Genomic DNA, 230,686 nt, shown 5'->3' on the forward strand with positions numbered 1-230,686 from the left:
GCGAACAACCCACAGGAGATCTCCCGAATGAACACCCTCCATCGCACCACTCCCGCCCCCCAGCGTTCCAAGGCTGCGCCCCACCGGCTGGCCGCCCTGGGCGTGACGCTGGCCGCCACGCTTTCGCTGTCTCAACCGGCCGCAGCTCAAGCATCGGCCTACGACATCACGTTCAAGAATCTCACCAGCGATGCTGCCACCACCGGCGCACCGACCGGACAGACGGGCCAGCGGCTGTCGCCCCCCGTCTTCATCACCCATAGCGCCGACTACACGGCCTATACCGTCGGCCAGGCCGCACCTGAGACGATCTGGCGCATTGCCGAAGGTGGCGACCGCAGTGCGCTGCTAAACGAAGTGAACGCGCTGGTTGGCACCAGCGTGCTCAGCGTCGCGGCGCCGCTGTCGGCGCCGCTGCCGCAGCAGGACGCCGTGACGGTGCGCGTGCAAGCCGATGCGGCCCACCACTACCTGTCGTTTGCCAGCATGCTCGGGTGGACCAACGACGGCTTCGTCGGCGTCAGCGGCCTGGACTTGTCCGCTATCCAGGGCAGCGTGACCATCAACCTTTACGGCTACGACGCCGGCTCGGAGAAGAACAACGAGGCCAACGGCTTTCTCGGTGCGCTCGGTCTGGGCAACGCCCGCGACCCCGAGGACGGCGTGATCACCACGCACCTGGGCATCCGCGGCGACGCGAACGCGCCCGCCGCCTGGAACTGGTTGCCTGGCCCTGCCGCCAGCCTGACCATCAGCGCCGTGCCCGAGCCGACCTCCTGGGCCCTGCTGCTGGGCGGGCTGCCGCTGCTGCACCTGCTGCGCCGGCGTGCGCACGCCGCCAACCAGACCTGAGAGCGACTGCTCCGGTGGCCGGCTCTCACCGGCTCTCACCCGGCTGTCGCCTCGAGCCGCAGCCGCAACGGCGCTTGCGGGCGGGTGGTCCCGCCCGCGACGGTGCCATGGCGGGGCGGGCCAAGGACGCTGGAGCGCGCACCTGGCACCGTCGTTGCGCACGCGTGCCGAAGGCTGTTACGCGCCTGGTGCAAAGCGCACAACCGTAAGGCTTTTGTGCAGCACGTTAACGAGGCGGCTTTTGGTCACATCTCGCTACGTCTGACGGAGAGGACTGCCTAGAGTCGGCGCTGTTTCTTCCCCCCAGGAGCCCCCCCATGTCGAGAATCGCCCCCCTGATCGTTGCCAGCAGCGCCGTGTTACTCAGCGCCTGTGCTACCAAGGAGTACGTCAAGGAGACCGTCGCGCCGGTGCAGACCAGCGTGGACGGGCTGGGCAGCCGTGTGCAGGCTCATGACGAGGGCATCAAGTCCCTCAATGGCCGACTGCAGGGCAGCGAAGGGCGCATCCAGGCGTTGGAGCAGGAGGCCGCGGTGCGAGCCCAGGCCGCCAAGAACATGCCGCCGCCGCCCGGGCTGTTGATGAGCACCGTGCTGACCGACGACAAGATCAAGTTCAGCGCAGGCCGCGCCACCCTCACCGAGCAGGGCGGCCAGGAGCTCGATCAGCTCGTCGCCAAGCTCAAGGCCGACAACCAGCCGGTGTTCATCGAGATCCAGGGTCACACGGACTCGACCGGCAGCGACTCGCTGAACCAGCAGCTGGGCCTCAAGCGCGCCGAAGCCGTGCGCATGCACCTGGCCCGCGCCGGCGTGCCGCTGGCGCGCATGGCCACCATCAGCTATGGCGAGACGGCGCCGCTGGCCGACAACAACACCCGAGAAGGCCGCAGCATCAACCGGCGGGTTCAGCTGGTCGTGATGCGCTGACCTGGCGCGGCGCTGCGCGTGCAGAGCCGTGCGCGCGCACGCCGGCCGATTGCGCCTGACGCAGGCGTCGACTAACGTGGCCCTCCTGACCACCGGAGAGGCCATGAACAGCAGCCAGCTTCAGCGAGAGAACCGGGCATTTCTCCTGGGGCACGGCCTCATGTTGTTGATCGTGCTGTTCGGCTTTGCGCGCAGCTTCTACGCACGCCCGTTGTTCACCGCCTCGCCGCTTACCGAGCCGCTCATGCTGCACGGAGCGGTGCTGACGCTGTGGTTCCTGCTGACCACGGTGCAGGCCTGGTTGGCGGTCTCTCAGCGTCGCGCTCCTCACCGTCAACTGGCTTGGCTGGCCATGCCGATCGTCGCAGGCGTCATCGCCAGCGGGGCCTGGGTGAACACGGCACTCGCGCTGCAGCTCACGTCAGCGGAGGACCCCGAAAACATGTTCATCTGGGCCAATTACATGAGCCTGCTGTCGTTCCTCGCGCTGGTGGTGCTTGCGGTCGCCTACCGCCGCCGCCTGGCCACGCACCGGCGCCTGATGCTGTTCGCATCCGTCGCCATCGTCGGGCCGGCCTTTGCGCGCTTCGCCTTCTGGCCCGTCTTCGGAAAGCTGGGCCTGGCCATCGCACCGGCCTTCGCCGTCGTAGGCATGCTGCTGTTGATGGGCGCTGCGATGAGCTACGACCTGTTCACGCTGCGGCGACCGCAAGCCGCAACGTGGGGCGGCCTCGCCGGCGTACTGTTGCCGCTGCTCGTGGGCATCGGTGTGGCCCTGTCGGGCATGGGCTACAACCTGCTGCACCACGCTTAAAAGGAACACCCGCTGCGCGCGAAGCGTCGGGGCCGGCCTGGCGGGCTGACAAGGCGACGCTGGACTTCGGATTGAGTCCCCGACCTCGCCCGGCCCCCGAGCGACACACGGAGAACGAGTCTCCGGCTGCCGAATGGTCGCCACGTCATGGCGGCAACCCGCGTTCAGAAGGCTCCTCACCCCTAGAAACGTATGCCGTGAAGGCGGGACAGCCAAGGCAGCGTGCAATGGATAGCCTGCGCTCGTGGATGTTCTAACTGACGTATCCGGCGCAAGGTGTGCGAATGGAGCAGTCAGGGCTGGCATTCGCCAAGGTCTGACTCAAGTCAATATCAAGGAGCGCATGATGCGAATTTGCAAAGCAGCCAGGACGCTGACCTTCATAGCAAGCGTATTGACTGCACAGGCTCTCGTGCCTGTGACAGCAGTCGCGAACCCGGCGCCTGTTGGGGCGCTCCAACCGCTGCCGCTGCAGGGCGGTGGCACGCTGGGCGGATCCATGACGCTTAACGCCACGGGCACTGGCCTGGCCGGTTGGAGCTTCGAGGTCACGGCCGGTACGAACGGCGGCTTCAATTTCGCCGACTTCGTCTACGACACGACCAATTCCGTGGCGACGCTCAACCCACTGCTCGTGTATGGCGGCAAGCGATTGACGACCCTGGACATCCGCACCACCGACTATCCCGGCACGAGTGGCAGCCACGACATGGCGCTGATCTTTGAAGAAATTCCGTCGGCGATTCCCGGCGCTGGGCTGCTACTCAGCGTGTGCGGCGCCACGCTGAACTGCCTCGATACCGGCAGCGGCATCGCGCTGGAGTCAGGTGAAGCCGTTTCGAACCCCACGCCCGGCAGCCCCTTCGGCGTTGCATTCCGGAACATTACGGGCGGATTTCTGACCGTGTCGGACCCGCCCGGTTCCATCTCGCTCAATTTCACGGCAGAGCCCGTCCTGATCCCGGTCTCGGGAGGCGATGGCACGGTGCCCGAGCCCGCAACGCTGGGATTGGCAGGCCTGGGCTTGGCGCTGGCGCTGTACGTCCCGCGTCGCCACCGGCGCCCGATGTCGTCGTGAATCACGCCCACCGGCGCCCGGCGCTGAGAGCTGGCGGGCAAGGGCTGGCCTAGTGCTGCACCCCTGCTTGCGACCAGTCGCCGGCTGCTGCTGCCGCCTGCGCAACCGTCCCAGCAAGCACCGCCAAAGGCCGCACTCAGAACGCGAATCCTCTACGCCATCGGCAACTCCTTCGCCGGCTTGCAGGTCAGCAGCACGCCGTCCGCCCTCACCTCGTACGTCTGCGCGTCGATCTCCATCGTCGGCAGGTAGTTGTTGTGCACCATGTCGGCCTTCTTGACCGAGCGGCAGCCGTGCACCGCCACCAGGGTCTTGGTCAGGCCAAGCTTCTTGGCGTGCGCCTTGCCGGGCTGGCTGACAAAGGTCAGCCAGCCCTGTGACAGCGCGCCGCCGAAGGCCCCGAACATCGGCCGGTAGTGCACCGGCTGCGGCGTAGGGATGGACGCATTCGCGTCGCCCATCGCAGCGGTAGCGATGAAGCCGCCCTTGAGGATGAGCGACGGCTTCACGCCGAAGAAGGCGAGCTTCCACAAAACGAGGTCGGCCCACTTCTTGAATTTGAGTCCCCGATCTCGCTCGGAATCCGAGCGGTACACGGAGAACAAGTATCCGGATGCCGAATGGCCACCACGGCCTGAAGCAAGGGGTTATCTGGACACCACCTCAAATGCGCCGGAGCGTGACGGCTTGGCACAGCGCGCCGCGCTAGAGGCCTAACTGCAATACCGCATGCACCAGACACTACTGGCTCGCAGGCCATAAGTTGGGGTTAGCACGCTCATCTCAACCTACGGGCTCCATGCGAGTGATCCGAGGGGTAGAGACGGCATCGCTTCAGCCGAAGACGCCCGTCACCTGTGTCGGTGACTCCTGCATGCGGATCACGGCTGAAAGCGTGACGGATTGGCGCCAGACGCCAGATTACCAACCTAACCCCGAGCCTGCGTGCCCCTGACACTACCGGCTCTCAGGCTGGCGAGCTGGCAATAGCCGAAGCCTGAATTCGCAAACATCCCGATACCCGATGCCCCCCAGCTTGAAAATTCCCCTTCTCCCGCTCGCGGCTCTCTTCCTGTTCACCCCTGGCCTCGCGCTCGCGAAGAAGGCCGCCAGTTCAGCACCTGCAGCATCGGCGCCCGTAGCCGCTTCAGCAGCACAGTCGGCGCAACAGGAGTCCAATGTGTTGATGTTGCTGGCCGCGCTGGGGGTCGGCGCACTGGTCTTGTGGTTCGGAAGCAAGATCGTCTGGTTCTTCATCCGGCGCCTTGTTGCCGTGGCCTTGGCGCCATTTAGCGCTCTTATCCCCGCGCCGACCGTCCTGTATTCCAACGCTCCGGCCGAGGCGCCAACCAATTTCGCGAAGCAACTCGCCAACCTGCGCTTCGGTCCTGGCCGGCACCAGTTGTACCTCCACTTCGGCAACGCATCACATCGCACGCGCTTCGACACCAGGCTTGACGAGATGGGGGCGCGGAGCGGCAACAGCTACTTCCTTTCGCCAAAGAAGCTGGCGAAAGTGTTCGCCAAGGCGGTGACCAGTTCGAGCCCCGGCATCATCGGCACGCACATGGCCGTGATTCGTTTTCGCAGAGGCTACCTCGGCCTATTCGGAAAGCTTCGGAGCGAGTACCAACACTGGGCGGGCCTGGATCACGAGATCTACCTCTTCGCAGGCGGCACCGCGGTTGAGCTGGACGAAATTGCCGCGGATGTGAACCGGACGCTGATGCGAATGGCTCAGCAGGGCATCTTCCCCATAAACAATCCGCCGCAGGTGTCGTGGGGCGAGACGGCGACCATCAACAGCCGTGCCGACCTTGTGACGGCAGCTCATAGCGGCTTAGTTCAGGTCATGGACTGGACGAAGGTGACGCGTTCTGCCAAGGCGATCGGCGATTCGGAGATCAGCTCTGCGGTAGCGGCCGGCGTGCTGCCGACGGCAATGACGCTGGACTCTTTGGTGCGGCATGCCCAGATCGAAGTGCCTGGCTTCGATCCGGCGTCCACTGTCTTCGACGAGTACCCGCTTGGCCATGTCAACCCGACCACGGGCCTTCCAATGCTTCCGAACGCCCCTGTCGATGTGCACGGCACCATGTTCATGGTCGAGAACGCGGTGGACCATCACGCTGGCTGACGGGCGATACGGTGCCCAGGAACGCCGGTATTGGAGGTAGCGGGCTTGGCGCTGGCGCTGAACACCCCGCCTCGCCAGCAGCTGACGTAGTCCAGCAACGCGTCTATCGAGGCACGGAGTTATCGCTAACCAGAATGAGCTGGTCCACTGCCCCACTCCGGCTCGCGACCAGCCAGCGTTGACGCTTCCTACGAAGGCGCCTCATCAAGTGCAGCCAGGTGGCGCCGCTAGAACAAGAAATACCTCTGCGCCATCGGCAACTCCTTCGCCGGCTCGCAGGTCAGCAGCACGCCGTCCGCCCTCACCTCGTACGTCTGCGCGTCGATCTCCATCGTCGGCAGGTAGTTGTTGTGCACCATGTCGGCCTTCTTGACCGAGCGGCAGCCGTGCACCGGCACCAGCGTCTTGGTCAGGCCAAGCTTCTCGGCGTGCGCCTTGCCGGACTGGCTGACAAAGGTCAGCGAGCCCTGTGACAGCGCGCCGCCGAAGGCCCCGAACATCGGCCGGTAGTGCACCGGCTGCGGCGTGGGGATGGACGCATTCGCGTCGCCCATCGCAGCGGCAGCGATGAAGCCGCCCTTGAGGATGAGCGACGGCTTCACGCCGAAGAAGGCGGGCTTCCACAAAACGAGGTCGGCCCACTTGCCGACCTCGATGCTGCCGACCTCGTGGCTGATGCCGTGGGCCAGCGCGGGGTTGATGGCGAGCTTGGCGAGGTAGCGCTTCACGCGGGCGTTGTCGTTGCCGGCGCCGTCGCCGGGCAGCGCACCGCGCTGCACCTTCATCTTGTGTGCGGTCTGCCAGCAACGCAGGCTCACTTCACCCACGCGGCCCATGGCCTGCGAGTCGGACGAGAACATGCTGATGGCACCCAGGTCGTGCAGGATGTCTTCAGCAGCGATGGTCTCGCGGCGGATGCGGCTTTCGGCGAAGGCCAGGTCCTCGGCGATGCCGGCGTCCAGGTGGTGGCACACCATCAGCATGTCGAGGTGCTCGTCCAGCGTGTTGACGGTGAACGGCCGCGTAGGGTTGGTAGAACTGGGCAGCACGTTCGCTTCGCCCACCACCTTCATGATGTCCGGCGCATGGCCGCCGCCAGCGCCTTCGGTGTGGAAGCTGTGGATGGTGCGGCCCTTGAAGGCGGCGATCGTGTCCTCCACGAAGCCGCTCTCGTTGAGCGTGTCGGTATGGATGGCGACCTGCGTGTCGGTCAGCTCAGCCACGCTGAGGCAGTTGTCGATGGCCGCCGGCGTCGTGCCCCAGTCCTCATGCAGCTTCAGGCCGATGGCGCCGGCGTCGATCTGCTGCATCAGAGCCGACGGCAAGCTGGCGTTGCCCTTGCCCATGAAGCCGAGGTTCATCGGAAAGGCGTCGGCCGCCTTCAGCATCGTCGCAATGTGGCTCGGGCCGGGCGTGCAGGTGGTGGCCAGCGTGCCGGTAGCGGGGCCGGTTCCGCCGCCGATCATCGTCGTCACGCCGCTCATCAGCGCCTCTTCGATCTGCTGCGGGCAGATGAAGTGGATGTGCGTATCGATGGCGCCGGGCGTCACGATGAAGCCCTCGCCCGCGATGATTTCGGTGCCGGGGCCGATGACGATGTTCACGCCCGGTTGCACGTCGGGGTTGCCGGCCTTGCCGATGGCGGCGATGCGGCAGCCGCGCAGGCCGATGTCGGCCTTGACGATGCCCCAGTGGTCGACGATGACGGCGTTGGTGATGACGGTGTCTACCGCGTCAGCGGCGCCCGGGCCATTCGGGCGCTGGGACTGGCCCATGCCATCGCGTACGGTCTTGCCGCCACCGAATTTCACCTCCTCGCCGTAGCCGCCCGCGGCCAGCGTGAAGTCTTTTTCGATCTCGATGACGAGGGCTGTATCTGCCAGGCGCAGCTTGTCGCCGACGGTGGGGCCGAGCATCTCGGCATAGGCGCGACGGGAAATTTTCATAGCTTGCCTTGCACGAGGCCGCGGAAGCCGTAGACCTGGCGGTCACCGGCCAAATCGACCAGCTCGACGGTGCGCGTCTGCCCGGGCTCGAAGCGCACGGCCGTACCGCTGCAGATGTTCAGGCGCATGCCGCGGGCAGCGTCACGGTCGAAGCTCAGCGCCGCGTTCGTCTCGGCGAAGTGGTAGTGCGAGCCCACCTGGATGGGCCGCGTGCCGGCGTTGGCGACCTTGAGGGTCAGCGTTCGACGGCCGGGGTTGAGCTCGTGCTCGCCCTCAGCCGTGATGAGTTCACCCGGGATCATCACTTGCGGCCCTTGCTGAACCACCAGACGGCCACACCGGCAATGGCCGCCAGCGCCGACAGACCGGCACCGTCCCAGCCGTGCAGGTGCGCCGCCGGGGCGCCGTGGCCGTCGTGGGCGAACGCCGGAGCGGCGACTAGGGCAAGGAGGAGAACGCTTCGCATACGGGGACCTCGTGGCGTGGTGGGGTTCGACTGAGCGGCTGCCATGCAACCGGCTTCGCCGGGCCGTCGACAGCGCCCCCCTTGAGGGGGCCGGCGCAGTCGGGACGGGCTGATCTAGACAATCGGTTGGTGGACGGTGACGAGCTTGGTGCCATCGGGGAAGGTGGCTTCAACCTGGATCTCCGGGATCATCTCGGCGATGCCGTCCATGACGTCGTCGCGCGTAAGCACCATGCGGCCGTCGCTCATCAGCTCGGCGACGGTCTTGCCGTCGCGCGCGCCTTCGAGGATGGCGGCGCTGATGAGGGCGACGGCCTCGGGGTAGTTGAGCTTCAGGCCCCGCGCCTTGCGGCGTTCGGCCAACAAGGCTGCCGTGAAGAGCAGCAGCTTGTCCTTCTCACGTGGTGTCAGTTCCATGTCGCTGTGCTCGATTATTTTCAGTGGGCCCGGGCGGCTTCAAGGCGCGGCCAAGCGGCGTGCAATAGGGTCAAGGCTTGCAAGGCGAATGCCAATCTTCCATCACCTCGGCCACCGCCGGCTTGCGGGCTGGCCCTGAGGGGCGCTTGGCCGGCGTGCCCAGCGCTATCCAGCCCAGCAGCGTTTCGCCAGGCCCGCAGAACGCCGCGGCGATCACCGGGTTGCGCACCTTGGCGCCGCTCAGCATCTTGCCGCCGAAGCCCAGCGCATGCGCGGCCGTCATGAACTGCGCGATGGCCCCACCGACGGCCGCCCACTGTTCATGGGCCGGCACCTGTGGGTGGCCCAGGTCGATGCGAGCGACGACGGCCACCGTCACGGGTGGCTTCAGTGCACGCTCGGCGTCCAGCGCGGCGCCCTCCTCGCCCTTGCCGGCCGCGCGCGCGGCACTGGCGAACAGCTCTGCCATTTGCGCCTTGGCATCGCCACGCACCACCTTGAAGCGATAAGGCACCAATTCGGCGTGGTCCGGCGCACGCAGCGCGGCCTGCGCCATCAGCGCGAGTTGCGCATCGTCGGGCCCGGGCTCGGCGAGGTATTTGGGGCCGACGGAGTAGCGCGTCAGCAAGGCATCGATCGTCATCGTCATTGCGTGAGGTGGCGCCGCAAGCGCCAAGACAGTGCATCCACCAGCGCCACCAGCGCCACCATGGCGATCAGCACCGTGCAGGCCTCGTGCATCTGGAACAGGCCCAGGTGGTAGCTCAGCATCTGGCCCAGTCCACCGGCGCCGACGACGCCCATGATGCTCGCCGCGCGAATGTTGTTCTCCCAGCGGTAGAGCGTATAGCTGGCCAGCTGCGGCAGCGTCTGCGGCAGGGTGGCGAAGAGCCACACACGGGCCGCGCGGAGGCCGCGCTGGCGCAGCGCCAGGGCCGCGTCGGACGGTGCGTTTTCGAAGGCCTCAGCGAACAGCCGGCCCAGCACGCCGCTGGTGTGCAGCGCCAGCGCCAGCGTGCCGGGCAGCGGTCCCAGGCCGGCGAGGATCAGCAGCTGCACGGCCCACACGAGCTCCGGCACGCTGCGCAGCACGTTGAGCACGAAGCGCGCGGCTTCACGGGCCACGCCGGTGCCCGCCGCTGGCAAGGCCAGCAGCAGGCCGCCCAGGACGGCCAGCGCCGTGCCCAGCGCCGACATCGCCAGCGTCTCCAACAGCGCCCAGCCGGTCTTGGCCAGGAAGGGCGGCGCCATCTCGGGCGGGAAGAAGCTGGCGACGAAGCGGCCCATGCCGCCTAGAGCATCGGGGCCGAGGAAGGCAGCCCATTGCAAGTCCAGCGAGACGAAGCTGCACGCCACCAATGCGAGCAGGCCGAGCCCGACCGCGACGCTGCTGAAGCGCGGCCATGAGGCCGGTGAGGCCGCGCCGGCCTGCGCGGGCGCGACGTCCAGCTGGTTACGCAGCCAGCGGCTGAACGCGTCGCTGGCCATCACGAGCGCGATGAACACCAGCAGGATGGAACTCACCTCGGAGCCCGAGAACATCTTGGACGCACTGTCCAGCAGCTGCCCCAGCCCGCCGGCGCCGACGAAGCCCAGCACGACAGACGAGCGCACCGCGCACTCCCAGCGGTAGACCGTGTAGCTCAACAGCTCGGGCAGGCAGCTGGGCAGCGCGCCGAACAGCAGGGCCTGCAGCCGACTGCTGCCGCCGCGCAGCAGGGCTTGCGTGGGCGCGGGGTCGGCGCTTTCGAGAATCTCGGCGTAGACCTTGCCGAGCATGCCGCCGTAGGCTATGGCGATGGCCAGCACGCCGGACGTCGGCCCGAGGCCCACGACGCGCACGAACACCAGCGCCCAGACCAGCTCGGGGATGGACCGCAGACCCACCAGCACGGCGCGTACCGCGCGGCGCAGCCAGCGCGCCGGGCCCGGCCGGCCTTCCAGCGTGCTGGCCGACAGACGCGACGTGGCCACCAGCGCCGCCGGCACCGCGATGACCAGCGCCAGTGCCATACCGGCCGTGGCAATGGCCACCGTGCGCCAGGTCTCGTGCGCAAGCTCGGCCAGGAAGCCGGCGTCCATGCGCGGCGGGAAGAATTGCGCAAGGTAGCGACCCGTCACCTGCAGCGCACGCTCGTCGAACAGCGTCCACGGCTTGAACTCGGCCAGCACGAGCATCGGCCAAGCCAGCACGAGGGCGACCAGCAAGGCTAGTGTGCGCCGTGCACGCGCCGGATCTTGCATTGCGTTCATGCCTGGCACCGCACGAACAGTGGAGCGCGAGGCGCAGCGCGGACCATCGAGCGGCTGCCGGGGATCCGGCTTTGCCTGCCCACCAGCAGCGCCCCTTCGAGGGGGCCGGCGAAGCCGGTCGGGGGTGGACTCATCACCTGCACATGGCCTGGGGCAGAGGGACGGGCTGCGGCAGCGGCGCCACCTCGGGTGGCGCATCGTGCTGGCTGCGGTAGAGCTCGTCCAGCAGGTCGCCGTCGATGCCGGTCGGCGCGCCGTCGTAGACGACGCGCCCCGCCCGCAGCGCGATGACGCGGGGGAAATGCTTCAGCGCCAGGTCCACCTGATGCAGGCTGCAGACCAAGGCCGCACCCCGTTCCTGCGCGTTGCGCTGCAGTGCCGCAAGCGCCCGTTCGGCGCGCGTCGGGTCCAGCGCGGCCAGCGGCTCGTCGGCCAACCACAGCCGCGCCTCGGACACCAGCAGCCGCGCCAGGCCCACGCGCTGGCGTTCTCCGCCAGACAGGCGGTCCACGCGCAGCCACAGCTTGTCGGGCAGGTCCAGCTGCTCCAACGCGGCCTGGGCCAGCGGCGCATCGGGCGGGCTCCACAGAGTGCGCAGGCTGCGGGCCAGCGACATGCCCGGCAGCCGCGCCGCCAGCACCGCGACGGCCACGCGCTGGCGCGGCGGCAGCGGCGGTTGCTGCGGCGCCAGTGCCAGCGTGGCGCGCAGCCGCTGGCGCTCGCGGCGCTGCAGCGCCCACGGATCGCGTCCGTCGAGCTGGAGGCGGCCGGCCAGCGGCGCCTGCATCAATGCCAGCGCACTGAGCAACGTTGTCTTGCCGGCGCCCGACGCACCAATCAAGGCGACTTGCTCACCCGCGGCGAGCGCAAGGCCCACGCCGCGCAGCACGGGCATCGTTCCACCCAGCGCCGCGGCATCGATGCCGTCGAGTGCGATCACTTCAGCAGGCCAGCGTTCTCGGCAGCGGCCTTGATGCCGGTGTAGTTCTCGGGCTTGGTCGGGATGAATTTCGTCGCGCGCTGCAGGCCCAGGATCTCCTTGCCTTGCGGCGTGTTCGGGTCCAGCGCCAGGAAGGCGGCCTTGATCTTGTCCTGCAGCGCCTGCGGCATGTCGGCATGGACGGACCAGTTGTAGTCGAAGTAGGCAGGCGTCGTATAGAAGACCTTGACCTGGTTCGTATCCACCTTCTTGTCGGCGACGAACTTCTCCCAGACCGAGATGTTCAGCGCGCCGGCGTCGACCTTGCCGCTGGCCACGGCGGCGATGGTCGCGTCATGCGCGCCGCTGAAGGCCACGCGCTTGAGGTCCACGTCGGGGTTGATCTTGGCAGCCAGCAGGTAGCTACGCGGCATCAGGTGGCCCGAGGTGCTGCTCTGCGAGCCGAAGGACAGCGTCTTGCCCTTGAGGTCTTCGAGCTTGTGGATGCCGCTCTTGGCGTCGGTGATGAAGACGGAGCGGAACTTCTCATCCTCCTCGCGCTGCACCAGCGGCACGATCTTGCCGTTGCTGCGCACGCTGGCCTGCACGAACGTGAAGCCGCCGAACCAGGCCAGGTCGATCTTCTTGTTGACGACGGTCTCCACCGCAGCGGCGTAGTCCGTCACCGGCGTCCACTCGACCTTCATGCCGAGCTTGCTTTCCAGGTACTGGCCCAGCGGCGCGAACTTGCGCGCCAGCTCGGTCGGCGACTCGTCGGGTATCGCGGTCACGCGCAGCACCTGCTGCTGCGCGTGCGCTGCGGCACCGGCGAACGCCAGCATGGCCAACAGGCCGCGCGCCACACGGGCGACGAAACGGGGGAAGGGAGTCATCGTGGGTCTCCAGTTGAAGGGCGAGGTGGTGTTGCAGCGCGTGCCAGGCGCTGCATGTGCCTGACGGGTTGGGCATTCAGTCGACGCCAAGAACGGCCGGCCACAAGCGTGGGATCGCCGTCGCGAGCGGGCTCAGGTCGGTTCGAGCACCGCAGCCGTACTCTGATACGGCGAGGAGCACTGGGCCGAGATGAGCCCGTGCAGCAGGCGAGCCCATGCCAGTGGCGGAGGGGCGTGGGAGTCGAACCCACCCGGCAATGCGTGGCATCACCCACCGGGTTTGAAGCCCGGCCGACACACCGGTGTCGTTGCCCCTCCAGGGTGTTCATGCGGCCGGCCCCGCGAAGAGCGCACTGTCGGTGCGCAGCCGGTGTTCGTCGCCGACGCGGCGCAACAGGCCGACGCGGTCGAAGTGTTCCAGATGTTGGATAGCGCGCTTGCGGCCCAGACCCGTGGCGTCGCGGAACGCAGCCGCCGTCACATTGCCGTGCTCGACGTGGATGGCGCGCGCGAGGCCAGCCAGCCGCGTCATCGTCGCAGTGTCGCAGTACAGGTCCTTCACGACCTGGTGCAGCTCGCCCTGGCGCGCGAGACGGGCCAGCGTGGCGCGCATCAGCGGCTCGGGCTCGCCGCAGTCCTTGGCGAGGTCGCGTGCCCAGGCGCCCTCGGCGCCGGCCTCGGCCAGGCGCGGCGCCACCTTCTGCGCAATGCGTTGCTCCACGGCGGACAGCTGCACGCCGTGCTCCGGCAGGTGCACGAAGGCGCCGCGCACGGCGACGCGGCCGGTGGCGCGCAGATCGCCCAGCACGTCGCGCCACAGCGGCTCGGCCATGCGGGGCGCGACAAGGCGGCGCAGCCGGGCTGCATCGGGCCCGAGTTCGTCCGGCGACCTGGCGTGGAACTCGGCCAGCGCGGCCAGCAGCCGTTCGGCCAGCGCAGCGCTGGCGGCCTCGCCCAGCGCCCAGCCCTGCAGCGGCTCGGTCAGCCCCTCGGCCTGCGCGAAGCGAGCCAGATCCAGCCCCAGCCGGCACAGGCCCAGCAGGCGCTCGCGGCGGCGCGCGGCAGTAGGCAGCTCGCAGGCGGCCAGCTCGTCCAGGCGTTCCGGCGTGCGGCGGTAGCGCGCCGGCGCGAACGGGTCCAGCACAAGGCCGCCGGCCAGCGTGCGCGTGGCGCCGGCATCGCGCAGCACGAGACGGTCACCGCGCCAGGCGCCCACGGGAGCGTGGCAGACCAGCTGGACGCGGCCCGAATCGCCGGGCTCGATCTGCTCGCCATCCAGCACCGCCACGCTGGCCGTGGTGCTCTGGGCGCCGAGGTGCAGGTGCACCCGCGTGCCCGAGCGCAGCGGCTTGGCCTCGCCCGCCCACAGGCGCAGGCGGGCGTCGAATCGGTCCGTGGCCAGCGCCACATGAGGCGCCGTCAGCCAGGCGCCGCGGGCTACCTCGTCCTTGGCAATACCCGCCAGCGCGACGGCACTGCGTTGACCGGCATGAGCACGCTCAACGACGCGGTTCTGCGCGTGCAGACTGCGCACACGGGCGGGGCGCCCTGACAACACCAGCTCGTCGCCCACAGCGATCTCGCCGGCATGAAGAGTGCCGGTGACGACGGTACCGACACCGTCGAGCGTGAAGGCGCGGTCCACCGCAAGCCGCGGCGCGAGGCCGTGGACATGGCGCGAAGGCAAATGACGCGCGGCGTCGAACAGCAGCTCACGCAGCTCATCGACCCCATGCCCGGCATGCGCCGAAACGACGAGGATGGGCGAGGCGTCCAGCCCCGTGCCGGCGAGCAACGCGCGCACCTCAGCCGTCAGCGCCTCGATGCGGCCGGGCTCGGCGCGGTCGGCCTTAGTGATGGCAACGGCGCCGTGCGTGACACCCAGCAGGCTCAGCACGGCCAGGTGCTCGCGGGTCTGCGGCATGACGCCATCGTCGGCTGCGACGAGCAGCAGCGCGAAGTCGATGCCGCTGGCGCCGGCCAGCATCGTGTGGACGAGCTTCTCGTGGCCGGGCACGTCGATGAATCCCAGGCGCTCGCCATGACCCGGCACGTCCAGGTAGGCATAGCCCAGCTCGATGCTGATTCCACGCGCCTTTTCCTCGGGCAGGCGGTCGGTGTCGATGCCGGTCAGCGCACGCACGAGCGTGGTCTTGCCGTGATCGATGTGACCGGCGGTGCCGACGATCATGCGAGTGCGTCCTTCAAGGCCGGCAGTTGCGCGGTCAGCAGCGCCGGCTCTTCCAGGCATCGCAGATCCAGCAGAAGGCGTTGCTCGTTCAGCCGTCCGATGACGGGCCGCGGCAGCCCGCGCAGCGCGATGGCCAGCGCCTCCAGCGTGCGGCCTTTGCCATCCACGGGGTTGATGGCCAGGCCTGCGGACGGCAGGCGCTCGACCGGCAGCGAGCCGGAGCCGATCTGGCTCTGCAACACGACCGTCTCGACCGTGAAGCGCGGCGCCAAGGCGGCGGCCATGTCGGGCAGCAGTCGCTGGGCCAGCGCGGCGATTTGCGCCTGCGACCGCGTCAGCAGCCGCAGCGTGGGCAGGTCCTGAACGAGCCGCTCGGGCCGCAGATACAGCCGCAGCGTGGCCTCCAGCGCGGCGAACGGCAGCTTGGACAGCCGCAGCGCGCGCTTCATCGGGAACTTGCGGATGCGGCCCACGGCCTCGCGGCTGCCGACGATGAGACCAGCCTGCGGGCCGCCCAGCAGCTTGTCGCCGCTGAACGTGACGACGTCGCAGCCGGCGGCCAGCATCTGCTGCGGCATCGGCTCGGCCGGCAGGCCCAGCGCGGCCATGTCCACCAGCGCACCGCTGCCGAGGTCGGTCATCAGCGGCACGCCGGCACGGCGTGCGATGGGTGCCAGCGTCGCCTCGTCCACCGACGACGTGAAGCCCTGCACCTGGTAGTTGCTGGTGTGGACCTTGACGATGAGGCCGGTGCGCGGCGTGAGGGCCTGCTCATAGTCACGCGGGTGCGTGCGGTTGGTCGTGCCCACCTCCACGAGCGTGGCGCCGGCCGCGCTCATCACGTCCGGCATGCGGAAGGCGCCGCCGATCTCCACCAGCTCGCCGCGCGACACGATGGCTTCCCGCCCACGCGCCAGCGCCGCGATGCCCAGCAGCACGGCGGCGGCGTTGTTGTTAACGACGGTCGCCGCCTCGGCGCCGGTCAGCTCGCACAGCAGGTCTTCGATGAGGTCGTCACGGTCGCCGCGGCCTCCGGTGTCGAGGTCGAACTCGAGGTTGTTGGGTGAGCCGGTCAGCGCCAGCACCTGCTGCAACGCCGCGTCGGCCAGCAGCGAGCGGCCGAGGTTGGTGTGGATGACGGTGCCCGTCAGGTTGAGCACCGCGCGCATGGCCGGCTGCATGCGCGCCTGCACGCGGGTCGCCAGCGTTCGCGCCAGACCACTCAGCTCGGCACGAAGCAGCTCGCCGGCCACGGCGCGGCTGCGCAGCGCGTCCAGCAGCGCCCTCGCCTCGCGCGCGACCAGCGTATGACCGTGCTCGATCACCAGCGGCGCGCAATCGCGCAGCAGCTTGTCGAGCGCTGGCAGTTCCTTGGGGGCCGCTTTGTCGGGGGCCTTGGAACCGTGGACCACGGATTCGTCGGGCGCCGTCATCAGTGGGCCTGTCCGGGCGGTGGCGACTCGTCAGGGTCGCCGAACAGCAGCAGCAGGTTGACGCCGTGGCGTTGCAGGCCACCGCCTTCCTCAGGGTCACTGACGAGCAGGTCAAGCGTCACGGTGGCGAGGTCGTCGGCGACCGGCTCTGCGCCGTTGTCGCGCGCAGGGTGCAGCAGCTTGAGGTAGTGGCCGCATTCGCTGCAGCACTCGGCCTGCACAACGGCGTCGGTCGTCGTGCCCGCGCCGTCGTTGGCCGCGACCAGGCTTTGCAGCGAGATGCCCTTAGTGCCTTGGCAGTGCGTGCACTTCACGCGCACGTAGTGCCACTGCGTAGCGCACAGGCCGCAGGCGAGGTAGCGCGCGCCGTCGGCGCCCAGCCGCTCGATGGACGCCACCGGCCGCGAGCCGCAGCAGGGGCACAACGTCGCGTCGTCGATGCGGCCGAACGGCGCGACGGGGCCGTCGGCATGAGCGGCAGCCGTCTGCCGCACGAGCCGCACGAAATGCAGCTGCAGGCCGGCTGCGATGAGTGGCGCGGTGGCGAGGTCCAGCCCGAACATGGCACCGGACAGCAGGCGGCCGGCCTGGGTGTCCAGGTGGTCGTCGCTGGCGGCGGCGAGTTGCAGCGCCGCCGACCTGGCCGGGCCGTCGGCGAGGTGACGGGCCAGATCAGCCAGCAGCGTGCGCAGCGACTCGCGCCACACCGCACCGCGCGGCCAGCGGTCGGCCGGCAGCAACGGCAGCCCATCGCGGGCGGCGGCTTCGATCTGTTCCGCAGTGGGCAGCGGCACGGGGACGCCGGCGACCAGCGCGCTGTGCTGGGCGTCGGCCAGCTCGGCGATGAAGCGCAGGAAGTCGCCCATTGCATGGCCCTCGGCCAGCGTGCGCAGGCGCAGCGCGCGCTCGGCGAACACGCCCGGTTCAGACAGGTGCAGGAAGCTGACCTGCTCGCCCGCGCGAACAGCGATCTCTTCGGGACTGAGGATCTTCTGGGGGCTGGCGGTCATTGCTTACCGGTCATCTCGCGGTGCCACAGTGCGTGATTCTGACGCGCCCAGCCTTCGGTGACCGTGCCGCGCGTCATCGCGCGGATGGTGCCCTTGACCCAGATCGCGGCGTAAATGTGGATGATGACGCTGAAAATCAACGCCGTGGCCGAGGCCGCGTGCAGCAGCACGGCGATGCGCCGCAGCAGGATGGGGAAGGCATTGGCGAACCAGGGCTGCCAGAACATGAAGCCCGTCACCACCAGCACCAGCAGGCTCAGCGCCATGACCCAGAAGATGCCCTTCTGGCCAGCGTTGTAGCGGCCCACCGGCGGCATGCTCGCCTTGTCGCCGCGCAGCATGTCGGCGCTGTGCGCGACCCACTCGCGGTCGGCCTCGTTGAGCACGTTGTGACGCCACAGCCGCACGAACATGCCGATGAAGCTGGCCGCCATCAGCACGCCCATGAAGGGGTGCAGGATGCGGGCCCAGGTGCCGCCGCCGAACAACCCGCTCAGGAAGAACAAGCTGGGGTGGAAGAAGGCCAGGCCCGAAAGCCCGGCCCCCAGGAAGAAGAGCACGATCAACCAGTGGTTGGTGCGCTCGCTCGCGCTGTAGCGCAGCAGAAAGCGGGTGGCCATGGTGGGCTCCCTTCAGGCGGTGGGATGGTCAGCGTCGTCGCGGGCGAGGTTGCGATCCGACTTGGGATCGTCCGGGTCCTCGACAGGGCCGACGCGGGTGTAGTGGAAGAAACCGGCAATGGCCGCGCCGATCATGGCCGCCACAGCCAGCGGCTTGGCCGCGCCCTTCCAAAGCGAGACCAGTGGGCTGATCTTGGGCTCGGCGGGCAGGCCGTGATAGAGCTCGGGCTTGTCGGCATGCTGCAGCACGTAGACGACGTGCGTGCCGCCCACGCCGGGCGGGTCGTACACGCCCGCGTTGGCATAGCCGCGGTCCTTCAGATCGGTCACGCGCTCGGCGCCGTAGTCGAGCATGTCCTCCTTGGTGCCGAAGCGGATCGCGCCCGTCGGGCAGGCTTTGGCGCAGGCCGGCTCCAGGCCCACGCCGACGCGGTCGGAGCACAGGCTGCACTTGTAGGCCTTGTTGTCAACCTTGCTCAGCCGTGGCACGTCGAAGGGGCAGCCCGTCACGCAGTTGCCGCAGCCGACGCAGTGCTCGGAGATGAAGTCCACGATGCCGTTCGTGTATTTGACGATGGCGCCGGGGGCCGGGCAGCTCTTCAGGCAGCCCGGGTCCTCGCAGTGCATGCAGCCGTCCTTGCGGATCAGCCATTCCAGCTTGCCCTGCTCCACCTCCACCTCAGAGTAGCGCATGACCGTCCAGCTCTGTGGCGTCAGGTCGCGCGGGTTGTCGTAGGTGCCGTGGTTCTCGCCGACTTCGTCACGCAAGTCGTTCCACTGCATGCAGGCCACCTGACAGGCCTTGCAGCCGATGCAGGAGGACACGTCGATGAGCTTGGCGACCTCGGCGACGTGCCGACGCGCCTCGGGCGGCTGGGTGGTGGTGGCCGAGCGCTTGGCGATGTCGAGGGATTGGAGTGAGGACATGGTCAAGCCTTCTCAAGGTTCACGGTGAAGCTCTTGAACTCGGGGGTCTGCGTGTTGGCGTCGCCCACGAAGGGGGTCAGTGTGTTCACGAGATAGCCCGGCTTGGCCACGCCGACAAAGCCCCAGTGGTTGGGCAGGCCGACCGTGTGCACGCGCTTGCCGTCCACGTCCAGCGACGCGATGCGCTTGGTCACGACGGCCACGGCCTTGATGAAGCCGCGGTTGCTGCTCACCTTGACCCAGTCGCCGTTCGCAATGCCCTTCTCCTTGGCCAGTTCCTCGCCGATCTCGACGAACTGCTGCGGCTGAACCACCGCCGACGTGAGCACGTTCTTTGTCCAGTAGTGGAAGTGCTCGGTCAGCCGGTAGCTGGTAGCGACGTACGGGAAGTCCTTGGGCTTGCCGAAGGCCTCCAGGTCACCCTTGAACACGCGCGCGGCCGGATTGCTCTTCGCCTTGGCATTGTTCGGGTGCATGGGGTTGACGGCCAGCGGTGACTCGAAGGGCTCGTAGTGCTCGGGCAGCGGGCCGTCCACCATGCCGCTGGGCGCGAACAGCCGGGCCACGCCCTCAGACGTCATGATGAAGGGCCGTACCGCGTCCGCGTCCGTCGGGTTGGCGTCGGGGCGGATGTCGGGTACGTCAGAGCCGCCCCATTTCTCGCCGTTCCAGGCCACCAGCTTGCGCTTGCCGTTCCAGGGCTTGCCGTTGGTGTCGCAGGACGCCGCGTTGTAGAGCACGCGGCGGTTGGCCGGCCAGGCCCAGGCCCAGTTCAGCGTCTGGCCGATGCCGTACGGGTCGCTGTTGTCGCGGCGGGCCATCTGGTTGCCGGCCTGTGTCCAGGCGCCGGCGTAGATCCAGCAGCCGGAGGACGTGCTGCCGTCGTCGCGCAGCAAGCCGAAGCCGCTGAGCTGCTCGCCCGCCTTGGCCAGGACCTTGGTCGGGTCCTTGGGGTCGGTCACGTCGGCCAGCGCCTTGCCGTTGTACTCCTTGGCCAGCTCTTCGGCCGAGGGGTTGGTTGGCTGCAGGTAGGGCCAGCTGAGATTGACGATGGGGTCGGGGAAGGCGCCGCCCTCCTTCGCGTACAGCGCCCGCATGCGCGTGAACAGCTCGGCGACGATCTCCGGGTCGCCCTTGGCCTCGCCCGGGGGCTCGGCGCCCTTCCAGTGCCACTGCAGCCAGCGGCCGGAGTTCGTCAGCGAGCCGTCTTCCTCCGCGAAGCAGGTGCTGGGGAAGCGGAAGACCGTCGTCTTGATGTCCTCGCTCTTCACGTCGTGGTGCTCGCCGTGGTTCTTCCAGAACTCGGCGGTCTCGGTGTTGAGCGGGTCGATGATGACCAGGAACTTCAGCTTGCTGAGGCCGTCGACGATCTTCTTCTTGTTCGGGAAGCTGCCCACCGGGTTGAAGCCCTGGCAGATGTAGCCGTTGAGCTTGCCCTGGTTCATCAGCTCGAACGTCTGCAGCACGTCGTAAGCCTTGTCCCATTTCGGCAGGTAGTGGAAGGCCCAGTCGTTCTCGGCTGTCGCGGCCTTGCCCCACCAGGCCTTCTGCTGGCTCACGAAGAACTTCGGATAGTTCTGCCAGAAGCTCATCTGGCCTGGGCGCAGCGGTTTGAGCGCCCGGGTCTTGTAGTAGGTCTCCAGGTCCTGCTCGCTGTCGCGGGCCAGGCTCATATAGCCGGTCAACGACGTGGACAGCAGCCCCAGGTCGGTCAGGCCCTGGATGTTGCTGTGGCCGCGCAGCGCGTTCATGCCGCCACCGGGCAGGCCGATGTTGCCCAGCAGCAGCTGCATGATCGCGCCGGTCCGGATGATCTGCGAGCCCTGGCTGTGCTGCGTCCAGCCGAGCGCGTACATGATCGTCATGACCTTGTTTGGCCGCGACGTCTCCGCAATCATTTCGCAGACCTTCAGGAACTTGTCCTGCGGCGTACCAGTGATCTTGCTGACCTGCTCGGGCGTGTAGCGCGAATAGTGCGCCTTCATGATGTTGAGCACGCAGCGCGGATGCTCGAGCGTCGGGTCGACCTTGGCAAAGCCCTTGTCGTCCAGCTCGTAGCCCCAGCTCTTGTTGTCGTAGCGGCGCTTGGCCTCGTCGTAGCCGCTGAACAAGCCGTCCTGGAACTGGTAGGCCTCGCCGACGATGAAGCTGGCGTTGGTGTAGTTCTTGACGTACTCCGTCTGGATCTTGTTGTGCGTCAGCAGGTAGTTGATGACACCGCCCAGGAAGGCGATATCAGACCCCGCACGGATGGGCGCGTAGTAGTCGCTCATCGCGGCCGAGCGCGTGAAGCGCGGGTCCACGACGATGAGACGGGCCTTGTTGTGGTGCTTGGCTTCGATGACCCACTTGAAACCGCAAGGGTGGGCCTCGGCGGCGTTGCCGCCCATGATGAGCACGAGGTCTGCGTTCTTGATGTCCACCCAGTGGTTGGTCATCGCGCCGCGGCCGAACGTCGGGGCCAGACTGGCCACCGTCGGGCCGTGTCAAACACGTGCCTGGTTGTCGAATGCAAGCATCCCCATCGAGCGCATCGCCTTGTGGGTGATGTAGCCCGATTCGTTGGAAGAAGCGCTGGCGCACAGCATGCCGGTCGTGAGCCAGCGGTTGACGGGCTTGCCGTCGGCGTTGGTCGTCTGGAAGTTGGCGTCGCGATCGGCCTTCATCAGCTTGACGAGGCGGTCCATCGCCTCGTCCCAGCTGACCCGCTTCCACTCCGTGGCACCGGGCTCGCGGATCTCCGGGTACTTCAGCCGGTTGGGGCTGTGCACGAAGTCCAGCAGGCCGGCACCCTTGGGGCAAAGCGTGCCGCGATTGACCGGATGGTCCGGGTCACCCTCGATGTGGATGATGCTGGACGTGACGTTCTTCGCCTTGTCGCCCAGGCTGTACATGATGATGCCGCAGCCCACCGAGCAGTAGGGGCAGGTGTTGCGGGTCTCGGTCGCCCGGGAGAGCTTGAAGTTGCGCGTCTCGGCCAGGGCCGCCGTCGGCGAGAAGCCCAAGGCCACAAGGCTGGACGCTGCCAGCCCCGCACCGCTCACCCGGAAGAATTGCCTCCGGTTCATATCCATAGGAGTTGTCTCCTGAGGCTTCCGCCTCTCGTCGCTAGGGTAGGAATGCGCCGGCCCGCGGCAGCAGCTTTTGGATTTCTCCACAATCTAGAGGACATGTCCAATAGGTTTTGGCCCACTGGCCAATAGCGTAGCAATTCGCTGGTCGTCAGCGAAACGTCAGTGTCTGCCGCGCCGGTCCTCGGGTCTCGATTCAGGTGGACTTCGAGATCGAGATCGTCGGGAATTTCGAGGAATAGTCCCGGGATTGGGCCGCAATCTTGGCAGCCACCTTGCGCGCCAGTGCCTTGTAGATGCCGGCCACGTCGCTGTCGGGTTCGGCCGCGACCGTGGGCGTGCCGGAGTCAGCCTGGGCGCGGATGCTCATCGCCAGCGGCAGCGACGCCAGCAGCTCCGTGCCGTACTGCGCGGCCATCTTCTGGCCGCCCTCGGCGCCGAAGATGTGTTCAGCATGGCCGCAGTTCGAGCAGACGTGCACGGCCATGTTCTCGACGATGCCGAGGATGGGAATGCCCACCTTCTCGAACATCTTCAGGCCCTTCTTGGCGTCGATGAGCGCGATGTCCTGCGGCGTCGTGACGATGACGGCGCCCGTCACCGGCACGCGCTGCGAAAGCGTGAGCTGGATATCACCGGTGCCGGGTGGCAGGTCGATGACGAGGTAGTCCAGCTCCTGCCAGCGCGTCTGGCGCAGCAGCTGCTCCAGCGCCTGCGTGGCCATGGGGCCGCGCCAGATCATGGCTTGGTCGTCCTCGACGAGGAAACCGATGGAATTGACCTGCAGACCGTGGGCGATGTGCGGCTCCATCGTCTGCCCGTCCAGGCTGTCGGGGCGGCCGCTGGTGCCCAGCATCAGCGGCTGGCTGGGACCGTAGATGTCGGCATCGAGCACGCCCACGCGTGCGCCCTCAGCCTGCAGCGCCAGCGCCAGGTTGGCCGCCGTCGTGCTCTTGCCAACGCCGCCCTTGCCCGAGGCGACCGCGATGATGTTCTTGACGCCCGGCAGCAACTGCACACCCCGCTGCACCGCGTGGGCGATGACGCGGGTGGCGATGGCGACGCTGACGTTGCCCATGCCCGGCAGCGCGCGGGCTGCGGTGATGACGGCGGCGCGCAGCGCCGCATGCTGGCTGGCCGCGGGGTAGCCCAGCTCAATGTCGATGGCGACGTCGGCGCCATCGAACCTGACTGCCTTGATCGCCTTGGCCTCGCCAAGCGTGCGGCCACTGCCAGGGTCCACGACGGCTTGCAGCAGTGGTTGGAGCTGGGCTTCGGAAATGGCGGTCATGGAAGGAATCGCGTCTCAAAATTCACGGCCGGCAGTCTAGCCGTCGAGGCATGAGCATCCGGCCATCAGGGTTGTGCGTAGAGTGCGACGCTCCCTTCGCGCGCCTACGCCAATGCCACGTGCCGCCCTGCTGCTCACCGCCGCCCTGCTCGCTTTGCCGGCCTGGGCGGGCTCGGGCAAGCTGCTGTTGACCGGCGGCGTCTCCAGCATCGACGGTGCGGCCGGCGGCGGGCTGACGCCGTGGGCGCTGACCGGCAGCTACGCCACGAGCGGCGAGGCAGGCGCCACCGCCTTCGCGACGCGTGTGCAGACGCGCGATTACGGCCTGCGCATCCTCGGCGCCGCGGTGTCGATGGACGACCGCGTGGAGTTCAGCATCGCGCGACAGGACCTGGACACCGGCGACAACCTCGAGCCGCTCGGCCTGCCCGGCCTGCACCTGAAGCTGGACATCCTCGCCGTGAAGGCGAGGCTATGGGGCGACGCCGTGCTGGACAGCGACTCGCTGCTGCCGCAACTTGCGATCGGGCTCGAGCGCAAGAGGACCCACGCCGGCGCGCTGGGCCTCACGCTGCGGGGCCCGCTGGGCGCGAGGGACACCGGCACGGACCTCTACGTCAGCGCGACCAAGCTGTTTCTGGCGCCGGGCGTGCTCGCCAACCTCACGGTGCGCGTCACCCGCGCCAACCAGAACGGTCTGCTCGGCTTCGGCGGCGCCGAGGGCCGTGGCAGGCGAGCGCTGCCGGAGGTGTCGCTCGTCAAGCTGCTGGCCAAGGGGCTGGCCGTGGGCGTGGAGTTCCGCGCCAAGCCGGACAACCTCGACGGGTCCGTACTCGGAACCGGGGCGCTGAAGGAAGACAACTGGCGCGACCTGTTCGTCGCCTGGGCGCCCACCAAGCATGTGTCGCTGACGGCCGCATGGGTGGACCTGGGCCGCATCGCGCCGGCGGTCCAGCCGCGTCGGCAGAGCGGCGGCTATCTGTCGATCCAGTTCGCGTTGTAGGAGCCCGCCATGCGCCCGACCGCCATCGCCGCCCCGCTGCTGGCCTACTGCACCGCCTGCGCGCAGACGCCGCCGACCGACGACAGTCTTTATCGGGCCTGGGGCGGCGAGGCCGGCATCCGCGCCGTCATGGAGGACTTCGTGCCGCGGCTGTTCACCGACCCTCGCACGGCGCGGTTCTTCGAGCGCGTGGACCGCAACAACCTCGTCGCACGGCTGACCGAACAGCTATGCAAGGAGGCCGGCGGACCCTGCGCCTACACCGGCGCGGCTATGAAGCCGGTGCACGCGGACCTGGGCATCGGCAAGCGCGACTTCAATGCATTGGTCGAGATCCTCCAGCAGGCCATGGACGCTCGCGGCATTCCGTTCCCGGCGCAGAACCGCATGCTGGCGCGGCTGGCGCCGATGCACCGCCAAATCATCACGCCGGTGAGCGATTCACAGCAGCACCCGTAAAGAAGTTTTGCGTTAACCGGCGGGCCACAAGACCACGTCGGCAGCATGGCAAGCTGCCGGCATGTGCTTCCCCCGACTGCTTCCCATGACCGCTGCGCTGGCGGTCGGCGGCCTGGCCGGCGCCTGCCTGGCCCAGAACGCGCCCACGCCGCCCGACGCCGCCGCATCCGCTCCGGCCCGGCCGAACCGGCCCGCGAGGGACGCCGCGCCGGTGCCGGCTGACCCCAAGGCCGCCGCTCAGCTCAAGCGTGTGGAGATCAACGGCACTGCGAGCGACGAATCCATCCGCCGGGCGTCCACGGCCAGCAAGATCGTCATCAGCCGCGAGGAGATCGATAAGTTCGGCGACTCCACCGTCGGCGAGGTGCTCAAGCGGCTGCCGGGCGTGACGACCGGCGGCCGGCCGGGGCGCGGCGGGGACATCCGCATGCGCGGCATGGGCAGCGGCTACACGCAGATCCTCGTCAATGGCGAGCGCATGCCGCCCGGCTTCGCGCTGGACCAGTTGCCGCCAGAGCAGGTCGAGCGGATCGAGGTGCTGCGCGCGCCCACCGCCGAATACGGCGCACGTGCGATGGCCGGCACGATCAACATCGTGCTGCGCGAGGCGCTGAAGAAGAAGGCCAACGAGTTCCGCGCGGGCGTCAACGTCGAGCGCGGCAAGGCGAACCCGGACGTCAGCTGGAGCCGGAACGACGTCTTCGGCGACGGCAACGCCTACCACCTCGGCATCAACGCGATGCGCGGCGAGCGCATCGACAACGTCATCAACGACGTCGACACACACACGGTCGCGACGAACGGCGACGTGCTGCAGTCCACCCGCGGCATCAGCCGCGACACGCGCGAGGCGCTCAACCTCAACGGCCGCGTGCAGCTCAAGCTGGGCGGCGGTGACAGCCTATCGCTGATGCCCTTCGTCGTGGCCAACAAGAGCAGCAGCCAGTCGTCGGTCGCGCGCACGACGACGCCTGGCCCGGCTCTGGACTTTGACCAGGTCGACACGACCGGCGACAACCGCTTCACGATGGCCCGGCTGATGGGTCAGTACCAGAGCCGCCTGGGCAGCAACACGCGGCTGGAGCTGCGCACCGGCGTCGGTGGTGCCAGCGGCGACAGCCACAGTCGGCGGCAGGAGCGCCTGGCCGGCAAGGACAGTCGACTGCAGGAAGACACGACCGACAGCCGCGACCGCAACTGGAGCGCTGCCGCCAAGCTGTCCCACAGCCTGGAGAGCGAACACAGCCTCGTGTTCGGCCTGGAGGGCGAAGGCACCCGCCGCGACCAGAACCGCGTCACACTCGTCAACGGCCTGCCACAAGCCGGGCTGGGCGATTTCGGCGACGACCTGGACGCATCCTCCACCCGCTTTGCCGCCTATGCGCAGGACGAGTGGGCCACGGGCAAGCAATGGGATTTCTACGCCGGCCTGCGCTGGGAAGGCATCCGCACGAAGAGCAGCGCCGCCAACTACGCCGCCAGCAACAGCTCGGCCGTGCTGACGCCGCTGGCCCATGCACGCTACAAGCTCGACCCCAGCGGCAAGGAGGCCATCCGTGCCAGCCTCACGCGCAGCTACCGCAGCCCGCAACTGCAGGACCTCATCGCGCGCCCGAGCATCAACAGTGCCGTTCCGCACCAGGCCAACACCCCCGACCGCGCTGGCAACCCGGACCTGAAGCCGGAGTTGGCCACCGGCTTCGAGATCGGCTACGAGAAGTACCTCAGTAAGGGCGGCCTGCTCAGCGCCAACTTCTTCGCCCGCCGCATCAGCGACCTGATGCGCAACGTGACGAGCCTCGAGACCGTCTCCTGGAGCGCGACGCCGCGCTGGGTCTCGCGGCCGCGCAACATCGGCAAGGCCAGCACCGCCGGCCTTGAGCTGGAGGCCAAGTTCCGCCTCGACGAATACTTCGCCGATGCGCTGCCGATCAGCATCCGCAGCAACGTCAGCTTCTTCACGTCCAAGGTCGAGGGCATTCCGGGCCCTAACAACCGGCTGGACGCCCAGCCCAAGAGCACGGCCAACCTCGGCTTCGACTACCGGCTGCGCTCGATGCCGCTGTCGATCGGCGCGTCGCTGAACTGGACGCCGTCCACTGTCATCCAGCAGACGCTGACGACCGAAGCCCAGACCAGCCGCAAGGCCGTCACCGACGCCTTCGCGATGTGGAACTTCACGCCGGAGCAGTCGTTGCGGCTGTCGGCCAGCAACCTTACGGCACTGGACTATTTCAGCGGGAGCGTCATCAGCACCGGCGACCAGCTCATCACCAGCACCAGCGGCGGCCCAAGCTACACGATGTGGCAGCTGCGCTGGGAGATGAAGATCTGACGCCCGCCGGGCCGGGCGTCATGCGCCCGGCGCGAGCGTGACCCATGGCCCGGTCAGGCCGTCCAGATCGCAGTCCCACAGCGCCTGCGCGTCCAAGCCGTCGATGACACCCTCGCCATAGACCTGCAGCGACAGGCTGCGCAGCATGATGACCATGCCGCGCACGAACGCGGCCCGGCCAGCCTCGCCGGCGACACCCAGCAGCACGGAGGCGTCGAGCTTCACGTAGTCCAGGCCCGCCTGGTAGAGCCGCTCCACATGCGCCAGGCCGGCGCCGGCATGCTCCAGGCCCACCTTCACGCCCAGCGGACGCAGCTGGCGCCCCAGCTCCAGCAGGCGGTCGAAATGCTCGGTGGCAGCGGCCTCCGCCAGGTCCAGCAGCAGGTGGCGCGAAGCCTGCGGCGCGCCGGCCAGCAGGTCGCGCAGCTGCGGCAGGAAGCCGGCATCGCCCAGCGAGGCTGGAGCGACGTTGATGCAGCGCGGCTGACCGTCCGCCGACGAGGCCCGAAGCGCCAGCCCCACCGCGAAGAGGTCGAGCTGAGCCGTCAGCCGCGCTCGCAGGGCCAGCGGCAGCCACACCGAGGCGGTCGCCGGCTCGCCGTCCAGTTCCAGTTGCAGCGGGCACTCCAGGTGCAGCAGCCGGCCCGCGCGGTCACGCACCGGGTACTCGGCGAGCCGGCCGCGCCGATCGGCAACGGCCTCCTGCAACTCGGTGCGCCAGCGGCCCTCACCCTGCGCGCGGCCCACGCCCGGCGCCGCGACGATCTCCAGAACGAAGCCGCCGCGCGATTCTCCCAGGTGCTCGGCCCGCGCCAGCGCGGCATCGGCCTCGCCCAGCCAGACGCTGCTGGGCTGGTCGCGCGGCAGCTCGATGGCCCCGAGCGCCACCTGCACGCCCGGGCCGAAGGCCGGCAGACTGGCACGCAACGCATCGGCCAGCGCATGGGCCGTCTCGGCGGCCACGCCCTGCGCGGGCAGCCACAGCGCGAAGTCGGCACCGTTGAGGCGGCCGACACGGCAGCCGGCGACGGACTCCGGATAGGCGCGCAGCGCGGTGACCACCGTCTGCAGCACATCGTCCACCGCACCGCGCCCCAGCCGCTGGTTGAGGCCGGCCAGGTCGCGCAGCCGAACGAGCACGAGGCCGGCCACCGCCGGACCGTCGTCGCGCAGCAAGGCGGCTTCAAGCTCGGCCAGGAAGTGGGCCCGCGTCGACACACCGGTCAGCGGGTCGTGGTGCACCTGCTCGCGCAGCACGAGGAGCTGGCTGGCCTGGGCCTCGAACAACTCTCGCACGCGCTGCACCATGGCGTTCATCGCACGGGTGAGGCGCTGCAGCTCGGGCACACGCGGCTCGCTCACGAGGCCGTAGCTGCCCGCCAGCACGCCCTCGGCCTGGGCCACGGCGGCATCGAGCGGGCGGCGGATGCGCCGCAACCCGACCCAGGCCACGGCCAGCGCGACGGCGCCCACGACCAGCAGCCAGGCCAGCAGCTGGCGCGTGGCCAGCCACAGCGCATCGTGCGCGTAGCTGGACTGGCTCTTCAACTCGACCGAGCCGATGGCGTTCCAGCCGCTGGACACCTGGGCCACGCCGGCCGGCACATCGATGGCCACGAACTGGACGAACCAGGCTGGCGCCTGCCCGGGCCGGGCGCCGCCGGCACGCTCGAACATGGTGCGCCCCTGCGCATCACGCCAGCGGACGAACTCGTAGGCGCCGGTGTCGAACTGTGCCGAGACGAGCAGGCGGATCAGCTCGCCGTCCCCATGCTGCTGGGATAGCGCCAGGGCAAGCGCCTGGGCGTTGTCGGCGTTCTTCAGCTCCAGCTGCGTCTGCATCAGCTGCCGGGCCGACAGCGTCGACACGCCGACCGCGCCCACCAGCGCGGCCAGCACCACGCCCAGCACGAGCCAGGCGATCTGACGCATCAACGACATGTCGCTCCCCTCATCTTCAGTCTCACAAGAAGCCCTCTGCGCGAGCTTTGGCCACCAGGTCCCGCCACAGCGACAAGCGTGCCAGCGGATCGCCCGCCTGCACCGCCCCCACGCCCTGCCATAAACCCTCGGTATTGAAGCTGAACACGGGCGTGAGGTCCGGCCGCTGGGATGCGGGCAGGACCTCGGGCCGCAGGTTGTCGAGGATCAGCGGCTCGGCGCCCGGCTGGGCATAGTAGGCCAGCACCATGTGTGCCAGCGACTGTCCGTCCAGCCGAGCCCTGACGTACACCATGCGCAGCCGCGCTGTCGGCACGCCGCTGGCGGCCAGGCTGAAGTACTTGGCCGCCGCGTAGTCCTCGCAGTCGCCGGCGCGTTTGTCCAGCCCCTCCAGCGGCGAGGCCCAGTAGTCCGGCACGCCCCAGGTGACCGTATCGTCCCTGAAGGCCAGGCGCCGGTTGAAGAACTCGTTGACGTCTCGCAGCCGCAGGGACTCCTCTTCCGTGCCACTGCGCTCGATCAGCTGCACGAGCGCCTGGGCCTGCTCCGCAACGCGGGGGCCGCGACGCGCGGCGGCCTCCAGCACGCGGCTGGCGTCATAGGCCGCGGCGGCCAGCCAGGGCAGCACCATGAGCGCCACCAGCCACCAGCGGCGCCGGCTCGGAGCGGCAAGACAGGTCGTGGAAATGGGCAAGATTGACGGCGCTCAGCGTTCAATTCACTGTACCCGCGCGCCCTGCGGTGCCAGGGCCTCTAAGATTTTCGAATCATGCAGAACCCGGCACCTTCCCACGCCAGCCCGAGCCGTACGCAACGGATCCGGGACGACATCGACCAGTCCCGGCGCCGCGGCCCGTTGCAGCACATCCAGATCCCACCCTGCCCGGAACTGCTGGTGCAGTTGCAGAAGGCACTGGCCGAGCCAGAGCCCGACCTCACCGCGGTCAGCCGCATCGCCTCCAGCGATGTGGCCATGGCCGCGACGCTGCTGCGCGTGGCCAACGGCCCGCTGTTCAAGCCCGTGGGCCATCCTTGCGTCACCGTAGGTCAGGCCATGACGCGCATCGGCCTGAACGAGAGCGTGGCCGTGATGACCGGCTTCCTCGCCCGCCATGCGATCACCGCGAACGCGCCGCAGCTGTCGCGTTTCTGGGAGCGCAGCACCAAGCGGGCCATCGCGATGGCGACGATCGCGCGCGAGCTGCCGGGCCTGTCGCCCGACCTGGCGCACAGCTTCGGCCTGTTCCTACATGTGGGCATGCCGGTGCTGCTGCAGAGCGTGCGCGGCTATGCGTCGACGATGGTGGAGGCCGGCGCACGCATTGACCGGCCCTTCATCGCGACGGAAAACGCCAATCACAAGACCGACCATGCCGTCGTCGGCGCCCTCGTCGTGCGCGTGTGGAACCTGGCCCCCACGCTGATGACGGCCATCCGGCTGCACCACGACTACACCGCGCTGGGTCACGCCGACATCGACCCCGAGATCCACACGCTGATCGCCGTGGGCCTGATTGCCGAGCACCTGATGCGCCGCAATGAGGGCCTGCCCGAGGATGCCGACTGGGCGAGCCATCACCAGGCGGCGATGGACTGGCTGCACATCGGCCAGGAGGAACTGGCCCACTGGGAAGAAGCCGTCATCACGCAGTTCGACGCTGCGTGATCCCGCCGATGCGGCTGCCGCGGCTGCGCGCGCTGGTGCTGGCCGTCATGGTGCTGGGCACCGCCGCCGCGCTGGCGTGGTGGATCTTCGGTCCGTCGGGTGTCGCCGTAGAGCTCACCCGCCGCACGTGGCGCATGGAGATCCTCGTCGAGCGGCTGCGTGCCGAGACCGGCTCGGACTGGTGCGACGAGCTGCCGGAAGGCGCTTTCGACATCACCCGCCGCGTCATGGCCGACCCGAAAGGCCGGCGCGCCGAGCCCGGCGAGCATTGCCGCTACACCGTGCTGGCCTGGAGACGCAGCTGGATCGTCAAGAGCGAAGGCGGCCCCGCCGACCGCCCCGACTGGCCGCGCCCGCCGCTGCGCATGGCGCCGCCGGGCCAGCCGGGCAGCGAACGGCTGGGCCGGCGCGAGGCGTTCTACGAGGTCGAGCTGCGTGACCGGGCGGACCACGCGTGGGTCTGCCGCGTGACGCCGGAGCGCTGGGCCGAATTGCGCGAGGGCATGCGATTTCGCATCCCGGTAGACCGCTTCGGCACCGCAGACTGCCCACGCATGTACCCGTCACGCATCTGAACTCTCAAGGCTGGGGCTTGAGCGAGTCGAGCATGGCCCGCCACAGCGGTGCGTAAGACGGGTTGACGATGCCGTCGCCATGCGGCTGGCGCGCGACGACGGGCAGGTCCAGCGCATGCACCTGCATGGGCGGTATAGCGAGCGCGGCATACACGTCGGCCAGCAGGTCAGCCTGCGCCTCGCGGACGTTGTAGGTGGCCTGCCAACGGGCTGGCGGCGTGGCGCTGGGCAGCCGATACCAGCGGGCCGGCGCGCCGTTCGGCTCGCGGTCCCAACCGCCGGAAAACATCATGACACCCGCCACGGCCCGCGTCTTCGCCAGGTAGGCCGCCATGCCGCCGCCCTGGGACTGGCCGGCCAGCACGATGCGGCTCCAGCGAGGCTCGTCGCCGTCGAGGTAGCTCGCCCACTGGCCTTCGGGATCCTGCGCGGCGAGGTACCTCAACAGCCTCGTGAGGCGCGGCACGATCGCATCCTCCGGGCGGTCTGCGATCGGCGCCGACGGGGCATCACCCCAGACGCGCTGCTGGCGGAAGGCGGCCGCGCAGGCCGGGTGGGCACGCAGCCGGGGGCCGACGCAAACCTGCGACACCGCCTCGCCGTCCAGATAGGACAGGCCGACGAGCCGGAAGCCCGCGTCCCGCACCGCCTGGAACAACGCCTTGTGCGCGGCATCCGCGCGACCGTGCGTGCCGGGCAGCCAGACCCACAGCGGCTCTGCGAGCGTGGGGTCGTAGACGACGGTGTGCGGCGGCTCGTCGCCGCCGAGGCGCGCATCCGTCGCCTGCGGCGGCACCGCCACGGCGCGCTGCTCGGCCTGCGCCTGCAGTGCCAGCAGCACCGCCGCGAGCACGAGCAGGCGCCTCATGGCCCGCCCTACTTGCGCTTGGCCGGCGGCACGTCCGTGCAGGAGCCGTGCGCCACTTCCGCGGCCATGCCGAGGCTCTCGCCCAGCGTCGGGTGCGGGTGGATGGTCTTGCCGATGTCCACGGCATCAGCGCCCATCTCGATGGCCAGCGCGATCTCGCCGATCATGTCGCCGGCATGTGTGCCGACGATGCCGCCGCCGATGATGCGGTGGCTTTCCTCGTCGAAGATCAGCTTGGTGAAGCCCTCGTCGCGGCCGTTGGCGATCGCACGACCCGAGGCCGTCCACGGGAACAGGCCCTTGGTGAACTTGATGCCCTTGGCCTTGGCCTCGTCCTCAGTCATGCCCACCCAGGCTACCTCGGGGTCCGTGTAGGCCACGCTCGGGATCACGCGGGCGTCGAACTGGCTCTTGGCGAGCTTGTCGTCGCCCAGCAGTTCACCGGCGATGACCTCCGCCGCCACATGGCCCTCATGCACCGCCTTGTGGGCCAGCATCGGCTGGCCGACGATGTCGCCAATGGCGAACACGCTGGGCACATTGGTACGCATCTGCACGTCGACGGGGATAAAGCCGCGGTCGCCGACGATGACGCCGGCGTTCTCGGCGCCGATCTTCTTGCCGTTGGGCGTGCGGCCTACGGCCTGCAGCACGAGGTCGTAGCGCTGAGGCTCCTTCGGGGCGCCCTCGCCTTCGAAGGTCACGTAGATGCCGTCCGGCTTGGCTTCGGCGGCGACCGTCTTCGTGTTCAACATGATGTTGTCGAAGCGGTTCTGGTTGAACTTCTGCCAGACCTTGACGAGGTCGCGGTCCGCGCCGGTCATCAGCGTGGGCAGCATCTCGACGACGTCCAGACGCGCGCCGAGCGTGGAGTACACCGTGCCCATTTCGAGGCCGATGATGCCGCCGCCGACGATGAGCATCTTCTGCGGCTTGACCTGCATCTCCAGCGCGCCGGTCGAGTCGACGATGCGCGGGTCGTTGGGCAGGAAGGGCAGGCGCACGGCCTGCGAGCCGGCCGCGATGATGAGGCGCTTGAACGCCACGGTCTGCGCCGCGCCGGTCTTGGCCTGGCCGACAGCGCCTTCGGTCGCCTCGACCCTCAGGTGCTGCGCGTCCACAACCGTGCCGACGCCGCGCAGCACGGTCACCTTGCGCATCTTGGCCATGGCAGCAAGGCCGCCGGTCAGCTTGCCGGTGACCTTGTTCTTGTGCGCGCGCAGCTTGTCGATATCCACGGTGGGCTCACCGAAGGCCACGCCGAGGTCGGCCATGTGGCTGACCTCGTCCATCACGGCAGCCACGTGCAGCAGCGCCTTGGACGGGATGCAGCCGACGTTCAGGCACACGCCGCCCAGCGTCGCATAGCGCTCGACCACAGCGACCTTCAGACCGAGGTCGGCGGCGCGGAAGGCAGCCGAGTAGCCGCCGGGGCCGCCGCCGAGGACGACGACATCGAATGCCTGGTCGGCGCTGCCGCTGTAGGTGGCAGCCGCAGGAGCCGCAACCGGTGCCGCTGCAGTCGGGGCAGAGGCAGAGGCAGGGGCCGGTGCAGGCGCTGCCGGAGCGGGCGCCGGCGCGGCTGCACCCGCCGCTTCCAGCGACAGGATGACCGAGCCCTTGCTGACCTTGTCGCCCAGCTTGACCTTGAGCTCCTTGACGACGCCTGCAGACGACGACGGGATCTCCATCGACGCCTTGTCGCTCTCGACGGTGATCAGGCTCTGCTCGACCTTGACGGTGTCGCCAGGCTTGACCAGTACCTCGATGACGCCGACTTCGTCGAAGTCGCCGATGTCGGGAACTTGAACTTCAATGAGTGCCATGAGTTCAGCTCCTTCTTACAGCGCGATCCGACGGAAATCGGCGAGCAGGCTGGCGAAGTAGACGTTGAAGCGCGCGGCCGCGGCGCCGTCGATGACGCGGTGGTCCCAGCTCAAGCTGAGCGGCAGCATCAGGCGCGGCACGAACTGCTTGCCGTCCCACACTGGCTCCATCGAGCTCTTGCACACGCCCATGATCGCCACTTCCGGCGCGTTGATGATGGGTGTGAAGTACTTGCCGCCAATGCCGCCCAGCGACGAAATCGAGAAGCAGCCGCCGGTCATGTCGGCCGGGCCCAACTTGCCGTCGCGCGCCTTCTTGGCCAGCTCGGACATCTCCTGGCTGATCTGGAAGATGCCCTTCTTGTCGGCGTCCTTGATGACGGGCACGACTAGGCCGTTGGGCGTGTCTGCCGCGAAGCCGATGTGGAAGTAGTTCTTGAGGACGAGCGTGTCGCCATCCAGCGAGCTGTTGAACTCGGGGAACTTCTTCAGCGCCGCAACGGCCGCCTTGATCATGAACGCGAGCATCGTGACCTTGATGCCTGCCTTCTCGTTTTCCTTGTTCAGCTGAACGCGGAAGGCTTCGAGCTCAGTGATGTCCGCATCGTCGTGATTCGTCACGTGCGGGATGACGACCCAGTTGCGGTGCAGGTTGGCGCCCGAGATCTTCTTGATGCGGGACAGCTCCTTGCGCTCGACAGGTCCGAACTTCTCGAAGTCAACCTTGGGCCAGGCGAGCACATTCAGGCCGGCACCACCAGCGCCCGCGGCCGCTGCAGGTGCGGCGGCCTTCTGCGCGACGGTCTGGACCTTTCCGCCCATGACGGCCTTGACGAAGCCCTGTACGTCACCCTCGACGATGCGGCCCTTCGCACCGGAGCCCTTGACCTCTTCCAGCGGCACGCCCAGCTCGCGCGCCAGCTTGCGGATGCTGGGCGATGCGTGCGGCAGCTTGCCGGTGGGCGCGGTGGGCTGGTGCGGCGGCAGCGCGGCGGTCGGCACCGTCTTGGACTCGGCAGGCGCAGCCACCGGCGCGGCGGCGGGCGCCGCCTGCGCAGGTGCTGCGGCCGGGACGGCCACGCCGCCGGCGCTCTTCACGCGGGCCAGCGGCGTGCCCTTGCTGACCTTGTCGCCGATCTTGACCAGCAGCTCCTCGACGACACCGGCCGTCGAAGACGGAATTTCCATCGACGCCTTGTCGCTCTCGACGGTGATCAGGCTCTGCTCGACCTTGACGGTGTCGCCGGCCTTCACGAGCAGCTCGATGACGGCCACTTCGTCGAAGTCGCCGATGTCGGGCACTTCGACGGTAACCGACCCGCCCGTCGCAGGCGCGGGTGCGGCAGCAGCAGGCGCCGGCGCGGGAGCCGGTGCAGCAGCGGCCGGCGCAGGTGACGCAGCAGTAGGTGCAGGCGCTGCCGCGGCAGCACCTTCGGCTTCTACCAGCACCACGACGCTGCCTTCGCTGACCTTGTCGCCGACGGCAACCTTGATCTCCTTGACGACGCCGGCCGTCGACGACGGAATCTCCATCGATGCCTTGTCGCTCTCGACGGTGATCAGGCTCTGCTCCACCTTGATGGTGTCGCCGACCTTGACCAGCACCTCGATGACGCCGACCTCGTCGAAATCGCCGATGTCCGGAACCTTGACTTCAACCAATGCCATGTTCTTGTCTCCCCGAGGCTCAGGCGTAGAGCGGGTTGATCTTGTTCGCGTCGATGCCGTACTTCTCGATGGCTTCGGCCACCTTGGACGCGGGAATGGCGCCGTCGTCGGCCAGCGCCTTCAGCGCGGCAATGACGATGTAGTGGCGGTTCACCTCGAAGTGCGCACGCAGCTTGGAGCGGAAGTCCGAACGGCCGAAGCCGTCGGTGCCCAGCACCTTGTACGAGCGACCCTTGGGGATGAAGGCGCGGATCTGCTCCGCGTAGTTCTTCATGTAGTCGGTCGACGCGATGACCGGGCCCTTGGTCTGGCCCAGTTGCTGGGTCACGTACGGCACGCAGGCCAGCTCGGTCGGGTGCAGCAGGTTCCAGCGCTCGGCGTTCTGGCCGTCGCGGGCCAGCTCGTTGAAGCTCGGGCAGCTCCACACGTTGGCACCGATGCCCCAGTCTTCCTCCAGCAGCATCTTGGCGACCTGGCTCTCGCGCAGGATGGTGCCGGAGCCCAGCAGGTTGACGCTGACGGTCTTGGACGCATCGGCCTCTTCCAGCAGGTACATGCCCTTGAGGATCTGTTCCTCGGTGCCGGCCTTCAGGCCCGGCATCGGGTAGTTCTCGTTCAACAGGGTGATGTAGTAGAAGACGTTTTCCTGGTCCTCGACCATGCGCTTCAGGCCGCGCTGCATGATGACGGCGACTTCATGCGCGAAGGTCGGGTCGTAGGAGACACAGTTCGGGATCGTGCCGGCCAGGATGTGGCTGTGGCCGTCCTCATGCTGCAGGCCTTCGCCGTTCAGCGTCGTGCGGCCGGACGTGCCGCCCAGCAGGAAGCCGCGGGCCTGCATGTCGCCGGCGGCCCAGGCCAGGTCGCCGATGCGCTGGAAGCCGAACATCGAGTAGTACACGTAGAACGGCACCATGACGCGGTTGTTGGTCGCGTAGCTCGTCGCTGCGGCAATCCAGCTGGCCATGCCGCCAGCTTCATTGATGCCCTCCTGCAGGATTTGGCCGGCCTTGTCCTCGCGGTAGTACATGACCTGGTCCTTGTCGACCGGCGTGTACTGTTGGCCCGCGGGGTTGTAGATGCCGATCTGGCGGAACAAGCCTTCCATGCCGAAGGTGCGCGCCTCATCGACCAGGATGGGCACCGTGCGCGGCCCGATTTCCTTGTCGCGCAGGAGTGTCGTCAGGAAGCGGACATAAGCCTGGGTCGTCGAGATCTCGCGGCCCTCGGCAGTCGGGTCCAGAACGGCCTGGAACGTCGCGAGTTCCGGCACCTTCAGGCTCTCGTCGCTCTTCGGGCGGCGCTTGGGCAGGTAGCCGCCCAGGGCCTGGCGGCGCTCGTGCAGGTACTTCAGTTCCTGCGAGCCTTCCGGCGGCTGGTAGAACGGCAGCTTGGGCAGATCTTCGTCCGACACCGGGATGTTGAACCGGTCGCGCATCGCGCGGATATCGTCGTCCTGCAGCTTCTTGGTCTGGTGGGCGGTGTTCTTGCCTTCGCCGATCTTGCCCATACCGAAGCCCTTGACGGTCTTCACGAGCAGCACGCTGGGCTGGCCGACGGTGTTGACGGCCTTGTGATAGGCCGCATAGACCTTCTGCGGGTCATGACCGCCACGCTGCAGCCGCCAGATGTCCTCGTCGCTCATCTTGGCCACCATCTCCAGCAGCTTGGGATGCTTGCCGAAGAAGTTCTTGCGGACGAAGGCACCATCGTTGGCCTTCATGGCCTGGTAGTCGCCGTCGACGGTCTCCATCATGACCTTGCGCAGGATCTCTTCCTTGTCCCGGGCCAGCAGCGGATCCCAGTAGGAACCCCAGATGAGCTTGATGACGTTCCAGCCGGCACCGCGGAACTCGCCTTCGAGTTCCTGAATGATCTTGCCGTTGCCGCGCACGGGGCCGTCCAGGCGCTGCAGGTTGCAGTTGACGACGAAGATCAGGTTGTCGAGCTTCTCGCGCGCAGCCAAGCCGATGGCACCCAGCGATTCCGGCTCGTCCATCTCGCCGTCGCCCAGGAACACCCACACCTTGCGCTTGCTCGTGTCCGCGATGCCGCGGGCGTGCAGGTACTTCAGGAAGCGGGCCTGATAGATGGCCATCAAGGGCCCGAGGCCCATGGACACTGTGGGGAACTGCCAGAACTCCGGCATCAGCTTCGGGTGCGGGTAGCTCGACAGGCCCTTGCCGTCGACTTCCTGGCGGAAGTTGAGCAGTTGCTCTTCCGTCAGGCGGCCTTCCATGAAGGCGCGGGCGTAGATGCCGGGGGCGCTGTGGCCCTGGATGTAGAGCAGGTCACCGCCGTGCACGCCGTCGTCGGCATGCCAGAAGTGGTTGAAGCCGCAGCCCAGCATCGTGGCCAGCGAGGCGAACGACGAGATGTGGCCACCCAGATCGCCACCGTCCTCGGGGTTGTGGCGGTTGGCGCGCACGACCATCGCCATCGCGTTCCAGCGCATGTAGGCGCGCAGGCGCTCCTCGATCTCGATGTTGCCGGGGAAGCGCTCTTCCTGCTCCGGCGGAATGGTGTTGACGTAGGCCGTGGTGGCCGAGAACGGCACGTCGATGCCGGCCTGGCGGGCGTGGTCGATCAGCGTCTCGAGCAGGAAGTGAGCACGGTCACCGCCCTCCTCGCCGATGACGGCCGAGAGGGCGTCCAGCCACTCCCTGGTTTCCTGAGGGTCTTGGTCGTTCGCGGCGGCGCCGAGAAACTCTTGCGGCTGGGCTGACATGGCCGGTCTCCTGGTGATTCCGCCTCTACGGGCGGCAGTGGCTATCCAAAGGGCAAAAGTATGGGCAAGACGCGGGCCAGACCCGCGAGCGGGGCGCAGTGTCGCATGAGTTTTCGTGTTTTCCCAAATGGTGCGACTGAGTTTCTTATTGTGAAATTCACCCACTGAACACGCCCCGGATAATCCGCCGATGCCCGCCGATTTCCCTGCCCCCGAGGCCCGCAGCCGCGGCCAGCGACTGCTGATGCCAATGCGCCGGCTCATCACCGGATGGTGGTTCCGCCAGTCTCCATCCCGCCAGGACCGCCTCGCCACGCTGGGCCCGCTGGTCTCGGTGCTGCTGTTCCTGGCGGCCATCATTTCGGCGTTCTGGTACCTGCGCAACGAGGAGATCGAGCGCGAGACCGAATCCGTCAAGCGCGACACCGAAATCGCCCAGCAGCAGATCCGGCTGCGCCTCATCGAGAACCAGGAACAGCTCGTGCGCATCGCGCGCGAGGTCGTCACGCGGCAGATCGATGCGCACGAGTTCTCCGCTCAGGCCCAGGCCTTTGCCCGAGAGCGGCCCGAGCTGACGCACGTCACCTGGCTCAGCGCCCGCCGCGAGCGGCGCAGCAGCGTGGGAGCCGCCGGCTTCCAGGCCGACGGGCTGATGTCGGCCGACAGCGATGACCCGTCGATGCCGCGCCCCAACCAGTCCAATGCGCCGGAAATCGCCTTCGAGGCCGCCAAGGAGCGCCGCCAGCCGGTCTACTCGCCGCCGTTCGCCGACGCCAATGGCAACACCGTCTTCCAGGTCCACATCCCGCTGATCGACCGCGGCGGATTCGCCGGCGTGCTGATCGCCGAGTACACGGTTGAGGCGCTGCTGCGCTATTACGTGCCCAGCGAGGTGGCCACGCGGCACAGCATCGCCGTGCTGGACTCGCGCGACCAGATCGTCAGCAGCACCGTCACGCCCATGCCGGGCCAGGGCCTGCGGCGGGCGTCGCTGCTGCACGACGTGCCGCTGGCGCCGGCTCTCAACGGCCTCGTGCTGCGTGGCCAGGGCTGGCGCACATCCATCGGTCTCATCAACAACGCGCTGTTCTGGCTGGTGCTGGCGCTGGCCGGCATGACGGTTTGGATGCTGCTGGGCACCTGGCGCCACATGCGCCGCCGCACGCAGATCCAGAACGCGCTGACGCTGGAGACCAACTTCCGCCGGGCGATGGAGAACTCCATGCTGACCGGCATGCGCGCTATGGACATGGACACGCGCATCAGCTACGTGAACCCGGCGTTCTGCGCGATGACCGGCTTCTCGGAAGCGGACCTCGTCGGCCGCACGCCGCCCTACCCCTTCTGGCCCACCGACCGGGGCGAAGAGAACGCACGGCTGTTGCAGCAGGAATTGCACGGCCGCAGCCCGTCGGGTGGCGTGGAGTGCAAGATTCAGCGCAAGGATGGCAGCCAGTTCGACGCGCGCGTCTACGTGTCGCCGCTGGTGGACACCAAGGGCAAGCAGACCGGCTGGATGACCTCGATGACCAACATCACCGAGGCCAAGCGTGTGCGTGACCAGCTGTCGGCCTCGCACGAGCGCTTCACGACCGTGCTGGAGGGGCTGGACGCTGCCGTGTCGGTGCTGTCCGTGCAACCGCCGGAGCTGCTGTTTGCCAACCGCAGCTACCGGCTGTGGTTCGGTGCAGACCCGGCCGGCCATGCGCTGCTGGCCGGCGGCCAGCTCAGCGGCACCACCAGCCGGCACGGCGGCCTGGACGATGGCGCCGATGAGGAAGTGGACGACTACTCCGGCCTGCCCGCGGAAGCGCTGACCGACATCGGCGCCGATCCCCGCGAGGTGTATGTCGAGTCGCTGGCCATGTGGTTCGACGTGCGCGCCCGCTACCTGCAGTGGACCGACGGCCGCCTGGCGCAGATGCTGATCGCCACCGACATCACGATGCGCCGCCACGCCGAGGCCCAGGCCGCGCAGCAGGCCGAGAAGGCGCAGGTGACGAGCCGGCTGATGACGATGGGCGAGATGGCCTCCAGCGTCGCCCACGAGCTGAACCAGCCGCTGACGGCCATCACCAACTACTGCAACGGCATGGTCAGCCGCGTCCGCAACGACAGCATTGACAAGGACGCGCTGCTGGCAGCGCTGCAGAAGACGGCCAAGCAGGCCGAGCGGGCGGGCCAGATCATTCACCGCATCCGAAACTTCGTGAAGCGCAGCGAGCCACAGCGCCAGCCAGCGCACGCGGCCGACATCGTGGAGGACGCGGTCGAGCTGGCCGGCATCGAGCTGCGCCGCCGCAACGTGGCCATCCACACCTATGTGGCCCAGCGGTTGCCGCAACTTATGGTGGACCCGATCCTCATCGAGCAGGTGCTGATGAACCTGCTGAAGAACGCCGCCGAAGCCATCGACAACGCTTCGCTGCCCACGTCGCGCCGCCACATCGAGTTGCGCGTCGTGCCCAAGCACAGTGCCGACCAGGGCGGCCTCATCGAGTTCTCGGTGACCGACATGGGGCCGGGCCTGCCGGACGAGGTGCTGGCCCGCATGTACGAGGCCTTCTTCTCGACGAAGGCCGATGGCCTGGGCATCGGATTAGGGTTATGCCGGTCCATCGTCGAGTCGCATCAGGGCCGGATAAAAGCGGAGAACCTTTACAATGGAGCTCTCGTCGTGGGGTGCCGCTTCGCGTTCACGATCCCGGTCACCATCACGTCCGAACACCTGCGCGCAGAACCCGCGGGCAGCGCTCAGCGAACCGAATCCACCACACCATGAGCTTGATCCCGAAGAAGGGCAACGTCTACGTCGTTGACGACGATGAAGCGGTCCGAGACTCCCTGCAATGGCTGCTCGAAGGCAAGGACTACCGGGTCAAATGCTTTGATTCCGCCGAATCGTTCCTGACCCGCTACGACCCGCGCGAGGTCGCCTGCCTTATCGCCGACATCCGCATGGAAGGCATGACGGGTCTGGAACTGCAGGATCGCCTGATCGAGCGCAAGAGCCCGCTGCCCATCGTCTTCATCACCGGCCACGGCGACGTGCCGATGGCCGTGCAGACGATGAAGAAGGGCGCGATGGACTTCATCGAGAAGCCCTTTAAGGAAGAAGAGCTGCTGGCCCTCGTCGAGCGCATGCTGGACCAGGCCCGCGACGCGTTCTCCAGCCACCAGGAAGCCGCCAGCCGCGACGCGCTGCTGGCCCGCCTGACGACGCGCGAGGCCCAGGTGCTGGAGCGCATCGTCGCCGGCCGCCTGAACAAGCAGATCGCCGATGACCTCGGCATCAGCATCAAGACGGTGGAGGCGCACCGCGCCAACATCATGGAGAAGCTCAACGCCAACACGGTGGCCGACCTGCTCAAGATCGCCCTCGGCGCGACGGCAAAGGCCTGATCCACCCAACCGCTCACAGAGGCCGCTGCATGCGGCCTCTTTGCTTTTAGGAGTTTCCAATGACCGCACAACTGATCGACGGCCTCGCCCTCGCCAAGGCCACCCGCGCCGATGTCGCCGCCCGCGCCGCCGCGCTGACCGCACAAGGCCGCCAGCCCGGCCTCGCCGTCATCCTCGTCGGCGACAACCCCGCCAGCCAGGTCTATGTGCGCAACAAGGTCAAGGCCTGCGAAGAAGCTGGCATCCGCTCGGTGCTCGAGAAGTACGAAGCGACGATGACCGAGGCCGAGCTGCTCGCGCGCGTCGATGCACTGAACAACGACCCGATGATCCACGGCATCCTGGTGCAGCTGCCGCTGCCCAAGCACATCGACGACCACAAGGTGATCGAGGCCATCTCGCCCGCCAAGGACGTCGATGGCTTCCACATCGCCAGCGCCGGCGCACTGGTCGTCGGCGAGCCAGGCTTCAAGGCCTGCACGCCCTACGGCTGCATGAAGATGCTGGAGAGCATCGGCATGGGCAATCTGAAGGGCAAACATGCCGTCGTCATCGGCCGCAGCAACATCGTCGGCAAGCCGATGGCGCTGATGCTGCTGGCCGCCAACGCCACCGTCACCGTCTGCCATAGTGGCACGGCCGATCTCGGCGCGATGACGCGCCAGGCCGACGTCATCGTCGCCGCCGTGGGCAAGCGCGACGTGCTGACGGCCGACATGGTCAAGCCCGGCGCCGTCGTCATCGATGTGGGCATGAACCGCAACGACGAGGGCAAGCTGTGCGGCGACGTGGATTTCGACGGCGTCCGACAGGTTGCGGGCTGGATCACCCCGGTGCCGGGTGGGGTTGGCCCGATGACCATTGCCATGCTGCTCGTCAATACGCTTGAATCCGCTGAACGCAGCCTCAAGTCGAATTGATATGACCAACCCCCTGCTCTCCACCGCCGCGCTGCCTGACTTCGCGGCCATTCGCCCCGAGCATGTACAGCCGGCCATCACCGAACTGCTGGCCGCCGCGCAGTCCGCGCTGGACGAAGCCGTCAAGCCCGAGACGCCTGCCGACTACGACACGCTCTCGCGCATCCTCGACACCACCACCGAACGCATGGGAACGGCCTGGCACGCCGTGGGCCACCTGAACGCCGTGGCCGACACGCCGGCGCTGCGCGAGGCCTACAACGCGATGCTGCCGGCCGTCACCGAGTTCAGCACGGCCATGGGCGCCAATGAGGCGCTATTCGCCAAGTACAAGGCCGTCATGGCGGCCCAGGGCTCGTCGCTGAACCCCGCCCGCCAGCAGTTGCTCAAGCACGCCATCCGCGACTTCGTGCTGTCCGGCGCCGAGCTGCAGGGCGAGGCCCGCGAGCGCTATGCGGCCATCCAGGAGCGCAGCGCCGAGCTGCAGCAGCAGTTCAGCGAGCACGTTCTGGACGCGACTGACGGCTGGAGCTACGTCGCCAGCGCCGACGAGCTGGCCGGCGTACCGCAGGATGTGCTCGACGCGACGAAGCTCGACGACGGTGGCCACAAGCTCACGCTGCACTTCCCGGTCTACCTGCCCGTCATGCAGTACGCCGAGAACCGCGCGCTGCGCGAGAAGCTCTACCGCGCCTACGTGACGCGCGCCAGCGAGCAGGGCAAGCCCGAGTGGGACAACACCGCGGCGATGCGCGAGATCGTCGCGCTCCGTCAGGAAGAGGCCAAGCTGCTGGGCTACGCCAGCTTTGCCGAGGTGTCGCTCGCGCCCAAGATGGCCTCCTCGCCGGCCGAGGTGACGACCTTCCTCAGCGACCTGGCCAAGCGCGCCCGCCCCTTTGCCGAGAAGGACCTGGCCGAGCTGCGCGAGTTCGCAAAGGGTCAACCACTGGAAAGCTGGGACGTCTCCTACTGGAGTGAGAAGCTCAAGGAAGCCCGCTACGCCTTCAGCGACCAGACCGTGAAGCAGTACTTCACGGCCACCAAGGTCGTGCCCGGTCTGTTCTCCATCATCGAGCGGCTGTTCGACGTATCCATCACCGAGGCACGGGCTTCGGTCTGGCACGAGACCGTCAAGTTCTACGAGCTCAAGCGCAACGGCCGGCTCGTCGCGCAGTTCTACCTTGACCTCTACGCCCGCCCGGCCAAGCGCCCCGGCGCGTGGATGGACGAAGTGCGCAGCCGCTGGCTCAAGCCCGGCGGCGAGCAGCAGACGCCCGTCGCGCTGCTGACCTGCAACTTCGCGTCGCCCGTTGGCGACAAGCCCGCGCTGCTGACGCACGACGACGTCATCACCCTCTTCCACGAGTTCGGCCACGGCCTGCACCACATGCTGACGCAGGTCAACGACCTGGGCGTGTCCGGCATCTCCGGCGTCGAATGGGACGCCGTCGAGCTGCCCAGCCAGTTCATGGAGAACTTCTGCTGGGAATGGGACGTGCTGCAGCAGCTCAGCGGCCACGTCGACAGCGGCGAGCCCCTGCCACGAGAGCTGTTCGACAAGATGATCGCGGCCAAGAACTTCCAGAGCGGGCTGATGACGCTGCGCCAGATCGAGTTCGCGCTGTTCGACATGCGGCTGCATGCCGAGCCGGGCGCGGAAGCCGATGTGCAGAAGGTACTGGACGACGTGCGCGCCGAGGTCGCCGTGCTGATCCCGCCGAGCTTCAACCGCTTCCAGCACAGCTTCTCGCACATCTTCGCGGGCGGCTACGCGGCCGGTTACTACAGCTACAAGTGGGCCGAGCTGCTGAGCGCCGACGCCTGGAGCGCCTTCGAGGAAGAAGGCGTGTTCAACGCGGCGACCGGCAAGCGCTTCCTGACCGAGGTGCTGGAGCAAGGTGGCGCCCGCGACGCCATCGACAACTTCAAGGCCTTCCGCGGCCGAGAGCCGACCATCGACGCGCTGCTGCGGCACCAGGGCATGGCCTGAGCGAACGCAGCCGCACGTCCAGGGGAGAACCTTGGACAGTCCCCAAGGGGACTTCGATGCTTGCCGGGCCGACCTGCAGGCATCGCCCAATGCGGGCCAGCTTGGGGCGGCCCGTGCTCGCCCCACAAACCCGTCAACGCGATCGGTCGACCGCCAGCTCGGCCACGGCGTCCGCCACGCTCCAGAACTGCCGCTCCTCGCGGCCAAGCCCGTACGGCGCGTTGACCCGCAGCAGTCCCCGCACCGGCTCCTTGACGCGGGCCAGCAGCAGCCGCTGGCCGCGCGAAGAGAGCCGCAGGTCCAGCTCCAGCAGGCACTCGAAAGCGGTGCTGTCCAGGTCGCTGCTCTCCTCCAAGCTCAGCACGAGCGTCGCCGCGCCGCTGGCGGTCAGCCGCCGGGCCGCCTCGGCCATCACACGCTCGGCGCTAGCAAAGAACAGCGGCTCCTGCGGCCGCAGGATCAGCGCGCCGGGCACGGGCTGGGCCTCCGGGTGCTCCGGCCGGTTGACGAAATTGCGCGTGCCCGGCAGCGCGGCCAGTTCATGCAGCACCGGCTGGCTGAAGCGCCGCAGCGCCTCAACGATGGACAGCGCGATGGACGCCAGCATGCCGTGTAGCACGCCCAACGCCAGCACCGCCACGACGGCGCCGACCACCAGCACGCGGTCGCGCCCGAGGTGCCAGGTGGCGAGCAGCGGCTGCGGCGACAACGCATGCCACAGCGCCGCGACGACGGCGACCGCCAGCACCGGCCGCGGCAGCCATTGCAGCGCTGGCAACGCAAAAGCCATGGCCCCCGCAACGACGATGCAGGCCACGACGCCCGCCCGCCGGCTCTGCGCGCCGGCGCCGTGGTTGGCCGCGCTGGCCGAGAAGCCGGCGCCGACGGGCATGCCCTGCAGCAGGCCACTGGCCAGGTTCGCGACGCCCAGCGCCAGCAGTTCCCGGTCCGCATCGAGCACATCACCGCGCCGCAGCGCCAGCGAGCGCATGCCGCCCCAGGACTCGGCGAACAGCAGCACCACCAGGCCCACCGCCAGTTCAGCCACGCGCAGCCAGTCGTCACTGTCCAGTTTCGGCACCTGAAACGACAGGCGTGGCGCCTCCACTGCACCGACGACTGCGACACCTTGGGCGCCGAGATCGAAGCCCCAGGTCACGGCGACGGATGCCACCAGCGCGATCAGCGATGCCGGCAGCACCGGCCAGCGCCTGAGCAGCGCGATGAAGCCGGCACTGGCCACCGCCACCGCGAGACTCAGGCCGTGCCACTGTCGCCCCTGCCCGGCCACCCAGGCGAGCAGATGCAGCACGCCCAGGCCGGGCGGCGGGCGTAAGCCCAGCACGTCAGGCAGTTGCTTGATGACGATGGTCAGCGCCAGTGCGAAGGCAAAGCCGCGCAGCACCGGCCGCGAGACGAACGCTGACAGCTGCCCCTGGCGCGCGACGGCCAGCACCAGCAGCACGACTCCGGCCGCCAGCGTCAACGCCATCAGTGCCTCGACATGCGCCATGCCGGTGAGCCCCGCCGCCGCGGCTGCCGCCACGCTGGCGCTGGACGACGTCGGCGACACGATGGCGTCGCGGCTGCGGCCCAGCAGCGCATATATCGCCAGGCCGACGAGGCAGGCGATGAGGCCATGCGCCACCGGCAGGCGCGCGAGGCCCGCATAGGCCACGGCCTCCGGCAATAGCAGACCGGCCACGCACAGCCCGGCGACGAGATCGGCACGCAGCCGCGGCTCAGCCATGAGGCGCACCGTCATACGGCGCGAGGCGGCGCCCATGCGCCCTCGCGCATCAGCGGCCATCCTCCACCGAATGCACGCGCATGCCCTGGCGGTCGCGCCAGGGTTCGCGCCAGGGCGCCCGGGCCAGCACGTGGCGGCCGTCCTTCAACCCGGCAGCCCAGCGCGCGCGCAGGCGTGTGTCGCTGAAGTCGATGTCGCGCCACGAGTCCTCGCCGGGCAGCGCCTGCATGATCAGGTGGACCACGTCGATGCGCGACTCGCAGCCCAGTGCCAGCAACGCCTTGACGGCCGGATCGGCCGCCGTGCCGGCATCGAGCTTCTTGCCAAGCAGGCGCAACGCGCGACGCAGGTTCTGCATGTGCTCGTGATCGCCCAGGTGCTCCAGGATGCGGCTGGCGTACTGGATGTCCTTGTAGCGGGTCAGCGTCTGGGACATCGTGTGTGGCGCGGCCTCGCTGGCGTCCCACAGGTCAACCATGAAGCACAGCGTGTCGCGGCGCTCGGCATCGTCGAGCATCACGTCCAGCGGCGTGTTGGAGTAAATACCGCCGTCCCAGAAGTGCTCGACCTGGCCACGGTGTTTCACCACCACCGGCGCGAAACCCGGCGGCAACGCACCACTGGCCATCACGTGCTCCGGGCCGATGAGGGTCTCTCCGTCGCGGTTGTCGAACAGCGCCAGCGCGCCCGAACGCACGTTGACGGCGCACAGCGTCAGCCGTGTCTCGCCGGCGGCGATGCGGTCGAAATCCACCAGCTCGCGCAGCGTGGCGGCCAGCGGCGAAGTGTCGTAGAAGCCCAGCTCCGTCAGCGGCGCGCGGCGGTTCATGTCCCAGGCCAGCGGGCCGCGCGGCCGGAAGAAGCCCGGGATGCCAGTCGTCAGCGTCTGCCAGGTCTGCCACGCCGCCGTGAACGGACTGGCCGGCAGGTGGAAGGACAGGCCCGGTTGCGTCACGCGGTCCCAGAAGCTGCGCAGCGCCTTGACGCGGTCGCCGGGCGCATTGCCGGCGATCAGCGCGGCGTTGATGGCGCCGATGGAGGTGCCGACCAGCCAGTCGGGCGGCAGCTCGGCGGATTCCAGCGCCTCGACGAACCCGGCCTGGTAGGCGCCCAGCGCACCACCGCCCTGGAACACGTAGACGGTCTGCGGCGCAGGTCGGCGCGACATCAGGCGAGCTGTGCCGTGTCGTCGCAGGGAATGGCGCGGAACACCGGCAGGGCCTCCACCGCAGACGCATGCGCGACGAGCCGCGCGAAGTCCGCCGCTGGCACCACCTCGGGCAGCATGAACTGCGTGAACGTCCACGCCACGCCCACCGTGATGCCCGACTGGCGCAACCCCGCCTCGGTCGTGTCGAGCGGCTGCGCGGCCAGCTCGGCATCCAGCTCGCCATAGGCCGCCGTGAGCTGACCCGTGACGCGATCCACCCAAGGCGCATGGCGCTTCTCGGCCGGGCGCAGACCGCGCTCGTAGACGATCTGCGCCGTTTTCTCGCAGGCTGCGAGCGCCAGACCGATCAGCCGCAGTTCACGCGTGAGCGCCGCGGGCGCAGGCGGCATCAGGCTGCGGCCGGCGAGCGCCTCGGCGTAGATGAGCATCAGCGTCGAGTCCATCAGCACCCGGCCGTCGTCGCAGACCAGCGTGGGCGCCTTGACGACCGGGTTGATCTGCTGGAACGCGTCGAAGCCGCGGAACACGGAGATCGCCGCATGCTCGAACGGCAACCCGAGCAGCCGCATCGAGATCGCGACGCGGCGCACGAACGGTGAATCCAGCATGCCGATGAGCTTCATGGGGCGTCCTTCTTTTCCTGAGCGGCGAGCTCCACGCCCTGCTCGCGCAGCAGCCGGTCGGCCACCTCGCGGCCATGGCGGCGTTCGAGTTCTGCATGCATCACGCGGTTGTAGCCGTCGGCGTAGGCCTGCAGCAGCGGCGTGGGCGTCTGGCCCTTGTGCACGATCACGAGCCCGTAGCGCTGCTTCAGCCGCGCGGCGCGTGCCGCATCGGCCTTCGCCGGCACCGGGCCGTAGACGAGCAGTTGCGCGAGGCCGGCCTCGATGTCCAGCCGCGCCTTCGCCTCGCCGCGCTCGGCCACCGCCACCGGGTTGCCCAGCCGCAGGTCGATCGTGCCGATCAGCTGCGGCTCAGGCTTGGGCGTGCCGCCCTTGATGACGCCGAACTTGTTGAACATCACGAAGACGACGCCAGCGGCCACTAGGCCGCTGCCGATGGCCAGGGCGCGAATGCCCCGGCGCGGGCGGCGCCAGCCACCGCCTTGCAGCTCGTCGGCCAGGGCCACCATCTGGGGGGATTTCGCGGATTCCATGGAATGCATCAGTGAGCGGAGCCACGATTCTCGGCCAGCGGCGCCAGCGCCGCCTGCACACGGGCCTGCCACGCCGCCAGCTCGGCCGCCGTCCAGTCGGGCCAGGCCTCGGCGTGCGACGCGAGCGCCTCGGCCAGCCGGGCCAGCTCGTCGCGGCCGGTCAGCGTCGCGGCAAGGCTCAGCCGCGCCAGCCATTCCTGCACGGTCCGCATGCGCGGGTAGGCCGCGAACAGCCAGCGCGCCACGTCGGGCCGCGCGCGCCAATCGGCACTGCCGAAGCGGGCCACGGCCAGCGCCGTGAGCCGCTGCCCGGCGCCTAGACAGTCGAACGCGACGCAGCCGGGAAAGCCGCGTTCGATCAGCACGCCATGGATGCCGCAGCGGAAGTCGGCGCACAGGTGGCCGCAGGGCGTCTCAGCCGGCTTGTCGAAGCCGAAGCCCTGCACCGCGTCGAACGGCGGTACGACGCAGCACAGCGCCGCGCAGGCGGAGCAGTCGGCCTTCAGGTGGGCGGGCAGGCTCGGGGTGCCGGTCACTTCGCGTCCGCGGACACGCCGACCATCCAGCCTACGCCGAAGCGGTCGTTCACCATGCCGAACAGCGGCGCCCAGAAGGTGCGGGCCAGCGGCATCGTCACGCGACCGCCATCGGCCAGCGCAGCGAAGGCCTCGCGGGCGGCGTCCTCGTCCGGGCAGTCCAGCGACAGCGAGAAGCCGTTGAACGCCGGCGCACCGCTGCACATACCGTCAGAGACCATGACCAGCGCGCCGCCGATGTGCAGCGACGCATGCATGACCTTGTCTTCCGCGCCCGGCGGCAGCGTGCCGGGCGGCAGCGGTTCGGGGCTTTCGGCGTAGCGCATGAGGAACTCCACCCGGGCGCCCAGCGCCTGCTGGTAGAACTCAATGGCCTCATCGCAACGGCCGTCGAAGAACAGGTAGGGCTCGATTTTCATGGGGTCTCCTTGGGGCGCGGGATAACGACTCTATGCCACGGTGCCGGGGCAGGGCCAGATGTTCAAGGCTTGAAGTCGCCAGCGGTCGAGATGACGAAATGCGCCGCCTGGATGTGGCGGCGCCAGGCCTCGTTGGCCTGCTCCACGGTCACGGCGGCGAGCTGGTCGTCATGGCGCTGCGCGGAGGCCCAGGTCCTGCCCCGCTCGGCGAGGGTGAGCAGGCCGCCGGCCAGGGCGCCCAGATCTGCACGCGACTGCTTGCGGCCTTCGAGGATGTCCTCCTTCGCGCGCGCCAGCTCGGCGGCCGTCACGCCGTCCCGGGCCATCCGGGCCACCTCCTCCTGCACGACGGCGACGACGCGATTGCGCTTGTCCGGCGCATAGCTGGCCTGGATCGCGAAGCTGCCGTCGTTGCCCCAGAAACCTGCCGACAGGCTGGCGCCGATGCCGTAGGTCAGCCCCTCCTTCTGGCGCACACGCTCGGACAGGCGGCTCTCCAGCCCGCCACCGCCGAAGATGTGCACGGCCAGCTCCAGCGCTGGGTAGTCGGCGTCCTCGCTGTTCAGCGGCAGCGTCTGGTGCATGCGGACGATGGCGTTGGCCTTGTCGCGGGCAATCGCGTCGAAGCGCGCCGGCGGAATGTCCACGTGCTGCGGCACGTAGCGCACGAAACGCGGGGCTGCGGGCTTCTTCCAGTCGCCGAAGAGCTGATCCACCTCGGCACCCAGCCCATCGGGCAGCGCCCCCACCGCGCTGACCTGCGCATCGTCGGCGCTCCAGTAGTCGGCGTAGAAGTGCTTGACGTCGTCCAGCGTCGTGGCCTTGAGCTCGGCGATGCGCTCGTCCACACCCATCACGTAGTCCGGATCGCCCAGCTGGACGCCACGCGCCCGGTTGTAGTGGGCACGCGTGGCCTCCTGGCGCAGCACGCCGGGTTCCTGGCGCGAGGCCTCGATGCCCGCGATGCCGGCCTTGATTTCGCGGTCAAAGGCGTCCTGCGGCAGCGTCGGCCGGCGCAGCACATCTGCCAGCACACGCATCGCAGGCAGCAGCGTGTCGCGCTCGGCAGTGAGGAAGATCGTCGCTCCCTGGTCGTAGCTGGAGACGCTGAAGCCCGCCCGCAGCTTGATGAGCGCGTCCTGCAGCTGCTGCTTCGTGTAGCCGGCGCTGCCTTCGCTCATCAGCGAACCGATGAAGCTGGTGCCGTTGCGCACGAAGGTGGCCCGGCGCTCGCCCCAGCGCAGCTGCATCTGCAGCACCACCGTGTTGCCGCGCGTCTGCTTCTGCAGTGTGTGCAGCGCGATGCCGCTCGGCAGCGTCGTGCGCACGGTGCGCGACTCCAGCACGGCCGGCACGGGCGCCAGTTGCTCGCCGGCCTCCAGCTTGGGCGGGCCCTGCAACGTGGCGAGCCGCTCCGCCAGTGGCGGCGCCGCGGGGATCTCGACGCGCTCCACGCTGCTGGCCGGCAGGTAGCGGCCCAGTGTGCGGTTGGCCGGGCGGAAGTAGGCGGTGCGCACGCGCTCCACGTCGGCAAGCGTGACCTTGGGGATGTCCTCCATCAGCTGGAACAGCAGCCGCCAGTCGCCGGCCGCGATGAGGCTGGAGATCTGCTGGATCAGCGCCTCGGGGTTCTTCATCTGCTGACGGTAGCTGTTGACAGCGATGTCGCGCACGCGCGCCAATTCGCCTTCTTCGAACGGCTTCGTCGTGCGCCCCTCGGCCAAGTCCAGCAACAGCGTCTCGACACGGGACACATCGGCATCCGGCGCCAGCACGGCATAAGCATTGGCGATGCCCGGCTCCACGCCGCCCGAGCCGCCCAGGCCCGCCGCGATGGCCAGCTTGGGCTCGATGAGCTGCTTGTAGATCTGGCCGCTGGGCTGCAGCGTCATCAGCAGGCCGTAGACGATGAGGGCCGCCGTGTCCGGGTGGGTCACGGCCGGCACGTGGTAGGCCGCCAGCAAGATGGGCTGGCCACCTACGCGACGCACGACGACCGAGCGCTCGCCATCCTGTGCAGGCTCCACCGTGTAGGGCTGGGGCAGCGGCGTGGCCGGGTTGGCCAGCGGACCGAACTGGCGCGCGATGAGCGCCAGCGTGGCGGCCTTGTCGAAGGCGCCGGCAATCAGCAGCGTCGCGTTGTCGGGCCGGTAGTAGCGCTTGTAGAAGGCCTGCAGCTTCTCGATCGGCACGTTCTCGATGTCGCTCTTGGGCCCGATCGTCGCGTGGCCGTAAGGGTGCCAGGCGAAGGCCGCCGCGTTGACGCGCTGAGCGAGCACGGCGAACGGCTGGTTCTCGCCGCGCTCGAACTCGTTGCGCACGACCGTCATCTCGGTGTCGAGGTCGGCCTTGGCCACGCGGCTGTGCAGCATGCGGTCGGCCTCCAGGTCGAGCAGGAAGGCCAGCGTGTCGGCATTCGCGTTGAAGCTCGCGAAGTAGTTCGTGCGGTCGGCGGTCGTCGTGCCGTTGAAGCGCACGCCGCGCTGCGCCATCTGGCCGGGGATGTCCTTCTGCCGCTCCGTGCCCTTGAACAGCAGGTGCTCCAGCAAGTGGGCCATGCCGTACTCGCCGGGCGACTCATGGCGGCTGCCGACGCGGTAGGTGATGTTGACGGTCGTGGTGGTCTGCGTGTCGTCGGGAAACAGCAACAACTGCAGGCCGTTAGGCAGCCGGTACTCCTCGATGCCACCCAATTCACGGACCAGCGCCGGCGCCACGGCGGGCGCTGCCACCGGCCTGGCCACGGCCTTGGCCGCAGGCCGGAGAGGTGTGGCTTGCGCGGTTTGCGCCTGAAGCGGCCCCACGGCCAGCACGCAGACGAGGGCCAGGCCGATTCGCGAAAAGCTCATTCAAGTCTCCGGGGATGCCGGCTGAGCCGGTCGCTTGGGGTGAAGAGGGGCGGATTTTGACCGCTGTGCGCAGCGGCGCTGCCATCGGCCGCGATGGGTATGTCGGCGATGGACGCTACAGCCCCGCCAGCAGCGCCTCGACCGCATCGCTGCCCGCTGGCTTGGTGAGGTGTACATCGAACCCCGCCGCGCGCGAGCGGCGGCGGTCTTCCTGTGAACCCCAACCCGTCACGGCCACCAGCAGCGTGCCCGCGAAGCGGGGGTCTTGCCGCAGCCGGGTGGCGAATTCATGTCCGTCCATACCCGGCATGCCGATGTCGCAGAACACCGCCTCGGGCAGCAGGTCGTCGGCCGCGGACAGGCCGGCCGCGCCGGTGTGCTCGATGCGCACCTCGTGCCCGCCCAGCGCCAGCAGCATGCCCAGCGCATCCGCGGCGTCCTCGTTGTCGTCCACCACCAGGATGCGCAGCGCGCGGGGCGCCACGACCGGAGCGCCCCCGGCCTCGGCCTCCGTCGGGCCACGGCCTTCGCGCTGCAGCAACGGCAGGCGGATGGTGAAGACACTGCCTTTCCCCGCACCTGCGCTCGCCGCCGTCACGTCGCCGCCGTGCAGCGACACCAGGCTCTTGACCAGCGCCAGCCCGATGCCCAGCCCGCCCTGCGCGCGCTCCAACGACCGGTTGACCTGGGCGAACATGTCGAACACCCGCGTGATCATGTCCGCCGGCAGCCCCACGCCGCTGTCGGCGACCGACAGCACCGCCTCATGCCCGCAGCGACCGAGCGTGATGGCGATGTGCCCCCCATCCGGCGTGTACTTGGCGGCGTTGTTGATCAGGTTGCTGAGCGACTGCGACAACCGCGTGGGGTCACCGTCCACCTCCAGCGGCTCGTCGGGCATGTCCACATCCACCTGGTGACCGCCGCGCGCGATCAGTGGCGCGCAGGCCTCCAGCGCCGAGTCCACCACCTGGCGCAGGTCCAGCGGTCCGCGCTGGAGCACCAACTTGCCGGTGGAGATGCGCGACACCTCCAGCAGGTCGTCGATGAGGTGCAGCAGCTGATTAAGTTGCCGCTCCATCATGTCGGTGACGTGTTTCATGCGCGCCGCCTCGGGCGGCATCCGCACCAACAGTTGCAGTCCGGTGCGGATGGGCGCGAGCGGGTTGCGCAGCTCGTGGGCCAGCGTGGCGAGGAACTCGTCCTTGCGCTGGTCGGCCTGGCGCAGCGGGCGTTCGGCCTGCAGCAGCGACTCGATCTGGTCGCGGATCTGGTACTGCCAGCGCCTGCCGCGCAGCGCCGTCATCACGGCACTCACCATCGCGCGGGCCGAGGTGGGCCGGTCCAGCACCGTCAGGTTGAACAGGTCGCCTCCATGCGCCGGCGACTGCAGGCCCTGGCGGCACATCGCGAGCACTGGCAGGTTCGACCACGCCGGCTGTGTGTCCAGCGCGTGCTTGAGCGCTCCGAATCCTGGGTCGGCCAGCGTTACGTCGGTCACCATCAGCGCTCCGGCGCCTTCGCGGATCAAGGCCTCGGCCTGCCGGAATCCAGACGCTACGACGTCCTCGATGCCCGCGGCGCCTAGCAGCCGGTGCGTCACCTCGGCGTCGCGCGAGGTGGGTGCGAGAACGATGACCCGCTCGCTGTACGACGGCTCAGACGACTGCATTGGCAGGTGGCGCGGGGGCCGCCACGGGGTCCTCAAGTTCGACCGGAACGCCGGCCAGCACGCCGCGCAAATGCACGAGCGGCGGGCCTAGGTGCACGCCGCTGCCATCGAACCAGAGCTGGCGGATGGTGTTCTCGTGACGACCGCCGCGCATCTTGGCCACCGACATCGCCCTGCGCACGGCGCCCCGGTGCTCGTACATGCGGAAGAGCATCACCGTGTCGGCCAGGTAGCTGGCGTCCACCACGCTGCGGGCGCCCACGCCGGTCATACCCTGCTGCGCGGCCACCACGAAAGTCGCCACGCCATGGTTGCCCAGGTAGCCGAGCAGCTCGTGCAGCTGGACCGTCAGCGCGCGATCGTCGGGCATGGCGTTGAAGTAGCCGTTCAGGCTGTCGATGACGACCACCTGCGCGCCCTGCACCTCCACCGCGTGGCGGACCAGGTTCGTGAACTGGCTGGGCAGCACTTCGGCCGGGTCGATCTGGCGCACCTCCAGCCGGTCCATCAACGCGTCGTCCAAAGCCAGGCCAATCGCCCGCAGCCGGTCCAGCAGCAGCTTGCGCGACTCCTCGAAGGTATAAATGACTGCACGGTCGCCCCGCGCCGCCGCCGAGCAGGCGTACTGCGCGGCGATGGTGGATTTGCCCGTGCCGGCGGGGCCGATCAGCAGCGTGGCCGTGCCGCGCCGGGTGCCGCCGCCGAGCATCGCGTCCAGCTCGGCCACGCCGCTGGGCACGATGTCGCGAGCGAACGGCGAGCCATGGTCCACCGGTCGCAGCCGCGGGAACACTTCCAGCCCGCCGCGGCGCAGGACGAGGTCCTGCTGCCCGCTGGTAAAGTCGCTGCCGCGGAGCTTGACCACACGCAACTGCCGCAGCGCCGGCCCATACTGCGGCACCCGGCGGTCCAGCGCGATGACACCGTGCGCGATGCTGTGCACCTGCGTGTCCACGCCCTCGCCGGAGCGGTCGTCCAGCAGCAGCACCGTGCAGTCACGGCCCACGAAGAACTGCTTCAGCGCGAGGATCTGCCGCCGGTAGCGCAGCGAGGTCTGGGCCAGCAGGCGCAGTTCGGACAGCGAGTCGAGCACCATGCGGCGCGGCTTGATGCGCTCCACGGCCTCGATGATGCGGCGGGTCGTTTCGGCGAGTTCCACCTCGAAGGGGTGGTACATCGTCAGCTCGGTGTCGCCGTCCAGACCGGTCTCGTCGACGATGAGCTCGGCGATCTCCATGCCGTCCAGCGACCAGCCGTGCGACGCGGCGCCGGCGCGCAGCTCACCGGCGGTCTCGCCCAATGTCACGTACAGACAAGCCTCGCCATCACGCTGCCCTTGCAGCAGGAACTGCAGGGCCAGCGTGGTCTTGCCAGCGCCGGGTTCGCCGTCGATGAGATACAGCCGCCCGGCGATGAGCCCACCATGCAGTACCTCATCCAGACCGGCCACGCCGGTGGCCGAACGCTTGACGCCTTGGGTCATCTCACCATCCCGTCAGGAACGCCCCGGCGCGCCTTGGTGGCACCGTGGAGGCAGCAACGAGTGTATGCCCGAGGGGCACCGAGCCGCCGCCCAGGCGCGACGTTATGAATTGCTATCTTGGGGAGGCCCGCCCCGCCCGATAGGCCTCGATCAGCGGCAGCAGGCGCTCACGGCGCGCGAGACTTTCGGGCGACCAGAACTCGCCGCGGTCGTAGTAGGTCGCCACCGCCGGCGCACCCGCCGGCAGCACCACCCAGGGCTGCTTGGACTCGGTGAAGATGTGGATGTCCGGCGGCAGCAGGTCCGGGTTGTCGAGCGTTCCGACGCGGACGAAAGCCACCACAGGCCCGGCCCCGGCGTAGTGGCTCCACAAGGCGACGCGGCAGGTCGGGCAGCGCGCGATGCGTTGGCCGCTGCCGCTGTCCGATGGCGTGTCCACCATCTCCGGCGCCACGCCCAGCGACGTGACTTGGTCCGCTTCGATCATCGCGTTGAGCGCAAAGGACGCGCCCGACTCGCGCTGGCACCAACGGCAGTGGCAGCAGTGGACGAACAGCGGCGGCGTCTCCATGCGATAGCGCACTGCGCGGCAGTCGCAGCCGCCTTCGGCGGGGAAGTCGTTCGGTGTGGTCATCGGCAGGCTCCGTGCAGTCGCCCGCCGATCGTACGGGCGCTCGGCGGCAACCGCCTACAGCCGCCGCGCCACCCACTGCGCGGCCAGCAACACCGAGGCCATCAGCCACATCGGCGCGGCCAGTGCCGTGGCGGCAGCCAGCATGCCGAAGCAGGCCGGCATGGCGACCGTCGCGCTGTTGACCGTCAACATGCGCAGGCCCAACGCCTGGCCATGGCGCTCGGGCGGTGTCGCACGGTGCAGCATGGCCAGGATCATCGGCTGGACCGAGCCCAGCGCCACGCCCAGCAGCGCCGAGCCGCAGATCAGCCCAGCCGTGCCCGGCAGCCACGCATAGGCGGCAAAGGTCAGCATCGCGACGCTCATCGCAGCACGCAGCGCACGCGCTTCGTCGAGGTCGTCTGCGAAGCGCACGATGGCCAGCCGCACGACCGTGGCCGCGACGGCGAAGCTGCCCAGCACGAGGCCGATACTGGAGGCCGACAGCCCGCGCGCATGGCCCACGACAGGCACGACGAAGCTGTGTGCATCCCAGCCAGCCGACAACGCAAGGTTGACGATGAGCAGCCGCCGGTAGGCCGGTAGCCGGAACAGGTCCCAGGCCGCGGGCTGGCGGAAGCTCCGCGTGTAGACCGGCGGCGGGTTGCGCGGCACGCGGGTTGCAAGCGCCCAGGCCAGCAGCGGCAACACCGCCGCGAAGCCGAAGGCCGCCGTCATGCCGGCATGGTCGATCAGCAGGCCCGCGACGATGGGCGACAGCGCGTTGGACATCGCCGGGCCCAGCGCCATCCAGCTGAAGATCTTCTTCAGCTCGCCCGGCTCCTCGGCCATCAGGCCGGCCTCGCGCTGCATCGCCACGCCCGCCATCGCGACGGCGCCGCCGCACAGCAGGCAGCCGACGGCGATGGCCCACAGCTGCTGCACCGCCAGCGCCAGCAACGCGCCGGTGAACGCAAGCGTCACGCCGACGCCCACCGGCCGGTGCAGGCCGTGACGGTCGGCAAGCCGGCCTGCCCACAGCGACAGCACGATGGGTGCGACGGCGAACAGGCTCAGCAGCAGGCCCACCGACGCCTCGCCGTAGCCCTGGTTCAGCACCCACAGACTGGCCGTCACACGCGTGGTGGCCATGCAGGCGTGCACACAGATCATCGTGGCGATCAGCCACGCGAAGGCATGGCGCAGGTGCTTTTTCGGGGCGCCGGCGCTGGCGGAGCTCACTCGGCTGTGTCCTCGCCCAGGCCCAGCTGCAGCAGCTGCTGAGCCGCGTCATCGGGCAGCGCCTCGACCGTCTTGAGCTTGCGAGTCATCGCACGCGTGCGCACCTCGGCGGCATCCAGCGTGTTACCGGCTTCCTCCAGCTTCTTCTTGGCCTTGGCCAGCACGTCGCCGAACTTGCCGAACTCGGTCTTCACGGCGCCTAGCACCTCCCAGACCTCGGCCGAGCGCTTCTCCAGCGCCAGCGTGCGGAAGCCCATCTGCAAGCTGGTCAGCGTGGCCAGCAGCGTCGTCGGGCCGCACAGCATGACCTTGTGCTCGCGCTGCAGCGCCTCCAGCAGCCCGGGGCGGCGCAGCGCCTCGGCGTACAGGCCCTCGGTCGGCACGAACAGGATGGCGAAGTCGGTCGTGTGCGGCGGGCCGATGTACTTCTCGCGGATGGTCCTGGCCTCCAGCCGCAGTCGGCTCTCGATGGCCTTGCCGGCGGCCTCCGCGGCCGGGGCGTCGGCGCGCTCCTGGGCATCGAGCAGGCGCTCGTAGTCCTCGCGCGGGAACTTGGCGTCGATCGGCAGCCACAGCGGCTTGCCATCGTCACGCTGGCCTGGCAGCGAGATTGCGAACTCCACGCGTTCGGACGAGCCCGGCAGCGTCGCGACGTTGGCCGCGTACTGCTCGGGCGTGAAGACCTGGTCCAGCAGCCCGGCCAATTGCACCTCGCCAAACACGCCCCGCGTCTTCACGTTGGTCAGCACGCGGTTCAGCGAGCCCACGTCGCGCGCCAGGTTCTGCATCTCGCCCAGGCCCTTGTGGACCTGCTCCAGCCGATCGGCCACCTGCTTGAAGCTCTCGCCAAGGCGCTGCTCCAGCGTCGCGTGCAGCTTCTCATCGACGGTGGCGCGCATTTGCTCCAGCTTCCTCTCGTTGTCCTGCTGGATGCTCGTGAGCCGCTGCTCGACGGTGTGGCGCAGCTCGGCCAAGCGCTGTTCGTTCAGCTGCGACATGGCCTGCAACTGCTCGCGCATCGCATCGGCCAGCCGCTGCATGGACTCGGCCTGGCTCTGCGCGTTGCGCAGCGCGGCGGCGTCCTGCGCCTCGCGCGCGGCCAGCGCCTGTGCGGCCAGCGACTGGTTGCTGCCCTGCAGCCCTTGCGTCAGCGCCTGCTGCAGCTGGCCCACGCCCTGCGACAGCTCTAGCCGCAGGCTGCCGGCGCTGCGGCCAAGCTCGTCGCGCAGCTCACGTTCCAGGCGCTCGCTGGTGTGCTGGAACAGCTCCGGCGACAGCATCGCCGGCATCTCCTGCGACGGCTGCCGCCTCCAGATCAACAGCAACAGGACGAATATCAGGGCCAGCAGGCCCACCAGCAGCAACTCGAACAAGGTCATACCGGCATTGTGGCGCCCGGCCGCGCGCGAGACTCAAGGCGTGACGAGCGGCGCGACGGTGCGCGGCAGTTCGGCCTCGATGAGGGCTTCGAGCGCTTTGATGCGTTCCTCGGCCGGCGTGGCCGCCCAGGGATTGGCCGCCGCCCCGCGGCTGACCGGCAGGCGGCTGGCCACGGCCATCGACTGCTCGCGCTGCAGGCGCAGGTCGCCCAGGTCGACCAGCGCGACGCGCAGCGACACATAGGGCGCGAAGATGGGCAGGCTTGCCTGGCCATCGAAGCCGATCTGCGCGCTGGGGCGCTGGTCCAGCACGAATCCTGGCCCTTCCAGCGCCGTGGTGATGTGCGCCGGCAGCGCCGCGGCCAGCGCCGGCTCCTGGCGACTGCGCGTGATGAGCAGCAGCTTGGCCGCGCCGCTCTGGCGCACCGCCTCGCCCAGCTTGCCGGGCAGCGCCAGCTTGCCGTCGACGAACAGGTTGGCCGGGTCGCCGAACAGGCTGCGGGTGGAGGACGTGTACAGCTTGACCTCTCGCTTGTCGCCGCTGGCTTTGACGGCGTCGTTGATGACGCGCAGCACGATGTCGTCCAGGCCGCCGGCGGGCGTGGCCGTCCACTCCCCCGTCTGCGCCGTGTCGCCCCGGGCGGGCGTGAGGCTGATGAGCTGCACGCTGTCGCCCAGCACGGACAGCGCGGCGAACTTGTTCGGGTCGCGCGGCGTCTTGTCGACAGCCGCCGGCTTGGCCACCTCGTTCTCGGGCTGGGGGGCTTTTTGCCGCTGCGCCAGGGCGAGCGCGGGCAGGATCAGGATCAGGGGAAGCAGGCGGCGTTTCATGCAGGAAGGACTTGGGGGTTCAGCGGCGTGGGCGGCGGGGCGCCGGTCAGCGCGGCGACGAGATTGTCGGCGGCCAGGTGAGCCATCGCGAGGCGGGTGGGCATCGTGGCACTGCCGATGTGGGGCGTCAGCACGGTGTTGGGCAAGGTGAGCAGCGCCGGGTTGATGCGCGGCTCGCCCTCGAAGACGTCCAGGCCCGCGGCGGCGATGCGGCCGTCGCGCAGCGCCGCGGCCAGCGCGTCCTCGTCGACGATGCCGCCACGGGCGATGTTGACGAGCGTGGCCGTGGGCTTCATCAGCGCCAGCTCGGCCGCGCCGATGCAGTGATGCGACTCAGGCGTGTAGGGCAGCACGAGCACGAGGTGATCGGCCTGGCTGAGTAATTCGTCTTTGCCGAGGTAGTGGGCCCCGAGTTCGGCCTCCACATCGGCCGGCAGCCGCGACCGGTTGTGGTACGCGATGCGCATGCCGAAGCCGAAGCGCCCCCGCCGCGCCAGCGCCTGGCCGATGCGGCCCATGCCGAGGATGCCCAGCGTCGTGCCGTGCACGTCCGCACCGGCGAGGAAGTCCCATGCCCAGCTCTTCCAGCGGCCCTCGCGCAGCAGCCGCTCGCCCTCGCCCATGCGCCGGGCCGTCGCCATCAGCAGCGCGAATCCGAGGTCGGCCGTCGTCTCGGTCAGCACATCGGGCGTGTTGGTGACGAGCACGCCGCGGGCGGTGCAAGCGTCCAGGTCGATGTGGTTGTAGCCGACCGACATCGTGCAGACAGCGCGCAGGTCCGCGCAGGCGGCCAGCAGCTCGGCAGTAATGCGCTCGGTGCCGGTAATGTAGGCCCCGGCCTTGCCCTGCAGCCGTTCACGCAGCGACTCGGGCGGCAACGGCGCCTCACCGTCGTGGTAGTCCACGTCGAAGCGGGCCTTGAGCTTGTCAAGCACGGCCGCGGGCGCGCGGCGCGCCACAAGCACTTTCAATGCATCCATATCCATGCCATCACTAAGAGAAGCGGCAACATCACCGCACCGGACCACAGCAGGTAGCCGCCGAAGCTCGGCATCTTCACGCCACGCTCCTCGGCAATCGCCTTGACCATGAAGTTGGGCGCATTGCCGATGTAGGTCATGGCGCCCATGAAGACGGCGCCGCCCGAGATGGCCGCCAGTACAGCGGCACCCTCGCCCATCAGCCGCTGGGCGTCGCCTCCGGCGAGGTTGAAGAAGGCCAGGTAGGTGGGCGCGTTGTCCAGCACCGACGACAGACCGCCGGTGAGCCAGAAGTAGGCCAGTGGCGAGTCCAGCGCCGCCGCAACGGGCGCGAATACGCCGGCGGGGCCGGCCTTGAGCATCGCGATGACCGGCACCATCGTTAAGAAGATCGCGATGAACAGCTTGGCCACCTCCTGCATCGGTGCCCAGGTGAACTGGTTCTTCTCGCGCACGCCGGCCGGCGTGAGCCACAGCGACATCAGTGTCACGCCGACGAGCCCGGCGTCGCGCACCAGCGCCTGCAGCGGCAGCGGCGTGCCCCACAGGTCGAGGACGATGCCGGGCTTCCAGGTGCCGCTCATAAGCACGAGCCCCACGGCCGCGGCCAGCGGCATCAGGTTGACGACGCCCTCGATGCCCAACGCCGGGGCGTCAGGCGTGGGGTCGGGCGGCGTGATGCCCTCCTTGCGGTAGAGCCAGCTGTCCAGCACCCAGAACACGGCCAGCAGACCAGCGAGCAGGAACAGCGTCGCGGCCCACAGGTGCTGGGCCGTCCAGAAGAAGCTCACGCCCTGCAGGAAACCAAGGAACAGCGGCGGGTCGCCCAGGGGCGTCAGCGAGCCGCCGACATTGCTGACGATGAAGATGAAGAAAACGACGACATGGGCGTTGTGGCGCCGGTTGTCGTTGGCGCGGATCAGCGGGCGGATCAGCAGCATGGAGGCACCGGTCGTGCCCATGACGCTGGCCAGCGCCGCGCCCAGCGCCATCAGGCCGGTATTCAACGCGGGGCTGCCGTGCAGGTTGCCGCGGATGAAGATGCCGCCAGCCGTCGTATACAGCGCGCACAGCAGGATCGTGAAGGGCAGGTACTCCTCCACCAGCGTATGCACGAGCACATGGCCGGTGTCGGCCGCTCCGAAGGCCAGCGTGAATGGCAGCAGCAGCGCAGCGGTCCAGGCCGCGGCGATCTTGCCGAAGTGGTGATGCCAGAAGGCCGGCGCCACCAGCGGCATGACCGCGATGGACAGCAGCAGGCCGGCGAACGGCAGGACCCAACTCAGGCCGAGTTCAGCGCCGGCCATCAGGTGTCGAGAAATCTTGTGAACTCGGACACCGGCGCGCGCTCGGTGACGAGGCCGTTCTCCACGGCTGCCGGGTCCGCATGGCCCAGCGACATGCCACAGACCAGCATCTGTTCGTCGCCGAGCTGCAGTTCCTCGGCAATGAGCCGGTGGAACTGCGTGAACGCAGCCTGCGGGCAGGTGTGCAGGCCGCGCGCGCGAGCCGCGATCATGACGTTCTGCAGGAACATGCCGTAGTCCAGCCACGAGCCCTGCTGCATGACGCGGTCGATCGTGAAGAGCAGGCCGACCGGCGCGTCGAAGAAGATGAAGTTGCGGCCATGCTGGTGCTGCATGCGCGCCTTGTCGGTCTTGGCGATGCCCAGCAGGCCGTACAAGTCCCAGCCGACTTTGCGGCGGCGGTCGATGTAGGGGCTGCGCCATTCCCTGGGGTAGTACGCGTACTCCTCCTGGTGAGCCGCGTTTTCTGCAGGGTCGAGGTAGGCGGCCTGGATGCGGCGCGAGACGCGCTGCAGCGCCGCACCTGCCAGCACATGCACCTGCCAGGGCTGGGTGTTGGTACCCGAGGGTGCCCAGCGGGCGACATCGAGGATGTCCTCGACCGTCTGGCGCGGTACGGGCGTGGGCAGGAAGGCGCGCAGCGAATGTCGCGTCTTGATGGCAGCATCCACCGCAGCGGTCTGCTCGGGCGTGGGAACGTCGAATCGGCTCATGGGGTCTCGGCCTTCGCGGCTGGGAGTCGGCAACGGCAGTGCGGGCCATTCTTCCATGCGACCGTCCGTAAGCCGGACGCGGCGGGCGACCGAGACATTTGCACTTGCAAGACGCTGTTTGACGGCGCGACACTGCCCGAAGCGTTGGGATCGATTGCGGCTGCAGCAGCGGCACTGCCGATACGACTGCCTCACCACGGCTTGAAGGAGCACGCGCATGAACCGATTCCCTGCATCCGCCCTCGCCGGCCTGACCTTCGCGGCAGCGACGCTATTCGGCGCCACGACCGCGCTGGCCGACAACGCGACCAAGGATGACGCCGTGGCCATGGTCAAGAAGGGCGTGGCCTACATCAAGGCCAACGGCCGCCAGAAGGCCTACGGCGAGATCACGGCCAAGAGCCCGCAGTTCGTCAAGCAAGACCTCTATCTCGTCGTCTACGGGTTGGACGGCAAGTGCCTGGCGCATGGCGCCAACGAGAAGCAGGTCGGCCGCGACCTCCTCGAGCTCAAGGACATCGACGGCAAGGCCTTCATCAAGGAGCGCGTCGAGCTTGGCAAGTCCAAGCCCAACGGCTTCTGGCAAGACTACAAATTCACGAACCCGACCAGCAAGAAGATCGAGCCCAAGCAGATGTACTGCGAGCGACTGGACGACACCATCGTCTGCGGGGGCGTCTACAAGTAAACCAGCAGTCGGCCGGGCTGGCGTGTATCGCCGCGACGGAACCGCCTGCGCCATACGGGGGGCCGCCGATGAAGCTGGCTGCAAAGATGCTCCTGCCACCCATGGCCGCGCTCGCGGTCGTGCTGGCAATCGGGCTGGGCAACAACTCACTGTCGTTGAGGGAGGTCGTGGACGCCGACGAGGCGGCACGCCAGCGCAACGAGGTGTTCATGACCATCGTGTCCGTGCAGACACAGGTCGGCGAGATGCAGGGCGGCGTGTTCCGCACCATCGCGCTTATGGCCTCGCTGGACGATGCGCAGGTGAAGGCGCTGCGTGGCCAGCTGAAGTCGCAGGTCGACGGCCTGACGCGCACGCTGACGACGCTGGCCGACATGGACGCCACGCCGCCCGCCACCGACGAGTACATCCGTGCAGCCTTGCCCCAACTGCAGGCCTATCTCGGCAAGGCCGACACGGCCATCGACCTGGCCTCCGTGGACCCCAACACCGGCATCGCGGCCATGCAGGACGCCGAGGCCCGCTACAAGGAAGTCGCGGGGCTCATCGGCAAGATCGTGCAGAGCATGGACGCCGAGCAACAGTCGGCAGCCGAGGCGCACCAGGCGGGCGCGCGCCGGCGGGCCTGGCTGTTTGCGCTGATCTCGCTGCTGGCCGCGGGCGCGGGGCTGGGCGTGCTGCTCGTCAACCAGCGCAAGATCGCCACCGACGTGAATGCCTCGCTGGCGCTGGCCGAGGCTGTGGCCGCCGGCGACCTGACGCAACGCGCCCGTCCGCACGGTCAGGACGAGCTGGCCGGCCTGATGCGCGCCCTAAACCAGATGTGCGAACAGCTCGGCCAGACGGTCGGCGAGGTGATGCTGGTGGCCGACTCCATCCGCACGGCGTCGGCCGAAATCGCTTCCGGGAACCAGGACCTGAACATGCGCACCGAGCAGACGGCCTCCAGCCTGGAGGTGACGAGCTCGTCCATGGCGCAGCTGACCGGCACCGTGCGCCAGAGCGCCGACAACGCGCAAACGGCCAACCAGCTCGCCAGCTCGGCGGCCGACGTGGCCCACCGCGGCGGCAGCGTCGTGCAGCAGGTCGTCAGCACGATGACCGACATCGCCGCGGCCAGCAAGCGCATCGCCGACATCATCGGGCTCATCGACGACATCGCCTTCCAGACCAACATCCTCGCGCTGAACGCCGCCGTCGAGGCGGCCCGCGCCGGCGAGCAGGGCCGCGGCTTTGCCGTCGTGGCGGGCGAGGTGCGCAGCCTCGCGGGCCGCAGCGCGGAAGCGGCCAAGGAAATCAAGCGGCTGATCGGCGCCAGCGTGGACAGCGTGGAGTCCGGCGCGCGGCTCGTGCAGGACGCCGGATCGACGATGGACGAGATCGTCGGTGCCGTGCAGCGCGTGACCGACATCATGGGCGAGATCAGCGCCAGCGCCGCTGCGCAGAGCCGCGGCATCGACGACGTCAACGGCGCCGTCAACCGCGTGGACGACATGACGCAGCAGAATGCCGCGCTGGTGGAGGAAAGCGCCGCCGCGGCCGAGTCGCTGCGCGAGCAGGCGCAGCGGTTGGCGCAGATCGTCAGCCAGTTCCGCGTTCGCTGACGGCAGTAGCCGCCGCGGCCTGCCAAGCCGCCCAGCTGGCGGCCGCCAGAGTGAGCGTGTTGACCTGTACGGCCACCGTCGTGGCCAGGTCGTGCCCATAGCCTCCGGCCATGCTCAGCGCGACCGGAATGCGCCGCTCTCGCAGGGCATCGAGCACGCGGCGGTCCCGCTCGACCATGCCGCCGTTGCTCAGCTTCAGACGGCCCAGCCGGTCGCCTTCGTGCGGATCGGCACCGGCCAGGTAGAACGCCAGGCCAGGCCGGCAACGCCGCCAGACCTCGTCCAGCGCGACCTCCAGCGCGCCAAGGTAGGCCGCATCGGCGCAGCCGTCGGGCAGTTCGACGTCCAGGTCGCTGGGCTCCTTGCGGAATGGGAAGTTGCGTGCACCGTGCATCGAGAACGTGAACACGGTGCCGTCGTCGCGGAAGATGGCCGCGGTACCGTTGCCCTGGTGCACGTCCAGGTCGATGACCAGCACCTGCAGCAGCTCGCGCCGGCTGCGTGACCACTCCGCCTGCATCAGCCGCGCGGCCACCGCCACATCGTTGAACACGCAGTAGCCCGAGCCCTTGTCGGCATAGGCGTGGTGCGTGCCACCCGCCATGTTGGCCGCGACGCCCTCCGCCAGTGCCGCGCGCGCCGCCGCGATGCTGGCACCGACCGAACGCCGCGAGCGCTCCGCCATCGACGGGCTCCACGGGAACCCGATCTCCCGCTGCGCCGCGGCGCTCAGGTGTCCGTGCAGCACGGCGTCGATGTAGTCCGGCGTGTGCACAAGCGCCAGCTCGCCTTCGGTGGCGGCCGGGGCCGGCTGCATGCGCAGCAGGCCCGGCTCGCGCTCGAAGTGCTCGCGCAGCAGGCGGTACTTCGACTGCGGGAAACGGTGCCCAGGCGGCAAGGCCAGGCTGTGGGCATCTGAATGGAAGGCGAGCATGGCGGGCCGGACGATAGCGTCAGCCGTTTGTCATAGTGGCAAACCCCAATTTGCTGCACCGCACAAAAAGTCCTTGCAATCTGGCGCGGGGCCCCTATCATTGGATTCATGTTGCAGTGCAGCAATCAAGCACGGCAATCGGTTCATCCCCTTCCATTTCGGAGTCCAAACCATGCTGACCGCTGAACAAATCCTCGCCGCACACAAGGCCAACGTCGAAACCCTCTTCGGCCTGACGAACAAGGCCTTCGAAGGCGTCGAGAAGCTCGTCGAGCTGAACCTGCAAGTGGCCAAGACGGCGCTGAGCGAAGCCGCCGATACGACGACCGCTGCCCTGTCCGTCAAGGACGCGCAAGAGCTGCTGTCCCTGCAAGCCGCGCTGCTGCAGCCCACCGCCGAGAAGGCCGCGTCCTACAGCCGCCACATCTACGACATCGCCTCCAGCACCGGCGCCGAAGTCGCCAAGGTCGCCGAGAGTCAGTTCGCCGACGCTCAGATGAAGTTCTCGGCGCTGGTGGACAACGCCGCCAAGAACGCCCCGGCCGGCACCGAAAACGCCGTCGCGCTGGTGAAGTCTGCCGTCGCCGCCGCGAACAACGCGTTCGAGTCGGTGCAGAAGGCCACCAAGCAGGCCGTCGAAGTGGCCGAAGCCAACTTCCAGGCCGCCACGTCGCAAGCCGTCAAGGCCACGCAGACCGCAACTCGCACCACCGCCAAGCGCGCCGCTTAAGGGTCTACCCCCTACCGGCTTCGCCACCCCTCCCTCAAAGGGGGGCGACACCGAGGACCAGGCAAAGCTTGTTCCGCTTGAAGATACGTCGCGCCCCGCGGCGGTCGCTGAAACACAAAAGCCCGATGCTTATGCATCGGGCTTTTTCCTTCTTTGGTACGCAGCTCAGTCCTCGCCCATCACGCGGCTGGCCAGCGCGGCCGCCGCTGCGCGGGTCTCGACGCCGAGCTTCTCGAAGACATGCTCCAGGTGCTTGTTCACCGTGCGCGGGCTCATGCCGAGGATGTCGGCGATGTCGCGGTTGGTCTTGCCCTTGGCCAGCCAAGACAGCACCTCCGTCTCGCGCCGCGTCAGCGCGGCATCGGCAAGGCGGGACTGTGCGGCCGGGTCGGACCGCGAAGTGCCGCGGCTGCGTGCGGAAGCTTCCAGCAGCAGCATCGTCTCGTTCAGGCCGGCCGAGCCCAGCACGCGCAGCGTCAGCTCCTGCTCGTCATCGATGGCGATGCGGCCCAGCCCCGCTTCGCAGGCCGCCTGCAGCCGGGCGCCAGGGTCCGTCTCGCCCCAGCCTGCCAATGCACGCTGCGCGACGGGTGACTGCCAGGCAATGCGACCCTGGCCGTCCAGGAGCACGACGCCCTTGCCGGCGATGTCCGTGGCCTCGCGGGCCAGCCGCGAGACGCGGGCATTGCGCACATGCGTGGCCAACCGCGCCAGCACCTCGGCGATGCGGACCGGCTTGACGACGTAGTCCACGCCACCCGCGGCAAAGCCTTCGACGATGTGCGGCGTGTCGGATAGGCCGGTCATGAAGATAACCGGTACATGGGCCCGCGTGGGGTCCTGCTTGATCCAGCGGCAGACGTCGAAGCCGCTCGGCCCGGGCATCACCGCGTCCAGCAGTACGGCGTCGGGCATGGCCAGCTCCATGCGCGCGCGGGCCTCGATGCCATCGCGCGCCACGAGCACGGTGTAGCCCTCGTGAGCCAGCGCGTCGCAAAGGAACTGCAGGGTCTCGGGCGCGTCGTCGACGATGAGCACAACATTGTTTGTAGGCTTGGCGCCGGTCATTCGGCGTCCTCCATGACAGGCAGGCGGCTGATGATGGCCTCGAAGTTGAAGGTGGACAGGTGCTGCTGCAGGGCCGCGCACTCGGCGGCCCAGACCGGGTCGGCGGCCAGCACGACGAGCCGCTCGCGCAGGCCCTGGGCGTGGCCCAGCCGCGCAAGCTGGCGCAGCTCGCTGGCAACGTCGACGGGAAGCGCGCCCATGGCGCCGGGCGCCGGTGGTGGCGCCGGCTGCGCGGGGGGCAGCATCTGTGCGGCCGGGTCCTCGCGGCGCCACGTGAGCCCCAGGCTGGTCGCCAGCACCGCTAGCAGCTGGGACTCCAGCACCGGCTTGCCGACGAAGCCGGCCGCGCCCGCCCGTGCTAACGCCTCGGGCCGGTTCTCGTACAGGTTGGCCGAAACGAAGATCAGCGCAACCTCGGCCCAACCCTGAGCGCGGACCTGCTCGGCCGTCTGCCAGCCGTCGAGGTCGTCCATCGTCAGGTCCAGCAGCAATGCATCCGGCCTGAGGCGGCCCATCTGCGCCAGCGCCTCGCGGCCGCTGGCGGCCTCGTGCACGTCAAAGCCCAGCGGTACCAGCATCGCAGCGAGCAGCTGACGCTGGATGGGCTGGTCGTCCACGACGAGCAGCCGCCGGCGCCGTCCTTCGTAGCCCACCACCGGGCGCAGCAGCCGTGCCTGCTGGGCCAGGGTCGGTGCTGTGCCCGGCGCGCCGGCCAGCGGCGGTTCGACCTCGCGCAGGTACAGCCTCACCGTGAAGCGGCTGCCGACGCCTGGCGTGCTGTCCACCGTCAGCACGCCGCCCATCAGCTCGGTCAGCAGGTGGGTGATCGTCAGGCCTAGGCCGGTGCCGGGCTTCTCGACACGGCGGCCGGCGCTGCCGCGCTCGAAGGGCTGGAAGATGCGTTCCTGGTCCTGCGGCTCGATGCCGATGCCGGTATCGACGACCTCGAAGCGCAGCACGTGCTTGGTGGCGTCCACGCGCAGCCTCAATGAGCCGACCTCGGTGAACCGCACCGCGTTGCCAAGCAGGTTCAACAGGATCTGCCGCAGCCGCTTGCTGTCGGCCACGACCCAGGCCGGCTGGCGGCCGATGCGCTCCAGCTCGAAGGCGAGGCCCTTGGCATCGGCCTGCGGCTGCACCATGCTGACCAACTCATGCAGGAAGGCGTCCAGCGGCATCGGCGCCAGGTCCAGCCGCAGCCGGCCGGCCTCGATACGGGCCAGGTCCAGCAGGCCGTCGATGAGCGCATGCATGTGCTCGCCGCTGCGCTCGATGGTGGACACCGCCGTGCGCACCGGCTCGCTCATCGCATGGTGGCGCTGCAGCACCTGCGTGTAACCGAGGATGGAGTTCAGCGGCGTACGCAGCTCGTGGGTCATGCCGGCCACGTAGCGCGTCTTGGCGCGACTGGCAGCCTCGGCCACCTCCTTGGCCGCCTGCAGCTGCTTGTCGGTGCGGCGGTGGGCGTCAATCTCGCGCAGCAGCCGCTGCGTCTGCCGGAACGACTCCTCATGCGCCATGCTGCGACTCTCGCTGGCCAGCACGATCCACCAGGCGCAGACGGCCGACACCAGCGTCAGCAGCGCGAAGAGCTTGATCAGCGGGCCGGCCAGCGCAGTCTGCGGGTTGAGCAGCGACTCCTGCACATAGACGAGCGTCAGGATGCTGCCGAGCGTCGTGCTGAGCGCGATGAACACGAGCAGCGACTGCGCCACGCGCGAGTTGACGCGATGCGCGACGCGCCGGGGCAGCAGACGCGCGAGCAGGTCGTGCAGTTGGTCCACGGCACGGGAGCGCACCTTGCAGCGGTCCTGGCAGCGCGATTCCAGCGTGCAGCACAGCGAGCAGATCGGCGCGGCGTAGACCGGGCAGGCGGCCATGTCGTCGATCTCGAACGTGTTCTCGCAGACGGAGCACTGGGCGGCGGCCGGCTGGCCCTTGCGAGCCGGGCGGTAGCCCGCATGCGCGCAGGGGCGGCCGTCGCCGCCGACGTTGACGCGGCAGCTGCTGCAGTCGCCATCGGTGCGCGCCGCGAGGTAGTAGCGGCCCTTCGTGCCCCAGGCGATCAGCGGCGCCGTGACGAGCGCCGTGGCCAGCGCCACAACGGGCGAGAACGCCGCCAGCCACGGCCCTAGCAGCCCCACATGCGCCACGATGGACACGAGCGCCGCAATTCCCATGGACCCGAGCCCAACGGGGTTCAGGTCGTACAGGTAGGCGCGGCGGAACTCCAGGCCCGGCGGGCTGAGGCCCAGCGGCTTGTTGATGACGAGGTCGGCCACGATGGCGCCCACCCACGCGATGGCGATGTTGCTGTAGAAGCCCAGCACATGCTCCAGTGCGCTGAAGACGCCAAGCGTCATCAGCATCAGCGCGATGAACACGTTGAACACGACCCACACGACGCGCCCGGGATGGCTGTGCGTCAAACGCGCGAAGAAGTTGCTCCACGCGAGAGACCCGGCGTAGGCGTTCGTGACGTTGATCTTGACCTGCGACAGGATGACGAAGACCACCGTCACGGCCAGCGCCAGGCCCGGGTCGCCGAGCGCGGCGCGAAAGCCTGCCAAGTACATCTGCGTGGGCTCGACGGCGCGGTGCCAGTCGATCTCGCTCTGCAGCGCGACGAAGGCGAGGAAGGCGCCGCCGAGCATCTTCAACATGCCGGGCAGCACCCAGCCCGGACCGGCCATCAGCACCGCGCCCCACCAACGCCCGCGGTTGGCCCGCGAGCAGCGCGGCAGGAAGCGCAGGAAGTCCACCTGCTCGCCGACCTGCACCACCAGCGCGAACGCCACGGTGGCAGCGGCGCCGGCCAGGCGCAGGTCGAAATCGCTGCTGCCCGACGCCTGGCCGGACAGCCCTGCGAAGTCGCGGTAGAGCTGCGGCTGGTGGAAGGCGAACCACGCGAACGGCCACAGCAGCAGCACGAGCCAGATCGGCTGCGTCCATGCCTGCAGGCGGCTGATGAAGGTGATGCCGTGCGTCACCAGCGGCACGATGACGAGCGCCGACACGAGATAGCAACCCAGCAGCGGCCAGTCGAACGCCAGCTGCAGCGCCAGCGCCATGATGGCCGCCTCCAGCGCGAAGAAGATGAAGGTGAAGCTCGCGTAGATCAGCGACGTCATCGTCGAGCCCAGGTAGCCAAAGCCGGCACCGCGCGTCAGCAGGTCCATGTCCACGCCGTGGCGGGCCGCGTAGACGCTGATCGGCAGCGCGGTGAGGAAGGTGATGAGCCCCACGAACAGGATCGCCCACAGCGCGTTGGCGAAGCCGTAGTTCATCGCGATGGTGCCGCCGATGGCTTCCAGCGCCAGAAACGACACCGCACCATAGGCCGTATTCGCCACCCGCCACTCGCTCCATTTGCGGAAGCCGGTGGGAGCGTAGCGCAGCGCGTAGTCCTCCAGCGTCTCGTCGGCGACCCAGGAGTTGTAGTCGCGCCGCACGCGAAAGATGGTCTGCGTGCCGCGCAACGAGGCGGCCAGCGGCGCGCCGTCATCGGCGCTGGAGTCGGCAGGGGCAACGGGCATGACGAGCCCCGATGCAAGAAGCAGGCCGCCTCGCGTGCGTACCTCGGGTACGTCGATTGACGTATTCGGGTTTCAGCGGCGCATCCGCACAGTCGGCCCCAAGTCGTTTGACGACCTTCCGACCGGCAACAGCCGGCCTTCATCAAGCCCAGGAGTTCGCGATGCCCTCCCGATCCGACGATCAACTTCCCAGCGACGATCTCTCTCAAGTGCCCGGTATGGACGCCAGGCGGCGCAGCCTGCTGCAGGCGCTCGGCCTGCTGCCGCTGACCGGCATCGCCGGCCTCGCCCAGGCCCAGCAGTTCCCGACCGCCAAGGTCAACACCACCAAGCTCGCCGTGACCGACACCGAGGTCATCGTCGGCCAGCTGCATTCCAGCTCCGGCACGATGGCTATCTCGGAGACAGGCTCCATCCAGGCCGAGCAGCTGGCCATCGACCAGATCAACGCGATGGGCGGCATCCTCGGGCGCAAGATCAAGGTCATCAAGGAAGATGGCGCGTCCGACTGGCCCACCTTCGCCGAGAAGAGCAAGAAGCTGCTCGTCAACGACAAGGTCGCCGCCGTCTTCGGCTGCTGGACGAGCGCCTCGCGCAAGGCCGTGCTGCCGGTCTTCGAGAAGGAGAACGGCCTGCTGTACTACCCGACCTTCTACGAAGGCCTGGAGCAGTCCAAGAACGTCATCTACACCGGCCAGGAAGCCACGCAGCAGATCATCTGGGGCCTGGACTGGGGTGCCAAAGAAAAGAAAGCCAAGACCTTCTTCCTCGTCGGCAGCGACTACATCTGGCCGCGCACGTCGATGAAGATCGCCCGCAAGCACATTGAGACAGTGGGCAAGCTGGGCAAGGTGGTGGGCGAGGAGTATTACGCGCTCGGCTCCACCAACTTCAACTCGCTGATCAACAAGATCAAGATCGCCAAGCCCGACTGCATCTTCGCGGCCGTCGTGGGCGGCTCGAACGTGGCCTTCTACAAGCAGCTCAAGGCCGCCGGCATCACGGGCGACAAGCAGTTCCTGCTGACGCTGTCCGTCACCGAGGACGAGATGACCGGTGTGGGTGGCGAAAACTTCGCCGGCTTCTACTCGTCCATGAAGTATTTCCAGACGCTGGACAACGACAACAACAAGAAGTTCGTCGCAGCGTTCAAGGCCAAGTACGGCAAGGACGCCGTCATCGGCGACGTGACGCAGGCCGGCTACCTTGGGCCATGGCTGTGGAAGGCCGCCGTGGAACGCGCTGGCAGCTTCGATGTGGACAAGGTCGTGGCGGCCTCGCCCGGCATCGAGCTGAAGACCGCGCCGGAAGGCTACGTCAAGCTCGACGCCAACCACCACCTGTGGAGCAAGTCGCGCATCGCCCAGGGCCAGCCTGACGCCACGTTCAAGGTGGTGGCCGAGTCGCCCGAGCTGATCAAGCCGGACCCGTTCCCCAAGGGCTACCAGTGATGGTGACCTGAGTTTGCAGGTTAGGCCGCTCGTCTGCGAAGGCGGCGCGGCGGGACCGGCCGAGGGGTTTTGTCGGATGTCGGTTAGTCGGCCGGTCCTTTTTGCCCTCTTCGAAGGAGGGCACGCACTAGGAGATGCACCATGGGTGTGAGCGAGATCACCAACATTGCACTGATGCAGGGCTTCGCCGGGCTGAGCCTGTTCTCGGTGCTGCTGCTGATGGGCCTCGGCCTGGCCATCATCTTTGGCCAGATGGGCGTCATCAACATGGCGCACGGCGAGTTCATGACCATCGGCGCCTACACCATCTTCATGGCCGCCACTCTCACCGAGAAGTGGGCGCCGAAGATGATGCCCTACTACTTTCCGTTCGCGATCCTGCTCGCCTTCGTGCTGGCCTTCATCGCAGGCTGGATTGCCGAGTGGGCGCTGATCCGCCACCTCTACAAGCGGCCGCTCGACACGCTGCTGGCCACCTGGGGCCTGAGCCTGGGCCTGCAGCAGGTATTCCGCTCGGGCATCGGCCCCAAGGAAGTAAGCCCCACGCTGCCCGAGTGGCTGATGGGCTCCTGGTCGCCCTCGCCCGGCCTGGACATTCCGATCAACGGCCTGTTCGTGCTGGGTCTCACGCTGCTCGTGACCGGCGGCGTGATGCTGGCCCTCTACAAGAGCCGATGGGGTCTGCGCGTGCGGGCGACGGTGTCCAACCGCGTGATGGCCAACGCCATCGGCATCAACACGAAGAAGACCGACCGGCTCACCTTCGCCATCGGCTGCGGCATCGCCGGCGTGGCCGGTGCCGCCTTCACCACCATCGGCTCCACCGGCCCCACCAGCGGCTCGCTCTACATCGTCGATGCCTTCCTCGTCGTCACGTTCGGCGGCGCGGCCAGCCTGCTCGGCACGGTGGCCTCGGCCTTCGGCATCGCGCAGACCCAGTCCATCAGCGAGTTCTTCATGACCGGCTCAATGGCCAAGGTGCTGACGCTGTCCGTCATCGTGCTGATTCTGATGATGCGGCCGCAAGGGCTGTTCGCCTCCAAGGTGCGCCGCTGATCCCCGACTGAACCGGAGTCCCCGCATGAAAGCCCTTCCCCTTCCCGGCGCCTTCATGGCCTGGCTGCAGCGCACCGGCCTCGGCAGCGTGGTGCTGCTCAGCGTGCTGCTCATCGTCGTGCTGCCGCTTTCGCTGGACCTCTTCCGCCTCAACCTCGTCGGCAAGTACCTCACCTACGCCTTCGTCGCCATCGGTCTCGTCATGCTGTGGGGCTGGGGTGGCGTGCTGAGCCTCGGCCAGGGCGTGTTCTTCGGTCTCGGCGGCTACGCGATGGCGATGTTCCTGAAGCTGGAGGCCAGCGACCCAGAGGCCACCAAGATCCAGTCCACGCCGGGCATCCCGGACTTCATGGACTGGAACCAGCTCACCGAGCTGCCCACCTGGTGGCTACCGTTCAAGAGCCTGCCGTTCACGCTGTTCGCCGTCATCGCGGTGCCGACGCTGCTGGCCTTCATCGTCAGCTATGCCATGTTCAAGCGGCGCGTGGGCGGTGTGTACTTCGCCATCATCACGCAGGCCGTGGCGCTGATCCTGTCGGTGCTCATCGTCGGCCAGCAGGGCTACACGGGCGGTGTCAACGGCATGACCGACTTGAAGACTCTGCTGGGCTGGGACATCCGCACCGACTCGGCCAAGTACATCCTCTACTTCACCTGCTGCGCGCTGCTGATCGCCAGCATCTGCCTGTGCCTCTGGGTGCAGAAGAGCAAGCTCGGTACGTTGCTGCTAGCGATGCGCGACAAGGAAGACCGTGTGCGCTTCTCGGGCTACGACGTAGCCATGTTCCGCGTCTTTGCGTTCTGCCTTGCGGCGGCGCTCTCGGCCATCGGCGGCGCGATGTTCACGCTGCAGGTGGGCTTCATGTCGCCGTCATTCGTCGGCATCGTGCCGTCCATCGAGATGGTCATCTACGCCGCGGTCGGCGGCCGCATGAGCCTGGTGGGCGCCGTGATGGGCGCGCTGCTGGTGAACGCCGGCAAGACCGTGTTCTCCGAAAACCTGCCCGACCTGTGGCTCTTCATGATGGCCGCGCTGTTCATCGGCGTGACGATGGCCTTCCCCGACGGTCTGGCCGGGTTGTGGACGCAGAAGGTCGTTCCTTGGTGGCAGCGCAAGCAGGCTGCGCGCATCGCCGTGCGCGAGGGCGTAGCCGCAGCGCAGGCCTCCTGGCCGCTTCCGCCCGCGCCGCGGGCGCCCAAGTCGCCCAGCCTGTCGGCCGGCCCGCAAACCGCCTGACCGCAGGAGCCCCTCATGAGCAACACCGACTACGCCCTCGCGGTCGAAGACCTGACCGTATCGTTCGACGGCTTCAAGGCCATCGACAACCTCACGCTCTATGTCGACAAGAACGAGCTGCGCGTCATCATCGGCCCCAACGGCGCCGGCAAGACGACGCTGCTGGACCTTATCTGCGGCCGCACGCGCGCCAGCGCCGGCAGCATCAAGTTCCGCAACGAGGAGATGACCAAGCTGCCCGAGTACACCCGGGTGCGCCGCGGCATCGGCCGCAAGTTCCAGACGCCGTCCATATACGAGAACCTGTCGGTCTTCCAGAACCTCGAGGTGTCCTTCCCCAAGGGCCGCTCCGTGTTCGGCGCCCTCGCCTTCCGCTGCACCGACGACGTCGTCAGCCGCGTGAAGCTGGTGGCCGAGGACATCGGCCTGCTCGACAAGCTCGACACCGAGGCCGGCCTGCTGAGCCACGGCCAGAAGCAATGGCTGGAGATCGGCATGCTGCTGATGCAGGAGCCGGAGCTGCTGATGCTCGACGAACCCATCGCTGGCATGAGCGCCCGCGAGCGCGAGCTGACGGCCGAGCTTCTGCAGCGCATCTGCAAGAACCGATCGGTGATCGTCATCGAGCACGACATGGACTTCGTCAAGCAGATCGCTCACAAGGTCACCGTCATGCACCAGGGAAAGATCCTCGCCGAGGGAACGATGGACAAGGTCCAGAACGACCCGAAAGTGATTGACGTCTACCTCGGCCATTGAACGGGAGAACCACATGCTCGACGTCAAAGACCTCGTCGTCGCCTACGGCCAGAGCCAGGCCCTGCACGGCATCTCGTTCAGCGCCGCCACCAAGGAGACGGTCGCCATCATGGGCCGCAACGGCATGGGAAAGACCACGCTATTCAAGAGCCTGATGGGCGTGCTGCCGATCAAGTCCGGCGAGGTGCGCGTGGCGGGGCAGGACATCTCGCGCAGCGAGAGCTACAAGCGCGTGGCCCAGGGTATCGCCTACGTGCCGCAGGGCCGCATGATCTTCCCGACGCTGACCGTGGAAGAGAACATCCAGACCGGCCTGGAGAACAGCGTCACCCGCCGCATCCCGGAAGAGATCTACGCCCTCTTCCCCGTGCTGTGGGAGATGCGCAGCCGCAAGGGCGGCAACCTCTCCGGCGGCCAGCAGCAACAGCTCGCCATCGCCCGAGCGCTCGTCACCAACCCCAAGGTGCTGCTGCTCGACGAGCCCACCGAGGGCATCCAGCCTTCCATCATCAAGGACATCGCCAAGGCGCTCAACGAGATCCGCAAGCTGCGCGACATCACCATCGTCGTCAGCGAGCAGGTGCTGAGCTTTGCGATGGACGTGGCCGACCGGCTCTTCGTCATCGAAGGCGGCCGGCTGGTGCACGAAACCGCGCGAGCCGACACCGACGTCGCCCGCATCAAGTCTTACCTGTCTGTTTGAACTTGAACTCAACGAGGAGCACACCCCCATGGCCGAGACCCTGATCGCCGTCGACCTGAACCAGTCGCCGCTCGAGAACCCGCTGATCCACAACCGCTGGCACCCGGACATCCCGATGGCCGCCTGGGTGAACCCTGGCGACGAATTCGTGCTGGAAACCTACGACTGGACGGGCGGGTTCATCAAGAACAACGACAGCGCCGACGACGTCCGCGACATCGACCTGTCCACCGTGCACTATCTCTCCGGCCCCGTGGGAGTGAAGGGCGCCGAGCCGGGCGACCTGCTCGTCGTAGACCTGCTGGACATCGGCGCCAAGCAGGACAGCCTCTGGGGCTTCAACGGCTTTTTCAGCAAGAAGAACGGCGGCGGCTTCCTGACCGAGCACTTTCCACAGGCGCAAAAGTCCATTTGGGACATCCACGGCATGTTCACGAAGAGCCGGCACGTACCGGGCGTGAGCTACGCCGGCCTGATCCATCCCGGGCTGATCGGCTGCCTCCCCGACCGCAAGATGCTGGAGGCCTGGAACACCCGCGAGGTGGACTTCATCGCCACCAACCCGACGCGCGTGCCGCCGCTGGCCAATGCGCCGTTCGAGCCAACGGCCCACATGGGTCAGCTCACCGGTGAAGCGCGCGACAAGGCCGCCGCTGAAGGCGCCCGCACCGTGCCGCCGCGCGAACATGGGGGCAACTGCGACATCAAGGATCTGTCGCGCGGCTCCAAGATCTTCTTCCCCGTCTACGTCGACGGCGCGGGCCTGTCGGTCGGCGACCTGCACTTCAGCCAGGGCGACGGCGAGATCACCTTCTGCGGCGCCATCGAGATGGCCGGCTGGGTGCACATGAAAGTCACGCTCATCAAGGGCGGCATGGCCAAGTACGGTATCAAGAACCCGATCTTCAAACCGAGCCCGATCACGCCCCACTACAACGACTACCTGATCTTCGAAGGCATCTCCGTCGACGAGCAGGGCCAGCAGCATTACCTCGACGTCCACGTGGCCTACCGCCAAGCCTGCCTGAACGCCATCGAATACCTGAAAAAGTTCGGCTACTCCGGCGCCCAGGCCTACTCCATCCTCGGCACGGCGCCCGTGCAGGGCCACATCAGCGGCGTGGTGGACATCCCCAACGCCTGCGCCACGCTGTGGCTGCCGACGCAGATCTTCGACTTCGACATCAACCCCAGCGCGGCCGGGCCGACGAAGTTCCTGGATGGCAGCATCAGCATGCCGTTGTCCCCTGACCTCTGAGGACGCCGCCGATGCCGACCTACGACTACGACTGCGCCGACTGCGGCGGCTTCGAGGCCATCCGGTCCATCGGCCAGCGCGACGAGCCCGCCATCTGCCCCGACTGCGACGGCCTCGCGCCGCGGGTGATGGTGGCCGCGCCGCGGCTGCGCGTCATGGAGGCGTCGACGCTACGCGCGATGGACATCAACGAGACCGCGCGGCACGAGCCGCGACGCTCCGGTGACTACCAGCGGCTGCGCCACCCCAGCGGCTGCGGCTGCTGCAGCACGTCATCGCGCAAGAAGGCCACGGTGACGGCGGCCAACGGCGCCAAGTCCTTCCCGTCGAAGCGACCCTGGATGATCAGCCACTGAGGCTGACCGGCACCGCAGCCGCCCGCCGTGGTGCCGCCCTGCGAACCCATGCAAGGAGTGCACGACCATGATCCACGGTGACATTTCGAGCAGCAACGACACCGTCGGTGTCGCGGTGGTGAACTACAAGATGCCTCGCCTGCACAGCAAGGCCGAGGTGCTGGAGAACGCGCGGCAGATCGCCCGCATGATCGAAGGCATGAAGGTCGGCCTGCCGGGGCTGGACCTGGTCGTGTTCCCCGAGTACAGCACCCACGGGATCATGTACGACCCGCAGGAGATGTACGCCACGGCCGCCAGCATCCCGGGTGACGAGACCGCCATCTTTGCCGAGGCCTGCCGCAAGGCCAAGGTCTGGGGCGTGTTCTCGCTGACCGGCGAGCGCCACGAACAGCACCCGCACAAGGCGCCGTACAACACGCTCATTCTGATGAACGATCAGGGCGAGATCGTCCAGAAGTACCGCAAGATCATGCCGTGGGTGCCCATCGAGGGCTGGTATCCGGGAGACCGCACCTACGTCAGCGACGGCCCCAAGGGCCTGAAGATCAGCCTCATCATCTGCGACGACGGCAACTATCCCGAGACCTGGCGCGACTGCGCGATGAAGGGCGCCGAGCTCATCGTGCGCTGCCAGGGCTACATGTACCCGGCCAAGGAGCAGCAGATCCTCATCAGCAAGGCCATGGCCTTTGCGAACAACTGCTATGTGGCCGTGGCCAATGCAGCCGGCTTCGACGGCGTCTACAGCTACTTCGGCCACAGCGCGCTGATCGGCTTCGACGGACGGACGCTCGGCGAATGCGGTGAGGAGGAGATGGGCGTGCAGTACGCCGCCCTGTCCAAGAGCCTGATCCGCGATTTCCGCAAGAACGGCCAGAGCGAGAACCACCTGTTCAAGCTGCTGCACCGCGGATACACCGGCCTGATCAACTCCGGCGACGGCAACCAGGGCGTGGCGGCCTGCCCCTATGGCTTCTATGCCGACTGGGTACGCGACCCCGACGCCGCGCGACGGCGCGTCGAAAGCTTCACGCGCAGCATGGTCGGCACCGAGGAGGCGCCGATCGAGGGCATCCCGAATGCCGGCACCGCCAACCTGCGATAGCCCTGCGCCGCGGCAGCGATTCGTCGGCCCGCGACGGCGATTCGTCGAAGGCGGCTTCAACCGTGCCCTGCGGCGCGGTCTACTACCGGCTCCACCACGACCGGACCGCCATCTTGTCCCGCTACCGCCATCGCCACCGTGGCCATCCCGGCCACCGCATCCTGTTCGGCCTCGCCGTCATTGGCATCGGCACGCTCGCGCTGCTGGACAACCTCAGGCTGTTCGATGCCGCGCTGCTGCACACGTACTGGCCGCTGGCGCTGGTCGTCTGGGGTCTGGGGCGACTCGTCTGGCCCCCGCATCCGGGCGGCAGCCTGTTCGGCCTGCTGCTGATCATCGGGGGCCTGGCATTGACCGCCAACCACGTGGGCGTGCTGAACGTCCATCCGCGCGACTGGTGGCCGGTGCTCGTCATCGTCGTGGGGCTGAGCATCGTGTCGCGCAGCTTCTGGCCGCGCCGCTGCCGCGGCCTGCCGAGCGGCTTCGACAGCGTGGCCGCCGAACATGGCGAACTGCTCGACATCGATGCCAATTTCAGCGCCATCAAGCAGCGCAACGACTCCGCGAGCTTCAAGGGCGGGCGCATCAGCAGCACCTTCGGCGGCATCGACATCGACCTGACGCATGCGACGCTGGCCGGCGGCGAGGCCCGGCTGCAAGTCGACGCGCGCTTCAGCGGCATCGTGCTGCACGTGCCACGCGACTGGCTCGTGGTGGCCGAGATCGATCCCGTCTTCGGTGGCATCGAGAACAAGACCGTGCCGCCCTTGGCGCCGATGCAGCGGCTGCTGCTGCGCGGGCGCGTCGTGTTCGGCGGCGTCGAGATCAAGAACTGACCCGCCGCCGTGCACCCGCTGTTCAGCCACTGGCGCGCGCTGGCGGCCTACCTGCTGGCCTGGGGGCTGGCCGGACCAGCGCTGGCCGCCGGGCTGCAGGCGCTGGGGCTGACGCCGCTGGGCTGGGCACTGCCATGGACGGTGCCACTGTGCGGCGTCTTCAGCTTCGTCGCGCTGGCCACCTACTATCCATGCCGCAGCCGCCCCATCGACGACCTGCACAGTGCGGCGGCGCTGAGCTACCGCGCCGCGCTCGTCGTGACGCTGGCCACCGCCCTGGCCGCCGCGGCCATCGGCTGGGACGCCGCGGGCCGGCTCTTCGGCCACGAGGCCGGCTGGGTTGGCCTGACGCCCGGCGGCCGCGTGCTGCTGCTGGCGGCGCTGCTCGGTCTGCTGACGCTGGCAGTGCTGGCGCATGACCTGCTCATCGCGTTCCAGCGCGCGCAGGCGGCCGGCGAGCGCGAGGCTCAGGCCCGGGTGCTGGCGCGCGACATGGAGCTGCAGCTGCTGCGGCTGCAGATCGACCCGCATTTCCTTTTCAACAGCCTGAACTCCATCAGCGCCCTCACCCACCTGGACCCGGCGGCGGCGCGGGCGATGGCCATCGACCTGGCGCAGTTCTTCCGCCAGACGCTGGACCTGGCCGGCCGCGAGCGCATCCGGCTGGCCGACGAGCTGGCGCTGCTGGGCCACTACCTGGCCATCGAGAAGCAGCGCCTGGGCGACAAGCTCTCCACGGCCATCGACGCCGCGCCGGACAGCCTGCCGGCGCTGCTGCCGCCGCTGACGCTGCAGCCGCTGGTGGAGAACGCACTGAAGCATGGCCTGCGCCTGCGCGACGATGGCGGCCTGCTGCGCGTGCAGGCGCTGGTGCGCGACGGCTGGCTGCATCTGGCCGTGCGCAATCCGGTGCCCGACGCGCCCTGCACTCCGGCCGACGACTGCGGGCTGGGCCTCGGCCTGCGCAACTTGCGCGAAAGGCTGGCCGCGCAGTACGCCGGCCGCGCCCGTGTGCACTGGGGTGCGGACGCCGAAGGCTTTGCCGTGGAGATCACCCTGCCCCTGGAAAGGAGCGCCTCATGACGCTGCGTGCCTTGATCGCCGACGACGAACCGCTGGCCCGCCGGCTCCTGGCCGAATACCTGCGGCCGCATGCGGACATCGAACTCGTCGCCGAGGCCGAGAACGGGCTGGACGCCGCCCGCGCCATCACGGAACTCAAGCCGGACCTGGTGTTCCTCGACATCCAGATGCCCAAGCTCACCGGCCTGGAGGTGCTGGAGCTGACCGGCCGGCGCGATGGCGTCATCTTCACTACCGCCTACGACCAGCATGCGCTGCGCGCCTTCGAGCTGCATGCGGTGGACTACCTGCTCAAGCCGTTCGCCCAGGACCGCTTTGACGCTGCGCTCGACCGGGCACGCCGCCTGGTGGGCCAGCCGCAACCGGCGCTCGACCGGCTCGTGGCACCGCCCCCGCGGCTGACGCGCGTGCTGGTGCGCGATGGCGAGGGCCTGCAGGTGCTGCTGGTGGACGACATCGCCTACATCGAGGCACAGGCCGACAACGTCGCCTTCCACGCGCACGGGCGCGAACACCTGAAGGCGCAGCGCATCTCCGAGCTGGAAGCCCAGCTCGACCCCGCCCGCTTCGTGCGCGTGCACCGCTCCTTCATCATCAACCTCGCGGCGCTGCAGGGCCTGGAGAAGACCGACAGCGACGCCTTTGCCGCCCGCATGAAGAACGGCAAGCGCATCCCCATCAGCCGCAGCGGCTACGAGCGGCTGCGCAGCGCGATATGAGGTCCGCGGTGGTACGACGCTTCGCCTTCCCGATGGCTGGTTGACCCGCGATGCAGTTCACGAAGAAGCTCCGCGAGGGCGTCCAATGCGGCGACATCACCACCAGCATCCGCATCTGGCAGTCGCCTCGCGTGAAGCCTGGCGGCCGCTACCCGATGGCGGGCGGCCACGTCGTCGTCACGTCCATCCGCGAGATCTCGCTGGCAGACGTCTCGGACGCCCTGGCCCGCGAGTCGGGCTTCCGCAGCCTGGCCGACCTGATGCAGACGGCCCGGCACGGCGGCGGACACAAGGTCTACTTCGTGCGCTTCCGCTACGAGGGCGGCAGCGACGACGCGGTGTGAGCCCTGGTCGCACGGCAAGCCATCGTCCTACAGGCCGTGGGCGCCGGGGTGTCCAGACTTGCCGCATGCACTGGCTGGACCTGAGAGAAAGATTGCGGCCGCTGGCCCGCGTGCTGCAAATGACGCTGGACGGCTTCCTGGACGACCGCGGGCCGCGCATGGGCGCCGCGCTGGCTTACTACACGCTGTTCTCGCTGGCGCCGCTGCTGCTGATCGTCGTGTCGGTCGCCGGCCTCGTCTGGGGTGGCGAGGCGGTGCGCGGCGAACTCGTCGAGCAGTTGGGCGCTCTGCTGGGGCCGGGCACAGCCTCCACCGTCGAGCAGATGCTGCGCAGCGTCGCATGGCCGGCCGGCGGCTGGCTGCACACCGCGCTGGGCCTGGGCCTGATGGTGGTGGGCGCGACCACCGTGTTCGCCGAGCTGCAGGACGCGCTCGACACGATCTGGCGCGTGCCCGCGCGGCCCATCCAGGGCTGGTGGGCCTGGCTGCGGGCGCGGCTGCTGAGCTTCGGCCTCATCCTCGGCCTGAGCTTTCTGCTGCTGGTGTCTCTGCTGCTGGGTGCCGCGCTGTCGGCGGCCGAGACATGGTGGCGCCCCTGGTTCGGCGGTTGGATGTACGTGGCCGCGCTCGCCAACCTCGTCGTCAGCCAGGGCCTGGTGGTGGCCGTATTCGCGCTGATCTTCAAGTGGATGCCGCGGGCGCGCATCGCCTGGCGCGACGTGCTGCTGGGCGCGCTCGTCACCGCCGGGCTGTTCGAGCTCGGCCGGCGGGTCATCGGCGCCTACCTCCAGGGCTCGGGCGTCGCGTCTGCGTTCGGCGCGGCGGCGTCCGTCGTCGCGCTGCTGGTGTGGGTCTACTTCTCGGCGCAGATCCTGCTGCTGGGCGCCGAATTCACCTGGGCATACGCGCGCGTGCTTGGCTCGCGGCAGCCCGCCGGGGAAAACACGGAGCGCAACCCTCAAGCTTCGAGCTAGGATAGCGCTATCCATCTACGGCGCTAACGCTCAGTGCTGCGCCGACCTGCCGTCTCCTCCTGCCTGCTGCCCATGACCTCCTTCGTGCCCGCTTCAATCGTGTTCATGGGCGTGGCCGGCTGTGGCAAGTCCAGCCTGGGCGTGGCCGTTGCACGGAAGCTGGGCCGCGTCTGGGTGGAGGGCGACGATTTCCACAGCTCCCACAACCGCCGCAAGATGGCGGCCGGCCACCCGCTCGACGACGGCGACCGCGCTTCGTGGCTGGCCGCGCTGGGCGAGCAGCTGCGGCTGCACCCCGGCGCGCTGGTGGCCTGCTCCGCGTTGAAGCACAGCTACCGAGAGCAGCTGCGCAGCGCCTCGCCAGGCCTGCGCTTCGCCTTCCTCGACGTCAGCCCCGAGGAGGCGACCCGCCGTGTGTCGGCGCGGGGTTCGCACTTCTTCCACGCCAGCCTCATCGACAGCCAGTTTGCGACGCTGCAGTCGCCGGTCGGCGAACCCGGCGTGCTGCGACTGGACGCCACGCTGCCGCTGGAGCAACTGGTCAACCAGGTCTGCGACTGGCTGCCGGCCAACGCGGCCGCCACGCTTCGCTGAAGCAGGCCGCGTCATGTCCACCAAGCCGCTCAAGCGCCTCGAGATCGTCGGCTACGGCCTGGGCGACATGGGGTTCAACTTCTACTGGACCAACGTCTCGACCTTCCTGCTGATCTTCTACACCGACGTGTTCGGCATCACCGCCGGCGCCGCGGCGACGATGCTGTTCGTTGTGAAGATCTTCAATGCGTTCACCGATCCGATGATCGGCGCCTTCGCCGACCGCACGCGGACGCGCTGGGGCAAGTTCCGCCCCTTCCTGCTGTTCATGCCGGTGCCGCTGGCCATCGTCGGCGTGCTGACGTACTCGACCCCCGACTTGGGCCCGACCGGCAAGCTCGCGTGGGCGTATGCGACGTACCTGTTGCTGATGACGCTGTACACCGCCGCCAACCTGCCGTACAGCGCGTTGTCCGGCGTGATTTCGGGCGACTCGCGCGAGCGCACCGCCGTCAACGCATCGCGCTTCGTGGCCGGCTTCGCGGGCGGCATGGTCGTCACGGCGGTCTCGCCGCAGCTGGTGGCGTGGCTGGGCGGCGACGACCATGCCCGCGGCTGGACGCTGACGATGGTCGTCTGGGGCGTGCTGGCGACGCTCATCCTGCTGTTCACGTTCCGCACGACGACCGAACGCGTGCAGCCGGCGCAGGCCGAACCGTCGAGCGTCTGGCAAGACCTGGCCGACCTGCGCAACAACCGACCGTGGATCCTGCTGTTCTTCCTCGCGCTCATCATCATGGGCGGCATCACGCTGCGGCTGACGAGCGCGGCCTATTACTTCAAGTACGTCGTCAACCGGCCCGAGCTGCTGGCCACCTTCGTACCGGCCTACCTGCTGGCTGCCGCCGCCGGCACGGCGCTGACGCCGCTGCTGACGCGCTTCGTCGACAAGCGCCGTCTGATGATCTGGCTGATGCTGGCCTCGACCGTGCTGTCGGCTGCCTTCCTGTTCGTGCCCAGCGACGAGATCGTGCTGATGTATGCGCTGCAGATCGCACTGGGCCTGGCGCTCGGGCCGAAGTCACCGCTGTCCTTCGCGATGCTGGCCGACACGGCAGACTTCAACGAATGGCGCAACGGCCGCCGCGCCACCGGGCTGACGTTCGCGGCCAGCTCGTTCGCGCAGAAGCTCGGCACGGCCGTTGCCGTCGGCGTCATCGGCACGCTGTTCACGTCACTTGGCTACGTGCCCAATGCCGCGCAGTCGGCCGACTCGCAGGCCGGCATCGTCTGGCTGATGTCGGTCATCCCGGCCGCCTTCACGCTGATCGCCGCCGGCCTGATGGTCTTCTACACCCTCGACAACCCGACGATGGCGCGCATCCAGGCCGACCTGGCCGCCCGCAAGCTGTCGCCCACGCCCTGACACCCCATGCTTGGCCCCATCGACCACGGCGAGCGCTACGAGCTCGCCAGCCCCACCGCCCTGCCCCTGGCCGGCGCCTTCCTGTGGAACCGCCGGATGATGATCCAGGCCACCTGCCGCGGTTATGCGACGGCGCAGTTCATGCAGCCCGAACCGGCCAAGTACGCGCATGCGCCCAACCTTGAGGCCAAGACCTTCATGCAGCCGGAGCAGGCCTACTACGCCCATCACCCCGGCCGTTTCGTCTACGTGAAGGACGAGGACACCGGCGAGCTCTTCTCGGCGCCCTACGAACCCGTGCGCGCCCCGGTCGACAGCTTCCGCTTCATCGCCGGCCGGCACGACCTGGGCTGGGTGGTAGAGCACCTGGGCGTGCGTATCGAGCTGACGCTGGGCCTGCCCACCGATGACGTCGCCGAGCTGTGGACGCTGCGCGTGACAAACCTGTCAGGCCGCCCGCGCCGGCTGAGCGTCGTGCCGTACTTCCCCATCGGCTACATGTCTTGGATGAACCAGTCGGCCGAATGGCGCGCCGACCTGAACGGCATCGTCGCCAGCTGCATCACGCCCTATCAGAAGGTGGCGGACTACTTCAAGAACCTGCACCTGAAGGACAAGACCGTCTTCCTGTGCGAGCGCACGCCCGATGCCTGGGAGGCGGCGCAGGCCGCATTCGAAGGTGAAGGCGGCCTGCACAACCCGAGCGCGCTGCAGGCCGAGCGGCTCGCCGGCGGCGATGCCCGCTACGAGACACCGGCGGCCTGCGTGCAATACCGCCTCGCATTGGACGCCGGGGAGAGCGAGACCTACCGCTTCCTGTTCGGCCCCGCGTTCGACGACGCCGAGGCCATCCGGCTGCGCGACGCCTACCTCGGCGAAGCCGGCTTCGCCGCGGCCCGCGAGGCCTATGCCGCCTACGTCGACCGCGGCCGCGGCTGTCTACGGATCAGCACACCCGACGCCGACTTCGACAACTTCGTCAACCACTGGCTGCCGCGGCAGGTGTTCTATCACGGCGACGTCAACCGCCTGAGCACCGACCCGCAGACGCGCAACTACCTGCAGGACAACCTCGGCATGGCGTACATCGCGCCGGCGGTCACGCGCGGCGCACTGCTGCACGCGCTGGGCCAGCAGCAGGCCAGTGGCGCCATGCCCGACGGCATCCTGCTCGTCGAAGGCGCCGAGCTGAAATACATCAACCAGGTGCCGCACACCGACCACTGCGTCTGGTTGCCGGTGTGCCTGCAAAGCTACCTGGACGAAACGGCCGACTTCGCGCTGCTGCAGGAGGTCGTCAACGGCATGACCGTGGCGGAGCGGCTGGACGCCGCGATGGCCTGGCTGCACCAGGACCGCGACGCGCGCGGCCTGAACTTCATCGCCCAGGGCGACTGGTGCGACCCGATGAACATGGTGGGCTACAAGGGCCAGGGCGTGTCCGGCTGGCTGACGGTCGCTGCGGCTTTCGCAATGAAGCTGTGGGCCGGCATCTGCGACGACGCGGGCCGCACCGCGCAGGCCGGCCGTTGGCGCGCCGTGGCGGCCGAGCTCAACGGCGCCGCCAACCGCCACCTGTGGGACGGCGACTGGTTCGCCCGCGGCATCACCGACGACGGCGTCGTCTTCGGCGTCAGCGCGGACGCCGAGGGCCGCATCTACCTGAACCCGCAGTCCTGGGCTCTGCTCAGCGGCGCGGCGAGCGCGGAGCAGCGCCAGAAGATGATCGCCGCCATCGAGGCGCAGCTGGAAACGCCGCACGGTGTGGCGATGTTCAACCCGCCGTACTCGCGCATGCGCGACGACGTGGGCCGCGTGACGCAGAAGCACCCGGGCTCGGCCGAGAACGGCGCCGTCTACAACCACGCCGCGAGTTTCTACATCCATGCGCTGTACGACGCCGGCGACGGCGAGCGCGCGTTCAAGCTGCTGCGGCAGATGATCCCCGGCCCCGACATGGCGGACATCCTGCAGCGTGGCCAGCTGCCGGTCTACATCCCGAACTACTACCGCGGCGCCCACCGGCAGTACCCGCGCACCGCCGGCCGCTCCAGCCAGCTGTTCAACACGGGCACCGCGGCCTGGGCCTACCGCTGTGTCATCGAGGGCCTGTGCGGCCTGCGCGGCTGCGCCGAGGGGCTGCGGGTGCAGCCGCAGCTGCCGGCGGGGTGGAACGAGATGAGCGCCGTGCGCGAGTTCCGCGGCGCGAGCTTCCACCTGAACGTCCGGCGTGGCGGCAACGGTGAAGTGCGTGTGGACGGCCAGCCGCTGCCGGACGGCGTCGTGCGGGGCATCGCGGCCGGCCGCAGCTACCGCATTGAGGTGACCCTAGGCTGAGGCCCTCTTCACGACCTGGAAGCCCAGGTCCAGTTGCGGCTGCTCCACCGGGTTGCCGCGCATCAAGGCCATCAGCATCTGCGCCGCGCGTTCGCCCATCTCCCGGCGCGGCGTCGCGACGGTGGTCAGCGGCGGCACCATCAGCGCGCTGCCCGGCAGATCGTTGAAGCCGGCGATGGCCACGCGCTCCGGCACCGGAATGCCCAGCCGCAACGCGGCCAGCAGCGCCCCCTGGGCCAGGTCGTCGTTGCAGAAGAAGATCGCGTCGGTCTCGGGCGCGTCACGCAGCACCTGCTCCAGCAGCTGGCCGCCCAGCGCGAGCGACGACGGCTCGGGGCTCAGCAGCTTGTGCATGTGGCCGGCCAGGCCGACCTCCTGCATCGCCGCCTCGTAGCCGTCGCAGCGCTGCAGCGTGCGGGGGTCCAGTTGGGCAGCGGCATAGGCCACGCGGCGCCGCCCGCTGTCCAGCAAATGGTGGGTCATGGCCTTGCCGGCCTCCCGCTGCGAGAAGCCCACGCTGTAGAGGGCCGCATCGTCCGCCAGTTCCATGACATGGACGCAGGGCACGCCACTGCCGGCGATGAGGGCCGCCGCGCCGGGACTGCGCTCGAACCCGGTCAGGATGACGCCGGCGGGCCGGTGCGCAAGGAAGCTGCGCAGCACCGCTTCCTCCTCGTCGGCGTCGTAGTGCGTCACGCCGATCAGCATCTGGTAGCCAGCCGCGACGAAATTGCGTTGCAGCGCGTCCAGCAACTCCACGAACACGGTGTTGCTGAGCTTGGGGATGATCACCGCGACGTGGGAGCTGCGGCTGGACGCCAGCGCGCGCGCGGCCGGGTCGGGCACATAACCCAGCGCCTTGGCGGCGGCCTGCACGCGCTCCACCAGCTCCGCCCCCACTGCCCGCTCGCCGCGCAGCGCGCGTGACACGGTGATGGGGCTGACACCGGCGGCGGCAGCCACGTCGGCAAGCGTCACGCGGCCGGTGGCGCGAGTGCGTCGGGTCGAAGCGGCGGACGTCGTCTTGCGGCTGGGCATGGCTACAGAGTATCCCTCATGGCGCTGAGGGTTCCGATGCCTAAGATAGCGCTATCCCTCCGCAGAAGAGCCGCACAGAACGGTTGACTGCATGGGCGGAGGCCGGGTTCGCCCGGCTTTTTCTGATCGCGCCGGACAGCGCTACCCAGCATCTCCGCTGGCCGTTGCTGTCCGCGCAACACCACAGGCTGCGCGCACGCCGCCATCAGGAGACATCGATGCACTTTCCCGGTCACCCCACCCTGATCCACCTGGCCGCCCTTGGCGCCTGTGCCAGCCTCGCGCTGTCGGCCCAGGCGCAGACGGCAGACACTGCCCCAGCCGCCGCGCCAGCGCAGCAGCAGGAAGCCTCCGCAAACAGCGAGGGCAACGTGCTGAACACCGTCGTCGTCACCGGCTCGCGCATCTCGCAGCGCGGCTTCACGCAGCCCACACCCACCACGCGGCTGAATGCGGCCGACCTGGAGAAGGCCGCGCAGCCCAATCTGTTCAACACGCTGATCGAACTGCCTGCGCTGCAGGGCAGTACCGGCCGCACGACTTCCACCTTCAGCACCAGCAGCGGCGTGCAGGGCCTGAGCTCGCTGAGCCTGCGGGGCCTGAGCCCCATCCGCACGTTGACGCTGCTCGACGGTCAGCGTGTCGTGCCTGCGAACGTCACCGGCGTGACCGACGTCAGCCAGTTCCCGCAGCTCCTCATCACGCAAGTCGACGTGGTGACCGGTGGCGCCGGCGCGTCGTACGGCTCTGACGCCGTGGGCGGCGTCGTCAACTTCATCACCGACAAGCGCTTCAACGGCTTCAAGGCCAACGTCGAGGGCGGCCAGACCAACTATGGCGACGACAAGAACGCGACGCTGCAGGCGGCCTGGGGGCGTGGTTTCCTGAACGACCGCGCCCACCTGACGGTCAGCGCCGAGTTCGTGCGCGAGAAGGGCGTCCCGTCGCCGCGCTTCGGCGGCGCAGGTGCCAATGGTCGCACCTGGTTCCAGAACCCCGCCTTCCAGGTCCGCACCCTCGGCAGCACGACCGACGGCAAGCCCCAGATCTACGACATCCGCAACGCACAGCAGTTCCAGTACTCCAAGTTCGGTCTCATCACCAACGGCCCGCTGCAGGGCACCGCCTTCGGCAAAGACGGCGTGCCGTACAAGTTCAACTACGGCTCCAATGGCGTGCCCACCGGCACGGGCGCCGTGACGAACTGCATCACACCGTTCTGCGTCGGCGGCGACCTCACCGGCACCGTAGGCGGCGGCACGTCCATGGGCATGGACCTCAAGCGCGAGGTCCTCTACACCCGCGGCAGCTTCGACCTCAACGACGACGCCGAGCTGTACTTCACGGTCAACCTCGCCAGGGTCAACGCGCGCTTCAATCCCAACCCGGGCGCTGCCAAGAACGCCAACCTGACCATCCAGTGCGACAACCCGTTCCTGCCGGCGTCCATCGTCACGGCCTGCGGGGACAACAAGATCACCAGCTTCCAGTTCGGCACGGCCAATGGCGGCGTCGAGAAGGACATCGAGGTGAAGCCCGTGCGGGAGCAGAAGCGCTTCGTGATCGGATCCAACGGCAAGTTCAACGTCGGCGCAACGACCTGGTCGTACGACGGCTATGTCGAGCATGGCATCAACGACATCCAGATCGATGTCGCGAACATGATGCTCAACCCGCGCTACAACGCCGCCATCGATGCGGTGCGCGCCTCGGACGGCCGCATCGTCTGCCGTAGCGCCGCGGCCCAGGCTTCGGGCTGCGTGCCGCTCAACATCATTGGCGACGTCAAGCAGGACCCGGCGGCGATCGCCTACGTCTTCCCTGCCAACGGACCGCAGCAGCTGTCGCGCCAGCGGCAGACAGTGGCCAGCGTCAACTTCAATGCGCAGCCCTTCTCGAACTGGGCGGGCCCCGTGGCCGTCGCCTTCGGCGCCGAAAGCCGCAAGGAAGGCTACTGGGTGACGGGCGACCCCTATGGCAACGGCGTCTATCCCGCCACGCCGAACACGCCGCAATACCCGGCCGATCCGGTGCTCAACACCACCGTCGGCAACAACTGGTTCGCCGGCAACTACCACGCGGCCTCCGGCGCCTACACCGTCGACGAGGGCTTCGCTGAAGTGAACATGCCGCTGTTCAAATCCGCGAGCCTGGGCGACGCCAACCTGAACGTCGCCGCTCGCCACACCGAATACAGCACCGCCGGCGGCATCAACAGCTGGAAGGTCGGCTCGACTTGGAAGACCGGCATCGACGGTCTGCGGTTGCGCGCCGTGACGTCGCGCGACGTCCGCGCGCCCAATCTCTCCGAGCTGTTCGCCGCACCGGTCGTCATCAACCAGAACGTCAACTACCAGGGCAGCACGTTCACGGCTCAGCAGCGCACCGTCGGCAACACCAGGCTCAAGCCCGAACTGGCCAACAACACCGTGCTGGGCGTGACGCTGTCGCAGCCGAGCTGGGCGCCGGGGTTCAGCGCCTCCATCGACTACTTCGACATCAAGGTCAAGGACGTCATCTCCACGTTCTCGATCCAGCAGGAAGTCGACCTGTGCGTGGCCGGCAACCAGACCTTCTGTGCGGCGATGGACCTCGTGAGCCCGGTCAAGTACGTGACGCTGCAGGCCTTCAACCTCGCCAAGATGCGCAACAAGGGCGTCGACCTGGAGGCCCTCTACCGCTTCGGCCTGTCCGGCATCAACCTGCCGGGCAAGGTCACGTTGCGCGGCTTGGCGACGTACACGAAGAGCTTCCTGACCGACTCCGGCGTCGTGGGCACCATCCCGGTCGAAAGCGCCGGGGTCAACCTGGGCAACACGCCGAAGTGGAAGACGCAGTTCACCGAAACCTGGGAGAACGACAACCTGAGCTTCACCGTCAGCCAGCGCTGGATCAGCGACGGTGTCTACAGCAAGGAGTACATCGAGTGCCAGACCAACTGCCCGGTGTCCACCCCCATCCACCAGACCATTGACAACAACCAGATGAAGGGCGCGCTGTACTGGGACCTCGGCGGCACCTACAAGCTCAACAAGAACCTGAGCCTGTACTTCAAGATCGACAACCTCACCGACGTCGCCCCACCGGCAGCGCCCTCCACCAACACGAGCTACGGCGTCAACCCCGCGCTGTTCGACGTGCTGGGCAGGCAATACCGCATCGGTGCCCGCATCACCTTCCAGTGACGCTCAGAGCGGATAACCTCGTGCCCGCACACGGGGGACCTCCGCTCATGACCATCATCACCGACGACGGCTTGCGCCTGCACACCCACCACTGGCCCATCACGCACATCACCCAGGCGCAGCGCGGCCAGTTGCTGCTGGTGCACGGGCTGGGCGAGCACGGCGGGCGCTACGGCCACGTGGCCGCCGCGCTGAACGCCGCCGGCTGGGAGGTGCACGCGTGGGACCACCGCGGCCACGGCCGCAGCGAGGGCCCGCGCGGCGATATCCCCGATGCCGACGCCTTGCTGCGCGACACGGCCCGCGTCATCGACGCCGTGCGCCGGCCCGGCCAGCGCTTCGTGTTGATGGGGCACAGCATGGGCGGCGCGGTGGCGGCGCGCTTCACGGCCGAGGGCGTCAGCGCCCGCCCAGCCGCGTGGAGCCGGCCGCTGGACGGGCTGGTGCTGTCGTCGCCGGCGCTGGACGCGGGCCTCAACGGCCTGCAGAAGCTGGCCCTGGCCGTGGCGGGCCGCCTGGCGCCGGGCCTGGCTGTCAGCAACGGGCTGAAGCCCGACTGGGTCAGTCGCGACCCGGCAGTCGTCGCCGCCTACACGGCCGACCCGCTGAACCATGACCGAATCACCGCGCGGCTGACGCGCTTCATCGTGGACGGCGGAGCCGCCGCCATCCATGCCGCGTCGCACTGGACCGTGCCGACACTGTTGATGTGGGCGGGCGCCGACCGCTGCGTCGCCCCGCGCGGCAGCGAGGCCTTCGCGGCCGCGGCGCCGGCCAACGTCGTCGCGACCCGGCCCTGGCCGGCGCTCTTCCACGAGATCTTCAACGAGCCCGAGAAGGCCGAGGTGATCGCCGCGCTGACCGCCTGGCTCAACGGCTGATCGCGTCCAGCCGGTCCACCACCAGCTCCAGCCGCAGCAGCGGGTTGTCCATAGCCATCAGCCGCTGGCGCTCCACCAGCGGCATCGGCAGCAGTTCGGCCCAACGATTGGCCAACCAGCCGGCGTCGTCCCAGTGGTGCGGCGGCTGCAGTGGCAGGTCCTGCGCGTCGGCGCGGCCCCGCCATTCGCGGGTGAGATCCTGCAGCTGTTGCGCGGCGAGCGCCAGGTCGTCCGGCACCGGGATGGCAGCATCGTCCGGCAGCAACTCGAGCCGGCCAACCCAAAGCCCGTGGCTCAGGCAGCGCGAGGATTGAAGCCTGAAGCGCTGCGTGCCGCGCGTACGAATGTGCAGCAACCCCGGCTGCTCACGCTCGAAGTGCTCAATGCGCGCCAGCGTGCCGACCTCATGGAAGGCTTCGGCCCTGAAGCCGTCGCCGTCGCGCTGCCGCACCTCGCGGCCTTCGGTCAGCGCAACGACGCCGAACGCCTGCCCCTGCGCATGGCAGCGCTGCACCATGTCGAGGTAGCGCGGCTCGAAGATGCGTAGCGGCAGCCAGCCACCGGGGAACAGCACCGTGCGCAGCGGAAAGAGCGGGACCTCGGTGTCCATGATCGGGCTGCTAGCGCGTCTTCTCGACGATACGCTGTCGGATCAGCGGCAGCACGGCCAGCGCCGCGTCGCGGCCGGCCTGGATGGCCCGGCGACGCGCGGTGAAGTCCGAGCTGGCCACGCCGTCCAGCCGGGGGCGCACCAGCACGTCGGCGTCGCGCAGCTCGAAGCTGTTGATGCTGCGGCCCATGATGGAAAACGTCTGCATCAGCATGCGGAAGGCGTCGCCCGGCGGGTCCTTCTCGGGCGGTGACGTGATGTCCACCGCGATGACCAGCTGCGCGCCCATCTCGCGCGCGAAGCGCACCGGCACCGGCGACACCAGGCCGCCGTCCACATACTCGCGCTGACCGATCTTGACCGGCTGGAACACCGCCGGCACCGCGCTGGACGCGCGCACCGCCGTACCTGTGTCGCCGCTGCGGAACAGGATAGGCGAACCGTCGGACAGGTCCGTCGCGACGATGCCCAGCGGCAGCACCATCTGCTCGATGCCCTTGCCGCCGGTCTTGTCGCGGATGAAGCGCGCCAGCGCCTCGCCACGGATGAGGCCCCGCAGCGGGAACGACCAGTCGGTGATGGCGCCCTCGTCCATGCCCTCGGCCAGCGCCTGCATCTCCTTGCCGCCCTTGCCGGACGCATAGAGCGACGCCACCAGGCTGCCCGCCGACGTGCCGGCGACGAGATCGACCTTGATGCCGTTCTCCTCCAGCACCTGGATGACGCCGATGTGCGCAAAGCCCCGCGCCGCACCTCCCCCCAGCGCCAGGCCCACGCGGGGCGGCCTGAGTGGAGGCTTGGGCACCACGACGGGGGGCTCCGCCACCGGGGTTGGCGCGACGGGCGGGGGCGGAGGTGAAGGGCTGAAGGCGCAGGCGGACAAGGCCAGCACCAGCGTCGCGGCAGCGACATGAAATAGACCACGGAGCATGGACCGCATCATCTCAGCTGCGCCGAGCGGCCGTTCGCACCGGCGACACGGAACCCCGGGGGGTGCCGACCCCTTCGCAGGTGACAGCCAACGTCAGCGGCGCGCCGACGCATCCTCGAACACGGCCATGGTCTGAACCAGCGACTGTGCCTGATCGCGCAGGCTCGTCGCCGCCGCGGACACCTGCTCCACCAATGCGGCGTTCTGCTGCGTGGCCTGGTCCATCTCCCGGACCGCACCACCCACCTCGGCCACACCGAGGGCCTGCTGCTCGCTGGCCGCGCTGATCTCGCCCATGATGTCCGTCACGCGGCGAATGCTACCGACCAGTTCTTCCATCGTCGAACCGGCACGAGCCACCAGCGTGGACCCCTGCTCCACGCGCTCGACGCTGGTGCCGATCAGGCTCTTGATCTCCTTGGCGGCCTCGGCCGAACGCTGCGCCAGGCTGCGCACCTCGCTGGCAACGACGGCGAAGCCGCGGCCCTGTTCGCCCGCCCGCGCGGCTTCCACCGCGGCATTCAGCGCGAGGATGTTGGTCTGGAAGGCGATGCCGTCAATGACGCCGATGATGTCCCCGATGCGACGCGAGCTCTCATTGATGCCCGTCATGGTGCTCACCACCTGGCCCACCACCTCGCCGCCCTGCATGGCGATGACGCTGGCCTCCCGCGCCAACTGGTTGGCCTCACGGGCGTTGGCCGCGGCCTGCTGCACCGTGTCGGTCAGGCTCATCATGCTGCTGTACGTACGCTGCAGGTTGGCCGCCGTCTGCTCGGTGCGCTGGCTCAGGTCCTGGTTGCCATCCGCGATCTCTGCACTGGCCACTTCCACGCCCGTGGCCCCCTGGCGCACGGCCGACACCGCAGTCTCCATCCGTGCCAGCAGGGCCAGCAGCGCCTGGCCGCCTTCGCTGTCGGCCCGGTGGCCGCGCAGGTGCAGACGGATGCGGCCATCGGCCTCGACGTCCGCCACCAGTGCCACCAGCTCCTCACCTTCCAGCGCGGACCGCCGCATGTTCACTGCGAGGAGGACCTCCAGACCCGCCTGGATCACGACGTACACCGCATGCAGAACGATGCGGCTGAAGTCCGCCTGCGTCGTGCAGAACAGGCCCAGGCCTGCCGCCTGAAGACGGTCGAACAGGACATGGTGAACCGCGAACAGCGCGGCGCCAAAAACGATCACCGTCCAGTCCAGGTAAACCAGCAGGAAAGCCAGCACGACGAAGACGCCGAAGTGATATTCGATCTGCCCGCCCGCAAGCTGGATGTGCAGCGCCACGAGGCCCACCAGCGCGAACGTGTAGACATAGCGAAGTCCTTTCGATGGCAGCGTCACGCGGCCCACGCCGCACACGCCGAGAAGTACCGCGCTCACGACCAGCGACAGGCCGCCCTGCTGGCGGCTGAAACCCAGGGCCAGCGCAGCCACCGCGGCGGTGACCACGGCGATCAGCAGTACACGGTCGCCCAGTAGCGAGCGAGCGCTGCGCCGCGTCGAAGAAGTGCCTGAAGAAATCGACATGGCGTGCCCCGGTTGCCGTGCAAACAACATGCTAGGCAGGCCAAGGTTGATTCCGCAATGCCGCCGCCCCACGCGTCCGTGACGCGCGGCACGATCCCCGGCGGGCGGCGTCAGCCCAACTTGTAACTCTGCAAGTGAATGGAAGTTTCGGTGCTGGCGATGCCCTTGATGAGCCGCACGCGCTCCAGCACGTCGGCCAGCTCCTGCAGGCTGCTGCTGCGGATCTCGGCCAGAAGGTCCCAGCGGCCGTTGGTGTCGAACAGGCCTGTGATGCCCGGTTCGCCCAGCAGCATGGCGACGACCTCGCGCGTGCGGTTGCCCTCCACCGTGATGCTCATCCAGGCGGTGATCTGATCGGGCACCGCGTCGGGCCGCAGCCTCACCGTGTAGCCGGTGATGACGCCGCTGTCCTCCAGCCGAGCGATGCGGTTGGTGACCGTCCCGCGCGACACCTTCAGCTTGGCCGCCAGCATCGCGACACTGGCACGGGCGTCGGTGCGCAGCAAAGCGAGCAGCTTTTGATCGAGCGCGTCCATCTTGGACATATCGTCAGCGATGTCTGACGTTTTGGCAAATGACAACGCAAAACTTGCCAGGATTTGCGCTTCTGCCTGGCGGAGCCTCCCGGAAGAATCCTTCTCACCTAGCGCCCGGAGCCCGCCATGACCACGCTGCTGACCACCCAGGACATCGCCCGCCTCGTGCAACGCGTCGGCCTGCCCGATTTACTGCGCCGGCTCGTCGGCACGCTCGAGGCCGACTACGCCCGCTGGCCCGAATTCGCCAAGACGCCGCGCGTCGCCGCGCATTCGGCTGACGGCGTCATCGAGCTGATGCCCATCGCCGACGCATCTCACTACAGCTTCAAGTACGTCAACGGCCACCCCAAAAACCACCGCGTCGGCCTGCCGACCGTGATGGCGTTTGGCGTGCTCGCCGACGTGGCCACCGGCTCGCCCGTTCTGCTGTCCGAGTTGACGCTGACGACCGCGCTGCGCACCGCCGCCACGTCCGTCATGGTGGCCAAACGTCTGGCGCGGCCTGACAGCCGCGTGATGGCGCTGATCGGCAACGGCGCGCAGAGCGAGTTCCAGGCGCTGGCCTTCCACCACCTGCTGGGCATCCGCGAACTCCGGCTGTTCGACATCGACCCCGCCGCCACCGCCAAGCTCGTGCGTCACCTGCGCGGCACGCCGGGCCTCGCGCTCACCATCTGCGCGTCGACCGCAGAGGCCGTCCGCGGCGCCGACATCGTCACCACCGTGACGGCCGACAAGGCCAACGCCGCCGTCCTAACGCCGGCCATGATCGAGCCCGGCATGCACATCAACGGCGTCGGTGGCGACTGCCCGGGCAAGACCGAACTGCACCCCGGCGTGCTGCACGGTGCCCACGTCGTCGTCGAATACGAGCCGCAATCACGCCTGGAAGGCGATGTGCAGCAGATGCCGGCCGATTTCCAGGTCACCGAGTTTTGGCGCGTATTGACCGGCCAGGCGCCGGGGCGCGAATCGCTGGCCCAGGTCACCGTGTTTGACTCGGTCGGATTCGCGTTGGAGGACTTTTCCGCGCTGCGGCTGCTGAACGAGCTCAGCCGGCAGCTAGGCCTTGGCGCCCCGGTGGACCTGATCCCGACGATGGCCGACCCCAAGGATCTGTTCAGCGAGCTGGGCCTGACCGCCAATCTCCAGGCAGCGTGAGAGCTCCGATCAGCGCCGGTAGGCGGTCACTTCCGCCACGTCGATCTGGCCGGCCGCCATGAAGCGCTGCGCATAAGCCAGGCACACGCCCGACTGCAGGAACAAGTCGAACAGCTCGGGGTCGAGATGACCCTCGCGGGCCATGCGCTGCATCAGAGTCAATGCCTCGGACAGAAGCTTGCCCGCCTTGTACGGCCGGTCGCTGGCCGTCAGCGCCTCGAAGACGTCGGCGATCGCCATCATGCGCGCCTGCAGGCTCATCTGCTCACCCCGCAACTGGCGCGGATAGCCCCGGCCATCCATGCGCTCGTGGTGGCCACCGGCAATCTCCGGCACGCTCTTCAGATGACGCGGGAAGGGCAGCTCCTCCAGCATCTTGATCGTCTGCACGATGTGCTCGTTGATCTTGTAGCGCTCCTCTTCGGTCAGCGTACCGCGCGACACCGTCAGGTTGTGCAGTTCGCCCTGGTGGTAGAGGTGCTCCGGCTGGCCGATGCGGAAGCCCCAGCGGTTGTCCTCGGGCAGCGTCTCGCCGGCCGGGCGCGGCAGCACATGCTCCGGCTTGTCGGCCAGCAGCAGCTCCTGCGCGGGCAGGACCGGCCGTGGGCGGCGCAGGCGGCCCAACTCGTCGGGGGACAGCCCCAGGCTGTCGTCGAGAGTGCGCTGCCAGCGGCGCATGCCGATCTCGCGAAGCCGCGCCAGCCGTTCCGTCCCGAGGGACTCGCCACCCAGATTGCACTCGGCCACGAAAGCGAATTCGTCATCCAGCGCCGCCTGGGCAGGCGCCGCCTCGGCCCGGGCCAGCGCGCTGCCCGCGGCACCCAGCTGCGCCTCCAGCCGCTCGATCAGCACGTCGCGCTTGAGCACCTCGAAGCGCGTGCGGATCTCGTGGATGCGGTTGTAGCGCGTCTCCAGCTTCGTCGCCTTGTCGACGACGTACTCCGGCGTCGTGACCTTGCCGCAGTCGTGCAGCCAGGACGCGATGTGCAAGGCCTCCCACTCCTCCTCGTTCATCGCGAACGACGCAAAGGGCCCGGACGTGGCATCGCAGGCCGCCTGGGCCAGCATGCGCGTGAGCTCGGGCACCCGCAAGCAATGGCCGCCGGTGTAGGGGCTCTTCGCATCGATGGCGCCGGCCACGAGCTGGATGAAGCTCTCCAGCAGCTCCTTGCGGGCACGCAGCAGCAGCTGGTTGTCGATGGCCAGCGCCGCCGTGCCCGACAGGGCGCGCACGAAAGCCACCCGTGCACCGCCCAGCGACTGCGCAGTGCCCTGGTCCGGCAGCGGGAAGGACAGCGTCAGCGTGCCGATGGTCTCGCTCAGCCGGTTCTTCAGCGGCAGCGACAGCAGCCGCATCCGCGCTGCGCTTAGGCCGGCAAACAGCGGCTCGTAGGCCTTCAGGTGGGCCGGGTCGCTCCAGCTCAGGTCCACCTCCACCGGCGCATCGGCGCGCAGCGCCTGCGCCGGCGCGCCCAGGCTGTCTGCGGCGCCCACGTCCCATACCATCCCCGCGCGCGGTGCCGACTGCCCCAGCAGCCGCGTCGCGGCCGGCCGCAGCTGTGCACCGTCGTCAGACAACAGATGCACAGCCCCTCCGCTGGCCCCGGACACGGCAATCGTCTCCCGCAGGATCAGGTCCAGCAGCTTGTCGAAGTCACGCTCGGCACTCAACGCGGTGCTGATGTCCAGGAAATGGCGCAGCGAATGCTTCATCGCCGTCATCGACACGGCCAGCCGGTCGACCTCGCGGATGAGGCTGCCGCGCGGGTCCGGCCCGCCAAACTCGAAGTGATGGATGGCCTCGGCCTGGCGGGCCAGCTCGCGCAGCGGCCTGGACACGCGATTGGCCAGCACGTGCACCAGCGGCAGCAGCAGCAGCATCAACCCCAGCGAGATGTAGAAGCCGTGCCGGCGGCTCTGGATCTGGAAGGCCTGCAGTTCGTCCCGGGGCGACGCCATCAGCAGCGTCAACGGCGCGCCGGCCACCACGCCGGGGTCCGACACCGCCGCCAGCGGCAGCGCATGCACGACCCACTCGCGGCCGCCGACCTCCTGCACCGGCGCCAGCGCACCCTGGCCGTCGCGCCGGGCCCAGAGTGCGCGCATCAACGGTGACGCCGATTCACCGACCTTCGGCAACCGCCTGACGGCACCGGACAGCGGGTCACGCCCCTGACCTGCCTCGGCCAGCAGTTCGCCGCCCGCCGTGGCGATGAGCAGTTCCGCCGAGCGGCTGATCTGCGGGCGCTTGAGCATCGCGCCCAGCGCCGACAGGCTTACGTCGGCCCCCACGACGTTGCCGCCATGCGCCTCGGCCAGCGTGACGCCAGGCTCGCGCGTCGTGAAGAACAGATAGGGCTCGGACTGCACGGACCGCCCGTCGCCCGCCCGCTGTGCCAGTTCGTACCAGGGGCGCGTGCGCGGGTCGAAGACATAGTCCGGCCGTTCGCGATGCTGGATCTCGCGCAGCCCGGCGTCGTAGAAGCGGTAGCTGCCCCGCGGCGTAGCGACGCCTTCACGTTCCACGCTCTGCAGCGCAAAAGCGGCCTCGGCGGGCGCATCCATCCGGGCGCGGGCCGCGGCGTCGTCCAGGCGGCGCAGCAGCATGAACGAACCACCCGACGTGCCGACGTAGACCGCCGACACCGACGCATTGCCTCGCAAGAGCGCGACCAGTTGCGGCATCGTGGCCATCCGCTCGGCCTCGCTGCCGGCCCGCACCAGCGGCCCGCCGGCCAGCAGGCCGACGCTGACGCGCGCCGGTCGCAATTCGGCCTCCACGACCGCCGCCGCCTCCCGCCCGATGCGCCGCGCCGCCGCGCCGGCCTGCTGCAGCATCAACGCGTCGCTGCGCGAGAGTTCATGCAACAGCAGCACGCCGTAGACCAGGGCCACCAGGCCCACCATCAACGTGCCGAGGGTGATGTACAGCGTCTTGGGTTTCAGGTGGGGCATGGAGGCAGTATCAGCGCTCAGCAGCGCCCTCGGACAGCTGCGCGGGGCGATGGCCAGCGCATCGCGACGGGAAAAATTCCGACTTCTCCGCGGCTCAGGTTTCCACCCGATGGGTCGGCAGTGCAGGCTGAGCCCGCCTGCTCACGCGCCATCATTCCTACACTGCCACCATGGACTACGCCCCATTGATCAAGGAAGTCGGCCGCGGCACTCGTGGCGCGCGGGACCTGAGCCGCGAGCAGGCCGAGCGGCTGTTCGGCGACATGCTGGACGGCCGGGTGCCCGACCTGGAGCTGGGCGCACTGCTGGTCGCGCTGCGCGTCAAGGGCGAGAGCGCGGACGAGTTGGCCGGCTTCCTCGCGGCCATGCAGGCGCGCACGGCACGTCTGGCGGCGCCCGACGGCACCCGCACCGTGCTGCTGCCCAGCTTCAACGGCGCGCGCAAGCAGGCCAACCTGATGCCGCTGGTCGCGCTGCTGCTGGCGCGCGAGGGCGTGCCGGTACTGGTGTTCGGCCGGCACGACTTCGACAGCCGCATCAGCCCGTTCGAGCTGCTGGACGCCCTCGGCCTGCCGGCAAGCCCGACGCTGGCCGACGCCGAAGCGCGGCTGGCCGCGACTCGCCTGGCCGTGCTGCCTTTGCAAATGCTGAACCCTGGGTTGAACGCCTTGATGGCACTGCGGCCCCGCATGGGGCTGCGCAACAGCAGCCACAGCCTGGCCAAGCTACTGGATCCCTTCCCGCCGGGTCGCGCTGTGCGCGTCGTCGCGGTGACGCACCCGGAATACCTCGACAGCATGTCCGACACGCTGCCGGGACTGACGGCCGGCGGCGGCCGGGCGCTGCTGATGCGCGCCAGCGAAGGGGAGGCCTACGCCCACCTGCGGCGCAAGGCGCATCTGATCGGCTTTCAAGATGGCGCCATGGCGCCGCTGCACCCGGCCGACACCGCGGACCTGGACTGGCCGCTGTCGCCTGCCTGTGCCCCGGCCGAGAACGCCGCGCTCATCCGAGCCATGCTGGATGGCACCGAACCGGTGCCGCCACGCATCACCGAGCAGGTCGCCACACTGCGGCATCTCGCCACAAATTGAAGTTGCTTATTCGGCTCGGGCATATAGCCCGAAAAATTAAATAGTTCTGCCGCAGCGCAACATTCCCTAGAGTCGCGCCCTCGGGTGGCATGGGGCTGCCCTGGGAGCGCACAGGGTGCTGGACGGAATCGCGATTGCAAGTGGCTTGGGCGTCGGACTCATCGTCGGCATCACCGGCGTGGGTGGCGGCTCTCTGATGACGCCGTTGCTCCTTTCCGTCTTCAAGCTGAACCCCGCCGTGGCCATCGGCACGGACCTGTGGTTTGCCTCGCTCACCAAGGTCAGCGGCTCGGTGGCGCATGCGCGCCATGGTCACGTCAACTGGGCCATCGTGCGCCGCATGCTCAGTGGCTCCATCCCGGCGTCCATCGCCACCATCGCGTGGATGCACCAAACCGGCATCACCAAGGGCTGGGCGTCGACGCTGACGTTCTCGCTGGGCATCGCACTGCTGCTGACGGCCGTCGTCGTGGCCTTCAAGCAGAGCTGGCAGCCGCTGGGCCTGCGGCTGGAGCGCTGGATTCCCGAGAGCCGCAAGCCGATGCTGCTCATCGCGCTGGGCCTGCTCCTGGGCGTGCTGGTGTCGCTGTCGTCGATCGGCGCCGGGGCCATTGGCGCAACGCTGATCCTGCTCATCCATCCCCGCATGCGTGCCCGCGACATCGTCGGCACCGACATCGCGCATGCCGTGCCGCTGACCTTCGTCGCCGGCGTCGGCCATGCCAGCCTCGGCAACGTGGACTGGGCGCTGCTCGGTTCCCTGCTCATCGGATCCCTGCCCGGCATCTGGCTGGGCGCCCAACTGACCCGCCGCCTGCCGGACGGCATCGTGCGCAGCCTGCTGTGCGCGTCGCTGCTGATGGCCGGCTGGAAAGTGATTCACTAAAAGACCTCATCGATGTACCAGTACACCGACTTCGACCGCCGCTTCGTCCGCGCCCGTGCCGCGCAGTACCGCGACCAGCTCGAACGCCATCTCGCCGGCCAGCTTGGCACCGACGAGTTCCGTGCGCTGCGACTGCAGAATGGCTGGTACATCCAGCGCCATGCGCCGATGCTGCGCGTGGCCGTGCCGTACGGCGAACTGAGCAGCCGCCAGCTGCGCCAGCTGGCCCGCATCGCCCGCGAGTACGACGTCGTGCAGGACGGTCCCTTCAAGGGCCAGGGCGGCTATGCGCACTTCACGACGCGCCAGAACGCCCAGTACAACTGGATCCCGCTCGACAAGAGCGCCGACGTGATGGACCTGCTGGCCGAGGTCGACATGCACGGCATCCAGACCAGCGGCAACTGCATCCGCAACATCACCAGCGACGCCTTCGCCGGCATCGCGCCAGACGAGCTCGTCGACCCGCGGCCCTACTGCGAGATCCTGCGGCAGTGGAGCACGCTGCACCCCGAGTTCGCCCACCTGCCGCGCAAGTTCAAGATTGCGATCAGCGGCGCGGCCGAAGACCGCGCGGCCATCGGCTGGCATGACATCGGCCTGCAGCTGAAGAAGAACGCGTCCGGCGACGTGGGCTTCCAGGTCTTCGTCGGCGGTGGCATGGGCCGCACGCCTATTCCCGGCGTGGAGATCAACGCCTTCGTGCCGTGGCAGCACATCCTCGTCTACCTCGAGGCCATCGTGCGCTGCTACAACCTCGCCGGTCGGCGCGACAACCTCTACAAGGCCCGCATCAAGATCCTCGTCAAGGCCGAAGGCCAGAAGTTCTTCGATGCGGTCAACGAGGAGTTCGCCCGCATCCTCGCCGACGACCCGTCCGGGCACGAGCAGATCATTCCGCAGGCCGAGCTGGACCGCGTGAAGGCCAGCTTCGTCGACCCGGCCGGGGTCGCCGCGGCCGCCGAGCCGGCGCTCGACGCTGGCAACACCGCCCTGGACCCGCAATTCGGCCGCTGGCTGCAGCGCAACGTGCACGGCCACCGCGTGTCCGGCTACCGCGCCGTCACGCTGAGCCTCAAGCGCGTCGGTATCCCGCCCGGCGACACGTCGGCCGATGTGATGGACACCGCCGCCGCTCTGGCCGACCAGTTCAGCCACGGCGAGCTGCGCGTGACGCACCGCCAGAACCTCGTGCTGCCCTGGGTGAAGGCCGCCGACCTGCCCGAGCTGTTCCAGGCCGCGCGCGCCGCCGGCTTCGCGACCGCTAACGCCGGCCTGCTGACCGACCAGATCGCCTGCCCCGGCGGCGACTACTGCGCGCTGGCCAACGCCCGCTCGCTGCCGCTGGCCGCCGCCATCGCGGAGCGCTACCAGGACCCGGACGAGCTCGAAGACCTCGGCGAGATCGACCTGCACATCAGCGGCTGCATCAACAGCTGCGGCCACCACCACAGCGGCCACATCGGCATCCTCGGCGTCGACAAGGACGGCACCGAGTGGTATCAGCTCACACTCGGCGGCGGCGACGGCACGAAGCTCGCCGGCGGCACCGTGGCCGGCAAGGTCATCGGCCCGAGCTTCGCGGCCGACGAGATCGCGGACGCTATCGACGCCGTCATCGACACCTTCAAGCGCGAACGCCTGGCCGGCGAGCACTTCATCGACGCAGTGAAGCGCCTGGGCCTGGAGCCGTTCAAGACCGCGGCCAACGCCGTTCGCACGTCCACCGCCAAGGCCTGATCACGTCATGAAGTTCATCAACGCCACTACCTGCGCCTGGAAGCACGCCATCGGCGAAGACGGCCCCAAGCCCGATCCCGATCCCGCACCCAACCGCCTGCTCACGCTGGAGCAATGGCATGCCGTGAAAGACCACTGGCCGCACGACGTGAAGGTCGGCATCGAGTTACCGAACGACCGCGACATCGACGAACTGGCACCGCACCTGCACCGCATCGCCCTCGTCGTGCTGGAGTTCCCGAAGTGGACCGACGGCCGTGCCTACAGCCAGGCCCACATCCTGCGCATCCGCCACAAGTTCACCGGCGCCATCCGCGCCCGCGGCGAAGTGCTCGTCGACATGATGCAGCTGCTCGCACGCACCGGCTTCGATGAGGTCATCCTGCGCGGTGACCAGAACCCCGCCGTCGCGCAGAAGGCGCTGGACCTGTTCGCGCCGGTGGGCTTCTATCAGGGCGACGTGGCGGAGACACGCCCGTGGTTCCTGAGGAGCGCCGCATGAGCGAGAGCAGCGCCCTGCCCTGGGCGGCGGCGCCGGCCTCGGGCAATGCCATCGGTCTCTACGCCAAATGGACGCCGGCACTGGACGCCAAGATCGAGGCTGCGCTGCAACGCCTGCGCGACGCCAACATCGCGCACGGCGACGGCCTGGTGCAGAGCAGCAGCCTGGGCGTCGAGGACATGGTCATCACCGACCTGATCTCGCGCACGGGCCTGCCCGTCCACATCTCGACGCTGGACACCGGCAAGCTGCACGCCCAGACGCTGGGCCTGCTGCCGCAGATCAAGGCACGCTACGGGGTCGAGGTCGAAGTGTTCACGCCCGTGGCCGACGCCGTCATCCAGTTCGTCCGCAAGGAGGGCGATGACGCGATGTACAAGAGCATCTCGCTGCGCAAGGCCTGCTGCGGCGTGCGCAAGATGGAGCCGCTTGGCCGCATGCTGAAGGGCCACACGGCCTGGATCACGGGGCTGCGCCGCGAGCAATCGGGCGCCCGCGGCGACGTGGCCTTCGACGAAGACGACGGCAATGGACGCCGCAAGATCAGCCCCATCGCCGACTGGACCTGGGCTGAAGTCTGGGCCTACGTCGAGAAGTACGCCGTCCCCTACAACCCGCTGCATGATCAGTTCATGCCCAGCATCGGCTGCGCGCCCTGCACGCGCGCCATTGCTGTGGGAGAAGACTTCCGCGCCGGTCGCTGGTGGTGGGAGGACTCCACCAAGGAATGCGGTCTCCACGCCAAATCATGAACGCTGCTGTGAAACCCGAACAACTCATCGCCGACGTCGACCACGCGCACCTGGATGCGCTGGAAGAAGAGGCCATCTTCATCCTGCGCGAGGTGGCTGCGAGCTTCGAGCGCCCCGCGCTGCTGTTCTCCGGCGGCAAGGACTCCTGCGTCGTACTGCGCCTGGCCGAGAAGGCCTTCAAGATGAAGAACGCCGCGCACCCGAGCGGCTACTCGGGCTCGCTGCCCTTCCCACTGGTGCACATCGACACGGGCCACAACTTCCCGGAGGTCATCACCTTCCGTGACCAGCGCGTCGCCGACATGGGTGAGCGCCTGATCGTCGGACACCTCGAAGACAGCATGGCCAAAGGCACCATCCGCCTCGCCCACCCGCTGGAGAGCCGCAACGGCCACCAGACTGTGACGCTGCTGGAGACCATCGAGGAGCACAAGTTCGACGCCCTCATCGGCGGCGCCCGCCGCGACGAGGAGAAGGCGCGTGCCAAGGAGCGCATCTTCAGCCATCGCGACAGCTTCGGACAATGGCAGCCCAAGGAGCAACGCCCCGAGCTATGGACGCTGTTCAACACGCGCATCCGCCCGGGCGAACACTTCCGCTGCTTCCCCATCAGCAACTGGACCGAGCTGGACGTGTGGCTCTACATCGCCCGCGAGAACATTCCGCTGCCACCGATGTACTACGCGCACGAGCGCCAGGTCATTCGCCGCAAGGGCCTGCTGGTGCCGCTGACCGACGTGACGCCGCCCGAGGCCGGCGAGACCGTCGAGACCGTCCAGGTGCGCTTCCGCACCGTGGGCGACATGACCTGCACCTGCCCGGTCGAGAGCCCCGCTGCGAATGCGAGCGAGGTCGTGGCCGAGACGCTGACCGTCACCGTCAGCGAACGCGGCGCCACGCGCATGGACGACCGCACCAGCGAAGCTTCGATGGAGAAGCGCAAGAAAGAGGGCTACTTCTAATGAAAGCGTTGCGATTCCTGACCGCCGGGTCTGTCGACGACGGCAAGAGCACGCTGATCGGCCGCCTGCTGTTCGACGGCCAGGCCATCCTCGCCGACCAGCTCGACACGTTGGAGCGCCGCGCCGCCGGCCGGCCCATCGACCTGAGCCTGCTAACCGATGGGTTGGAGGCCGAGCGCGAGCAGGGCATCACCATCGACGTGGCCTACCGCTACTTCGCGACCAAGACACGCAAGTTCATCATTGCCGACGCCCCCGGCCATGAGCAGTACACGCGCAACATGGTCACGGCCGCCGCCGGCAGCGACGCCGCCGTCGTGCTGGTCGACATCACCAAGCTGGACCTGAACGAAGCCGAGGTCACGCTGCTGCCGCAGACGCGCCGCCACTCGCTGCTGGCCCAGCTGCTGCGTGTGCCCAGCATCGTCTTCGCCGTCAACAAGATTGACGCGCTGGACGACGCTGGCGCCGGCTTCGCCAAGGTCAAGACGGCGCTCGACAAGTTCGCCGCTGCCGCCGGCCTGAACGTGGCCGCCACGGTGCCCGTCAGCGCGCTGCGCGGCGACAACGTGACGCAGCCGCTGGATGCGCCGTGGTGGAACGGCGAGAGCCTGCTGCAGGTGCTGGAACGCCTGCCCACCAGCAGCGAGCGCACCGACGCGCCGCTGTCGCTGCCCGTGCAGTACGTGCAGAAGGACGCCTACCAGTCCAAGGGCACCGGCGTGCAGCCGCGCGTGCTGTGGGGCCGCATCGCCCACGGCGCCGTGAAGGCCGGCGACACCATCGAGGTCCTGCCGTCCAAGCAGACCGCCGTTGTCGCCGAAGTGCGCCTGGCCGGCGAGACGGTGAACAGTGCCGCCGCCGGCGACTCGGCCGGCCTGGTGCTGGACCGCCAGCTGGATGTGAGCCGCGGCGACTGGATCGTCACGCCCGGCTCGGCCTCGCAGACCAAGACCTTCCCGGCCACGCTGGCCTGGCTGGACACCGAAGCCGCCAAGCCCGGCCGCAAGTACTGGGTGCGCCACGGCAACCGCTGGGTGCAGGCGCGCATCTCAGCCATCGAGTCGGTGCTGGACATCAACACGCTACAGCCGCAGGACGCCCACGAACTGCCTGTCAACACCATCGGCCGCGTGCAGATGGAAGTGCAGCACGAGCTGCCAGTCGAACCGTTCAAGGACAACCGCGTCGGCGGCGCGCTGATCGTCGTCGACCCCGCAAGCCACCGCACCAGCGGCGCACTGCTGGTGGACGTGCAGACGGCCACGACGGAAGAGGACTGGTAAATGCCCGTGAGCGCCGCACCGGGCCGCCCGAGGCAAGCTCGCGCCCACATGACGGGGCAACACGAAGCGCGGAGGGTGCGCGGATGACCGGCCGGGTGGTCTTCGTCAGTGCCGGCCCAGGTGCTGCTGACCTGATCACCCTGCGCGGCGCCCGTGCGCTGGCGGCCGCGAACGTCGTACTGGCAGACGCGCTGGCCGACCCGGCTCTACGCGAACTCGCGCCACACGCCGAATGGATTCCCGTCGGCAAGCGCGGCTACGAGCATTCGGCCAAGCAGGCCGAGATCAACGAGAAGCTGCTGCAGGCCGCCCGCTCGCACGAGGTGGTCGTGCGGCTCAAGGGCGGCGATGCGAGCATCTTCGGCCGACTGGAAGAAGAGCTCGCCGCACTCGCCGCCGCCGGCATCGACTGCGAAGTCATCCCCGGCGTCACCGCCGCGCTCGCCGCTGCGGCCCAGGCACGGCGGCCGCTCACGCGCCGCGGCCGCGGCCGCAACGTGTCGCTGACGACGGCGATGACCGAGACCGGCGAACTGCGCGCCGCGCTCAGCGCCGACACCGAAGTCTTCTACATGGCCGGCCGCCAGCTCGCCACGCTGGGCGCGAAGCTCGTCAGCGCCGGCTGGCCGGCCGACACGCCGGCCCTCGTCGTCTCGCACGCCGGCAGTGCCGACGCCGTCACCAGCGAACACCGCATCGCCAATCTCGCCGACGCCGCGCCGCTGCACGGCAACCACCCCACGGTCGTCACGGTCGGCACGGGCGCGATGCCGGTGCAGGCGGCGGCCCCGGCGGCCGGCGCCTCTAAAATCACCGTTTCGCCTGACGCCCAGGCACCCCTTACTCCTCAGAGCTCCCCATGACCCACGTCGTCACCGAAGCCTGCATCCGCTGCAAATACACCGACTGCGTCGACGTCTGCCCGGTCGACTGCTTCCGCGAAGGCCCCAACTTTCTGTCCATCGACCCCGATGAGTGCATCGACTGTGCCGTCTGCATCCCCGAGTGCCCGGTGAACGCCATCATGCCGGAGGAGGACGTGCCGGGCGACCAGCAGCACATGATCAAGATCAACGCCGACCTGTCCAAGAACTGGCCCAGCATCACCAAGCGCAAGGCCGCGCTGCCCGATGCCGAGGAGTGGAAAGACAAGACGGGCAAGCTGTCCGAGCTGATCAAGTAAACCCGCGACGCGCACACCGCGCGCAGGCCGGCATGACTGATACGACGGTGCCCTCCCCCACCATCGAGACCGACGCCCTCGTCATCGGTGCGGGCCCGGTGGGCCTGTTCCAGGTCTTCGAGTTGGGCCTGCTGGGCGTCTCGGCCCAGGTCGTCGACGCGCTGCCCCACGTGGGCGGCCAGTGCGTCGAGCTCTACGCTGACAAACCCATCTACGACGTGCCCGGCCTGCCCGTGTGCAGCGGGCGCGAGCTCGTGGAGCGGCTGCAGCAGCAGATCCGCCCGTTCGCACCAGGCCTGCACCTCGGCCACGAGGTGAGCCGGCTGCAGCGCGAGGCCAACGGCCGCTGGTTGGCCGAGACCGGCGCGGGCCTGCGCTTCGTGGCCAAGACCGTCTTCATCGCCGCCGGCGTGGGCGCCTTCCAGCCCAAGCGGCTGCGGCTGGACGGCGCTGAGGCACTGCAGGGCCGACAGCTGCACTACCAGCCCGACACGCTCGCGGCCGACGCGCAGCAGGTGCTCATCATCGGTGGTGAAGAAGCCGCCGTTCAGGCCGCCGTCGAGCTGGCCGGAGCCGGCCGCGCCGCCAGCGTGACGCTGCTGCACCGCCGCGATGCCTTCAAGGCCCCCGCCGCCTGGCTCGCCCGCCTGCAGACGCTGCGTGACGGCGACGCGGTGAACGTGGCCGTGGGCCAGCCGCTGGCGCTGCGCCTGTCGGCCGACGGCGCGCTGCAAGGGCTGGACATCCTCGACGCCGACGCCCAGACCCGCACCGTGCCGGCCACGCAGTTGCTCGTGCGCCAGGGGCTGAGCCCGCGGCTGGGGCCCATCGCCGACTGGGGCCTTGCGATGGAGCGCAAGCTGCTGACCGTGGACACCGCACGCTTTGAGACCTCCGAGCCCGGCATCCACGCGGTGGGCGACATCAACACCTACCCCGGCAAGCGCAAGCTGCTGGTCAGCGGCTTCCACGAGGCCACGCTGGCCGCCTTCGCGGCGGCGGAGCGCGTCTTCCCCGGTCAGCCCATCCACCTGCAATACACGACGACCAGCCCCAAGCTCCACGAGCGGCTGGGTGTATCCCCGCCTGCGCGCGACTGAGCAGCCGCGCTCTTAGAATGCCGGTTCGCGCCGCCTTCGGGCGGCGCGTCTTCGCTAGGGGTGTTGAGCCAGCCACGGCCAGCTCGACTGAGACAGTCCCTTTGAACCTGATTGAGGTAATCCTCGCGCAGGGAAGCAGCCGGAACCGCGGCCCGTCCTTTTTCGTCTCCAGGGCCCGAGTCTTTTCCCGTTTGCCGACCTGCCATCGCTCTGCAATCCGATGGCACGACCTTCTCCTTCTTCCCTCGCCGCGGCCGCCGCGCTGCTCGCCACCCAGCTTGCCGCCGCACAGACGCTGCCCGCCGTCAGCGTGACCGGCAAGGCCACCGAGACCGCACCCGGCCTCGCCGGCTTCAGCGACCCGCCCGCCAGGCTGCCGATGCAGGCGCTGAGCCTGTCGGCCGAACGGCTGGCCGACGCCGGCATCAGCCAGCTCTCCGGCCTCACCCAGCTCGACGCCTCCGTCTCCGACAGCTACAACGCCGTCGGCTACTGGAGCCAGCTCAAGGTGCGCGGCTTCGACCTTGACAACCGCTTCAACCTGCGCCGTGATGGCCTGCCAATCAACGGCGAGACGGTGCTGTCGCTGGCCAACAAGGCGGCGGTGGAGGTGCTCAAGGGCAGCTCCGGCATGCAGGCCGGCACCAGCGCGCCGTCCGGCCTCGTCAACCTCGTCGTCAAGCGCCCGCTGGCCGACGACGCCACGACGCTGACCGTCGGTGCCATCCAGGGCGGCACCGTCGAGGCCAGCGTCGACCACTCGCAGCGCTTCGGCACCAGCCGCGAGTTCGGCCTGCGCGTGAACCTCGCCGCGGCCCATCTCGACCCGACGCTGCACAACGCCCGGGGCCATTCGCACACCGCCGCCATGGCGGCCGACTGGCGCGTCAGTGCCGACACCCTCGTCGAGGCCGAGGTGGAGCTGAACCGCCAGAGCCAGCCCAGCCAGGACGGCTTCAGCCTGCTCGGCAACACGCTGCCCGACGCCCGGCGCATCGACCCCAACATTAACCTCAACAACCAGCCGTGGACGTTGCCCGTCGTGTTCACGAACACGCATGCGTCGCTGCGCGTGCAGCAGAAGCTCGCCGGTGACTGGCGCGCCCAGGCCCACCTGGGCATCCAGCGCCTGCGCACCGACGACCGCAACGCTTTCGGCTTCGGCCTGGACTGCAACGAGAACAGCACGTTCGACGGCGCCTACTACTGCGACCGCTACGGCCCGGACGGCCGCTTCGACCTCTACGACTTCCGCAGCGAGAACGAGCACCGCGACACGACGGCGCTCGACGTGTCCGCCAGCGGCCCCGTGCAGCTCGCCGGCCTGCGCCACGAGCTGACCGTCGGCGGCCTGACGAGCCAGTACAGGTCCCGCTTCCAGCGCCAGGCCTACAACTTCGCCGGAATCGGCAACATCGACGGCAGCGCCGTCACGGCGCCCAACCCCGCCCTCACCGGCGAGAACACCAACCGCGACGAACGCAGCAACGAGCTCTACATGCGCGACCGCGTGGCCATCAGCGCCAGCACCAGCGCCTGGCTGGGCCTGCGCCACACGCGGCTGCACCGCGAGAGCGTGCGCACCGACGGCTCACGGGCAACGGACTACTCGCAAGGCGTGACAACGCCCTGGGTGGCCCTCAGCCATGCCATCGCCGCGGACTGGCTCGTCTACGCCAGCTGGGGCCAGGGCGTGGAGAGCGAAGTGGCGCCCGGCCGCGACCGCTACATCAACCAGGGCCAGTCCCTGCCAGCGCTGAAGAGCCGCCAGACCGAGCTGGGTCTGAAGACCGGCACGCAGCGCGTCGAAGGCTCGCTGACGGTGTTCGACGTCCGCCGGCCGGCCTGGCGCGACATCGTCCTGCCCGCCTTCAGCGATTGCAGCGACAAGAGCAGCTGCGAGCGCCGCATCGACGGCTACGCCCGCCACCGCGGTGTCGAAGCCAGCGCCGACCTGAAGTGGAGCGGCGGCGGCCTATTTGCCAGCGCCCAGAAGCTGCGCGCCCGCCGCGAGGGCAGCACCGATGCGGCCCTCAACGGCCTGACGCCGCCCAACGTGCCCGAAACCACGCTGAAGGCCCAGCTGCGCCAGGACCTGCTGCCCGGCCTGCAGGCCCAGCTCGGCCTGCAGCACGAAGGCCGCCGCTACGCCACGCCTGACAACACCATCCCCGTGCCCGCGTGGACCGTGGCCGACGCCGGCCTGCGCTACACGCAACTGCAAGGCCAGCAGACGTGGATCTGGCGTGCCGCCATCGACAACCTCACCAACCGCCGCGCCTGGCGCGAGGCGCCCTGGCAGTTCGAGCACAGCTACCTCTACCCGCTCGCGCCGAGGACTTTGCGCGCCAGTCTGGAGGTCCGCTTGTGAAGCACCCGAAAAAGTCTCTATAATCATGGGCTCTGTTCCTCGATAGCTCAGTCGGTAGAGCGCCGGACTGTTAATCCGTAGGTCCCTGGTTCGAGCCCAGGTCGGGGAGCCAGATTTCAAGGCTGACGCCAAGGCGTCAGCACCAGAGAAGAGAACGACATAGCCCGCCACAACCGCATGGCGGGCACCACACCGACAATTCCTCGATAGCTCAGTCGGTAGAGCGCCGGACTGTTAATCCGTAGGTCCCTGGTTCGAGCCCAGGTCGGGGAGCCACTCAAGAAGCCTCACATGCGAAAGCGTGTGGGGCTTTTTCTTTGGCTGACCACGGCTTGAACATCTGGCGAAAGGTTGTCCGTAGCATTTCGTGCATGGACAAACCTCCAACACGCCCTGTGTTGATCTCCATCGCCGGTTCGGACCCGCTGAAGCACTTCAGCCGCGAACGTCCACTCGTCAAACTGGTCGCCCTTTTGATCAGCCGCGCGCACATCAACCTCTGGAGCATAGGGGCAGCGGCCGCCGCCATAGGCAAGGCGTTAGGAGCCCTGTAGTTGATCCATTCCCGGGCTCAGGCTGGCGCTCAAGGGTTAGGACGCACAAGCCTCGGCGCTAACGTTTGCGCACTCGGCCGAACTCTTCCAGGAAGTGGAATGCTGGCCCCGGTCCGCCAGCGACAATCCCACGATGAGTTCCCTTCCCCCTTGCCCTCTCTGCCACTCCACCTACACCTACGAAGACGGCAGCCAGCTCGTCTGTCCGGAATGCGGCCATGAATGGTCGGCCGAAGCGGCGCCGGCGCCGGGCGAGGAGGCGCGCGTCGTGAAGGACGCGGTCGGCAACGTGCTGCAGGACGGCGACACGGTAACGGTCATCAAGGACCTGAAGATCAAAGGGTCGTCGCTGGTGGTGAAGGTGGGCACCAAGGTCAAGAACATCCGCCTGACGGATGGAGACCATGACATCGACTGCAAGATCGACGGCATCGGGGCGATGGGGCTGAAGTCGGAGTTCGTGAAGAAGGCCTGAAGCGCGCCTTCACGCTCCTGGCGCACTGCGCCGCCCACGCTACGATCTCCACGCGATGCCCGAACACGTCAAGCCCTACGTCTACGAGACCCTGAACACGAAGGCGCTGCACTTTTCCATCAGCGAGATCCAGAGCCGCATGCAGACGCAGCGGCCCGACGCGCTGGACCTGGACTACACGCGCACGATGATGGGCATGCTGCTGTTCAACGGCCAGCCTGAGACGCTGGCGATGATCGGCCTCGGCGGCGGCTCGCTGGCCAAGTTCTGCTACCGGCACCTGCCCACGACGCGCATCCAGGTCGTGGAGATCAATCCGCATGTGATCGCGCTGCGCGACGAGTTCCGCGTTCCGCCGGACGACGGGCGCTTCCAGGTGCGCCGTGGCGACGGCGCGGACTTCGTGCGCTTCCCGCCGCATCTGGTGGACGTGCTGATGGTGGACGGCTTCGACAGCACGGGCCAGCCGCCCGCGTTGTGCTCACAGCAGTTCTACGATGACTGCTACGACGCGCTGGAGCCCGATGGCCTGCTGGTCGTCAACCTGCACGCGGACCCGCGCAGCGCCGGCACCTTGGCCGGGCGCATTCGGCGCAGCTTCGACGAAGAGGTGGTCGTTGTGGAGGATGTGGATGGCGGCAACAACATCGTGTTCGCCTGCAAAGGCGCGCTGATGCGCCGGTTCAACTCCGCGCTGCTGCGCAAACCGCGGCATTTCGATGCGGCGGCCTGGGACGACCTGATGCCCGCGTTCACCGCCGTGGACCAGGCGGTGAACCAGTGGCGGGCCGCCACCGCGGCCTGACGCACCCCGGGCGCCGCTGCCAAGACATCCGCCGGCCATGCCCGTCCAGTACGCACGTCGTCTCACCGGCCGAGAGCGCACGGCCCGCGCCAACCAGCAGCTGGGCTGTGCGCTGGCCTTCGTGGCCGGGGCCACCAATGCCGGGGGCTTCCTGGCCGTCAGGCAGTACACCTCGCACATGACCGGCATCGTCTCGGCGATGGCGGATGACCTCGTGCTGGGCGATCTCGCGCTGGTGCTGAAGGGCGTTGGCGCACTGCTGTCCTTCATGCTGGGCGCGGCCACGTCGGCCATCATGATCAATTACGCCCGGCGGCGCCGACTGCACAGTGAGTACGCGCTGCCGCTGCTGGTGGAAGCGGCGCTGCTGGTGGGCTTCGGCCTGCTCGGGGCCCAGCTGTCGCAGATGCACGCGCTCTTCGTGCCCGCCACGGTGATGCTGCTGTGCTTCATCATGGGGCTGCAGAACGTCGTCATCACGAAGCTGTCGCACGCCGAGATCCGCACGACGCATGTGACCGGGATGGTCACCGACATCGGCATCGAGATCGGCAAGTTCATCTACTGGAACCGGCACCGCGGCGACAGCGGCAGCGACGAAGACGGCAACGCCCTGCCCCAGGTGCGCGCCAACCGCACGAAGCTTCGGCTGTTGGCGGTGCTGGTGGGCGCCTTCTTCCTCGGCGGCGTGGTCGGGGCACTGGGCTTCAAGCACGCGGGCTATGTGTCGACCGTGCCGCTGGCGCTGTTCCTCGTGCTGCTGGCCAGCGTACCGGCCATCGACGACCTGACGGACTTCGTCCAGCGCCCCTAATCACCAGGCCGGCAGCAGCCGGCGCCCGGCGGCTGTACTGCGGTGCCGCAGCGCTGCTGTCGCGACGGCTTCCCTCGCCTTCGCCGAACCTTCCCCTACCTTCCGGCATGTCCGTCCGCACCGGAAGGTCCCCGGAAGGTCAACGACAGCCAGCGTGCAGCACAGTGCAGGCTTCCGCCACCTCGGATGTTCGCCATGCGCTCCTTTCTCGACGCGCTGCCGCTGCCCCCCGCCCGCCCCGCCTCGACAGGCACGGCGTTCTGGCAGGCTTGGCTCGACGACCTCCTCTTGCACGCCGGCCTGGCGAGCGCCCGCCTGCGGTTGCACGACTCCACCTGGGCGGCCGCGCGCGGGCGGCCAGACGCGACCAGTGCCGCGCCGGCATCGCGCATCTTTCCCGTCATGTATGCGGCCGAGCCGATCGGCGAGCTGGTGCTGTCGTGGCCACCGGCCGCGGCCGGCGACGAAAGGAACCGGCTGGGCGAGGCACTGGCGCGGCAGTGCGCCTACCTGTTCAAGCGCCAGGTCGTCGAGGCGTGGACGGCGAAGCGCCTGGGCCGGCCGCTGCTATTGGTGGGCCGGAGCGACGCGCTGCACCGGCTGGACGTGTTCGTGGAGAAGGCTGCGCACAGCAGCCTGCCCGTGCTGGTGATGGGCGAGTTCGGTACCGAGAAGGCGCTGCTCGCCGCCGCAGTGCACTGCTGCGGGCCGCAGCGCGACGGGCCGTTCGTGGAGGTGAACTGCGCGGACCCTGCCGGGCAGCCGGCGCAGTGGTTCGACGAGGCACGCGGCGGCACGCTGTTCTTCAACGGCATCGACGAGCTGCCGCGCCAGTTGCAGGCCCAGGTGCCGCAATGCATGCCGTCGCGGCTTGGGCAATGGCTGGTAGCCGCGGGCGCGGCCGAGGTGCGCGTGGTGGCCTCGGCCGCCACGGACCTGGGCCAGCGCGTGCGCGACGGCCTGTTCTCGCGGCAGCTGCAGGCGGAGCTGGCGTTCCTGACCGTCACGGTGCCGCCCCTGCGCGAGCGACCGGGCGACATACCCGAGCTGCTGGCCGCCGTGCTGGCGCGGCAGGGCTTCGACCCGCAGCGTGTCTGCACCGGCGACCTCGTGCGGCTGTGCCGCCAGCACGGCTGGCCGGAGAACCTGTTCGAACTGGAGCGGGTGCTAGCGCGGCTGGCGGTGATGAACGACGGGCAGCCGCTGCACGAGGCCGACGTGGCGCGGCATGCGCCCTGGCTGCTGGCCACCGCGCCGGAGGCCCGCGCGGCAGCGGCGGCGGCGCCGGCCGATGTGGCCGAACCGCCCGAACCCAGGTCGTTGCGTCGGCATCTACAAGCGCCGGCCGGGCATTGGGTGCGCTGCGCCGTGGCGCGCGACACAGTCGGGATGGCGCCGCTGCACGCGGGGCTGCGCAAGGCGCTGCTCTACCTCGGCGAGCATTACGCCGAGCCGATCTCGCTGGAGCTGCTGGCCGGTCAGGCCCACGTGAGCGCGTCGCACCTCGGCTTCCTGTTCCGCAGCTCGCTGAGCACGACGTTCAAGCCGCTGCTGCAGCAGATCCGCATCGAGAAGGCCAAGGAGCTGCTGGGCCACGAACGGGGCCCGCGCATCACGGAGGTGGCGCTGAGCGTGGGTTTTGGCGACCTGAGTCATTTCGAGAAGAGCTTCCGCCGCCACGTGGGCCGCAGCCCGCGGGAGTTCCGGCGTGGCATCGCATCGTGCTGCCGGTGACTGCCCCCGACTGCCGCGCGGCCAGGTGCACCGCGGGGTCATGCGCGAAATCGTGGATGGCCTTCGCCAGCGGCGGACTCCGGCCACACGGCACGGTGCCGCACGGCGCGGACGGAGATGGCTTGCTTCCGCCTAGCACCTTCAGCTGTTCAGGCAGCGCCGTGAGCCGCGGGCGGCACGGAGTCGGCCTGCACGGCAGCCGGCCCGCCTGCCGCCGCCTGCGCCTGCAACTGCGCGCCATAGACCGCCTGCTGGACAGCCCGTTGGCTCGCCTGAATGGCTGCTTCGGCCTGCGCCTGCGCGGCGGACTGTGCCTGCAGGTGTACCGCACCGACCGCCTGCGCCGCCGGTCCGCCCCCGCCGCGCAAGCCGGCGGCTAGCGTCATGGCCTGCTGAACGGCGGCTCCGGCAGCCGCTAGCGCCGCCTGCAGCTGCTGCTGGGCCGTCTGCGTCGCCTTGGTGTCCCCAGCGCCGGCCACACTAGGCGGTGGCGAGACAGGTGGCGGCGGGGCGTCCGGCGCGTCGGGTTTCTCAGTCATCCCGCGTTCTCCTCGTTCAAAACCCCGGGCTGCGGGCGGGGGCCGAAGTCCTGCAGCGATACCACGCCGCCCGGCCCCACCTGCACCTCGGCACCCAGGCTGCCACCTCCGTAGGTGTAGGTGCATGTTGCGCCGTCCTGGCCCAGCCGGCCCTGCGTCGGCCGGTTGGACGACAGGAAGGCCTGTGCCGATTGCAGGTAGAGCTGGATGGCCTTGCGCGCGGCATCGACCGAGTCGTCCTGCAGATGGGTGTGCTGCACGATCTGCTGCACGGCCTGCGACAGCCGCGCAAAGCCGACCTGCTTGCCGCGAGCCAGCCAGTTGCTGATGGTGGCCTCCACCTGCGCGGGCGACGGCAGGCCGTCGAGCTGCGGGCAATCCAGCGTGCCGAAGAGCAGCGGAAGCAGCACGCGCAGCGTGGCGGCGGCGGCGTCGGCGCGCTGCTGCGGCGACGCAGAGGCCAGGCCTGCAGTGCGGGCCAGGTAGGTGCGGAAGTAGTCGCAGAACTCCAGCGGCGTGCGCGCCTGAATGGCTGCGAAGTTGGCCGCCTCCTGGCGCAGCGCGGGCGCAGCGTCGCTGGTGGGCGGCGCCATGCACGCCAGCTGCCACAGCGCAAGCCGGTCGTCGAGATCCGGGGCCTGGAAGATGGGAGCGTCCGCCAGCCCCAGCTCCGACAGCCATGCCGCGCCAGCGGCCAGGTCTCGACGCGCAGCGAGCTGGTGGGCCGACAGGATGCCGGCGACCTGAGCCACCGTCGCCGCGCTGCCGTCGCCGGTCTCCGCACGGGCCAGAGTGCGCAGGTCGGTCAGGCCCAGCGTCATCAGCTTGACCGGGCTGACCATCAGCTCCAGATTCGGCAGCAGCGCCAGGCGAGACGCGTGCAGGCCCAGCTGCACCTGGCCCAAGAGCGTCGTCTCGTCGGCAAAGTCGTAGCGCGAGGCCACGTCCTGCGCCGCCCAGGCCAGCCATTCAGGGCCGCCATCGACAAACGCCAGCGACAGCCGGCCTTCCGGCGACAGCGAGGCCACTTGCTGGAGGGGCTTGCCGGCCAATGTGACAGTCATGGTGGGGGCTCGTTTGAGGCGCCGGCGGGTCAGCCCGCCGGGAAGCCCTTGAGCACGGTCGCGGCAGCGGAGCCGACCCTGGCGAAGTCCTCGGTCGCGTTCAGCATCATCGTCTGCGCCTGCGCAAGAACTTTGGCGTACTTCTCATCGCCGGTGGCCAGGTATTGCGCCATCGCCACGCCGGCAGCGGTAGTGGCGATGGTGGAGATGTTGCGCAGCGCGTCGGTGGCGTCCTGCACCGCGATGGCGGTGGACTGCGCCACGGACTGGTACGCCTTGCCGGCACCGCTGGTCAACACGACCTGCGGGCTCATCGTGGCCAGCTGCACCTGATTGATGGTGTCGATGACTTGGGCATTGACCTGGCTCGGGTCCATTACATCTCCTGGGTTCAGACCGACTCTGGCGTTCAGCGGGGCGTCATTGCTTCACGGGCTGCGCACTGGCGGCGTCGATGGGGAACGGCGTCTGCAGCATCTTGGCGCAGGCGGCCGTGACGGCGGCCGCGCTGACCATGCCGGCACTCTGCTGCCGGTGGACGGCGTTGTGCATGGCCATGCCGAGCGTCTCCAGCAGCACGACGTCAAGCATGGCCAGCGCCTGCGAAGCGGCCTGGCCGGTCGTCAGCGCGACCGTGCTGACGGCTGCATCGAGGATCTGGCTGTTGACGGTGCCTTCATCGGTCGTGGTCATGGCATGTCATCTCTTCATGTCGTTGAGGACGGATCAATACAGGAACTTCGCTGATGGCTCTCGCGAAAGGCCGGCCTGCACAGCACCGCCACCGAGCCCGTGCCAGCAGCGGCAGCCACGAAGCCGTCAACGCAGGCCCAGCACGTCTTTCGTGACGATGCCAACGGGGGAGGTGTCGATGGCGTACAGCGTGGCCACGCCCTGCGTCGTGGCGGCCTGCATCGTCACGTAGGACTGCTGCTGGTTGTTCGTCGCGTTGTGGGCCGCGTTGGACAGCGCCTGGCTGGAGGCGACGAACAGGTTGCCCATCGCGATGGCCGGCGCATCGCCGAGCACCTTGGTGTTGACCTGCGAGACAGCGTCAGTGATCTGACTGTTGACAGCGGTAGGGAAGGCCATGGCGAGCGCTCCTTGGGTGGCAATGGGAAGGCGAACGGGGCTCCTCAGCGCTTGGCCAGGCCTTCAGCCGACGAGCTTCCTGGCGGCGCTGGTGTCCAGCGAGTACAGCAGCGAGACGCCCATGGTCGTGGCGGCCTGGGCTGTGACGTACATCTGCTGCTGAGCCATCGTGGCGTTGTGGGCCGCGTTGGCCAGCGCCTGCGCGGTGGCCTGGTACAGGTTGCCCATGGCGACGGAGGGCGAGCTTGCCAGCACCTGCACGTTGGTCTGCGTGACCGAGTCGGTGATCTGGTTGTTGACGGCGGTAGGGAAAGCCATGTCGTGCTCCTTGGCGAAGGCGCTCAGCCGAGGCCCTTCGCGCCGGTGCCGAGGATGTCTTTCGTCGCGACGCCGGTGAACTCGGTGTCAATGGAGTACAGCGTGGCCACGCTCATCGTCGTGGCGGACTGCGCCGTCACGTAGCTCTGCTGCTGCGCGTTGGTCGCGTTGTGCGCCGCGTTGGCCAGCGCCTGGGAGGTGGCCTGAAACAGATTGCCCATGGCGACGGCGGGGGCGTCGCCGAGTACCTTGGTATTGGCCTGGGTGACCGAATCGGTGATCTGGTCGTTGACCGACGTGGGGAATGCCATGTTCTCTCCTTGAGGGGGTGGACGGGCCCCGACGGGACGCCATGCCGGAGCACGGTGCGATAGCCCGCGCATCGTGCCTTCATGCTAGGCAGCCGGACAGCGCGCCACACGGCGTGGATGACGGAAAACCAGGTGCCGCTGCGCAAGGCGGATGCGGTGGATCTGACGATTTGCGGTGGCCACGATGGTGGCTGCGGCCCCGCAGGCGGTCCCCTAAAATTTGCCGCCGCGGCCGTCATCGGCCCGCCCCTCCAGCCTCCCAGGCATCGGCCTGCGAGGCTTTTTGCTGTGCGATGAAAGACACCGTTTGAACACGCTGGAGCCACTGCGCGCCGGCGCCCTACAGGGCGCCACCCGCCTGACCCTGAGCGCCGGGCTGCGCGAGCTGCCCGACGAGGTCTACACGCTGGCCGACACGCTGGAAGTTCTGGACCTCTCGGGCAACGACCTCGAGACGCTGCCCGACGACCTGCCCCGCCTGCACCGGCTCAAGGTGCTGTTCTGCTCGGGCAACCGCTTCACCCGCGTGCCCGAGGTGCTGGGCCGCTGCGAGGCGCTGGAGATGGTGGGCTTCAAGCACAACAGCATCGAGGAACTGCCCGCCGCCGCACTGCCACCACGACTGAGATGGCTGATCCTGACCGACAACCGCCTCGCCAGACTGCCGGAGGAACTGGGCCGGCGCCCGCTGCAGAAGGTGGCTCTGGCCGGCAACCGGCTGCAGGCGCTGCCCGAGAGCCTGGCCGCCTGCACGACGCTGGAGCTGCTGCGCATCTCCGCCAACGGGCTGCAGGGCCTGCCGGACGGGCTGCTGCAACTGCCGCGGCTGACATGGCTCGCGCACGGCGGCAACCCGTTCAGCGCGGCCCACGAGGCCGAGGCGCTGGCCCAGGCGCCGGTGCCGCGCGTCGACTGGGCCGGCCTGCGCGTGCAGGCGCTGCTGGGCGAAGGCGCGTCGGGCCACATCCACCGCGTCGACGACCGCGACGGCCGGCCGCTGGCGCTGAAGGTGTTCAAGGGCAACGTCACCAGCGACGGTCTGCCGCAAACCGAGCTGGCGGCCTGCCTGCACGCCGGCCGGCACCCGCAGCTGATCCCCGCGCTGGGCCGGCTGAGCAGCCACCCGGGCGGTGCGGACGGGCTGCTGATGCCGCTGGTGGACGCCCGCTTCCGCACGCTGGCCGCGCCACCGAGCTTGGCGTCGTGCACGCGCGACGTCTACGACCCGACCCTGCGCATGCCAGCCGAGGCCGCAATGCGCCTGGCCGCCCGCATGGCCGATGCGCTGGCCCACCTGCACGCGCGAGGCCTGACGCACGGCGACCTCTACGCGCACAACATCCTGCACGACGGCCACGGCGACGCGCGGCTGGGCGACTTCGGCGCCGCATCCTTCCTCGAAGCCGTGCCTCCGCGCCAGGCCGCGCTGCTGCGCGCGATGGACGTGCGCGCACTGGGCTGCCTGCTGGAGGAGCTGGTGGCCTGCTGCGACACCGGTCTGCCGGCGCCGGCCGAAGCCGCTGCGCTGGCACAGGCGTGCCAGCAGCCGGATCCCGGCGCGCGGCCCAGCGCCCGGGAGGTGGCCGACGAACTGCGCTGACAGCCGGCGCGGCGACGCTAGAACATCGCGTGCAGTTCGGCGAAGGCCTGGCGCCGGTTGTCGACTGCGTTCTGCGGAATGCCGCCGAACTTGCGCGTGCCGGCACGCAGCTGCACGAACCCGATCGGCGTGTACTCGTAGACCAGGCTGTAGCGGACCTTGTTGTCATGCGAGACGCGCCGGTTGGGGTCCAGGTACTCGCTCGTCAGCTTGAGGTTGTGCCCCTGCTGCACCAGCCAGTTGGCCTCCAGCAGCGTCGCCAGCTGGCGACGCTTGCCCTCGGGATAGCCAGCATCGGCCACCAGATCCATCTCCGCCAGCCATGTCACCGGGCCGGTCGTTGTGCCGGCAAACAGCCCCCAGGCCTGGCGATCGCCGGCGGACGACTTCACCTGAGCCGCGGCCGCGCCGATGCGGCCCCAGGGCTGCATCCAGATCGCCTGCGCCGTCGTCTGGTGTCCCGTGACATTGCCGCGGTTGCCCGGGCCGTTGCTGCGCACGAGCTGGATGGACCATTCATCGCTTTCGTGGCCCAGCTCGAATCCCTTGTCGGGCACCGTCATGCTGACGCCGCTGAGCTGGCGCACAAAGGCCAGGCTGTCCTGCAGCCGCCAGCCGAACGGCAGGTAGAACTGGCCTGCCTTGGCATACCAGCCCAGGCCCGGCGTGGACAGCCGGACGTAGGCCTCCTGCCGCTCGGACTTGCCCGGCGCCACCTGCTGGTCCAGGTAGGCACCGAGGTAGTCCTTGATCAGCTGCACATCGGCATACAGACGCGTCTGCTCGGTGCCGCCCACGCTGCTGGTCGGCTGGCCGCGCACGGCGGTGCGCGTCGTCGCTGTCCGCAGGTCGCCACCAAGGCGCAAGCGGTCGTCGAACAGCGAACCGTTCCAGCCCTGCAGCGTCTCGGGCAACGCATTGGCGGGAATGCCGCCCTGGGCGAAGGCATTCCCCACCGCATTGCGCAGGCCGCCGCCCGTGGGGTTCACGTGACAGGCTACGCACTTGAGGCCGGCGCGCACGGCGAGGTAGGGCTCCGCGCTGGCCGAGCCCGACAAGGCCCAGGCCGCGAACCCGAGCAGCAGCGCCCCAAGGCGCTGCAGGACGCTCGTCATTGCACCGCTCCCTTGTCGATCCACTGCTTGATGAGCGCGATGGTGTTGGCATCGAGGTATGGGCCGCCGAGCGGCATGCGCGCACCGACGGCTGCGTGGCCTTCAAGCTTCTGCACGATGTAGCTGTTGGCCGAGTCGCCAGGCATCACGCGCTTGAGCGAGGGCACCTCGTTGCTCGACACGTTGACGAGCATCGCGTAGCTGTTGGCCGCGTCCAGCCTCAGGCCCTGCGGTGCCGAAGCGCCCGCATGGCAGGCCGTGCACACCGGCGTGAACACATGCGACTGGATGGAGGCGAACGTGGCCGTCATGGCCGCGCTCGGGTCGCTCGCGGAGGTTGCCGGCGCAGCGGGCTGGCCGCTCGCATCCAGGCCGGCTCCGCTGCCGCCGCCGCATCCGGCCATCCACACCAGAGCGGCCGCCGCAGCGGCCCGTTGCATCGTCATCGAGATCTTCATCGCAGTCCTTTCAGGGGTCTCACCTGCGGTGAGTACCCACAAGGAGCGCGATGGTTCAAAACGCCACGGTGAAGCCCAGCGTGATGGCGTGGCGCGGAGAGCCGTCCGTCCAGGTGTAGGGCCCGCCGCGGCTCGCCGACACCGCTGCGAGCTGCCATTCGCCGACATCGCCCCAAGGCCATGACAGGCCCGCACGGATGTCGATGCGGACCGGCCCGTGAGGCTCGGTGTAGAGCGGCAACGCCGCATGACCGAAGCCGCGCAGCACGCCCACATGGCCGAACACGGCCACTGGCGCCAGCACCGGCCAGCGCAGGTTCACCTCGCCGTAGACGCTGCGGCGACCGACACCGTAATAGTCGGGCGAAGCATAGACACGCAGGTTCCAGCGCTCGGCCAGCAGGCCGGCATAGGCCTCGACGAAGTCGTAGCGCGAGACATTCTGGAAGCGGTGCGCCAACACGCCCCATTCGCCCTGCAACGCTGCCGACACCGGCAAGACCTGGCCCCCATAGAGGCGCAACCAGCCCGCACGGCGCTCCGTGAACCGCGCCTGGGCCAGCGAAGCGCCGGCATACCAGCCGACGCTGTCGTCCCAACTGAGCCCGAACTGCGCCGTGGGCCGGCCGTCGCTGTACGACATGCCCCGGTCACGCGCATCCGTCTGCAGCGACAGCGAGCCGCCCACATCAGCATGAGCCGCGCCCGCCAGCGTGGCGGCGGCCCAAGCCATGAGAGAGGCAAGGCGCACTCGGCTCATCAATCGGCAGCGAACCCCGGCGGCGCGCACACGAAAGCCCGCGAGCCGGCGTGCCGTGCCAACGTCGCACAGCTGTCGATGCGGTCCGGCCCCGCAGTGACGAACGCCGTCTTGAGCAGCACGCCGCTGCGCGCGCCGCCCAGTTCGCGCACCAGCGCCAGCAGGCCGGCGGCATGCGCTGCGGCGAAGGACGAGCCGGTGACGAGTCCCCAGCCGCCGCCCGGCAGCGTGCTGGGCACGTCGCGGCCGGGTGCAATCACGGCGCCGGCGGTCAACGGCGGGCCGCTGGCAACGACGAAGACGCCCGGGTGGTTGGCCGGGAACGGGCCGCCCGCGCTGGGCAGCGCGGCGACGATGCTCGCGCCGCGGGCCTGTGCCTGATCCAGCAGCAGGCCTAGCAGCCGGTCGTCCGGGCCGCCCAGGCTCATGTTGATGATGTCGGCCCCCTGCTGGATGGCGGCGTACAAGGCCTTGGCCAGCCCGAGGCTGGTGCATAGCGTCTCGGCCCGGGCGGCCTGCCAGCAGGCGCGCAGCGCCAGCAGCCGTGCGGCCGGTGCGATGCCAGCGATGCCCAGGCCGTTGTCCGCACGGGCCGCGATGATGCCAGCGACGGCCGTGCCGTGCGCCTCCGCCGGCGGCGCGCGGTCGTCGACGAAGTTGGCGTTCATGGCGACCTGCCCGTCCAGGTCGGGGTGGCCGGTGTCCACGCCGCTGTCGATGACGGCCACGCGCACACCGCGGCCGGTGGCCATCCGGTGCAGCTCGGCCAGATGCCATTGGCGCGCGGCCGGCTGGGCGGCGTACAGCGGCTCCTCCGCGGCTCCCTGCGCCTGGTAGAGATTGACCGGCTGAGCCCAGGCTACGCGCTTGTCCTCAGTGACGGCATCGGCCACCTCGGCCGGCGTGCGGGCATCGCCGTCCGGCAGGCGCATGACGAAACAGTCCACGCCGGCCAATGGCATCGGCCATTCGCTGCTCAGTGCGAGCCCATGGCGGCGCGCCAGCTCCTCGGCCACTCGCTGGCGCGACTGCCGGCCCACGCCGGCGCCATAGTTGCCGGCATAGCTGCCGTCGGGCCGGTAGTGGGCCTTAGGCAGCTGCAGCATGACCAGCACCTGGCGGCGCGCCTCCTCGGCCTGCGCCAGCACCGGCCGCCCGGCCAGGCCGCAGGCCATCAGCACCAGCAGGCGCAGCCAGAACCCGGCTCGCGTCATCGTGCCGGCCCCGGCTGCAGCGGCTCGGCCATCGTGACGATGGGCGCCGCCCGCAGTGCCGCCAGGCCCCGCGCGTCCACGCGCAACAGCCAGGCGCCGCCTTCGGTCGGCCCGGCGACGACGCTGGCCCCTTCGGCCTGCAACAGCTTACGCAGCGCCTGCTCGCTAGTGCCGGGCTTGAACATGACGAGGGCATCGGCCACCACCGGCGCGGTTCCCGCGGCCGACAGGCCCACGTAGTCGGGTGCGTCCTGCCGGTCATGCAGCCACAGGCCCAGCAGCAGCGCCACAGCGCAGCCCTGCAGACCCAGCGCCCAGGGCATCCAGCGCGGCGTCGCGCGCTTCGCCTCGGGGCGCATGCGGGCATGCAGTTTGGCCAGGCCGGCCTCCACCTCGCCGGCCGGTTCGGACATTGCGGCCACGTTCAGCAGCGTCCGCATCGGCGTCTCGGCGGCCAGCTCGTGGCGGCAGCCGGCGCATCCCAGCAAATGCCGTTGCACCATGACCGCCTCAGCGTCTCCCAGCTGCCCCTTGGCGTACCAGGGCAGCAGCGCCTGCACGGCGCCATGCTCGTCGGGTTCCATCGGGATCACCATACTCATGACATCTCTCCATGATGACCCGCCAGGTCATCCAGCAGCTGACGCAGCCGGCGTCGCGCATAGAACATCCGTGTCTTCACGGTCTCCGCCGGGCAGCCCACCACTTCGGCGATCTCGGCATGGGCCATGTCGTGGAAATAGCACAGCTCCACGACTGCCCGGTGCTCGGGCGACAGCTCGGCCATCGCCTCGAGCAGCCGCCCCCGCACCTGCACGAGCGTGAACTGCTCTGCCGGCCCCGGCCCCGGGTCGGCAGTCTCCGGCGCCTCGTCTTCATCGATAGGCAGGTCCGGCCGGCTTAACGCCTTCAGCGCCTTGCGGTAGGCGATGCCGAAGATCCACGTGGACAGCTTGCTGCGCCCGTCGAAGCTATCGGCGCGCTGCCAGACAACCAGTAGCGTGTCGTTCAGCACCTCCTCGATGGCATCGTGCTGGCGCAGCATGTGGCCCAGGAAACGCCACAGCCGCGGATGGTAGAGGCGATAGAGGGCGTCGAAATCGGCACGCCGGCCGCGCTTGACGCCGGCCAGCAGCGCCAGCTCGAGCGCCTCGGCGGGCACGCCTGGCCGCACGGGTGGGGCGGCCTCACGCTTTTTCCGGAGAGGGGACCAGATGGACATGCGGCGTGAGTACCCGGCGCGGGCGAAAAGGTTCAACGCCATGCTAGCGTGACGCCCATGAGCGATGCTGGTGCCCTCTTCTTGCCCGACCCGCCGCCGGCCAGGCTGGCGGGTGCTGCCGGCGGCGAGCCGCGGCTGCAGCCCGCCGGCCCCCGCGAATGGCGGGTCAGCGGCGACTGGACGCTGCTGGCGCTGCGCGGCCGGTACGACGAGTTTCGCCAGCGCATTGCCGCTGCCATGGCAGACGCCGGCGATGCGCTGTGGGACCTGCGCGAGCTCGGCCAGCTCGACACCGCCGGCGCGCTGACGCTGTGGCAGGGCTGGGGCCACAGGACACCGGCCCGGCTGCTGTGGCTACCGGAGCACGTTACGCTGTTCGCGCAGTTCCTGCAGCCGGGCGCGCTGCCGCGGCAGAAGCCCGGCCTGCGTCCCGGCCTCGCGCACGCGGGCACGGCGCTGCTCGGCTTTACACGGCAGGCGCTGGACATCGTCGCGCTGACCGGCCGGCTCCTGCTGGACGTCGGCCACGTGTTGCGCCATCCGTCGCTGATCGGCTGGCGCGAGATTTCGGCCAACATCTTCCGCACCGGCGCGCAGGCGCTGCCGATAACAGCGCTGGTGGGCTTCCTCGTCGGGCTGACGCTGTCCTACCTGATCTCCAAACAGCTCAAGACCTACGGCGCCGACATCTTCGTCATCAATATCCTCGGGCTGGCAGTGCTGCGCGAGCTGGGGCCGCTGCTAGCAGCCATCATCGTCGCCGGCCGCTCGGGCTCGGCGATGACGGCGCAGATCGGCGTCATGCGCGTCACGCAAGAGCTGGACGCGCTGTCCGTCATGGGCATCTCGCACACGGTGCGCCTGGTGCTGCCCAAGGTCGTGGCGCTGGCCGTGGCGCTGCCGCTGGTGGCGCTGTGGACCAGCGCGCTGATGCTGGCCGGCGGCATGGCCGCCGCAGGCGCGCAGCTCAAGCTCGACGCGACGACCTTCCTACACACGCTGCCCGGCGTCGTGCAGCCGGCCAACCTTTGGCTGGGCTGGACGAAATCGATGCTGTTCGGGGGCCTGATCGCCTTGCTGGCCTGCCACTTCGGGCTGCGCATCAAGCCCAACACCGAGAGCCTCGGCCAGGGCGTGACGGCCTCCGTCGTCACGGCGATCACGCTGGTCATCGTCGTGGATGCCGTATTTGCCGTGCTCTTCTCAAACGTGGGGATCTAGCATGGCTGCGGACGACCCCATCATCGAAGTCGACAACGTGACGACGGCCTTCGACGGCCATGTCATCCACCGCCACCTGAACCTCACCGTGCACCGCGGCGAGGTGCTGGCGCTGATCGGAGGGTCCGGCTCCGGCAAGACGACGCTGCTGCGCCTGCTGCTGGGGCTGGAGGTGCCGCAGTCCGGCACGGTGAAGATCTTCGGCCACCCGCTGGGCCGCTGCGCCGCCCGCGACCTGGAGCGCGTGCGCTACCGCTGGGGTGTGCTGTTCCAGAACGGCGCACTGTTCTCGGCGCTCAACGTGTTCGACAACATCGCGCTGCCGCTGCGCGAGTTGAAGAGCGTGCCGGCCGATGTCATTGCGCCGCTGGTCATGCTGAAGCTGGCGCAGGTGGGCCTGAAGCCGGACGACGCGCTCAAGCGACCGGCGGAACTGTCGGGCGGCATGGTCAAGCGCGTGTCGCTGGCGCGGGCGCTGATCCTTGACCCGCAGTTGCTGTTCCTCGACGAGCCCACCGCCGGGCTGGACCCGGACAGCGCCAAGCAATTCGTCAAGCTACTGCGCAAGCTGCGGCAGGAGCTGGGGCTGACGGTCGTCATGATCACGCACGACGTGGACACGCTGTTCGCCGTCGTGGACCGCGTGGCCGTGTTGGCCGACCAGCACATCATCGCCTGTGGGCCGCTGACGCAGGTCGCCCGCCTGCCCCATCCCTTCGTGCGCAACTTCTTCCTGGGCCACCTTGAGCGCTGCGCGGAGGAAGACGTGAAGCGCTTCCGCCTGAGCCTCGACGACACCAGCGACGACGGCGGGGTCCCCGCCGTGCTCCGCGAAGAACAAACTGCCCACTGATCCATGGAAAACAAAGCTCACGCCGTCGCCGCCGGCCTGTTCCTTCTGCTGCTGGGCCTGGCCCTGGCAGCCACCGTCGCCTGGTTCCAGGGCGACCGGACGGAACGCGTGCACTACACCATCGTCTCGCGCAGCGGCGTCGCCGGCCTGAACCTCAAGGCGCCGGTCAAGCTGCGCGGCGTGGAGGTGGGCTTCGTCGAGGCCATCGGCTTCGACCCGCAGGAGCCGCGCCAGATCCTCGTCGACATCGCGGTCGACGCGACCGCCCCGGTGTCCACGACGACCTATGCCCAGCTGGGCCTGCAGGGCGTCACGGGCCTGTCCTTCATCAGCCTGGAGGAAGGCGAGCCCAAGGCCCCGCTGCGCCGCGCCGAGGCCGGCGCGCGCATCGCGCTGCACCCCACGCTGCTGGACCGCCTGGCCGAAAGCGGCCCGCTGCTGCTGGCCGGATTCGCCGAGACCGCCGAGCGGCTGAACCGCCTCCTCAGCGATGACAACCGCGCCCAGCTGGGCCGCACGCTGAACCAGCTGGAGCAGGCGGCCGGCGACACCAGCCGGCTGATGTCCGCACTGCAGCCCGGCGCCCGCGAACTGCCCGGCCTGCTGAAGGACGCCGACGCCACCGCGCAGCGCGCCACCGCGGCGCTGCAGCAGATCGAGCAGCTGGCCGCCGACGGCCGCGCGCTGACGCGGGACCTGCAGGCCCGCGCGTCGACGCTGGACAAGCTGTCCGCCGCCGCCGCCCAGGTGCAGGCCACCAGCCGCAACCTGGAGCTGGCCCTCGTCGGCGAGACCGGGCCGCGCAGCCGGCCTCTGTTCAACGACCTGTCCGCAGCCAGCCGCAGCCTGGAGCGCGCCGCTGGCGAGCTGGGCGAGCAGCCGCAAAGCCTGCTGTTCGGCCGCGGGCCGCGCCCGCCCGGCCCCGGCGAGCCAGGCTTCGCGGAACGCCTGAAGACCGCCACGCCATGAGATTTGTTCCTGCCCTGCTCCTCTGCACCGCAGCGCTCGCCGGCTGCAGCCTCGCGCCGACGGTGCCGCCGCGCGCTGTCTACGACCTCGGCCCCGCGCCCACCATCGCGACGGCCACCACACCGGGCGCCGTCGCCTGGCGCATTGCAGACGTCACCGCCCCGCCATGGCTTGACGGCGATGGCATCGCCTACCGCCTCGCGTTCCAGCAAGCCCAGCGCCAGGAGCATTACCGCGACAGCGTCTGGGCCGCGCCGCCCGCCGCGCTGCTGACCCAGCGGCTGCACGAGACCGTTGCGACCGCAGCGGCATGCCCCGAAGTTTCGGCCAACGCGACCAGGCCGGTGACGCTGCTGACCGTCAACCTCGACCAGTTCGAGCAGCTGTTCAGCAGCCCGTCCGGCAGCCAGGCCGTGCTGCGCGTGCACGCCACGCTGTGGCCGGCGGGCGCGCTTGGCGCCACGCAACAGCAGCTGTGGCGGCTGGAGCGCCCCACCACGCCGGACGCCGCCGGCGCCGCGCGCGGCCTGGCCCAGGCCGTGGACGACTGGCTGCCGCAACTGGCCGCCTGGCTCGTGTCCAACTGCCCAAAGTAGGCCGGCGTCGCGATCCGTGACGAACGCCACCCGCGGTCCGCGGGGCGCCAGTCAGACCTGCAGTTCGTAGACCCGCGCGGTTTCGCGGTCGGCCAGCGCAAAACCTGCCAGCGCCCCGTCCCACTCGGAGCCGGCGGCGTTGCCCGTGGCCGGCTCGCCGCGGATGAGCTGGGCGACCTCCTCGGTGTTGGCGTCGAACTCGGCCGCGGGCGTGCGGTCGGCCCGGAACAGCCGCGCCACGCTGGCCTGCCCGTCGCCCATCACGACGACGAAGCGGGTCACGGGGCGAAGGGAATGGGGGCTGTGCTGCGGCGGCACCTCGTGCCCGTAGCCGTCGTTCATGGTCGTCCTCGGTGTGGCGCAGCGGCTGCTGCTCGTACGGCAGCGGGGCACACGGCGTTCCCGCGGCGTTCAACGCACTGCCTGGCCTGCGGACGAGGGCTCCGGCGCGGGTGCATCCGCAGCCACCGGGAAACCGGCGCGACCGACCTCCGTGTCGATGGCCGCGTTCAACGATCGGGCGGCGGCCAGGTCACGCTGCGCGGCGTCGGCCTGGCCGAGGCGCTGCTGCGCAAGCGCGCGACCATAGTGCGAGAAGGCAATGGGCTTGAGCTTGATCGCCCCATCGAACGCCCGGACGGCGCTGCGCGCGTCGTCCAGCCGCAGGTAGGCCCAGCCCAGACTGTCGCGGTAGGCCGGTTCGTCGCCATCGAGGTCGATGGCGTCCTTGCAGTCGTCCACGGCCAGCTTCAGGTCCAGCGCCAGCCGGGCGCGCAGCCAGCAGCGCTGGTTCAGCACACTGGCCAGCCGCGCGTCATGGCGGTGAGTCGGCACCCAAAGCGCCCACTGTCGCAACGCCTCGGGCGCCAGCCCCAGCTCGCTGTAGACCGTGGCCATGTTGGCGCGCAGGTGGCTGGGCGGCGGCAGCAGGCGGTCCAGCGCGGCGAGGTCGGCCAACGCAGCGTCGCGCTCGTCGCGCGCGGCCCGCATCGCCGCACGCATCGCCAGCGCGTCGGGCTGCGCGGCGTTCAGCGCCAGCACGCGGTCCAGGTCCTGCAGCGCGCGCTCGGGGTGCGACATCGCCAGGTGCAGCCGCGCACGCGCCAGGAAGTTGGCCTCCACCGTCGGCGCCAGCTCGCACGCCCGGTCCAGGTCCTGCAGCGCCTTGGCGTACTCGCCGCGCGCGGTGGCGGCCTCGCCGCGCCTGGCCAGCGCCTGCGCGTCGTCCGGCGCAATGTCATCGGGCTTGGCGGCGAAGCGGGTGTCGTAATGGTCGGTCGGCGCGCCGCGGGCGAATACCGGCGTGCCGTTCCAGGTGGCGTAGACCTTGCCCTGCAGGCGCGACACGTAGATGCGGTGCGACAGGAAGTAGTCCAGCCCGAGCAGCACGTCGTCGTCGAAGTAGTGGGTGTCGTCGATCTGCAGCGGAACATTGGCGATCTTCTCGCCCCCCAGCTCGAACGAGGCGATGGTGGCCGTCCAGGAGCGCACGCGCCCCTGCCCCGCGCCGCCGACGCGGCCAAGATCCTTCAACTCGCCTTCGGGCACCTTGGCGCTCCGGGCAGAGTCGAGCATCAGCGAGGTGCCGGGCGCGCCGGTGTCCAGAAGCGCGGTCATCTTCTGGCCGTTGACCTGCACCTTCACGCGCACAGCGGTGTCCGTGGCGGAGCTGTTGCTCACCAGGTCAGCCAGGATGACCGGCGCCTCGCCGGCCCAGTAGGCGAAGTTGACGTGCCCGCAGTCGCCTTTGGGGAACATCAGGCGCACGATGCCGTGGGCGAGGTCGTACTCGGTGTCACCGACGGACAGGAAGTTGCGGCCGAGGATGCCCATGATCCCGGAGCCCAGCTCGTTGCCGCCGACGAGGAATTCGATATCGCGCAGCTCCTGACCGCGCAGCCCGACGCGGCTCACCTGGGTCAGGCGCGCCCGGATGTTGCCGGTGTAGCCCGACAGGCGGAAGCCGTCGGGCAGGCTGCGCAACGGAAGGCTCAGCTGGGCCGCGGCTGCCGGCGACAGCATGCTGAAAAAGGCACCGCTGTCGATCAGCAGCGGCGCCTCGGTGCCGTTCAACGACAGCGTGCCGACCGGACGCTGGTTGACGAGCCGCACCGGGATCTCCAGCTGCGCCAACTGGCAACCGGCGCGTGCGGCCGCGGCGCCCAGCAGCAGCGCGGCGGCCCAGGCCTGGACCCAGGCCCGGCCGTGGTGGCAACCCTTCTTCATCGCTCTCCCTTTCAGCGCCGACTTTAGACAGCGCGCCGCGCTTGGCCAACCGGGCGAACACGGCCTGGGTGAACCACGAGGAGACGTGAACCGCGGCTGCCGTTATGCTGCTTGAAACAACGTTTCATTTCTCATGAGTCCCTTTTCCTCGCGGTCGGCACGGCCGCTGTCCATCGCCGCGCTGGGCGAATGCATGCTCGAGCTGCAGGGCCCTGCCTTCGGTCAGCTGCGGCAGACCTTCGGCGGCGACACGCTGAACACCGCCGTCTACCTGGCCCGCTGCGGCGGCGACGCACTGCGAGTGCATTACGCGACGGCGCTGGGCGACGACAGCCTGAGCGCGGGCCTGCTGGAGCGCTGGGCCGCCGAAGGTGTGCTGACCGGCCTCGTGCAGCGCCTGCCCGGCCGGCTACCGGGCCTCTACCTCATCGAGCTGGACGGCGGCGGCGAGCGGCGCTTTCACTACTGGCGCGGCCAGGCGGCAGCACGGGCCTATTTCGACAGCGCGGCCACGGCGCTGGAGGAACAGGCCGACGCGCTCGACGCGCTCTACCTGTCCGGCATCAGCCTGGCCATACTGCCGCCGGCCGGCCGCGAGCGGGCCGTAGCGCTGATGGCTCGCATGCGGGCGCGCGGCGCGGTCGTCGCCTTCGACAACAACTACCGCCCGCGGCTGTGGGAGTCCGCAGCCGAAGCGCGCCACTGGTACGGCCGCGCCTTCGCCGCGGCGAGCATCGCGCTGATCACCGCCGACGATCACCAGGCGCTGCATGCGCTGCCCGACCTTGACGCGGCCGTCGCCGCTGCGCAGGCGCTACCGGTGGGCGAGCTCGCCATCAAGCGCGGCGCGCTGCCTACCCGCGTGGGCCAGGGCGGCGTCTGGCAGGATGTGCCGACCGAAGCCGTGGCGCGCGTCGTCGACACCACGGCCGCGGGCGATTCCTTCGCGGCCGGCTACCTGGGCTGCCGGCTGCGCGGCCAGGCGGCCACCGCGGCGGCCGCCTTCGGCAACCGGCTGGCGGCACGCGTCATCCAGCATCCCGGCGCGCTGATCCCGCGCGAGGCGATGGCCGACTTGATGGCGGGTTGACATGCGGCTGCTGTGGTCCCTGGCCGTCGTGGCCGGCATCGCGCACGCGTCGGACACCGCGCCGCTGCACCGCGCGACGTACGTGCACGCCGGATGGGCACAGACGACAGGCGGCCAGGGTGGCCGCATCCTGCGCGTCACGACGCTGGCCGCGGACGGCCCCGGCAGCCTGAAGGCGGCGCTGGAGGCCGGCGGCCCGCGCATCGTCGTCTTCGAGGTCGGCGGCGTCATCGACCTGGGCGGCCAGAGCCTCAAGATGCGCGAAGGCCACATCACCATTGCCGGGCAGACGGCGCCCGACCCGGGCATCACGCTGATCAAGGGCGAGCTGGAGGTCTTCGCCAAGGACGTCATCGTCCAGCACCTGAGCATCCGCCCCGGCGCCTACGGCCGCGCCCGACGCAGCGGCAACGACCAAGACGGCCTGTCCACCGCCGACGGCGCCGAGCGCGTCATCGTCGACCACTGCAGCTTCTCATGGGCGACCGACGAGAACCTCTCGACCAGCGGCCAGCGCTTCGCCGGCGCGACGCCCGACGACTGGCGGGCGCACACGTCGCACGCCATCACGTTCAGCCACAACCTGATCTACGAGGGCCTGAACGAGGCCGTGCACCTCAAGGGCGAGCACAGCAAGGGCAGCCTCATCCACGACAACGTCACGCAGGTGCTGCTGTTGGGCAACATCTACGCGTCCAACCGCGAGCGCAACGCGCTCTTCAAGGGCGGCACCTGGGGCGCCATGGTGAACAACCTCATCTACAACCCGGGCTGGCGCGCCGTCCATTACAACCTCATCGCGCACGAGTGGATGGGCCGGCCGTACCAACTGGGCAGGCTCACGCTGGCCGGCAACGTCTACCGAGCCGGCCCCGACACAGCGCTGAACCTGCCGCTCTTCACGCTCGGCGGCGTCGGCGACGTGCAGCTGTTCGAGCAGGACAACCTGGCCGTCGACCGCCAGGGCCAGCCGCTGCCGCTGACCGGCCGCTACACGACGGCCGCCGACATCGTGCCGGTGCGCGAGCCCTATCTGCCGGCGGGCCTGAAGTGGCTGCAGCCGCGCGAGCTGGAGAAGCTGCTGCCGCTGATGGTGGGCTCGCGGCCATGGGCACGCGACCCGCTGGACTTCAAGCAGCTCAGCGACATCGCCGAGGACCGCGGCCGGCTCATCGACGACGAGACGCAGAACAATCCCGAAGGCCTGCCCCGCCGCACCCCCACCCGCCGCCCTTTCGTCGAGGCGGACTGGAACCTGGCCGACATGAGCCCCAGGGCGGGTTGGGACTCGTTGTTCCGCCAGGTGTCGCAGTGACGCTCGCGCGCCGGCATGCGCTTGCCGGCCTCGCGGCCTGGCCGCTGTTGGCGCGCGCCGAAGCGCTCGACGACGCGCTGGCCGGCCTGCAGCGCCGCTGGCACCCGCGGCTCGCCTGGCGGCCGGACGCCGGCTGGCATGACGAGGCGCTGGCCGTGGCGCAACGGCTGGTGCTGCGCCCCGGCGACGACGGCAGCAGCCTGGCCACCGAAGTGATGGCCGAGCAGGACCGCGGCCCGCACCTGGCCCAGGCGCTGACGCTGCGTGGCGCGCTGGGCGACCGCGTGCCCGCCCTCTTCCTGCGCCCGCAAGGGCCCGGCCCACATCCGGCGGTGCTGCTGCTGCACGACCACGGCGCGCGCTTCGACATCGGCAAGGAAAAGCTGATCCGTCCATTGACGGCAAACCCGGCGGCCGCCGCCTGGGCGCAGCGCTGGTTCGGCGGCGCGTTCGTCGGCGACACGCTGGTAAACGCCGGCTTCGCCGTGCTGGCCATCGATGCGCTGGGCTGGGGCGAACGCAGCCGCCCCGGCTTTGCGAAGGACGACCAGCAGGCGCTGGCCAACCACCTGATGCAGCTGGGCCGGCACTGGGCCGGCATCATTGCCAGCGACGACCTGCGCGCCCACCGCTGGCTGCGCGAGCAGCCGGACGTCGACGCTGGGCACGTGGCGGTGCTGGGGTTCTCGATGGGCGCCCTGCGCGCGTGGCAACTGGCGGGCGTCTGCCCGGCCGTGTCCGCCTGCGTCGCCTCGCACTGGATGTGCACGCGCGAGGGCCTGCTCCGCGCGGGCGAGCACACACTGCAGGGGCAGTCGGCCTTCAGCATGGTCCACCCGGGCCTGGGGGCCGAGTTGGACCACCCGGACATGGCCGCGCTCATCGCGCCGCGCCCCTTGCTGCTGTTTGGCTCGCCGCAGGACCGGTTGTTTCCGTGGGACGCCACGCAGGCGGCCTGGACCCAGCTCGCCCGGGCCTGGCAAGGCCACGAAGACGCCTTCGCGACGCGCCCCACGCCCAGCGGCCACCGCTTTGATCGCGAGCAGCAGGCCGTCGCGACGGCATGGCTGTCGCGCTGGGCGTGAACAGACTCCTGAGATGATCTGTCACGCCACCCACCAGCCGCTTCTATGACACGTGACGCCCGACATGCCCGCACCGCCCGCCTGAAAACCGCGGCAACCTGCGTGTTGCTGGAGGCCCTGGCCCTCGTGCTGATGCGGCCGTTCACCGCTGGCTATGGCGAGGCGGCCTTCATGTCGGCGCTGACGCTGGGCCCGCTGTCGCTGTGGGTAGCGCCGCGGCTGTACCGCCAGCTGTCACGCGCAAAGTGCGACGCGTCGCCTGCCGAGCGATGACGGCGGCCGACGCGTCGGAACTGCTGGCGGTCTTCACGACCGTGGCCACGCGCGAGCAGGCGGACGCGCTGGCCCGCGGCGCGGTGGCACAACGGCTCGCAGCCTGCGTGCAGGTGGAACCCATCCACAGCACCTACCGCTGGCAGGGCGAGGTCGTCCACGAGCCCGAGCTGCGCCTGGTGTTCAAGACGAACCAGGCCAACTATCCGTCGCTGGAAGCGTGGCTGCTGGCCTCACATCCCTACGACGTACCGGCGGTCTTTGCGCTGCCCGTGGCGGCCGCATCGAGCGGCTATGCCGCCTGGCTTGCCGCCTCAATGAACCACCCCACTGATGCTGCGTGATTTCTTCAACCAACGCCTGTACATCCAGCTTTCGCCGCAACGCGTGAAGGTGCGCGACCCGCGATCGGGCCGCGAAGTGGACGAGGTGCCGGAGATCGCCGTTCAACGACCGCCGACCGGCAAGGCCAGCGTGCTGGCCGTGGGCTCACAGGCGCGCAGCGCAACGGCGCAGGCCGGCGCAACACTGCACAACCCCTTCGCCCACCCACGGTCGCTGGTGTCCGACTTCACGCTAGCCGACCAAGTGCTGAAAGCCTTCGCGCGCCGCGTCGTCGGCGGCGGCATGCGCTTCGTGCCCAACCCGATCGTCATCGTCCACCCGCTGGGCGAGCATGCCGGCGGCCTGACGCAAGTAGAGATCCGCGCGCTGCGGGAACTGGCGCTGGGCCTGGGCGCCTCCGGAGCCAAGGTCTGGCAGGGCCCGCCGCTGACGGACAAGCAGCTGCTGTCGGGCGAGCTGCCCGGTACCGGCAGCGTACTGGACGCCTAAGGCGCCAGCGTCCTGGCGCCCGCCAGTTCGGGCTTCAAGGCCAGCAGGGCCGTCATCACCTGCTCGGAAAACACTGCGGCGCCCTTGGGCCCGAGGTGAGTGCGGTCGAAGCGTGGTGGCGCCTCGGCCAGCGTGTCGGCCGCGTCCTGGCCCATCGCAGCTACGGCGGCGTGACTGGTGGCGTTGAGGTCCAGCACCGGCACGCCCAGCTCGGCGCCCACACGCAGCGTGGCCTCGGCCCAGGGGCGCAGGTCGTTGGGCAGTTCGCCTGCCTTGAAGCTGCGTCGGGTCAGCGGCGTGACAAGCACCACATCGGCGCCGGCCGCCTTCACGTCCTTCACGTAGCCGGCCAGGTTCGGGCCGAACTCGGTGGCCAGGTCCGTCGAGCGGCCGGGCTTGCCGGGCTGGTCGTTGTGGCCGAACTGGATCAGCACCAGCGTCTGCTGCCGCACGTCACCCGGGCCACGTTCGTTCAGCAACGCCAGCACGCTGCCCCACAGGCCCTCGGCGCGGTAGCTGCTGCTGGAGCGTCCGCCGCGCGCGAGGTTCAGGCAGGCCACCTGCTGGAAGCGGGCGCACAGCGCGTTGCCATAGCCGCTGCGCGGCGCCATCGTGGAGTCGCCGACGAGGATGAGCCGCGGGCCGACCGGCGGCTGACCCTGGGCGGCCGACACACCCGCCACGCTGACGAGCACGCACGCCAGCGCGAGCCGCCTCACGGCGCGGGCACCCAGCCGCCCGGCGCGCCGGTGGCGACGGTGGACTTGTAGAAGATGTCGGCGCGGCTGGTCAGGCCCGCCGTGCTGTCCAGCGTCTTGGCCAACTGCACATTGGCTGGCACGCCACCCACCGTGACTGTCGACAGGCCCAGCCGCGCACTGGTGTTCAGCGGGTTGCCGTCCAGGTCGCGGCTGCCGTATTCGCGCCAGCCGGCGGCGTCAGTCGCACCGCCATCGGTCGTGCCGGCCCACGGCGGCGGGTTGCTGCCGCAGGTCCCGGCGCCGGTGCCGGTCTTGCTGGTGCCGGTGCCCACGCACCATCCCACGGGCAGGATGTGAGGGCCCATGCGGTTGCCGATGTAGGCGGCCTGGTCGACATAGGCTGTGCTGGTCGTGCCGCCGCTGCGTGCCAGGTAGGCCGACGTGACTCCCGGACCCGCCGTGAACTGATTGTTCAGGAAGACGAAGCCCACGTCACCCGCCGTCGCGCGGGACTGCAGCACATAGCCGGGCGAGCTGCTGGACGCATCGAGCACGCTGCGGATCTCGTTGTCCTCGAACAGCGCGGCCATGACGTTGCCCCAGATGAAGTCCACGTTGCCGGCGATCAGGCTCTTGTAGATCCACACATAGCCCTTGATCTGCAGCGTGTCCTGCTCGCTGATGAAGTTCATCTCGCGGCCGATGAAGCGGTGCGCCGCGGCGGTGGTGCTGGTGTTGAAGTAGATCGCCTCGGCCTGGTTGTCGTAGAGCGATGCGCGGCCATGCGGGTTCACGAGCGTGAAGTTGCGCAACTGCAGCAGGTCGCCGTTCTCCACCAGCAGCACCGAGCGGCCGCCGCCGAGCACGCGGTGGCCGGGCACGCGGCCACTGGTGGTCAGCGTCGTGCCGGGCGCGGCGGTGCTCGCGCCGCTGCCGCTGTTGAGCGACTCGAAGTTCAGCCGGCCGACCTGCACGCCATCTCGGCTCTCGCCCACCAGAGTCAGGTTGGCGACGTTGCGCAGCATCAGCAGCTCGGGGTAGAGGCCATTGCGGATCGTGACGGTCTTGGGCGTGGCGACGGTGTTGCAGCCGTAGCTGGACGAGCTGCCGGTGGAACACCAGGCCATGACCCAGTTCAGCGCGCCCTGCACGGTGCGGAAGTCGGCCGTGGTGCCGTCGTCGTCCACCGTGACGCTGGTCTTGCTCGCCGGCGCGCTGCGGGTGGTGAAGCTCCAGGTCAGGCCGGCGAACGGCGAGCTGTTGATGCTGCCGCCGAACGCGCCGGCATCGACCGTGACCGTGTAGGTCGTATCGAAGGCCAGCCGGTTGTTGTGCAGGCGGACGATGGCCTGGTTGCCGGTGATGCTGGCCGGGCGGTACCAGACGAAGCGGGCTCGCGCCGCGTTCTCGGGCATGGCGCCCAGGGCCAGCGCGTCGATCTCGAGGTTGCTGCGCGGGATGACGGTCTGCGTGTCGCCGGTGGACGGCGCGTCGGACAGGTCGATGCGGTCGACGACAGTGTTGTCGCTCGCGCGGCGCACGGTGATGAAGCCGCTGCTGCCCAGCGTCGGCGCGCCATCAAAGGCGATCGCGATGGCCGTGTCCACATGCACGCCGGTGGCATTGCGCGCCGGCACCACGCTGCCCGGCGTGACGCCGACGGAGCCGCTGCCGGTCACGTTGGTCGTCAGCTTGCCGGCGCCGGCACGCGCCAGCGCATTGGCCTTGACCAGGGCCGCCGGCCGCGCGGTGAACGCATAGGGCACGCTCCAGCCGACGGCGCTGGACACCGGGCAGGCACCCAGCGGCGCGCCGTTGAGCGTGGAGCCGCTGTCGGCAAAGCTGCTGGCGGAGTCGGGATTGAGCGTCTGCAGGACGGACGCGCAGCCCGGTGCGGCGCCGGTGATGGCATGCACGTTGGCGTGGGAGATGACCTGGCCGCCGGTGCCGACGCCCACGCTGTAGCTGTGCGGATACGGCGAGGCGGTCTTGCTGCCGACGTGGTAGTTATTGAACAGGTGAACCTGGCCGAAACGCACGCGCGGCGAACGCTGAGTGACGTTGGAGAACACGTTGTTCGCCAGCGTGATCTTCAGGCGGCCGATGTCGGCGGTGTAGCTGTCGGAGTGGCCGATCAGCATCGTCTTGTCGTGCTTGTCGATAAGGTTGTAGCTCACCGTCACGTAGTTGCTGCCGCGCGTGATGTCGATCGCGCCGTCGTGGCACTGCTTGAGCTTGCCGTTCTCGACTGGCAGCTGGTCGTCGGTGATCGGGGCGTCGGTGATCGTGTTGTGGTCGATCCACACACGCTCGGCGCCCTGCAGCGTGATAGCGTCGTAGGCCGAGTTCCAGTTGCCGGTGGCGCCATCGGTCGGGTCCCATACCGGCGCCACGTCGCAGGGCGCCATGATGGCGAGGTTGCGCACGATGACGTTGGCGACGCCGATGATCTCGATACGGCCGTTGACGAGGCCCGCCCCCGGGCCCGCGCCGATCAGCGTCGTGTTGGACGGCAGACGCACCATCGCACGCTGGTCCTGGTCGGCATGGCTCGTGAAGGGCCGGCCCTCGCTCATGTCGATGCTGCCGACCACCTTGACGATCTTCGGCTGGCTGCCGCCGTTGGCCAGCGCCGCAAGCAGCTGCACGCGGTTGGTGACGGTGTAGACCTGGCCGGCCGCTGCGGCCGACCCGCCGGTCGTGCCGCCGCCGAGGGCGGCAAAGCCGTCGGCAGGCGCCACCTCGCGCGCAGGGTCCACCTGGGAAAACGCAGGCAAAGGCATGGCAAGCAGCGCGCAAAGCGCCGCGGCAAACAGCTTCATGGCGATCTCCTGGAACGGAGTTAGCGGGGGCGACGGCGCAGGGCCAGGCCCAACAGGCCCAGGCCCAGAAGTGCCGTAGTCGACGGCTCGGGGACGGCGTTGGCGAGTTGGGCGTCGACACTGCCGAAGAGGGCGCCGAACTGCACGTCCTGCAGCGTGATGCGCAGGGACTGCGGGCTCAGCGTCTCGAAGCTGACCTGTCCACCCGGCAGGCTGCCCAGCAACTGGGCCGTGCCGAGGTGCAGGCCGGGGTCAGCAAAGCTCAGCTCGACGACACGCAGGCCGGCGAGCAGGCTGCTGCCGGCGTCGTTGTTGTAGATGCGCAGCAGGCCATCGCTGCCGAGGTCCAGCATGAAGCTGTAGTCGGCGGCGATGAACTCGATGTCGCCATCGGTCAGCCCGGTGACATGGCTGCCGGGACCGGGTTGGTAGCCGCTGTCCAGGCCCAGCAAGCCATCGGCGGAACCATTCAGCGTGGCGGTGACGGGCAGGCCCGTCGTCAGCAGGGCGGCAGAAGCCGCCCCCGACGACAGCAGCGCTGCCGCCAGCAGGGCAATGGCTTTCATGGCGGACTCCGGGTTTAGAACTTGTAGCGGGCGCCCACGAGGTACTCGCGGCCGGTCACGTTGTTCACGACCACGCTGTTGCGCTGGCTGCTGATGTACTGGTCGTTGGCCTGGTTGGTCAGGTTGATGCCTTCCAGCGTCACGTCGAAGCGGTCGTTGAACTTGTACGACATCGAGAAGTCGACGTTCTTCGTGCCGTTCTTGCCTTCCACGTCGTTGTTGTTCTGGCCGGGCACGCGCTGCAGATAGCGGGAACGCTTGGCCAGCGACACGCGGGCGCTGAACGCACCGTCGTCGTAGTACAGCGAGCCGTTCCACGACCGCGGCGACATGTTGACCAGGTCGGCCGAGATCGGCGTGTTGTTGGCGGCCGACGTGAAGTAGGCGATCTTGGACGTCACGTAGGTGTAGTTGGCCACCACGCCGAAGTTCTTGCCCCAGGCCGGCAGGAACGTGAACGGCTGCTGATAACTCAGCTCGAAGCCCTTGAGCTTGCCGCCCGGCGTGTTGAAGCTGGACGTCAGCGCGAACTGCTCGTCACCCGTGAAGTTGGACGGCAGCAGGCTCAACGGCAGCCCCGTGTCCTTGAACCTGACCGTGCTGACGCTCTGCTGGATGTAGGAATCGATGTCCTTGTAGAACAGGCCCAGGCCCACCATCGCGTTCTTCTGGAAGTACCACTCGACACCGGTGTCCAGCGTCTTGGCGCGGAAAGGCTTCAGGAACGGATTGCCGTTCGTGATGGACAGGTTGCCGGTGGTGTTCACCGTGCCACCCGGGTTCAGCGCGGCCAGCGTCGGACGCGTCATGACCTGCGCGGCACTGGCGCGCAACAGCAGGTCGCGGCTCAGCTCGAACGTGACGTTCGCGGCGGGCAGCATGTCGTCGTAGTTGTTCTTCACGGTGACCTGCGTGCCGCCGCCCGTGGCGACGTAGCCGGTCGCGGTGATCTCGGTCTTCACGTACCGCGTGCCGAAATTGCCTCGGACCGGAATACCGCCCAGGCGCGTCGAGAAGTCGGCCTGGAAGTACCAGCCGCGGTCCACTTCGGTGACGGCGCGGTTGTTGCCGCGCGCATTGCCGTTGGTCACGGACGTCAGCGTGAAGTCGCCCGGGCCGCCTGCCGGGCCGCTCTTCAGGCAGTTGCAATAGATGTCGTAGAGGCCGGCGATGGCGTTCAGGTCGGGGATGACCCAGGACGTCGGCGTGCCGCTGGGCACGTCGGACTGCTTGCCGAAGCCCGTCAGCAGCTTGGACAGGCTCGCCGCCGTCGTGCCGGCCGGCGGGGCGTACATGTTCTCCGTCGAGCGACGCGACTCGTAGCTCTCGAAGCCGTACTTCTTGTAGCTGCTGCCGCCCTTCAGCGTTAGGCCGTCCGCCACTTCCCAGGCGAGGTTGAGCTGCACGACATCGTTGCGATTGTTGGTGCCGTTCGGCCGGATGCGGATCTCGCTGGAGGTGCCGTTGGTGATCGACGTGGCGGTGCCGTTCTGCGGCACACCGACGAAGCCCAGCGCGCCACCAGCCTGCGTCACGTCGAAGGGATAGGTGATGGCCGGCGAGCGATCGCTGTTGCGGAAGTCGATGGCGTAGCCGCTGACGTTGGGCGCGTCCAGCGTCGTGGTCGTCTGGATCGGGTTCTTGAACTTGGAGTCCGCACGACCGATGAGCCCGGTGAACTTCAGCGTGTCGGTGAACTCGTGCTCCAGCGTCAGCGTGGGCTGCTTGAAGACGGTGCTGAGCTTGTCGAAGCGCGACTCGGCCCGCACGTCCACGTTGTTGTACTTGCCGTAGAGCAGCGCGCCATTGCTGTCGTACTGCGTCTCGACGACGCTGGTCTGCGGCTTGCCGCCCTGCGACAGCGTGCGGCTGAAGGAGATGGTCTCCAGGAAGTCTTCCTGGCGCGTGGCGTCGAGCTTGGAGTACAGCAGGTCCAGCGTCGCCAGCGTCCGATCGGTGAGGCGCGCCTGGATGGAGGCGGTCAGGCCGATTCGCTCCTGCTCGTGCGTCAGGCGACCGTAGCGCGGCAGGCGCGGGTGGAAGTTGGCGGCACCGCTGGCGTCGTTGTAGGCGGCCACGTTGGCCGCCGTGTTGGGCAGGCGGCTCGCGCCCTGCGCTGCCGGGCCGCAGGTGGTGGCAGTGGAGCCGGTCGGCAGCGTCGTGCCGGTGGCCACCGTCGCGCCCTGCGGCACGCACCAGCCGCCGGAGGACACGCCGTTGTCCCAACGCACCGTCGAGAAGCCTTCCTCGAAGATGTTGCGCTTGCTGTAGGCGCCCGAGAGGAGCACGCCCAGCTTCTTGTCCGCGAACGTGTTCGATACGAGGAAGGCAGCGCGCGGCGTTGTCTTGCCGGAGAGGTCGTTGTAGGAACCCTTGACGGAGGCCAGTGCCGTGAAGCCCTTCTTCAGGTCGAAGGGACGGGAGGTCAGCAGGTCGACAGTCGCGCCCAGCGAGCCTTCGTCCACGTCGGCCGACTGGCTCTTGCGCACGGTGATCTGCTGGAACAGCTCGCTGGCGAAGACGTTGAAGTCCATCGTGCGGCTGCGGTTGTTGCCGCCGGAGCTGTCGGTGCCGCCCGTGGTCGCCAGGCCTTCGATGCCGTTGATGCGGGTGCGGGTGAAGTCGCCCCCAAGGCCACGGACGGTGATCTGGCGGCCCTCGCCGGCGTCTCGGTCGATGACAACCCCCGGCACGCGCTGCAGCGACTCGGCCAGGTTGGTGTCCGGAAACTTGCCGATGTCCTCGGCCCGCACCACGTCGACGATGCCCGACTCCTCGCGCTTCTTGTTCAGTGCACTCGCCAGCGAGGCGCGAATGCCAGTGATCGTGACAGTCTCCAGCTGCTGGGAAGCCTTGTCCGCGGCAGCTGCGGGCTCCGCCTGGGCCCAGGCCGATGCAGCGGGCAGCGAGGCAAGGGCTACGGCAAGGGCCACCGGGCTGAGGGCTGGACGGTGGGACGGACGGAATGCGGGCATGGGTGTCTCCGGGTGTGGCCGCGTGGCTGGATTGGCCTGCGGCTCTGGGGGTTCTACTGAAGGCCTACCCGGGCGCGCGAAGGGCACCCGTCGATCTTGAAAGCCGGCTCCGCTGCAGTGCGGGCGCCGGAAGGCCGCGGCTACCGCTAGCCACCGCGACACGGGAACTCACGGCCAGCCAGGAAAGGCCGCCGGTCTGGCGCCTTAAGCACTCCCTGGAACGACGCTCACCGGGGTGAGCTTTCTGCTGGCTTGCATCGCATGATAGGAGCAAGCTGGCAAAATCGGAACATCGGTTCACTAATTAGAAACCATGATTCCGCCAGTCGGCGAGGCCCCCTAAGCTTGGCCGACTTGAAATCTGGAACTGCGTTTCAAGAGCGAGCCGCAGCGACATCCAGCGCGCCATCCTCCCCCGGCTTCGCCCGGTTTTCAACACAACGAGTGCCCCCGCACCGTGGACAAAAACATGGTTCTTCACAATTTCAACCTGGCCGGCAAGACCGCCATCGTCACCGGCTGCAACACCGGCCTGGGCCAGGGCATGGCGCTGGCGCTGGCTCAAGCGGGAGCCGACGTGGTCGGCGTCAACGTCACGGAACCGGACGAGACGCGCGCCGCCGTGGAGGCCCTGGGCCGCCGGTTCCTGGACCTGCGCGCCAACCTGGGCGACGTGAGCTGCATCCCGGAGCTGGTCGCCCAGGCGAAGGCGCTGAACGGCGAGCTGCACATCCTCGTGAACAACGCCGGCATCATTCGCCGCGAGGACGCCATCAAGTTCTCCGAGGCTGACTGGGACGACGTGATGAACCTGAACCTGAAGTCGGTGTTCTTCCTGTCGCAAGCTGTCGCCAAGGTGTTCATGGCTCAGGGCCAAGGCGGCAAGATCGTCAACATCGCGTCGATGCTGAGCTTCCAGGGCGGCATCCGCGTACCCTCCTACACCGCAAGCAAGAGCGGCGTCATGGGCATCACGCGGCTGATGGCCAACGAATGGGCGCAGCACGGCATCAACGTCAACGCAATCGCCCCCGGCTACATGGCCACCAACAACACCGCCGCGCTGCGCGCCGACGAGCACCGTAACAACGCCATCCTGGAGCGCATCCCGGCGGGCCGCTGGGGCAAGCCGGAGGACCTGGCCGGCCCGGTCGTCTTCCTCGCGTCGAACGCGTCGGACTACGTCAACGGCTACACCATCGCCGTGGACGGCGGCTGGCTGGCGCGCTGACCCGATAGGCCCGCCACGATGCGGGCCCTCATAGCCACCGAGGAGACAACGGGGCGATGTACGAAAACAAGAAACTGGGCTTCCTTTTCGTCCTGCCATTCGTGCTGGGCGTGCTGCTGTTCAAGCTCTTCCCCTTCGTGATGAGCTTCGCGCTCAGCTTCACGCAATACGACCTGATCGACCCACCCGAGTGGGTGGGCCTGCGCAACTACGAGGAGATGCTGGCCGGCGACCCACTGTTCCGCAAATCGCTGGGCGTCACGCTGACCTTCGCGCTGCTGGCCGTGCCGCTGCGCGTGGGCTTCGCGCTGGTCGTCGCGCAGGTGCTGAACTTCCGGCTCAAGGGCATCAACGCCTTCCGCGCAGCGTTCTACATCCCGTCCATCCTGGGCGGCTCCATCGCGGTCGCGGTGCTGTGGCGTTTCCTGTTTGCCAAGAACGGCCTCGTCAACATCATCCTGGCCAAGATCGGGCTGGACCCCATTACTTGGCTGGCCGACGAGCATTACTCGATGTGGACCATCGTGCTGCTGTTCACCTGGCAGTTCGGCTCGGCCTGCGTCATCTTCCTGGCCGCGCTGCAGAACGTGCCCAAGTCGCTGTACGAGGCTGCCGAGATCGACGGTGCCAGCGTCAACCAGCAGTTCTGGAAGATCACCGTGCCGCTGATCACGCCGGTCATCTTCTTCAACCTCATCATGCAGATGGTGCATGCGTTCCAGGAGTTCAACGGCCCCTACCTCATCACAGAGGGCGGCCCGCTGCATTCCACCTACGTGCTGGCGCTCTACATCTACGACCAGAGCTTCCGCTTCTTCAACCTGGGCTACGGCGCCGCGCTCTCCTGGGTGCTGTTCGCGCTCGTCGCCGGCCTCGCCGCCATCTCCTTCTGGAGCAGCAAGTACTGGGTCTTCTACGCCGGCGAAAAGGACAAGAAATGAGCGCCGCCGCTGACATCCAAGAACGCGCCGTCGGCGACGACGGCAAGACACCCTGGCTGCGCTACTTGATGCTGGGCGCCACGGCCATCGTCATGCTGTACCCGCTGCTGTGGCTGGTGGGTGCGTCCTTCAAGAGCAACAGCGAGATCTTCACGTCGGCCGGCTTCTGGCCCAGCAAGTTCTCCCTCGACGCCTACGCGAAGGGCTGGAAGACCAGCACCGAATACACCTTCGCGACCTACTTCCTGAACAGCTTCCTCATCACCATCCCACGCATCATCGTCACGGTGATCTCCTGCGTGCTGGTGGCCTATGCGTTCGCGCGCTTTGAGTTCTGGGGCAAGAAGACCCTGTTCAGCATCATGGTCGGCACGATGATGCTGCCGCTGATCGTGCTGCGGCTGCCGCAGTACTTGGTGTTCCGCGAGCTGGGCTGGCTCGACAGCTACCTGCCGCTGATCGTGCCGTCGGCCTTCGCCACAGACACCTTCTTCGTGTTCATGCTGGTGCAGTTCCTCCGCGGCATTCCGCGTGACATGGAGGAGGCCGCGCTGATCGACGGCTGCAACGCGCTGCAGCTGCTGTGGCACATCATCGTGCCGCTGCTGAAGCCCGCCATCATCAGCGTCATCGTGTTCCAGTTCATCTGGACGATGAACGATTTCATGGGCCCGTTGATCTACCTGGCCTCGGTCGAGAAATACCCGGTCAGCCTGGCGCTCAAGATGAGCATCGGCGCGACCGAGGAGGTCGAGTGGGCCAACGTCATCGCGATCTCGGTCGTCGCGCTGATCCCGTCCGTCGCGGTGTTCTTTGCCGCACAAAAACACTTCATCGAGGGCGCCACCAGCAGTGGCGTGAAGGGCTGATGGCCGCTGTTTCCCTGCGCAAGGTCGAGAAGACCTATCCCAACGGTTTCAAGGCCGTGCACGGCGTCGACCTCGACGTGCGCGACGGCGAGTTCATGGTGTTCGTGGGGCCCTCGGGCTGCGCCAAGTCCACGCTGCTGCGCATGGTCGCGGGGCTGGAGTCCATCACCGGCGGCGAGCTGCACATCGGCGGGCGCGTCGTCAACGACATCGCGCCCAAGGGCCGCGGCATCGCGATGGTGTTCCAGAACTACGCGCTGTACCCGCACATGACGGTTTACGACAACCTCGCCTTCGGCCTCAAGCTGGCCAAGACGGGCAAGGCAGAGCTGGACCGCCGCGTGCGCCACGCTGCCCAGTTGCTGGAGATGGAGCATCTGCTGGAACGCTATCCCAAGCAGCTCTCCGGCGGCCAGGCCCAGCGCGTGGCCGTGGGCCGGGCCATCGTCAAGAAGCCCGAGGTCTTTCTGTTCGACGAGCCGCTGTCCAACCTCGACGCCAAGCTGCGCGCCGCGATGCGCGTGCGGCTGACCGAACTGCACCGCTCGCTGCGCGACGCCGGCCAGCCGGCCACAACCATATACGTCACGCACGATCAGACCGAGGCGATGACGATGGGCGAGCGCATCTGCGTGCTCAAGGCCGGCGTCATCCAGCAGGTGGACACGCCCACTGCGCTGTACGACCGACCGGCCAATGCCTTCGTCGCCAGCTTCATCGGCTCGCCGGAGATGAACATCGTGCCGGCGCAGTGGCGCGACGGCGCCGTGCAGTTGGGCGGCGTCACGCTGCCGCTGCCGCCGCAGCGCTTCAACGCCCCCGCCGCCGGCGCCGTGCAGTTCGGCCTGCGGCCCGAGCACATCGGGCTGGCGGCCAAGCCGGGCAGCATCGCCGTCGAGGCCACGCTGAAGTTCTGCGAGCACATGGGCGCAGAGGTTTTCACCTATGTCGATGTCGGCGGCGTGGCGTTCAGCGCGCGGCTGCCTGCCGAGGAAGCCGCCCGCATCACCACCCTGCCCCGCGGTGCGGCGCTGACGCTGCACTTCCACATGCCGCACGCCCACCTGTTCGCCGCCGACGACGCCGGCCTGAGCCACCTCGCATGAGCCTGAGCCGACGCACCCTCCTCGCCAGCGCCGGCGCGCTGGCCGCGCCCTACGTCCACGCGCAAGACAAGCCCGTGCTGCGCTTTGCCTGGTGGGGCGGCGCGAGCCGACACCAGGCCACGCTTGCCGCGCTGAAGGTCTTCGAGCAGCGCCATGGCGTGCGCGTGAAGGCCGAGTACATGGGCTTCAACGGTTATCTGGAGCGCCTGACGACGCAGATCGCCGGCCGCTCCGAGCCGGACGTCATGCAGATCAACTGGGCCTGGCTGGCCATGTTCAGCAAGCGCGGCAACGGCTTCACGGACCTGAACAGCCTCGGCAAGGAGCTCGCGCTCGACCAGTTCACCGACGACGACCTCGCCTACGGCCGCGTGCAGGGCAAGCTCAACGCGCTGCCCACGTCGTTCACTGCGCGCATCTTCCTGTGGAACCAGACAGCCTTCGGCCGCGCCGGCGTGAAGCTGCCCGAGACCTGGGACGAGCTCTTCGCCGCCGGCCCCGCCTTCCGCGCCAGGCTGGGCGACAGCGCCTACCCGCTGGACGGCGAGCTGTACGACATGATCCTGCTGTCGCAGACTCTCATCCAGCAACGACACGGCACCCCCTTCGTGGACCCGGCCCGCCCGCGCGTGGCGATGAGCCCCGCCGCCGCGCTGGACTGGGTGAAGGCGTACAAGCGCCTCGTCGGCGAGCACGTCGCCACGCCGCTGCCGCTGCGGGCCAGCCTCGGCGGCGCCGAGAAGCCCACCGAGCAGCAGCCCGACTGGGTTGCCGGCCGCTGGGCCGGCAACTACACCTGGGATTCGGTCATCGGCCTGCGCGGCTCCACGCTGGCGCCCGGCGAGAAGCTCGCGCTGGGCGCCTTCCCGATGCTTGACGGCAGCCGCGACAGCGGCCTGTTCGGCCGGCCGACGGTGATGTACACCATAGGCCGCAACTGCAAGCAGCCCGAACTGGCCGCCAAGCTGATGAACTTCCTGCTGACCGACCCTGAGGCCGCCCGGCTGCTGGGCCGCACCCGCGGCCTGCCCAGCGCCCGCTCGGCGCTGGCCGTGCTGCAGCAGGCCGGCGGCCTGCCACCGCTGGAACTCGCCGCGCACGACCAGATCCAGGCCCAGCGCGACGCCGGCCGGCTCATCCGCCCGGCACCGCTGTTCGAGCACGCACGCTTCCAGAAGTTCATGCGCGAGGTTTTCGAAACCGTCGCCTATGACAAGACCACCGACGCCGATGCGGCCCGCCGCCTTGTCGAAGAAGGCAACGCGCTTTTGCAGAGGATCCACTGAATGATTCGGCCCCTCGCCCAGGCCCGCGCCGCTGAACGCGCGCGCCTGGTCGATCCCCCGTGGGGACGCGATGCTCACGGCATCAAGCCACGAGCCCATCGCCTGACGGGCCCGCGTGGGAGCAGCCCGGCGCCGGGCCCGTATGAGTACACAGCGGCGCAAGGCGCCAAGGACCACTGAGATGAAAGCCACCGAACGCAAGTTTGAGTTCCTGACCCGCGAAGACCCCGACACCGGCGCGCGCGTCACGCGGCTGACGCCGCCGGACGTCACCTGCCACCGCAACTACTTCTACCAAAAGTGCCTCACGAACGACGGCAGCAAGCTGATGTTCGGCGGTGAGTTCGGCCCCGAACCCAGCCCCAACTGGAATCTTCACCTGCTGGACCTGCCGTCCCAGACCGCCATTCAGCTGACCGAAGGCGCGCGCGAGAACACCTTCGGCGCGTTCATGAGCCCCGACGACCGCTTCGTGTACTTCGTGCGCGGCGACCGCAACCTGATCCGCCTGGAGATCGCCACGCTGAAGGAAGAAGTCGTCTACGTCGTGCCCGAGGGCTGGGTGGGCTACGGCACCTGGGTAGCCAACAGTGCCTGCACGAAGATGGTCGGCATCGAGATCGCCGCGGCCGACTGGTTCCCGCTGAACACCTGGCAGAAGTTCAACGAGATGTTCCACAAGAAGCCGCTGTGCCGGCTGTTCAGCGTGGACCTGGAAGGGCCGAGACAGGGCCAGCGCACCGTCATCCTTGAACAGCGCGGCTGGCTGGGCCACCCGCAGTACCGGCCGTTCGACGACAACACCGTCGCCTACTGCCACGAAGGCCCGCACGACCTCATCGACGCGCGCATGTGGTTCATCAACGAGGACGGCACGAACCGCCGCTGCGGCAAGGCCCACGAGGCCGGCGAGAGCTGCACGCACGAGTTCTGGGTGCCGGATGGCAGCGCGATGATCTACGTCAGCTACCGCCACGACTCGCCGGACCGCTGGATCTGCAGCCTCGACCCCGTCACGCTGGAGAACCGCGTGCTGATGACGATGCCGCAGTGCTCGCACCTGATGAGCAACTTTGATGGCAGCCTCATCGTCGGCGACGGTTGCGGCAAGGCCAGCGGCGACAGCAGCGCCAGCAACGCGATGCTGGTGGGGGACCCCTACCTGCACCTCTTCGACCTGAAGGCCGGCACGCACCGCCCGATCGCCCGCCACGACAGCGGCTGGGATGTCTACAAGGACAGCCGCCAAGTCACCCACCCGCACCCGAGCTTCACGCCGGACGGCAAACAGGTGCTCTACAGCTGCGACGCCGAACGCGCGCAAAGCGTGGAGCCCGCGCTGTACCTGGCCGACCTGTGAAGCTCGCGCTGGCCCTGGCCGGTGTGCTCGTGCTGACAGCCGCGCAAGGCCAGGGCCGGCCACAGCTCAGCGCCGAGCGGGCCGCCGCGCACACGGTGGCAGCCTACCTCGCCGACTGGCAGCCCGCGCCGCTGGCCGACCTCGGCGCCGCCACGCCCGACCTCGTCGTGCGGCCGGGCGACAGCCTGCAGGCCGCCATCGACGCGGTGCCGGCTGCGGGCGCCAGCAGCCGTCGCTGGGTCGTGCAATTGCTGCCGGGCGTCTACCGCGAGCGCGTCTGCATCCGCGGCAAGGCGCCGCTGGCGCTGGCCGGCTCGCCGCTGGATCCGGGCGCCGTCGTCATCGTCGATGGCCGCTACAACGCCCAGCCCAAGCCGGAGGGCCAGCCGGCCCATCCCTGCCAGCCGGATCTGCACACCTCCACGCACGGCACGCCCGGCAGCAGCACGGTCATGGTGTTCAGCGACGACGTGCAGCTGCTGCACCTGACCATCGCCAACGACGCGCTGGACGGCGTGCGCCAAGGTCAAGGCTACCCGCCCGGCGCGGGTGAAGCCGGCGGGGCCCAGGCCGTCGCGCTGACCGTCGCCGGCGACCGCATCCAGCTCGACGGCGTGCGGCTGCTTGGCCACCAGGACACCTTCTTCGCCCGCCGCCCCGAGCCCGGCCGGGCGGGGCGCGTGCTGGTGCGCCACAGCCTGATCGCCGGCGACGTGGACTTCATCTTCGGCGACGCGACCCTCGTCGTGCAGCACAGCACCGTGCTGAGCCGCACCGGCCGGCGAACACCGGGCGAGCGCGGCATCGTGCTGGCCCCCAGCACGGCGGCTGGCCAGCCCCAGGGCTTTCTCGTCACCGACAGCCGCCTCATCGCCGAACCGGGCGTGGCGCCCGGCAGCGTCGCGCTGGGGCGGGCCTGGGACGCCGGCGTCAAGCCCGGCACGTGGCAGGCCGGCACCAGCCCCAACGGCCACGCCCTCGTGCGCGACAGCGAGCTCGGCGCGCACCTGGCGCCCTGGGTGGCCAGCACGTCGCGCCGCCCCTTCGACCCCGCGACAAACCGCCTCGCCGAATTCAACAATCGCCCATGACGACACGCCGCACCCTCCTCGCCTTCGCCGGCACCGCGCCTTTGTGGCTGGCCGGCTGCGCCACCCCTGCCGCCGCGGCGGAGAGCCCGCTGGGCTGGGCCGGCATCGGCCCGACGACCGGCGGCGCCGGCGCCCGGCCCGAGCATGTGTTCGACGTGCACGACCGCGCCGGGCTGGACGCCGCGCTGCGCCTGGGCGACACGCCCAAGATCATCCGCGTCCATCGCTTCATCAACCTGTGCCCCGGCAGCGCCGACGACTACCGCGACCCGGCCTTCGACGCCGATGCCTTCGACCGCGCCTTCGACCCGGCCACCTGGGGCCGCGACGACCCGCGCGGTCCGCTGGAGGAGGCACGCAAGCGCTCGGCCAGACGCCAGGCTGCCATGGCCCAGGTGCATCTGCCGTCCAACACCACCCTCGTCGGCGCGGCACCGGGCGCCGGCTTCGAGCGCGGCGGTTTCATGCTGGAGCGCGTGGCCAACATCGTCATCCGCGACCTGCGCTTCGCGGATGCCTACGATCACTTTCCCGAATGGCAGCCGCGCGACAACGGCCACGGCGAGTGGAACTCGGAGTACGACAACGTCTCGCTGCGCAACGCCGAGCGGGTGTGGGTGGATCACTGTCACTTCGACGACGGCAACCGTCCCGACAAGCTGGAGCCCGTCCGCCTGGGCCAGCGCGTCCAGCACCACGACGGCCTGCTCGACATCACCAACGGCAGCGACCTCGTCACCGTGTCCTGGTGCCGCTTCCAGGCCCATGACAAGACCATGCTGATCGGCAGCGGCGATGGCAAGACCAGCGACGAAGGCAAGCTGCGCGTGACACTGCATCACAACCATTTCCACGGCTGCAAGGAGCGCACGCCGCGCGTGCGTTACGGCCGCGTGCACGTCGTGGCCAACCTGTTCAGCGCGGACCGCGCCGAGGACTTCGGCTACAGCCTCGGGCTGGGCATGCATTCGCGGCTAGTGGCCGAGCACAACCGCTGGGAACTGCCCGACTCCGTCACGGCCGACCAGCTCATCCGCCGCCTCAAGGGCAGCGGCCTCGTCGACCGCGACAGCCGGCTCAACGGCCACCCGGTGGACCTGCTGGCCGCCTGGCAGGCGGCCCATCCGGGCGAGCTGCTCGCCGCCGACGTGGGCTGGCGGCCCGATGCGTCTTACAACGCGGTGGCGCTGCGCCCCGCCGACCTCGATCATCTTGCTGACCAAATTCGGGCCGGTGCCGGCCCCCGCCGCGCCTGAGCGAAAATCTCGGAACTGAAACAAGCGCCCGAAAGAACCGGAACATGGATGACGACATTGGCGATTCGAAGCAGCCGGAGTCGGTTGCCGCGGTGCTCAAGGTGTTCGCCATCCTGAACGCGCTGGGCGAACGCAGCGACATCGGCATCACCGACCTGTCCGTGCGGCTGGCCATGCCCAAGGCCACGGTCTACCGCTTTCTGCAGACGATGAAGAGCCTGGGCTACGTGCGCCAGGAGGCCGACAGCGAGCGGTACGGGCTGTCGATGCGCATGTTCGAGCTGGGCGCCAAGGCGCTGCCGTCGCCCGAACTGATCGACCTGGCCAAGCACCACATGCAGATGCTGGCCGACGCCACCGGCGAGACGGTCCACCTGGGCAGCCTCATCGACAGCGAGATCATCTACATCCACAAGGTCGACTCGCGCCACATGCTGGGAATGTATTCACGTATCGGCCGCCGCGCGCCACTGCACTGCACGGCCATCGGCAAGGTGCTGATGGCCTGGGAGCATCCCGCGCGCCGCGACCGCATCCTCGACGGCGCCGAGTTCAAGCGCTTCCGCGACAAGACCATCACCGAGCGCACCGCCTTCCTCGCCGAACTGGCCACCGTCAAGGCCCAGGGTTATGGCGAAGACCGCGAGGAGTTCGACGACCACATCCGCTGCCTGGGCGTGCCTATCTTCGACCGGCTGGGCCAGCCCATCGCCGGCATGAGCGTGTCTTTCCCCACGTTCCGCTTCGACGAGGCCAAGGCGCCCGAGGTCGTCAAGCAGTTGCAAACCGCCAGCCGCGACATCTCCGAGAAGCTGGGCTGCACCAGCTACCCGATCGCGATCGCCGGCTGACGGTCTCGCCGGTCGTCGGGGTGCTCCAATGCGGGGCTCCATGTCCCCCCGCCGACCGCCATGAGCTCCGTCAACCGCCAGATCGTCTTGGCCTCGCGCCCGCAGGGCGAGGTCACGCCCGACAACTTCCGCCTGATCGAGACGCCGCTGGCGCCGCTGGCCGAAGGCCAGGTCCGCGTACGCCATCACCTGCTGAGCCTGGATCCGTACATGCGCGGCCGCATGAACGACACGAAGAGCTATGCGCCGCCACAGCAGCTCGGCGAAGTCATGATCGGCGGCACGGCCGGTGAGGTCGTCGAATCCAGGAACGACCACTTCCAGCTCGGCGACCGGGTTGTTGGCATGGGCGGCTGGCAGGAGTATCAGACGGTGGACGCCCGGGACCGTGGCGCGCTGCGCAAGGTGGACACGACGCACATCCCGCTGTCGGCCTACCTGGGCGCGGTCGGCATGCCGGGCGTGACGGCCTGGTACGGCCTCGTGAGGATCATCGCCCCCAAGGCCGGCGAAACGGTCGTCGTCAGCGCCGCCAGCGGCGCTGTCGGCTCCGCCGTCGGACAGCTCGCCAAGGCGCGCGGCTGCCGCGTCGTCGGCGTGGCCGGCGGCGCCGAAAAGTGCCGTTATGTGACCGACGAACTGGGCTTCGACGCCTGCGTCGACTACAAGCAGCACGCCGACCTGAAGGCGCTGTCCGGCGCGTTGAAGGCCGCCTGCCCGGACGGTATCGACGGCCACTTCGAGAACGTCGGCGGCCTGGTGCTGGACGCGGTACTGCTGCGCGCCAATGCGTTCAGCCGCGTGGCGCTGTGCGGAATGATCTCCGGCTACAACGGCGAGCCCATCCCGCTGCAGTTCCCTCAGCTCATGCTCACGAACCGCATGAAGGTGCAGGGCTTCATCGTGTCGGAGCATATGGATGTCTGGCCCGAAGCGCTGCAGGACCTGGGCGGCCTGGTCGCCGCCGGCCAACTCAAATACCGCGAGACCATCGCCCAGGGCCTGGCCGCCGCGCCCGACGCCTTCATCGGTCTGCTCAAGGGCCGCAACTTCGGCAAGCAACTCGTCCAACTCATCTGATGACCACCGACCTTCTCTGGGACTGCCAGCCCTTCGACGCCCTGCCGGGCCATACCGTCTATGCGCTGCTGCAATTGCGCACCGAGGTGTTCGTCATGGAGCAGCAATGCCTGTTCCAGGACATGGACGGGCTGGATCTGCTCGGCTGGCACCTTCTCGGCTGGGCCGACGACGGCCGGCTCGCGGCCTGTGCGCGGCTGCTGCCCGCCGGCGTGAAGGCGCCCGAGGCCGTGATCGGCCGCGTCATCACCGCGCCCTGGGCGCGCGGCCAGGGCCAGGGCCATGCGCTGATGAGCCAGGCACTGGCGCATTGCGAGCGGCTGTGGCCTGGCGAGCCCGTCACGCTGCACGCCCAGGCCCGGCTGGAGGCCTACTACCGCCGGCACGGCTTTCGCACGGTGTCCGAGCCCTACATCGAAGACGGCATCCCGCACGTGGAAATGCGCCGCCCCTGAGCCACACGGCGATGCCCCGGCGCCAGCTCGGCTGAGAGCCGGCGAGCCCCAGGGACAATCGGCGCATGAGTTCCCCGATCGAAGTCGCCATCATCGGCGGCGGCCCCGCCGGCCTGATGGCCGCCGAGGTGCTGGCCGCCGCGGGCCGCACCGTCACCGTGTTCGACGCCAAGCCCAGCGTCGGCCGCAAGTTCCTGCTGGCCGGCAAGGGCGGCCTGAACCTCACGCATGCCGAACCCTTCGACCCCTTCGTCGGCCGCTTCGGCGAGCGGGCGGCGCGCGTCGAGCCACTGCTGCGCGGCTTCGATGCCGATGCGCTGCGGGCCTGGGCGGCGGGCCTCGGCGTGGAGACGTTTGTCGGCACGTCCGGCCGCGTCTTCCCGACCGACCTGAAGGCCGCGCCGCTGCTGCGCGCTTGGCTGCACCGGCTGCGCGCCGGTGGCGTGAAGTTCGCAATGCGCCACCGCTGGACCGGCTGGGCCGACGATGGCGCGCTGCGCTTCGACACGCCCGACGGCGAGCGCCTCGTGCGTCCGCGCGCGACTCTGCTGGCGCTGGGCGGTGCGTCCTGGCCGCAACTCGGCTCGGACGGCGCCTGGGCCCCCTGGCTGCAGGCCCGCGGTGTCGACATCGCGCCGCTGCGGCCGGCCAACTGCGGCTTCGATGTCGGCCCTACGGCCGCGCACGCGGGCAGCCCAGGCTGGAGTGAGCGCTTTGCCGGCGAGTTCGCCGGACAGCCCGTCAAGCCGGCGGCGCTGGAGGCCGACGGCTTCGCCCAGCGCCCGGGCGAGTTCGTCATCACGGCCACCGGCATCGAGGGCTCGCTGGTCTACGCCGCCAGCGCCGCGCTGCGCGAGCAGATCGCCCGCGACGGCACCGCCACGCTGCACCTGGACCTGCTGCCGCAGCTGACGCCCGAACGCGTGCTGGCCGAAGTGAAGCACCCGCGCGGCAGCCGCTCGCTGTCGTCGCACCTGAAGAGCCGGCTGCACCTGAGCCCGCTGAAGCTGGGCCTGCTGCACGAGCTGCTGACGCGCGAGCAGATGCTGGATGCCGCCACGCTGGCCGGCGCGCTGAAGCGCCTGCCGCTGACGCTGCACGCGCCGCGCCCGGTGGCCGAGGCCATCAGCACCGCCGGCGGGGTGCGTTTCGAGGCGCTGACCGACGGGCTGATGCTGCGAACGATGCCCGGCGTCTTCTGCGCCGGCGAGATGCTGGACTGGGAAGCCCCGACCGGCGGCTACCTGCTGACCGCCAGTATGGCCAGTGGTCGTGCCGCGGCCCAGGGCCTGCAAGCTTGGCTGGCCGGCGTCGGCTGAGCGGACGCGGGCTTCACGCGCCCAGCAGCGCCTTCACGCGCAGCAGCCAGTCGCGCCGGTCGGCAATGCCGATCTGGCCGCCATTGATGCGCTGCGTGACCTGCGTGATCTGGTCGGCATCCGCCAGCGCATTGCAGCCCTTGGACTCCCACTCGGCAGCGGCGATGGGCACGGCCCAGGCGGCGCCGAAGCACAGATCCGGATCGGCCTCGAAGTCCGGCGCGTCGGGCGTGAAGCTGCGCACGATGCGGGTGGCCTCCTGGTAGCTGTCGCGGCCGGTGAGCTGCAGCAGGCCGCGGCCGCGGTAGCGGAAGCCGTCGCCCGGCTGCGTGTTGCCCATGCGGCCGCCATAGACCTCGTTGGCCAGCCGCTCAGGGTTGTTGGCGAACTGCGCCGGGTCCAGAGGCCCCAGCGGCTGGAAGCGCTTGGGCCACACGACGGTCAGGCGGGGTGCGCTGTAGTTCAGGTTTTCCACCTGCACCGTCAGCGCGCCGCTTTCGTGCAGCACCTGCGCCAGGAAATGCGCGAGCCTCAGCTTGTTCTCGGTGATGCCATGCCGGTCCAGCACCGGCTGCGCCGTCGCGGCGGCCTCGCGGTAGCTGGAACGCGCGTTGGGCGCGAGCTGCGTCAACAGGGGCAGAGACAGGACGATGGGCATGGGGACCTCCCGACGGCGTGCGCGGCAGCCTAGCCATTTGCCCGGCGCGGCGCTTCAACGCGATTGAGGATGCCGCTTTGGCAAAATGCCTGGGTCGCATATTCCTCTGGGCGCCGCATGGCGCCCTTCGTCTTTGTGGATCACATCGTTTCGCAGATCGCCGCCGAGCTGAAGGTTCGGCCCGCCCAGGTGCAGGCCGCCGTCGAGCTGCTGGATGGCGGGGCCACCGTGCCCTTCATCGCCCGCTACCGCAAAGAGGCCACCGACGGCCTGGACGACATCCAGCTGCGTGAGCTGGACGCCCGGCTTGCCTATCTGCGCGAGCTGGCCGACCGCCGCGAGGCCGTGCTTAAAAGCATCGCCGAGCAGGGCAAGCTGACGTCCGAGCTGGAGGCCGCCATCCGGGCCGCGCCCACCAAGCAGGAGCTGGAAGACCTCTACCTGCCCTACAAGGTCAAGCGCCGCACCAAGGGCCTGATCGCCCGCGAGGCCGGGCTGGAGCCACTGGCCGATGCGCTGTTCGCCGACCCGTCGCTGGACCCGCAGGCCGAGGCGGCGAAGTTCCTGAACCCCGACGCCGGCTTTGCCGACAGCTTCGCCGTACTGGACGGCGTGCGCGACCTGCTGTCCGAGCGCTGGGCCGAGGATGCGGTGCTCGTCGGCAAGCTGCGCGAGTGGCTGTGGGAGGAAGGGCTGTTCCAGTCCAAGCTGATGGACGGCAAGAACGGCGAGCTGCCGGACAACGCCAAGTTCCGCGACTACTTCGACTACGCCGAGCCCATCAAGACCGTGCCGTCGCACCGCGCGCTGGCGGTTTTCCGCGGCCGCACTCAGGAGCTGCTGGACGCCAAGCTGGTGCTCGATGAAGAGCCAGTGGCCGGCCAGCCGGGCCTGGCCGAAGGCCGCATCGCGTCGCACCTGGGCTGGCGCCATGCCAACCGCCCGGGCGACGCGCTGATCCGCAAGACCATCGGCTGGACTTGGAAGGTCAAGCTGTCGCTGAGCCTGGAGCGCGACCTGTTCGCGCGTCTTCGGGAGTCTGCCGAGGCGACGGCCATCAAGGTTTTCGCCGAGAACCTGCGCGACCTGCTGCTTGCCGCACCCGCCGGCAAGCGTGTCGTCATGGGGCTGGACCCCGGCATCCGCACCGGCGTGAAGGTGGCTGTCGTGTCCGACACCGGCCGCGTGCTGGACACCTCCACCGTCTACCCGCACGAGCCGCGCCGCGACTGGGACGGCAGCCTGCACACGCTGGCCAAACTGTGCGCGACGCATGGTGTGAACCTCATCGCCATCGGCAACGGCACTGCCAGCCGCGAGACCGACAAGCTGGCTGGCGAGCTGATCAAGAAGCTGCAGGCGCTGGATGCCAGCGTGCAGATCGAACGCGTCGTCGTCAGCGAGGCCGGTGCATCGGTCTACTCGGCCAGCGAGTTCGCCTCCAGGGAGCTGCCCGACCTGGACGTGAGCCTGCGCGGTGCCGTGTCCATCGCCCGCCGCCTGCAGGACCCGCTGGCCGAGCTGGTCAAGATCGATCCCAAGAGCATCGGCGTCGGCCAGTACCAACACGACGTGAACCAGAGTGAGATGGCTCGCGCGCTGGACGCCGTCGTAGAGGACTGCGTGAACAAGGTCGGCGTGGACCTGAACACCGCCTCGCAGGCGTTGCTGGCCCGCGTGTCCGGCCTGTCCGCATCGGTCGCCGCCAGCATCGTGCGCTGGCGTGACGCCAACGGCGCGTTCCGCAACCGCCAACAGCTGCTGGACGTGACGGGCCTGGGCCCCAAGACCTTCGAGCAGTCGGCTGGCTTCTTGCGCATCCGCGGCGGCGACAACCCGCTGGACTTCTCCGGCGTCCACCCCGAGACCTACCCGCTCGTCCAGAAGGCACTGGGCCTGCTGAAGCGCCCGGCCGAGGAGGTCATCGGCCGCAGCGAGGTGCTACGCGCGCTCAAGCCCGAGCTGCTGGCCGACGAGACCTTTGGTCTCATTACCGTCAAGGACGTACTGGCCGAGCTGGAAAAGCCCGGCCGTGACCCGCGCCCGGACTTCAAGGTCGCCCGCTTCAATGATGGCGTCGAGGACGTGAAGGACCTGCAGCCCGGCATGGTGCTGGAAGGCACGGTCAGCAACGTGGCGCAGTTTGGCGCCTTCGTGGACCTGGGCGTGCACCAGGATGGGCTGATCCACGTCAGCCAGCTCTCCAACAAGTTCGTCAACGATGCCCGCGAGATCGTCAAGACGGGCGACATCGTCAAGGTCAAGGTGCTGGAGGTGGACCTGGCCCGCCAGCGCATCTCGCTGACGATGAAGCTGGACGCGCAGGCGCCACGCGGCCCGAAGCAGGACAACGCCTTCCGCCCAGCCGCACGCCACGAGCGCCAGGGCGGTGGCTCGCGCGACGCCCAGCCCGCCGGCGGCAACGCGATGGCTGCAGCCTTCGCCAAGCTCAAACGCTGACCTTTGTCATCGGCAAGCGGTACTGTCAACATGCGGAACGCCTCGGCCGTTGCGTCGGATTGATCACTGCAAGCCATCCGGGCTTGCAGTCCGGCCGAGGCGCGTGCCACGCGCTGGCTGCAACGTGCGCCGCCACGAACCTTCGGAGTCCTTCTTGTTGAAAACACCCGCCCTCGCCTCGCTGCTGCTGCTGTGCCCCGCCCTCGTCCTGGCCCAGCAGGAGGTCGACCGCGCCCAGCCTGCCACCCCCATGCCCGGCAACCAGCAACTGGAGCGCGTGTCCGTCACACGCCAGCAGACCGAGACCGACCTGCGTCGTCGCGAGCCCGTGGCCAAGCAGTTGTACGGTCGTGACGAACTCGACAAGTACGGTGACTCGCAACTCTCCGATGTGCTGAAGCGCCTGCCCGGCATCAACGTCTCGGGCGGTCAGCTGCGCATGCGCGGCCTGGGCGGCGCCTACACGCAGATCCTCGTCAACGGTGAACCGGCGCCCCCCGGGTTCAGCCTGGACAACCTGAACCCAGCGCAGGTCGAGCGCCTGGAGGTGACCAAGGCCCCGACGGCCGACCAGAGTGCCCAGGCCATCGCGGGCACGCTGAACATCATCCTGAAGGACGCGCCGCGCGTCGTGCAGAAGGACATGCGCCTGGGCCTGGCCTACGCCAGCGAGAAGCCGGTGATCAACGCCGGCTTCACCTACGGCGATCGCGTTGTCGGCGGCCTGGGCTTCGTGCTGCCGATCTCGTTCTACCAATGGAACAACGTCAACGAGACCGACAGCGAACGCGTGCGCGACAGCGGCCACACCCACCTGAAGTCCGAAGGACGCGACCGCGGCTTCGGCCGGGGCTTCAACATGTCGCCGCGCCTGAACTGGAAGCTCAACGACGACGAATCGCTGACGCTGCAGGGCTTCTTCGTGCAGAACCGCTTCCGCAACGAGGGCTGGAACAACACCGAGGTGCTGGCCTCCGACGCCAGCAGCGTCGTGCCACCGAGCCTGCGCGACACGAGCCGCAACCGCGGCACCTTCTCGGCGCAACGGCTGAACGTGCAATACAACAACCGCTTCGACGAGGACCGCCGCATCGAGCTGCGGGCTGGCGTGGGCAGCGGCGGCGCCGACTTCAACTCCGACTTCTACGGTCGCAACACGGACGGCACGCCGGCCATCGACCGCTTCACGTCGGGCCACAACCGCAACCGCAACGCGACGCTGTCGGGCAAGTACAGCCAATACGCCGGCGAGTCGCACACGATCACGACCGGCGGCGAGCTGGAGCGGCGCACGCGTGACGAAACCCGCGGCACGCAGCAGCTGGACTACAGCCAATCCAATCCCAAGCTCGAAGACCTGCTGCCCGGCGTGGAAGGCCAGCCGTTCAACGCAACCATCACGCGCTCGGCGATTTATGTGCAGGACGAGTGGGAGATCAACAACCAGTGGTCGGCCTACGCGGGCGTGCGCCACGAGCAGATCAAGACGGCCAGCAACGGCGACGGTAGCAATTTCGACAGCACAAGCAAAGTCACCACGCCGCTGCTGCACGTGAACTACAAGCCCGACCCCAAGGGCCGCGACCTGATCCGCGCCAGCCTGACGCGCAGCTACAAGGCCGCCGACGTGCAGCAGCTCATCGCCCGCCCGACGGTCAACACGGACTATGACGTCCGCGGCCCGAACGCGCGCGTCAACACCGTGCTCGGCCCCGACCGCGTCGGCAACCCGCAGCTCAAGCCCGAACTGGCCACGGGCCTGGACGTCGCCTGGGAAACCTACCTGCCGGCTGGCGGGCTGTTCTCCGTGGGCGTGTTCCAGCGCCGCATCACCGACCTGATCCGTACCGACCAGCCGCGCCTGATGGCCGTGCCGTGGGCCGACACGCAGCGCTACGTCATCACGCAGGTCAACCTCAGCAAGGCGACGACGCAGGGGCTTGAGCTGGAGGTCAAGGGCCGCGCCGGCGAGCTCTTCCCCAGCCTGTTCGACGTCGCCACCGCGCTAAACCTGCGCGCGTCGTTGAACGTCTACCGCTCCAAGGTGGCGGACATTCCCGGGCCGGACAACCGGCTGGAAGGCCAGCAGCCCTGGCAGCTGAACTTCGGGGCCGACTACCGGCTCAAGAGCCTGCCGATCAACATGGGCTTCAGCGCACAGATCGCGCCCGAGTTCGACGTGCAGCAAAGCCTCATCCAGTCGCAGACCTCACTGGCCGCCCGCTCGCTGGACGCATTCGCCGCGATGCAGCTGAGCAAGGAAGACAGCGTGCGCGTCAGCGTCAACGGCCTGTTCCAGCCCAAGCAGGGCACGCGCGTCGTCATCGCCAATTCGCCGGACTACAACCTCAGCGAGCGCCAGCCAGTGCCGTGGTGGGCGGTGAACTGGGAACACAAGTTCTGAGGCCTGTGGCGGGTGCGCTGCAGGTCCACGCCGGCCCGGTCGCCCGGGCCCGCCTGGCCGAGCGCGGCCTGCGCGCCGAGGATGTCGGCCTCATCCCGGCCGCGGCCGGTGGCCCCAAGGGGCTGATCCTCAACGGCCTGGACCGCTTCATCTTCGGCGACTGGCTGGTGCAGAGCCACCACCCCGTACACCTCGTCGGCGCCAGCATCGGCGCCTGGCGCATGGCCACCGCGGCGCTGGCTCATCGGGAAGTCGCCGCCGCGTTCAACACGATGGCCGAGGCCTACGTGACGCAGGAATACGACGTGCTGCCCGGCGAGAAGCGCCCGCGGCCCGAGGGCGTCAGCCAGCGCTTCGGAGAAATCCTGGCCGAGATCTTCGAAGGCCGCGAGGCCGACGTGCTGGCACACCCGCGCTACCGGCTGCACGTCGTGACGTCGCGAGGGCAAAACCGGGGGCTGGGCCTGCTGGCACGCGAAGGCCGGCTTCGCACTCCGCTGGGCTACCTCGGCGCGTTCGCGGCCAACGCGGTGTCGCGCCCGCTGCTGGGCCGGTTCCTCGAACGCGTCATCTTCTCCGACCCGCGCGACCGCCTGCCGCTGAAGCTCAACGACTTCACGACGCGCGAGGTGCATCTGTCGGGCGCCAACCTGCGCGGCGCCCTGCTGGCCAGCTGCTCCATCCCGTTCTGGCTGCGGGCTCAGCAGGACCTGCCCGGTGCGCCACGCGGCGCCTACTGGGACGGCGGCATTACCGACTACCACCTGCACTTGGACTACCGCTCGCTGCAGGCTTCGGGCGCGCCCCTGGTGCTGTATCCGCATTTCCAGCGCCAGGTGGTGCCCGGCTGGCTGGACAAGGCGCTCAAGCACCGCCATCGCGCCACCGCCTTCCTCGACAACGTCGTGCTGCTGCGCCCGTCACCGGCGTGGATCGCCTGCCTGCCGGGCGCCAAGCTGCCGGACCGCAACGACTTCATGGCGCTGGATGCCGACGAGCGCCGGCGCCGCTGGCGCATCGCGGTGAGCGAAAGCCAGCGCCTCGCCGATGAATTCGCTGCGTTGACCGCGCGCGACACTGTCCAGGCGCTGCCGCTTTAGAATCACGGTTCCCTCCCCTCACAAGAGCGAGAAAGGCACCCTGGTTATGACACCGCGAACTACGACCACCACCTTCACCGGTAACTAGTCGGCCGCGGCACGTCACGTCTTCTCGCCCCTCAAGGGCACGAACAAAGCGCGGCACCAGGCCGCGCTTTTTCATTTCTGCCCCTGATCGGAGCATCCCATGATTTCCATTCAACTCCCCGACGGCTCCCGCCGTGAGTACCCCGCCGCGCTGACGGTCGGCGATGTGGCCGCCAGCATCGGCACCGGCCTGGCCAAGGCCGCACTGGGCGGCAAGGTGGACGGCAGGCTCGTCGACCTGTCCCACGTCATCGACAAGGACGCCCAGCTGTCCATCGTCACCGACAAGGACGCCGACGGCCTGGAGCTGATCCGCCACTCGACGGCCCACCTGCTGGCCTACGCCGTCAAGGAGCTCTACCCGGACGCCCAGGTCACCATCGGTCCGGTCATCGAGAACGGCTTCTATTACGACTTCGCGTACAAGCGCCCCTTCACGCCGGAGGACCTGGCGGCCATCGAGTCCAAGATGACCGAACTGGTCAAGAAGGACGAGAAAGTCGTCCGCCGCGTGCTGCCGCGCGACGAAGCCGTGGCGCACTTCAAGGCCATCGGCGAGAACTACAAGGCGGAGATCATCGGCAGCATTCCGGCGGGCGAAGACGTATCGCTGTACGCCGAGGGCAAGTTCGAAGATCTGTGCCGCGGCCCGCACGTGCCGAGCACTGGCAAGCTCAAGCACTTCAAGCTGATGAAGGTGGCCGGCGCCTACTGGCGCGGCGACCACCGCAACGAGATGCTGCAGCGCGTCTATGGCACGGCCTGGGCGACGAAGGACGACCTGCAGAAGTACCTGACGATGCTGGAGGAGGCTGAGAAGCGCGACCACCGCAAGCTCGGCAAGGAACTGGACCTGTTCCACATCGACGAACACGCGCCGGGCGTCGTCTTCTGGCACCCCAAGGGCTGGACGGTGTGGCAAGAGGTGGAGCAGTACATGCGCCGCGTCTACCGCGAGAACGGCTACCAGGAGGTCAAGGGTCCGCAGTTGCTGGACAAGTCGCTGTGGGAAGCCACCGGCCACTGGGACAAGTACCGCGAGAACATGTTCACGACGGAGTCGGAGAAGCGCGAGTACGCGCTGAAGCCGATGAACTGCCCCGGCCACATCCTGATCTTCAAGCAGGGGGTGAAGAGCTATCGTGACCTGCCGCTGCGCTACGGCGAGTTCGGCCAGTGCCACCGCAACGAGCCGACGGGGGGGCTGCACGGCATCATGCGAGTGCGCGGCTTCACCCAGGACGACGGCCACATCTTCTGCACGGAAGACCAGATCCAGGGCGAGGTCACGGCCTTCACGGCACTGCTGCAGAAGGTCTACAAGGACTTCGGCTTCAACGAGATCATCTACAAGCTGTCGACGCGCCCGGAAAAGCGCATCGGCACCGAAGAGAGCTGGGACAAGGCCGAGCATGCGCTGGCCGAAGGCCTGCGCGCCTCGGGCTGCGACTTCACCTACCTGCCGGGCGAGGGCGCCTTCTACGGCCCCAAGATCGAGTACACGCTGAAGGACGCGCTGGGCCGCGAGTGGCAGTGCGGCACGATCCAGGTCGATCCCAACCTGCCGGAACGGCTGGACGCCGCCTTCGTCGACGAGGACGGCGAACACAAGCGCCCGCTGATGCTGCACCGCGCCATCGTCGGCAGCCTGGAGCGTTTCATCGGCATCCTGATCGAGCAACATGCCGGCGCGCTGCCCACTTGGCTGGCGCCGACGCAGGTCGTCGTCGCCAACATTACGGATGCGCAGGCCGATTACGTGTCCGAAATTGTGAAATCGCTGCAAAAACAAGGGCTTAGGGCCCAGGCCGATTTGCGCAACGAGAAGATCACCTATAAAATCCGCCAGCATTCCATGCAAAAGCTGCCTTACATCCTCGTCGTCGGTGACAAGGAGAAGGCGAATGGCAGCGTTGCGGTCCGCGCCCGTGGCAACCAGGATCTCGGCGTGATGCCCCTGCAGGACTTCCTCGCCAGGATCTCCGCAGACATCACCAACAAGGTCTGAAAGAGCCGTCCGGGCGCGATTTGTTTTGTTTGGGCCCCTCGCCTTGGGGCCCGTTGAAAGGTCCACACCATCGCTACGTTTGCCGACCGTCGCGCGATTCCGGAGCGCAAGCACCGCCTGAACCGCGAAATCATGGCTCCCGAAGTCCGCCTGAACGGCCCCGAGAATGAACCCATCGGGATCGTCAGCATCCAGGAAGCCCTGCGCATGGCGGGCGACCTGGACGTGGACCTGGTCGAGATTTCCCCCACCGCCAATCCGCCGGTCTGCCGGCTGATGGACTACGGGAAGTTCAAGTACATCGAGCAGAAGCGCGCTGCCGAGGCGAAGGCCAAGCAGAAGGTCATCGAAATCAAGGAAGTCAAGTTCCGCCCGGGCACGGACGAAGGCGACTACCAGATCAAGATGCGCAACCTGCGCCGCTTCATCGCCGAAGACGGCGACAAGGGCAAGGTCACGCTGCGCTACCGGGGCCGCGAGATCACGCACCAGGACATCGGCATGCGCCTGCTGGAGCGGATCCGCGACGAACTGGCCGACGTGGCGGTGGTCGAGAACATGCCGAAGCTCGAAGGTCGGCAGATGATCATGGTCCTGGCGCCGAAAAAGCGCTGAGATCGACAGAGTTCAACCGGTGGGTTTGGTCGCCTGCCGGTTCACAAGTCTCCTGAGGCCAACAAGTGTGTCGGAGTCTCCGGCACCGCCCCAGGGACATACTTAAAAGGAGCATTCACATGCCCAAGATGAAGACCAAGAGCAGCGCGAAAAAGCGTTTTCGCGTTCGTCCGGGTGGCACCGTCAAGCGCGGTCAGGCGTTCAAGCGCCACATCCTGACCAAGAAGACCACGAAGAACAAGCGTCAGCTGCGCGGCGCCGTGAACGTGCACGAAACCAACATGGGCCACATGGCTCAGATGTTGCCTTTCGCCGGCCTGTAATCCACCAAGACTAGAAGGAGAAACATATGCCTCGCGTCAAACGTGGTGTTACCGCTCGCGCCCGTCACAAGAAGGTCCTGGCCCTGGCCAAGGGCTTCCGCGGTCGTCGTAAGAACGTCTTCCGCATCGCCAAGCAGGCGGTGATGAAGGCGGGCCAATACGCCTACCGTGACCGCCGCACCAAGAAGCGCGTGTTCCGTCAGCTGTGGATCGCCCGTATCAACGCCGCCTCGCGTGGCCTGGGCCTGTCCTACAGCAAGTTCGTGGCGGGTCTGAAGAAGGCGCAGATTGAGATCGACCGCAAGGTCCTCGCCGATCTGGCCGTCAACGACCCGGCTGGTTTCGCCAGCATCTTCGCCAAGGTGAAGGCCGCGCTCGCCTGATTGCGACCCGCTCCGGCTCACGTCGGAGCACGCAACTTTCAGGGCCGGCCCACCAGGGTCGGCCCTTTCTCATTCCGAATTCCGAATGTCTGATCTCGACGCATTGCTGGAGTCCGCCAAAGCGGACTTCGCCGCCGCCCCAACGCCTGCCGAGCTGGAAAACGCCAAGGCCAAGTACATCGGCAAGTCCGGCCGTGTGACCGAACTGATGAAGGGCCTGGGTGCGCTCAGCATCGAGGAGAAGAAGACCCGCGGCGCCGAGATCAACCAGCTCAAGGTCGGTATCGAAGCCGCCCTCACCGCCCGCCGCGACGCGCTGGCCGCCGCCGAGCTGGAGAAGCAGCTGAAGGCAGAAGCGCTGGACGTGACCCTGCCCGGCCGCAGCCGCGGCACCGGCGGCCTGCACCCGATCACGCGCGCGATGGAGCGCATCGAAGCCATCTTCGGCTCCATGGGCTTTGACGTGGCCGACGGCCCCGAGATCGAGACCGACTGGTACAGCTTCTCGGCGCTGAACAACCCCGAGAACCACCCGGCCCGCTCGATGCAGGACACGTTCTACGTCGACATGAAGGACGAGAACGGCAGTTGGCTGAACCTGCGCCCGCACACCAGCCCGATGCAGATCCGCTACGCCCAGGCGCACGCCAAGCGCTTTGCGGGTCAAGACACGATGCCGGAAATCCGTGTCATCGCGCCGGGCCGCACCTACCGCGTCGACAGCGACGCGACCCACTCGCCGATGTTTCACCAGGTCGAAGGCCTGTGGGTCGGCGAGAACATTTCGTTCAAGGACCTGAAGGCGGTCTACCTGAACTTCATTACCGCCTTCTTCGAGACCGACCAGCTGCAGTTGCGCTTCCGGCCCAGCTACTTCCCGTTCACAGAGCCCAGCGCCGAGATCGACATCATGTTCGAGAGCGGCCCGCTGAAGGGCCGCTGGCTGGAAGTCTCCGGCTCGGGTCAGGTGCACCCGGAGGTCATACGCAACATGGGCCTGGATCCCGAGCGCTACATCGGCTTCGCCTTCGGCTCGGGCATCGACCGCCTGGCCATGCTGCGCTATGGCGTCAACGACCTGCGCGCCTTCTTCGACGGCGACCTCCGTTTCCTCTCGCAGTTCAAGTAATTCAGAAGAGCTATGCAATTCCCCGAGTCCTGGCTGCGCGAGTTCTGCAATCCGCCGCTCAACACCCAACAGCTGGCCGAGCTGCTGACCATGTCCGGCATGGAAGTCGAAGAGCTGCGTCCCGTCGCGCCGCCCTTCCACGGCATCGTCGTTGCTGAAATCCTCGAAGCCGAGCAGCACCCAAACGCTGACAAGCTGCGCGTGTGCAAGGTCAACGCCGGTGGCGCGGAACCGCTGCAGATCGTCTGCGGCGCACCGAACGCCCGCGTCGGCATCAAGGTGCCGCTGGCCACCGTCGGTGCCGAGCTGCCGCCTAGTGAAGACGGCAAGGCCTTCAAGATCGGCGTCGGCAAGCTGCGCGGCGTCGAGAGCTTCGGCATGCTGTGCTCGGCCCGCGAGCTCAAGCTCAGCGAAGACCATGGCGGGCTGCTGGAGCTGCCGGCCGACGCCGTCATCGGCCAGGACATCCGCCAGCATCTCGCGCTAGATGACACCCTCTTCACACTCAAGCTCACGCCGAATCTGGGCCACTGCCTGAGCGTCTATGGCATCGCCCGCGAAGTCGCCGCGCTGACCGGCGCGCCGCTGCTGAAGGGCGAGTTCCCGCCGGTCAAGCCGAGCATCGATGACAAGCTGACTGCGCATATCGAGGCGACCGATCTCTGCGGCCGCTTCTCGGGCCGGATCGTCAAAGGCATCGACACCCGGGCCAAGACGCCGGCCTGGATGGTTCAGCGCCTGGAACGCTGCGGTCAGCGTTCGGTGACGGCGCTGGTCGACATCTCGAACTACGTCATGTTCGAGTACGGCCGTCCGTCGCACATCTTCGACCTCGACAAGATCAGCGGCGAGCTGGTCGTGCGCTGGGGTCGGGCCGGCGAGCAGCTCAAGCTCCTCAACGGCAACACCATCACCGTGGATGAGAAGGTCGGCGTCATCGCCGATGCGCGAGAGGTCGAATCACTCGCCGGGATCATGGGCGGCGACCACACCGCAGTGTCCGACGACACGAAAAACGTCTACGTCGAAGCCGCCTTCTGGTGGCCCGAGGCCGTCATGGGCCGAGGCCGCCGCTATAACTTCTCGACCGACGCCGGCCACCGCTTCGAGCGCGGCGTCGATCCGGCCCAGACCGTCGAGCACATCGAGCGCATCACGCAGCTCATCCTCGACATCTGCGGCACGGCGGACACGAAGATCGGTCCGATGGACGACCAGTCGCCCAACGTGCCGGCCCGCAAGCCGGTCGCGCTACGCGTCGCCCGCGCCGCCAAGGTCATCGGCATGCCGGTCACGCAGGCCGACTGCGAGCGCGTCTTCACGCGCCTGGGCCTGCCGTTCAACGCTGCTGACGGCGTCATCACGGTGTCCCCGCCGAGCTGGCGCTTCGACCTGCAGATCGAAGAAGACCTCATCGAGGAAGTCATCCGCGTCCTGGGCTACCCGACGCTGCCGTCCACGGCGCCGCTGGCGCCCATCGTCGGCCGCGTGCGCTCGGAGTCGCGCCAGTCCACGCATGCGCTGCGCCGCGCCGTTGCTGCGCGCGACTATTTCGAAACGATCAACTTCAGCTTCGTCGAAGAGCGCTGGGAGCGCGAGCTGGCCGGCGAGACGAATCCCATCAAACTACTCAATCCGATCGCCGCGCCGCTGTCGGTGATGCGCACCAGCCTGATCGGCAGCCTCGTGCAGGTACTGCGCCACAACCAGGCCCGCCGTGCGACGCGTGTGCGCGTGTTCGAACTGGGTCGCGTGTTCAAGCGCGACGCCTCGGTGGCCAACGGCCCGCTGTCGGTCTCCGGCACCGAGCAGCCGCTGCGCCTGGGCGGTCTGGCCTGGGGGCCGGCCGACCAGCAGCAATGGAGCCAGAAGGACCGCGCCGTCGATTTCTTCGACGTCAAGGGCGACCTGGAAGCCTTGTTCGCGCCGCAGGCGCTGAGCTTCGAAGCCGCCGGGCACCCGGCGCTGCATCCGGGCCGCAGCGCGCGGGTGAGCCTGAACGGCGCGCCTATCGGCGTCATCGGCGAACTGCACCCGCGCTGGCGTCAAGCCTACGAGATCAGCGGCGGCGCACCGGTCATGTTCGAACTCGACCTTGACGCCGCGCTCGGCCGCACGCTGCCGCATGGCCAGCCACTGCCACGCCAGCAGGCCGTGCAACGCGACCTGGCCCTGGTCGTTAAGGACAGCACGACGCACGACGCGCTGATGACCACGATCACTACAGCCGGTGGCGCCTTGCTCCGCTCCGCGCGGCTGTTCGACGTCTTCAAGCCTGCCACGGGCTCGACCACCGACCTTCAGCCGGACGAGCGCAGCCTAGCCGTGCGCCTGGAGCTGCTCGACGACGAGGCCACACTGACCGACGAGCGCGTCGACGCTGCCGTGGCGGCCGTCGTCGCCGCCGCTGCCCAGCAGCTCGGCGCACGCCTGCGCGGCTGACCGGAGAACCCATGGACGCCCACGACATCAAGAAGGACGCGGCCGCCGTCGTCATCGGCAGCCTCGAAACACCCACGCTGACGAAAGCCGAGCTGGCCGAGCTGCTGTTCGACAAGCTGGGCCTGAACAAGCGCGAGTCCAAGGACATGGTCGAGGCCTTCTTCGACATCCTCCACGACAGCCTCGTCAAGGGCCAGGATGTGAAGCTCTCGGGCTTCGGCAACTTCAACATCCGCCGCAAGGCACCGCGCCCGGGGCGCAACCCGCGCACCGGCGAATCCATTCCCATCAAGGCGCGCAACGTCGTGACCTTCCACGCCAGCCACAAGCTGAAGGGTCAGGTACAAGGCGATGCCCCTGCCGGGGAAGACTTCGAGTAGAGTCTGCCCTCCCCTCTCGAACCCCTTGATTTGCAATGGAAAAGGCGCTTCCCGCCATCCCCGCCAAACGCTACTTCACGATCGGCGAAGTCAGCGAGCTGTGCGGCGTGAAGCCCTACGTGCTGCGCTACTGGGAGCAGGAGTTCACGCAACTCAAGCCGATGAAGCGGCGCGGCAACCGGCGCTACTACCAGCATCACGAAGTGCTGCTGATCCGCCGCATCCGCGACCTGCTCTACGACCAGGGCTTCACGATCAGCGGCGCTCGCAACCAGCTCAGCGAGGGCCTGCCGCCGGCCGCGGCGCAGAACTTCCGGGATGAAGCCGGCGTGGCACACGCACCGGAAGACGTTGGTGACGTTCTGGACGACGACGACATCGAGGTGCCCGCGGAGTTCGCGCACGCCTCTGCCCCGCGCCCAGCTGCATCTCACGCGCAACCGCTCAAGGCCGCCGAGGCGTCGCTAACGCTGCGCGCCGTCGAACCTGTCACGTCACTGGAGCAGGTGCGGGCCGAACTGCTGGCGATTCGAGCCAGCCTTCTCGGCTGAATTCGACCGCAGGAGCCGAAACCTCGGTTATACTAATTGGCTCAGTCGGGGCGTAGCGCAGCCTGGTAGCGCACTTGCATGGGGTGCAAGGGGTCGCGAGTTCGAATCCCGCCGTCCCGACCATTTTTTTCGTTATAGATCAGCGGCTTAGCAGCTTCGGCAGCTAAGCCGTTTGTCTTTGTCGGTCCCGGATTTCCCTTCAGGGGCATACAGGCAGCGGGCTTTCAGGGGAAAGCCAGGGACTTCAGGGGACCATTCGCCTGATGGTCGACGCCTCTTGTAAAAGTTCGCGGCGGCATCAAGCCTCCTGAAGCACCCCTTCCAGAGAGCATCTTTGGTCCAGTGAGTTGCTCGGGCGTGCGGAGCACAAACTGGGTCATACGTCGTCCATGTCCGTGAGCGCCCCCAGCGCAGCGTCAACGGCGGTCCGAATAAGGTCCGGATGGTGTCCCTTGGCAATCAGCTGTTTAGTGCGGTTGTTAGACAGTTCGCCCGTCTCAGCGATCGTCCTGGCCACGAGCACCAAGTCGTTGTTATTCATGTCGACCGCGTCATTGATGGCGTGATAGACCAAGTCGAACCGGTGCAGGAAATCCAACTCCTGACGAAGGTCGCGCTGTAGCGCTTCATCTGCCATGCGGAGTCCAAACTCCACGCAAGCGGTCGCATCCCAGTAGCGATAGATCTCGGGCTGCCCACGGAAATCCTGATAGATCTGGTCATCTGAGATGAAGGTGACGTCCCAGAAGGCCCGCGAGGGTTTCGAGAACGACTGCAGCGCGGCCAGGTACTCCCGCTCGTTACGCTTCATAGCCACGGATACGGGCAGCACCAGCCCATTCGCCAACCGTGGATCTGCGCAAGCCACCTTATGGAACAGGAAGCGGGAGAGCCGGCCATTGCCATCCATGAACGGATGGGCAAAGACGAAGGCAAAGCTTGCGAGACTGCCTCGCACCAACGCATTGACCTTACTGTCGCGGTCGTTGCAGAGGGCCATCACTGCATCCATCACCGGCCGCAAGAGTTCCGGAGACGGGGGAAGATATGTGACGCCAAGCGCACCTCGCATTTCATTGCGCAGGCGGTTCTGCTCATCTCGAAACCCGTCGGCCCGATCCAGCGGGTTGCTGACGGCCAGGTTCTGCAACGCCACCAAGTAGGCCTCGCTGATGACCTCAGCATCATGCGCCCTTGAGAGCAGGCTCGCGAAGGCTTCGGCCTTCGACGCTGACGGCTTTTCGCGCTCGATGGCGTAACTGTTGTCGGTCTCGCTCAAGTACGCCCAGCGGACAGCCCGGTCCAAGACGGCCTTGTCGATGCCCGAAACAAACTTGTCGACCTGACCAAGGACATCGGCATCGAGCATCGCGACCACGTCAGGCGTGCGCCGGACGGTTATGCAGTACGTGGGTGACCCGATGCCGTTGAAGTCCACCCGCCAGCGTGTGTCACGTTGCACCCTGTCGGTAACGTAGCTGGCGTCGTCAAAGAGCTTCTCGTACGCCCCCACCGCGGGTGGGAGGTCCCCCAGTCGTTGGCCGTTGGCAATCTCCCAGAGATAGCAAGCCACCCGGGCGTACCCACTGCTGGGCGATCTTTGGAAGGCCAGAGCCACTGACTGTGCAGGGATCTTCTTCAGAGCCAGGATGGCCGCCTGCAGATTCATCCCCTCGTGCTTAAATGCAAACAAGAGGTGTGTCAGCGGATCGTCGCCGTCAGGAGCAACCGCCGGCGGCACTAAGAGAACATCCGCGCGCTCGGTCACGCGGGTGACCGGCCCCGTCTGCGCAGGACGCGCTATCGGGAATGCTCCGCTGTCGAGCGCGGTCGCCAGAAAATCGTACCCAACGCTCCGAACCACAGGTATTCCTCTTCGACAGACTAAGAAAATTGTACGGAATCAAGCTTCCGGCAATTTTTCTATATGCCCGGCAAGTCAGCAAGCTTCCAGTGGTTCGGCTAAGGCGACCGGCTGCTCGTCGGAGCAAGCGACCTGTTGTCAACGCGCCATGGCCGAGGCTTTGCTGGCATCGTCTACCGCTCAGCCTAGCAGCACAACATGCGCTGCTACGCGATCTTCGGCGACACGCTGACGCGCATACATGCCGTTTGGGCGGAACGGCTGACTGAGTGTGGCACCGGCAACTTGCACGCGGTCCTGGGCGGTGCTATCAAGGGTTCACAGGTGCCGCTGGTGCTCGGAGAAGCCAGGTCAGTCGGTCCGATGAATACCTTGTTCCTCGCACAGTAAGCACGACGAGGTTCAAGTCAGCAATACGTTGGTTCTCATCAACTTGGGTGACGTCACGGAACGCAATCTCTGAATGATCGACTTCGTCACGCCCGTCGAGCGCCTCACCCATGAGTTTGCGTACCTATTTCGTGCTGCCGTCATTCGCGTGTGTCGCGATCGCGATAGCTTCCCTAACGATCTTTTCCATGGGAATCGCAAGAATCGCCTGATCCGCCGTACGCCCGCCGCTGGCAAACCTTTAACCGCGCGCACCCCATGTGATGTGAATAGCCCGCTCTCCCTGGCGCTCGACCAGGCAGGGGCCGATGGGAATTCGCTGCAGTAGCCCGCTACCGTCCACGTAAGTCACCGGGCCCATGACGAGGGCGTGCTGCACCGTCGCGACGTACATGAGAACTCCTTGTGAGCGGGTCTGCAAACTGAAATGCCTGCGTATTTCGGCCCAACGTGACCGCCGATTTCGGCATCGTGACCGGTCATTTCGATCATCGTGACCGGCAGCCGATTTCGGCTCATCGTGACCGACCGTTTCGGCATCGTGACCGCCCATTTCGGCGATCGTGACCGCCGTGACGGCGCCCACGTTCAATCCCAAAATAGCCCTCAACGCTGCAAATTCGTAGTTGGACAGGACGGGACTGCACTTCAGAGAAACGGGTCGCCAAGCCAGCATACGAACCTCGCCACGCAGAAGCTGAACATCGTCTATCGAATGTGCCTGGCACCGATCTCTGAAAACTGCACCGCGCGCACCATCGGTCTGCCGACCCCGCCTCGCAATCATGTTCGACAGCCCGTTGCCGAGCGATGCGGCCGAGTCGCCGTTCGCCAGCAGCGACAACAGATGGAATTCCCTGGGCAGTATCAGGTAGTAGAGGAGGACCTTCGAAACCTGTTTGGCCTCGTCCCGCAGGACGCCGCACTGCTGCAAGCCTCCGTGCGAAGCAACATTGCCTTGGGTCGGCCGGAGGCGTCGCAACGGGATATCGAGCGAGCCGCAGATCACGCACAGATCCACCGGAGCATCGACGCCTTGCCGGAGGGCTACGCCACACAGCTCGGCGATCGCGGACAAACACTCTCGGGCGGAGAGCGACAGCGGTTGGCGATAGCCCGGGCAGTGCTGAGGAAGCCCAAGATCTATCTACTCGACGAACCAACGTCCATGCTGGACAGCAAGACAGAGGCTGCCATCCTGGCCGCCTTGCGGGAGGTCACTGCCGGAAGCACAACCATCGTCATCGCTCATCGGCTCTCCACGGTCATGCACGCGGACGAGATCATCGTGCTCGACAAAGGTCAGGTTCACGAACGTGGTCGCCATGTCGACCTGCTGGCCAGGGGCGGACTCTACGCCCAGCTGTGGCGCCAGCAAGTCGAAGGCGCGGGCTAGGACTGCCCGCGCTCCGCAACGCGCGCACACAGGGGTTTCTCGTCGTTCGCGGCCTTCATCTTCGCCATCTGGTCCCATGCGTCGTACTGTCCTTGTATCGAAGACGCAGTCTCTCCGGGCAGCGACGGCGATGTGCGCTTCTCGCCCTTCAGCCAGTAGCGGAACCAGTCCAAGTTGCCCTGCAAGGAGATCATGCGATCGCTTGGCGTCGAAAGCATGTGGAACCCTCCCGGGATGAAGACCATCTCCACCGGCTTGTATTGGCGCCGCAGCAGCGTGTAGATGTCGTAGTTCCCATAGACCGGCACGCCGTACGCCTCAAGCCGCAACGCAGCGCGCACACATTCCGTGTTCATGGCCGGATCATTGCGGATCCATTCGGCGCGCGCCGGGCCAAATGGGACTCCCTGATTCGTCGCCTCCATATGCTGCCATTGCTCGGCACCGTAGGCAATGGAATAGGCGAAGAGCGAGCTGATGTCGCCATCTGCACTGGTCGCTGCGCGGATCGGAATATCGGTGAACGTCACCAAGTTGAGGACCTGCTCGCCCGTCGTGCTCCAGCCGATGATGCCGACACGATCGGGATCCACGCGGCCCTCTTTGACCAGCGCGTTTACCGCAGCGCGCACGCCATCCTGGAACTGGCGCAGGCGCATGACTTTGTCGGTGGGCGGTTCGGCGCCGGTCTGCGGGCGAAAGTCCATGCCGAGCACCAGGATGCCATGGCGGACAAATGCGCGACCCGCATAGGCGCTGGGCGAGACCCCCACGTTCGGGCCGTCGAGATAGAAGTTGTCGGGCTCGTAATAGTAGGTCTGGATCACCAACGGGAGCCTGCCTTGACGCTCGAAACCTTCCGGCCCCATCAGCCCGCCGATCCAGCCGCGCTCTTTGCTATCCCGCCACGCATAGGGCTTCATGTTTCCCCAGGTAGCCGCGTGGAACTGGGGGTTCAACGTGGTGAGGCGCACCGCTTGACCTTCCGTGCCTTTAGCGAAAAGGTCGGGCGGAGTGTTCAGGGTCTGTTGAAGCTGCAAACTCCAAGCGGCCTCCGCGCGACCTGCCTTCGGATTAGGGGCTGCCACCTCCTCCCAGCCTTTGCCTTCCATCCGCTGCAGCCACCGTCGGCCGCCACCGTCGACAACCACGACACCGCCGTGGCTGGAATAAATCCTCTGCAACCTGCCGGTCAACTTCGCGACCTTTACCCAGCGATCTGTATCTGGCCAATACTCGATCACGTACGACGACGCCGGCGAGGTGTCTTTAGTCGCTATTGGGAGTTGGGTGCCCGCCAGGATCAAAGACGTCCCTTGCCCCTGCCAGAGGCGATCCTGCCGGAACTGGCCCGCGGCCGGCAGCGCATCGTCCGGTGCGTCGACGATGGTCTGCTGCATGGCGTCTTCCAACCGCCAAGCGACCATCCGCCGGGCGGTCCTGACGTTCGCTCCCGAGAAGTAGCGCAACGGATCCTCGGTGGTGGCCATTGCGAACCTCGTCACAAACTCTGCCAGCAGCGGGTACTGCCGGCTCCACTCGAGCGTTCGGTCGCGCTCGTACCGCGGCAGGACCGCCCACCTGCCATCTGGCGAGATGTCCGCGACAGGGCTGGCAACGTTAGCCTCAACGAACGGTTCGCCCAGCGGGCGGGGCAACTTAGCCGCGAGGGTGCCGTCGGTCGACGCAACATCCGCCACGTAGAACTGGTACTTGCGCAGCTGTGATATCAGTCTTTGCTGACCCCACTTGACCGTCCAAAACGGTTGATTGCCATAGACGATGCTGCGCGCTCCGTCCTGCATGGGCGGGTTAGCGACCTGGGCGGCAAAGACGATGCGCCGCATATCATTCGAGAGCGCAAAGGAGACGACGGGGGTAGCCGCGTGCGTCAACTGGTTGAGCTCGCGCGAATGGACATCCAGTCGATAAGCTTGCCGGACGCCATCCTTCAACCGCCCCAAGAAGGCAAGCGTACGGTCATTCACCCAACGGATCTGCTTCAAAGCTGGATCAGCGTAGTTGCCGTCTTGTTCAGCATCGAAGCTGAACACCGTCTCGGGAGCGGTCACTCGTCCTGCCGCGAGCCGGCCAGGATCCAGGGAGAGCAGTTGGATCTCATAACGGTTCTTGTCGGCTGAGACATTGGCCTTCCGTGTGACGATGAAAGCCCGGCGACCATCCGGTGACACAAGCTGCCGCAGCGCCTCGGGGTCGTCACTCTCAGGCTGCACAAGCCGGGTGAACTCGACGATGTCACGGACTGTTGGGCCGGAGGCAGGTTGTGCAGCGGCCATGGCAGCCGCCGCCCAAAGCAATGCGCACGCGGGCGCGAGGAGGAGAGATCGCATGATTTGCTCAGCTAAATGCGCGGCTCACCTGCTCGCTAGCGGCAGGTGGCCAAGGTAACGGGAGGAAAGGGACTGCAGAGATGCAGTACCGATCAGCGGACTACCAGTCCAGCGTCAACCGCGCCGTGACATACCTCCCACGCCAGTCGGCCTGGGTCACATCGAAGTTCGGCGCACCCGCTGCCGAAGAGCAGTGATATCGCGATCGGAATTGGGAGCCAGCACGCCTGTCGGCGGCTCTTGGCATTCGGCTCTTTGAGCATCCCGTACCCTTTCCTGTTGTCGTCGGAGTGACAACATGAAGACGGGTTTGTCGAGAGGGAATTTGCCCCGTGATTGCCCTATCGGATCATTTCGAGTTCGATTCGTCCGTCTGTTTCGCGGACTTTCAGGCCGTACAACGTCGCGACAGCATTGGCAAAAGCGGCGCTGTCTCCGGTGCGGTAAGCCCCGCTGATGAGGTAGTTCGTGTCTTGCACATCGCTGGACATCGCGATTTCTGTTCGGCTGTAGCGGTTGACTTCGGCGATCGCATCGGAAAGCAGAGTGGCATCGCATGAGGCCTCATGGCGCTGCCAGGCCAGAGCACGCTCGATGTTCGGGCAATCCACTTTCGTATCGACGACAGGCGACGCCGGACAGCCGTCGTACTGAAGTGTCAAGCGGTCCCCTGGCTTGAGCGTGACGGGCTCCTGTGGCCGCAGGCTATCCCCCCTGCCGTAGGACGAACGTTTACCTGGCCCTCCACAAGGGTTTACGGTGAGTGCATCGTCCTGCCGAGGACCATCTTCGAAACGAACGGAGAACACCGTGCCGACCGCGACGACTTCGCTGCCTGCAACGCCAACCACGAACGGCCGCGACGCGTCCTTGGCAACCTCGAACAGTGCTTCGCCCGCGCTGACCTCCACCGTCCGCTGCTTCGAACTGAAGTCGATCCGTGCTTGACTGGCGGTGTTCACCAGCATCCGCGTGCCATAGGCCAGCATGACAGAACGCTGCTCACCGATCGGCGTGACATAGAGATCGCGCTCACGCCACTCCTGCACCATCACGACGCTGGCCGTCGCCAGGACACCCAGACACGCTGCGCCAGCCCACCGCCATGCCCGCTCCGGGACCGCTTGGCCTTGCGTTCCTCACGCTCGCTGGCCTCCGCGAATGCCCGCGCAGCTTCTGTGCCTGGAATGGCCCGCCACATGTCGGTCATGCCCTCAAAGGCTTCCCGGTGTGCAGGCGAGAGCTTCTGCCAGGCGCGGAAGTCATCTTTGAGGCCTTTCGAGCCCTTTCCCGGGGGCCTTTGGCCCCTCAGGACGGCCTACTCCCTGCATACGGCTGCAGCCGCCCGCTTTGCAGTTTCCTCACCGCCTTGAGCAGGTTCACGCCGAGCGCCGCCCAGGCCATCTGCGCCTGCGTCTTGGCCGCCCCGAAGTACCTCGCCCGGCTCAGGTGGAAGCGCCGCTTCATCGTGCCGAAGCCTTGTTCAACCTTGTAGCGCAGCGTGGCGATGGACCGGTTCATCTGGGTCTGCAACGGATGCACCGGATGGCCCCGGCTGCCGTTGAACTGGATCAGGTCACCGATGCCCTTGGCCTGGAGGTACTCGCGGTTGGCCGCGCTCGCATAGCCTTTGTCGGCCAGCACGCCTTCAGGCTGGATGCCTTGCTCGATGAGCGCGTCGACGATGCCCGGCAGCTTGTTCACCTCGGACTGGTTGGCCGGGTGCACTTCGACGTGTTCGACATAACCGCCCTCGATGTCCACGGCGCTGTAGCCGCGGTAACCGAAGAAGGCATCGTTGCTCTTCTTGACCCAGCGCGCCTCTTCATCGGCGCTGTCCACCACGTCGGCCTGACCCTCGTCATCCACTTCGACATGCTGGTTCGGCCGCGCCGCTGTCTCCATCGCAGCATCTCCAGCTTCAAGATGCCGCAATGGCATGCAGGATTATTGCCAGAAACCAACGGACGCTAACCGTCAATCATCGAAGCTCGGTTAGACAGCAACGTCTGCCCGCCAGGCCATCAAGCATAGGGCCGCAGCGTGGCAGCTGAGGACTAACAGTTCGCCATGAAGGGCTCGCGCGTCAGATCGGCGTCCACGTCCATAAGGACGCTCGCCAATTCCAGCGTGCGCCACAGCCCCTCGGGCATGGCCATGATGGCCTCGGGGGTACGGGCCTGGCTGACCCAGGCGCCGATCTCGGCATGCTGCTCGTCGGTCAGAAGGCAGCGGTCACGCATGTCGTCGAGTGTCTGCACGAGGAGCCTCTCATCGCGGCGCCGCCGCGGGTGGAAAAGTCAGAGATCAGAGATGCACTTCCGTCGATTGAAACATAGACCGGTGCTTCACCTCGCCTTTGGGGCCTTACAGAAGCGCTTGTCTGCCGCGTCCCGGCATTTCCTTCGAGCTGACGCGCAAGCGTGCAGCTACGCCCCATCCGCCGCCTGACGCGCCAACGAATGAATCACCTCCCGGAACGCCTGCACCGCCGTATTCGCCGGCTCGCCTTGCAGCGTGATCAACCCATAGTCCGGCATGCGATCGGGCAGCTCCGCCGCGATGGGAGTCAGCAACCCGCGCCGCACGTACTTGTCCACCAGCGCCGCAGGCTGCAGCGACAGCATGTCGGTGCTCTGCATCAGCTCCAGCGCGAACAGGAAGGACGGCGTTTCGACGACTCCCGACGTGAGAGACAGACCCGTTCTGTTGAAGATGTCGTCCGACACCTTTCGCAGAGCCGTGGAGGGTGGGTAGAGGATCCACGGCCAGCGCGACAGTTCTAGCAGCCCCGGCGCTTGCACGCCGCGCAGCGGATGATGAGCGCCCGCTGTGATCTGCAGCCCTTCGGCGGCGAGCTTCTCGTACTGGAATTGGCTGCGCTGCGATTCGTCGGTGAACCGGCCCACCATCACGTCGATCTTGCGTTCGGCAAGCCAGAGGATGAGCTGGTCGCTGCTCTGTTCCAGCACCTTTACGACGAGCAGCGGTCGCAGGCGCTGCAGCTCGGCCACCGCTGCGATCAGCAGGCGTGCGGCCGATCCCGAGATCGCACCGATCGTCAAGTGCCCGTGCCCGCCTTCCTTCAGCGTGTTGAACTCATCGACGAACTTGCGGTGGCTTTCCAGGGCCGCATACGCGTAGCGCAGCGTGAACAGCCCCAGCTCGTTCGGACGCATGCCCCGCGCCAGGCGGTCGAACAGCCGCGACTCCAGCATCGCCTCGATGTCCATCAGCACCTTGGTGGCCGCCGGCTGGGTGATGTGCATCTGCTCGGCTGTCAGTCGCAGGTTGCGCGTCTTTCCCAGGATGTCGAGGAACTGCAGATGCCGAAAACGCAGCCGCGACAACTGCGGGTTGGCCAAGGGTTTCCCAACAGGCGTGTCTGGACTCATCACCATTTGGAATGGATTCTCTCCAAAAAATTCAGTGGACCTCAGCAGATGGCCCCCCTAGCCTTCGGCTGCGTCGAGTCAGCCCCCTCAGAGGGCCGCGGGTCGCGGCATGGTTGCCGCGCACGCTACTCCCTACGACGCTGGAGACATCATGCAATTCAGATCACTTGGCCTGGGCGCAATGTTGCTGGCCGCCCTGGCCGGCCCCGCATCGGCGCAGATCAAAGCCCACGTGTTCAAGGTCGGCATCGGCCTGAGCGAGGACCATCCGCAGGCCAAGGCGCTTAAATTCTTCGCCGAGCAACTGGCAGCCAAGAGCGGCGGCAAGATGACGGCGCGGGTGTTTGCCAGCGGCGCGCTGGGCAACGACATCAGCATGACCTCCGCGCTGCGAGGCGGAACGCTGGAGATGACCGTGCCGGACAGCTCCACCCTCGTGTCCCTCGTCAAGCCGTTCGGCGTCATCAACCTGCCGCTGACCTTCAACAACGAAAAAGAAGCCGATGCGTTGCTGGACGGTCCCTTCGGCCAGAAGCTGCTGGCCACGCTTCCCGACAAGGGCCTGATCGGCCTCGGCTTCTGGGAGAACGGCTTCCGCCACGTCACCAACTCGCGCCGCCCGGTGCAGCGCGCCGAGGACATCACTGGCCTGAAGCTGCGTGTCATCCAGAGCCCGCTGTTCCTCGACACCTTCAACACCCTCGGCGCCAACGCCACCCCCATGCCGTTCACCGAGCTGTACACGGCGATGGAGCAATCCGCCGTGGACGGCCAGGAAAACCCGGCGGCCACCATCCTGTCCAGCAAGTTCTACGAAGTGCAGAAGCACATGGTGCTGTCGCGGCACATGTACAGCGCCTGGGTGCTGCTGATGTCCAAGAAGACTTGGGACAGCCTCTCGACGGACGAGAAGAAGACCGTGCAAGACGCCGCCCGCGAGGCCACTCTGTTCGAGCGCAAGACCATCCGCGCGTTCTCCGAAACGGCCCTGACCGAGCTCAAGAAAGCCGGCATGCAGATCACAGAACTGCCGGCAGCCGAGCAGGCCAAGATGCGCACCAAGCTTCAACCGGTGCTGGCCAAGTTCAGCAAAGAGTTCGGCGAAGACATCACGGCCGAAATGAACGCCGAGCTGGCCAAGGTTCGCGGCGCCGCCAAGTAGTTCCGTTTGTGGCGAGGCAACGCTCGCTCAAAGAGCGTCCACGACACCCGTTTGATCTTGCCTGAGGATCTGAGATGACTGCAACGACGGCGGCCCTGCCGGTTCGCGCCGATGGCCATCATCCCTTGCTGCCTCAAGACGGCACGTCGGGCACGCTGGTCGGGCGCGTGTGGCGCGCAGGCACGCCAAGCGGCCCGTCCGTCGTCACGCTGCGCCGTGAAGGCGTGTTCGACGTCAGCCGCCATTTCCCTACCGTCAGCACACTGCTCGAGGCGGACGACCCGGCCGAGGCGTTACGTGCCGTGCCGGGCGAGTTCCTCTGCACCGTCGCCAGCCTTCTGGACAACAGCAAGGCCGATGACCGCGACGCCGCCCTGCCCTCGCTGTTGGCGCCCTGCGACTTGCAGGTGGTCAAGGCCGCGGGTGTCACATTCGCCGCCAGCCTGATCGAACGCGTGATCGAGGAGCAGGCCGGCGGCGACCCCGGCCGGGCTCAAGGCCTGCGCAGCGAAATCACATCGCTGCTCGGCGACAGCCTGGCCAACATGCGCCCCGGCTCCGAGCAAGCCCAGGCGCTGAAGGCGCTGCTGCAGCAAAAGAAGCTATGGTCACAGTATCTCGAGGTGGGCATCGGCCCGGACGCCGAGATTTTCACCAAGGCGCCCGTTCTGGCTGCCGTGGGCCACGGCCAGGACATCGGCGTCCGCGCTGACTCCGCCTGGAACAATCCCGAGCCCGAGGTTGTGCTCGCCGTCAACAGCCGCGGCCGCATCGTCGGCGCAGCGCTGGGCAACGACGTGAACCTGCGCGACATTGAAGGCCGCAGCGCGCTGCTGCTCGGCAAGGCGAAGGACAACAACGCCTCTTGCGCCGTCGGCCCCTTCATCCGCCTGTTCGACGGGACGTTCAGCCTAGACGATGTGTGCAGCGAGACCGTGCACCTGCACGTGCAGGGCGATGACGGCTTCACGCTGCGCGGCGTGAACACCATGGCCAGCATCAGCCGCGCTCCGGCCGACATCGTCGCCCAGGCGCTGGCCGCCCACCAATACCCCGACGGTTTCATGCTGTTCCTCGGCACGCTGTTCGCGCCCACCGAAGACCGCGACGAACCCGGTGGCGGCTTCACCCACAAGCTGGGCGACGTGGTCACCATCCATAGCCGCTGGCTGGGCGCGCTGCAAAACCAAGTGACGCATTCCGAGACCGCGCCACCCTGGCGCTTCGGCCTGCGCGCCTTCATCGGCAATCTCGCCGAACGCGGCCTGCTGCAGGGTACGAAGCTTTGACCGCCGCGCAACCCACGGAGACACCCGCTTGATCGACACCGCCATCGCGCGGATATGCCGCGCCATCGACCTGCTGATCGCCGCGGCCCTGGCCGTGATGGTGGTGCTGGTGTTCGGCAACGTCGTCCTGCGCTACGCCTTCAACTCCGGCATCGCCGTCAGCGAGGAAGTCTCGCGATGGCTCTTCGTGTGGCTGTGCTTCCTAGGCGCCGTGGTGGCCATGAAGGACGGCGCTCACCTGGGCACCGACATGCTCGTGTCGCGCCTGCCCGTGGCAGGCAAGAAGGCGTGCCTGGTGATGGGCCACCTGCTCATGCTCTACATGACCTGGCTGTTTCTCAGCGGAAGCTGGCAGCAGGCCACCCTCAACATGGACGTGGCCGCGCCCGTGACGGGCGCACCGATGTCCATCTTCTATGCGTCCGGCGTGGTCTTCTCGCTGTGCGCCGGGGTACTGCTGCTGCTGCAGCTCGTGCGCGTGCTGACCGGCAACGTCGGCGAAGGTGACCTCGTCATGGTGAAGGAATCCGAAGAGCAGGCCGAGCTCGAAGCTTTGCAGGCCGAGCTGGCCCGAAGCGACGCGTCAAAGTCCGGCGCCCCCGCTGCCCGCTCAGACACCCCGAGCCGCCACCGCACATGACCGTTTTCATCTTTCTCGGCAGTCTGCTGGGCGCGATGGCCCTGGGTATTCCGATCGCCTATGCCTTGCTCGCCAGCGGCGTGGCGCTGATGTGGCATTTGGATCTGTTCGACGCGCAGATCCTGGCTCAGAACTTCATCAACGGGGCCGACAGCTTCCCACTGCTGGCGGTGCCGTTCTTCATGCTGGCCGGCGAGATCATGAACGTGGGCGGACTGTCGCAACGCATCGTCAACTTTGCGCTCGCGCTCGTCGGCCACGTCAAAGGCGGCCTGGGCTATGTGGTGATCCTCGCGGCCTGCCTGCTGTCAGCGCTTTCGGGCTCCGCAGTGGCCGACGCCGCGGCCCTCACGGCGCTGCTGCTGCCGATGATGCTCAAGGCCGGGCACAAGAAGGAAGTCTCCGGTGGGCTGATCGCGGCCTCCGGCGTCATCGGGCCGATCATCCCGCCGAGCATCGGCTTCGTCATCTTTGGCGTGGCTGCGAACGTGTCCATCAGCAAGCTATTCATCGCGGGCATCCTGCCCGGCATCATGATCGGCATCGGCCTGGCGCTGACGTGGTGGTGGGTAGGACGCAGGGAGGAGCTCGCCCTGCCGCCCCGCAAGACCCGCGCCGAAATCTGGACCGCGGCCCGCGAGTCCGTGTGGGCGCTGATGTTGCCTGTGTTCATCCTCGTGGGCCTGCGCATGGGCGTGTTCACGCCCACCGAAGCGGCCGTTGTCGCCGCGGTCTATGCGCTGTTCGTCAGCACCGTGCTGTACCGCGAGCTCAGGCTGCAGGCGCTGGTGCGCATCTTCATTACCGCCGCTCGCACCACCGCGGTCGTCATGTTTCTCGTGGCATCAGCCATGGTCTCGGCCTGGCTGGTCACGGTGGCCAACCTGCCGGTGCAAATGGTGGACCTGCTGCAACCGCTGCTTGACAACCCGACGCTGCTGATGGCCGCCATCATGGTGCTGGTGATGGTCGTCGGCACCGCCATGGACATGACGCCCACCATCCTGATCCTCACGCCCGTGCTGATGCCGCTCATCAAGGCGGCTGGCATCGATCCGGTCTACTTCGGCGTGCTGTTCATCATCAACAACTCCATCGGCCTCGTCACGCCACCCGTTGGCACCATCCTCAACGTGGTGGCCGGCGTGGGCCGAATGAAGATGGACGAGGTGACGCGCGGTGTGCTGCCTTTCATGGCCGCCCAGTTCGCGGTGATGTTTCTGATGGTGCTGTTCCCTCAGACAGTGCTCGCCCCGCTACGGTGGTTCTACCACTGAAGCGTCGCCCGGCCAGAGTTAACTGAGCTTGTTCATTACGCCCAGCATGGGCGGCGCTTGGCAAGTTCTACATGAGCAGTCCAAGCTGGTCCACATCCCAGAGGCTTATCCATGACATTCCGTCCTAACGGCCTGCATGCCTTCGCGCTTGTCGCCCTGTTCGCCGCCGGTTGTGCCTTTGCCGCCTCCGCGGCCGCTTCCGTATCCGCCTACCAGACGATGCCGGACGATCCGCGCGCGATCATCGTGAAGGCGATAGGCGATGGCGTCGCGGACGACAGCGACGCGCTGCAGCAGGCCATCGACAGCGCCGCCAACAGGGACAAGGGCGGCGTCGCGTTCCTGCCCTCGGGCCGCTACCGCATCACGCGCACGATCGTCATTCCGATTGCCGTGCGCGTGTACGGCATCGGCAAGACCCGCCCGGTGCTGGTGCTGACGGCGAACACGCCAGGCTTCCAGAAGGGGGTGGCCAACATGGTGATCTTCACGGGCACCGACACCTACAACATCGGCGGCGTGGCCCAGCCCGTGCCAAGCGCCGTGCCAGCCCCCGGCACGGCAGGTGCCAAACCCGTGCGAGACGCCAACTCGGCAACGTTCTATTCGGTGCTGTCGAACGTTGACTTCGAAGTCGGCGATGGCAACCCGGCCGCCGCCGCCGTGCGCATGCACACCGCTCAGCACTCCAACCTGTCGCACATCGACTTCCGCATGGGCTCGGGCCTGGCCGGCGTCTATCAGGTCGGCAACTACGCGTACGACCTGCACTTCCACGGCGGGCGCTACGGCATCCTGTCTGAGAAGACCTCGCCGGCCTGGCCGTTCACGCTGCTGGATTCCACCTTCGACGGCCAGCGCGACGCGGCCGTGCGCGAACACGAAGCCAACCTCACGATCGTCAACGCGGACATCCGCAACACGCCCATCGGCATCGAGATCGACCGCGGCTACGGCGACTGGCTGTGGGGCTCGAACGTACGTTTCGAGAACGTCTCGAAAGCGGGCGTCGTGATCAGTAACGAGAACAACGTCTACACCCAGGTCGGCTTCGAAAAGATAAGCGCGAAGAACACGCCCGTGTTCGCGCACTTCCGCGACAGCGGCACAGACGTTGCGGGCAAGGGAGAGAGCTACCAGGTGAACGAGTTCACCCACGGCCTGAAGATCGACACCCTGGGCGCCCCCGGCCACTTCGACACCCACGTCGATATGACGGCCGGCGCGGGCAAGGCAAAGGAAGAGCGCGTGCTGCGCGACCTGCCGCCAACGACGGACTGGGCCAACGTGCGCAGCTTTGGCGCCAAGGGCGACGGCACCACCGACGACACCGCCGCCATCCAGAAGGCCATCGAAGACAGACGCGTGGTCTACCTGCCGCTGGGCTTCTATGCCGTCAACGACACGATCCGCCTGAAGCCCGACACGGTCCTCATCGGCCTGCATCCGGGCCTGACCCAGCTGATGCTTCCGAACGGCTCCACGCTGTACCAGGGCGCGGACACGCCAAAGGCGCTGCTGGAGTCGGCCAAGGGCGGCGACGCCTTCATCACCGGCATTGGCTTGGCCACCGGTGAAGTCAACAGCCGCGCCGTCGCCCTGCTGTGGCGCGCCGGCGAGCGCTCCATCGTGGACGACATCCGCATCCAGGGCGGTCACGGCACGCGCCTGTACGACGGCTCGCGTGCCGACCCGTACAAAAAGACCGACAAATTCGACACCACCGCCTGGTGGGACCGCCAGTACCCAAGCATCTGGGTGACCGACGGCGGCGGCGGCACTTTCACCGGCATCTGGTCGCCGAGCGGCTACGCGCAGGCGGGCTTTTACGTGACGAACACAAAGACGCCGGGCCGCGTGTATGAGCTCTCGGCAGAGCACCACATCCGCAACGAGATCGTGCTGGACGGCGTCGAGAACTGGTCGTTCTACGCACCGCAGACGGAGGAAGAAGTCCGGGACGGCATGGACTCCGTCTCGCTCGACATCCGCAATTCGAAGCACCTGCTGTTCGCGAACTACCACGGCTACCGCGTGACGCGCTCGATCAAGCCCGCCCCCTCCGCCATCAAGATCACGAATTCGAGCGACATCCGTTTCCGGAACGTGGCTGTCAACGCTGAATCGGGCTTCCCAACCTGCGACGACAACGGCTGCACCGCCTACCTGCGCGCCTCCAAGTACCCGTACGAGAACGCGATCGCGGATGTGACGCACCAGCTGGAAGTGCGCGAGCGCATGTTCTCTGTGCTCGACTACAGCGGCAAGCAGACCAGCGCCCCGGCCGCCCCGACTCGGGCAAAAGTGGTCAAGCTGGAAGACGGCTTCCACTCGATCGCCGGCGCCGCAGTTGACTCCAAAGGCCGCCTGTACTTCATTGACCGCTGGTTCAAGAATATCTACAGCTACGCCCAGGGCGAAGGGCTGAAGATGGTCAGCAGCTACCCGCTCGACCCGGTCAACCTGGCCGTCGACGGCAGCGACAACCTCGTGGTGCTGTCGTCCGCCGGCAAGGAAGCGACCGTGTACTCGCTGAAGCCCAACGTGCCGGGCGCCACGATCACCGTGATTCCGCCGACGGCGACCGCCATGCATCCGAACGCGCGCGTTGCCATTCCCGCCAACTTCTGGAGGAACGGCGAGTTCTGGGACCAACTGAACTACGAAACGATGGAGTTCACGACGCTCAATGAGCTCTTCGTGCGCGACGTGGCCCAGCCGAAGGCACTCGAATATGTCTCGCCGGACGACTCGCTGGTGCTCCCGGCCTTCCGCGTGACGCGCCACGGCACGCACGACCATCTGGGCTATCGCTGGTCCCACACGCTGGACACGCACGGCTTCGTCTACGCTGCAGTCGGCCAGCGCGCCGTGTTCACCAACAGCTCGGAAAACATCACCTACAGCGGGCTGGTAGGCGCCGGTGGCGCCATCGCCGACCTACAGAAGGTGGCGGACCGCGGCGGCGAAAGCGCGGCGGTCGGGCCGGATGGGAGCGTGTATGTGGCAAACGGGCAGATCTTCATCTACGGGCCGGATGGCAAGGAAACCGGACGGATCGACGTGCCGGCGCGGCCGCTGCAGCTGATCTTCGGCGGGGCGGACAAGCGGACGCTGTTTATCTTGACGCATCACGCGCTGTTCTCGACGAGGGTTTGATGCGCGATTGGCGATCGAGCGCCATGGGCAGCCATTGAAGTCGTGTTGACCAGCCCGAAATCTGCGCCACCCGCTCATCTCCGAAGTGGTAGGCAATTGCATTTACGACTTCTTCATGCGCTGCAATGGCCAAAGCGGTGGGTAGCACTGGCGGCCGGCTTTGCAATGAACATGCCAAGCCCCCGCACTCGCATACCTGATCGAGGCATCCGACAGCAGGCGCCGCCAAAAGCGTCCCGCGCGGCGATTCAATAACCGCGGTTGCCCCCTCATCGCCTTCGGGCCCATTGCTGTCGTCAGGTTCGAGATTCGCGTTGGCCGATCTTCTGGATACGCACTGGACACTCGATCTGTCGGCGATATGACGGTTCCGGCGTATCACGAGCGGGTTCAACAACGCCGGCTGAGTGCCGCCCTTTGCTCGCTACCTGTTCAGCCAGCTCCTGCAGTCGAGATGCGTAGACTCCATGAGGGCAATCAATATTGCGCATCGTGGATTTGATGTAGCGAATGACGATGCTGCCGACCGGGCGGCCGGCAGGCAACTGCGGAACGCCCAGAATGCCTTTGCGGCTCAGATTTGGTTCGACGCGAACAGGCCCATCAATTCAGGCCTCAGCGAGTGAAGATGGTCACCAGTCCGGCAGGCGTCCAGCAATGCATCAATGCTGCCGGGGAAGGTCACGTCAATATCCATGGGCACCGTCCCGCGAAGCTCCTCGAGGACAGCGCGCGCTTCGCCCGGCCGGCCCGCCGCAAGCCGATGGCGCGCCAGGTCGAGCCGCGCGCGAGCTTCCCAGGCGACCGCATGCTGACTGCGAGCCACCTCGACGGCACGCAGGAAGCACGCCTCGACGTCCGCGGAGGGCCGGCCAGCATGCTCCAGCACAAGGCCGAGGTAGCGGTGGAGTTCGGCTTGGCTCCATTGTTCGCCGGTACGGTTGGCGGTCTCGATGCAGCACTCCATGAGTGCCTCCGCGCCGGATGCATCTCCCGCCATCGCGCGCACCATGGCCTGGTGCGCTTCCCAGTAAGGCAGGAAGTGTTGCGCGCCAGTGAGTCGGAAGATGTCCAGCGCCGATTGCATGCCCTGCAGACCCGCAGCGAGCCTGTTCTGCTCGCAATCGAGCCATGCGCCGATCATGTGCCCGTGGGCGAGGAAGATCGTGATGTTCTGGTGAGTGCAGAACTCGACCAGTTCCCGGCTGAGTTCGCGTGCACCTGCATCGTCGCGCGAGAAGACGCGGTGCCAGCCAGCGAATGTCAGGGCGAACGCAAGCGAGAGCGGATGGCAGAGTCGCCTTGCCAGCGCGATTGCCCGATTGGATGCGTCCAGCGCGTCGGCCTGTCGCCCCTGCAGCCAGTGAATCCAGATCAGATAGACAAGTGCCAGCACCGCCGGGTCGTGCCCAAACACGAAAGCGTGCCCGGAATGACGCTCGAAGTCGTAGACGCTGGCGCAGCGTTCGAGTGCGCGCCGCGACTCGTCAAGCTCACCGCGAAAAAACTGGGTGACGCCACGCGTCACATCGCTCTCCACGAGCAAGTCGTCGCCTTCGACGTGGAGTGCGATCACGTGCAGCTGTTCAGCCGCCTCGAGCGCGGTCGAGAGGTTCGCGCTAACGATGTTGTATGCCACCTGCAGATAGAGCGCTGCAGGCAGCAGCGGTGTGTTCCCCACCGAAGCGCACAGTTCGGCCAAGCGCGCGCACGAGGTGCGGACCTCCTCTGCGGCGTAGCCCTTCCATGTCATCAGAGCGTGGCCGAGCACCACCTGGAAGTCCAGCTCGCGCATTTCGCGCTCGCGAGAAGGCGGCGCCTCGGCGAGCAGCAGAAGGCCCCGACGGAGGTGGGCAACCGCTTCCTGGGTGGCCGAGTTTTTCATGGCAAGCCGCCCTGCAGCGAGCCAGTAGCTGATCGCAGCGTCGATCTTGCGGCCGGCAGTGAAGTGCTGCGCCAGCATGTCAGGTTGGCGGGCAGCAAGCTCCGGGAAGCGCTGCTCCATGACTTCGGCGATGTGCCGGTGCAGCGTCTCGCAGTTCCGCTTGAGCAGCGACTCGTAAGCCACGTCGCGGATGAGCGCGTGTTTGAAGCGGTACTGCCCGTGGCTCCGATCACCGCGGAGCTGGATCAGGTCGGCCCGTTCGAGCTCGGCGAGACCTTGCGCAACGGCAGCTGAGCTCCCTATCCACGCCGCCTCCAGCAGAGCGCGGTCGAAGTCCCGACCAAGGATCGCCGCCAGCTGCGCGACGGACTTGGTCTCACCCATACGGTCCAGCCGTGACATCAGCGCATCCTGCAGGCTCTCAGGGATTGCGCGCTCCAGCAGGTCAGCCTGCCCCTGCGTTTGCCCTGCCTCCGTGGCGACAGCGGCATGGTCGATGAAATGCCGCGTCAACATCTCGAGATACAGCGGAATGCAGTCTGTCTTGCGCAGCAGCTGCTGCTTGACGTGTTCACCAAGCGGCATGTGCCCTGCGGCGAGGCTCACGAGCTCGAGCGCATGGCTGTCGGGCAGCCGGCCAAGGTCGAGCGTGGCAATGTTGGCCTGCAATCCCCAGCCGGGCTCGAACTCCGGGCGCGCCGTCAGAAGCGTAAACGTGCGGCTGCGCGGTGCGTCGGCGAGCCAAAGGCCGACCAGCTCTAGCGTGGACGGATCAGCCCAGTGGAGGTCCTCTATGACGAGCAGCACCAGCGGCAAGGGGTAGAGCTGACGCAGCAGCCTGGCGAGGTACTGGAAGGTCAGACGCTTCTGCAGGTCGGCAGTGAGGTTCAGCTTGCCATAGGAAGCCGGCACGGGCAGCGCAAGGAACTCGGCGAGGCAGGGCACCGCAACGGGCGCATCGAGGCCAGCCCGCGCCACCAGCGTCTTGACGACACGCAGCTTCTCGGCATCGCCCACCGCACCGTGCGAGGAAAAGACCACTTGCCACCACTCGAGCACCGGGTAGAGGGCGCTGTGCGTGTGGTACGGCGAGCATTGCAGCTCGACCGGCAGGATCGAATACTTCGCGCACAGCTCTTCCGCGTGCGCGCGCATGAGTCGCGACTTGCCGATGCCGGGCTCGCCACGGATCAGCACCACCTGGCCGTCACCCTGCACGGCTCGCGCGCACAGCTGTCGAAGCATCCGCAACTCCGCATCGCGGCCGACCAACGGCAGTGTCGTTGCACCTTGCGCGGCCGCGAACCGACTCTGGCGCGCGCTGGGGCCGATCACCTGCCGCACCCACACCGGCTCCGGAATTCCCTTGAGTTCGCGCACGCCAATGTCCTCAATCTCAAAGCTCTGCCCGAGCAGTTGGTGGGTTTGCGGCGAGATCACGACGGTGTTGGGCGCGGCGATCGACTGCAGCCGCGCGGCGAGATGCGGCGTCGGACCGACCGCCACGCGCTCAGTCTGCGCACCCGTGCTGACGAGTTCTCCAATCACCACCTTGCCAGTAGCGATGCCTACACGAACCTGCAGTTCGAGGCCCGGCCGTGGGCGCAGCTCCCGCACCGCGTCAATGACGCCGAGTCCAACATGTACCGCGCGTAGGCCGTCGTCCTCGTGCGCTCGCGGGTAGCCGAAGTACACGAGCAGCCCGTCGCCCAGATGCTGAGCGATGAAGCCGTCATAGCGCTCGATGACCGCCACGCAGGCGTCTTGGAAGATACGGATGATCTCGCGCAAGTCCTCCGGGTCGAACTGCAACGACAGCGGCGTCGAGTCAACGATGTCACAGAACATCACGGTCAGCTGGCGGCGCTCGCCGCCCGCCTGGCGCGGCGCTTCGACGCCCCCCGTCGTGGCCGCGGCCGCCTGCAGTGCCGCGCCACAGGCATGGCAGAAGCGGTGCGTGTCGCCGTTGTCTGTCTGGCACTTCGCGCACTTCATGGCGGGCGTTCCCGACATCGGCGTGAGCCCTGCGTAGGGAGCGATCGAATGGTTCCGCTCAATACTGCAAGCCCGCCGCGAAGACCCGGCGTTCGCGCTCGACTGGTGTATCCCCCCGTACTCGGATCTGGAATTCCGGGTACCTCTTATGGAGTGATTCACCAAGTTCGGCCAGGTCGATGCGAAACTGGTCTGCCGCCCCGATCAACACTCCGTCTGTGAACCGGTACCGGCAATCAAGAAGCGTCTCCGTGTTGTGCGGCATGAAGAAAAGTTGATCGCACAGGCGCGCAGAAAATACGTCAGACGCGTCCACCTGCGCGGGACCACCCGGATTGCCGTTCATCGGCGGCGGGTTGCGTATCACGTAAGGCAAGGGCAGCTTGCCCTCGAACATTGCGTGCATTAGGAAATGGTCGGCCGAGTGCACGATCGCTGCATTCCAAATGATGGCGGCCAACGTCCTGGCCAACGTCGAGCTGTCGGCGACGTCCTCGGCCATGGGGAAGCCGGGCACCCACGACGCGATATAGGTTGCCCACTGCGCGATGTCGGCCTTCTGGTGGGGCGGAATTTGCGCGACCACTTGCTTCGTGAACTGCAGGATGGGTTCATAGAACGCCCCGAGGAAGTTGCCATAACGAGATGGGACGTTGCGCGGCTCAAGCGCGAACTTGTAGGCCGGGAACGCGTTGGGGCGTCCCGTCCAGAACGGGTCATCATCGGGCGGCGCGTTGGCCCCGGTCCAGTAGAACGGGAACACTTGCCGCATCTCGCCCCCCTTCGCTGGGTACGGCGCATACGGATAGAAGTAGGTCCGGTTAAGCAGCGAATACGAGCCCTCCAGCACCGAGTTGTCGACGGGGAGGCTGAGCCGGAAATGCGGCCACAGCAACTGCAGCAGGAAGTTGTCTGTCGGCAGCGCCGCCTTCGTGATGGCATTTATGGAGTCCGACGGGAAATGCACCATTGGATGGTCGACCAGGTTGATACGCACCAGCGCCCCCTGCATCGCGAAGTACTTCGCCAGGTCCCAGGCCGCGCCGTCGGCGGGGGTAAAGAGCTGGCCGCGCGTGTCGTACGGCTGTCCGGGCCCCGGCTGCCCGAACAGCGCGATCGCCTCGACACGCAGCTGAAGGTCGCCACCATCGTTCGTCTCGGGGGCGGAAAATAGCGTCACCGAGGGGGCGACGTACTCGCCGGCGTCCGGGTTCCGGACGACGCGCATGTGCGTCGAATCACTCTTATAGAACATCCGGCCCGGCAGTTTGGAGAGCACGGCTGCGAACGTCTTCTGGTCGGGTTTGTCCAAGCGGGAAAGTAGCTTGCTCAGGAGGCCGTGGCCCATCTCATCGGTAAACAGCTTGTCGTCGAGCGGGGCATAGCTACCAGAGGGCTCGTCGAAATCTCGAAAGAAGGTATCGAAATCACGCTTCCACTCCCCCTCGCTGAGCGAGCCGCTCAGCGCTGCCCAGGCGCACACCGCCAGTTCAGTAGTTTGCTGCGCGTTCGGTGACTTCTTTTTCAGCGCCTCGGCGCAGTAGCGGGCTGCCTCGTCGGCATAGGGCAGAAAGTTGTCTTCGTAGTAGGTAAAAAGGTACTTCTTCCAGTCGTCTAGCTCGGGCTTGGGAATGCGGATGACCTCAGGCGCCATCTTGGCCGGGTTGCCATTGGTCGGCACCTGCGGCCACGGCCAATCGTCGGGGTAGCTGTAGCGAGTGGGATCTGCGCCTGGGGGGTATTGGAACGGAAGTCCTCCGTCTGTTGCCGCTGCGCTGCCGGATACATCTGATGCCATTGCAGTCCCTCGAATGGTTGATCGCCCGGCTATCCCGGATGCGCATCGGCGGTGGCGCACCGATCGCGCGTCTTCTGTGTATGCGGCCATCTGCTGCCTCAGAGCAGCGCCAATCGAGGACCCCATCAGAATCGAGATCCGCCGATTCCAAACCCTACGCTCAATGCAGCTTGCACCTCAGCTGCGATGAGAGCGGCCATCTGGCTGCACTCTCGCGAATGCCGGCGTTCAATCTCCCTCTTTCGACTGACGGAAGGGAACGTCACATTAGCCGCACTTCATTAGCTTGTTCAGGCGCAGCTACAGGGACTTCAAACGTCGCCGATCAGCGTCGGCCATTGAGCTCAATTCAAGCGGCTGGCCGCTTGATTGTCTATCGCAAGAACTAGGTAGTCTGCCGTGAGCAACTCGGACCGGCGCGCCACCGTCTCTGGTGATTCGCTCGATTACCCACAGCCCGGATGGCCGCTTCACGGCGCAACGTTTCATCCCAGACCCCTCGCAAACCCCAAGGAGCCGGACGTACAAAATCCAATTGAGCCTGGAGCGTCGGCGAACTGGACAGGAGCAGCCTGTCCCTACAACACCTTCAGCGACAGCATCCACTCCGTCCCCGCCCGCTGCTTGCCCTTCCAGCCCACAGCCCCGCCCAGCGACAGCGTCATGTCGTACCAGTGCAGCACCGAGATCCGCAGATCGACCTGAGCGCCCAGGCTGGCATACCGTCGTCGGTCGCCAACGAAGGGCTCGGTCCACAGCCCGGCCGCAAACACCGCCGGCCGCAGCGACTGGAGATACAGGTCAGGCCGGCCCAGCGATTGGAACACCATGGGCGGCAGGTTCAGCTCTACCATTTGCCGCACGTAGCTGCGCGCAGAGACCTCGTCGATCTTGAAGCCTGGCAGCGAGCCCGGCTCGCGGTAGCGCTGCACTGTGCCGTCGTCGACCCAGTTGTTGCCGAAGGCGCCGAAGTAGTGTCTTGAGACGGCTAGCGTGTCAGTACCCGCCGTCCCGCCGGCTGCGGTGCGAGACCATAGGGACGCATGCCTCCACCCGCCGAGCGGCATGCCTGCGTCAAGCCGCAGCAGCGGCTGCGTCACCACCCGGCCTGCAGTGCGCGAAAGTGTCAACGCAGCCGAGGCCGACACGCCCTTCTCGTCGCCCACCGCCCCCAGCGATCGGCGCAGGTCCGAGTAGTACAACCCCGTCTCGGCCAACAGCAGCCGGCTGCCGCCGGCGGCCACGTTCTGCGCACCGGGCAGCGTTTCCAGGCCGGTGTACCAGGCCAACTTGTTGCGTAACTCCAGCCGCTGGGTCGACTGGTAAAGCAGCATCACGTCGCGGCCCAACGTGGCTTGAAAGCCGCGCGTTCCGCGCAGCGTGGGCCCGAAGAGGTCGTAGAAGCTGCCCTTGTTCCACGCCAGGCTGGCGCTCCAACCCAGGTGTCGCGCTGTCGCTTCCAGGTGCAGACGTTCGCCGGCCCGCAAGCCCTGCCCCGGCGTCACCGCGGCCAACAGGCCGATCTCCGTAAGCGTCAACGGGTCGGCGAAGTTGGCGCACCAGCCCAGGCCGCCAGCCTCGCGGTAGCCGAACAGCACCGGGAAGGCGTTGTTTAGCTGCAAATGCTCGGCCGAGTGGTACGCGCCGCGCTGGCGCACCAGTGATTCGAGGTCCTCCGTACGCGCGGCCGGCACCTGCCAGGTCTTCACCACCGGATGGCGCTGAGCCACCTCGGCCCCCAGCAACCGGATGGTGCCGAGGGCGGCCACAGTCTGCGGCTGCAGCGCCACAGGGCGGAAGCCCGGACCGGTGTACTCGAACGCGACCAGCGTGCCATCGGGCCGCGGGGTGGGCCTGAATAGGCCGGTCTCGGCATTGCTCACCGCGTCGATGCGGGCGGTGGCCAGTTCGATGCGGAAGATGTTGGAAACGCCGGTGTAATAGGCACTGCCGTAGAGGTGGCGCCCGTCCGGCGAGAACACAAAACCTTCGGGTGCGGCCTGCCCGAAGCTGAAGCGGGCCGCCGGCTCGGCGTTGCCTTCACGCAGGCGGCCCATGTCGAATACCTGCACGAACTGGTCGCCGCCAGGGTCTGATACCGAAGCCACTAGCTGCGTACCGTCGGGCGAAACATCCAGGTCGCGCGGCACAGTGCCGTAGTCAAAGGTGTACAGCGTCTGCCAGTCACGGTACGGATATGGGATGCGCACCAGAGAAGCCAGCCCGGCTTCGTGGCGCACACCAAGCAGAGAGCCGGTAGACGGATCGAAGGCTAGCTCGCCGATTCGCGCTTCGGTCAGCAGCGCAGTGCGCTCGCCGGTGTCTGCCTCCACGGCCCACAGGCTGCGCAAGCCCTGGTTGTCGGTGGTGAAAAAGACGCGCTTGTGCTTCGCGTCCCACGCCAGCGACGTGACGTCGTACATCGTTGCGCCCTGCACCTCGGCCAACGTGCGCGCGGCGCCGGTGCGCATGTTGATCTCGGCAATGTGGTCGACCACGCCGCGCGTGCGCACGGCGGTGATGAGTGTGCCGGCTTCTTCGTCGACAAAGGCGCGCGAAACTGAGCCCAGCGCGCCGGACAGCGGGCGCAGCGGCGTGGGCGGATGTTGGCGCAACGCGTCGAGATTGGCCTGCTGGAAGCGGCGCTCGTCGGCGATCCACTGCTTCCAGGCATCGTTCAGAGGCAGCTCAAACACCTGCGCGAACTGCGCTGCGTAGTCTGGCTGGCTACCTTCGTCGCGACGCAGCCATTGCAGCACCTGTTGCGGTGACTTCGCCCAAGCCAGCCACGTGAGAAAGCGCGTGCCATACAGGTAGGCATTGGCACCCGACTGGAAATCACTGCGCGTGCCCCGTGTTTCCAGCGCCAGCGGGTCGTAAAAAGGGGCGCCGTCGCGCACCATCGCGCGGAACACCATCTCGTCGTAGCCGCCCTGTGCCCGGCCCTGGCCGCCGCCCATCCACGTCTCCAGGAAGACCGCGGCCCCCTCCAGCTGCCAGCGCGGCGCGGCCCAGCGCGGCACCGTCAGCATCGTGTACAGCAGCGATTCGGGGTGCTGAGGCTGGGGGGACACCTTGCCAAGGAACACGCGTCGCCAGAAGCGGTCGCGGCTGTTAGCAACGTCGCTGGTGCCCAGGTGTACCAGCTCGTGGTTCATCATCGAGTACATGCGCTCAGCGCTAGGCGCGGTCTCGAAAGGGCTGGCCATCGGCGCCACGTCCATCTGGTACAGGTTGCGCGGCGCGGGTGTCACCCGGGCGTTGCCGTTGTCCGACAGGTCGCGCAGCCACAGCGTCGTGCGGTCGGAAGGTATCCAGCCGAATACTCGGCGCTGCCAGTCCAGCGCGTTTCGGAAGGTGCTTGCCGCGTGCGGCACCAGCGGCGTGAGTTCTGGCTCGTCGTGCACCAGCAGCACGTCGTCGGTGCGCACATACGAAAGACCCAGCGTGCCGAGTTCGGCAGCATGCGATGCCGACGCGCAGAGCAGGGCCATGACCGACATCCGGCGCAGGGCATGCTGGCGCATCGAAAGAGTCTGTAGAGAGAGTTGGGCGCGGAACATAGCGAGACGCGGCAGCGCGAACAAACGCCGGCCTTGCGGACGGCGTTTCGCGGGAGCGGGTGCGCGCCGGGTGGCGCGACTGGTGTAGGGCTCAGTCGCGGAAATCGAACTTGCGGTCGGCGCTGTAGCCGACGTCGCCGAACCGGCGATCGGTGAACTTCCGATCGGTGAACCGGCGATCAGTGAACTTCCGATCGGTGAACCTGCGGTCAGCGGCGCCCCCTGCCATCTGCAGCTCAGCCCCCTTCAACTCCGTAGCCGCGATGGACGGGCGGACGGTCGCTGCGGTAGCAATCTTCACTTCGGCGCTGCCGTTGTCCGCAGCGCGGAAGCGTTCGGCGGCCACGACGCCGCTGCTGAAGCCGGCATCGCCGGCCAGGGCGACCTGTGGTTGCGCCAGCGCCACGAAGGCGGTGACCACAGCCGCAGAGATCTTGAGGCCGCGAGACAGGGTCTGGAAGGTGGTTTGCGTGGTTTCCATTTGAGAGCTCCTTGGGGTTGCCGGTCAGCGGGGCGTTGAAATGAGTTCCTGCCGCCGTGACGTGAATGTCGTCGGCTACACCGCCGACGTCCTGAAGCCCGCTTCAAGCGTTCTTAAAAGTTCTGAATCCGGCGCGCCGCCCCGTTTCCCCTGCCCTGCACGACATAGGCACGTACCAGCGCCGGTCGCGACAGGGGCCAGTCGGCAAGAATGCGATCACACCCTGTTACGCTCATCCGCGATCTTGGAAGCCGCTCGCCGCCATGCAAGTACCGCCCTCTGAGCGCGCAGCCCTGCCGAGCAAGCTCGCGCCTGCTGTCCCCGCGCTCACGGCGGACTTGCGCTTCGGTCGTCATCTCATCCAGCCGCTGGAACGCCGCCTGCTGGTGGACGGAGAGCCCGCCGGCCTGGGCGCCCGTGCCTTCGATCTATTGCTGGCGCTGGCCGCCCAGCCCGGCACACTCCTGACCAAGAGCCAACTGCTCGACGCCGTGTGGCCGGGCTTGGTGGTGGAAGAATCCAACCTGGCCACGCAGATCAGCGCGCTGCGCAAGGTGCTGGGTGGGGACGTGATCGTGACGATCCCGGGGCGCGGCTACCGGTTCAGTGCTCGCATCGAGGCCGGTGCTGACCTGGCACCGGAGTCTCACGCGGCAACGCCGGCCGCACCCGCACCCGCATCCGCACCCGCCAAGCTCCAAACCAACCTGCCCGCCACACTGCCGCGCATCGTCGGGCGGGCCGACGACCTGGCCGCACTCCACGAGCTGGTCGATCAGCACCGACTGGTCAGCATCGTGGGTGCCGGCGGCATGGGCAAGTCGCTGCTGACGCAGCATCTGCTGGACGGCCGGCGTGGCAACTACGTGCACGGCGTGTGCTGGGTGGACCTGGCCACGGTCACCGACGAGGCTTTGCTCGCTGGGGCGGTAGCTGCAGCGCTTGGGGTGCAGCTGGGCGGTCGAGAGGCAATCCCGGGGCTGTGCCGCGCGGTCGTGCCGCTGCAGGTGCTGCTGGCGCTGGACAACGCCGAGCAGGTGCTGGAAGGCGTGGCCCGCATGGCCGCTGCGCTGCTGGACGCCGCACAGGATCTGCGGCTGGTGGTGACGAGCCAGGTGCCGCTGAAGCTGGCGGCCGAGCGCGTCTATCGCGTCGGCCCCCTGGCCGTGCCGCCAGGCCCCCTGCCTGCTGCACAGGCGTGCGAGTTCGGCGCGGTGGCGCTGTTCGTCGAGCGTGCGCGGGCAGCAGATTCACGCTTCATGCTTACCGATGCCAATGCACCGGCCGCGATCGAACTCTGCCGCGCCCTCGACGGCCTGGCGCTGGCTATCGAGCTGGCGGCAGCACGCGCGCCGATGCTGGGGGTGCAGCGGCTGGCCGCATCGATGGGCGACCGACTGAAGCTGCTGACAACCAGCCACAATCGCGCCGCGCCGCCGCGCCAGCAGACGCTGCGCGCGGCGATGGAGTGGAGTCACGGCTTTCTGGATGAACGGGAGCGTGCGGTGTTCCGCCGCCTGGCCGTGTTTGCAGGCAGCACGTCGCTGACGACCATCCAGCAGGTCGTGGCCGGTACGACGGGTGACGGCGAACTCGAAGAGTGGGCACTGCTGGATGCGCTGGCCCTACTGGTGGACCGTTCGCTCGTCAACGTCATCGTGCCGGATGGCTCCGTCGAGCCGCGCTACCGGCTGCTGAACTCGACGCGCGCCTACGCACTGGAGCGACTGAAGGAAGCGGGCGAAGAAGAAGCGCTGCGTGGGCGTCACATGCAGGCGGTTGCCGCGTTCTGCGATTCGGCCTGGCACCAAGTCTTCAGCGGTGACATTGGCTGGCACGACTGGCTGCAGTCCTTTCAGCTCGACGCCGACAACGCACGCGAGGCCATGTCCCAGGCTCTTATCAGCCGGGATCGCGTGGCAGCGCTCCAGATCGGGACCACGTGCCTGCATGCCTCGTACGACATGCCGGCGGCCCAGCAGCTGGCGTTGGCCGAGCAGTGCGCCGCCCTGGTCGACGACGACGTGCCGGCGTCGCTGCAGGGCCGCCTTGCGGTTCGCATTGCACTCACGCTCGTAGACATCCGGCCCGACCTGGCCTTGGAGGCCGCCACCAAGGCATGGGCGCTTGGGCAAGCCTGGGAAATGCCGGGCGGTGATCGGTTCCTGGCCTACCTGGCGGCCTGCAGTGTCGCCATGGCGGCGGGGAGGAATCCGGGCGGCGCGCTGCAGCAGCAGACCGCGCTGGGCCAGGCACGTGCCCTGGAAGACCCACGCTGGCCACCCCAGCGACGGGTTTGGCGGGCCCGAGTCGAATTCGCTTCAGCCGACGCAGCGTCCCCATTGACTGGGCGGTTGGGCAGGGCCGCCCTGTCGCTGGAGGTCGCCTCGGGTGGCAGCGGCTACTACACCCGCTGCCAATTGATCGCGGCCGAGCTGGCGGCGCAAGATGCCCCGGCCGCCACGCAGACAGGCGAGGCGCTTGTGGCCGAACTGCAGGGCGGCCGCAATGAGCGTGCACTGGCTTTCGCGCAGACGCATCTTGCGGCGGCTTGGATGGCGCTCGGCGACCTGTCACGGGCCCGAAGCCTGGCACAGGCCGCCTGGCCGCGGAGCCTGGTGTTTGGCCTACGGCCCTATGGCGCAGAACACCTGGCGGCGCTGGCGGCGCTAGAAGCCCGCCCGCACGCGGCGGCGCGGCTGGCGGGCTACGCCGATGAGGCCTGCTCCGCAAACAGCCAGACCCGCGGGCCGAACGAAGCGCACGCCTATGCCCTCGCCTGCACGCGGGCACGAGCTGCCCTGGGCGACGCCGAGTTCGACCATCTGCACGCCGAGGGCCGCCTGCTGCGCGACGAGCAGATCAAGGCCATCGCCTTCGCAGCGTCCGATGCTTGACCAACGCATGTGCAACAAGCCGGCCATTCCCCACAAAACCTCTGGCGACAAGCCAGCACCATTGTGGATTGGGTTGTGGCGCGACTGCATCGCCGCACTGGTGGTCGGCCTGTCGGCGATCTCGTCGTATCTGTCGGCGGCGACCTTGATCTTCCAAGGACCGCTAGCAGTCCATCTGCCGGCGGCCATCGGTGCGGCGCTGCTGGGAGGCGCGGTGCTGTCACTGATCGGAGCTTGGCGCGGTGCGTTGCCGCTCGCCTCGGCAGGGCCCGTGCCGACGACGGTGCCGTTGATGGCGGCGATGGCGGCCGGCGTGGCGTCTCGCGCGAGCGCGCAGAGCCTGCTGCCAACGGCGGTTACCACGATCTCGATCGCCGGCCTCGGTGTCGGTACCGCCTGGTGGGTCATGGGCCGCCGTGGCTGGGGCGACTTGACACGCTACATCCCCTACCCGGTGGTCGGCGGCTTCCTCGCGGCCACTGGCTGGATGATGTTGACCGGCGGGCTGAGCGTCGCCATGGGCCAAGCCTTCACGTGGGCGCAGGTGGTCGGAGCGCTGTCCGGCGCGGCAGATGCGCGACTGGCGGTTGGTGTTGTGCTGGGCGTACTGATCTGGCAGGTGACGCTGCACAGCCGCCATCCGCTGACCTTGCCGATCCTGCTCGTGCTCGGAATCGTAGGCATCCAAGGCGGTCTGGCCGCTGCGGGCTGGGATGCCAACATTGCGCGCGCAACTGGGTGGATGCTGGCGCCGTTCAGCCATGCGCTGCCGGTGTCGCCACTGTCGTCAGATCTGTGGCGACAGGTGGATTGGGGCTTGGTAGCGCAGCAGTCCGGCTTGATCGCTTCGACCATCGCGGTTGCCACACTCAGCCTGCTGCTGACCGACACCAGCCTCGAGGCGGCCTGGGACATTCGTGTCGACATCAACCGCGACCTGCGGGCGCTGGGCCAGGGCAATCTCTTGGCTGCCGCGGCGGGCGGGCTGATGGGCGGGCAATCGATCAGCCGATCACTGCTCAACCGCGCGGCCGGCGCACACAGTCGCTGCAGCGGCGCGATGCTGGGACTTCTTTGTTTGCTAGCGATGGCTTGGGGCGGCCCCGCGTTGGCGCTGGTGCCGCGGCCGCTGCTGGGCGCGCTGCTCGTGTACCAAGGCCTCGGCGTCATGAAAACCTGGCTTGTGGACAGCCGCCGGCGGATTGAAGGCATCGACTACCTCACCATCGTGGCGATGGTGCTGATTACAGCGCTTGTCGGCTTTGTACCGGCGGTGAGCGTCGGTGTGCTGGCCTGCTGCGTCGCCTTCGCGGTCAGCTCTTCGCGGCTATCGCCTGTTCGGCGCTTCATCAAGCGCAGCGCCTGGCCGGCCAAGGTCGAACGAAACGCGTCCCAGACCGAGTTGCTGCAACGCGAAGGCGCCGGCATGACGATCGTCGAACTTCAGGGTGTTCTGTTCTTCGGCTCAACGACACGGCTGTCGACCCATATCGAGTCGCTGTTCGAAATCGAGGATCGCCCGCGCCTGCTGCTGCTGGACTTCCGGCATGTGCGCGGCATCGACATCTCTGCCGCGCAAGCCTTGGCCAGATTGCTGGCGGCGGCGAGCCGGCAAGGCATGAGCCCCGCACTCAGTGGCCTGTCTCTGGCGCTGCGGCGTCCGCTCGCTGCCGGCGGCGTGCTGCGGGCGGCCGGGCCGTTAGTGCACGCGAGCATCGACGACGCAGTTGCCGCCTGGGACCTGGACGTTCTGTCTCGGCACGGGTGCCTTGCAGCGACCTTGGAAGCCGCCTTATCCCCCTTGCTGCCTCATGGCACGCCGATCGCGCGCCTTCTCTCGCACTTCGAACCCCGACGCCTGGACGGCGGCGAGCAGCTGTTTGCCCGAGGGGACAGGTCCGATGCCTTGTACCTGCTGCGCTCGGGGCGTATCGTGATCTACAGCGTCGGTGAGGACGGCACGGAGATCCTGCTGAGGACGATGCACGAAGGCAGCGTCATCGGCGAGATGGGCTTGCTGCGCCAGATACCGCGCAGCGCGGCCGCGCGCGCCGACGGGCCGGTCGAACTGCTACTGCTGTCGCGAGAGCGCCTGGACCGCCTGACGCGGGAGGCGCCTGAACTCGCCGCCGCGCTATTTCGACTGCTCGTGATGCAGATGGCTGATCGCGTCGAGCAACTCAGCCTGCAGGCGAACGCGCTGGCGCGCTGAGCCGCTATCCATCGGCGCAATGACGCCAGAACAACAACCCGACGCTGCGATAGCTGCCCTCGAAGGCCAGCGCGGGCTACTCGGCGACGGCCCGGACGCCGAGGGCAGCATCCGCGGCATCGTCATCAATCCACCGAGACTCACCCCGGCAGCCCATCGACACGAGGCCGCGACAGCACGGGCCAGTAGCTCACGGCATAGATGGCAAAGCCCGCCGACCACAAGGCTGCAGATACCTGCACCGCGGTCAGCGTCCACGCCGGCTGCAACAGCGGTACCGCGACGCGTGTCAGTGCCGCGAGCAGCACGGCGATGTATGCCACCGTCTCCGGACGGCCGGCCTTCAACGGCCGGCCGGTATGACCCAGCGCAGTGCGGGTCATCATGCCGATGACGAGACCGCCGATGGCACCCGCCGTCAGCGCGTGCGTGGCCAGGGATGGCGACACCCAGCCCACCTCGCCCAGGCCGCGCAGCAGCAAATGCACCGGCACCCAGGCATAGGCCAGGTGCAGCACCCACACCAGCGGGACGCGCCGCGTGTTCCACGGCCGCCACAGCAGCCAGCGCCACGCATGCGCCACGGCAGCCGCGCAGGCGACGACGGCCAGCGGCCAGCCGCGCAGCCCGAGCAGGTCGGCGACCGCGATGGCCAGGACCAGGCTGAGCGCAGCTTTCTCCACGCCGGGGCGCTTGGCAGCGCCCGCACCTGGGACGCCGTTGTTCGTGAACATCGGGACGACGCGGCCGGCCATGACTGCGACGATGAACAGCATTACGTCCATCGCTACCTGCACGGCCCAGCGAGGCGAGGCGTCGATGACGCCCAACTGCTGCAAATGGAAACCCGCCGCGGCACCGGCTAGCAGCACCAGCAGACCGATGAAGAAGTAGTTGCGACGGTTGCCCGCCTTCAAGAACGGTACGGCTAGCGCGGCGGCCGCGGCAAGTGGAAACGCGACGTTGGCGACAGCCGCTGCTGGCGCCCACGGTGTCAGCACAAGCACCCGCGCCGCCAGCCATAGCGCGGCCAGTGCAGCGAGCAGCAGGCCCGTGGGCGTGGGCTGTTGCGTCCAGTTGCGGCCGGCCGTGAACAGGAAGCCCACGACGACGGCCAGCGTGAAACCGAACAGCATCTCGTGTGCATGCCACAACGGGCCGGCCAGATAGGCATGGGGCAGAAGGCCCGAGAACTGCAGGGCCCACAGCGGCACGGACAGCGCCGCGAAGACGCTGGCCAGCATGTAGAACGGCCGGAATCCCAGGGCGAACAACGCCCCGCCCCGCGGCGGGGCCGCCTGGGGTTCTTCGAGTTGGAGTCTCATGAGAGAACGCCCCGCCCAGGGCGAGGCGCCTATTCGTTGGCCGCGCGATGGAACTGGATGACCTGTGCCAGCGCGGCCTGGTTGCGGGTGATGTCGGCCAAGGTGTAGCGGTCCAGCACGCCGTAGAACGCGGCCACCGCCTCGGCCAGCACGCCCTTCAGGCGGCAGTTGCGGTCGATGATGCAGTGGCTCTCGTCGGTGGCGAAGCACTCGGCCGGCGTGACCGCACCCTCTGTATCGCGGACGACGCGACCGATGTTGATGGCCTGGGCCGGCATGCCCAGCGTCAGCCCGCCGCCCTTGCCGCGCACGGTCGTCACCCAACCGCACTTGCCCAGGTGATGGACGACCTTGGTCAGGTGGTTGGCCTTCAGGTCGAAGACCGCGCTGATCTCGGCGATGGTGGCGCGGCGCTCGGGCTGCGCGGCGAGGTAGATCAGCACGCGCAGGCTGTAGTCGGTGAAAGCGGTGAGTTTCATGGGACGCCTTGGCGGCAAAAGGCCGGGCAGCCGCCCGGCCTTGCCATCATGTCACCGTTGCACGCCCGCCGGGATCGCGCCGGTCGGCACGGCACGGCTGGCCGGGCGGCGCAGCAGGTAGAGCGCATAGGCGCCGAGGAACAGGCTGCCCGCCGCGAAGACGATATCGCCCGGCACGCGCAGCCACACCAGCGTCTCCATCACCGACGAGTGGATGACGGCCGGCGAGCGGGCGTACCACAGGCCATGGGTGATGCTCTGGTAGGCCTGATAGATGCCCGCCGGCAGCAGCGACAGGAAGACCATCATCGCCAGGCCGATGTTCAGGCTCCAGAACGCCGGCTTCAGGAAGCGGTCGGCGTGCAGCGCGCGGTCATACAGGCCGCGCAGGCAGAACAGCATCAGGCCGATGCCCAGCATGCCGTACACGCCGAACAGCGCTGCGTGACCGTGGGCCGCCGTCATGTTCAGGCCCTGCACGTAGTACAGCGAGGCCGGAGGGTTGATGGCAAAGCCCAGCAGACCGGCGCCGACGGTGTTCCAGAAGCCCACGGCGACGAAGCTCAGGATGACCCACTTGTAGGCGCCCAGCCAGGCCACGCCCTTGGAACGGCGCCAAGTCTGCAGCGCCTCCAGGCCGATCAGCGTCAGCGGCACCACTTCGAGCGCCGAGAACACGGAGCCGACAGCGATCACCGACGTGGGCGTGCCCGTCCAGTACAGGTGGTGCAGCGTACCGAGGATGCCGCCGAACAGGAACACGATGGTCTCGGCGACGATGGCGCGGTTGGCCGACGCGGCGCGGATGAGACCCAGGTTCGTGAAGATCAGCGCGACGACCGCAGTGGCGAAGACCTCGAAGAAGCCTTCCACCCACAGGTGCACCAGCCACCAGCGCCAGTACTCGATCATCGAGTAGTGCGTGTGCTGGCCCCAGGCGAGCGAGGTCGCGTAGAAACCGCCGATGCAGGTGGCCGACAAGAAGACCATCGCGATCAGGCCGCGCGTCTCCGACGGCTTCTTCAGCGCCGGCCACAGCGCCCGGCCCAGCAGGAAGACCCAGAACAGCAGGCCCACGAACAGCAGGATCTGCCAGAAGCGTCCCATGCTGGTGAACTCCAGGCCCTGGTTGCCGAACCAGAAGCTGAAGTCCACGCCACGATGCTGCAGCGTGCCCAGCCAGCCGGTGATCGTCGAGCCAAGTACGACGATGATGAGCGCCCAGAACAGGGCGTCCACGCCCAGCTTCTGCAGCTTGGGCTCGCGGCCCGACAACAGTGGCGCGACATAGAGGCCGGTCGCCAGCCAGGCGGTCGCGATCCAGAACACGCCGATCTGCGTGTGCACCGTGCGGCTGATCGTGTAGGGCAGGATCTGTGCGAGCGGAATGCCGAAGAAGGCCTGTCCCTCGACCGCATAGTGCGCAGTAATGGCACCCATCGCGATCTGCAGCAGCATCAGGCCGATGACGACGAAGAAATACTTGCGCGTCGCCTTCATCGACGGTGTGGCCTTGGCGCCCAGCAGCGGATCGGCGGCGGGCACCGCGGCCTCGTCCTCATGACCATCACCCTTGTGCAGCCAAAGCATCGCGGCGATGCCGGCGAGCAGCAGCACGATGCTGGCCATCGACCACATCGCGGCCGACGTGCTCATCGTGTTGCCCACCAGTGGCTCATGCGGCCAGTTGCTGGTGTAGGAAAGGCCCGTCTCGCCCGGGCGGTCCGTCGTCGCAGCCCAGGCCGACCAGAAGAAGAACGCGGTCAGCGCCTGGCGGCGTTCGGCGTCCGGCAGCACGCCGGCCGTCATCGCGTACTGGTCGCGCAGCTGGTCCAGCTTGGGGTCCGAACCGAACAGGCTGTCGTAGTGCGCTGCGACCTCGCGGATGGCCTGCGCGCGAGTGGCGGACACCTTCACGACACCGGTGCTGTCGTCATAGCTGTTGCGCCGCATCTCGGTGCGCACGCCCTGCTCCACCGCCGCGGTGTCGGTGTCGGTCAGCACGCGGCCGCCCTGCGACTGCTCGGCGGCACGCATCCGGCCTAGCGTGACCGCCTCGCGGTGCAGCCAGTCGGCTGACCAGTCAGGCGCCACGTAGGCGCCATGGCCCCAGACGGTGCCCAGCTGTTGGCCGCCGGCCGACAGCCAGGCCTGCTGGCCGAGCTGGATCTGCTCGGCGGTGAACAACACGTCGCCGTCGGCCGTGACGACCTGCTTGGGGATCGGCGGCGCCGACAGGTAGATCTGCCATCCGAGGTAGCCCAGGGCTCCGAACGACAGGACGAAGATGAGGCCCAGCCAACGCCAAAGCCTGCTTGTGGTCTTCATGATGGTTCCTTGTGAGGGTGCGACACGCCGCGCTCAGGCGCCGCCGCAGCTGCCGCAGCAGCCGCTTTGGCCCGGCGCGGTGGCGAGCTTGGTGATGCGAACGCTCCAGCTGAGCGGGCCGTTCTCGAGCACATCCCACGAGAAGCGGCCGGGCCACAGCACCGCCAACTGCTCGCGCAGCGGACTCGGATCGTGGTCGTTGACGAGTTCCAGCGCCTGGCTGGACGCCAGGCGACGGAACGTGCTGAATACGAGCGGATGCCGCTCACGCGGCGCCAGGTCGCGCAGGTCGAGCGGGTTTTCCACGGACATCGAATTCATCGTGGCTCTCCTTGGTTAAACATGCATTTGCGATGCATGTATTTTGAAAAGCCTGCCGGCGAGTGGGTTTGACCTGGGTCAAATGCCGTTGCCGCGCAGGGGCCCGCCCCTAAGATGGCCTCTCCCCAGTCAGACCTGATCCGCATTCCCGATGAGGCGCGTGTTCATCAGCCATCGCAACGGCCGTGCCGATGAAATCGCGTTCATCCGGCGCCTGCGCGACGGGCTGGCGGACGACGGCTTTGAAACGCTGGTCGACTTCGAGCGGCTGGCGTCCGGCGCCGCGCTGCGGCAGGACGTCTACACCTGGCTCGGCATCTGTCATGCGGCGGTCGTGCTGCTGTCCCCGGAGGCCCTCGGCGAAGACAGCGCCTGGGTGCCGACGGAGTCGTCGATCCTGGCCTGGCGCCGCACGCTGGACCCGAAGTTCCTGCTGATCCCGGTGCTGATGCCCGGCGTCGAGCTGGATGACCTGCGCGTGCACCTTCGCTTCCGCGACCTGGGCCTGCACGACCTGCTGTGCATCCCTTTCGAGAACGAGGCCAGCACCCTCGGCAAGATTCGCGCGGCGCTGCAACCCCTGCAACCCATCGCCCGCACACCGATGGAGGAGCTGGCCGAGCAGATCGAGGTGAAGCTGCAAGGCGTCCGCGACGACTTCCTCGACGAAGTCACGCGTCTGTGCGGCGCTGCGCAGCACGAGCTCCCCGCCGGCATGCTGCGCAACCGCGTCGCAGCCCTGGCGTTGCTGCAGGCGCCGTTGGCCGAGACGCTGGCCGCCCTCGAGTACCTCGCTCCCCGCCTCGGCGGCGCGCACGACATCGATCACATCCTCGACCTTGTCGCCCCCAGTTGGGTGGACCTGTGCGCCGCGCGCTGGCTGGCGCAGTGCGCGCTGGCGCCGGCACCGCGGCCGGCCGTCGTCGTCAACGCGCAGACGCAGTTCGGCGCCGAGATGTTCGTGCGCCGCGCCTGCTGCCGGCCCCCGCGCACGATGTGGCACCTCGTCAAGGTCACCGCGGTATTCGGCGAGAAGGCGTTCGAGGACCTGGCGATGGAGATCCAGGTGGCGCTCGAGACCGCATTCGCCAGCGCGTTGCAGTACGCCGACTCGCCCGCCCAGCAGCTGTTGCTGGTGCTCGCCAAGCTGCACAAGCTGGGCCGGGCCACCGTCGTCATGCTGCGCCTGAATGTCGGGTTCGAGGAGCTGATCCCGCCGCTGCAGGAGCGCTTCCCCTACCTCACTTTCCTGTTCCTGTCGGGCGACGAACTGCCCTCGCAGGAGTTCCCGACCAGCCTGCTGCGCCTGGTGGAGCCGTCGCTCGCCCCCGGGCAGGAGCTGGACGCGTTGACCACCTACCAGACCGCTCGCGCCCTGTTGCGCCCCACCAGCCCTCCGTGAGGCCCGCATGACACCTGGCTACACCCCTCTGTTCTCTCCCGCCACGCCCCAGCCTGCACCACAGGACGACACCGCCATCGGCGATCGCTCGGCGCTGGGCACCTACGTCTTCAGCGACGAGATCACCCTGGCCGTCAACGTGGCGCTGGCTACGGGCCGCCCGCTGCTCGTGCGCGGCACCAGTGGCGCCGGCAAGACCTCTCTGGCGCGGGCGCTGGCGCCGCTGCTGGGCTGTGACTTCCGGGAGACCGTCGTCACAGGCCGCACCCAGGCGCAGGACCTGCTGTGGACCGTGGACCTGCTGCGCCGGCTGCAGGACGCCCAGCTCAACCAGCTGTCCACCGACTGGAGCCGCTATGTCGTGCCGGGGCCGCTGTGGTGGGCCTTCGACGCCGCCAGCGCACGCGCGCAGCAAGGCGTCGCCGAGGGCACGGCGCCCGAGACCGGCGCTGGTGAGCCGCGGCGCAGCCTGCTGCTGATCGACGAGATCGACAAGGCCGACCCCGACGTGCCCAACAGCCTGCTGCGCCCGCTGGGCGACCTGGCCTTCGACGTGACCGAGACCCGTCAGCGTGTCGAGGCCCGACGGCCGACACCGGTCATCATCATCACGACCAACGAGGAACGCGACCTGCCGCCAGCCTTCCTGCGCCGCTGCGTCGAACTGACACTGCCGCGCTTCGACCGGGCGCGCCTGCTGGCCATCGGGCGGGCGCACTTCCCGCAGATGGCCCCAGCCTTGGCCGACGCCGCTGCGGAGCTCGCGCTGGCCGCCGCCGAACAAGGCGACCGGCGCGATGCCAACCCGGCCGAGTACCTTGATCTGCTGCGCGCCTGTCAGGACCTCGCCGTCACGCCCGCGTCGGCCGAGTTCAGGCAACTGGCCAACGTCGTGCTGGGCTGACGATGCGCCAGCCACCGCCTTCCCCGCTCGGCGACTGCCTGCGCGCACTGGCCCGCCTGCAGCCGCAGCAGGACGCCGGTGCGGCGATGGCGCAGCTGCTTGGCCTGGCGCGCAAGACGTCGGTGGAGACGACGAGCGGTGCCCTTCCTTCGCCCCCTGCGGCCCTCAAAGACGACGAGGACGAACCCGCCGCCCGCCACGCGGGGGAACACCGGCCGCAGGCTGTGTCGACCGACAACCGCCTGCCGCCCGCACGTGATGCCGAGCTGGCGCACGAGACCGGCGACCATGCGCCGCCGCCGGCGTGGCTGGGCGAGGTCGAGCCGCTGGACATGCCGCTACGCGTGTCCGATCCGTTCAACACGCCGCGCCCGCCGCTCTTCAGCGCCGGACTGCAACGCGCCATCGTCATGCGCCTGGCCGCGACCTGGCAGGCCAGCGGCGAGCTGGACCTGGACGCCGTCGTGCGCACCATGGCGGCGGGCTGCCCGCTGCGGCGCGTGCCTCGGCGGCTGGTGGCCACGACGCGCAAGGGCGTGAGGCTGCTGGTCGACGAGGGCGAGTCCATGCAGCCCTTTCAGCCTGACGTGGCGCAGCTCGTGCGCAGCTTCCGGCGCACGGTCGGCCCGTCGCGCCTGCGCATCGAGACGTTCGCCACCGTCCCGCAGCGCGGCGTGCGCGTAGGGCTGGACTGGGAGAGCTACCGGCCGGGGCGGCTGGGCATGGCGCTGGTGCTCATCACCGACCTGGCGCTGCCACCCCAGGCGCTCACCGCCGCACCGCCGGCCGATGGCGAATGGCTCAGCTTCCTCACGCGCGAGCGGCGCGCCGGCACGATGCCGATGGTGGTCGTGCCGCGCGATGCCGCAGACCTGCCGGCTCAACTGCGCCGCCACGCCCGCCTCATCCCGTGGGACCGCCGCTCCAGTCCGCGGACGCTGGCCTCATCAAGCGTCTCGCCGCCAGGCGCGATAGCCAGCGACGCGACGGACGAGACCGCACTGCAGCCCGCCACCCCGCTGAATCCGCTGGCCACGCTCGACGCCGACACGCTGCGCCTGGCTGCCGCCTGTGCGCTGGCAGTGCGCATCGAGCCGCCGCTGTTGCGCGCGCTGCGGCTGGCGCTGGGCGGCAACGTGGGGATCGAGGCCCGGCTGTGGTTCTGCCCCGCTGTGCGCGACCGCGCGGCCACGGGCCTCGTGTTCGACGACGACTGCCGCGACCTGCTGCTGCGCCGGCTGCGCACCGAGCCGGCCTTGCTGGAACTAGCCTGGCAAGTGGTTTCGCAGGCCCACACCGCACTGGCACCTGCGCTGCGTGCCGAGGAGGAAGCGGCCTACCGCTGGCTGCGCGGCGAGGAGCATGCAGCGCGCGCCATCCTGCGCAGCATGGTCGCCACCCTCGTGAACCCGGCCCGAGGCAGTGCCTGGCGCTGGGCCACGCAAGCCGCCGCGCGCCTGCCGAGCGCCCTGCGACAGGCCGAGGAGGCGCAGATGTTCACGATGGGCGCGGCGTTGCGAAGCGGCGAAAGGCAGCTGCTGCGCCATGTCGAGGGTCGGGGCGGCAACTCTTGGCACTGGCTGCGACCCGCCGCCCGCGAGCTGGAGCTGGCCGTCACGCTGCGCGAAGGCATGATCGAGTTCGCGCCCGTCACGGCGCAGGCCACGTTGAAGATCCGCGTGCCGGATGCGCCGCTCGTGCTCATCGACATCCGCCCCACCGAAGGCGCCCTCGACACCGCACCCGCCCGCATCAACCCGCGGCAGCGCAGCCTCGTTCCGGTGGAGGGCGACAGCTTCGAGCTGCAGGTGCTGGGCGGCGAGCGCTACCGGTTGATGGAGCGCCGGCAGGCTTCGAGCCAGAAGTTCGTGCCACGCAACCGGGCGCCTCGCGTGCACGTCGCCTACGACATCGAGCTGTATGGCAAATTCAAGAAGGTGGAACTGCCTTTCGTCGTGGGCGTGATGGCGGACCTGTCAGGCCGGCCGGAGCAGTCGTTGCCGCCCGTCGAGGATCGGAAGTTCCTCGAGATCGACGTGGAAAACTTCGACCAGCGCATGCAGGCGTTTGCACCCCGCCTGGCCTTGCAGGTAGAGAACAGGCTGGAGAACGAAGGCATGCTCGCCTTGGAGCTCCACTTCCGCGGTACCCAGGACTTCCTTCCCGGCGAGGTCGCGCGGCAGGTGGCCCCGTTGGCGCGCTTACTCGAATCGCGCGAGTGCCTGTCGAACCTGTTGACGTACACCGATGGAAAAGCGGGCGCCGAGATGCTGCTGACCCAGGTGCTGAATGAACCACGCATCCGGCAGCTGCTGACGGCCGACGAAAACGCCCCACTATCCAGCGTCGCGTTCCACGGCAGCGACCTGGAGTCCCTGCTGCACAAGGCCTTCAGCCCGAAGACGGACGGCGCAAGAGACACGCTGACGCAGGCATTGCGGCTGCTTGCGCTGGAGGCCCAGCGCACAGCTGACTGGACCACCAGCGACGTCATTGCCAGTGTCGAGCAGACCATCGCGGCGATCGACCTGAAGCTTACCGATCAACTCAACCCCATCCTTCACCACCCCGATTTCCTGGCCCTGGAAGGCGCCTGGCGCGGGCTTTTTCACCTCGTCGCCAACACCGAGACCGGCACAGACCTCAAGATCCGGGTGATGAACATCAGCAAGGCCGAGCTGGCCCGCTCGCTGCGGCGCTACCGCGGCGCGGACTGGGACCAGAGCCCGCTGTTCAAGAAGGTCTACGAGGAAGAGTTCGGCCAGTTCGGCGGCGAGCCGTTCGGCTGCCTCGTGGGCGACTATCACTTCGACCACTCGCCGCGCGACGTGGAGCTGCTGGGCGAGCTGGCGCGCATTGCCGCCGCGGCGCATGCGCCCTTCATCGCCGGCGCGTCGCCCGGCATTGCGCAGATGCAAAGCTGGCGGGAGCTGGCCGTGCGCCGTGACATGACCAAGGCTTTCGAAACGCCCGAGTACGCCGCCTGGCGCTCACTGCGCGAGTCGGACGAAGCCCGCTGCGTCGGATTGGCGATGCCGCGCTTTCTTGCCCGCCTGCCTTATGGTTCGCGCTCGAACCCGGTCGAGGAATTCAATTTCGAGGAGGACACCGGCGGGCCGGAAGGCGACGGCTACGTCTGGGCCAATAGCGCCTACGCGATGGCCGCCAACATCACGCGAGCGTTCAAGGACTATGGTTGGTGCGCCCGCATCCGTGGCGTGGAAAGCGGCGGTGCCGTGGCGAACCTGCTGGTACACACCTTTCCGGCCGATGATGGCGGCGTGGACATGAAGTGCCCGACGGAAGTCGCCATCACGGACCGCCGCGAAGCCGAATTGGCACGGGTGGGCTTCATGCCGCTGGTCCATCGCAAGAACTCGGATTTCGCCGCCTTCATCGGTGCTCAGTCGCTGCAGACGGCCCGCGTGTACGACAAAGAGGACGCCACGGTCAATGCGGCGCTCGCCGCGCGGCTGCCCTATCTCTTCGCATGCTGCCGCTTCTTGCATTACGTGAAGTGCCTGGTGCGCGACAAGATCGGCTCTTTCAAGGAACGGCAGGAGATGGAGTTCTTCGTGAACCGATGGCTGGCAACCTATGTCGACCCCGACCCGTCGGCTTCGTCGGAAACGGTGAGGGCGCAACGGCCCCTGGCCGAGGCGCGGATCGAGCTGGAGGAGCAGGAAGACAACCCGGGCTACTACAAGGCCCGAATCTACCTTCGCCCTCATTACCAGCTGGAGGGCTTGACGACTGCGCTGTGCATGGAGAGCTGGCTGCCTGGTCCAGGGGCCGCATGAGCCACGACAAGACAACCCAAGGAGAGACGCCATGAAACTGCGCGAGTGGCTGGATGCCTGGAGCCTGAAAGGGCTGAAGATCCATGCGGGCTTCCTGGACGCGGAGTTCGCGCCGAACGACCAGGACGCCGATGCGGCCTGGGAGCTCTACGTGGAGCTGCTGACACGCGCGACGACGCAGCTGCTGCCGCAGGATGCGGGCGACGAGGCGGCCGCGCTGGAGTCCGTCCACGACCTCTTCGGACTCACGCGCGCCATCCTGCGAGCGCCGGGCCGCCGGCATGCGACCGGTTTCGCAAAGATCGCCATCGTCGTTCTGAACCAGAAGGTTCGCCCGTTCACTGCCAAGTGGCACAAGCTGCAGCTGGCCGGCCTGCTCGACAAGCCGGACATGCGCGCCGACTTCCGCAGCGAACTGACCGCGCTGCAGGTCGATCTGCGGCATTACGCCGGGCTGTTGTCTCAGATGGCCGGCGTGGAAGATCTGACGACACTGCAGTCGTCCTGAAGGCTTGCTGCGGCGACCTGCGCGCAGGCATGCAGCGGACCGACAGCCTCCTGAGCGCTCAGCCGCCGGGCGGTTCGTCCGCTGCCAGCGGCGCCAGCAGCAGCTTCAAATCGGCCTCACCGAACTTGGCGAGCGCTCCGCCATCGTCCTGCCCCAGCAGGCCGTCGGCCAGTGCGCGCTTGCGGGCCTGCAGCTCCAGCATGCGCTCCTCGATGCTGCCCTGCGCGACGAGCTGGTAGACAAACACCGGCTGGTCCTGCCCGATGCGGTGAGCGCGGGCGCTGGCCTGCGCCTGCACGGCCGGGTTCCACCACGGGTCAACGTGGATGACGGTGTCGGCCGCCGTCAGATTCAACCCCACACCGCCGGCTTTCAGACTGGCCAGCAGCACGGGCACCTCTCTGGCCTGGAAGCGCTGCACGATGTCGCCCCGCTGGCCCGCGGGCGTCGCGCCGGTCAGCCGCAGATGCGGCACGGGCACCTCGGCGGCGATCAGGTCCAGCATCTCCGTAAACTGTGAGAACACCAGCAACCGCCGGCCCTGGGCGACGAAGTCCGGCAGGTGCTCGCGCAGCCACTCCAGCTTGGCGCGCTCAGTGTGCGGCGCCATGGCCACGCCCTTGACGAGGCGCGGATCGCAGCAGACCTGGCGCAGCTTCAGCATCGCGTCCAGCACGCTGATGAGACTGGTGGGCGAAAAGCCATCGCGCTGGAGGATGCGGCGCACCATGTGATCTGCCGCGACGCGCACGCTCTCGTAGAGCTGCTTCTGCTGGCCCACCAGTGTGACGCGCTTGACCAGCTCGGTCAGCGGCGGCAGCTCGGTGGCGACTTCGGTCTTCAGACGGCGAAGGATGAAAGGCCGCACGCGCGCTGCGAGCAACCGCGCCCGCGAGCCGTCGCGGTTGACCTCGATGGGCTTGCGCCAGTGCCGCGCAAACGTGCGCGAGTCGCCCAGGAACCCGGGCATCAACAGGTCGAACATCGACCACAGCTCGCCGAGGTGGTTCTCCAGCGGCGTGCCGGTCAGCGCGAGGTGGTGACGCGCATCGAGCCGGCGCAGCGCTCGCGCGGCCCGCGCCCGCGCGTTCTTCACGGACTGGGCCTCGTCGAGGATCAGCAGGTGCCAGGGCTGGGCCGACAGCGTGCGCAGGTCGCGCCAGACGAGGTTGTAGGTGCTGAGCACGATATCGGCACCGGCCAGGTCGACACCCACACGGTCGGCACCGTGCCAGGTCAGCACCGTCAGCCCCGGCGCGATGCGCGCAGCCTCCTTCTGCCAGTTGAACAGCAGCGAGGTCGGCACGATGATGAGCGCCGGGCGATCCAACCGGCCGGCCTGCTTCTCGGCCCAGACATGGGCCAGCGCCTGCGCCGTCTTGCCCAGGCCCATGTCGTCGGCCAGGATGCCGGCCAGCTGTTGTTCACGCAGGTACTGCAGCCAGGCCAGGCCGTGCAGCTGGTAGGGCCGCAGCTGCAGGCCCAGGCCAGGGGGTTGCGCGAGGGCCGGGGGGGCGCCGGCCGCCAGCAGACGCTGCCCCAGGGCCTTGAGCCCCGCATCACCGTGGATCTGCCAGCGTTCGCGCGACTCGTCCTCGATGTAGCGCAGCCGATCGGCGTCCCACTCATTGAGCTTGATCGGCTTGCCCTTCTCCAGCTCGGCCGGCTTCAGCAAGTCCAGCAGCGCCAGCATGATGACCTTCAAAGGCGCCGCCTGCGCGTGATAGCGCCGTCCGCCGGGCGCGCGCAGCGAGACGATGGCGTCGTCCTCGATGGCGGCGATGGCCCAGGCATCCAGCCAGCGCTTGTCGCGGCGCAGCAGATTGCCCATCAGAGGCGCCAGGTCCAGCCGCTGACCGTCCACCTCCATGCCCAGGCTGACGAGCCAGGCGCCGGTGCGCCGCTCCAGGCCCAGGCCTTCGACACGGCGGCGCGGTCGCAGGGCGAGCTCGGCCGTCTCTTCTTCGAGCCCGAGCTGCCAGCCGCTGACGAACTGGCTGTGATGCGCGAAGCCCGGCTCAGTCGTGACCCGCCAGCCCAGTGCCAGCAGCTCGGGTACCTTGTCGGCATGGAAGTCGCCGAAGAACTCCTCCTGGGGCGTGGTCCAGAGAGATGCGGCCAGGGGCTGCGGGCTGCCACGCCACTGCAACAGGGCCGGGTCCAGGTGCACCAGGCCGTGCTGCAGCAACGTCTGCTCGGCCGCCAGACCGCCGCCGTCCAGCATCGCCACGGTGACCTGCTCGCCCCGCGGCCCCAGGGGGCCGCGCGGCCGCAGGCCCAGCAGACCGTCACCACGGGTCAACGTGCGCAGGACGAGCTGGGGGGAAGGCGCCATCGCGACAGTCTCGCAGCTCGGGGCTGCGGTTCAGGCGACCTGTGGGCGGCCCTGGGCCTCCGGCCACCGGTGGCGACAGCCAGCTCAGCGTTGCTGCGCGGCCACCCAGCGCCGGATGCGGCGGTCCAGCACGTCCACCGGCATGGCGCCTTCACCCAGCACCTGGTCATGGAACTCGGCGAGGCGGAACTTCTTGCCCAGGGTCTTCTCGGCGTGCTGGCGCAGCGCCTGGATGCGTAGGGCCCCCATCTTGTAGCCCAGAGCCTGACCGGGCCAGGCCAGATAGCGGTCGATCTGGTTCACGGCCAGCGCACGGTTTGCGCCGGTGATCTCCATCCAGTAGGCGATCGCCCGCTCGCGCGGCCAGCCCATGGCATGCAGGCCGGTGTCCACCACCAGGCGTGCCGCACGCACGATCTCGCCGTTGAGCTGGCCGGCATAGGCGGCCGGATCGTCGTACAGGCCGAGCTCATGGCCCAGAGTCTCGGCGTAAAGCGCCCAGCCTTCCACGTAGGCATTGCTGCCGGTATGCCGACGGAAGGACGGCAGCGTCATCTCCTGCTGCAGTGCGAGCTGGAAATGGTGGCCGGGCTGGCCCTCGTGCAGCAGCAGCGCGGTCATGTCGGGTGTGCTGGCCGCCAGCGGGTCCGGGATGGCGGCCCAGAACACGCCCGGCAGGCTGCCGTCGGCCTTGCCCAGCGTGTAATGGGGTGAGGCGGTGGCGCGGGTCAGCTCTGGTTCGGCGCGGATCTCCAGCGGTGTGCGTGGCTGGCGGCCGAACAGTCGGGGCAGCTGCGGCTCGACGCGGGCATTGATGGCCCGGTAGCCCTGCAGCACGTCTTCCTCGGTCTTGAAGGGGCGCCAGCGCGCGTCGGCCTGCAGCCAGGCGAGCAATCCGCCGTCGCGCAGCGGGTCCCCCTCGAAACCGAGGCGGGGTGCCAGACGCGCAATCTCCTGCTGGATGCGCCCCACCTCGCGCAGGCCGAGCTCATGGATAGCCTGGGGCGTGAGCGTGGTGTTGGTCTGGTCGCGCACGACCTGGCGGTACCAGTCCTGGCCTCCGGGCAGGCTGCCCAGGCCGGGGCTGGTCCGGCGAGCGGCGGCAGGCATGTAGTCCGCCTGCGCGAAGGCCTGCAACCTCTGCAGGCCCGGGACCACCTGCTCACGCAGGGTCTGTTCAAAGGCGCGGGCGAGGTCGATGGCGTCCTGCGCAGCCAGGCCGGACGTGACGCCTGGCTCGAGCAGGCGCAGCGTGGCGCCGAAGGGGTTGCGGGTCAGGTCGGGATCGGCCAACCGCGTGAGCTGCTGCAGGCTGGCCTCCATGACGGAGGGTGATTGCACGATGCCGCGCGCCAGGCCTTCACGCAGATTCAGTACCGCCTGGTCACACCAGGCCGGCAGCACCCTCAGGCGCTTGAGGTAGGCCTCGAACTCGGGCCGGGTTCTCAGGGGCTGTGACTCCATCTGCCCGCCCGCGAACATCGCCAGCAGCAGCGGCACCGACGACATGTGCTCCAGCGGCAGCAGATGGTCGGGGAAGCGGGACAGCGCCAGCTGGTCGCTCAACAGGCGCTCCAGCAGTTCGCGCGTGAGGCGGTCCGACGGCGAGAGATCCGCGACCGGGATGCCGTGCAACTCCTTCAAAAAGCCGCGGTAGGCGTCGAAGCGGCGCGCGCGCTCGGCCGGCGCCAGCGACAGCGCGAGCTGGTCGTTGAAGCGGTAGTCGCCGTTGAACATGGCCAGCAGCGGATCGAAGCGCGCCTGGGCATCCCAGGCCCGGGTCGCCAGGTCGGCCAGGCGTTCGGCGGGCGTGGCGGCCAGCGCGGGCTGCAGCAGGCCGAGCGCCAGGGTCAGCACGGCCAGGCCATCACGGATCAGCTTCATAACCATCACGCGAAACAAGTGCAGGCGGCCGGATTCTGTGGGCCGACCGCGGCGGACGAGACCCGGATGAACCCAAGACGCAGGCTTTGCGTCCTCTGTCGAGAGGATGTCGCCCGGCTTCTCGGCCATACCGGGCGTGACACAACAGAGGGGCAGGTCGGCATGCGCAGGACTGGTGCGCGGTCGGTGCGGGCATCACGACATGCTCGCAGCCGCGCACGCGCAACTTAACCTTGGCTTCACGAAGCTGGCTCCCAGCTGCAAGCTTCACGCCGCGGCGCGTTCGAATAATGGCGGCCATGCGCAAGCTCGCCCTGCACCTGCTGCTGCCGCTGGCCCTGCTTTTCTCGCAGCAGGGCGCGGTGTGGCATGTGCTCGCGCACCTGAGCGCCCCCGCGCAGCAAGCCTCGGCCACCGAGGTGCTGGGCGCCACGGACGATGCCGACGAGGTGTGCCCGCACTGCCTGGCCTATGCCCACCTCGCGGTGAGCCTGGGCACGCAGACGGCGCCGCTGCCGCTCGTCACGGCACGCCACGAACCGGCCCTCTCGGCGCTGCATGCCGGCCAGCCCGCGCGGCCGCCCGTGGCGCGCGGCCGCGGGCCGCCGACGTTCCTTCTCTGAAGCCTGTCCAGTCCCGTGCTCCCGCGGCGCTCTGCCGCGGGCGGCCGGCTGCATCCCTTCCCGGAAGTCGTCACATCATGCGCAAGTTCCAATCCCGCACCCTGCCCCTCGCCCTCACCCTCGCCTACCCGCTGATCGCCGCCCACGCCGACCCGGACGCCTCCGTCACCGACACGCTGCCCACCGTGCAGGTGCAGAGCGCCCGCAACCGCCTCGACGCCGCACGCAACGGCCTCTCGCCCGACACCGGCAGCACCCAGTACAAGTTCAGCCGCGAGGACATCGCCCGCCTGCCGCTGGGTGACGACACGCCGCTGAACCAGCTGCTGCTGCAGGCCCCCGGCGTCGTGCAGGACTCCTACGGCGCCATCCACGTACGCGGCGACCACGGCAACCTGCAGTACCGCCTCAACGGCGTCGTCATCCCCGAGGCCATCAGCGGCTTCGGCCAGGTGCTGGAGACGCGCTACGCCAACAACGTCAGCCTGCTGACCGGTGCGCTGCCGCCGCAGTACGGTTACCGCACGGCCGGCGTCGTCGACATCCAGACCCGCGACGGCATCGACGACGGCCGCCCGCTGGCCGGCAGCGTCGGCGTGACGCTGGGCTCGCACCAGCAGCGCGAGACCGACCTGACGCTGCATGGCAGCCAGGGCGCACTGAGCTACAGCTTCAGCGGATCCTACGAGGGCAATGCGCTGGGCATCGAGAACCCCTCTGGCAGCCGCAATGCGCTGCACGACCAGACGCACCAGGGCAAGGCACTGGGCACGCTGTCCTACCTGATCGACCCGGACACCCGCGTGACGGCGCTGTTCGGCGTCACGAACAACCGCTTCGAGATCCCCGACGTGCCGGGGCAGTCGCCACAGTTCAACCTGGCTGGCGCCGATCCCAAGGATTCCGCCCAGCTCGACGCCCGCCAGCGCGAACGCAACCGCTTCGCTGTGCTGAGCTACCAGAGCGCGCTCGGCTCGCAGGTGGATTACCAAGTGTCGCTGTTCCACCGCTACACCGACGTGCACTACACGCCCGACACAGTGGGCGACCTGCAGTACCTTGGCGTCGCGGCGGACATCCTGCGCCGCAACGAGGCCAACGGCGTGCAGGCCGACATGAGCTGGCGGCTGGACAGCCAGCACACGCTGCGCACCGGTGTCTTCGGGCAGCGCGAGCGGGCGGTCACGCTGAACAGCGCACAGGTCTTCCCTGCGGACGACAACGGCAGCCCGACCAGCACGACGCCGCTGCAGATCGTCGACAACTCGGGACTTCGCGGCGGGCTCTGGGGCGCCTACCTACAGGACGAATGGAAGCCCATGAAGGGCCTGACAGTGAACTACGGTCTGCGCTACGACCATGTGAACACCGTCAGCACCGAAAGCCAGTGGAGCCCGCGCCTGGGCGCCGTGTGGGACGTGACGCCCTCGCTGCGCGTGCATGCCGGCTACGCGCGCTACTTCACGCCGCCGCCGACGGAGAAGATCGACGGCACCTCGGTGGCCGCCTTCCAGGGCACCACCAACGCGCTGCCGTCAGACGCCAACACGTCGGTGAAATCCGAACGCTCCAACTACTATGACGCGGGCCTGGCCTTCCAGGTCAGCCCGCGGCTGACGTTGAGCGCCGATGGCTACTACCGCGACGTGCGCCACTTGCAGGACGAAGGCCAGTTCGGCAACGCGCTGATCTACTCGGCCTTCAACTATGCGCAGGGCCGCATCTACGGCCTGGACCTGGCGGCCAACTATAAGGACAAGCGCTGGTCTGCCTACGCCAACGTGGGCCTGACGCACGCCCGCGCACGCCAGGTCGAGACGGGACAGTTCAACTTCGAGCAGGACGAGCTGGACTACATCGCCAGCCACTGGGTGCACCTGGACCACGAGCAGAAGCTCAGCGCGTCGGCCGGCTTCAACCTGCAGCTGGACGAGGGCTACGCGGTAGGCGCCAGCGCGCTGTTCGGCAGCGGCCTGCGCAACGACTTCGCCAACACCGGCCACCTGCCCGCGTACACGACGGTGAACGCCGACGTCAGCAAGACCTTCCATGTCGGCGACGCCGGCCCCGTGCAGGCGCGGCTGGCGGTGGTCAACCTGTTCGACCGCCAGTACCAGCTGCGCGACGGCTCCGGCATCGGTGTCGGCGCGCCGCAGTTCGGCGAGCGCCGCGGCGTGCAGCTGAGCCTCAGCAAGGACTTCTGACGCCCATGAAACCCTCACCCGACAGCGGGCACCGCCCGGCTGTCGGGTGGCTGGCTGATCAGGAAGCCAGCACGCCCTTGATGTGGGCGGCGATGGCGTCGTCCTGGCAGTTCGTGAAGAACAGCTCCTGGAACTTCTCGCCCGACACGGCGGCCTTCAGCAGGTCCTGGTCGACGGCCTTCAGCGTCGTCAGCATGTCCTTGCACGACGCGGCCTTCAGGTCCTTCAGGATTCCGCGGTTCTTGGCCATGATGGCGGCGCGCTCCTTCGGGTAGCCGGCGCCGCGCTCGTTCTCCAGCAGCTTGCGGTAGCAGTCCTGCAGGTTCAGCTCGGCGGCCCAGCCGAAGCCCTTGGCATAGGGCATGGACATGGCGTTGCCGTCGTTGATCTGGCCGAACAGGAAGGCGTCGGTCGGATCGATGACGAGGCCGCAGAACACGCCCGGCATGCTGTTGCAGGCCAGCATGGAGCCCATGCCCGTGCCGCAGCCGGTGACGACGAAGTCCGCCGCTTTGCTGTTCAGCAGGATGCCGGCCAGCAGGCCGTTCATGACGTAGGTGAGCGAGGCCTTGTCCTCCGGCGTGTACATGCCGTAGTGGTGGACGCTGTGGCCCAGCGGCTCGGCGACGGTCTTGAGCGCGTTGTGGACGATCTCGGACTTGGCGGCCTGGCTGTTCTCGATGATGAGGGCGATCTTCATGGCGGTGGGCTTTCGGGTCTGGCGGAAGTTGGGCGGGGCGGCACCGCTGGCCGGCTGGGCCGGCGTGTGGGCCGTCATGCCAGGTGCCGGCCCGCGAGCGGGCAAGACGGCGTGGTCTGTGTCAGCGACCTGGCCAACCGCGCATCCCTGCAGTGGAATGCTGGCGCGGCTGCCATTGTGCCTGCAGGTGGAACGGCGTTTCATAAATGCCATTCAATCCGGGGAGCGATGTGGGCCTTCCAGCCCGCCAACCGGCGCGAAGGCCGTCAGTCGCCCTGGCCGCCCAGCGCCTTCAGCCCGCGGCCGGCCGGCAGCGCGCGCAGGTACTTGAAGGTGCCGGTGGCATGGGCGCACAGCTTGTCATCCGCGCCGAACACCGAACCCTCGCAGAAGGCCATCGTCGTCGAGCGGTGCAGCAGCCGGCCCACCGCGCGCAGCTCGCCCTCGCCGGGCCGCATGAAGCTGGTCTTCATCTCCACCGTGACGACGCCAGGGCCGAGGTTGGGCTGGTCACGGTTCACGCTGCGCGCGGCATGGGCCATGGCCACATCCAGCAGCGTCATGACGACGCCGCCGTGCGCAACGCGCCAGGAGTTCAGGTGCTGCTCGGCAACGGCCAGCCGCAGCTCGGCCTCGCCGTCGCCCAGCGTGTGCAGCGTGAGGCCGAGTTGTTCGACGAAGGGGATGTGGACAGGAAACTGCATACGGCCAGTGTCCCTGAAGCCAGCCGTCGCACCGGCCGCCGGCGTTGTCAGGTGAAGCGCCTGCCTTCGGCTGCCAGCCGCGCGAGCAGCGGCGCAGGCGTCCAGAACGCGGTGTCGTCCAACGGGTTCCGCGCAAACCGCTGCATCGCCTGCACGACGTTGGCCAGGCCCTGCGAGTCCGCGTAGCAAAGCGGCCCGCCGCGCCACAGCGGAAAGCCGTAGCCGGACAGGTACACCATGTCCACGTCGGACGCCCGCTGGGCGATGCCCTCCTCCAGCAGGTGCGCCGCCTCGTTCACCAGCGCGAAGACGAGCCGGTGAACGATCTCATCGTCGCCGATGTCGCGCGGCAGCACGCCCAGGGTGGCGCGGTGCGCCTTCAACAGCTCGTCAACGATGGGTGACGGCACGGCCTCGCGCTTGCCCGCCGGGTAGTCGTACCAACCGGCGCCCGTTTTCTGGCCGAAGCGGCCCAGCTCGCACAGGCGGTCGGCGCTGGCCGAGTACTTCAGCTGCGGCTTCTCGATATAGCGGCGCTTTCGGATGGCCCAGCTGATGTCGTTGCCCGCCAGGTCGCTCATGCGGAAGGGCCCCATCGCAAAGCCGAAGGTCTCCATCGCCCGGTCGACCTGCTGCGGCGAGCAGCCCTCGTCGAGCAGGAAACCCGCCTGGCGCGCGTACTGCTCGATCATGCGGTTGCCGATGAAGCCGTCACAGACGCCGGAGACCACCGCCGTCTTCCTGATCTTCTTCGCCAGCGCCATCACGGTGGCCAACACGTCCTTGGCCGTCGCGCGGCCGCGCACCACCTCCAGCAGCTTCATGACCTGGGCCGGGCTGAAGAAGTGCAGCCCCACCACATCCTGAGGGCGGCGCGTAAACGACGCGATGCGGTCCACGTCCAGCGTCGACGTATTGGACGCGAGGATGGCACCCGGCCTGGCGATGGCATCCAGTTGCCTGAACACCGCCTCCTTGACGCCGATGTCCTCGAACACCGCCTCGATCAGCAGGTCGGCATCGCGCAGGTCGGCGGGCTGCAACGTCGCCGTCAGCAACGCCAGGCGCCGCACGCAGCCGTCGGCGTCTAGCCTGCCCTTGCCGACCTGCGCCTCGTAGCTCTGCCGGATGGCGGCCACGCCGCGGTCCAGCGCCTGCGCGTCCGTCTCCAGCAGCGTCACCGACAGGCCGGCGTTGAGGAAGCTCATCACGATGCCGCGGCCCATCGTGCCGGCGCCGACGACGGCCACCCGGCGGATCTCGCGCCTCGGCGTGTCCTCCGGCACATCTGCGATCTTGGTAGCGGCACGCTCGGCGAAGAAGGCATGGCGCAGCGCCCGCGACTCCGGCGTCGCCATCAGTGCCGCAAAACCCTCGCGTTCCTGCCGGATGCCGTCATCGAACGGCAGCATGACGCTGGCGGCCACCGACTCCAGGCAGCGCAGCGGCGCGGGAAAGTGCTGGGACATGCCGGCCACCCGGGCGCGGGCGGCCGCGAAGAACGCCTCGGCATCCGGCAGGGTCGCCACCAGGTCACGCACCTTGGGCAGCGGCCGCCGCTCGGCCACCGTCTCGGCGAACTCCACGGCGCCGGCCAGCAGATCGCCGTCGATGAGGCGGTCGAACAGCCGCTGCCCCGGCACCTCGGCCAGCCGCCGCGCCTCCACCGGCTCGCCGCCGACGATCATGTTCAACGCCGGCTCCACGCCCAGCGCCCGCGGCAGCCGCTGCGTGCCGCCCGCGCCGGGCAGCAGGCCCAGCTTCACCTCGGGGAGCGCGACCTGCGTGCCGGGCGCGGCCACGCGGTAGTGGCAGCCCAGCGCCAGCTCCAGCCCGCCCCCCATGCAGATCGTGTGCACGGCCGCAACGACCGGCTTGCTGCAGCGTTCGACGAGCGTGATGAGGCTCAGCAGATTGGGTTCGGCCAGTGCCTTGGGCGTGCCGAACTCCTTGATGTCCGCGCCGCCGGAAAAAGCCTTGCCCGCGCCGGTGAGGACGAGCGCCCGGACGGCCGGGTCACCCTCGGCGCGCTCGACGCCGTCGGCGATGGCCGCCCGCGTGGTGAGCCCCATGCCGTTGACCGGCGGGTTGTCCAGCGTGATGACGGCGACGCTGCCGCGGACTTCGTAGTGGGCTGTCATAGGCTCGACCTCGGTGAGCGGGCCGCACCTGCGCCGGCGTCAGCCCAAAAAACGAACGATCGTTCGATTCTAGGCAAGCATCGCCCGCGCCCGTCCCACTGCTGCGCGGCGATCAGCGCCCGCTGCGGTCCAGCAGCTCCGTGTCCTTGAAAGCCTTTGGCACGTCGGCGGCAGCGGGGTTCAACTTCGCCTCGGCATACAGCCGCGCGGCCTCGGCTGGATCCACCGGCGCCTCGGCGCGTGGCGCCGGCCGCGGCGCGGGCCGCACGGCCAGGCGCAGTTCATGGTTCTCGCGTTGCAGTTGCTCGATCTGCCGGCGCGCCTGAGTCAGTTGTTGCGCGCCGAGCTGGCGGGCCTGCTCGGTCGCCTGGTGGCGTTGCGTCTCCTGCCTGATGCGGCCCGAGAGCCACGCATACGCGCCAACGGCCGCCAGCATGCCGCCCGCCAGCAGGCCGCCCAACAGCGGCCACAGTTGATCGTTGTCCATGCGACGCCCCCTCCCCGGGCGTTCTTCAACCTTGTTGTGCGTGCCACTGTAGTGGCAGGCCGTCATCCCCCCGTGAGCGAATGACGGGCCGCCACAATGCCGGCCACCATGCTTCTCCTGCTCCACCCCCTCTGCACCGCCCCCGGCCGCCGCCCGTTGTGGCGTGCGTTGCTCGCCCTGCTGCTGCTGGTTATCACCTGGCTGGCGCTGACGCCGGCCCCGCCCAAGGTCGCGGACCTGGGCTGGGACAAGGCCAACCACCTGTCCGCCTTCGCGGCACTGACCTTCTGCACCGTGTGGGCTTTCTGGCCGCAGCCGCGCCAGTGGCTCTGGGTCGCGCTCGCGATGCTGGCCTACGGCATCGGCATCGAGATCGCCCAGAGCTTCCTGCCGCCGCGCGAAGCCGACTGGCACGATGTCGTGGCCGACAGCGTCGGCATCGCGCTGGGCCTGCTGACCGCCTGGCCCATTGCCCGGGTCAGGCGCTGATCGGGCGGTCGGCGTCGTCCTACAGCCTGTGGCGTCGCACTGACATACCGTTGGCAACAGCATGCGCTACGGTTGCCACCCATGCCCACCGACCTGCTTCGCGCGACGCGCGCCCACACGCTGGCCCTGGCCGCCCCCCTGTCGGACGAAGACGCGCAGCTGCAGTCCATGCCCGACGCCAGCCCGGCCAAATGGCATCTGGCACACACGACATGGTTCTTTGAAACCCTCGTGCTGGCGCCGCACTTGCGCGGCTACCGGCTGTTCGACGAGCGCTGGCCGCCGCTCTTCAACTCCTACTACGAGAGCCTCGGCCCGCGGCACGCGCGGCCTCAGCGCGGGCTGCTGAGCCGGCCATCGCTGGCCGAGGTCAAGGCCTACCGTCAGCACGTCGATGCCGCGCTGGCCGACCTGCTGCCCACGGCCGATGCCGCCACGCTGGCGCTGATCGAGCTGGGCTGCCACCACGAACAGCAGCACCAGGAGCTGCTGCTGACCGACATCCTGCACGCCTTCTCGTGCAACCCGCTGCTGCCAGCCTACGAGGCCTCACCGCCCGCGCCCGTGCAGCCCGCGGCGCAGGCGTGGCTGAGGCACGAAGGTGGCATCGCCGACATCGGCCACGGCGGTCCGGGCTTCGCCTTCGACAACGAAGGCCCACGCCACCCGGCGCTGCTGGCGCCCTTCGAGATCAGCAACCGCCTCGTCACCTGCGGCGACTTTGCCGACTTCATCGAGGCCGGCGGCTACCGCGAGCCTCTGCTGTGGCTGTCCGACGGCTGGGCGCTGGTGCAGGCTCAGGGCTGGCAGCGCCCGGCCTACTGGCTGGACGACGGTCGCGTCTTCGGCCTGCATGGCGCCCGGGCCATGGACCCGAACGCGCCTGTCATGCAGCTCAGCTTCTACGAGGCCTGCGCTTTCGCCGAATGGGCCGGCGCCCGGCTGCCCACCGAGTTCGAGTGGGAAGCGGCATGCGGCTTGCCCGGGTTCGCGCAGGCTGCCGACCAGGCCTGGCAATGGACGCGCTCCAGCTATGAGCCCTACCCCGGCTTCAAGACGGCGGCCGGCGCGGTCGGCGAGTACAACGGCAAGTTCATGGTGGGCCAGCAGGTGCTACGCGGCGGCAGCCTAGCGACACCCGCGGGGCACGCACGGCCGAGTTACCGCAATTTCTTCCCGCCGGCGGCGCGCTGGCAGTTCAGTGGAGTGAGGCTCGCACGATGAAACCAGGAATCGAATGGCGCCAGCCGCGGGCTTCGGCCGAGACGCAGCAGTTCGCGGCGGACCTGCATGCGGCGCTATCGCGCGCACCCAAGTCCATCTCGCCCAAGTACTTCTATGACGAGACCGGTTCCCGGCTGTTCGAGCGCATCTGCGATCTGCCCGAGTACTACCCGACCCGCACGGAGCTGGCCCTGCTGCGCACGCATGCGGCGGACATGGCGTCGCACTTCGGCCCGCGCGCGCAGCTCGTGGAATATGGCGCCGGCGCGCTGCTGAAGGTGCGCCTGCTGCTGGATGCGCTGCCACGCGAGTCGGTGCAGTTCGTGCCGGTGGACATCTCCGGCCCCCACCTGCTGGCCGCGTGCGACGGCCTGGCGGGCGACTATGCCGGCCTGGCGATCCAGCCGCTGGTGGCCGACTTCACTCGCCCGCACACGCTGCCGCAGTGCCCCGCGGGCAGTCGCCGCATCGGCTTCTTCCCCGGCTCCAGCATCGGCAACTTCACGCCGGCCGAGGCCGACGCCTTCCTGCGCCTGGCTGCGGCTGAGCTTCGGGGCGGCGGCCTGCTGATCGGCATCGACCTCGTCAAGGACCATGACGTGCTGCATGCGGCCTACAACGACGCCGACGGCGTCACGGCCGCGTTCAACCTCAACTTGCTGGAGCGCGCCCGCCGCGAGCTGGGTGCCGAGTTCCCGCAAGACGGCTTCGAGCACCTGGCCTTCTACAACCCAGCCTACCGCCGCATCGAGATGCACCTGCGCGCTACCCGGCCGCTGGACCTGCAGCTGGGCGGCGAGATCTACGGGTTCCACGAAGGCGAGACGCTGCACACCGAGCACTCGCACAAGTACACGATCGCCGGTTTCCAGGCCATGGCGGCACGCGCCGGCTTCCAGCCCGGCGCGGTATGGACCGATCCGAAGCAGTGGTTCGCGCTGCTGTGGCTGAAGGCATCAAGCACCTGAGAACAGGCGCTTGAAGCCGGTGTGGGGGACAGCCCGCCGCATCGCGAAGCCGCACCGTGGTGCTGGCGACAATGCCGGGCTGGACCGCCAGCCCCATGACCTTTCCCGCACCCAAAGACGACACGGCCGCCCCCGCTGACGGCCGCCCGCTGACGCAGCTGCTGCAAGCCTGGCAGGCCGGCGACGCCGCGGCACTGCAGCGCCTGCTGGGCTGGGTTCAGGCGGAGCTGCTGCGCCTGGCGCAATCGCGCCTGCGCGGCCAGAACAGCGCCACGCTGGGGCCTGAGGACCTGCTGCAGGAGTCGCTGCTGAAACTGCTCGCCAGCACGCCCGACTGGCAGGACCGTCAACACTTCTTCGCCACCGTATCGCTGGCGATGCGCCAGGTGCTGGTGGACCACGCCCGCCGTCGCCAGGCCGGCAAGCGTGCCGGCGGCGCGGGCTGGCAGCTGGTGGACGAGACCGTGTCAGGCGCCGGCGAGGAGGCGCAGACCGCCGACCTGCTGACGCTCGAACGGCTGCTGCAGCAGCTCGAGGCGGAGGACCCGCGGGCGGCGCAGGTGGTGCAGCTGACGTATTTCATCGGGCTGGAGCGCGAGGAGGTGGCGGCGGTGATGTCGCTATCGGTGGCCACCGTGGACCGCGAGCTGCGCCATGCGCGGGCCTGGCTGTCGGCCGGCCTGGGCCGCGCGACCATCGAGGCCTGACGCGGGTGACCGCTCCCAGCCGTTACGCACGCGGCAAGGCGCTGTTCGACGCCCTCGTCGAGCTGCCCGACGCCGCCACGCAATGGCAGGCGCTTCAGGCGGCGGACGCCGACGATGCGCTGCGCAACGACGTCTGGGCCCTGCTGCAGGCGCACCGCGAGACGACGCGCATCGGCTCGCCCATCGCCGCCGTGTCGCACCAGTGGAGCACCACGCCGGAGCCGCTGCAGCCGGGCGACCGTCTCGGTCCATGGCGGCTGTGCAGCGACCTTGGCGAGGGCGGCATGGGCCGCGTCATGCGGGCCGAACGGGCCGACGGCGCCTATGAACAGCAGGTGGCCGTGAAGCTGCTGCGCAGCCGAGGTGATGCCGGCTCGCTGGCCCATCTGACGCGCGAACGCCAGATCCTCGCCGGCCTGCGCCATCCGCACATCGCGCGGCTGTTCGACGGCGGCAGCACGCCCGGCGGCCAGCCCTACCTTGTCATGGAACTGGTGGACGGCGAGCCCATCGACCGCTGGTGCGCGCAGCAGGCCGCGCCGCTGACGACCCGGCTGGCGCTGCTCGACCAGGTCTGTGATGCCGTCGCCCATGCGCATGCGCGACTGGTCGTGCATTGCGATATCAAACCGTCCAACGTGCTGGTCGACGCGGAGGGTCAGGCGCGCCTGCTGGACTTCGGCATCGCCCGCCTCACCGACGGCGACACACCGGACGCCCATCCCGCACTGACACCGGCCTACGCCAGCCCCGAACAGCTGGCCGGCGCCGCACCGGGCACGGCCAGCGACATCTACAGCCTGGGCCGCCTGCTGCAGGTGCTGACACACGGGCACGAGCCACCGGGGCTGCGCGGCCGGGCACTGCAGGCCATCATCCACAAGGCGCTGGCGGCTGAACCCGGCGAACGCTACGACAGCGTGGGCGTAATGCGGGCGGACCTGCAGCGCCTGCTGCACGACCGCCCCGTGCACGCTTGGCCGGCCGGCCCCGGACGGCGCGGCTACGTGCTGGCGCTGGCCGCGCGGCGGCAGTGGCCCGCCTGGCTGGCCGCGGCCGGCGCGGTGGCGATGGCGGCGGCCTTCACCGCAGGGCTGGCGCAACAGCGCGACCGTGCCCGCAGCGCCGAACAGGCAGCACTCCAGCAGCGCGAGCATGCGCGCCGGGAAGCCGAAGCGGCCCAGCAGATCAGCCGCTTCGTGATCCGGCTGTTCGAAGGCGCAGACTCCGAGAATGGCGCACTGCGCGCCGCCGACACGCCGGTGCGACTGCTGCTGGACCGCGGCCACGCCCAGCTCCAGCGCGAGCTCCAGGACCGGCCCGCCCAGCGCGCCCGGCTGCTGGACGTGCTGGGCACGGTGTACGAGAACATCGGCCAGCTAGATGCCGCCGCGCGTGCCTATCGTGAAGCCATCGCACTGGAGGCCGCCGCCGGCCCCGAGCGGCGGACACAGGAAGCGGCCCTGCTCTACAAGCTGGCCTTCACCTTGAACCGCCAGGGCCACTACCAGGCCGCCGCAGCCGCCGCCGAGAGCTGCCTGGCGTTGCGCGAACAGCTCGCCGACACGACGGCCACCGACCTGGCCGACGCCCACAACGCGGCCGGCATGACGTTGGGCAATCTCGGGCGCCTGGCGGCCGCTCGCCAGCACCTGGAACGCGCGCTCGCGCTGCGCCGCGCGCAGTTCGGCGACACGCACACGCAGGTGGCGCAGCTGCACAACAACCTCGCGCTGTGGGCGCTGATGGCCGGCGAGCCGGTGGAGGCCGAGCGGCAGGCGCGCGAAGCCGTCGCCATCGGCCGCGCCCTGCCCGCGCTGCCGGGCCTGCACCACAGACGCCTGACGGTGCTCGCCCAGGCGCTGATGGCCCTGGACCGGCTCGACGAGGCCGGGCTGCTGCTGCAGGAAGCAGCCGCAATGGCGCGTGAACGCTACGGCGCCGATGCCACCTACCTGCATCGCGTGCTGCGCGAGACGGGTGAGTTGCAGGCCCGACGCGGACAGTGGGCCGCCGCCGTGGTCACCTACCGCGAGGCGCTGGCCGCGGCCGAGCAAGGCGGCGACACGGGCAACCCGGTGCACGCCCTGACGCTCAGCCGCATGGCCGTGGCGCTGGCCGGCATGGGCGACGCACGCGCGGCCGAAGCGGCACACCGCCAGGCGCTGGCCGCGCTGAAGGACGCCGGCGACCCGCTGGGCGAGGCCGAGGCACAGGCGGCCTATGCGGCCTGGCTGCAG

191 protein-coding genes, 4 tRNA genes, 2 pseudogenes and 1 riboswitch (1 of these 198 only partly in view) are annotated in these 230,686 nt (G+C 68.3%); of the genes and pseudogenes, 109 read left to right on the forward strand and 88 right to left on the reverse strand.

Going from position 1 to position 230,686, the window contains the following annotated elements; genetic code table 11:
• Positions 1–27 precede the first annotated feature (27 nt).
• The 4 genes from LXT13_RS08520 (at position 28) to LXT13_RS08535 (ending at position 3,673) form a co-directional block, all read left to right on the forward strand.
• Positions 28–852 carry a spondin domain-containing protein gene (locus LXT13_RS08520; protein WP_233371433.1) on the forward strand — a complete coding sequence of 275 codons (825 nt, stop codon included), beginning with the start codon at positions 28–30 and terminating at the stop codon, positions 850–852.
• Between the two features lie 317 nt (positions 853–1,169).
• On the forward strand, positions 1,170–1,781 hold the full coding sequence (locus LXT13_RS08525) for an OmpA family protein (RefSeq protein WP_233371435.1): 612 nt from the start codon (positions 1,170–1,172) through the stop codon (positions 1,779–1,781).
• Between the two features lie 160 nt (positions 1,782–1,941).
• A complete protein-coding gene (locus LXT13_RS08530; RefSeq protein WP_233371436.1) occupies positions 1,942–2,595 on the forward strand; it encodes a hypothetical protein in 654 nt (217 codons plus the stop codon).
• A 499-nt stretch (positions 2,596–3,094) separates the two neighbouring features.
• Complete coding sequence (locus LXT13_RS08535; protein ID WP_233371437.1) at positions 3,095–3,673, forward strand: PEP-CTERM sorting domain-containing protein; 579 nt, start codon at positions 3,095–3,097, stop codon at positions 3,671–3,673.
• A gap of 152 nt (positions 3,674–3,825) precedes the next feature.
• On the opposite strand, the pseudogene ureC (LXT13_RS08540) reads toward LXT13_RS08535, so the two are convergent.
• A pseudogene (ureC, locus tag LXT13_RS08540) lies at positions 3,826–4,224 on the reverse strand (urease subunit alpha); the annotation flags it as partial.
• 485 nt (positions 4,225–4,709) lie between these two features.
• Between ureC (LXT13_RS08540) and LXT13_RS08545 the strand changes: the two are divergent.
• On the forward strand, positions 4,710–5,810 hold the full coding sequence (locus LXT13_RS08545) for a hypothetical protein (protein ID WP_233371438.1): 1,101 nt from the start codon (positions 4,710–4,712) through the stop codon (positions 5,808–5,810).
• A gap of 227 nt (positions 5,811–6,037) precedes the next feature.
• Here the strand turns inward: LXT13_RS08545 and ureC (LXT13_RS08550) are convergent, their stop codons facing one another.
• From ureC (LXT13_RS08550) to apbC, 16 genes are all read right to left on the reverse strand, one after another.
• Entirely contained in the window at positions 6,038–7,756 is a 1,719-nt protein-coding gene (ureC, locus tag LXT13_RS08550) for an urease subunit alpha (protein WP_233371439.1), read from the reverse strand.
• Positions 7,753–8,058: an urease subunit beta gene (locus LXT13_RS08555; protein WP_233371441.1), complete on the reverse strand. Its 306-nt coding sequence runs from the start codon at positions 8,056–8,058 to the stop codon at positions 7,753–7,755. Before LXT13_RS08555 ends, ureC (LXT13_RS08550) begins: the two co-directional genes overlap by 4 nt.
• On the reverse strand, positions 8,058–8,222 hold the full coding sequence (locus LXT13_RS08560; protein WP_233371442.1) for a hypothetical protein: 165 nt from the start codon (positions 8,220–8,222) through the stop codon (positions 8,058–8,060). Before LXT13_RS08560 ends, LXT13_RS08555 begins: the two co-directional genes overlap by 1 nt.
• Positions 8,223–8,336: 114 nt before the next feature.
• Complete coding sequence (gene ureA, locus LXT13_RS08565; protein WP_233371444.1) at positions 8,337–8,639, reverse strand: urease subunit gamma; 303 nt, start codon at positions 8,637–8,639, stop codon at positions 8,337–8,339.
• Positions 8,640–8,709: 70 nt separating this feature from the next.
• Entirely contained in the window at positions 8,710–9,282 is a 573-nt protein-coding gene (locus tag LXT13_RS08570) for a nitroreductase family protein (protein ID WP_233371446.1), read from the reverse strand.
• Positions 9,283–9,284: 2 nt separating this feature from the next.
• Positions 9,285–10,892, reverse strand: coding sequence for a phosphonate ABC transporter, permease protein PhnE (gene phnE, locus LXT13_RS08575; RefSeq protein WP_233371447.1), 1,608 nt, complete (start codon positions 10,890–10,892; stop codon positions 9,285–9,287).
• Between the two features lie 133 nt (positions 10,893–11,025).
• Positions 11,026–11,832, reverse strand: a complete 807-nt coding sequence (locus LXT13_RS08580) for a phosphonate ABC transporter ATP-binding protein (protein WP_349254827.1) — start codon at positions 11,830–11,832, stop codon at positions 11,026–11,028.
• Positions 11,829–12,704: a putative selenate ABC transporter substrate-binding protein gene (locus LXT13_RS08585; protein ID WP_255719349.1), complete on the reverse strand. Its 876-nt coding sequence runs from the start codon at positions 12,702–12,704 to the stop codon at positions 11,829–11,831. Before LXT13_RS08585 ends, LXT13_RS08580 begins: the two co-directional genes overlap by 4 nt.
• 222 nt (positions 12,705–12,926) lie before the next feature.
• Positions 12,927–13,022: transfer RNA gene (locus LXT13_RS08590), tRNA-Sec, on the reverse strand.
• Between the two features lie 7 nt (positions 13,023–13,029).
• Complete coding sequence (selB, locus tag LXT13_RS08595; RefSeq protein ID WP_233371448.1) at positions 13,030–14,895, reverse strand: selenocysteine-specific translation elongation factor; 1,866 nt, start codon at positions 14,893–14,895, stop codon at positions 13,030–13,032.
• Positions 14,892–16,328, reverse strand: coding sequence for an L-seryl-tRNA(Sec) selenium transferase (gene selA, locus LXT13_RS08600; protein WP_233371450.1), 1,437 nt, complete (start codon positions 16,326–16,328; stop codon positions 14,892–14,894). The genes selB and selA overlap by 4 nt, the downstream gene beginning before the upstream one ends.
• Positions 16,328–17,338, reverse strand: a complete 1,011-nt coding sequence (fdhE, locus tag LXT13_RS08605) for a formate dehydrogenase accessory protein FdhE (protein WP_233371452.1) — start codon at positions 17,336–17,338, stop codon at positions 16,328–16,330. Before fdhE ends, selA begins: the two co-directional genes overlap by 1 nt.
• The gene (locus tag LXT13_RS08610) at positions 17,335–17,958 is read right to left on the reverse strand and encodes a formate dehydrogenase subunit gamma (RefSeq protein WP_233371454.1); all 624 of its coding nucleotides are present in this window, start codon (positions 17,956–17,958) and stop codon (positions 17,335–17,337) included. The genes fdhE and LXT13_RS08610 overlap by 4 nt, the downstream gene beginning before the upstream one ends.
• Before the next feature lie 12 nt (positions 17,959–17,970).
• Entirely contained in the window at positions 17,971–18,885 is a 915-nt protein-coding gene (gene fdxH, locus LXT13_RS08615) for a formate dehydrogenase subunit beta (protein ID WP_233371455.1), read from the reverse strand.
• A 2-nt stretch (positions 18,886–18,887) separates the two neighbouring features.
• On the reverse strand, positions 18,888–21,959 hold the full coding sequence (gene fdnG, locus LXT13_RS08620) for a formate dehydrogenase-N subunit alpha (protein ID WP_233371457.1): 3,072 nt from the start codon (positions 21,957–21,959) through the stop codon (positions 18,888–18,890).
• A 193-nt stretch (positions 21,960–22,152) separates the two neighbouring features.
• A complete protein-coding gene (gene apbC / locus LXT13_RS08625) occupies positions 22,153–23,247 on the reverse strand; it encodes an iron-sulfur cluster carrier protein ApbC (RefSeq protein WP_233371458.1) in 1,095 nt (364 codons plus the stop codon).
• A 112-nt stretch (positions 23,248–23,359) separates the two neighbouring features.
• On the opposite strand from apbC, the gene LXT13_RS08630 reads away from it, so the two are divergent.
• From LXT13_RS08630 to LXT13_RS08640, 3 genes are all read left to right on the forward strand, one after another.
• Positions 23,360–24,250, forward strand: coding sequence for a DUF3034 family protein (locus LXT13_RS08630; protein ID WP_233371460.1), 891 nt, complete (start codon positions 23,360–23,362; stop codon positions 24,248–24,250).
• Between the two features lie 9 nt (positions 24,251–24,259).
• On the forward strand, positions 24,260–24,709 hold the full coding sequence (locus LXT13_RS08635) for a group I truncated hemoglobin (RefSeq protein ID WP_233371462.1): 450 nt from the start codon (positions 24,260–24,262) through the stop codon (positions 24,707–24,709).
• Between the two features lie 85 nt (positions 24,710–24,794).
• The gene (locus LXT13_RS08640; protein ID WP_233371464.1) at positions 24,795–27,044 is read left to right on the forward strand and encodes a TonB-dependent receptor plug domain-containing protein; all 2,250 of its coding nucleotides are present in this window, start codon (positions 24,795–24,797) and stop codon (positions 27,042–27,044) included.
• An 18-nt stretch (positions 27,045–27,062) separates the two neighbouring features.
• Here the strand turns inward: LXT13_RS08640 and LXT13_RS08645 are convergent, their stop codons facing one another.
• Together LXT13_RS08645 and LXT13_RS08650 are read right to left on the reverse strand one after the other, a co-directional pair.
• On the reverse strand, positions 27,063–28,985 hold the full coding sequence (locus tag LXT13_RS08645) for a bifunctional diguanylate cyclase/phosphodiesterase (protein ID WP_233371466.1): 1,923 nt from the start codon (positions 28,983–28,985) through the stop codon (positions 27,063–27,065).
• Between the two features lie 22 nt (positions 28,986–29,007).
• The gene (locus LXT13_RS08650; protein WP_233371467.1) at positions 29,008–29,616 is read right to left on the reverse strand and encodes a transglutaminase-like cysteine peptidase; all 609 of its coding nucleotides are present in this window, start codon (positions 29,614–29,616) and stop codon (positions 29,008–29,010) included.
• A gap of 138 nt (positions 29,617–29,754) precedes the next feature.
• Here LXT13_RS08650 and LXT13_RS08655 point away from each other — a divergent pair, with 138 nt between their 5' ends.
• Both LXT13_RS08655 and LXT13_RS08660 read left to right on the forward strand, forming a co-directional pair.
• Positions 29,755–30,651 (forward strand): HDOD domain-containing protein, encoded by an 897-nt coding sequence (locus LXT13_RS08655; protein ID WP_233371468.1) that lies wholly within the window; start codon positions 29,755–29,757, stop codon positions 30,649–30,651.
• Complete coding sequence (locus LXT13_RS08660; RefSeq protein ID WP_233371469.1) at positions 30,648–31,226, forward strand: hypothetical protein; 579 nt, start codon at positions 30,648–30,650, stop codon at positions 31,224–31,226. Before LXT13_RS08655 ends, LXT13_RS08660 begins: the two co-directional genes overlap by 4 nt.
• Positions 31,227–31,230: 4 nt before the next feature.
• Here LXT13_RS08660 and LXT13_RS08665 read toward each other — a convergent pair whose 3' ends face one another.
• From LXT13_RS08665 to aceE, 4 genes are read right to left on the reverse strand one after another with little or no spacing between them, the layout of a single operon-like run.
• Positions 31,231–32,094: a BPSS1187 family protein gene (locus LXT13_RS08665; RefSeq protein WP_233371472.1), complete on the reverse strand. Its 864-nt coding sequence runs from the start codon at positions 32,092–32,094 to the stop codon at positions 31,231–31,233.
• 8 nt (positions 32,095–32,102) lie between these two features.
• Positions 32,103–33,920 carry a dihydrolipoyl dehydrogenase gene (lpdA, locus tag LXT13_RS08670; RefSeq protein WP_255719351.1) on the reverse strand — a complete coding sequence of 606 codons (1,818 nt, stop codon included), beginning with the start codon at positions 33,918–33,920 and terminating at the stop codon, positions 32,103–32,105.
• A gap of 15 nt (positions 33,921–33,935) precedes the next feature.
• Positions 33,936–35,588, reverse strand: a complete 1,653-nt coding sequence (gene aceF / locus LXT13_RS08685) for a dihydrolipoyllysine-residue acetyltransferase (RefSeq protein ID WP_233371473.1) — start codon at positions 35,586–35,588, stop codon at positions 33,936–33,938.
• Positions 35,589–35,607: 19 nt separating this feature from the next.
• Positions 35,608–38,316 carry a pyruvate dehydrogenase (acetyl-transferring), homodimeric type gene (gene aceE, locus LXT13_RS08690; protein WP_233371475.1) on the reverse strand — a complete coding sequence of 903 codons (2,709 nt, stop codon included), beginning with the start codon at positions 38,314–38,316 and terminating at the stop codon, positions 35,608–35,610.
• A gap of 190 nt (positions 38,317–38,506) precedes the next feature.
• Here aceE and LXT13_RS08695 point away from each other — a divergent pair, with 190 nt between their 5' ends.
• The 4 genes from LXT13_RS08695 to LXT13_RS08710 are packed head-to-tail and all read left to right on the forward strand — an operon-like array spanning position 38,507 to position 44,628.
• Positions 38,507–41,098 (forward strand): PAS domain S-box protein, encoded by a 2,592-nt coding sequence (locus LXT13_RS08695; RefSeq protein ID WP_233371476.1) that lies wholly within the window; start codon positions 38,507–38,509, stop codon positions 41,096–41,098.
• Positions 41,095–41,718, forward strand: a complete 624-nt coding sequence (locus LXT13_RS08700; RefSeq protein ID WP_233371477.1) for a response regulator transcription factor — start codon at positions 41,095–41,097, stop codon at positions 41,716–41,718. The genes LXT13_RS08695 and LXT13_RS08700 overlap by 4 nt, the downstream gene beginning before the upstream one ends.
• Positions 41,719–41,777: 59 nt before the next feature.
• Positions 41,778–42,638, forward strand: a complete 861-nt coding sequence (gene folD, locus LXT13_RS08705) for a bifunctional methylenetetrahydrofolate dehydrogenase/methenyltetrahydrofolate cyclohydrolase FolD (RefSeq protein ID WP_233371478.1) — start codon at positions 41,778–41,780, stop codon at positions 42,636–42,638.
• A gap of 1 nt (position 42,639) precedes the next feature.
• Positions 42,640–44,628: a M3 family metallopeptidase gene (locus tag LXT13_RS08710; RefSeq protein ID WP_233371479.1), complete on the forward strand. Its 1,989-nt coding sequence runs from the start codon at positions 42,640–42,642 to the stop codon at positions 44,626–44,628.
• Positions 44,629–44,761: 133 nt separating this feature from the next.
• Here the strand turns inward: LXT13_RS08710 and LXT13_RS08715 are convergent, their stop codons facing one another.
• The 16 genes from LXT13_RS08715 to LXT13_RS08790 all read right to left on the reverse strand — a co-directional run bounded on the left by LXT13_RS08715 (position 44,762) and on the right by LXT13_RS08790 (position 62,729).
• Entirely contained in the window at positions 44,762–46,393 is a 1,632-nt protein-coding gene (locus LXT13_RS08715; RefSeq protein WP_233371481.1) for a SulP family inorganic anion transporter, read from the reverse strand.
• 34 nt (positions 46,394–46,427) lie between these two features.
• A complete protein-coding gene (locus LXT13_RS08720) occupies positions 46,428–47,546 on the reverse strand; it encodes a patatin-like phospholipase family protein (RefSeq protein WP_233371483.1) in 1,119 nt (372 codons plus the stop codon).
• The gene (locus LXT13_RS08725) at positions 47,546–48,172 is read right to left on the reverse strand and encodes a glutathione S-transferase (RefSeq protein ID WP_233371486.1); all 627 of its coding nucleotides are present in this window, start codon (positions 48,170–48,172) and stop codon (positions 47,546–47,548) included. Before LXT13_RS08725 ends, LXT13_RS08720 begins: the two co-directional genes overlap by 1 nt.
• Positions 48,169–48,705, reverse strand: a complete 537-nt coding sequence (locus LXT13_RS08730) for a hypothetical protein (RefSeq protein ID WP_233371488.1) — start codon at positions 48,703–48,705, stop codon at positions 48,169–48,171. The genes LXT13_RS08725 and LXT13_RS08730 overlap by 4 nt, the downstream gene beginning before the upstream one ends.
• An 8-nt stretch (positions 48,706–48,713) precedes the next feature.
• The gene (locus LXT13_RS08735) at positions 48,714–49,241 is read right to left on the reverse strand and encodes a hypothetical protein (RefSeq protein WP_233371489.1); all 528 of its coding nucleotides are present in this window, start codon (positions 49,239–49,241) and stop codon (positions 48,714–48,716) included.
• Entirely contained in the window at positions 49,238–49,660 is a 423-nt protein-coding gene (locus LXT13_RS08740; RefSeq protein WP_233371491.1) for a VOC family protein, read from the reverse strand. The genes LXT13_RS08735 and LXT13_RS08740 overlap by 4 nt, the downstream gene beginning before the upstream one ends.
• A 62-nt stretch (positions 49,661–49,722) precedes the next feature.
• Positions 49,723–52,509: a M16 family metallopeptidase gene (locus LXT13_RS08745; protein WP_233371493.1), complete on the reverse strand. Its 2,787-nt coding sequence runs from the start codon at positions 52,507–52,509 to the stop codon at positions 49,723–49,725.
• 115 nt (positions 52,510–52,624) lie between these two features.
• Complete coding sequence (locus LXT13_RS08750) at positions 52,625–54,181, reverse strand: hybrid sensor histidine kinase/response regulator (protein WP_233371495.1); 1,557 nt, start codon at positions 54,179–54,181, stop codon at positions 52,625–52,627.
• Positions 54,168–55,664, reverse strand: a complete 1,497-nt coding sequence (locus LXT13_RS08755; protein WP_233371497.1) for an ATPase domain-containing protein — start codon at positions 55,662–55,664, stop codon at positions 54,168–54,170. Before LXT13_RS08755 ends, LXT13_RS08750 begins: the two co-directional genes overlap by 14 nt.
• A gap of 112 nt (positions 55,665–55,776) precedes the next feature.
• Complete coding sequence (locus LXT13_RS08760; protein WP_233371499.1) at positions 55,777–56,298, reverse strand: GFA family protein; 522 nt, start codon at positions 56,296–56,298, stop codon at positions 55,777–55,779.
• A gap of 54 nt (positions 56,299–56,352) precedes the next feature.
• Positions 56,353–57,519: an MFS transporter gene (locus tag LXT13_RS08765; protein ID WP_233371500.1), complete on the reverse strand. Its 1,167-nt coding sequence runs from the start codon at positions 57,517–57,519 to the stop codon at positions 56,353–56,355.
• The gene (locus LXT13_RS08770) at positions 57,516–58,898 is read right to left on the reverse strand and encodes a DNA recombination protein RmuC (RefSeq protein ID WP_233371502.1); all 1,383 of its coding nucleotides are present in this window, start codon (positions 58,896–58,898) and stop codon (positions 57,516–57,518) included. Before LXT13_RS08770 ends, LXT13_RS08765 begins: the two co-directional genes overlap by 4 nt.
• A gap of 33 nt (positions 58,899–58,931) precedes the next feature.
• Positions 58,932–59,729 carry a hypothetical protein gene (locus LXT13_RS08775; protein WP_233371504.1) on the reverse strand — a complete coding sequence of 266 codons (798 nt, stop codon included), beginning with the start codon at positions 59,727–59,729 and terminating at the stop codon, positions 58,932–58,934.
• Complete coding sequence (locus LXT13_RS08780) at positions 59,726–60,709, reverse strand: 2-hydroxyacid dehydrogenase (RefSeq protein WP_233371506.1); 984 nt, start codon at positions 60,707–60,709, stop codon at positions 59,726–59,728. The genes LXT13_RS08775 and LXT13_RS08780 overlap by 4 nt, the downstream gene beginning before the upstream one ends.
• On the reverse strand, positions 60,697–62,016 hold the full coding sequence (locus LXT13_RS08785) for a sodium:proton antiporter (protein WP_233371507.1): 1,320 nt from the start codon (positions 62,014–62,016) through the stop codon (positions 60,697–60,699). The genes LXT13_RS08780 and LXT13_RS08785 overlap by 13 nt, the downstream gene beginning before the upstream one ends.
• On the reverse strand, positions 62,016–62,729 hold the full coding sequence (locus tag LXT13_RS08790; protein WP_233371509.1) for a nitroreductase: 714 nt from the start codon (positions 62,727–62,729) through the stop codon (positions 62,016–62,018). Before LXT13_RS08790 ends, LXT13_RS08785 begins: the two co-directional genes overlap by 1 nt.
• A gap of 217 nt (positions 62,730–62,946) precedes the next feature.
• Here LXT13_RS08790 and LXT13_RS08795 point away from each other — a divergent pair, with 217 nt between their 5' ends.
• Positions 62,947–63,417, forward strand: coding sequence for a cache domain-containing protein (locus tag LXT13_RS08795; RefSeq protein ID WP_233371511.1), 471 nt, complete (start codon positions 62,947–62,949; stop codon positions 63,415–63,417).
• A gap of 86 nt (positions 63,418–63,503) precedes the next feature.
• Entirely contained in the window at positions 63,504–65,021 is a 1,518-nt protein-coding gene (locus LXT13_RS28655; protein ID WP_419964657.1) for a methyl-accepting chemotaxis protein, read from the forward strand.
• Here LXT13_RS28655 and LXT13_RS08805 read toward each other — a convergent pair.
• Positions 64,999–65,955 carry a histone deacetylase family protein gene (locus LXT13_RS08805; RefSeq protein ID WP_233371513.1) on the reverse strand — a complete coding sequence of 319 codons (957 nt, stop codon included), beginning with the start codon at positions 65,953–65,955 and terminating at the stop codon, positions 64,999–65,001. The two genes, LXT13_RS28655 and LXT13_RS08805, sit on opposite strands and share 23 nt — an antisense overlap.
• A gap of 172 nt (positions 65,956–66,127) precedes the next feature.
• Here LXT13_RS08805 and LXT13_RS08810 point away from each other — a divergent pair, with 172 nt between their 5' ends.
• Complete coding sequence (locus tag LXT13_RS08810; protein WP_233371514.1) at positions 66,128–66,685, forward strand: phasin family protein; 558 nt, start codon at positions 66,128–66,130, stop codon at positions 66,683–66,685.
• 165 nt (positions 66,686–66,850) lie between these two features.
• On the opposite strand, the gene LXT13_RS08815 is transcribed toward LXT13_RS08810, so the two are convergent.
• Positions 66,851–67,753, reverse strand: coding sequence for a response regulator transcription factor (locus tag LXT13_RS08815; RefSeq protein WP_233371516.1), 903 nt, complete (start codon positions 67,751–67,753; stop codon positions 66,851–66,853).
• Positions 67,750–71,289, reverse strand: a complete 3,540-nt coding sequence (locus tag LXT13_RS08820) for a hybrid sensor histidine kinase/response regulator (protein ID WP_233371518.1) — start codon at positions 71,287–71,289, stop codon at positions 67,750–67,752. Before LXT13_RS08820 ends, LXT13_RS08815 begins: the two co-directional genes overlap by 4 nt.
• Positions 71,290–71,450: 161 nt before the next feature.
• Between LXT13_RS08820 and urtA the strand changes: the two genes are divergently transcribed.
• The 16 genes from urtA to LXT13_RS08900 all read left to right on the forward strand — a co-directional run bounded on the left by urtA (position 71,451) and on the right by LXT13_RS08900 (position 87,470).
• Complete coding sequence (gene urtA, locus LXT13_RS08825) at positions 71,451–72,740, forward strand: urea ABC transporter substrate-binding protein (RefSeq protein WP_419964658.1); 1,290 nt, start codon at positions 71,451–71,453, stop codon at positions 72,738–72,740.
• Between the two features lie 141 nt (positions 72,741–72,881).
• A complete protein-coding gene (gene urtB, locus LXT13_RS08830; RefSeq protein WP_233371520.1) occupies positions 72,882–73,796 on the forward strand; it encodes an urea ABC transporter permease subunit UrtB in 915 nt (304 codons plus the stop codon).
• Positions 73,797–73,821: 25 nt separating this feature from the next.
• Positions 73,822–75,033, forward strand: a complete 1,212-nt coding sequence (gene urtC / locus LXT13_RS08835) for an urea ABC transporter permease subunit UrtC (RefSeq protein WP_233371522.1) — start codon at positions 73,822–73,824, stop codon at positions 75,031–75,033.
• A gap of 15 nt (positions 75,034–75,048) precedes the next feature.
• A complete protein-coding gene (urtD, locus tag LXT13_RS08840) occupies positions 75,049–75,792 on the forward strand; it encodes an urea ABC transporter ATP-binding protein UrtD (RefSeq protein WP_233371524.1) in 744 nt (247 codons plus the stop codon).
• Between the two features lie 13 nt (positions 75,793–75,805).
• Entirely contained in the window at positions 75,806–76,495 is a 690-nt protein-coding gene (gene urtE / locus LXT13_RS08845; RefSeq protein ID WP_233371526.1) for an urea ABC transporter ATP-binding subunit UrtE, read from the forward strand.
• Positions 76,496–76,523: 28 nt separating this feature from the next.
• Positions 76,524–77,753, forward strand: a complete 1,230-nt coding sequence (fmdA, locus tag LXT13_RS08850) for a formamidase (protein WP_233371527.1) — start codon at positions 76,524–76,526, stop codon at positions 77,751–77,753.
• An 11-nt stretch (positions 77,754–77,764) separates the two neighbouring features.
• Positions 77,765–78,109 (forward strand): zinc ribbon domain-containing protein, encoded by a 345-nt coding sequence (locus tag LXT13_RS08855; protein ID WP_233371529.1) that lies wholly within the window; start codon positions 77,765–77,767, stop codon positions 78,107–78,109.
• 67 nt (positions 78,110–78,176) lie between these two features.
• Positions 78,177–79,217 carry an aliphatic amidase gene (locus LXT13_RS08860; protein ID WP_233371531.1) on the forward strand — a complete coding sequence of 347 codons (1,041 nt, stop codon included), beginning with the start codon at positions 78,177–78,179 and terminating at the stop codon, positions 79,215–79,217.
• 113 nt (positions 79,218–79,330) lie between these two features.
• Complete coding sequence (locus tag LXT13_RS08865; protein ID WP_233371534.1) at positions 79,331–80,053, forward strand: LiaI-LiaF-like domain-containing protein; 723 nt, start codon at positions 79,331–79,333, stop codon at positions 80,051–80,053.
• A gap of 9 nt (positions 80,054–80,062) precedes the next feature.
• Positions 80,063–81,136, forward strand: a complete 1,074-nt coding sequence (locus tag LXT13_RS08870) for a sensor histidine kinase (RefSeq protein ID WP_233371536.1) — start codon at positions 80,063–80,065, stop codon at positions 81,134–81,136.
• On the forward strand, positions 81,133–81,855 hold the full coding sequence (locus tag LXT13_RS08875; RefSeq protein ID WP_349254828.1) for a LytR/AlgR family response regulator transcription factor: 723 nt from the start codon (positions 81,133–81,135) through the stop codon (positions 81,853–81,855). The genes LXT13_RS08870 and LXT13_RS08875 overlap by 4 nt, the downstream gene beginning before the upstream one ends.
• A gap of 50 nt (positions 81,856–81,905) precedes the next feature.
• Positions 81,906–82,199, forward strand: a complete 294-nt coding sequence (locus LXT13_RS08880; protein WP_233371537.1) for an ASCH domain-containing protein — start codon at positions 81,906–81,908, stop codon at positions 82,197–82,199.
• A 65-nt stretch (positions 82,200–82,264) separates the two neighbouring features.
• On the forward strand, positions 82,265–83,173 hold the full coding sequence (locus tag LXT13_RS08885) for a YihY/virulence factor BrkB family protein (protein WP_233371538.1): 909 nt from the start codon (positions 82,265–82,267) through the stop codon (positions 83,171–83,173).
• Positions 83,174–83,245: 72 nt separating this feature from the next.
• Positions 83,246–83,767, forward strand: a complete 522-nt coding sequence (locus tag LXT13_RS08890; protein WP_233371540.1) for a gluconokinase — start codon at positions 83,246–83,248, stop codon at positions 83,765–83,767.
• A 13-nt stretch (positions 83,768–83,780) separates the two neighbouring features.
• A complete protein-coding gene (locus LXT13_RS08895; protein WP_233371542.1) occupies positions 83,781–85,133 on the forward strand; it encodes an MFS transporter in 1,353 nt (450 codons plus the stop codon).
• 6 nt (positions 85,134–85,139) lie between these two features.
• Positions 85,140–87,470, forward strand: a complete 2,331-nt coding sequence (locus LXT13_RS08900; protein ID WP_233371543.1) for a GH36-type glycosyl hydrolase domain-containing protein — start codon at positions 85,140–85,142, stop codon at positions 87,468–87,470.
• Here the strand turns inward: LXT13_RS08900 and gntR are convergent.
• Positions 87,462–88,508 (reverse strand): HTH-type transcriptional regulator GntR, encoded by a 1,047-nt coding sequence (gene gntR / locus LXT13_RS08905; RefSeq protein ID WP_233371545.1) that lies wholly within the window; start codon positions 88,506–88,508, stop codon positions 87,462–87,464. The genes LXT13_RS08900 and gntR overlap by 9 nt on opposite strands.
• Before the next feature lie 218 nt (positions 88,509–88,726).
• On the opposite strand from gntR, the gene LXT13_RS08910 reads away from it, so the two are divergent.
• Together LXT13_RS08910 and LXT13_RS08915 are read left to right on the forward strand one after the other, a co-directional pair.
• Entirely contained in the window at positions 88,727–91,693 is a 2,967-nt protein-coding gene (locus LXT13_RS08910) for a TonB-dependent receptor plug domain-containing protein (RefSeq protein WP_233371547.1), read from the forward strand.
• Between the two features lie 47 nt (positions 91,694–91,740).
• Complete coding sequence (locus LXT13_RS08915; RefSeq protein ID WP_233371549.1) at positions 91,741–92,574, forward strand: alpha/beta hydrolase; 834 nt, start codon at positions 91,741–91,743, stop codon at positions 92,572–92,574.
• On the opposite strand, the gene LXT13_RS08920 is transcribed toward LXT13_RS08915, so the two are convergent.
• The 4 genes from LXT13_RS08920 to LXT13_RS08935 all read right to left on the reverse strand — a co-directional run bounded on the left by LXT13_RS08920 (position 92,564) and on the right by LXT13_RS08935 (position 96,178).
• Complete coding sequence (locus LXT13_RS08920) at positions 92,564–93,184, reverse strand: LON peptidase substrate-binding domain-containing protein (protein ID WP_233371551.1); 621 nt, start codon at positions 93,182–93,184, stop codon at positions 92,564–92,566. The two genes, LXT13_RS08915 and LXT13_RS08920, sit on opposite strands and share 11 nt — an antisense overlap.
• 10 nt (positions 93,185–93,194) lie before the next feature.
• On the reverse strand, positions 93,195–94,115 hold the full coding sequence (locus tag LXT13_RS08925) for a patatin-like phospholipase family protein (protein ID WP_233371553.1): 921 nt from the start codon (positions 94,113–94,115) through the stop codon (positions 93,195–93,197).
• A gap of 93 nt (positions 94,116–94,208) precedes the next feature.
• Positions 94,209–95,642 carry a methyl-accepting chemotaxis protein gene (locus LXT13_RS28660; RefSeq protein WP_304622806.1) on the reverse strand — a complete coding sequence of 478 codons (1,434 nt, stop codon included), beginning with the start codon at positions 95,640–95,642 and terminating at the stop codon, positions 94,209–94,211.
• Positions 95,643–95,752: 110 nt separating this feature from the next.
• Positions 95,753–96,178 (reverse strand): Lrp/AsnC family transcriptional regulator, encoded by a 426-nt coding sequence (locus LXT13_RS08935; protein WP_233371990.1) that lies wholly within the window; start codon positions 96,176–96,178, stop codon positions 95,753–95,755.
• Positions 96,179–96,304: 126 nt separating this feature from the next.
• Here LXT13_RS08935 and LXT13_RS08940 point away from each other — a divergent pair, with 126 nt between their 5' ends.
• Entirely contained in the window at positions 96,305–97,342 is a 1,038-nt protein-coding gene (locus LXT13_RS08940) for an ornithine cyclodeaminase (RefSeq protein ID WP_233371555.1), read from the forward strand.
• A gap of 9 nt (positions 97,343–97,351) precedes the next feature.
• Here the strand turns inward: LXT13_RS08940 and LXT13_RS08945 are convergent, their stop codons facing one another.
• A complete protein-coding gene (locus LXT13_RS08945) occupies positions 97,352–100,297 on the reverse strand; it encodes an HD domain-containing phosphohydrolase (RefSeq protein ID WP_233371557.1) in 2,946 nt (981 codons plus the stop codon).
• A 170-nt stretch (positions 100,298–100,467) separates the two neighbouring features.
• Here LXT13_RS08945 and ybiB point away from each other — a divergent pair, with 170 nt between their 5' ends.
• The 18 genes from ybiB (at position 100,468) to LXT13_RS09035 (ending at position 116,555) form a co-directional block, all read left to right on the forward strand.
• Complete coding sequence (gene ybiB / locus LXT13_RS08950; protein ID WP_233371559.1) at positions 100,468–101,391, forward strand: DNA-binding protein YbiB; 924 nt, start codon at positions 100,468–100,470, stop codon at positions 101,389–101,391.
• A gap of 115 nt (positions 101,392–101,506) precedes the next feature.
• On the forward strand, positions 101,507–102,277 hold the full coding sequence (locus LXT13_RS08955) for a sulfite exporter TauE/SafE family protein (RefSeq protein ID WP_349254829.1): 771 nt from the start codon (positions 101,507–101,509) through the stop codon (positions 102,275–102,277).
• Positions 102,278–102,289: 12 nt separating this feature from the next.
• Complete coding sequence (locus LXT13_RS08960; protein WP_233371562.1) at positions 102,290–104,017, forward strand: nitrite/sulfite reductase; 1,728 nt, start codon at positions 102,290–102,292, stop codon at positions 104,015–104,017.
• 7 nt (positions 104,018–104,024) lie between these two features.
• Positions 104,025–104,519 carry a DUF934 domain-containing protein gene (locus LXT13_RS08965; RefSeq protein ID WP_233371564.1) on the forward strand — a complete coding sequence of 165 codons (495 nt, stop codon included), beginning with the start codon at positions 104,025–104,027 and terminating at the stop codon, positions 104,517–104,519.
• Positions 104,516–105,271 (forward strand): phosphoadenylyl-sulfate reductase, encoded by a 756-nt coding sequence (locus LXT13_RS08970; protein ID WP_233371566.1) that lies wholly within the window; start codon positions 104,516–104,518, stop codon positions 105,269–105,271. Before LXT13_RS08965 ends, LXT13_RS08970 begins: the two co-directional genes overlap by 4 nt.
• Entirely contained in the window at positions 105,268–106,233 is a 966-nt protein-coding gene (cysD, locus tag LXT13_RS08975) for a sulfate adenylyltransferase subunit CysD (RefSeq protein WP_233371567.1), read from the forward strand. The genes LXT13_RS08970 and cysD overlap by 4 nt, the downstream gene beginning before the upstream one ends.
• Positions 106,233–107,519, forward strand: coding sequence for a sulfate adenylyltransferase subunit 1 (locus tag LXT13_RS08980; protein WP_233371570.1), 1,287 nt, complete (start codon positions 106,233–106,235; stop codon positions 107,517–107,519). Before cysD ends, LXT13_RS08980 begins: the two co-directional genes overlap by 1 nt.
• A gap of 83 nt (positions 107,520–107,602) precedes the next feature.
• Positions 107,603–108,382: a uroporphyrinogen-III C-methyltransferase gene (cobA, locus tag LXT13_RS08985; RefSeq protein WP_233371571.1), complete on the forward strand. Its 780-nt coding sequence runs from the start codon at positions 107,603–107,605 to the stop codon at positions 108,380–108,382.
• Entirely contained in the window at positions 108,379–108,702 is a 324-nt protein-coding gene (fdxA, locus tag LXT13_RS08990; protein WP_233371573.1) for a ferredoxin FdxA, read from the forward strand. Before cobA ends, fdxA begins: the two co-directional genes overlap by 4 nt.
• A 32-nt stretch (positions 108,703–108,734) precedes the next feature.
• On the forward strand, positions 108,735–109,802 hold the full coding sequence (locus LXT13_RS08995; RefSeq protein WP_233371575.1) for an NAD(P)/FAD-dependent oxidoreductase: 1,068 nt from the start codon (positions 108,735–108,737) through the stop codon (positions 109,800–109,802).
• A gap of 46 nt (positions 109,803–109,848) precedes the next feature.
• Positions 109,849–109,953: riboswitch (TPP riboswitch) on the forward strand.
• A 69-nt stretch (positions 109,954–110,022) separates the two neighbouring features.
• Positions 110,023–112,173, forward strand: coding sequence for a TonB-dependent siderophore receptor (locus LXT13_RS09000; protein WP_233371577.1), 2,151 nt, complete (start codon positions 110,023–110,025; stop codon positions 112,171–112,173).
• A gap of 36 nt (positions 112,174–112,209) precedes the next feature.
• Positions 112,210–112,285: transfer RNA gene (locus tag LXT13_RS09005), tRNA-Asn, on the forward strand.
• An 88-nt stretch (positions 112,286–112,373) separates the two neighbouring features.
• Positions 112,374–112,449: transfer RNA gene (locus LXT13_RS09010), tRNA-Asn, on the forward strand.
• Positions 112,450–112,568: 119 nt separating this feature from the next.
• On the forward strand, positions 112,569–112,727 hold the full coding sequence (locus LXT13_RS09015) for a hypothetical protein (protein ID WP_233371578.1): 159 nt from the start codon (positions 112,569–112,571) through the stop codon (positions 112,725–112,727).
• Between the two features lie 133 nt (positions 112,728–112,860).
• A complete protein-coding gene (locus tag LXT13_RS09020) occupies positions 112,861–113,202 on the forward strand; it encodes a zinc ribbon domain-containing protein YjdM (protein WP_233371580.1) in 342 nt (113 codons plus the stop codon).
• A gap of 55 nt (positions 113,203–113,257) precedes the next feature.
• Positions 113,258–114,007, forward strand: coding sequence for a spermine/spermidine synthase domain-containing protein (locus tag LXT13_RS09025; RefSeq protein ID WP_233371582.1), 750 nt, complete (start codon positions 113,258–113,260; stop codon positions 114,005–114,007).
• A gap of 37 nt (positions 114,008–114,044) precedes the next feature.
• On the forward strand, positions 114,045–114,821 hold the full coding sequence (locus LXT13_RS09030; RefSeq protein WP_349254830.1) for a YoaK family protein: 777 nt from the start codon (positions 114,045–114,047) through the stop codon (positions 114,819–114,821).
• Between the two features lie 195 nt (positions 114,822–115,016).
• Positions 115,017–116,555, forward strand: coding sequence for a helix-turn-helix domain-containing protein (locus LXT13_RS09035; protein WP_233371584.1), 1,539 nt, complete (start codon positions 115,017–115,019; stop codon positions 116,553–116,555).
• Positions 116,556–116,704: 149 nt separating this feature from the next.
• On the opposite strand, the gene LXT13_RS09040 is transcribed toward LXT13_RS09035, so the two are convergent.
• The 7 genes from LXT13_RS09040 to LXT13_RS09070 all read right to left on the reverse strand — a co-directional run bounded on the left by LXT13_RS09040 (position 116,705) and on the right by LXT13_RS09070 (position 119,879).
• Entirely contained in the window at positions 116,705–117,094 is a 390-nt protein-coding gene (locus tag LXT13_RS09040) for a hypothetical protein (protein ID WP_233371585.1), read from the reverse strand.
• Positions 117,091–118,158 carry a hypothetical protein gene (locus tag LXT13_RS09045; RefSeq protein WP_233371587.1) on the reverse strand — a complete coding sequence of 356 codons (1,068 nt, stop codon included), beginning with the start codon at positions 118,156–118,158 and terminating at the stop codon, positions 117,091–117,093. Before LXT13_RS09045 ends, LXT13_RS09040 begins: the two co-directional genes overlap by 4 nt.
• A 29-nt stretch (positions 118,159–118,187) precedes the next feature.
• Entirely contained in the window at positions 118,188–118,535 is a 348-nt protein-coding gene (locus LXT13_RS09050; RefSeq protein WP_233371589.1) for a hypothetical protein, read from the reverse strand.
• A gap of 43 nt (positions 118,536–118,578) precedes the next feature.
• The gene (locus LXT13_RS09055) at positions 118,579–118,851 is read right to left on the reverse strand and encodes a RebB family R body protein (RefSeq protein WP_233371590.1); all 273 of its coding nucleotides are present in this window, start codon (positions 118,849–118,851) and stop codon (positions 118,579–118,581) included.
• 126 nt (positions 118,852–118,977) lie between these two features.
• On the reverse strand, positions 118,978–119,250 hold the full coding sequence (locus tag LXT13_RS09060) for a RebB family R body protein (RefSeq protein WP_233371593.1): 273 nt from the start codon (positions 119,248–119,250) through the stop codon (positions 118,978–118,980).
• 63 nt (positions 119,251–119,313) lie between these two features.
• On the reverse strand, positions 119,314–119,568 hold the full coding sequence (locus tag LXT13_RS09065; RefSeq protein ID WP_233371594.1) for a RebB family R body protein: 255 nt from the start codon (positions 119,566–119,568) through the stop codon (positions 119,314–119,316).
• A gap of 23 nt (positions 119,569–119,591) precedes the next feature.
• Entirely contained in the window at positions 119,592–119,879 is a 288-nt protein-coding gene (locus LXT13_RS09070) for a RebB family R body protein (RefSeq protein WP_233371596.1), read from the reverse strand.
• A gap of 307 nt (positions 119,880–120,186) precedes the next feature.
• Between LXT13_RS09070 and LXT13_RS09075 the strand changes: the two genes are divergently transcribed.
• Positions 120,187–121,479: a leucine-rich repeat-containing protein kinase family protein gene (locus tag LXT13_RS09075; protein WP_233371598.1), complete on the forward strand. Its 1,293-nt coding sequence runs from the start codon at positions 120,187–120,189 to the stop codon at positions 121,477–121,479.
• Positions 121,480–121,496: 17 nt separating this feature from the next.
• Here LXT13_RS09075 and LXT13_RS09080 read toward each other — a convergent pair whose 3' ends face one another.
• The 6 genes from LXT13_RS09080 to LXT13_RS09105 are packed head-to-tail and all read right to left on the reverse strand — an operon-like array spanning position 121,497 to position 126,200.
• Positions 121,497–122,594 (reverse strand): hypothetical protein, encoded by a 1,098-nt coding sequence (locus LXT13_RS09080; RefSeq protein WP_233371600.1) that lies wholly within the window; start codon positions 122,592–122,594, stop codon positions 121,497–121,499.
• On the reverse strand, positions 122,591–123,052 hold the full coding sequence (locus tag LXT13_RS09085) for a hypothetical protein (RefSeq protein ID WP_233371602.1): 462 nt from the start codon (positions 123,050–123,052) through the stop codon (positions 122,591–122,593). The genes LXT13_RS09080 and LXT13_RS09085 overlap by 4 nt, the downstream gene beginning before the upstream one ends.
• A 55-nt stretch (positions 123,053–123,107) precedes the next feature.
• Positions 123,108–123,785: a TorF family putative porin gene (locus tag LXT13_RS09090; protein ID WP_233371603.1), complete on the reverse strand. Its 678-nt coding sequence runs from the start codon at positions 123,783–123,785 to the stop codon at positions 123,108–123,110.
• A gap of 26 nt (positions 123,786–123,811) precedes the next feature.
• Entirely contained in the window at positions 123,812–125,026 is a 1,215-nt protein-coding gene (locus tag LXT13_RS09095) for a S8 family peptidase (protein WP_233371606.1), read from the reverse strand.
• Complete coding sequence (locus tag LXT13_RS09100; protein ID WP_233371608.1) at positions 125,023–125,628, reverse strand: zf-HC2 domain-containing protein; 606 nt, start codon at positions 125,626–125,628, stop codon at positions 125,023–125,025. The genes LXT13_RS09095 and LXT13_RS09100 overlap by 4 nt, the downstream gene beginning before the upstream one ends.
• Positions 125,625–126,200 (reverse strand): RNA polymerase sigma factor, encoded by a 576-nt coding sequence (locus LXT13_RS09105; RefSeq protein ID WP_233371610.1) that lies wholly within the window; start codon positions 126,198–126,200, stop codon positions 125,625–125,627. The genes LXT13_RS09100 and LXT13_RS09105 overlap by 4 nt, the downstream gene beginning before the upstream one ends.
• A gap of 105 nt (positions 126,201–126,305) precedes the next feature.
• On the opposite strand from LXT13_RS09105, the gene LXT13_RS09110 reads away from it, so the two are divergent.
• The 4 genes from LXT13_RS09110 to LXT13_RS09125 are packed head-to-tail and all read left to right on the forward strand — an operon-like array spanning position 126,306 to position 129,887.
• Positions 126,306–127,469 (forward strand): MlaE family ABC transporter permease, encoded by a 1,164-nt coding sequence (locus LXT13_RS09110; RefSeq protein WP_233371612.1) that lies wholly within the window; start codon positions 126,306–126,308, stop codon positions 127,467–127,469.
• Between the two features lies 1 nt (position 127,470).
• Positions 127,471–128,322 (forward strand): ABC transporter ATP-binding protein, encoded by an 852-nt coding sequence (locus tag LXT13_RS09115; protein WP_233371614.1) that lies wholly within the window; start codon positions 127,471–127,473, stop codon positions 128,320–128,322.
• 3 nt (positions 128,323–128,325) lie between these two features.
• On the forward strand, positions 128,326–129,291 hold the full coding sequence (locus LXT13_RS09120; RefSeq protein ID WP_233371616.1) for an MlaD family protein: 966 nt from the start codon (positions 128,326–128,328) through the stop codon (positions 129,289–129,291).
• Positions 129,288–129,887 (forward strand): ABC-type transport auxiliary lipoprotein family protein, encoded by a 600-nt coding sequence (locus LXT13_RS09125; RefSeq protein WP_233371617.1) that lies wholly within the window; start codon positions 129,288–129,290, stop codon positions 129,885–129,887. The genes LXT13_RS09120 and LXT13_RS09125 overlap by 4 nt, the downstream gene beginning before the upstream one ends.
• Positions 129,888–129,938: 51 nt before the next feature.
• On the opposite strand, the gene LXT13_RS09130 is transcribed toward LXT13_RS09125, so the two are convergent.
• Positions 129,939–130,229: a hypothetical protein gene (locus LXT13_RS09130; RefSeq protein ID WP_233371618.1), complete on the reverse strand. Its 291-nt coding sequence runs from the start codon at positions 130,227–130,229 to the stop codon at positions 129,939–129,941.
• A gap of 69 nt (positions 130,230–130,298) precedes the next feature.
• Complete coding sequence (locus LXT13_RS09135) at positions 130,299–132,113, reverse strand: retroviral-like aspartic protease family protein (RefSeq protein ID WP_233371619.1); 1,815 nt, start codon at positions 132,111–132,113, stop codon at positions 130,299–130,301.
• Between the two features lie 133 nt (positions 132,114–132,246).
• Between LXT13_RS09135 and LXT13_RS09140 the strand changes: the two genes are divergently transcribed.
• From LXT13_RS09140 to LXT13_RS09165, 6 genes are read left to right on the forward strand one after another with little or no spacing between them, the layout of a single operon-like run.
• Positions 132,247–133,203: a sugar kinase gene (locus LXT13_RS09140; protein WP_233371620.1), complete on the forward strand. Its 957-nt coding sequence runs from the start codon at positions 132,247–132,249 to the stop codon at positions 133,201–133,203.
• Between the two features lies 1 nt (position 133,204).
• Positions 133,205–134,518, forward strand: a complete 1,314-nt coding sequence (locus tag LXT13_RS09145; protein WP_233371621.1) for a pectate lyase family protein — start codon at positions 133,205–133,207, stop codon at positions 134,516–134,518.
• Positions 134,515–135,603 (forward strand): alpha/beta hydrolase family protein, encoded by a 1,089-nt coding sequence (locus LXT13_RS09150; RefSeq protein WP_233371622.1) that lies wholly within the window; start codon positions 134,515–134,517, stop codon positions 135,601–135,603. The genes LXT13_RS09145 and LXT13_RS09150 overlap by 4 nt, the downstream gene beginning before the upstream one ends.
• A 45-nt stretch (positions 135,604–135,648) precedes the next feature.
• A complete protein-coding gene (locus tag LXT13_RS09155; RefSeq protein WP_233371623.1) occupies positions 135,649–135,876 on the forward strand; it encodes a hypothetical protein in 228 nt (75 codons plus the stop codon).
• Positions 135,873–136,220, forward strand: coding sequence for a divalent-cation tolerance protein CutA (gene cutA / locus LXT13_RS09160; protein ID WP_233371624.1), 348 nt, complete (start codon positions 135,873–135,875; stop codon positions 136,218–136,220). The genes LXT13_RS09155 and cutA overlap by 4 nt, the downstream gene beginning before the upstream one ends.
• Complete coding sequence (locus tag LXT13_RS09165; RefSeq protein ID WP_233371625.1) at positions 136,210–136,710, forward strand: rod shape-determining protein; 501 nt, start codon at positions 136,210–136,212, stop codon at positions 136,708–136,710. Before cutA ends, LXT13_RS09165 begins: the two co-directional genes overlap by 11 nt.
• On the opposite strand, the gene LXT13_RS09170 is transcribed toward LXT13_RS09165, so the two are convergent.
• The 4 genes from LXT13_RS09170 to LXT13_RS09185 are packed head-to-tail and all read right to left on the reverse strand — an operon-like array spanning position 136,707 to position 143,774.
• The gene (locus tag LXT13_RS09170) at positions 136,707–137,429 is read right to left on the reverse strand and encodes a rhamnogalacturonan acetylesterase (protein WP_233371626.1); all 723 of its coding nucleotides are present in this window, start codon (positions 137,427–137,429) and stop codon (positions 136,707–136,709) included. The two genes, LXT13_RS09165 and LXT13_RS09170, sit on opposite strands and share 4 nt — an antisense overlap.
• Positions 137,426–140,233 carry a pectate lyase family protein gene (locus LXT13_RS09175; RefSeq protein WP_233371627.1) on the reverse strand — a complete coding sequence of 936 codons (2,808 nt, stop codon included), beginning with the start codon at positions 140,231–140,233 and terminating at the stop codon, positions 137,426–137,428. The genes LXT13_RS09170 and LXT13_RS09175 overlap by 4 nt, the downstream gene beginning before the upstream one ends.
• Before the next feature lie 20 nt (positions 140,234–140,253).
• A complete protein-coding gene (locus LXT13_RS09180; RefSeq protein ID WP_233371628.1) occupies positions 140,254–140,799 on the reverse strand; it encodes a PEP-CTERM sorting domain-containing protein in 546 nt (181 codons plus the stop codon).
• 14 nt (positions 140,800–140,813) lie between these two features.
• Positions 140,814–143,774, reverse strand: coding sequence for a TonB-dependent receptor (locus LXT13_RS09185; RefSeq protein WP_233371629.1), 2,961 nt, complete (start codon positions 143,772–143,774; stop codon positions 140,814–140,816).
• A gap of 469 nt (positions 143,775–144,243) precedes the next feature.
• Here LXT13_RS09185 and kduD point away from each other — a divergent pair, with 469 nt between their 5' ends.
• From kduD to LXT13_RS09245, 12 genes are all read left to right on the forward strand, one after another.
• Positions 144,244–145,005, forward strand: a complete 762-nt coding sequence (kduD, locus tag LXT13_RS09190; protein ID WP_233371630.1) for a 2-dehydro-3-deoxy-D-gluconate 5-dehydrogenase KduD — start codon at positions 144,244–144,246, stop codon at positions 145,003–145,005.
• A gap of 56 nt (positions 145,006–145,061) precedes the next feature.
• Positions 145,062–145,946 carry a carbohydrate ABC transporter permease gene (locus LXT13_RS09195; RefSeq protein WP_233371631.1) on the forward strand — a complete coding sequence of 295 codons (885 nt, stop codon included), beginning with the start codon at positions 145,062–145,064 and terminating at the stop codon, positions 145,944–145,946.
• Entirely contained in the window at positions 145,943–146,815 is an 873-nt protein-coding gene (locus tag LXT13_RS09200; protein WP_233371632.1) for a carbohydrate ABC transporter permease, read from the forward strand. Before LXT13_RS09195 ends, LXT13_RS09200 begins: the two co-directional genes overlap by 4 nt.
• Positions 146,815–147,921, forward strand: a complete 1,107-nt coding sequence (locus LXT13_RS09205) for an ABC transporter ATP-binding protein (RefSeq protein ID WP_233371633.1) — start codon at positions 146,815–146,817, stop codon at positions 147,919–147,921. The genes LXT13_RS09200 and LXT13_RS09205 overlap by 1 nt, the downstream gene beginning before the upstream one ends.
• On the forward strand, positions 147,918–149,207 hold the full coding sequence (locus LXT13_RS09210; RefSeq protein WP_233371634.1) for an ABC transporter substrate-binding protein: 1,290 nt from the start codon (positions 147,918–147,920) through the stop codon (positions 149,205–149,207). The genes LXT13_RS09205 and LXT13_RS09210 overlap by 4 nt, the downstream gene beginning before the upstream one ends.
• A 181-nt stretch (positions 149,208–149,388) precedes the next feature.
• Positions 149,389–150,567: an oligogalacturonate lyase family protein gene (locus LXT13_RS09215; protein ID WP_233371635.1), complete on the forward strand. Its 1,179-nt coding sequence runs from the start codon at positions 149,389–149,391 to the stop codon at positions 150,565–150,567.
• On the forward strand, positions 150,564–151,658 hold the full coding sequence (locus LXT13_RS28780; protein ID WP_233371636.1) for a pectinesterase family protein: 1,095 nt from the start codon (positions 150,564–150,566) through the stop codon (positions 151,656–151,658). The genes LXT13_RS09215 and LXT13_RS28780 overlap by 4 nt, the downstream gene beginning before the upstream one ends.
• A complete protein-coding gene (locus tag LXT13_RS09225) occupies positions 151,655–152,914 on the forward strand; it encodes a pectate lyase family protein (protein WP_233371637.1) in 1,260 nt (419 codons plus the stop codon). The genes LXT13_RS28780 and LXT13_RS09225 overlap by 4 nt, the downstream gene beginning before the upstream one ends.
• A 44-nt stretch (positions 152,915–152,958) precedes the next feature.
• Positions 152,959–153,765 carry a DNA-binding transcriptional regulator KdgR gene (gene kdgR / locus LXT13_RS09230; RefSeq protein WP_233371638.1) on the forward strand — a complete coding sequence of 269 codons (807 nt, stop codon included), beginning with the start codon at positions 152,959–152,961 and terminating at the stop codon, positions 153,763–153,765.
• A gap of 60 nt (positions 153,766–153,825) precedes the next feature.
• On the forward strand, positions 153,826–154,845 hold the full coding sequence (locus LXT13_RS09235; RefSeq protein ID WP_233371639.1) for an NADP-dependent oxidoreductase: 1,020 nt from the start codon (positions 153,826–153,828) through the stop codon (positions 154,843–154,845).
• On the forward strand, positions 154,845–155,300 hold the full coding sequence (locus LXT13_RS09240; protein WP_233371640.1) for a GNAT family N-acetyltransferase: 456 nt from the start codon (positions 154,845–154,847) through the stop codon (positions 155,298–155,300). Before LXT13_RS09235 ends, LXT13_RS09240 begins: the two co-directional genes overlap by 1 nt.
• A gap of 65 nt (positions 155,301–155,365) precedes the next feature.
• Positions 155,366–156,619 carry a BaiN/RdsA family NAD(P)/FAD-dependent oxidoreductase gene (locus tag LXT13_RS09245; protein WP_233371641.1) on the forward strand — a complete coding sequence of 418 codons (1,254 nt, stop codon included), beginning with the start codon at positions 155,366–155,368 and terminating at the stop codon, positions 156,617–156,619.
• Between the two features lie 13 nt (positions 156,620–156,632).
• On the opposite strand, the gene LXT13_RS09250 is transcribed toward LXT13_RS09245, so the two are convergent.
• Complete coding sequence (locus tag LXT13_RS09250) at positions 156,633–157,277, reverse strand: glycoside hydrolase family 19 protein (protein ID WP_233371642.1); 645 nt, start codon at positions 157,275–157,277, stop codon at positions 156,633–156,635.
• 117 nt (positions 157,278–157,394) lie between these two features.
• On the opposite strand from LXT13_RS09250, the gene LXT13_RS09255 reads away from it, so the two are divergent.
• The 12 genes from LXT13_RS09255 to LXT13_RS09310 all read left to right on the forward strand — a co-directional run bounded on the left by LXT13_RS09255 (position 157,395) and on the right by LXT13_RS09310 (position 171,282).
• A complete protein-coding gene (locus LXT13_RS09255; RefSeq protein WP_233371643.1) occupies positions 157,395–159,737 on the forward strand; it encodes a Tex family protein in 2,343 nt (780 codons plus the stop codon).
• 157 nt (positions 159,738–159,894) lie between these two features.
• Complete coding sequence (locus tag LXT13_RS09260; RefSeq protein WP_233371644.1) at positions 159,895–162,141, forward strand: TonB-dependent receptor plug domain-containing protein; 2,247 nt, start codon at positions 159,895–159,897, stop codon at positions 162,139–162,141.
• Between the two features lie 5 nt (positions 162,142–162,146).
• Positions 162,147–163,241, forward strand: coding sequence for a patatin-like phospholipase family protein (locus LXT13_RS09265; RefSeq protein WP_233371645.1), 1,095 nt, complete (start codon positions 162,147–162,149; stop codon positions 163,239–163,241).
• Between the two features lie 187 nt (positions 163,242–163,428).
• Complete coding sequence (gene thrS / locus LXT13_RS09270) at positions 163,429–165,336, forward strand: threonine--tRNA ligase (RefSeq protein WP_233371646.1); 1,908 nt, start codon at positions 163,429–163,431, stop codon at positions 165,334–165,336.
• 69 nt (positions 165,337–165,405) lie between these two features.
• A complete protein-coding gene (gene infC, locus LXT13_RS09275; RefSeq protein WP_349254836.1) occupies positions 165,406–165,951 on the forward strand; it encodes a translation initiation factor IF-3 in 546 nt (181 codons plus the stop codon).
• A gap of 119 nt (positions 165,952–166,070) precedes the next feature.
• Positions 166,071–166,274 (forward strand): 50S ribosomal protein L35, encoded by a 204-nt coding sequence (rpmI, locus tag LXT13_RS09280; protein WP_028601240.1) that lies wholly within the window; start codon positions 166,071–166,073, stop codon positions 166,272–166,274.
• Positions 166,275–166,300: 26 nt separating this feature from the next.
• Positions 166,301–166,657, forward strand: coding sequence for a 50S ribosomal protein L20 (gene rplT / locus LXT13_RS09285; RefSeq protein ID WP_025564000.1), 357 nt, complete (start codon positions 166,301–166,303; stop codon positions 166,655–166,657).
• A gap of 85 nt (positions 166,658–166,742) precedes the next feature.
• The gene (pheS, locus tag LXT13_RS09290) at positions 166,743–167,786 is read left to right on the forward strand and encodes a phenylalanine--tRNA ligase subunit alpha (protein WP_233371648.1); all 1,044 of its coding nucleotides are present in this window, start codon (positions 166,743–166,745) and stop codon (positions 167,784–167,786) included.
• A 12-nt stretch (positions 167,787–167,798) separates the two neighbouring features.
• Entirely contained in the window at positions 167,799–170,228 is a 2,430-nt protein-coding gene (pheT, locus tag LXT13_RS09295; protein ID WP_233371649.1) for a phenylalanine--tRNA ligase subunit beta, read from the forward strand.
• A gap of 11 nt (positions 170,229–170,239) precedes the next feature.
• Entirely contained in the window at positions 170,240–170,608 is a 369-nt protein-coding gene (locus LXT13_RS09300) for an integration host factor subunit alpha (RefSeq protein WP_233371650.1), read from the forward strand.
• Positions 170,609–170,643: 35 nt separating this feature from the next.
• Positions 170,644–171,159 (forward strand): MerR family transcriptional regulator, encoded by a 516-nt coding sequence (locus LXT13_RS09305; protein WP_233371651.1) that lies wholly within the window; start codon positions 170,644–170,646, stop codon positions 171,157–171,159.
• A gap of 46 nt (positions 171,160–171,205) precedes the next feature.
• Positions 171,206–171,282: transfer RNA gene (locus LXT13_RS09310), tRNA-Pro, on the forward strand.
• A gap of 253 nt (positions 171,283–171,535) precedes the next feature.
• On the opposite strand, the gene LXT13_RS09315 is transcribed toward LXT13_RS09310, so the two are convergent.
• Entirely contained in the window at positions 171,536–173,023 is a 1,488-nt protein-coding gene (locus LXT13_RS09315) for a Fic family protein (RefSeq protein ID WP_233371652.1), read from the reverse strand.
• Between the two features lie 463 nt (positions 173,024–173,486).
• On the opposite strand from LXT13_RS09315, the gene LXT13_RS09320 reads away from it, so the two are divergent.
• A complete protein-coding gene (locus LXT13_RS09320) occupies positions 173,487–173,741 on the forward strand; it encodes a hypothetical protein (protein WP_233371653.1) in 255 nt (84 codons plus the stop codon).
• Between the two features lie 192 nt (positions 173,742–173,933).
• Complete coding sequence (locus LXT13_RS28785) at positions 173,934–174,809, forward strand: ATP-binding cassette domain-containing protein (RefSeq protein ID WP_233371654.1); 876 nt, start codon at positions 173,934–173,936, stop codon at positions 174,807–174,809.
• Here LXT13_RS28785 and LXT13_RS09330 read toward each other — a convergent pair.
• From LXT13_RS09330 to LXT13_RS09350, 5 genes and pseudogenes are all read right to left on the reverse strand, one after another.
• Entirely contained in the window at positions 174,806–177,160 is a 2,355-nt protein-coding gene (locus LXT13_RS09330; protein WP_233371655.1) for a prolyl oligopeptidase family serine peptidase, read from the reverse strand. The genes LXT13_RS28785 and LXT13_RS09330 overlap by 4 nt on opposite strands.
• A gap of 341 nt (positions 177,161–177,501) precedes the next feature.
• A complete protein-coding gene (locus tag LXT13_RS09335) occupies positions 177,502–178,212 on the reverse strand; it encodes a FecR family protein (RefSeq protein ID WP_233371992.1) in 711 nt (236 codons plus the stop codon).
• A gap of 256 nt (positions 178,213–178,468) precedes the next feature.
• Positions 178,469–179,059 (reverse strand): annotated as a pseudogene (locus LXT13_RS09340) (transposase); the annotation flags it as partial.
• Positions 179,060–179,217: 158 nt separating this feature from the next.
• The gene (locus tag LXT13_RS09345) at positions 179,218–179,421 is read right to left on the reverse strand and encodes a hypothetical protein (protein WP_233371657.1); all 204 of its coding nucleotides are present in this window, start codon (positions 179,419–179,421) and stop codon (positions 179,218–179,220) included.
• Positions 179,422–179,589: 168 nt separating this feature from the next.
• Positions 179,590–180,555, reverse strand: coding sequence for a LysR family transcriptional regulator (locus LXT13_RS09350; protein ID WP_233371993.1), 966 nt, complete (start codon positions 180,553–180,555; stop codon positions 179,590–179,592).
• A 151-nt stretch (positions 180,556–180,706) separates the two neighbouring features.
• Between LXT13_RS09350 and LXT13_RS09355 the strand changes: the two genes are divergently transcribed.
• From LXT13_RS09355 to LXT13_RS09375, 5 genes are all read left to right on the forward strand, one after another.
• Positions 180,707–181,717, forward strand: coding sequence for a TRAP transporter substrate-binding protein (locus tag LXT13_RS09355; protein ID WP_233371658.1), 1,011 nt, complete (start codon positions 180,707–180,709; stop codon positions 181,715–181,717).
• A 74-nt stretch (positions 181,718–181,791) separates the two neighbouring features.
• Complete coding sequence (locus tag LXT13_RS09360) at positions 181,792–183,006, forward strand: fumarylacetoacetate hydrolase family protein (protein ID WP_233371659.1); 1,215 nt, start codon at positions 181,792–181,794, stop codon at positions 183,004–183,006.
• 28 nt (positions 183,007–183,034) lie between these two features.
• Entirely contained in the window at positions 183,035–183,646 is a 612-nt protein-coding gene (locus tag LXT13_RS09365; RefSeq protein WP_233371660.1) for a TRAP transporter small permease, read from the forward strand.
• On the forward strand, positions 183,643–184,923 hold the full coding sequence (locus tag LXT13_RS09370) for a TRAP transporter large permease subunit (RefSeq protein WP_233371661.1): 1,281 nt from the start codon (positions 183,643–183,645) through the stop codon (positions 184,921–184,923). The genes LXT13_RS09365 and LXT13_RS09370 overlap by 4 nt, the downstream gene beginning before the upstream one ends.
• 111 nt (positions 184,924–185,034) lie before the next feature.
• On the forward strand, positions 185,035–188,082 hold the full coding sequence (locus tag LXT13_RS09375; RefSeq protein WP_233371662.1) for a glycosyl hydrolase family 28-related protein: 3,048 nt from the start codon (positions 185,035–185,037) through the stop codon (positions 188,080–188,082).
• A 574-nt stretch (positions 188,083–188,656) separates the two neighbouring features.
• Here LXT13_RS09375 and LXT13_RS09380 read toward each other — a convergent pair.
• The 4 genes from LXT13_RS09380 to LXT13_RS09395 form a co-directional block, all read right to left on the reverse strand.
• On the reverse strand, positions 188,657–191,962 hold the full coding sequence (locus LXT13_RS09380) for an adenylate/guanylate cyclase domain-containing protein (protein WP_233371663.1): 3,306 nt from the start codon (positions 191,960–191,962) through the stop codon (positions 188,657–188,659).
• Between the two features lie 58 nt (positions 191,963–192,020).
• The gene (locus tag LXT13_RS09385; RefSeq protein WP_233371664.1) at positions 192,021–193,760 is read right to left on the reverse strand and encodes a hypothetical protein; all 1,740 of its coding nucleotides are present in this window, start codon (positions 193,758–193,760) and stop codon (positions 192,021–192,023) included.
• 578 nt (positions 193,761–194,338) lie between these two features.
• Complete coding sequence (locus tag LXT13_RS09390; protein ID WP_233371665.1) at positions 194,339–197,254, reverse strand: YncE family protein; 2,916 nt, start codon at positions 197,252–197,254, stop codon at positions 194,339–194,341.
• Between the two features lie 160 nt (positions 197,255–197,414).
• Positions 197,415–197,804 carry a hypothetical protein gene (locus tag LXT13_RS09395; protein WP_233371666.1) on the reverse strand — a complete coding sequence of 130 codons (390 nt, stop codon included), beginning with the start codon at positions 197,802–197,804 and terminating at the stop codon, positions 197,415–197,417.
• A gap of 263 nt (positions 197,805–198,067) precedes the next feature.
• Here LXT13_RS09395 and LXT13_RS09400 point away from each other — a divergent pair, with 263 nt between their 5' ends.
• Both LXT13_RS09400 and LXT13_RS09405 read left to right on the forward strand, forming a co-directional pair.
• Positions 198,068–200,701 carry an ATP-binding protein gene (locus LXT13_RS09400; protein WP_233371667.1) on the forward strand — a complete coding sequence of 878 codons (2,634 nt, stop codon included), beginning with the start codon at positions 198,068–198,070 and terminating at the stop codon, positions 200,699–200,701.
• Entirely contained in the window at positions 200,694–202,913 is a 2,220-nt protein-coding gene (locus LXT13_RS09405; RefSeq protein ID WP_233371668.1) for a SulP family inorganic anion transporter, read from the forward strand. The genes LXT13_RS09400 and LXT13_RS09405 overlap by 8 nt, the downstream gene beginning before the upstream one ends.
• Before the next feature lie 140 nt (positions 202,914–203,053).
• Here LXT13_RS09405 and LXT13_RS09410 read toward each other — a convergent pair whose 3' ends face one another.
• Genes LXT13_RS09410 through LXT13_RS09425 form a run of 4 tightly spaced genes read right to left on the reverse strand, consistent with a single transcriptional unit; the run spans position 203,054 to position 207,366 of the window.
• Positions 203,054–204,238 carry an NnrS family protein gene (locus LXT13_RS09410; protein WP_233371669.1) on the reverse strand — a complete coding sequence of 395 codons (1,185 nt, stop codon included), beginning with the start codon at positions 204,236–204,238 and terminating at the stop codon, positions 203,054–203,056.
• Positions 204,239–204,267: 29 nt separating this feature from the next.
• Entirely contained in the window at positions 204,268–204,717 is a 450-nt protein-coding gene (locus LXT13_RS09415) for an Rrf2 family transcriptional regulator (RefSeq protein ID WP_233371670.1), read from the reverse strand.
• Positions 204,718–204,768: 51 nt separating this feature from the next.
• Positions 204,769–207,045, reverse strand: a complete 2,277-nt coding sequence (locus LXT13_RS09420; protein ID WP_233371671.1) for a nitric-oxide reductase large subunit — start codon at positions 207,043–207,045, stop codon at positions 204,769–204,771.
• A 33-nt stretch (positions 207,046–207,078) separates the two neighbouring features.
• Complete coding sequence (locus tag LXT13_RS09425) at positions 207,079–207,366, reverse strand: DUF2249 domain-containing protein (RefSeq protein ID WP_233371672.1); 288 nt, start codon at positions 207,364–207,366, stop codon at positions 207,079–207,081.
• Between the two features lie 151 nt (positions 207,367–207,517).
• On the opposite strand from LXT13_RS09425, the gene LXT13_RS09430 reads away from it, so the two are divergent.
• The 4 genes from LXT13_RS09430 to LXT13_RS09450 all read left to right on the forward strand — a co-directional run bounded on the left by LXT13_RS09430 (position 207,518) and on the right by LXT13_RS09450 (position 213,980).
• On the forward strand, positions 207,518–208,768 hold the full coding sequence (locus tag LXT13_RS09430; RefSeq protein WP_233371673.1) for a toll/interleukin-1 receptor domain-containing protein: 1,251 nt from the start codon (positions 207,518–207,520) through the stop codon (positions 208,766–208,768).
• Positions 208,769–208,775: 7 nt separating this feature from the next.
• Positions 208,776–209,672, forward strand: a complete 897-nt coding sequence (locus LXT13_RS09435; RefSeq protein WP_233371674.1) for an AAA family ATPase — start codon at positions 208,776–208,778, stop codon at positions 209,670–209,672.
• A 1,835-nt stretch (positions 209,673–211,507) separates the two neighbouring features.
• Positions 211,508–213,472, forward strand: coding sequence for a type VI secretion system contractile sheath large subunit (tssC, locus tag LXT13_RS09445; RefSeq protein ID WP_419964663.1), 1,965 nt, complete (start codon positions 211,508–211,510; stop codon positions 213,470–213,472).
• Between the two features lie 31 nt (positions 213,473–213,503).
• Entirely contained in the window at positions 213,504–213,980 is a 477-nt protein-coding gene (locus tag LXT13_RS09450) for a hypothetical protein (protein ID WP_233371675.1), read from the forward strand.
• 58 nt (positions 213,981–214,038) lie between these two features.
• Here the strand turns inward: LXT13_RS09450 and LXT13_RS09455 are convergent, their stop codons facing one another.
• Both LXT13_RS09455 and LXT13_RS09460 read right to left on the reverse strand, forming a co-directional pair.
• Positions 214,039–216,315 carry a DEAD/DEAH box helicase gene (locus LXT13_RS09455; RefSeq protein ID WP_233371676.1) on the reverse strand — a complete coding sequence of 759 codons (2,277 nt, stop codon included), beginning with the start codon at positions 216,313–216,315 and terminating at the stop codon, positions 214,039–214,041.
• Between the two features lie 84 nt (positions 216,316–216,399).
• Complete coding sequence (locus LXT13_RS09460) at positions 216,400–218,199, reverse strand: DUF885 domain-containing protein (RefSeq protein ID WP_233371677.1); 1,800 nt, start codon at positions 218,197–218,199, stop codon at positions 216,400–216,402.
• A 299-nt stretch (positions 218,200–218,498) separates the two neighbouring features.
• On the opposite strand from LXT13_RS09460, the gene LXT13_RS09465 reads away from it, so the two are divergent.
• Positions 218,499–218,822, forward strand: coding sequence for a hypothetical protein (locus LXT13_RS09465; RefSeq protein WP_233371678.1), 324 nt, complete (start codon positions 218,499–218,501; stop codon positions 218,820–218,822).
• Positions 218,823–218,899: 77 nt separating this feature from the next.
• Positions 218,900–221,026, forward strand: a complete 2,127-nt coding sequence (locus tag LXT13_RS09470) for a TonB-dependent receptor (protein ID WP_233371679.1) — start codon at positions 218,900–218,902, stop codon at positions 221,024–221,026.
• A 58-nt stretch (positions 221,027–221,084) separates the two neighbouring features.
• Here the strand turns inward: LXT13_RS09470 and LXT13_RS09475 are convergent, their stop codons facing one another.
• The 4 genes from LXT13_RS09475 to LXT13_RS09490 all read right to left on the reverse strand — a co-directional run bounded on the left by LXT13_RS09475 (position 221,085) and on the right by LXT13_RS09490 (position 225,058).
• Positions 221,085–221,726 (reverse strand): RpiB/LacA/LacB family sugar-phosphate isomerase, encoded by a 642-nt coding sequence (locus LXT13_RS09475; RefSeq protein WP_233371680.1) that lies wholly within the window; start codon positions 221,724–221,726, stop codon positions 221,085–221,087.
• A 266-nt stretch (positions 221,727–221,992) separates the two neighbouring features.
• Positions 221,993–222,430, reverse strand: a complete 438-nt coding sequence (locus tag LXT13_RS09480) for a PaaI family thioesterase (protein ID WP_233371681.1) — start codon at positions 222,428–222,430, stop codon at positions 221,993–221,995.
• Between the two features lie 47 nt (positions 222,431–222,477).
• Entirely contained in the window at positions 222,478–224,571 is a 2,094-nt protein-coding gene (locus LXT13_RS09485) for a 3-hydroxyacyl-CoA dehydrogenase NAD-binding domain-containing protein (protein ID WP_233371682.1), read from the reverse strand.
• A gap of 112 nt (positions 224,572–224,683) precedes the next feature.
• Entirely contained in the window at positions 224,684–225,058 is a 375-nt protein-coding gene (locus tag LXT13_RS09490; protein ID WP_233371683.1) for a hypothetical protein, read from the reverse strand.
• A gap of 108 nt (positions 225,059–225,166) precedes the next feature.
• Here LXT13_RS09490 and LXT13_RS09495 point away from each other — a divergent pair, with 108 nt between their 5' ends.
• From LXT13_RS09495 to LXT13_RS09515, 5 genes are all read left to right on the forward strand, one after another.
• Positions 225,167–225,547: a VanZ family protein gene (locus tag LXT13_RS09495; protein WP_233371684.1), complete on the forward strand. Its 381-nt coding sequence runs from the start codon at positions 225,167–225,169 to the stop codon at positions 225,545–225,547.
• An 81-nt stretch (positions 225,548–225,628) separates the two neighbouring features.
• Positions 225,629–226,771, forward strand: coding sequence for an ergothioneine biosynthesis protein EgtB (egtB, locus tag LXT13_RS09500; protein WP_233371685.1), 1,143 nt, complete (start codon positions 225,629–225,631; stop codon positions 226,769–226,771).
• Positions 226,768–227,739, forward strand: coding sequence for an L-histidine N(alpha)-methyltransferase (egtD, locus tag LXT13_RS09505; protein WP_233371686.1), 972 nt, complete (start codon positions 226,768–226,770; stop codon positions 227,737–227,739). Before egtB ends, egtD begins: the two co-directional genes overlap by 4 nt.
• 95 nt (positions 227,740–227,834) lie before the next feature.
• Entirely contained in the window at positions 227,835–228,446 is a 612-nt protein-coding gene (locus tag LXT13_RS09510; protein ID WP_233371687.1) for an ECF-type sigma factor, read from the forward strand.
• Between the two features lie 5 nt (positions 228,447–228,451).
• Positions 228,452–230,686 carry the 5' portion of a protein kinase domain-containing protein gene (locus LXT13_RS09515; RefSeq protein ID WP_233371688.1) on the forward strand. 117 nt of this gene lie beyond the right edge of the window, so only the first 2,235 of its 2,352 coding nucleotides appear in the window; the start codon lies at positions 228,452–228,454; the stop codon falls past the right edge of the window.

This window comes from Pelomonas cellulosilytica (assembly GCF_021353265.1).
In the GTDB taxonomy this organism is placed as follows: Bacteria; Pseudomonadota; Gammaproteobacteria; order Burkholderiales; family Burkholderiaceae_C; genus Pelomonas; species Pelomonas cellulosilytica.

Excerpts from the sequence above, each read along its gene's own strand:
- LXT13_RS08630 (WP_233371460.1), top strand. The coding sequence starts at position 23,360 with ATGCCACGTGCCGCCCTGCTGCTCACCGCCGCCCTGCTCGCTTTGCCG.
- LXT13_RS09430 (WP_233371673.1), top strand. The coding sequence starts at position 207,518 with ATGAGGCGCGTGTTCATCAGCCATCGCAACGGCCGTGCCGATGAAATC.
- aceF (WP_233371473.1), bottom strand. The coding sequence starts at position 35,588 with ATGGCATTGGTTGAAGTCAAGGTTCCGGACATCGGCGATTTCGACGAG.
- LXT13_RS08780 (WP_233371506.1), bottom strand. The coding sequence starts at position 60,709 with ATGGATGCATTGAAAGTGCTTGTGGCGCGCCGCGCGCCCGCGGCCGTG.
- LXT13_RS08755 (WP_233371497.1), bottom strand. The coding sequence starts at position 55,664 with ATGACCCAAGGCGTCAAGCGTTCGGCCACCGGCGTGGCCGGTCTGGAT.
- LXT13_RS09060 (WP_233371593.1), bottom strand. The coding sequence starts at position 119,250 with ATGGCCTTCCCTACCGCTGTCAACAGTCAGATCACTGACGCTGTCTCG.
- fdxA (WP_233371573.1), top strand. The coding sequence starts at position 108,379 with ATGACCCACGTCGTCACCGAAGCCTGCATCCGCTGCAAATACACCGAC.
- urtD (WP_233371524.1), top strand. The coding sequence starts at position 75,049 with ATGAGCAACACCGACTACGCCCTCGCGGTCGAAGACCTGACCGTATCG.
- LXT13_RS08640 (WP_233371464.1), top strand. The coding sequence starts at position 24,795 with ATGACCGCTGCGCTGGCGGTCGGCGGCCTGGCCGGCGCCTGCCTGGCC.
- kduD (WP_233371630.1), top strand. The coding sequence starts at position 144,244 with ATGGTTCTTCACAATTTCAACCTGGCCGGCAAGACCGCCATCGTCACC.
- apbC (WP_233371458.1), bottom strand. The coding sequence starts at position 23,247 with ATGACCGCCATTTCCGAAGCCCAGCTCCAACCACTGCTGCAAGCCGTC.
- LXT13_RS08775 (WP_233371504.1), bottom strand. The coding sequence starts at position 59,729 with ATGAAACGCCGCCTGCTTCCCCTGATCCTGATCCTGCCCGCGCTCGCC.
- LXT13_RS08730 (WP_233371488.1), bottom strand. The coding sequence starts at position 48,705 with ATGGAATCCGCGAAATCCCCCCAGATGGTGGCCCTGGCCGACGAGCTG.
- LXT13_RS08530 (WP_233371436.1), top strand. The coding sequence starts at position 1,942 with ATGTTGTTGATCGTGCTGTTCGGCTTTGCGCGCAGCTTCTACGCACGC.
- LXT13_RS09180 (WP_233371628.1), bottom strand. The coding sequence starts at position 140,799 with ATGAAAGCCATTGCCCTGCTGGCGGCAGCGCTGCTGTCGTCGGGGGCG.
- LXT13_RS08885 (WP_233371538.1), top strand. The coding sequence starts at position 82,265 with ATGCACTGGCTGGACCTGAGAGAAAGATTGCGGCCGCTGGCCCGCGTG.
- LXT13_RS08910 (WP_233371547.1), top strand. The coding sequence starts at position 88,727 with ATGCACTTTCCCGGTCACCCCACCCTGATCCACCTGGCCGCCCTTGGC.
- urtB (WP_233371520.1), top strand. The coding sequence starts at position 72,882 with ATGGGTGTGAGCGAGATCACCAACATTGCACTGATGCAGGGCTTCGCC.
- LXT13_RS08725 (WP_233371486.1), bottom strand. The coding sequence starts at position 48,172 with ATGAAGCTCATCGGCATGCTGGATTCACCGTTCGTGCGCCGCGTCGCG.
- LXT13_RS09125 (WP_233371617.1), top strand. The coding sequence starts at position 129,288 with ATGAGATTTGTTCCTGCCCTGCTCCTCTGCACCGCAGCGCTCGCCGGC.
- LXT13_RS09360 (WP_233371659.1), top strand. The coding sequence starts at position 181,792 with ATGACTGCAACGACGGCGGCCCTGCCGGTTCGCGCCGATGGCCATCAT.
- LXT13_RS09135 (WP_233371619.1), bottom strand. The coding sequence starts at position 132,113 with ATGAAGAAGGGTTGCCACCACGGCCGGGCCTGGGTCCAGGCCTGGGCC.
- LXT13_RS08920 (WP_233371551.1), bottom strand. The coding sequence starts at position 93,184 with ATGGACACCGAGGTCCCGCTCTTTCCGCTGCGCACGGTGCTGTTCCCC.
- selA (WP_233371450.1), bottom strand. The coding sequence starts at position 16,328 with ATGACGGCGCCCGACGAATCCGTGGTCCACGGTTCCAAGGCCCCCGAC.
- LXT13_RS09240 (WP_233371640.1), top strand. The coding sequence starts at position 154,845 with ATGACCACCGACCTTCTCTGGGACTGCCAGCCCTTCGACGCCCTGCCG.
- LXT13_RS08810 (WP_233371514.1), top strand. The coding sequence starts at position 66,128 with ATGCTGACCGCTGAACAAATCCTCGCCGCACACAAGGCCAACGTCGAA.
- LXT13_RS08935 (WP_233371990.1), bottom strand. The coding sequence starts at position 96,178 with ATGGACGCGCTCGATCAAAAGCTGCTCGCTTTGCTGCGCACCGACGCC.
- LXT13_RS09405 (WP_233371668.1), top strand. The coding sequence starts at position 200,694 with ATGCTTGACCAACGCATGTGCAACAAGCCGGCCATTCCCCACAAAACC.
- LXT13_RS08535 (WP_233371437.1), top strand. The coding sequence starts at position 3,095 with ATGACGCTTAACGCCACGGGCACTGGCCTGGCCGGTTGGAGCTTCGAG.
- LXT13_RS08555 (WP_233371441.1), bottom strand. The coding sequence starts at position 8,058 with ATGATCCCGGGTGAACTCATCACGGCTGAGGGCGAGCACGAGCTCAAC.
- LXT13_RS09000 (WP_233371577.1), top strand. The coding sequence starts at position 110,023 with ATGGCACGACCTTCTCCTTCTTCCCTCGCCGCGGCCGCCGCGCTGCTC.
- LXT13_RS08790 (WP_233371509.1), bottom strand. The coding sequence starts at position 62,729 with ATGAGCCGATTCGACGTTCCCACGCCCGAGCAGACCGCTGCGGTGGAT.
- LXT13_RS08960 (WP_233371562.1), top strand. The coding sequence starts at position 102,290 with ATGTACCAGTACACCGACTTCGACCGCCGCTTCGTCCGCGCCCGTGCC.
- LXT13_RS08655 (WP_233371468.1), top strand. The coding sequence starts at position 29,755 with ATGCAGAACCCGGCACCTTCCCACGCCAGCCCGAGCCGTACGCAACGG.
- LXT13_RS08635 (WP_233371462.1), top strand. The coding sequence starts at position 24,260 with ATGCGCCCGACCGCCATCGCCGCCCCGCTGCTGGCCTACTGCACCGCC.
- LXT13_RS09035 (WP_233371584.1), top strand. The coding sequence starts at position 115,017 with ATGCGCTCCTTTCTCGACGCGCTGCCGCTGCCCCCCGCCCGCCCCGCC.
- LXT13_RS08965 (WP_233371564.1), top strand. The coding sequence starts at position 104,025 with ATGAAGTTCATCAACGCCACTACCTGCGCCTGGAAGCACGCCATCGGC.
- LXT13_RS09330 (WP_233371655.1), bottom strand. The coding sequence starts at position 177,160 with ATGCGATCTCTCCTCCTCGCGCCCGCGTGCGCATTGCTTTGGGCGGCG.
- fmdA (WP_233371527.1), top strand. The coding sequence starts at position 76,524 with ATGGCCGAGACCCTGATCGCCGTCGACCTGAACCAGTCGCCGCTCGAG.
- LXT13_RS09120 (WP_233371616.1), top strand. The coding sequence starts at position 128,326 with ATGGAAAACAAAGCTCACGCCGTCGCCGCCGGCCTGTTCCTTCTGCTG.
- LXT13_RS08585 (WP_255719349.1), bottom strand. The coding sequence starts at position 12,704 with ATGACTCCCTTCCCCCGTTTCGTCGCCCGTGTGGCGCGCGGCCTGTTG.
- LXT13_RS08855 (WP_233371529.1), top strand. The coding sequence starts at position 77,765 with ATGCCGACCTACGACTACGACTGCGCCGACTGCGGCGGCTTCGAGGCC.
- lpdA (WP_255719351.1), bottom strand. The coding sequence starts at position 33,920 with ATGGCACTCATTGAAGTTCAAGTTCCCGACATCGGCGACTTCGACGAA.
- LXT13_RS09195 (WP_233371631.1), top strand. The coding sequence starts at position 145,062 with ATGTACGAAAACAAGAAACTGGGCTTCCTTTTCGTCCTGCCATTCGTG.
- LXT13_RS09375 (WP_233371662.1), top strand. The coding sequence starts at position 185,035 with ATGACATTCCGTCCTAACGGCCTGCATGCCTTCGCGCTTGTCGCCCTG.
- LXT13_RS09300 (WP_233371650.1), top strand. The coding sequence starts at position 170,240 with ATGGACGCCCACGACATCAAGAAGGACGCGGCCGCCGTCGTCATCGGC.
- LXT13_RS09415 (WP_233371670.1), bottom strand. The coding sequence starts at position 204,717 with ATGAAACTCACCGCTTTCACCGACTACAGCCTGCGCGTGCTGATCTAC.
- LXT13_RS08745 (WP_233371493.1), bottom strand. The coding sequence starts at position 52,509 with ATGAGCTTTTCGCGAATCGGCCTGGCCCTCGTCTGCGTGCTGGCCGTG.
- LXT13_RS09465 (WP_233371678.1), top strand. The coding sequence starts at position 218,499 with ATGCGCAAGCTCGCCCTGCACCTGCTGCTGCCGCTGGCCCTGCTTTTC.
- LXT13_RS08925 (WP_233371553.1), bottom strand. The coding sequence starts at position 94,115 with ATGCTCCGTGGTCTATTTCATGTCGCTGCCGCGACGCTGGTGCTGGCC.
- LXT13_RS08570 (WP_233371446.1), bottom strand. The coding sequence starts at position 9,282 with ATGACGATCGATGCCTTGCTGACGCGCTACTCCGTCGGCCCCAAATAC.
- LXT13_RS09140 (WP_233371620.1), top strand. The coding sequence starts at position 132,247 with ATGAGTCCCTTTTCCTCGCGGTCGGCACGGCCGCTGTCCATCGCCGCG.
- LXT13_RS09460 (WP_233371677.1), bottom strand. The coding sequence starts at position 218,199 with ATGAAGCTGATCCGTGATGGCCTGGCCGTGCTGACCCTGGCGCTCGGC.
- LXT13_RS09235 (WP_233371639.1), top strand. The coding sequence starts at position 153,826 with ATGAGCTCCGTCAACCGCCAGATCGTCTTGGCCTCGCGCCCGCAGGGC.
- LXT13_RS09100 (WP_233371608.1), bottom strand. The coding sequence starts at position 125,628 with ATGAGTATGGTGATCCCGATGGAACCCGACGAGCATGGCGCCGTGCAG.
- LXT13_RS08785 (WP_233371507.1), bottom strand. The coding sequence starts at position 62,016 with ATGGCCGGCGCTGAACTCGGCCTGAGTTGGGTCCTGCCGTTCGCCGGC.
- LXT13_RS09145 (WP_233371621.1), top strand. The coding sequence starts at position 133,205 with ATGCGGCTGCTGTGGTCCCTGGCCGTCGTGGCCGGCATCGCGCACGCG.
- LXT13_RS09390 (WP_233371665.1), bottom strand. The coding sequence starts at position 197,254 with ATGGCCCTGCTCTGCGCGTCGGCATCGCATGCTGCCGAACTCGGCACG.
- LXT13_RS09450 (WP_233371675.1), top strand. The coding sequence starts at position 213,504 with ATGAAACTGCGCGAGTGGCTGGATGCCTGGAGCCTGAAAGGGCTGAAG.
- LXT13_RS28655 (WP_419964657.1), top strand. The coding sequence starts at position 63,504 with ATGCTCCTGCCACCCATGGCCGCGCTCGCGGTCGTGCTGGCAATCGGG.
- LXT13_RS09225 (WP_233371637.1), top strand. The coding sequence starts at position 151,655 with ATGACGACACGCCGCACCCTCCTCGCCTTCGCCGGCACCGCGCCTTTG.
- LXT13_RS09385 (WP_233371664.1), bottom strand. The coding sequence starts at position 193,760 with ATGGCATCAGATGTATCCGGCAGCGCAGCGGCAACAGACGGAGGACTT.
- LXT13_RS08815 (WP_233371516.1), bottom strand. The coding sequence starts at position 67,753 with ATGACCGGCGCCAAGCCTACAAACAATGTTGTGCTCATCGTCGACGAC.
- LXT13_RS08980 (WP_233371570.1), top strand. The coding sequence starts at position 106,233 with ATGAAAGCGTTGCGATTCCTGACCGCCGGGTCTGTCGACGACGGCAAG.
- LXT13_RS09400 (WP_233371667.1), top strand. The coding sequence starts at position 198,068 with ATGCAAGTACCGCCCTCTGAGCGCGCAGCCCTGCCGAGCAAGCTCGCG.
- LXT13_RS09050 (WP_233371589.1), bottom strand. The coding sequence starts at position 118,535 with ATGGACCCGAGCCAGGTCAATGCCCAAGTCATCGACACCATCAATCAG.
- egtB (WP_233371685.1), top strand. The coding sequence starts at position 225,629 with ATGCCCACCGACCTGCTTCGCGCGACGCGCGCCCACACGCTGGCCCTG.
- LXT13_RS09420 (WP_233371671.1), bottom strand. The coding sequence starts at position 207,045 with ATGAAGACCACAAGCAGGCTTTGGCGTTGGCTGGGCCTCATCTTCGTC.
- LXT13_RS09175 (WP_233371627.1), bottom strand. The coding sequence starts at position 140,233 with ATGAAGCTGTTTGCCGCGGCGCTTTGCGCGCTGCTTGCCATGCCTTTG.
- LXT13_RS09165 (WP_233371625.1), top strand. The coding sequence starts at position 136,210 with ATGCTGCGTGATTTCTTCAACCAACGCCTGTACATCCAGCTTTCGCCG.
- LXT13_RS08520 (WP_233371433.1), top strand. The coding sequence starts at position 28 with ATGAACACCCTCCATCGCACCACTCCCGCCCCCCAGCGTTCCAAGGCT.
- LXT13_RS09490 (WP_233371683.1), bottom strand. The coding sequence starts at position 225,058 with ATGGACAACGATCAACTGTGGCCGCTGTTGGGCGGCCTGCTGGCGGGC.
- LXT13_RS08945 (WP_233371557.1), bottom strand. The coding sequence starts at position 100,297 with ATGCCCCACCTGAAACCCAAGACGCTGTACATCACCCTCGGCACGTTG.
- LXT13_RS09085 (WP_233371602.1), bottom strand. The coding sequence starts at position 123,052 with ATGAAGATCTCGATGACGATGCAACGGGCCGCTGCGGCGGCCGCTCTG.
- LXT13_RS09470 (WP_233371679.1), top strand. The coding sequence starts at position 218,900 with ATGCGCAAGTTCCAATCCCGCACCCTGCCCCTCGCCCTCACCCTCGCC.
- LXT13_RS09200 (WP_233371632.1), top strand. The coding sequence starts at position 145,943 with ATGAGCGCCGCCGCTGACATCCAAGAACGCGCCGTCGGCGACGACGGC.
- tssC (WP_419964663.1), top strand. The coding sequence starts at position 211,508 with ATGGAGCGCCGGCAGGCTTCGAGCCAGAAGTTCGTGCCACGCAACCGG.
- gntR (WP_233371545.1), bottom strand. The coding sequence starts at position 88,508 with ATGCCCAGCCGCAAGACGACGTCCGCCGCTTCGACCCGACGCACTCGC.
- LXT13_RS09245 (WP_233371641.1), top strand. The coding sequence starts at position 155,366 with ATGAGTTCCCCGATCGAAGTCGCCATCATCGGCGGCGGCCCCGCCGGC.
- LXT13_RS08820 (WP_233371518.1), bottom strand. The coding sequence starts at position 71,289 with ATGCCCGTTGCCCCTGCCGACTCCAGCGCCGATGACGGCGCGCCGCTG.
- LXT13_RS09155 (WP_233371623.1), top strand. The coding sequence starts at position 135,649 with ATGACACGTGACGCCCGACATGCCCGCACCGCCCGCCTGAAAACCGCG.
- LXT13_RS08880 (WP_233371537.1), top strand. The coding sequence starts at position 81,906 with ATGCAGTTCACGAAGAAGCTCCGCGAGGGCGTCCAATGCGGCGACATC.
- LXT13_RS09320 (WP_233371653.1), top strand. The coding sequence starts at position 173,487 with ATGATCGACTTCGTCACGCCCGTCGAGCGCCTCACCCATGAGTTTGCG.
- LXT13_RS09210 (WP_233371634.1), top strand. The coding sequence starts at position 147,918 with ATGAGCCTGAGCCGACGCACCCTCCTCGCCAGCGCCGGCGCGCTGGCC.
- LXT13_RS09030 (WP_349254830.1), top strand. The coding sequence starts at position 114,045 with ATGCCCGTCCAGTACGCACGTCGTCTCACCGGCCGAGAGCGCACGGCC.
- LXT13_RS08900 (WP_233371543.1), top strand. The coding sequence starts at position 85,140 with ATGCTTGGCCCCATCGACCACGGCGAGCGCTACGAGCTCGCCAGCCCC.
- ybiB (WP_233371559.1), top strand. The coding sequence starts at position 100,468 with ATGGACTACGCCCCATTGATCAAGGAAGTCGGCCGCGGCACTCGTGGC.
- LXT13_RS08525 (WP_233371435.1), top strand. The coding sequence starts at position 1,170 with ATGTCGAGAATCGCCCCCCTGATCGTTGCCAGCAGCGCCGTGTTACTC.
- rpmI (WP_028601240.1), top strand. The coding sequence starts at position 166,071 with ATGCCCAAGATGAAGACCAAGAGCAGCGCGAAAAAGCGTTTTCGCGTT.
- LXT13_RS09110 (WP_233371612.1), top strand. The coding sequence starts at position 126,306 with ATGAGCGATGCTGGTGCCCTCTTCTTGCCCGACCCGCCGCCGGCCAGG.
- LXT13_RS09185 (WP_233371629.1), bottom strand. The coding sequence starts at position 143,774 with ATGCCCGCATTCCGTCCGTCCCACCGTCCAGCCCTCAGCCCGGTGGCC.
- LXT13_RS09510 (WP_233371687.1), top strand. The coding sequence starts at position 227,835 with ATGACCTTTCCCGCACCCAAAGACGACACGGCCGCCCCCGCTGACGGC.
- thrS (WP_233371646.1), top strand. The coding sequence starts at position 163,429 with ATGATTTCCATTCAACTCCCCGACGGCTCCCGCCGTGAGTACCCCGCC.
- LXT13_RS08720 (WP_233371483.1), bottom strand. The coding sequence starts at position 47,546 with ATGTCGCGCCGACCTGCGCCGCAGACCGTCTACGTGTTCCAGGGCGGT.
- LXT13_RS09495 (WP_233371684.1), top strand. The coding sequence starts at position 225,167 with ATGCTTCTCCTGCTCCACCCCCTCTGCACCGCCCCCGGCCGCCGCCCG.
- LXT13_RS09380 (WP_233371663.1), bottom strand. The coding sequence starts at position 191,962 with ATGAAGTGCGCGAAGTGCCAGACAGACAACGGCGACACGCACCGCTTC.
- LXT13_RS08805 (WP_233371513.1), bottom strand. The coding sequence starts at position 65,955 with ATGCTCGCCTTCCATTCAGATGCCCACAGCCTGGCCTTGCCGCCTGGG.
- LXT13_RS08695 (WP_233371476.1), top strand. The coding sequence starts at position 38,507 with ATGCCCGCCGATTTCCCTGCCCCCGAGGCCCGCAGCCGCGGCCAGCGA.
- LXT13_RS08915 (WP_233371549.1), top strand. The coding sequence starts at position 91,741 with ATGACCATCATCACCGACGACGGCTTGCGCCTGCACACCCACCACTGG.
- LXT13_RS08665 (WP_233371472.1), bottom strand. The coding sequence starts at position 32,094 with ATGAGGCGCCTGCTCGTGCTCGCGGCGGTGCTGCTGGCACTGCAGGCG.
- pheS (WP_233371648.1), top strand. The coding sequence starts at position 166,743 with ATGTCTGATCTCGACGCATTGCTGGAGTCCGCCAAAGCGGACTTCGCC.
- cutA (WP_233371624.1), top strand. The coding sequence starts at position 135,873 with ATGACGGCGGCCGACGCGTCGGAACTGCTGGCGGTCTTCACGACCGTG.
- LXT13_RS09395 (WP_233371666.1), bottom strand. The coding sequence starts at position 197,804 with ATGGAAACCACGCAAACCACCTTCCAGACCCTGTCTCGCGGCCTCAAG.
- aceE (WP_233371475.1), bottom strand. The coding sequence starts at position 38,316 with ATGTCAGCCCAGCCGCAAGAGTTTCTCGGCGCCGCCGCGAACGACCAA.
- LXT13_RS09425 (WP_233371672.1), bottom strand. The coding sequence starts at position 207,366 with ATGAATTCGATGTCCGTGGAAAACCCGCTCGACCTGCGCGACCTGGCG.
- ureC (WP_233371439.1), bottom strand. The coding sequence starts at position 7,756 with ATGAAAATTTCCCGTCGCGCCTATGCCGAGATGCTCGGCCCCACCGTC.
- LXT13_RS08710 (WP_233371479.1), top strand. The coding sequence starts at position 42,640 with ATGACCAACCCCCTGCTCTCCACCGCCGCGCTGCCTGACTTCGCGGCC.
- LXT13_RS09020 (WP_233371580.1), top strand. The coding sequence starts at position 112,861 with ATGAGTTCCCTTCCCCCTTGCCCTCTCTGCCACTCCACCTACACCTAC.
- LXT13_RS09335 (WP_233371992.1), bottom strand. The coding sequence starts at position 178,212 with ATGGTGCAGGAGTGGCGTGAGCGCGATCTCTATGTCACGCCGATCGGT.
- LXT13_RS09255 (WP_233371643.1), top strand. The coding sequence starts at position 157,395 with ATGGCGCCCTTCGTCTTTGTGGATCACATCGTTTCGCAGATCGCCGCC.
- rplT (WP_025564000.1), top strand. The coding sequence starts at position 166,301 with ATGCCTCGCGTCAAACGTGGTGTTACCGCTCGCGCCCGTCACAAGAAG.
- LXT13_RS09055 (WP_233371590.1), bottom strand. The coding sequence starts at position 118,851 with ATGACCACGACCGATGAAGGCACCGTCAACAGCCAGATCCTCGATGCA.
- LXT13_RS08795 (WP_233371511.1), top strand. The coding sequence starts at position 62,947 with ATGAACCGATTCCCTGCATCCGCCCTCGCCGGCCTGACCTTCGCGGCA.
- LXT13_RS09475 (WP_233371680.1), bottom strand. The coding sequence starts at position 221,726 with ATGAAGATCGCCCTCATCATCGAGAACAGCCAGGCCGCCAAGTCCGAG.
- fdhE (WP_233371452.1), bottom strand. The coding sequence starts at position 17,338 with ATGACCGCCAGCCCCCAGAAGATCCTCAGTCCCGAAGAGATCGCTGTT.
- LXT13_RS09480 (WP_233371681.1), bottom strand. The coding sequence starts at position 222,430 with ATGCAGTTTCCTGTCCACATCCCCTTCGTCGAACAACTCGGCCTCACG.
- LXT13_RS09350 (WP_233371993.1), bottom strand. The coding sequence starts at position 180,555 with ATGAGTCCAGACACGCCTGTTGGGAAACCCTTGGCCAACCCGCAGTTG.
- LXT13_RS08750 (WP_233371495.1), bottom strand. The coding sequence starts at position 54,181 with ATGCAGTCGTCTGAGCCGTCGTACAGCGAGCGGGTCATCGTTCTCGCA.
- LXT13_RS28660 (WP_304622806.1), bottom strand. The coding sequence starts at position 95,642 with ATGTCGATTTCTTCAGGCACTTCTTCGACGCGGCGCAGCGCTCGCTCG.
- kdgR (WP_233371638.1), top strand. The coding sequence starts at position 152,959 with ATGGATGACGACATTGGCGATTCGAAGCAGCCGGAGTCGGTTGCCGCG.
- LXT13_RS09090 (WP_233371603.1), bottom strand. The coding sequence starts at position 123,785 with ATGGCTTGGGCCGCCGCCACGCTGGCGGGCGCGGCTCATGCTGATGTG.
- LXT13_RS08890 (WP_233371540.1), top strand. The coding sequence starts at position 83,246 with ATGACCTCCTTCGTGCCCGCTTCAATCGTGTTCATGGGCGTGGCCGGC.
- cysD (WP_233371567.1), top strand. The coding sequence starts at position 105,268 with ATGAACGCTGCTGTGAAACCCGAACAACTCATCGCCGACGTCGACCAC.
- LXT13_RS09095 (WP_233371606.1), bottom strand. The coding sequence starts at position 125,026 with ATGACGCGAGCCGGGTTCTGGCTGCGCCTGCTGGTGCTGATGGCCTGC.
- fdxH (WP_233371455.1), bottom strand. The coding sequence starts at position 18,885 with ATGTCCTCACTCCAATCCCTCGACATCGCCAAGCGCTCGGCCACCACC.
- LXT13_RS09250 (WP_233371642.1), bottom strand. The coding sequence starts at position 157,277 with ATGCCCATCGTCCTGTCTCTGCCCCTGTTGACGCAGCTCGCGCCCAAC.
- LXT13_RS09435 (WP_233371674.1), top strand. The coding sequence starts at position 208,776 with ATGACACCTGGCTACACCCCTCTGTTCTCTCCCGCCACGCCCCAGCCT.
- LXT13_RS08940 (WP_233371555.1), top strand. The coding sequence starts at position 96,305 with ATGACCACGCTGCTGACCACCCAGGACATCGCCCGCCTCGTGCAACGC.
- pheT (WP_233371649.1), top strand. The coding sequence starts at position 167,799 with ATGCAATTCCCCGAGTCCTGGCTGCGCGAGTTCTGCAATCCGCCGCTC.
- LXT13_RS08715 (WP_233371481.1), bottom strand. The coding sequence starts at position 46,393 with ATGACGGTGCGCCTCATGGCTGAGCCGCGGCTGCGTGCCGATCTCGTC.
- phnE (WP_233371447.1), bottom strand. The coding sequence starts at position 10,892 with ATGAACGCAATGCAAGATCCGGCGCGTGCACGGCGCACACTAGCCTTG.
- urtC (WP_233371522.1), top strand. The coding sequence starts at position 73,822 with ATGAAAGCCCTTCCCCTTCCCGGCGCCTTCATGGCCTGGCTGCAGCGC.
- LXT13_RS08610 (WP_233371454.1), bottom strand. The coding sequence starts at position 17,958 with ATGGCCACCCGCTTTCTGCTGCGCTACAGCGCGAGCGAGCGCACCAAC.
- LXT13_RS09305 (WP_233371651.1), top strand. The coding sequence starts at position 170,644 with ATGGAAAAGGCGCTTCCCGCCATCCCCGCCAAACGCTACTTCACGATC.
- LXT13_RS08875 (WP_349254828.1), top strand. The coding sequence starts at position 81,133 with ATGACGCTGCGTGCCTTGATCGCCGACGACGAACCGCTGGCCCGCCGG.
- LXT13_RS08995 (WP_233371575.1), top strand. The coding sequence starts at position 108,735 with ATGACTGATACGACGGTGCCCTCCCCCACCATCGAGACCGACGCCCTC.
- LXT13_RS09205 (WP_233371633.1), top strand. The coding sequence starts at position 146,815 with ATGGCCGCTGTTTCCCTGCGCAAGGTCGAGAAGACCTATCCCAACGGT.
- LXT13_RS08645 (WP_233371466.1), bottom strand. The coding sequence starts at position 28,985 with ATGTCGTTGATGCGTCAGATCGCCTGGCTCGTGCTGGGCGTGGTGCTG.
- LXT13_RS08560 (WP_233371442.1), bottom strand. The coding sequence starts at position 8,222 with ATGCGAAGCGTTCTCCTCCTTGCCCTAGTCGCCGCTCCGGCGTTCGCC.
- selB (WP_233371448.1), bottom strand. The coding sequence starts at position 14,895 with ATGATCGTCGGCACCGCCGGTCACATCGATCACGGCAAGACCACGCTC.
- LXT13_RS09485 (WP_233371682.1), bottom strand. The coding sequence starts at position 224,571 with ATGACAGCCCACTACGAAGTCCGCGGCAGCGTCGCCGTCATCACGCTG.
- LXT13_RS09130 (WP_233371618.1), bottom strand. The coding sequence starts at position 130,229 with ATGAACGACGGCTACGGGCACGAGGTGCCGCCGCAGCACAGCCCCCAT.
- LXT13_RS08650 (WP_233371467.1), bottom strand. The coding sequence starts at position 29,616 with ATGGTGCTGCCCTGGCTGGCCGCCGCGGCCTATGACGCCAGCCGCGTG.
- folD (WP_233371478.1), top strand. The coding sequence starts at position 41,778 with ATGACCGCACAACTGATCGACGGCCTCGCCCTCGCCAAGGCCACCCGC.
- LXT13_RS08895 (WP_233371542.1), top strand. The coding sequence starts at position 83,781 with ATGTCCACCAAGCCGCTCAAGCGCCTCGAGATCGTCGGCTACGGCCTG.
- LXT13_RS09065 (WP_233371594.1), bottom strand. The coding sequence starts at position 119,568 with ATGGCTTTCCCTACCGCCGTCAACAACCAGATCACCGACTCGGTCACG.
- LXT13_RS09215 (WP_233371635.1), top strand. The coding sequence starts at position 149,389 with ATGAAAGCCACCGAACGCAAGTTTGAGTTCCTGACCCGCGAAGACCCC.
- LXT13_RS09025 (WP_233371582.1), top strand. The coding sequence starts at position 113,258 with ATGCCCGAACACGTCAAGCCCTACGTCTACGAGACCCTGAACACGAAG.
- ureA (WP_233371444.1), bottom strand. The coding sequence starts at position 8,639 with ATGGAACTGACACCACGTGAGAAGGACAAGCTGCTGCTCTTCACGGCA.
- LXT13_RS08760 (WP_233371499.1), bottom strand. The coding sequence starts at position 56,298 with ATGACCACACCGAACGACTTCCCCGCCGAAGGCGGCTGCGACTGCCGC.
- LXT13_RS08970 (WP_233371566.1), top strand. The coding sequence starts at position 104,516 with ATGAGCGAGAGCAGCGCCCTGCCCTGGGCGGCGGCGCCGGCCTCGGGC.
- LXT13_RS09410 (WP_233371669.1), bottom strand. The coding sequence starts at position 204,238 with ATGAGACTCCAACTCGAAGAACCCCAGGCGGCCCCGCCGCGGGGCGGG.
- urtE (WP_233371526.1), top strand. The coding sequence starts at position 75,806 with ATGCTCGACGTCAAAGACCTCGTCGTCGCCTACGGCCAGAGCCAGGCC.
- LXT13_RS08740 (WP_233371491.1), bottom strand. The coding sequence starts at position 49,660 with ATGAAAATCGAGCCCTACCTGTTCTTCGACGGCCGTTGCGATGAGGCC.
- LXT13_RS09370 (WP_233371661.1), top strand. The coding sequence starts at position 183,643 with ATGACCGTTTTCATCTTTCTCGGCAGTCTGCTGGGCGCGATGGCCCTG.
- LXT13_RS09355 (WP_233371658.1), top strand. The coding sequence starts at position 180,707 with ATGCAATTCAGATCACTTGGCCTGGGCGCAATGTTGCTGGCCGCCCTG.
- LXT13_RS09070 (WP_233371596.1), bottom strand. The coding sequence starts at position 119,879 with ATGGCATTCCCCACGTCGGTCAACGACCAGATCACCGATTCGGTCACC.
- LXT13_RS08770 (WP_233371502.1), bottom strand. The coding sequence starts at position 58,898 with ATGACCTTGTTCGAGTTGCTGCTGGTGGGCCTGCTGGCCCTGATATTC.
- LXT13_RS08860 (WP_233371531.1), top strand. The coding sequence starts at position 78,177 with ATGATCCACGGTGACATTTCGAGCAGCAACGACACCGTCGGTGTCGCG.
- LXT13_RS09040 (WP_233371585.1), bottom strand. The coding sequence starts at position 117,094 with ATGACTGAGAAACCCGACGCGCCGGACGCCCCGCCGCCACCTGTCTCG.
- cobA (WP_233371571.1), top strand. The coding sequence starts at position 107,603 with ATGACCGGCCGGGTGGTCTTCGTCAGTGCCGGCCCAGGTGCTGCTGAC.
- egtD (WP_233371686.1), top strand. The coding sequence starts at position 226,768 with ATGAAACCAGGAATCGAATGGCGCCAGCCGCGGGCTTCGGCCGAGACG.
- LXT13_RS09080 (WP_233371600.1), bottom strand. The coding sequence starts at position 122,594 with ATGACGAGCGTCCTGCAGCGCCTTGGGGCGCTGCTGCTCGGGTTCGCG.
- LXT13_RS09115 (WP_233371614.1), top strand. The coding sequence starts at position 127,471 with ATGGCTGCGGACGACCCCATCATCGAAGTCGACAACGTGACGACGGCC.
- LXT13_RS08700 (WP_233371477.1), top strand. The coding sequence starts at position 41,095 with ATGAGCTTGATCCCGAAGAAGGGCAACGTCTACGTCGTTGACGACGAT.
- urtA (WP_419964658.1), top strand. The coding sequence starts at position 71,451 with ATGCCCTCCCGATCCGACGATCAACTTCCCAGCGACGATCTCTCTCAA.
- LXT13_RS09045 (WP_233371587.1), bottom strand. The coding sequence starts at position 118,158 with ATGACTGTCACATTGGCCGGCAAGCCCCTCCAGCAAGTGGCCTCGCTG.
- LXT13_RS09455 (WP_233371676.1), bottom strand. The coding sequence starts at position 216,315 with ATGGCGCCTTCCCCCCAGCTCGTCCTGCGCACGTTGACCCGTGGTGAC.